Here is a 224181-nt window from a genome sequence, read left to right on the forward strand (position 1 = left end):
GTCGCGGTTCACGCCTTCCATCAGCGAAAGCTGCGCCTTCACGCGCCCGCTGCGGCTTTCGACCCAGACCCAGTCATCCTGCGCGAGGCCCTCGGCCTCGGCCCGCGCGCGCGACATATACAGCTTGTTCGAGCCGTGGATCTGCCGCAGCCAGGCGTTCATCGAGCCCCAGGAATGGTACATCGCCATCGGCCGCTGCGTGACGGCGGACAGCGGGAAGGGATCGGTATCGTGCTGCTGCTGCTCGAGCGGCGCGTACCAGAAGGGCAGCGGGTCGCAGTAGGTGCGCACGCGGTCGCGCAGCGCCGCGGGCGGCTGCTTCGCGCCATGGCCTTCCGCGGCGAGGCGGAACTTCTGCAAGGGCTCCGACCAGATCTGCAGCACGATCTGGTTCGAGTTGCCCATCATCCCCATCGCCTTGGCGTTGGCGAGGTAGGTGGCGTTGGCGTGCTTGAAGTAGGATTCCTCGGGCGCGAGGGTGTGGCGCCAGAAGCAGCCATTGTCGATGTAGCGCTGCAGCTGGTCCTTGTTGGGCTCGCCCACGCCCTTCTTCGAACCGTCCTCCCCGCGCCAGCCGGCGAGCGGCCCGACGCCCGGCATGCGCTGGTGGTTCACGATGTAGTCGGGATAGTCCTTGAACCTCGGCGAGCCATCCTCCTTCACGAAGGCCGGCAGGCCAAGCCGCGCGCCGAGCTCGATCAGCACTTCCTGGAAGGGCCGCACGTCGCGGTCGGGCTTGATCACCGGCTGGCGGATCGCATCCCCAGGACCGTGGGAGGAGCCGATCGGCCGGTCGAGGATGCTGATCGCGTCCCAGCGTTCGAGATAGGTGGTGTCCGGCAGGATCAGGTCGGCGTAGGGCACCGTCTCGCTGAAATAGGCGTCCGAGTAGATGACGTGCGGGATGACGTATTCGCCGTCCTCGTCCTGCGCCGTCAGGCAGCGGATCGTCTCCAGCGGGTTCATGGCGCTGTTCCAGGCCATGTTCGCCATGAACATGAAGAGCGTGTCGATCTTGTACGGGTCGCCCTTCTCGGCATTGCCGATGACCGTGTGCATCATCCCGTGCAGGCCGAGCGGCGCTTCCCAGGAGAAGGCGTGGTCGATGCGGATCGGCGTGCCGTCATCCTCCACCAGCAGGTCGTCGGGGCCGGAGGGGAAGGAGAGGATGTTGCCGGTGAGCGGCGTGTTCGGCTTCGCCCCGCGGCCCGCCGGGCCGGGTCCGGGCGGGATCGGCCGCGGGAAGGGCGACTTGTAGCGCCAGGACCCCGGCGTATCGACCGCGCCCAACAGCATCTGCAGGATGTGCAGCGCGCGGCAGGTGTGCAGGCCGTTGGAATGCGCGCTGATGCCGCGCATGGCGTGGAAGGCGACGGGCCGGCCGACCATCGTCTCGTGCCTGCGGCCCCAGACATCCGTCCAGGGGATGTCGAGCGTCAGCGGCTGGTTGAAGGCGATGTCCGCGACCTCGGCCGCCAGGCGACGGATGCGGTCCGCGCCGATGCCGCAGCGTTCCGCCACCGCCTCGGGCGCGTAGTCCTCGCCCAGGTAGCGTTCGGCCATGAGCTGGAAGACCGGCTGGGCACGGCGGCCATCGGGCAGCGTGAACTCGCCGACCAGGACGGCGCTGAGCGACACGTCGTCCGCCGCGATCGCGCCGCGCGCGCGGTCCCAGGCGAGCGGCTTGCCATCGGCGTCGCGCGCGAACAGCCCGTCATCCGCCCCGCCCGGATTGCGCACCACGAGCCAGGGCGCGTTGGTGTAGCGCACGAGGAACTCGCCATCGACGCGGTCGGTGCGGATCAGCTCGTGGATCAGCGCCATGATGAACAGGCCGTCCGTGCCGGGCCGGATGCCGACCCATTCGTCGGCCACCGCCGAGTAGCCGGTGCGCACCGGGTTCACGGACACGACCTTCGCGCCGCGCCCCTTGAGCGCCGCGAGGCCCGTCTTGATCGGGTTGGAATCGTGGTCCTCGGCGACGCCGAAGATCATCAGGTACTTCGCGTGCTCCCAATCCGGCTCGCCGAATTCCCAGAACGATCCGCCGATGGTGTAGAGCCCGCCGGCCGCCATGTTGACGGAACAGAAGCCGCCATGGGCGGCGAAGTTGGGCGTGCCGAACTGCGCCGCCCAGAAGCCCGTCAGCGACTGGGACTGGTCGCGGCCGGTGAAGAAGGCGAGGCGGCGCGGATCGGTCTGCCGCACATGCTTCAGCCAGCCGGTGGCGATCTCCATCGCCTCCTCCCAGCTGATCTCGGCGAATTCGCCCGACCCGCGCGGCCCGACGCGCTTCAGCGGCGCCTGCAGCCGGGCCGGGGAATACTGCGTCATGATCCCGGCACTGCCCTTGCCGCAGAGCACGCCCTTGTTCACGGGATGGTCGGGGTTGCCCTCGATGTAGCGGACGCGGCCGTCCTTGAGGTGCACGCGGATGCCGCAGCGGCAGGCGCACATGTAGCAGGTGGTGGTCTTCACCTCGTCGCCGATCGGCGCCGAATAGGCGATCCGGTCGGTCGCGCCGCCGTCGTCCGGCATGTCCTGGTCGTCCCCTGCGCTGTCGCTTCCCCCGAAGTAGCGCACGGCCCCGGCCCTTCGCAAAGGGGGGCGGCGGCGCCATATCCAGGCCATGCCGGAGTGCACCGCCCCATGGCCCTTCGCCTCGCCGCGATCCTGTCCAGCGTCCTGCTAGGGGCCTGCTCGGTCGTGGGAATCCGCTCCGGCACCGAGGAGCCGGCCTTCACCGTGGTCGCACGGGAGGGTGAGGTGGAGATCCGCCGCTACGCCGCCCGCATCGCCGCCGAGACCGCCGTCGAGGGATCGGAGGAGGAAGCGCGGCAGGAGGGCTTCCGTCGCCTCGCCGGCTACATCTTCGGCGGCAATGCCCGGCGCGACCGCATCGCCATGACCGCCCCCGTGGCGCAGTCGCCGGGCGAGCGGATCGCCATGACGGCACCCGTCGCCCAGTCCGGCGACGGATCGCGCATCCGCTTCTTCATGCCCGCGCGCTTCACGATGGAAACCCTGCCGGTCCCGAACGACCCGCGCGTCGCGCTCGTCACGGTGCCGGAGGAGACGGTCGCGGTGCTGCGCTTCTCCGGCCTGCCGGGCGCGTCTTCGGTCGCGGACCGTCGCGCCGCGCTGCTCGCGGCGCTGGAGGCCGGCGGCTGGCGCCCGATGGGCGAGGTCCAGGCCTGGTTCTACGACCCGCCCTGGACGGTGCCCGCGCTGCGCCGCAACGAGGTCGTCGTCGCGGTCGCCCCGCGCTAGTCGCCCCGCCCGGCGGAGAAGGCGAGGGTCATTTCGTCCGTCCGCGCCTGATAGGTGACGCCGTGCCGCATCGCCCAGGTGTTCACCTGGAAATAGAGCGGGATCAGCGCCGTCTCCTCGCGCAGCGCGCGACGCGTCGCTTCCTGCGTCAGGCGTTCCCGTTCACGGTCGTCCATGGTGCGGCGCGCGCGCTGGATGATCGCGTCGATGCCCGGGTCGGAAAAGCGGCCCCGGTTCGCCGTGCCGAGGCCGAGCGCCGTGTCCCAGGAGTGGATCTGCGTCTCCAGCATCCCGAGCACTTCCGGATTGGGGGAAAAGCCGGCGAGGTTGACCGAGTAGCGGAGCTGCGCGGCCTCGGTCAGCCAGACGCCGCGCGGCTTGACCTCGACCGTCGCGGCCAGCCCGAGCCGCGTCCACATCTGCGCGATCGCCTGCACCACCTGTTCGTCGTTCACGTAGCGGTCGTTCGGCCCGTTCACCTGCACGGCGAAGCCGCGGGGGAAGCCGGCCTCGGCCAGCAGGCGCCGCGCGGCATCGAGGTCGAAGGCGGGCGGCGCCAGGTCGGGCGAGGTGCCGAAATAGCCCGCCGGGCCGAGATCCCCCGCCGCCACCGCCTGGCCCTGCAACGCGCGGGAGACCAGCGCCTCCCGGTTGATGGCGATGGACAGCGCCCGGCGCACGCGCGCATCGCGCAGCGGGTTCCGCAGCGGGGAACCCTCCGGCACGCGGACATGCGGGCTGTCCTCCCGCCCCGAATCGAGCGTCAGGAAGATCAGGCGGTTGGACGGGCTTTCGGCCGTCGCGAAGGCGGGATCGGACCTCAGCCGCGCGAACTGGTCGGGCGGGACGATCTCGATCAGGTCCACATCGCCCGAGCGCAGCGCCGCGACGCGCGCGCCGGCATTCGGGATGGGGCGGAACTCGACCGTCGGATGGGCGGGCGCCGGGCCGGCATACGCCGCGTTGCGCGCGTAGCGCACCGGCTGGCCGGGCTGCCAGGACACCAGGCGATAGGGCCCGCTGCCGATCATCGCGGAGCCGTCGTTGAAGGCCGCGGTCGTCAGGCCGTCCTGCTTCGGCACGACCATGACCAGCGCGAGCTGGTTCAGCAGCAGCGGGAAGGGGCCGTTCGTGCGCAGCCGGACGGTGCGCGGGCCCACCGCTTCCACCGCCGCGACCGGGCGCGTGGCGTAGCGGAAGGAGGAAGGGCTGTTCGGCACGTCGCCCGCGCGGGCGATGGTGAAGGCGATGTCCTCCGCCGTCACCGGCCGCCCGTCGCTGAAGCGGGCATCGGGATCGATCTCGAGTTCCCAGGTCGTCTCGTCGACCACGCGCCAGGACCGGGCGATGGCCGGGCGCAGCACCTGGCGGTGGTCCTGCTCGACCAACGGCTGGAAGACGTGCCGGGCATAGGCGATGTTCGTGATCAGGCTGGCGAAGTGCGGGTCGAGGCTGGTGGGGCCGGCCTCCACGCCGATGCGCAGGCTCGCGCGGTCCTGGGCGGCGGCGGGCAGGGCGATCAGCGCCGCGAGGGCGGCGGGCAGCAGGCGCTTCATGCGGTGGCCTTCGCGTGCATCAGGGGACAGAGATCGGTCGGCGCCGTGCCGGGGCGCGGCATCCAGCCGCCCGGCACGCGCGCGAACAGCGGCGTGGCGAAGGCCGCGCGCACGGGCAGGTCGGCCGGCCAGCCGGCGCGCCAGCGATCGCCCTGCGCCATGGCCACCAGCAGCGCCAAGGGCCGCACGCCGGCGCGTTCCAGCAAGGCGAGGCCCGCCAGCGCCGAGCTGCCGGTCGAGATCACATCGTCCACCAGCAGCGCCCGTCGCCCGGCCAGCCGGAGCAGCAGCCGCGGATCGAGCCACAGCCGGCGCTCGGCCGGCGCGGTGGAGGAGGAGGCGGGCACGGAGAGCGACTCCTCATACCAGCGCTTGCGCGACCATCCGGGCGCGACCCAGTTCGCATGGCCCAGCGCCTCCGCGACCAGCGGCGCGAAAACCTGCCCGAGCGTCGGCAGCCCGACGACGATATCGGCGCCGAGGTCGCGCGCGGCCTCGGCCATCCAGCCGCCGATGCGCCGCGCGACCGGGATCGCCGCCTGGTTGGCGATGAAGCCCGCGACCGCGACATCGCCGTAGTCGCGCAACGGCAGCACCAGGCGGGATCCGTCCGGCATGGGCGCGGGAAAGCGGTCGGTGAAAGGGCCGTCCTCGGCGCCCTGCGCCGCGAAGCCCTGCCAGAACTCCATGGCGCGATCCGTGGCGGCGGGGGACGCAGCGTGGCATCTTCGCCGCAGCGCAGCAACGGAGCGCCCCATGCCCAGCCCCGAGGATCTCGCCCCGCTCGTCCCCGAGATGGAGGAATGGCGGCGCGACTTCCACCGCCACCCGGAACTCGGCTTCGAGGAACGGCGCACCGCCGGCATCGTTGCCGGCCTGCTGCGCGGCTGGGGCATCGCGGTGACGGAAGGCATCGGCGTGACCGGCGTGGTCGGCAGCCTGACCGGCACGCGGGGCACGGGCGGCAACCGTGCGGTGGCGCTGCGCGCGGACATGGACGCGCTCGCCATGCCGGAGGCGACGGGCCTGCCCTACGCCAGCGAGGCGCCCGGGCAGATGCATGCCTGCGGGCATGACGGGCACACGGCCATGCTGCTCGGCGCCGCGCGCTGGCTGGCGGCGAACCGGGACCGCTTCGGCGGCACGGTGCATTTCGTCTTCCAGCCGGCGGAGGAATCGCGCGGCGGTGCCGCCCGGATGGTGGCCGACGGGTTGTTCGAGCGCTTTCCCGTCGATGCCGTCTATGGCCTGCACAACCTGCCCGGGCTGCCGGTCGGCACCGTCGCCGTGCCCAAGGGACCGGTGCTGGCGGCCTCCGACACCTGGGAGGTGACGTTCCGCGGCGCGGGCGTGCACGGGGCGCGGCCGCATCTGGGCTCCGACGCGCCGCTCGCCGCCGCGCAGTTCATCGCCGCGCTGCCCATGGTCGTGGCGCGGGAGATCGACCCGCTGCAGGCGGCGGTGCTCAGCGTCGGCCACATCGCCGCCGGGGCGCGCCGCGCGCCCAACGTCATCCCCGCCGAGGTTTTTCTGTGTGGCACCGCCCGTTCCTTCAGCGAGGAGGTGCGCGCGCATCTGGAGGCGCGGATCGCCGCCGTCGCGCACGGCATCGCCGCGACCTGCCGGATGGTGGCGGAACCGCGCTACATCCGCCGCATCTCGCCCACCATCAACCGGGCGGAACAGGCGGCGGTCGCGGTGCGGGCGGCGCGCGCGGCCCTGGGCGATGCGCGCGCCATGGACGACCACCCGCCGCTGACGCCGGGCGAGGATTTCTCCGAATTCCTCGCGCAGCGGCCGGGCGCCTATGTGTTCCTCGGCACGGGCGACCCGGCGCATCCGGAAGGCGTGCACCACAACCCGCATTTCGACTTCAACGACGCGGCGCTGCCGCACGGCGCCGCCTTCTGGTGCGGCCTGGTCGAACAGGAACTCGCATGACAGCCCGCATCTGCGTCATCGACACCGATCCCGGCACGGACGACGCCATCGCGCTCTGGCTCGCCCTGGCGAGCCCCGAACTGGATGTTCGCCTCGTCACCGTCGCGGGCGGCAATGCGGGGCTTGAGCGCACGCTGCCCAATGCCCGCGCGATCGTCGGGCTGGGCGGCCGCGCCGTACCGGTCGTGGCGGGCGCGGACCGACCGCTGCTCGGCGTCTTCACCTCGGAGCCGCGCGTGCATGGGGCGGACGGCATCGGCGGCGTGGCCTTGCCCGACGGCCCGCCCGCCACGCGCGGCATCGCGGCGGACGCCATCCGCGCGCTGCTGCGGACCGAACCGCGCGTCACGCTCATCGGCATCGGACCGGCGACGAACCTCGCGCTGGCGCTGGCGACCGAGCCGGCGCTGGCCGCGCGCGTGGAGGAGATCGTGCTGATGACCGGCGCCATGGCGGAGGGGAACATCACGCCATCGGCCGAGTTCAACGCCTGGTCCGACCCCGAATCGCTCGCCGTCCTGCTCGCCTGCGGGCGGCCGGTGACGCTCGCGACGCTCGACCTGACGGGGCAGGCGCTGGTGACACCGGCACGACTCGCGGCGCTGGAGGCCGCGGGCAGCGGAGCCTGCCTCGCGGCTGCGCTCGCCATCCTGCGCTCGGTGCCGGCTTCGCGGCGATTCGGTCTTCGCGGCTTTCCGCTGCACGACCCTTGCGCGGTGGCGTGGCTGCTCGCGCCGCACATCTTCACCACGCGGCGCGTGCATGCCGCGGTCGAGACGCAGGGCATGGGGCGGGGCCGCACGGCGATCGACCGCTGGGAGAGAAACCGGCAGCCGGCGAACGCCTTGCTGCTCGAAGCGCTCGACGCCGATGCCTTCTTCTCGCTGCTTGGTGATCGCCTCGTCGAACTGCCGTGATGAGATTGTCGACCGCCTTCACCGTTCTTTAAGTCCAGTCTCGTCAAATGTCGCTGAGGGACGGTTTCGGGTACCTGGCGATGATCCATCGCCGCTGGTGATCCGACCGGGACTGCTCGATGGCTGGCAGGATGCCTGGCCTCCATTCCCCCGCGCGCCCGAAGGGGTGGCGCGCGTCTTCGGAGACAGACCATGGCAAAGACGATTCTGGCGCGCCTGTCCGCGCTCAAGGCCGATACGCGCGGCGTGACGGCGATGGAGTACGGGCTCATCGCGGCGTTCATCGCCGTGGCGATCATCGGCGGGCTGACGCTGCTCGGCGGCAACCTCGATGCGATGCTGAACGGCATCGCCGCGAAGTTCGTGGCGCCGACCTGATGCCGGCGGGGCGGCGAGGCATGGCTTCGCCGCCCCACGGCCAGGCTGCGCGACCGCGGCCCTAAACTCTTCCTTCACGTGGACCCCGCCAAGGTGCAAGCGATGGTCCCGTTCCCCGCCCCGACGATGCCGGATGCGATCGCCCTGGTGGCGTTTCCCGTGCTCGCGGCCGCCGCCTTCCGCGACGTCGCGGTGCGGCGGATCCCGAACGCGCTCGTCGCCGCCATCGCCTTGCTGGGCGTCGCACGGCACGCCGCCTCCGGCCTGGGCCCGCTTTTCCTGTCCTGCATTGCCGCCTCTCTCGTGCTGTTCGCGGCCTTCATGCTTTGGCGGCGCGGCGTGCTGGGCGGCGGCGACGTGAAGCTGCTGGCGGCGACCGCCCTGCTCGTACCGCCCATTGCCGTGCCCCATCTGCTGCTTGCGACCGCGATCGCCGGCGGGCTCCTCGCGGCCTGCCACCTGCTGCTGCGGCGCCATGCCGGCCTGCCCGTGGCGATGCCCTCGGGCGCCATCGGCCGCGTCCTGCGCTGCGAGGCCTGGCGCATCGGCCGCGGGGCGCCGCTGCCCTACGGCGTCGCCATCGCCGCCGGCACCTTCTTCGTCCTGATCCGCACCGGGGTCTGAACCATGGCCGTCCGCCTCGTCCTGATCGTGGTGGTGCTGGTCGGGGTCGCCGGGCTCGGCCTGCTCGGCGTGGTGGCGCTCGCGCCGCCGCCGCCCGCGCCCCAGGCGGCGCAGGCCGCGCCGCCGCAGCGCGCGACCATGCTGGTCGCCGCGCGCGCCGTGCAGGCGGGCACGTTGCTGAAGCCCGAGGACATCGCGGCGCGCGAGGTGCTGCTCGCCGACCTGCCGCCGGATTCCCTGCGCGACACGCTGGATGCGCGCATCGACATGATCGGCGCGATGGTGCGCCGCACGCTGGCGCCGGGCGATCCGCTGCGCCTGGAAGGCGTGCTGCGTCCGGGCGAGAACGGCTTCCTCGCCGCGGTCCTCGCGCCGGGGATGCGCGCCGTGACCGTCGGCGTCGATGCCGTGACGGGCACCGCGGGCCTGATCTGGCCCGGCGACCGGGTGGACCTGATCCTGACGCAGGCCTTCGAGGAGAACGAGACGGCGCCCGCGCGCCGCGTCGCCGGCGAAGCCGTGCTGCACGCCGCGCGCGTCATCGCCGTCGATCGCCACCTGGTGCAGGGCATGCAGCCCGGCGCGGTCGGCGATTCCCTGCGCGAGAGCAATCGTACCGTGACGCTGGAAGTGAGCGCCGACCAGGCGACCCGCGTCGCGGTGGCAAGTCGGCTCGGCCGCCTCTCCCTCGCCTTGAGGGCGGCCGGCACGCCGATCGAGGAACGCGTCGTGCAGCGCCCGGTCTGGGGCGGCGACGTCAGCGGCGCCTTCACGCCGGCCGGCAGCGGGCCATCCGCTGCCGCGGCGAGCGGGGCGACGGTCCGAGTCTTCGGGGGCCCAGGACGGGTCGAGGAGATACGCTTTCGATGAGGAAGATCCTCAGGCGCCGCGCGGCCGTCCGCGCGGCTTTCGGCGTGGTGCTGCTGATGGCCGCACCCGCCTTCGCGCAGCAGGCGGCGCCCGCGCCGGACTCCCTGCCCATGGTGCAGTCGCCGCCCGGGCTGCGCATCGAGCGCATGGCGCTCGAGGCCGGCACCGGGCGCATCGTCGTGCTCGCCGCGCCCGCGGCGAGCCTGTTCGCCGCCGACCCCCGCATCGCCGAGATGCGCCCGGCGAGCCCGACGAGCGTCTTCGTCTTCGGCGTGGCGCCTGGGCGCACGACGCTCGCCGCGATGGATTCCGCCGGCGCGCCGCTCGTGCAGTGGGAAGTGACGGTCCGGCCTTCCGCCTTCCTGATGTCCGACCTTCAGTCGGCGCTGCGCCGCGCCTTCCCCGGCAACCGCAGCCTGCGCGTCGAAGCCGGCCCCGGGGGCATCGTCGTCTCCGGCCAGGTGACGGCGCCGGCGGATGCCGAGCGCGCGCAGACGCTGCTGCGCTCGCGGCTCGAGAACGAGCGCATCCCGATCGACAACCGCATCTCCGTCACCGGCGTCACGCAGGTGAACCTTCGCGTGCGCGTCGCGGAAGTCTCGCGGGAGGTGACGCGCCAACTCGGCGTGAACTGGCAGGCGCTGGGGTCCATCGGGCGCATCGGCACGCTGGTGGGTGGCCCGCCGGGCCTCGCCTTCGAGACCTTCAACTTCGCCTTCGACCGCACCGCGCCGTCCGACCGCATCGGCCTCGGCTTCCGCACGGGCGCCGCCGAGCTGCGCGACATCAACGCCGTCATCGACGCGCTGGCGCAGGACCGGCTGGTCAACATCCTGGCCGAGCCCAACCTGACCGCGACCTCGGGCGAGACGGCCTCCTTCCTCGCGGGCGGCGAATTCCCCATCCCGGTCAGCCAGCGCGAGAACCAAGTTACCATCGAGTTCAAGCAGTTCGGCGTCGGCCTCGCCTTCGTCCCGACGGTGATGTCCGATGGCCGGATCTCCTTCCGCATCCGCTCGGAGGTCAGCGAATTGTCCGAGCAGGGCGCGGTGCGCCTGCTGTCGGGCAACAACAACGCGATCACCGTGCCCGCGCTGACCGTCCGCCGCGCCGAGACGACCGTCGAACTCGGCTCCGGCCAGGCCTTCGCCATCGCGGGGCTGCTGCAGGATTCCTCCCGCCAGACCGGCCGCGCGCTGCCGATGGTGGGCGAGGTGCCGATCCTCGGCGCGCTGTTCCGGTCCGACCGCTTCCAGCGCAACGAGACGGAGCTCGTGATCATCATCACGCCCTACCTGGTGCGCCCGGCGGAGAGCGCGCGCGTACTCTCGGCGCCGACCGACGGCTTCGTGCCGCCGAACGACGTCGAGCGCATCCTGCTGCTGCGGCAGAGCGGGCGAGGTTCGCCGCCGCCGGCCCAGCCGCGCGGGCAGGCGTCCCGCGCGCTGTCGGGCAACCCCGGCTTCGTCCTGGATTGAGGAGGTCGCGATGCGGCGCATGGCCTTCACGCTCCTGCTTCTCCTTGGCGGATGTTCCTCGATCGATCCCTACACGCGCGAGGGCGTCTGGCGTCCGATGGGGTCGAACGAGGCGAATCTGCGCATCCATGTCGCCGATCCGGCGATGCTCGACCGCGGCGTGGACGACCGCCACGCCGATGGGCGGGTGATGGCGCAGGCGGTCGACCGCTACCGGCACGACCGCGTGCGGCCGCTGCCGGCATCCAGCGTGTCTCGCGTGCAGGCGACGGGCCAGGGCCCGATGCCGAGCGCGGCCGGCGGGGGCGGCGATGGCGGGCGTTGACGGACCCGATCGCCTCTCCGCGGCGGCCGCCAAGGCGAGCACCCCGCTCGCTGACCGGGCGCCGCTGATCGCCTATGTGACCGATCCGGACTCGGATGCGGTGCTGCGCGAGACGCTGCTCGCCGAACTCGGCGAAGGGGCGGAGGTGCGGCGCGGCGACATCGTGGCGGCGACGAAGTCACTCAAGCGCTCGGGGACGCCGCTGGCGCTCGTCGTCGATGTGAGCGGCGTCGAGCAGCCGCTGACGGCGCTCGAGGAACTCGCCATGGTGGTCGAGCCCGATGTCCGCGTGCTGGTCATCGGCGAGCGCCAGGACGCCGCCTTCTATCGCCAGCTCACGCGCGGCCTCGGCGTGCTCGAATACCTGTTCAAGCCGCTGACGCAGGAAATGGTGGCGCGCCACCTGCTGCCCTATCTCCGCCAGGGGTCCAGCCAGCGCGACATGCACCTGCGCGGCGGGCGCGTCATCACCGTGACGGGCGTGCGCGGCGGCGTCGGCGCGACCACGCTGGCGGCCAACCTGGCGTGGCACCTGGGCGAGCAGGCGCGGCGTCACACCGCGCTGTTCGATGCCGACCTGCAGGGCGGGGCTGCCGCGCTGCTGCTCGGCGCGCGGACCACGAGCGGCCTGCGCGCGGCGCTCGAACATCCCGAACGGGTGGACGAGCTGTTCGTGGAGCGCACCGCCCAGCCGGCCGGCGAGCGCCTTCACGTCCTCGCCGCCGAGGAAAAGCCCTTCGAGCCCGTGCAGGCCAAGCCGGGTGCCGCCGCGCGCCTGCTGGCGATGCTGCGCCGGCGCTACAACTTCGTCGTGGTGGACCTGCCGGCGCGCAGTTCCGGCTTCGGGCGGGAAGTGCTCGACATGGCGCATCAGCGCGTGCTGGTGACCGATGCGAGCCTGGCCGGCGCGCGGGAGATGCTGCGTTTCGCGGCCATTCCCAACGCGCCGACCCAGTCGCGCCGTGCCGTCACGGTGCTGAACTGCGCCGGCCAGCCCGGCATGCTGTCGGAAGCGCAGGTGAAGGAAGCGCTGGGGGAGGCACCGGACCTCGTCGTGCCCTGGCTGCCCAAGCTGGTGCCCGGCGCGGCCGATCTCGGGGAACCCGCGGCTGCCGGGCGCGGGCCGTTCCGCAAGGCGGTGCTCTCCCTCGTGCAGGAAGTCGCGTCGCTGCGCATCGAAGGCGAGGAGGAGGCGCGCAAGGGCCTCTTCGCGCGATGGTTCCGCTAGACATCCCCGCCCCGTCCTTCGGCCGGCTGGTTCGCGACCGCGAGGCCGCCCCGGCCGCCCCTGCGGCGCCGCAGCCGGCCGAGGCGATGGCCGCCGCGCCGCCCGCCCCGGTGGTCGCCGCGCTGCCGCCGCAACAGCGGCAGAAGGCCGAACTCCGCGCGCTCTGCCTTGCGCGCATCGACCCGGCCTCGGTCGCCGCCCTGCCGCAGGAGGCGCTGTTCGCCGAGGTCGAGCGCATGATCGCCGAGATCGCCGACCAGCAGCGCATCGGCCTTTCGGCGCGCGAGCAGCGGGAAGTGGCGGCCGAGCTCGTCGACGACATGCTCGGTCTCGGCCCGCTCGCGCCGCTGCTGGAGGACGAGACAGTCACCGACATCATGGTGAACGGCCCGTTCCGCGTCTTCATCGAGCAATCGGGCAAGCTCACCCTGTCGGGCGTGCGGTTCCGCGACGGCGTGCACCTGGCGGGCATCGCGCAGCGGATCGCGGCGCAGATCGGCCGGCGCATCGACGAATCCAGCCCCATGGTGGATGCGCGCCTGCCGGACGGCAGCCGCGTGAACATCATCTTCCCGCCGCTCTCGCTGCTCGGACCCTGCCTGTCGATCCGCAAATTCGCCAAGCGGAAGATCGACTTCCAACAGATGGTGACGAACGGGTCGATCACGCCGCAGATGGCGCGGATCCTCGAGATCGCCTCGCGCGCGCGGCTCAACATCATCATCTCGGGTGGCACGGGCTCGGGCAAGACGACGATGCTCAACGCGCTGTCGCGGCTGATCGACCCGACCGAGCGGATCGTCACCTGCGAGGACGCGGCGGAACTTCAGCTGCAGCAGCCGCACGTCATTCCGCTCGAGACCCGCCCGCCCAACCTGGAAGGGCGCGGGGAGGTCACGCAGCGCGACCTGGTGAAGAACGCGCTGCGTATGCGGCCCGACCGCATCATCCTCGGCGAGTGCCGCGGCCCCGAGGCGTTCGACATGCTGCAGGCCATGAACACCGGCCATGACGGCTCGATGTCGACGATCCACGCCAACACCACGCGCGACGCCGTCACCCGTATCGAGAACATGGTGCTGATGGGCCAGACCAGCCTGCCCGCGCGCGCCATCCGCCAGCAGATCGTCTCCGCCGTCGACATCATCCTGCAGATCGAGCGCATGCGCGACGGCGTCCGCCGCTGCACCCAGATCACCGAGGTCGTCGGCCTGGAAGGCGAAGTCGTCGTGCTGAACGACATCTTCCAGTGGGAGTACGAAGGCGAGGACCCCGGGGGGAAGTTGCGCGGGCGCTACAAGGTCAGCCGCGCCCGCCCGGGCTTCGCGCCGCGGCTCGCCTACTACGGGCTCGAGCGCAGCTGGTTCGCGGCGCTGGAGGAGGACGCGCCGTGAGCGGCTTCGCGGCCCTTCTCCTCGCGCTGCTCCTGGGCATCGGCGCCGCGCTTGTCGGCCTGCGCAGCACCGGCAACCGCGGCCGTGGCCGGCGGCTCGCCGAGCGCTTCGCCGCGCATTCGCTGCCGCATGCGCGGGTGCGGATGGGCAGCCGCGTCGCGCAGCGCGCGCCGAAGGCAAGCTGGGCGAGGATGCCCGAACCGGTCGAACGCTACCTTTCGCGGGTCTTCGGTTGGGATCCCGAGCGGCTCGACCAGTATCCGCTGACCCCGCCGGCCGTCGTGCTGCTCGCGGCGCTGCCCGCGGCGATCGCCGGCTTCTACGCGGTGTCGCTGTTCGGGCCCTTCGGCTGGGCCGCGACGATCTTCGGCTGGGTCGGCATCGCGCGCTGGGTCTTCGCCGCCGCGCATCGCAAGCGGGCCGAGGCGCTCTACCGCCAGCTGCCGGACGCGCTGGCCATGGTCGTGCGCGCGGTGCGCGCCGGCATCCCGGTGGTCGAGGCGCTGCGCACGGTCGGGCGGGAACTGCCCGACCCGACCGGGGCCGAGTTCCGCATGCTGTCCGACCAGCTGGCGATCGGCATCCCCATGGACGAGGTGCTGCGCCGGCTCGCCCGCCGGTCGGGCCTGCCGGAATACCGCTTCTTCGCCGTGGCGCTGGCGCTGCAGAACAGTGCGGGCGGCAACCTGACCGAGACGCTCGACAACCTGGCCGACGTGGTCCGCAAGCGCGTCGCGACGCGCCAGCGGGGCCATGCGCTGGCGAGCCAGGCGCGGGCCAGCGCCTATGTGCTGTCGGCCGTGCCGGTCTTCGCAGCCTCGGCGCTGCTGCTGATCAACCCGCGCTACATCCTGACCCTGTTCAGCGACCCGCGGGGCAACATCGTGCTGGCCTTCGCCATCGGCTCGCTGGCGCTCGGCCTGACCACGATGAAGGCCATCATCCGGCGGAGCCTGTCGTGAACCGGGCGTTGCTCCTCCAGATCGCGCTGGGCATCTGCGTCGTGACCTTCGCGATGGTGCTGGCGCTGCTGCCGCGCCTGCGGCGCGCGGAGAAGATGCAGGGGCGGATCGCGCTGCTGCGGGGCATGGCGCCTTCGGCGGGGCGCAAGGAATCCCCGTTGCCGGAACGCATCGCGCGCGCCGTGGGCCAGGCGATCCTCGGCAGCGGGATCGTGAAGGGGGAGACGCTGGCCGAGCTGCAGCGCACCGTCGTCGCCGCGGGCTTCCGCGGCCCGCGGGCCGTCGCCGTCTTCATCGGCGCGAAGGTCCTGCTGATGGTGGGCCTGCCGCTCGCGACGCTGCTCGTCTCCGGCGGGCTTTCGCCCATGCTGCGCAACTTCCTCGTCGCCGGGGCGGCGATCGCGGGCCTGGTCCTGCCGGACATGATCCTGCGCAAGATGCGGGACGCGAATGCCCGGCAGGTCGAGCGCGGGCTGGCCGATGCGCTCGACCTGATGGTGATCTGCGCCGAGGCCGGGCTGCCGCTCGAGGCGTCCGTCGAGCGCGTCGCCGCCGAGATGGCGGAGGCCAACCGCGCGCTCGCCACCGAATTCGCCAATGTCAGCACCGAGCTGCGCATCCTGTCCGATCGCCGCCTCGCGCTGCAGAACATGGGCGACCGCACCGGGCTCGATTCGCTGCGTCGGCTGGGCGGGACGCTCGCGCAGACGCTGCAATACGGCACGCCGCTGTCGCAGGCGCTGCGCACGCTATCGACCGAGCTCCGGCACGAGACGCTGATGCGCTTCGAGGCACGTGCGGCGCGGCTGCCCGCGCTGCTCACCCTGCCCACCATCGCGTTCATCCTGCCCTGCATCTTCCTGATCGTCGGGGGACCCGCCGTGCTGCGGGTGCTCGACATCGCCGCGCGTCCCTGAGCCGAAGGAGTTGGCCATGCGCAAGATCGTGATCCCCTTCCTCCTTGCCGGAAGCCTCGCCGCCTGCGGATCGGGCGGCGGCGGAGACTCCGACCAGCGCCTGAGGATGGCGAGCGCCGCGCTCGCCTCCGGCAACACCGGCGCGGCGGTTGGCCTGACGGGCAGCATCGCGCAGGACAATCCGCGCGACGCGACGGCGCAGCTGCGCCATGCGGAGATGCTGGCCGGCAGCGGGCGCTGGCCCGAGGCCGTGGAAGCCTATCGCCGCGCGATCGGCGCCGATGGCGCCTCGGCGCCCGCGCGTCTCGGCCTTGGCCGCGCCCTGCTGCGCGGCGGCGATGTCCCGGCGGCCGAGGCGGCCTTCCGCGAGGCCATCGCCGCGCTGCCGCGCGAAGCCGGGGCGCAGAGCGGCCTTGGCGTGACGCTCGACATGCAGGGCCGGCATGACGAGGCGCAGGCGGCCTATCGCGCCGCGCTGGCGCTCAACCCGACGCATTCCGGCGCGCGGACGAACCTCGCGCTGAGCCTGACGCTGTCGGGCCGGAGCGAGGAAGCGGTGCAGACGCTCGAATCCGTCGCGCGCGCGCCGCAGGCCACGCCGCGCCAGCGGCACAACCTCGCCCTGGCCTATACGGCGGCGGGCGATGCGCCGCGGGCGGCCGAACTGCTCGCGCCCGAACTCGGGGAGGGGAGCCGCGACGCCGTCAGCGCCTGGCGCGCCGCGTTGCAGGGCTCATGACCCGGCGGGGACGGCGCGGGACCGTCCTGCTGGAATTCGCCCTCACGGGGCCGCTGCTGTTCGCCCTGACGATGACGGTCATGGAGGGCGCCTGGCAGGCGCTGACCTCCTCCACGCTCGACATCGGCGCGCGGGAGGCGAGCCGCTTCGGCGCGACCGGCTCGGCGACGCCGTCCTGGCTGCCGCCGCCCGCGCCGACCTCGCGGGAGGAGGCGATCCGCCGGATCGTCCTGCACTACGGGCCCTATGTGATCGACCAGAACCGGCTGACCGTGCGCGTCACGGCCTATGCCGGGCCGTCGGCGCTCGCGCAGCCCGCGCCCGGAACGGTGGGCGCCGGCGGCGCGGGCGAGACGGTGCTCTACGAGGTCTCCTACGACCAGCCCTTCCTGACCCCCTTTCCGACGCTGCTGCTCGGACGCTCCGTGATCGAGCATCGGACGCGGATGATCGTGCGCAATGAACCCTTCCCGTCATCCTAGGCGGCGGCGCGGCTCGGTCGCGGTCGAGTTCACGCTGGTCGCGCCGGTGATGGCGATGCTCGGCCTCGCGCTGCTCGACGTGGTGGATTTCCTGCGTATCGCGCTGCGGCTCGAGCGCACGGCGGGGGAGGTCGCGAACGTCGTCGCGCAGTACGAGGCGCTGCGCGAATCCGAATTCGCGACGCTGTTCGACTTCGCCGGACGCATCGCCTCGCCCTATCGCGTGACGGACACGGACGGCGCGGTCGTGCTTTCGGGGCTTGCAAACTCGGGCAATGGGCCGGTCGTTCTGTGGCAGCGGCGCATCGGCTCCCCCGGCTATGCGAGCGCCTTCGGGCTCGAGGGCCGGCCGGCGACCATCCCCCCGCGCTCGGCCGACCTCGTCATCGCCAGCGGCCAGGGCGCGGTGGTCGCGGAGGTGTTCTACGCGCGGGAACCCTGGATCCTGTCCGGCCGCTTCCTGACCACGGCAAGCTTCAGCCGCCTGCAGTCCTTCGCGCTGCAGCGGCCGCGCATGGTGTCGATCCTGCGGATCACCGGGCCATGAGGCGGATCCTGCGGGCGCTGCGCGACCGGCGCGGGGCGGTGGCGATGCTCGCCGGGCTTTCGGCCTTGCCGCTGCTGCTGATGGCAGGGGCCGCGATCGACCTGACACGGCTGTACCTGCTGCATTCGCGCCTGGTCACCGCGACCGACGCCGCGGCGCTGGCGGGCGCGCGGGCGATCAACGACGCGGACCGCGACACCCAGATCCAGCGCTGGTTCTGGGCCAATTTCACCCGCGAGCGACCGGGCCTCAGCACCGGTTTCCTGGGCGCGGAGGTGACGTCCTTCAACATCGGCGTCGAGGAAGGCAACAGGGTGGTGCGCGTGCGCGTGCAGGCATCCCTGCCGACGACCGTGCTGCGCCTGTTCGGGCGGGAGGTGCTGTCCGCCACCGCGGACAACGCCGCGCGGCGGCAGGATCGCGGCATGGAACTCGCGCTCGTCCTCGACGTCACGGGATCCATGGCCGGCTCGGCGATGACGGCGCTGCGCGATTCCGCGACCGACCTGATCAACATCATCTACGGGCCCAACGAGACGGTGCCGAATCTCTGGGTCTCGGTCGTGCCCTACACCGCCACGGTGAACATCGGCCGGTCGCGCAGCAACTGGCTCGTCGCAGGCAGCCTGATCCCGACCGACTACGGCAGCACGGTCTGGCGCGGCTGCGTGCAGGCGCGCCACCAGAACCGGGAGGACGAGACGGACACGCCGCCGACCATCGTCCCCTATCGTCCGTTCCTCTGGCGGTCGACGGTCGGCCGCTACAGCCCGAACCTCGGCGACAACGAGTGGACGAACACCACCATCACCGAGCCGAACCCCGAGAACCCGCCGAGCGATTCGGCGCAGAACAGCCTCGGCAACAATGCGCGCGGGCCCAACCTCGGCTGCGGGCGGGCGATCCTGCCGCTGACCCAGGCGCGCGGCACGATCCTGAACGAGATCTCCAACCTCCGCGCGACGCATCGCGGCGGCACCATGGCCAATCTCGGCCTGCAGATGGGCTGGGCGAACCTGTCGCCGCGCTGGCGCGGGCTCTGGGGCAGCGCGACGCTGCCGCTCGACTACGGCACCCCCTACATGGACAAGGTGCTGGTGCTGATGACCGACGGCAACAACGAGTGGCACGACTGGGCCGAAGGCGCGCCCGGGGCCTGCCGCACCAGCGGCAGCAGCCCGCCCTGCCGGTCCGGCTACGTCAACGACGGCGACGCGGACGTGACCGCCTATGGCCGCCTGCGCGAGAACCGGCTCGGGCTTGCGAACCCGACCAACGCCAATGCCCGCGCGGAGATCGATGCGCGCATGTCGCGGCTGTGCGCCAGCATCAAGCAGGCCGGGATCATCGTCTACACCGTCACCTTCAACGTCTCGGCGAGCTCGACGCAGACGCTCTACCGGAACTGCGCGTCGCGGCCGGAATACTATTTCAACAGCCCCGACGCGGCGGCGCTGCGGTCCGCCTTCCGGGAGATCGCGGGGCAGCTCGCGAACCTGCGCCTCATCCAGTAGGCCTTGCCTTCGCAGGTTAGCGCGGTTACGGGCCGCCGGAACCGTCCGGGAGGCATCGATGAACCGCAGGCTTCTTCTCTCCGCCGCCGCAGCCGGCCTGGCCGCGCCGATCGTCGCGCGCGCGCAGGATGCCTGGCCGAACCGTCCCGTCACGCTGCTGGTCCCCTTCGCCGCGGGCGGGTCGAACGACGTCGTCGCGCGGCTTGTGGCACCGGTGCTGGAAGCGCGGCTGGGCCAGCCCTTCGTGGTGGAAAACCGCCCCGGCGGCGGCGGTTCGCTCGGCATGGGCATGGTCGCGCGCGGTCGGCCGGACGGGTCGGTCTTCCTGATCTCCTCCGCATCCAACCACGTGTTCCATCCGCTCGTGTCTGGGGAACTCGGCTACGACACGCGGGAGGCGCTGCCCGCCGTCGCCATGATGGTCGACGTGCCGAACGTCATCGCGGCCAATCCCGGCTTCGGCGTGACCAATGTGCAGGAGATGATCGCCAAGGTGCGTGCGACGCGCGGCGGCGTGTCCTTCGCCTCCTCCGGCGTCGGCACCTCGAACCACCTGGCGGGGGAGCTGTTCCGCCTGCGCACGGGGCTCGAGCTGACGCATGTGCCCTATCGCGGCGGCGGGCCGGCGATCAACGACCTGATCTCCGGCACCGTGCCGCTCGGCTTCATGAACCTGCCGACGGTGGCCCCCCCGGCCTCGGACGGGCGCGTGCGCATCCTCGCCGTCTGCACGGCGGAGCGCGTGTCCATTCGCCCCGACATCCCGACGGCGCAGGAACAGGGCGTGGCCGACTACGCGGTGCGGTCCTGGACCGGCTGCTTCGCGCCGCGCGGCACGCCGCAGCCGATCATCGAGCGCCTCGCTGCCGCGATGCGGGACGCGCTCGCCGCGCCGCAGGTCTCGGGCCGCCTGGTGGCGACCGGCAGCGAGCCGCTATGGATGTCCCCGGCCGACACGAATGCCTTCGTGCGCGCCGAATATGCGCGGTGGGAACCGGTGGTTAAGGCCGCCGGCATCACCACGCAGGGCTGACCCGGCCACGTTGACGGGCTTCGCGACACCGCCCTAGCGTCGCGCGCTGCTGCAATGGAGAGCGCGCGATGAAGCTGCCAGGCCATGGGCGCTACGCCCACAGCGCCATTCCCGGTCGTCCTGTCTACGATTGGCCGAACGGGACGCGGCTCGCGCTGGTGGTGTGCAACAACATCGAGGCCTTCGCCTTTCGCGCGGGCCTCGGTTCCGACAGCACCGGCGCCGCCGCGCCGCAGGGCCAGCGCAACTACGCCTGGCGGGACTACGGCAACCGCGTCGGGCTGTGGAACATGCTCGACATGCTCGACGAGCTCGAGATCCCCTGCGCGCACAACGTCAATGGCGCGGTGCTCGACGCCTGCCCGGAGATCGCCCCGGCGCTGAAGGCGCGCGGGGACGAATTCATCGGCCATGGCCGCACCAATGCCGAGCGCCAGGACGGGATGTGGGAGGAGGATGAGCGTCGCCTGATCGCGGAAAGCCGCGACGCGATCATCCGCCATTCCGGCACGGCACCGCAGGGCTGGCTCGGCCCCTACATCGCGCAATCCGCCGTCACGCTCGACCTGCTGAAGGAGGAAGGCTTCTCCTACGTCATGGACTGGCCGGCGGACGACCAGCCCTTCTGGATGCGCACGCGATCCGGCCCGATGCTGTCGGTGCCCTATTCGATCGAGCTGAACGACAGCCCGGCGCAGGTCTTCCGCCAGCACACGGGCCGGCAATTCGCCGAGATGATCGTCGACCAGTTCGACGAGATGCTGGAGCAGTCCCGCAAGCGCCCGCTGGTCTGCTCGGTGGTGCTGCATCCCTTCATCGTCGGCCAGCCCTTCCGGCTGCGCGCGCTGCGCGACGCGCTGCGGCACATCCTGTCGCACCGGGAACGGCTTTGGGTGACGCGGCCGGGCGAACTCGCGCGCTATGCGGCTTCCCTGCCGAAGGGCGTGGTGCCGGGTTCCGAGATGCTGCCGTGACCGATGCGCGGGATTTCCGTGGCTATGGCCGCACCCCGCCCGACCCGCGCTGGCCGGGCGGGGCGCATGTGGTCTGCAACTTCGTCATCAACTACGAGGAAGGCGGCGAATACGCCGTGCCGGATGGCGATGCGAACAGCGAGAACGCGCTGACCGAAGGCAGCACCGCGCCTTTCAAGGGCCGGGACCTCGCCGCGGAATCGATGTTCCAGTACGGCAGCCGCGCGGGCTTCTGGCGGCTGCACCGCATCTTCACGAAGCGCGGCCTGCCCTGCACGGTCTTCGCCGTCGCGCGCGCGCTGGAACGCAACCCTGAGGCCTGCGCCGCGATGCGGGAGGCCGGCTGGGACGTCGCCGGCCACGGCCTGCGCTGGGAGATGCACAACGCCTTCGACGAGGCGACCGAACGCCAGCGCATCGCGGACGCGACCGACCTGATCACGCGCTGCATCGGTGAGCGCCCGGCCGGCTGGTACACGCGCTACGCGCCTTCGCTCAACACGCGGCGGCTGCTGCTCGATGCCGGCTACGAGTACGACAGCGACGCCTATGACGACGAGATCCCCTACTGGGTGAAGGTGGGCGAACGGGACGCGCTCGTGCTGCCCTATTCGCTGGTCCACAACGACGTCCGCTTCCCGCGCATGGCGATGACCTCCGGCACCGAGTATTTCGACTACATGCGCGACGCGATCGAATGCGTGCTGCGGGAGGATCCGCCGCGCATGCTCTCCTTCGGGCTGCACAACCGCATCATCGCGCATCCGGGGCGGGCGATGGGGCTCGCGCGGCTGCTTGACTGGATCGGCAACCATCCGCGCGTCGCGGTGATGCGGCGCGTGGACATCGCGCGCCATTGGCGACAGGAGCATCCGCCCGCATGACCCGCGACCTTCCCGCCTGGCGTTCGCTTCTGTATGTGCCGGCGAGCGCGGAGAAATTCGTCGCGAAGGCGCATGAGCGCGGCGCGGATGCGATCATCCTCGACCTCGAGGACGGCGTCGCGCCGGATGCGAAGGATGCTGCGCGGGCGGGGCTGCCCGCTTCGGTCGCGAGCGTGCGGCGGAACGGCGCCGACGTGCTGGTGCGCATCAACCGCCCGCTGCGCATGGCGGTGCGGGACATCGCGGCGGCCGTCGCGGCGGGTGCGGATGGGCTGATCTGCACCAAGATGATGGGGGCCGACCATGTGCGGCTGCTATCGGAGCTGACCGCGGAATCCGAGGCCGAGGCGGGGCGCGCGGTCGGCTCCGTCCGCTTCGTCGTGCTGGTGGAGGATGCGGCGGCGCTGGCGCATGTGCAGGCCATCGCGTCCGCCGATCCGCGCGTGGTGGCCTTGGGCATTGGCGGGGAGGACCTCGCCACCGACCTCGGCGCGGAACCGACGCCGGATGCGCTCGACATGCCCAAGCGCATGGGACTGGTCGCGGCGCGCGCGGCGGGCGTGCTGCCGCTCGGCTTCATCGGCACTGTGGCGGGGCTGAAGGATCTGGACGGGTATCGCGCGATGCTGCGGCGGTCGCGCGCCATCGGCTTCGCCTGCGCGTCGTGTGTCCATCCCTCCCAGGTCGCGATCATCAACGAGGAATACGGCGCGCGGCCGGAGGAAGTCGCCCGAGCGAAGCGCCTGGTCGCTGCCTTCGAGGCCGCGCTCAAGGAAGGGAAGGGCGCCGTTGCCTTCGAGGGCGAGATGATCGACAAGCCGATCGTGGAGCGGGCGCGGAGGCTGATCGCTCGGGCGGGCTAGACGACGGCGGTCATCCCGCCATCGACGAAGATCAGCTGGCCATGCACGAAGTCCGAGGCCGGCGCGGCGAGGAACACCGTCGCGCCAACCAGTTCCTCGACCCGCCCCCATCGCCCCGCCGGCACGCGCTTGCACAGCCAATCCGTGAATTCCGGGTTCTGCACCAGCGCGCTTGTCAGCTCCGTGTCGTAGTAGCCCGGCGCCAGACCGTTCACGTTCACGCCATGCTTCGCCCATTCGGCGCAGAGCGTGCGCGTCAGCATCCGCAGCGCGCCCTTGCTCGCGGCATAGGGCGCGATGGTCGGGCGGCCCAGTTCGCTCTGCACCGAGCAGACGGTGATGATCTTGCCGCGGCCGCGCGCGACCATGCGCTTGCCCGCCGCCTGGCAGCAGTACCAGACGCCGTCGAGGTTCACGTCCATGACTTTCCGCCAGGTCTCGGGCGGCATGTCGGTGGACGGCGCGCGCAGGTTGATCCCGGCATTGGCGACGAGGATCGAAAGTGGCCCGTGCGCCGCCTCGATCGCGGCGATGCCGGCCTCGACCGCCTTGGCGTCCGTCACGTCGAAGGGCGCGGCCACCGCACCCGGCACCTGCGCGCGCGCGGCCTCCAGCTTGGCGGCGTCGCGCCCGTTCAGCACCACCTTCGCCCCGGCTTCGGCCAGGCCCTTCGCGAGCGCGAGCCCGATCCCCTGGCTCGATCCGGTCACCAGGGCAAGCTTCCCCGTCAGGTCGAACAGTGCGCGCGACATCGGCGTTTCCTCGTGTTAGGTCGAAACGGAGGCTAGGGGGAGGAACCGCGGATGGACAAGCCGGGGCTGCTGGTGGTGGGCGTGCTGCCCGACTGGGATCTCGAGGCGCTGGCCGCGCGCTTCACCCTGCACCTGCTGTACGAGGCGCCGGACCGCGCCGCCTTCCTCGCCCAGCACGGCCCTTCGATCCGCGCCATCGCGACCAAGGGCGAGCTCGGCGCCGATGCCGCCATGATGGATGCCTGCCCGGGCGCGAAGATCATCGCCTGCTACGGCGTCGGCGTGGACGCGATCGACCTGGCCGCCGCCCGCGCGCGCGGCATCGCCGTGACCAACACGCCGGACGTGCTGACCGAGGAAGTGGCCGACATGGCCTTCGCGCTGCTGCTCGCGACGGCGCGCGCCATCCCCGAAGGCGATGCCTATGTTCGGACGGGCACCTGGGCGAAGCAGGGGCCGATGCGGCTGACCACGCGCGTCTGGGGCAAGCGGATCGGCATCGTCGGCCTTGGGCGGATCGGGCGAGCCATCGCGCGGCGGGCGGAAGGCTTCGGCATGGCCATCGCCTATTCCGGCCGCACGAGGAAGGACGTCCCCTACGCCTTCCACGCCACGCCCGCGGCGATGGCGCCGCATGTGGACATCTTCGTGGTCTCCGCGGCCGGCGGCGCGGCGACGGCGGGGCTCGTCGACCGCACGGCGATCGAGGCGCTGAACCCCGGCGCCATCTTCGTCAACGTCTCGCGCGGCAGCGTCGTGGACGAGGATGCGCTGGTCGCCGCGCTGAAGTCCGGGCGCATCGCCGCCGCCGGCCTCGACGTGTTCCGCAACGAGCCCGCCATCGACCCGGTCTTCGCGACTTTCCCCAACGTCGTGCTCTCGCCCCACCAGGCCTCCGGTACGGTCGAGACGCGCAAGGACATGGGCGCGCTGATGCGGCGGAACCTGCAAGCGCATTTCGACGGCACCCCGCTGCCGACGCCCGTGCCATGAGCCGCGCCATCGTCATCCACGCCGCGCACGACCTGCGTGTCGAGCCGCGCGAGGCGCTGGCGCCGGGCCCGGGCCAGGTGCGGGTACGCATCCGCGCCGGGGGCATCTGCGGGTCGGACCTGCACTATTTCCAGCATGGTGGCTTCGGCGCGATCCGCGTGAAGCACCCGATGGTGCTGGGCCATGAGGTGGCGGGCGAGATCGAGGCGCTTGGCGCCGGCGTGGCCGGCCTCGCGCTCGGGCAGGCGGTGGCGGTCAATCCCTCGCTGCCCTGCGGCCGCTGCCGCTACTGCCTCGACGGCGCGCAGCAGCATTGCCTGGACATGCGCTTCTACGGCAGCGCGATGCGCGACCCGCATGTCGATGGCGGCTTCCGCGAGGCGCTGGTCTGCGAGGCCGCGCAGGCCGTGCCGCTGCCGCAGGGCCTCGACACCGCCACCGCCGCCTTCGCCGAACCGCTCGCGGTCTGCCTGCATGCCGCGCGGCAGGCGGGGCCACTGCTCGGCCGGCGCGTGCTGGTCACCGGTTGTGGGCCTATCGGCGCGCTGGCCATCGCCGCGGCGCGGATGGGCGGGGCGCGGGAGATTGTGGCGACGGACCTTTCGGACGCGCCGCGGTCCGTCGCGCTGCGCATGGGGGCGGACCGCTTCCATGCCGATGCGGATGCGCTGGCCGCCTATGCGCCGGACAAGGGCTTTTTCGACATTGCGATGGAAGCCTCCGGCAGCCCGCGCGCGCTGCTTGGCATCCTGCCCGTGCTGCGTCCCGGCGGGATCATCGTGCAGATCGGCATCGGCGGGGATGCGCCCGTGCCGATGTCGGTGCTGGCGGCGAAGGAGATCACCTGGCGCGGCACATTCCGCTTCCACGCGGAATTCGCCATGGCGGTGGAAGCGCTCGCCGCGCGCCGCATCGATGTCGCGCCGCTGCTGACCGAACGCTTCCCGATCGATCGCGCGGTCGAGGCCTTCGAACTGGCCGCCGACCGTTCGCGCGCGATGAAGGTGCAGATCGCCTTCTGAGTTCGGTGATGCCGCCGTCCGCCCCATACCCATCGGAAGCCGCGCACCCGCGTCGCTGACACGCCAGGTGATGGTTTCCAAAGGCCTTTCGGCCTTTGGTGGGGGAGCACGAGGGGGCAAGGCCCCCTCGAACCCTATCTCGGCGTTGCCCGCGCCATCCCCCCGAACAGGTCCAGCATTCTCTCCCGCCAAGCATGCACCGCATCATCCGCGGCCAGCAGTTCCAGCGGGCTGACGACGCGCGCCCACATGAACCCGCCGAAGACGGTATAGTCGCCGTAGTCCGGCGCGGCGCCGCCCAGGAAGTCCCGCCCACGCAGCGCGTGGCGCAGCGGCAGCAGGCTGGCGCGGAAGGCAGGCAGCCGGTCCTCCCGCCCCGCCGTCACCTCGGCGAGGGTCTTGCCGTAGCGCTTCTCCCGGCTCGCGACGAAATAGGCGCGGTCGGCCTCATCGAGCACGGCCGGGATGTCGGAGACGACCAGCCCCGCGATGCCCGCGTGCAGCACCGTGTCGGTCCAGGCGCCGATGAAGCGGTAGGCCTCCGGCGCGCCGTGCAGCAGGGACGGCGCGGCCGGATAGGCCTCGTCCAGGTGCCGCGCGATGTCGAAGGATTCGACGACGACGCGCTCGCCATCGACCAGCACCGGCACCTTGTCGTGCTTCGCGAAGGCCAGCGCGGCCTGCTCGGTGAAGCGCCAGGGCACGCTCTCGAAGGCGAGGCCCTTGTGCGCCAGCGCCATGCGGCTGCGCCAGCAGAAGGGGCTGAAGACCCGCTTTGGGTCCGTGCCGCAGAGTTCGAACAGCCTGATGGTCATTCCGCCGCCTTCCGTGCTTCCGCCTCGCGCACAACGCCGAGGCCGCGCAACCGCGCCAGTTCCGCCGCGCCGAGGATTGGGGCGAGGATCTCGTCATTGTGCTCGCCGATGCGCGGTGCGGGGCGGGCCAGCACGCCCGGAGTGCCGGACAGGCGCGGGACGAAGCCGTGCATGGGCAGCCAACCGCCGGGCATGTCCTCGTCCGGCACCTCGATCAGCGCCTCCCGCTCGATCGCGTAGCGGTCGCCTTCCAGCATCTCCGCATCCATGATCGGGCCGATCGTCACGCCTGCCTTGTCGAAATGCGCGAGGTTCTCGGCCAGGCTGCGCTCGGCGATCCAGCCGCCGATGATCGCATCGAGCTCCTGCCAGTGCTGCAGCCGCGCCGGATTGTTGGCGAAGCGCGGGTCGGCGATCATGTCCTCCCGCCCGATCGAGCGGAACAGCTTCTCCGTCATCCCCTGGGTGGAGGCCGACAGGCACACCCAGCCGCCATCCTTCGTGCGATACGCGTTGCGCGGGGATGTGTTGGTGGACCGGCTGCCGGTGCGCGGCTTGCGCGCGTGAGTGATCCGCCAGTTCGCCATCTGCGGCTCGAGCACGCTGAACAGCGGTTCGAACAGCGAGACGTCGAGCACCTGGCCCGCCCCGCCGGCTTCCGCGTGGCGCAGTGCGATCATCGCCACCGAAGCGCCGTAGAGCCCGGCATAGGCGTCGCCCATGAACATCGGCGGCAGTACGGGTTCCCGGTCGTCGAAGCCGTTCACGGCGGCGAAGCCGGAATAGCCCTCCACGAGCGTGCCGAAGCCCGGCTTGTGGCGATACGGCCCGTCCTGCCCCCAGCCGGAGATGCGCACGATGACGAGGCGCGGATTGATCGCCAGCAGCTCCTCCGGCGGAAGGCCCATCGCCTCGAGCACGCCGGGGCGGAAGGATTCGACCAGCATCGCCGCGTCGCGCACCAGCGCCTTCACCACCGCGATGCCCTCGGCGCGCTTGAGGTCGAGCGCCACGGACTTCTTGTTGCGGCAGATCGTCTTCCAGGACGTCTCGACGCCGCCGACGCGCCAGGCGCGCAGCGTGTCGCCTTCCGGCGGCTCGACCTTCACCACCTCCGCCCCATGGTCGGAGAAGACCTTGGTCAGGATATTGCCGGCGACGAGGCGGGAGAGGTCGACGATGCGCACGCCGTCCATCGCGCCGCGCGCGGACGGATCGAAGGCCTTGCGGTGGATGGCGGGCATGGCGGTCAGCCTTCGGGGCGGATGTTCGCGGCCTGCGCCACCTCGCGCCAGCGGGCGAGCTCGACGCGCAGCAACTCGCTGAATTCCGCCGGCGTGGCGGGGGAGGGGCGGGCCCCTTCCGCCTGGAACAGCCGCGCCATGTCGGGGTCGCGCAGCGCCGCGTTGGTCTCGGCGTTCAGCCGCGCGAGCAGCGGTTCCGGCAGGCCGCGCGGCGCGAACAGGCCCCACCAGATGTCGCTCTCGTAGTCGATGCCGGCATCCTTCACGAGCGGCGCGGGCGGCGCGCCCTCCGGCGCCCCCGGCGCGGTGTAGGCGAGCAGCCGCACGCGGCCTTCGCGCACCACCGCCGCGGCGGACGGCATGGTCGTGATCAGCACCGGGATATGCCCGGCCACGAGGTCCGTCACCGCCGGCGGCATGCCGCGATAGGGCACGTGGTTCATGCGGATGCCCGCGCGCAGGCAGAAGTATTCGGTGACGAAGTGGTTGATGCCGCCGGGGCCCGAGGATCCGAAGTCGATCGCGCCCGGCCGTTCGCGCGCGATCCGCACCAGGTCCTGCACGCTGCGCGCCGGGAAGTCCGGATGCACCAGCACGATGAAGGGGGAACGCGCCAGCAGCGCGACCGGGGTGAAGTTCTCCAGCACGCCCCATGGCACGCGCTGCGCGATGGAGGTCGTGGCGAAGGAGGAGGATGAGACCATCAGCGTGTAGCCATCCGCCGGGGACTGGGCGACGGCGGTCGCGCCGATCGCCCCGCCCGCGCCCGCGCGGTTCTCGATCACCACGGGCTGTCCAAGGCGCCGCTGCAGCCGGTCCGCGAGCGGCCGCGCGACCACGTCGTTCGACCCGCCGGGCGGGAAGGGGACGACGATGCGCACGGGGCGCGTCGGCCAACCATCCTGCGCGCGGGCGGCGGCGGGCGCGGCAAGGGCGGCGGCGCCGGCCAGAAGGGCTCGGCGCGTCGGCGCGAAGCGTGGGTGCATTGGATCCTCCCGGTGCGTTTGCTGGCGCGCAGTCTCGCCCATCGCCGCGCGGGCCGGAAGGCGCCCGGCCATGAGCATGGCGTTAACCGTCCTGTGGCAGAGGTGAAGCCTCGACCAGGAGGGTTGCCGACGGATGGAGTCGGAACGGCCGTTTCGCGAATGGCCGATCGAGCAGCTTGCCGAACAGGCCCTGTTGCACCCGGGCGATCGCCGCGTGCTGGAAGGGCTGGCGAAGGAGGCGGGGCTGCGCCCCGGCGTCCGGGCCAAGGCGCTCGAGGCACGGATCGCGCGCATGCTGGATGGCATCGCCGTGCCACCGCGCGGCGCCGGCGTCCAGGAATTGCGGGAAATGCTCGCGACCGCGGCGCGCGAGATCGACCGGCTGCGCGCGCGGCTGAAGGATGCCGAGAAGGTCCAGGTCGACCCCCAGCGCGCCGCCGCCGGCGAGGCGGTCGGCGACCCCGGCCCGCATCGCCGCGTCTACCTCACGCCCAACGCCCCCGCCTGGCTGGTCGCCGAGGTCCGTCGCGCCTTCCGTCGCCGCTACCATCCGGATGCGCAGCAGGAACCCGCGCGGCGCGGGCGGGCGGAGGAAGTCTTCAAGCGCGCCGAGGCGGTCTTCGAGGAAATCGAGCGACTGCGGGAAAGCTGATGGCGCGTTCCGGCGGTAACTGGCCGCGCACGACTATTGCGCGATCAATCACAACCGCCGGTTCCTAGAGTCGACTGCAGAAAGATGGTAGTTCTGATTATTGAGACGAAAGGATAACCGAAGGCATGGCCTCGGCAGCAGCAACCCCGAACCGGCGCTCCATCGTGAGCTGGCCATCTGCGCGTTTGCTGGAACTCGCCGAGGCGCATGCCCATGACAGCGAATTGCTGGAGTTCATCCTCGAGGAACTTGGCCGTCGCGATGTCGCGGTCGCCAATTCGGCCGCGCGCCGCGTCGCCGAGCTGATCGGCCAGTCGCGCTTCGCCGTCGGAACGCCCGCCGGCGACCGGGAGGCGGACCGCGAGGCGCTGATCGGCACGCTGCAGGCGCGGCTCGAGATCGCCGAGCGGCGCGCCCGCGAAGCCGAGGCCCGCGCGACCGCCGCCGAGCGCGCGCTGTCTTCCGAGACGCTGCCGCCGCGTGGCCAGGGCCTGCTGCGGCGCGTCCACCTGGCCGAGACCGCGCCGGCCTGGCTTGTCGAGGCGGCCCACCGGGCCTTCCGCCTGCGCTTCCACCCGGACCGCTTCGCCGACCCGGTGATGAAGGCGCGCGCCGAGGAGACCTTCAAGGACGCCGAGGAGATCTTCCGCCAGATCACCTCCTCCGCCGGGAACTAGAAGGCGACGCGCCCGAAGATCGCGGTCAGCAGCGCGAACAGCGCGCCGCCCGCCAGGAACCCGACCAGCGTCCCGTTCATCCGGACGTATTGCAGGTCCCGCCCGACGCGCAGCTCGATCTTCTCTGCCACCGTCGCCGCGTCCCAATTGCCCACCACGCCCGCGATGAAGTCCGACAATTGCGCCTGGGCCGAGGGCAGCAGCGTGATCAGCACGCCCTCCACCGCGCGGTTGAGCTTCTCCCGCGCCGCCGGATCCTCGGCCAGCAGCGTGCCCGCATTGGCGAAGACGCCCGCCAGCAGCGTCACCGTCCGCCCATCCGGCCGCGCCGCATCCGCGACCAGCGCCGCGCGCAGCCTGGCCCAGACATCCATCAGCCAGGCGGCGACGGACGGGTGCGCCAGCGCTTCACGCAGCACGCGACCGATCGCGGCGGCGCGCTCCGGGTCGGTCTCCAGCCGCTCGATCTCCTGCCCCAGCCAGATGGCGAAGGCGGCGCGGAGTTCCGAATCCTCGGGCTCCACCTTCTCCAACTCGGTGTTGATCGCGTGCAGGATGCGCTTGGCGACGGAGGCGCCGGCGAGCCAGCCGAGCAACGCCCCGCCCTCGGCGCGGATGCGCGTCTCGATCGCCGCGCGCAGCGCGTCCTCCCGCGCCGTCAGCAGCACCTTCAACTGGCCGATGGCGAGCGAGAACACCTCCTGGTGCCGGCCGGAGGCGACGAAGGCGCGTAGCACGCGCGCGACCAGCCGCGCCCCGGCGGGGCCGGAGACGATGCGCGGTAGCAGGCGCACCAGCAGCCGCTTCGCCCGCCCGTCCTCGAGGCTCGCGACCACGCGCGGCAATGCGCCGGCCATCGCCACCGCGGCGGGCCGCGCCGCCGCCGGGTCGGCGAGGAATTTCTGCAGGATGCGCGCGAGGTCGAGCCGCGCGAGCACCCGCCGCACTTCGGCCTCGGTGAAGACGTGCGACGACACGAAGCGCCCGAGCGCCCGGCCGAGCCTCTCCTTCTGGTTCGGCACGATCGCGGTGTGCGGGATGGGCAGGCCGAGGGGACGGCGGAACAGCGCCGTGACGGCGAACCAGTCGGCCAGCCCGCCCACCATTCCCGCCTTGGCGGAGGCCTGGAGCAGGTCCGTCCAGTATCCGGGCGGCAGCTTGTAGGAGACGAGCACCAGCCCGCCCATGCCCACAAGCAGCCCCGTGGCGACCGCCTTGTGGCGCCGGAGGCTGCGCCGAAGCTCGGAATCGGGGTCGGGCGGGGGGCTGGCCTGCATCGGATGCGGAGATAGATGGGCGCGCGGGCCTTGCCCAGCCAGGGGCGTATGTTACATCATAACCTATGCATCCCATCCCCGATCCCCTCGCGCTCGCCTCCGGCGCCGCGTCCCGCCTGATGCTGGCGGGCGGGGTCGGCGCCGTCCTGTGGCTCGGCGTGCTGTGGGCCATGGCGGCATGAGCATGCTCCGCACCCCCGCGGCCCTGGTGCTCGAGAACCTGACGCTGACCCATGGGCGGCGCGCGGCCGTGCATCACGTGTCGGGCCGCTTCGCACCGGGCAGCCTGACGGCGGTGGTGGGTCCGAACGGGGCGGGCAAGACGACGCTGCTGCGCGCCCTGGCCGGGCTGCACCGGCCCGACAGCGGCCGCATCGCGCGCGAAGGTACGGCGCGCATCGCGCTGCTGCCGCAGCTCGCGGCGCTGGACCGCGCCTTCCCGATCGCCTGCCGGGACGTGGTGATGCAGGGCCTCTGGCCGCGGCTCGGCGCCTTCCGCGCCGTCCCCGGGCATGAGCGCGCGCGCGCCGAGACGGCGCTCGCCGCCGTGGGCCTCGCCGGCTTCGAGAAGCGCCCGGTCGGCAGCCTGTCCGCCGGGCAGACGCAGCGCCTGCTGTTCGCGCGGCTGCTGGTGCAGGATGCCGACATCCTGCTGCTGGACGAGCCCTTCAACGCGGTGGACGCCAGAACATCGGCCGACCTGCTGCGCGTCGTGCGCGACTGGCATGGGGAAGGGCGCACCGTCGTCGCCGTGCTGCACGACCTGGACCTGGTGCGGCGCGAATTCCCCGAGACGCTGCTGATCGCGCGGGACGCGATCGCCTGGGGTCCGACCGAGGAAGCGCTGTCCGCGGCCAACCGCCTGCGCGCCCGGATGATGGCCGAAGCCTGGGCCGAGGATGCGGAGCACTGCCATAGGGCGGCGTGAGACTTGATGTGCCCTCGGGCGCCGGGCGCGGCCTCCGGCCGCTTGGCTAGCGCGCCACGCACGGGCGTTCCCCACGCCGCGGTCGCCCTCGGCGCGGTCGCGCTTAGCGGTCCAGCACCAAGGCTTCATCTTGATCCGCGAACTCACGGTCACATCCGATGCATGACCTGCTGATCGCCCCCTTCGTCGAATTCGGCTTCCTGCGCCGCGCGCTGGTGGGCTGCCTCGCCCTGTCGGTCTCGGCACCCGTGCTGGGGCTGTTCCTGGTGCTGCGGCGGATGAGCCTGACGGCGGATGTTCTCGCCCATGGCGCGCTGCCTGGGGTGGCACTGGCCTTCCTGCTCGCCGGGCTGTCGGCGCCGGCGCTGTGGTTCGGCGGGCTGGTGGCGGGGCTGGTGGTCGCGGTCGGCGCCGGCGCGCTCTCCCGCGCCACGGGCGGGCGGGAGGATGCGACGCTCGCCGCGCTCTACCTGGTCGCCCTCGGCCTGGGCGTGGCGCTGATCTCGATGGGCGGCGGGGGGGCCGCCGACCTGTCGCACATCCTGTTCGGCAACGTGCTGGGCGTGGACGATGCGGCGCTGCTGCTGATGGCGGGCGTGGCGACGCTGACGCTCGTGCTGCTCGCCTTCGCCTGGCGGCCGCTGGTGCTGGAATGCTTCGACCCGTCCTTCGCCGCGGCGGCCGGCGCGCGCGGGGGCGCGTGGCACCTGCTGTTCCAGGGCTTGGTCGTGCTGAACGTGCTGTCGGCCTTCCAGGCGCTGGGCACGCTGATGGCGGTCGGGCTGATGATGCTGCCGGCGATCGCGGCGCGGCACTGGGCGCGGGAGGTCTCGGGCATGGCCTATGCCGCGGTCGGCGTGGCGCTCGCCTCCTCGCTGATCGGCATCCTGGTGTCCTACCATCTCGACGTGCCGACGGGCCCGGCGATCGTGCTGGTGGCGGGCGCGGCCTGGGCGGCGTCGGTGCTGGCGGGGCCGGTCGATGGCCTGCTGCCGCGGCTGGTGCGGCGCGGGCACCTGGCGGGCTAGGTCAGGGGCTCGCGTAGATCAGCGCGTAGGTCGCCGGATCGCCCGGCATGCCGAGGCCGGCGGCGGCTTCCCGCGCGGCGGCCATCACCGCGGCCTCGCTCGTGCCCTCGACCAGAAGGATCGCCGAGAAGCTGGCATCGCCGCCGGGCCGCAGCGCGGCTTCCGGGTTGGCGGGCATGCCCTCGGCCGCACGCCAGAGCCGTGCGCGCGTCACGCCGGGCCGCGCGGGCAAGTCCGCCAGCGTTGCGCCATCGGCCGCGACCGGCCGCCCGCCGCCGAGCAGCGCGACGATCCCCCCGATGCCCGCGCCCGCATCCGCCGCGATGTCGCAGACCGTGCGGTTCATGGCGCGGAAGTGCGGCATCATGCGCGTCGTCCAGGCGGTCGGTTCGGCGAGGCGCCGCTGATAGGCGGGCGTGCGCAGCACCCCGGACGAATCCGTCTCGTAGAAGGTGAAGTACTCCTGCGCCGGCCCGGCGATGCGGCGGTACCGCCGCGCATGGCGGAAGCCGGGCACGGACAGCCGGTCGGGCAGGTGGTCCTGCTGGTACCAGGCCTCGTAGTCGGCGCGGTCGCAGCCCTCGCCGAGGTCGTTGAGCACCGAGATGATCCCGCCGGTCGCCATGGTCGCTTTTCTCCCCCGCGGCACGATGCGCGCCGCCGCGGCGGCGTCAACCGGCGGTGCCGTTGTGCGCTTCGCCGCTTGGTTTCATCCTGCCGTCCACAAACGACACCGGAGGACGTCCCGCATGGGATCGCTGCTGTTCTCGCCGCTCACCTTGCGCGGCCTCACCATCCCCAACCGCGCCACGATCCCTCCGCTCTGCCAGTACTCGGCGCATGAGGGGATGGCGAATGACTGGCACATCGTCCAGCTCGGCCGCTTCGCGGTCGGCGGCTTCGGGCTGGTGTTCAGCGAGGTGGTGTCCGTGCTGCGGGAAGGGCGCATCACCCATGGCGATGTCGGGCTCTGGAACGACGACCAGGTCGCGCCGCTGAAGCGCATCACGGACTTCATCAAGGCCCAGGGCAGCGTGCCGGCGATCCAGCTCGGCCATGCCGGGCGCAAGGGATCCATGCAGCGCCCCTGGGAAGGCAATGGCCCGCTCGGCCCCGACCAGTTCGCGAAGGGCGAGACGACCTGGGACATCGTCTCGGCCGTCGCAAAGCCGCTCGCGGAAGGGCACCTGACCCCCGCCGGGCTCGACGCCGCCGGCATGGCGCGCATCGTGGAAGCCTTCGCCACCGGCGCGCGGCGCGCCCGCGCCGCGGGGTTCGAGGCCGTGGAGGTGCATTGCGCCCATGGCTACCTTCTGCACCAGTTCCTCTCGCCCATCTCCAACACGCGCAACGACGCCTATGGCGGCGACCTCGCGGGGCGGATGCGCTTCCCGCTCGACGTCATCCGCGCGGTGCGGGAAGCCTGGCCCGAGGACCGGCCGGTCTTCGTGCGCATCTCCGCCGTCGATGGCGCGGATGGCGGCTGGACGATGGAGGACAGCCTCGCCTTCGCCGCCGCCATGAAGCCGCTCGGCGTCGACGTGGTCGATTGCAGTTCGGGCGGCATCGGGGGAAGTGCGACGGGATCGAAGCGCATCCCGCGCGGCTACGGCTTCCAGGTGCCCTACGCGGCGCAGATCCGGCGCGACCTGGGGCTCGCGACCATGGCGGTCGGCCTCATCATCGGCCCGCACCAGGCCGAGGCGGTGCTGGCCGAAGGCGAGGCGGACCTCGTCGCCGTGGGGCGGGAGGCGATGAACAACCCCAACTGGGCGCTGATGGCGCGCGCCGTGCTGGAACCGGGCACGACGGAGGAGGTCTTCTCCCGCTGGCCGGCGCAGCATGGCTGGTGGATGGAAAAGCGCGCGGCGGTGATGGAAGCGCTCGGCGCGCCGCCGGCTTGACGCGCGTCAAGGCGCGCTGAGCGCGCCGCGCGCAAGCCTTCGCCAACCTGGTCGGGGGAGGGGCGGCGGATGGCGGCGGCAATGGCGGAAGGCGGGGGCGGGGCACGGCGCTGGATCGGCCTCGGACTCGCGCTTGCGGTGCTGCTCGCCGCGACGCTCGCGCCTCCTCCGGACGGGTTGCCGGTCGCGGGGCAGCGCGCCATCGGCATCCTGCTCTTCGCGGTCGTCCTCTGGGTGAGCGAGGCGGTGGACCTCACCGTCTCCGCCTTCCTGATCGCGGCGCTGACCATCCTGCTGGTCGGCACCGCGCCGGACCCCGCCGCACCGGAGCGCATGCTCGGCATCGCCCGGGCGCGGGACTGGGCGATCGGCGGCTTCGCCAACAACGCCGTCGCGCTGGTCGGCGCGGCGCTGGTCTTCGCCGCAGCGGTCAGCGCGACGGGGCTCGACCGGCGCATCGCGCTCGCGACGCTGGCGCGCGTCGGGACGAAGCCGCAGGGGATTTTCGCGGGCACGCTCGCGGTCGGCGTGATGCTCGCCTTCCTGGTGCCGTCGGCCACCGCGCGCGTCTCGGCGGTGGTGCCGATCGTGCTCGGCATCATCGGCGCTTTCGGATTGCAGCGGGATTCGCGACTTGCCGCGCTGCTGATGATCGGCTCGGCGCAGATCTGCTCGGTGATGAACATCGGCGTGCTGACGGCCGCGGCGCAGAACGCGACCTTCCTCGGGCTGATCGGGCGCGCCATCCCGGGGGCGACGGTCACCTGGCTCGACTGGTTCATCGCCGCCGCGCCCTTCTGGCTGCTGATGGCGCCGCTGCTCTACGTGATCCTGTGGCGCTTCCACCGGCCGGAGGACGCCGTCAGCCAGGATGGCGGCGCCGCCGTCGCGCGTGACCTCGCCGCCCTCGGGCCGATGGGCGGGGCGGAAAAGCGCACGCTCGCCGCGGGGCTCCTGCTGCTCGCCTGCTGGGCGACGGAAGGGCGGCTGCATCCGCTCGACACCGCGTCCTCGACCATTATCGCGGTGACGGTGCTGCTGCTGCCGCGCATCGGCGTGATGTCGTGGAAGCAGGCGCAGGCGTCCGTGCCCTGGGGCACGCTGATCCTGTTCGCGGTCGGCATCGCGCTGGGGTCGGTGCTGGTGCAGACGCGCGGCGCCGCCTGGATGGCGGGGCAGATCGTGGACGTCTTCGCGCTGCGACAGGCCACGCCCTTCGTGATCGTCGCCGTGATGGCGGCCTTCCTCATCCTCGTGCATCTGGGCTTCGCCTCGGCCACCGCGCTGGCGGCGGCCTTCATCCCTATCGTCATCTCGGTGCTGCAGGAAGTGGCGCGGGCGGGCGTGCCGGTGAACGTCGCGGGGGTGACGATGATCCTGCAGTTCACCGTGTCCTTCGGCTTCCTGCTGGTGGTCAGCGCGCCGCAGAACATGGTGGCCTTCGGCACGGGCACCTTCGCGGCGCGGGACTTCTTCCGCTCGGGCGTCGTCATCACCCTGGCGGGCTACGCGCTGGTGCTGGCGCTGACGGCGACCTGGTGGGACTGGTTGGGCTATGTGCGGGGCTGATCAGTACTCGATCTCGAAGGACAGCCCCACGCGGTCGCCGGCCGCGCTGTTGCCGCCCGTCTCGGCCTCGATCCGCACGCGCGGCAGCACGTCGATCTGCACGCCGACGCGCGGCGCGCCGCCTTCGCTCGACTGCCGCACGCCGACATAGACGCCCTCGGCCACGTAGCGCCCGGTCTCGAGCGTCGCGCCCTGGCCGCGCCCGCCATCCGGGCGCCGGTCCTCACCCACCGCGAGCCGGTCGAGCGCGAGCGTCCGCCGGATGCGATCGAGGATGCCGGCCGCCCCCGGCGTCTCGATCCCCGCCGCGCCCGCCAGCACCTGCGCCAGCTGCGCGAGTTGGAAGGGCGACAATTCGCTGGCCCGCCGGTCGAACAGCAGGCGGGACAGGATCTCGTCCTGCGGCAATTCGGGCGTGGAGGAGAATTCGATGCGCGGGTCGGTCGCCGGCCCGGTGACGGTGACGTTCGCCGTCACCTCCCGCGCCCGCGACGCGGCGAGGAAGTCGAGCGACGGCACCAGCGTCCCCGCATCGAAGGCGATCGTGCCGCGCCGGAAGTCGAGCCGCCGGTCGAAGATCGAGATGTTCCCCCGCCGCAGGGACAGCCCGCCCGTCACCGCCGGCGCCGCGATCGCGCCACCCACATTCATCGTGCCGCCGAATTCCGCGTCGATGCCACGCCCGCGCACGAAGACCGCGCGTGGGGCCGCGACCTCGATCGCCAGCGCGATGTCGGGCAGGCCCGAGGGCGCGCCCGCCGGCCGCGGCGGATCGAGCGGCGGCGTGTTCGGCGGCCGCCGCCCGCGTTCGCGCACGCCCTCGATGCGCCGGACGGAGGGCGGCAGCTTCTCCGGCACCGTGATGTCGAGCCGCTTGATTTCGACACGCCCGTCCAGCCGCGCCTGTTCCAGCAGCCGCCCGACGAGGCGGAGATCGGCATCGAAGACGCCGCTCGCGAGGTCGGATCGCAGCGGCCGCGCGCCGCGCGCGGTCAGCGTCAGCTCCGCCGGCAGGCCGGGCGCGAGCGGGGAGAGCGTGCCGCCGATCCCGATGGTGCCATTGCCCGGCGTGCGCGCGGCGAAGCGATCGATGACGACACGGTCGCCCTCCGCGCGCAGCACCGCCTCGATCTCCGACAGCGTCACGCCCTGCGCGAGGTCCCGGAAGGCCCCGCCCGACAGCGTTGCGCGGCCGGTCAGCGCGGGGGCCGCGAGCGTGCCGCCGGCTTCCATCGCCAGCGCCAGCCGGCCCGCCACGCGCTGCGACCCGGCGGCCAGGATCGGCCCGGCGATGGCGCCGAGATCGGCATTCGCCTCCAGCCGCGCGGCGAGCGGCGCCGTGCCCGCGAAGCCGCCCGGCAGCCGCGCCGTGCCGTTCGCCCGCAGCACCGCGCCCGCCGCGGCGTCCAGCCGCAGATCGGCGCCGCGCGCCCCGGCCGTGCCCTCGACCAGCAGCCGCGCCGGCGGCAGGCCGCGAAAGGCGGGATCGGCGATGGCAAGGCCCGTCGCTTCCAGCCGGAACCGCGCGGCGGGGTCGCCGACGGGCCCGGTGATGCGCGCCTCGGCCGAGATGGTGCCGCGCGCGGCGAGGTCGGGCGCGGCCAGGGCCGCGATCCCCGCGACCGGCAGCGCGGCGAGCGTCGCGCGTATGTCGGCCTGCTCCGGCCCCCATGTGCCTTCGGCGCGCAGCGTGCCGCCGCGGCTCGTCGTCAGCGCGATGCCGGCAAGGGCGATGCCGCCATCCGCGGCGAGCGTGACGCGCGCGGGCGCGGTCAGGCGCAGGCTGTCCGCGCCGCGCCGGAGCAGCATCTCCGCGATGTCGACGCGCCGCGCATCGCCTTCCTGCGTCAGCCGCGCGCGCGTCGTCAGCCGCGCATCCTGCGCGCGCGCCTCGATCTCGGCCTCGGCCGCGGCGAGCGTGCCGCGCGCCGCGACGCGGCCGGCGAGCGCGGTCCCGTCCACCCGCGCCTCCGGCACATCGAGCGTCGCGTCGAAGCCCTGCATCCCGTCGCGCAGGTCGAGCACCGCGCGCAGCGCGACGCGCCCGGCGAGCCGCATGCCGGCGAGCGACGAGAAGGGCGCGAGGTCCGTCACGTCCAGCGTGGCGTTGCCCTGGAAGGTCGCGGCGGCCCGGTCGGCCAGCCCGGCGGCGTCGAGCGACGCCGGGCCGAAGCGGGCGGCGAGGCGGGCGAGGCGGATGCGTTCCCCCTCCGGCGCGGCGGCGAGGTCGAGCGCCACCGGCAGCCCGGCATAGGTCGCCGTCAGCCGCGCTTCCGCGCGCGGCGCGGAGAGCGGCGTCGCCACGTTCAGCGCGAGGTCCGGGGCTTCCAGCACCTCCGCGCCGCGCGCCACGCGTTCCCCGCGCGCCGTCAGCGCGAGCGACGGATCGCCGCGCGGCCCGGTCAGGCGCGCTTCCGCCGCCAGCGCGCCGGCAAGGCCCGGCACGAGCGGCGCGAGGTCGGCGACGCGCGCGCGGATGGTCGCGTCCAGCGTCTCGCCCACCAGGCCCTCGGCGGTCACGCGCGCGCCGGCGCCGTCGATGGACAGTGCCTCGATCCGGTCGGGCAGCGCGCCGCGCAGCGACAGCCGTGGCGTGGCGCCGAGTGCGGCGGCCAGCGCCGGCGTGTCGCTGGCGAAACCCGTCGCGGCGAGGTCGAGCGCGATGGCGGGCGCGCGCATCGCGCCGCTCGCGCGCGCCTCGGCCGTGATGCCCGCGAAGCGCGCCACGGGCGGGATCAGTGCGCCGAAGGCCGTGCTCTCCCCGACCGAGAGGCGCAGCGCGAGGTCCAGGCGCTCGGCCGCGAGGTCGGCGCCGCCGGATGCCTCCGCGCGCGCCGCCGGCGCCTGCACCGCGAACCGCCGCAGCGTGACGCGCCGCGCCGCGTCGATCTCGCCGTCCAACGCGACCTCGGCCGGCATGGCGGCGGCGCGCAGCGCCTCGGGCAGCAGCGGCGCGGCGGCCAGGCGCAGCGTCAGCGCCGCCCCGGCCGCGCCATCGGGCGCCGCGCGCACCGTGCCCCCGGCGGCGAGCGTGATGTCGTCCCCCAGCGAGGCGGCGAGGTCGAGCCGCGCGCCGCGCGCCGGCCCGTCGAGCGACAGCCGCAGCGCGGCCGCGCGGCCCGGCAGGCCGAGCGCCGTGGCGAGCAGTCCGCCGGGCGGTTCCGCGGCTTCGATGCGGGCCGAAAGCCGATCCGCGCCCGGAGCCAGATCGAGCGCGATGCGCGCCTCGGCCGGCGCGTCGAGCCGCCGGAGGGCAAGACGCGCGGCGAGCGCGCCGGAGGCGAGCGACGCCTCGCCTTCGACCGCGAGCACGGCATCGATGCCCGCCACCGCGGCACCCAGTTCGATCCGCTCCACCGCCAGCCGATCGAGCCGCAGCGCGACCGGCAATTCGGGCAGGGCAGGGACCAGCGGCGCATCCGGGTCGGGCGGGGGTGGCGGTGTGCTGTCGCCGGGCGGCAGCCGGTGCAGCGCGACGCGGCGCGCGGTCAGCGCGGTGACGCGCACCTCCCGCCCCAGCAGCGCCATCAGGTCGAGCGCGATGGCGGCGTCTTCCAGTTCCACCCAGGCGCCGGCCTCGTCGGACATGGTCAGGCGCCCGACCGCAAGCCGCGCGGGCAGCGGGCTGGCCAGGCCCTGGATGCGCAGGCCGGGGACGGCATCCTCGGCCAGCCGCGCGATGGTCGCGCGCCCGCCCTCGCCATTCGCCCAGACCAGCCCGCCGGCGAGGATGACGAGCAGCAGGACCGGCAGGGCCAGCAGCGTCAGCCCGATGCTGCGAAGCGCGCGGCGCATCAGAAGGCCTGCCCGATGCCGACATAGAGCGCATAGGCCGGATCGCCGCGCTGCGGGTTCAGCGGCACGCCGACATCGACGCGGATCGGCCCGATCGCCGTCAGGTAGCGCAGCCCCGCGCCAACGCCGACGCGCAGGTCGCCGCTGCCGGGGAAGCTGTCCTCGCCCACGCTGCCGGCCTCGACGAAGGCGACCGCGCCCCAGGGGCCGGAGATGCGCTGGCGCCATTCGGCGCCGAGCTCGAGCAGGCTCGCGCCCCCGAGCGGCCGGTTGCCGGCGTCGCGCGGCCCGATCGACTGGTAGGTGTAGCCGCGCACCGACCCGCCGCCGCCCGAATAGAAGCGCTTGTCGAGCGTGATGTCGTCCCGCGTCGCGCCCACCGTGGCGCCGAGTGCCGCGCGCAGCGCGAGCACGCCGCGCGCATCGCCCGTCAGGTCGAGATAGGTGCTGCCGCTGGCGTAGAGCCGCGTGAAGGTCGTGCCGTCCCGGATCGAGTAGAAGGGCGTGGCCGTCACCGCCGCGCGGATGCCGCGCGTGGGGTCGAGCGGGCTTTCGGTGTCGTCCCAGCGCAGCCCCGTGACGAAGCCGAACAGCGAGAAATCCTCGAGGTCGCCATAGCGCCCGATGCGCCCGGTCTCGTACAGCGGCCCGGCCTGCACCGCGAGCCGGTCCGACAGCGAGCGCTCCGCGAGTGCCGAGGCGAGCACGGCGTCGCGGTCATAGGCTTCGAGCCTTTCGCGCACCGCGCCCATGCGCACCGTCAGCCGCGCATCCTGGCGCCAGATCTCGGGCGTGGTGAGCGTCGCGAAGGCGCGGTAGGTCGAATTGTCGAGCCCCGAGGAGCCGAGCCGCGCCGCCTCCGCCTCAAGCCGCAGCCGCTCCGCGCCGCCGAACAGGTTGCGGTGTTCCCAGTAGACGCTGACCGCCGCGCCGTAGTTCGTCTCGTAGGCGATGCTCGCGCCCAGCGCGCGGCGCGGCCGTTCCGACACGCGGAAGGTCACGGGCAGCCTTCCATCGGGCGTCAGCGCGGTACCGGGTTCCGCCCGCACGCTCTCGAAGACGCCGAGGGCCATCAGCGCGCGGCGGCCGCGTTCCAGCGTCGCGGGCGAATAGTCCTGCCCTTCCATCCGCCGCGCCGCGGTGCGCGCGAGCAGCCCGTCATCCACGCGCTGCTGGCCCACCACCTCCGGCGTCGCGAAGCGGGCGCGCGGCCCGGGCGCGATGCGCCACGCTATGTCGAGCGTGCGGCGGTCGTGGTCCACCCACACCTCCCGCCCCGCGACGGTCGCGAGCGGATGGGCCGCGCGGCGCAGCGCCCCGATGATCGCGCCTTCGGCATCGAGCACGGTGGCCGCGCGGGCGGGATCGCCTTCCGCGATGCCGGCGGATGGCATCGCCGCGCGCAGGGCGGGCGCGGCCTCGGCCGGTTCGGCGGCCGCCTCCACGCGACCGATCCGGTACTGCGGGCCGGGGGTCAGGGTGAAGCGGACCGGCACGGGCTCCCGCGCCGCGGCGAGCAGGCCGGGCAGGGCGGGGTCGTCGGGCGGACGGCCGGCGATGGTCGCGGCGACGGACCCGCCCCAATGGCCCTCGGCGCGCAGCACCTCCATCAGCCGGGGCAGGTCGGCGCGGACGCGGACGATCAGGCCGAAGGCGTCGGTCGGCGCGGAGTCGCGCAGGCGGATCGTCTGGGCGACCGCTGCGGCGGTGGCGGCCAGCGACTCGGCGCCCTCGGGCGAGACCTCGGCTGAATAGGGCAGGCCGGGCTCGGCGGTGGGTTCGGCTTCCTGCCCGCGCGCGGCGCCGGCAGCCAGCATCCAGGCGCCGCACAGCGTTCCCGCCAGGACCGCGCCGGGGGCGATGGTGCGTTTGCGCGCGCGGGGATAGGCTCGAAGGGTCATGCACAACGATCTCGCCTCGACCCTTACCGCCTGGCGCCGCCATCTGCACGCCAACCCCGGACTCACCCTGCATGAAGGCGACACCGCCGCCTTCGTCGCCGCCCGGTTGCGGGAGATGGGCGTGACCGACATCGCAACGAATGTCGGCGGGCACGGCGTGGTCGCGACCCTGTCGCGGGGCGGCGGCAACCGCGCCGTCGGCCTGCGGGGCGACATGGACGCGCTGCCGATCCAGGAGCAGAACGAGGACATCGCCTGGCGCTCCACCGTGCCCGGCGTGATGCATGCCTGCGGGCATGACGGGCATACCACGGCGCTGCTCGGCGCGGCGAAGGTCCTGCTCGACGATCCGTCCTGGACCGGTACGGTGCGGCTGGTGTTCCAGCCGGCGGAGGAAGGCGGCGGCGGCGCGAAGGCGATGATCGCCGACGGGTTGTTCAAGCGCTTCCCGATGGAACGCATCTTCGGCTGGCACAACTGGCCGGGCCTGCCCGCGGGCACCGTCGCGGTGCACGACCGCGCGGTGATGGCGGCCGGCGCGCGCTTCCAGATCGTGTTCGACGGCCATGCCGGCCATGCCGCGCTGCCGCACCTGACGCGCGACCCGATGGTCGCGGCGGGTCATGCGATCGTCGCCATCCAGTCGATCGTCGCGCGCAACCTCGACCCGCTGGCGGGCGGCGTCGTCAGCGTGACGGTGGTCGAAGGGGGCGAGGCGCAGAACCAGATCACCGCCCGCGTCACGCTCAAGGGCACCGCGCGCTGGCTGCGCGACCAGGACATGGAGACGATCGAGAGCGGGCTGTCGCGCGTCGCCAACGGCATCGCCGCGACCTTCGGCGTGAAGGCGGATTTCTCCTTCCGCGCCGGCGTCATGGTCACGGCGAACACGCCGGCCGAACGCGACCTCGCCGCCGCCGCCGCGGGCGCGGTGACGGAACTGCGCCGCGACATCGACCCGGCCATGACGGGCGAGGATTTCGCCTGGTACCTGACCGAGGTGCCCGGCGCCTTCGTCTGGATCGGCAACGGGCCGGCGGAGAATGGCCGCGAACTCCACCACCCGCGCTACGACTTCAACGACGAGATCCTGCCGGTCGCGTCGAAGTTCCTCGCCGAAGTGGCCAAGCGGGCGCTGGCCGGGGCCTGAGCACCCGGCCGCGCGCGGCCGTCAGGCGGCCTCGGCGTCCCGGGCGCGACGGCGCGGGGCCGGTTCGGGCTGCGGCGCCGCTTCATCGGTGGTCGCGGGCGCGCCCAGCCGGACGAAGCTTTCCATGAAGCGGAGCGTCGCTTCGGAATAGGCCTGCGTCGCCTCCGTCACCCAGCGCGTCTGCACCATCGTCAGGTCGGACAGGCTGTCGCAGCAGCCCGCTTCCTGCAGCGTGCGGGCATCGGCGCGCAGGCGTTCGGCCATGAAGTCCATCGTGTCGCGCATCCATGTCGCGGCGAGGCGCGGCACTGCGTCGGCCGCAGGCATGCCGGCGGCGCCGGCCATCGGGCCTTGCGTGGTGAAGCTGTCCATCGCTGTCTCCCTCCATTCTGTCGGGCCGGTCCGCCGCGCCGGGGGGGGGCGGCGGATGGGGGGCGGACCATGCCGCGCGCGCCGGCGTGGCGCACTGATCGAGATCAGTGCCGCCGGGCGCGGCCGTGGCGGCGTTTCGCCCGCCATGCCAGCGCGCGGCGGCAAGCGGCTGGCGGGTCGACCTTCCCGTGCCGCATGCCGCCGCCGGCCGGGCGGGCCTCAGCCCGACGCGGCCCAGAGCGCGAGCAGTTCCGCCGGCGGATCGGCGAGCGCGACCAGCCGCGCCGCATCGAGCAAGGTCAGCCGTCCCCGTGAGATCCGCGCGACGCCGTCCTGGCGCAGCCTGCGCAGCATCCGCGTCACGTGCTCGGGCGTCAGGCCCGTGGCGTCGCCGATCAGCCGGTGCGTCAGCGGCACCGGCACGGCGACCCCTTCGGCCGGCGGATGCCGCCCGCCGAGCCTGACCAGCAGTTCCAGCAGCAGATGCGCGACGCGCGCGAGCGCCGGCCGCTGCCCGAGCGTCGTCACCTGTTCCGCCGCGAAGGCGACGTCGCGCTCCAGGCACCACAGCAGGCGGTCGTCCAGCGCCGGCCAGGCATGGCGCAGCGCCGCGAGCCGCTCGGCCGGGATCGGGCAGACCAGCGCCGCCGTCAGCGCCTCCGCGCCCAGCGCGTGGTTCGCCTGTTCCTCGGGATGCAGGCCGAAGATCGCGCCGGGCAGCAGGAAGCGCAGCACCTGGCGCCGCCCGTCGGGCAGCGCCTGGGCCAGAGCGACCCAGCCCGCGACCAGGATGAAGACGTCGCGGCAGGCCTCCCCCTGGCGGAACACGGCGGCGCCGGGCGGCAGGGCGAGCGCGGGCCGGCGCGCGGCCTCGAGTGCCGCCAGCGCCTCCGGCCCGCGCATCGGCGCGCAGAGGCCGGGGGCGCGGGCGGGGCAGGTGGCGCAGCGCAGGCCGGGCGGGGAGGGGTCGCAGCCCATCCACGCAGCATGGCACGGGCTGGGGCCCGCGGCGCGTCGCGACTATCCTGCCGCGATGCAGCACGACCCCGCCCCTGGCCTCGCCGCCCTGGAAGCCCGCCTCGCGCAAGGGCTGGAGTGGCTGCAGGAACCGGCCGCCGCATGGGTGCCGCCGGTCGCGGCGCCGGACGGGTCGGTGGCGCTCGACGTCGCCATCCTCGGCGCCGGCATGGCGGGGCTCGCGGCCGGCTTCGCGCTGCGGCGGGACGGGGTGCGGCGCGTGGCACTTTTCGATCCGGCGGCGGAGGGCGCGGAAGGCCCCTGGGCGACCTATGCGCGCATGCCGACGCTGCGCAGCCCGAAGCAGCTGGCCGGGCCGGCGCTCGGCCTGCCGGACCTGACCTTTCGCGCCTGGTTCACTGCCTCGCGCGGCGCCGAGGCGTGGGAGGCGCTCGGAAAGATCCCGACGGCGATGTGGATGGACTACCTGCGCTGGTTCCGTCGCGTCGCGGGGCTCGATGTCCGCAACGGCATCGGCGTCGCGCGCATCGAACCCGGTGATGCGCTGTTCCGGCTGCGCCTGTCGGATGGCGGGGTGGCGTTCGCGCGGCATGTGGTGCTCGCCACCGGGCGGGACGGGCTCGGCGGGCCGCGGCTGCTGCCGGGCTTCCTGCCGGAATGGCGCGGGCGGTGCTGGGCGCATTCGGCCGACGCGATCGACTTCGCCGCGCTGGCCGGGCGGCATGTAGTGGTGATCGGCGCCGGCGCCTCGGCCTTCGACAATGCGGGGGCGGCGCTCGAAGCCGGCTGCGCGCGGCTGACCATGCTGCTGCGGCGGGGCAGCCTGCCGCGCGTCAATTCCTCCAAGGCGCTCGACAGCCGCGGCATCTGGCATGGCTGGCACGCGCTGCCGGCCGCCTGGCGCTGGCGGCTGATGCTGTCGGTCGAGCGCCGGCAGACGCCGCCGCCGGCCGAGAGCGTGCGCCGCGTCGCCGCGCATCCGAACGCCACGCTGATGACGGGGGCGGGGGTCGAAGCGGTGGCGCGGGACGGGGCCGGCCTGCGGCTGGCGACGCCGCGCGGGGCGGTGGCGGCGGATTTCGTCATCCTCGGCACCGGCTTCCTGCAGGACGTGGCGCTGCGGCCGGAACTCGGCGCCATGGCCGAGGACATCCGGCTGTGGCGGGACGCCTACGCCCCGCCGGAGGCGGAGCGGGACGCGGCTCTAGGCCTGTGCCCCTGGCTCGACGAGGGCTTCGCCTTCACCGAGCGCGTGCCGGGCCGCGCGCCCTGGCTCGCGCGGCTGCACTGCTTCAACTTCGCGGCCACGCTGAGCCACGGGAAGGTGACGGGCGACATCCCGGCCATCACCGCGGGCGCGCAGCGGCTGTCGCAGGCGATCGCCGCGCGGCTGCTGGCCGCGGACATCGAGGCGCATGCCGCGCGCCACGCGGCGTTCGACGAACCGGAGATCCGCGGCGACGAATGGCCGGGGGTGGCGCTGTAGCGGCGCGTCAGCCCTGGAAGCGGAAGGCGCCGCTCGGCGCCTGGACGGCGCCATCGGCCGCCGCGGCCTCGCCGGCGGGCGCCTGCTGCTGCTGCGCGACCTGCGCGCGCACGCGTTCCTCGATCTGCCGCAGCAGGTTGCCCATGCCGTTGACCAGGGCGGGCAGCTGCGTGACGGGCACGCAGAGCATGCCGCAGGGCACGGCCTTCCCGTCGCCGCCGGTCATGGCCAGCGTGATGCGCGCGACGCCGTGCGCGACCTGCGCCTCGATGACGCCGTCGGCGAACAGGGTGGTGCGGTGGTCGGACATGGGATGCGTTCCTGGTTCTACTGCTCGCGGAAGGCGCGGGCGAAGCTGTCGACGATCGGCTGCGTCATGTAGCGCAGGAAGGATCGCTCGCCGATCTGGATCATCGCCTCCACCGGCATGCCGGGGACCAGCTGCACGCCCTGGAGCCGGTCGAGCTGCTCCGCGTCGATCAGGATGTGGACGCGGTAGTAGGAGGCGCGGCTGCGCTCGTCGATCGTCACGTCCTGCGCGACGAAGGTGACATGCCCGTGCAGGTAGGGCACGAGGCGCTGCTTGAAGGCGGGCAGGCGCACTTCCGCCTGCAGCCCGACATGGACCACGTCGATGTCGAAGGGCTGGACGGTGACCTCGGCGATCAGCCGGTCCTGCACCGGCACCAGGTCCATCACCGGGTCGCCCGGCCGCACCACGGCGCCGAGGTTGAACAGGCGCAGGTTCAGCACCGTGCCGGCTTCCGGCGCCACGATGTCGCGGCGCTGGGCCACGTCCTGCGCGGCGCGGATGCGTTCCTCCACCTCGGCGAGGCGGGTGCGGATGTCGCGGCGCTCGGCGGCGGCTTCCTGCCGGCGCTGGCTGACGATGCCGGCGATGGTGTTGCGCGCCTCGGCGATGGTCTGCTGCGCGCGTTCCATCTGGCCCTGGAGTTCCTCCCCCTGGCCTTCGAGCGCGGCCGCGCTGCGCTGGAGGGCGAGCAGGGTGGGCAGGCGCTGCAGGCCCTGCTGCACCAGGCCGCGGGTGATCTCCTCCTCCCGCCGGATCAGTTCCAGCTGGGCGCGCTGGGCGCGCAGCTGGCCGGTGGCGCCGGCGATCATCGCCTCCTGCTGGCCGATGCGGGCTTCCTGCACCGCGACCTGGCTGACGAGGCTGGCGCGGCGCGCCTCGAACACCGCGCGCTGGCCGGCCATGGCGTCCATCGCGCGCGGTTCCTCGGCGGCGAGGATGTCGGCCGGGAAGGCGATGTCGGCGCGGTCGTCCAGTTCGGCGGCAAGCCGCGCATCCTGCGCCATGAAGGACCAGCGCTGGCTGCGCAGCGCCTCGAGGTCCGTGCCGGCGCGGATGTCGTCCAGGCGCATCAGCGTCTGGCCGGCGACGACGCGGTCGCCGTCGCGCACCAGGATCTCCCGCACGATGCCGCCTTCCAGGTGCTGGATGGTGCGGCGCGTGCCCTCGACCTTGATCATGCCGGGGGCGATCGCGGCCTCGGTCAGCGGCGCGAAGATCGACCAGGCGGCGAAGGCGCCGAAGAAGACCACCATGGCGAGGAAGCCGAACAGCACCGTGCCGCGGGTGCCCGGGCGCTGCGGCGTCTCCGGCACGCGGGGCAGGGTCAGCTGGACGGGGGGCAGGCGTTCGGCGCGGGCGATCACCTCCTGCCGGCCAGGGGCGGTCGCGGCTGTCGCGGCTGACGGCGCCGCGGCATTGGCCGCCTGCGGCGGGGCGACCGGCATCGGGCCGGGGGCGGTCGCGGCGGTGGCGGGCTCGCTCATGCCTGGGCTCCCTTCGGCTCGGCACGGGCGGCCTGCGGGGCCGCGATCGGCGTCGGCTGGGCGGGCTTCATGATCTTCTTCAGCACCTCGGTGCGCGGGCCGAACATCTCGACCGCGCCGTCGCGCATCAGCAGCACCTTCTCCACCCCCTGCACGAGGACGGGGCGGTGGGAGACGAGCACGACCGTGGTGCCACGCTTGCGCAGGTCCTGCAGCGCGCCGAGCAGCGCGGCTTCGGAGTCGCCGTCGAGGTTGCTGTTCGGTTCATCCAGCACGATCAGCTTCGGATTGCCGAACATGGCGCGGGCGAGGCCGATCTGCTGGCGCTGGCCGCCCGACAGGTGCTGGCCGCCCTCGCCGATCTCGGTCTCGTAGCCCTTGGGCAGGCGCAGGATCATCTCATGCGCGCCGGCGAGCTTGGCCGCGTCGAACACCGCTTCCGCCGGGGCTTCCGCCATGCGGGAGATGTTGTCGATCACGGTGCCGTCGAACAGTTCCACATCCTGCGGCAGGTAGCCGACATGGCGGCCGAAATCCTCCCGCTGCCAAGTGTAGACATCGGCGCCGTCGAGCCGCACCGCGCCCGAATTGCATTGCAGCGTGCCGGTCAGCAGGCGGATCAGCGTCGTCTTGCCGGCCGCCGAGGGGCCGATGATGGCAAGGCTTTCCGCCGGCTCGAGGGAGAAGGACACGCCCTTGATCACGGCGACGCCCGACCCCGGGAAGCCGAAGGTCACGCGTTCCACCGCCAGCCGCCCGCGGGGTTCGGGCAGCGGGATTCCGGGCGGGCGCAGCCGCGGCAGCACCAGGAAGGCCTGCAGCCGCCGCCAGGATTGCCGCGCCTGCACCAGCTGCTTCCAGCCGCCGATCAGCTGTTCGACGGGCGCGAGCGCGCGGCCCATGATGATCGAGGCGGCGATCGACGCGCCCGCGGTCATCTGCTGCTGCAGCACCAGGTAGGCGCCGAGGCCGAGGATCGCGACCTGCACCGCGAGGCGGGTGAACTTGGTGATGGCGAGCAGCGGCGCGGCGCGGTCCATGGCGCGGTTCATCGGCGCCGTCATCTCGGCCACGCCGATGCGCCAGCGGGCCATGACGGCGGGCAGCATGCCCATGCTGTCGATGACCTCGGCATTGCGCACGATCGATTCGGCCCGGCGCTGGGAGACCATGGCGCCGGTGTTCGCTTCCCGCAGCAGCTTCGAGGTGGCGACCTCGCTCAGCACGGTCAGGCCGAACAGCAGCAGCGCGCCGACCGCGGCGACGGCGCCGAGCATCGGGTGCAGCGCGAAGATCACGAGCAGGTAGGCCGGCACCCAGGGCACGTCGTAGAGCGAGAGCGCGCCGGGGGAGGCGATGAAGCCGCGGCAGACGGCGAGGTCGCGCAGCGCCTCCATCCGGTAGGGGCGGCCGCGCAACTGGCTTTCCACCGCGCGGGCGAAGCCTTCCGGCGCGACCTTCTCCTCCATCCATGCGCCGATGCGATGCATGATGCGCGAGCGCGCCGCCTCGAGCACCGCGAGCAGGCCGAGCGCCGCGATGGCGATGAGCGTCAGGTAGAGCAGCGTGTCGAGGTTGCGGGTGGCGAGCACCCGGTCGAACACCTGCATCATGTACAGCGAGACGGTCAGCTGCAGGATGTTGACCACGCCGCTGAACACGCCGACGGCCATGAACTGGCTGCGGCAGGCGGCGAGTGCGCGGGCGAGCGGCGTCTGGGCCGGGGGGGTCTCGCCGAGGACCATCCTCGGATCAGGGGCCATGGATCGCAGTCATCCTTTCCGCGCGCCCGGGTGTTGCGCCGGGGGGGGGCGCGGCGTCACCGGGGTTCGCATCATTAGGCGTGTTCGTGTCGCGAGGTTAGGACAAAGACTAAGATATTTACAAGTTTTTAAGACTTTCTTGCCCTGACCCTCACGCACAGAACGCATCCTAGCACGCGATTCATCAAGCCGGGGTTGCCGAAACCCCGCGGCGGGCCCATCCGAAGGCGGCGCCCGGCGGGGCCCGGCGCGCGGGAGGACGTGGCGGCATGGACGTGATCATGGCCGGTGAGGCCGAGGCCGGGACGGTCGAGCTCACAATCCTCATGCCTTGCCTGAACGAGGCCGAGACGATCGGCACCTGCGTCGAGAAGGCGATGGGCTACCTCGCCCGCAGCGGCGTCGCCGGCGAAGTGCTGGTCGCCGACAACGGCAGCACCGACGGCAGCCAGGCGATCGCCGAGCGGCTGGGCGCGCGCGTGGTCCCGGTGCCCGAGCGCGGTTACGGCGCTGCGCTGATCACCGGCATCCGCGCCGCCCGCGGGCGCTTCGTCGTCATGGGCGACAGCGACGATTCCTACGATTTCTCCGCCCTCGACCCGTTCCTGGCCAAGCTGCGGGACGGCTTCGACCTGGTCATGGGCAACCGCTTCCGCGGCGGGATCAAGCCCGGCGCCATGCCGCCGCTGCACCGCTACCTCGGCAACCCGGTGCTCTCGACCATCGGGCGGGTCTTCTACGGCAGCCCAGTCGGCGACTTCCATTGCGGCCTGCGCGGCTTCCGGCGGGAGGCGATGCTCGCGCTCGACCTGCGCGCGCCGGGGATGGAATTCGCCTCCGAGATGGTGGTGAAGGCGACGATGCAGGGGCTGCGCATCGCCGAGGTGCCCACGACGCTGTCCAAGGATGGGCGGTCGCGGCCGCCGCATCTGCGTTCCTGGCGCGATGGCTGGAGGCATCTGCGCTTCCTGCTGGTGTTCTGCCCGCGCTGGCTGTTCCTCTATCCCGGGCTGGCGCTGGCGCTGGCGGGGTTGGCGACGATGGCGGCGCTGCTGCCGGGCCCGGCGCGTGCCTTCGGCCTGACCTTCGACGTGCATACATTGTTGTATGCATCGGGTGCGACGGTGATGGGCTTCCAGGCGGTGCAGTTCTGGGTGTTTTCCCGGATCTACGGGGCGCAGATGGGCATGGTGCCGGAGTCCCGCGCGCTCAACGCCGCGCTCGCGCGCTTCGGGCTCGAACCCGCGCTGATCGTGGCCGGCATCCTGGTGCTCACCGGCCTCGGCCTCGGCCTGGGCACGGTCGCGATCTGGGGCGCGGAGCGCTTCGGGGAGTTGCGCGGGACGGGGGCGCTGCGGCTCGCCATCGCCTCGGTCACCGCCATGCTGCTTGGCCTGCAGCTGGCCTTCGGCGCCTTCTTCGTCGCCGTGCTGGGGATGATGCGCCCGCGCGGCTGACGCTCAGCGGGGCGCGAAGACCAAGGCGCGCGAGAGGAAGAAGTTCGCGAACATCCCCGCGACCGACCCCGCCGCGACACCGAGCACCGGCCAGGACGCGACCAGCGGCACCCAGGTGACGAGCGCGGCGTAGGTCCCGTAGTTCAGCGCGAAGCCGCCCAGGTTCACCAGCACGAACAGCGCCCATTGCCGGTGCGCCGCCGCCCCGCCAGCGCGGTGCCGGAAGGTCCAGACCCGGTTGAGCAGCCAGGTGGTGGTCGCCGCCGTCACGTAGGAGATGGCGCGCCCGCCATATAGCCCGGCGCCGAGCGCCAGCGCCCCGTAGAGCACGGCGGTGTCGACCACGAAGCCGATCGTCCCGACGATGCCGAAGCGCAGGAATTCCTGCGCCAGCGCCGCCCGGGCCGGGCCGAGCAGGCGGACCAGCAGGGGGCCGATCAGGGGCAGGTCGCTCATGCCGCGTCTGTAGGGCGGCCGCGGCCGCTTGCCCAGCCCCGGGGGCGCTGTCACGGTGACCCGCGAATCGGGGAGAATGGCGATGGTCGCGGTGGTCGGGCTCGGCAACATGGGCCTTGCGATGCTGCGCCGGCTGGTCGCCGCGGGACGCACGCCGCGGGCCTGGGACCTCGAGGAGGAACGGCGCGCCGCAGCGGCCGCCGCGGGCGCCGCGGTGCCGGGCGGGCTGGGCGGCGCGGTCGGGCCCGAGGTCATCCTCTCCCTGCCCGATGCGGGGGCGGTCGGCACGGTGCTCTCCGCGATCCTGCCGGTGCTGTCCAAGGGCAGCGTCATCATCGACACCTCCACCCTCGCGCCCGCCGAGGCGCGCGGCTTCGCCGCGACGGCCGAGGGCTGGGGCTGCGCCTATCTCGACGCGCCGGTCTCGGGCGGGCCGGCCGGGGCGGCGGCGGGCACGCTCGCGATGATGATCGGCGGGGATGGCGCGGCGCTCGCGCGCGCGCGGCCGGTGATCGACCTGCTCGCGGCCAAGGTGCTGCACATCGGCCCCTCCGGCGCGGGGCAGGTGGCCAAGCTCGTGAACAACCTGCTGGTCGCGACCAACCTCGTCGTCTCGGCCGAGGCGCTGCGGCTCGGCGCGGCGGCGGGCGTGGCGCCGGAGGCGCTGCTGCCGGTGATCAACGGCGCGACCGGCCGCTCTGCCGCCACCGAGGTGAACTGGCCGCGCTGGATCCTGTCCGAGACCTTCGATTCCGGATTCTCGGCCGGGCTGATGCGCAAGGATGTGCGCCTCGCGCTCGGGCTCGCGGCTTCGGTCGGCGCGCCGCTCGACGCCACCGCGCGCGCCGCCGCGGCGTGGGAAGCGCTGCGCGACGCGGTCCCGGACGAGGCCGATTTCAACCGCCTGGCCGCGGCGGTCTTCGCGCCGCCCGAGGCGTGACGGGCCGGGCGGGGTATTGAGGCGCGCGGCGAAGGGGCCGATGCTGCGTCGCATCAGCCCCGGAGGCCCGCATGATCGCCCGTCGCCCGCTTCTCGCCGGCCTGCTCGCCGCGCCGGCCATCACCCGCGGCGCGGCGGCGCAGACGCGCCTGCGGCTCGCCCATGTGCTGCAGCCGACGCATTCCTGGCACCTCGCCGCCGAGGGCTTCGCGCGGGAGGCGACTGAACGCTCCGGCGGGCGGCTGGCGGTGCAGGTCTTCCCCGGCGCGCAGCTCGGCCAGAACCGGCAGGCGCTGGAAGGCGTGCAGACCGGCACGATCGAGCTCGCGCTGGTCGGGTCGTCGGACCTCAACACCTTCGAGCCGCGCTTCGGCATCATCGAGATGCCCTATGCCTGGCTGTCGCGCGAACAGGCCTTCGCGGCGCTGGAAGGCCCGCTGGGCCAGGCGCTCGGGCGGCTGGTGGAAGCCAGGGGCATGGTCGATCTCGGCCTGTGGGAGAACGGCTTCCGGCACGTGACCAACCGGCGCCAGCCGATCGTCCAGCCGGCCGACCTGCGCGGGCTCAAGATCCGCACCCCGCCGGACCGCGTGCGGGTGGACACCTTCAAGGCGCTGGGGGCGGAACCGGCGCCGCTCGCCTTCGGCGAGCTCTACGCGGCCCTGCAGCAGGGGCTGTTCGACGCGCAGGAGAACCCGCTCTCGATCATCTTCACCTCCTCCTTCTTCGAGGTGCAGCGCTTCATGTCCATGACCGGCCATGTCTGGGGTGGGGCGCATCTGATGGGATCGAAGCGCGTGCTGGACCGGCTGCCCGCCGCCGACCGCGCGCTGCTGGGCGAGCTGGGTCGCAAATGGGGCGTGGCGCAGCGCCGCATGATCGAGGAGAGCGACGCCGACTTCCTGGCGAAGCTGCGCGAGAAGGGCATGCAGGTGAACGAGGTGGACAAGCCCGCCTTCCAGCGCGCCGTGCAGCCTGTGTGGCAGCAATACGAGGCGACCTTCGGGCCGGAGGTCATGGCGCTGTACCGGCGCGCGGTGGCGTGACGGCGCTGCGCCGGGCGGCGTCGGCGGCGGCCTCGGCCTGCATGGCGATCGCGGCGCTGCTGACCGCGGCGATCGCGGCGGTGGTGTTCTGGACCGTTGTCTCCCGCTTCGCCTTCGGCCGCACGCCCAGCTGGACCGAGGAACTGCCGCGCATCCTGATGGTCTGGGCGGTGTTCATCGGCCTCGTTTCCACCACCGCTCGAGGGGTGAACCTCGAGGCCGGGTTGCTCGATTTGTGGGCGCGCGGGGCGCGGATGCGCGCCGCCTGCCGGTGCCTGGCGGAAGTGCTGGTCGCGGCCTTCGCCCTGGTGCTCGCGGCGACGGCGTCCGAGATGGCCGAGATCACCTGGACCTCCACCACCCCGGCGCTCGAGGTGCCGGCGGCGATCTTCTACCTGCCCGTCGCGATCGGCGGCGCGCTGGCGGCGCTGCTGCAGGTGCCGCGCGTGATCGACGCGGCGGCGGCGCTGCGGCGGTGACCATCGGCGTCACCACGCTGCTGGCGCTGTTCGCCATCACGCTGCTGCTCGACGTGCCGATCGCCTTCGGGCTGGGGCTCGCCGCGCTGGGCTACCTGCTGATCTTCGACGCGGCGCCGGTGCTGGTGGTGGCGCAGCGCATGGTGGGCGGGCTCGATTCCTTCCCGCTGCTGGCGATCCCGCTGTTCCTGCTGGCGGGCAACCTGATGACCGGGGCGGGGCTGACCAAGCGCATCGCCGACCTGTGCGTCGCGCTGGTGGGGCATCTTCGCGGCGGGCTGGGGGCGGCGGCGGTGATGGGCTGCGCGCTGTTCAGCGCGCTGTCGGGTTCCTCCATCGCCGATGTGGTGGCGATCGGGGGCATCATGCTGCCGGCCATGGCGCGGCAGGGTTATCCGGCGGGGTTTTCCTGCGCGCTGCTGGGTTCGGCCGGCACGCTGGGGCAGGTGATCCCGCCCTCGATCGTCATGGTCGTCTACGCCACGCTGACCAATGCCTCGGTCGGGCAGCTGTTCCTGGCCGGCTTCATCCCCGGGGCGGTGCTGGCGGGGCTGATGATGGCGACGACCGTGGTGCTGGCGAAGCGCCATGGCTGGGGCGCGGCGGCGGAACCCTTCAGCGGGCGGCGCGCGCTGGCCGCCCTGCGGGCGAGCGCGCTGGCGCTGGTCGTGCCGCTGATCATCGTGGGTGGCATCCGCGCCGGCCTCGCCACGCCGACCGAGGCGGCGGGCCTCGCGGTCGCCTACGCCCTCGTGATCGGGCTGCTGGTGGAACGCAGCATGGGCTGGCGCGACATCTGGGCGGCGCTGCGCGACGCGGCCGAAGGGACCACGGCGATCCTGTTCGTGATCGCCACGGCTTCCCTGTTCGGCTGGATCCTGGCGGCCGAGCGCATGCCGCAGGCGATCACCTCCGCCATCACCGGCTGGACGGACAGCCGCGCCATGGTGCTGCTGCTGCTGACCATCGTGCTGCTGGTCCTGGGCACCTTCATGGAGGCATTGGCCACCGTCATCATCCTCGCCCCGGTGCTGATGCCGCTGCTCACGGCCTATCGCATCGACCCGGTGCATTTCGGGCTGCTGCTGATCATCAACGTCTCGATCGGCGGGGCGACGCCGCCGCTCGGCGTCAACCTGATGGCGGCCTGCCGGCTGGCCGGAATCCGGGAGGTCGAGACCTATCGCTGGCTGCTGCCGCTGCTCGGCGTGCTGACGCTCGGGCTGCTGGTGATGACCTTCTGGGAGGATTCGGTGATGGCGCTGCCGCGCTGGATCGGCTGACCGCGCTGCGCTAGACACTTCGCAGGCTTCAATCCGGATGCGGAGACCCACAAGGATGTTCCGACGCGACCTGCTGGCGGGCGCCGCCGCCGCCGCGGCCCTGCCGCGCATCGCCATCGCGCAGACCGCCGCCGCGCGCACGCTGCGCTACGTGCCGCACGCCAATCCGGGCAACATCGACCCCTTCACCAACACGGCCTTCGTGGCGCGCGACCACGCCTTCCTGGTCTACGACCAGCTCTATGGCATGGACGAGCAGTTCCGCCCGCAGCCGCAGATGGTCCAGGGCCATGTGGTCGAGAATGACGGGCTGCTGTGGCGCTTCACGCTGCGCGAGGGGCTGAAGTTCCACGACGGCACGCCGGTGCGCGGGCGGGACTGCATCGCGTCCATCCGCCGCTGGGGCCGCCGCGACGCCTTCGGGCAGGAGCTGATGGCGCGCGTCGCCGACATGACGGAGGAAAGCGACCGCGTCTTCGCGATCCGCCTCAGCCGCGCCTTCCCCAAGATGCTCGAGGCTTTCAGCAAGGTCACCACAAGCTGCCTGTTCGTGATGCCGGAGCGTCTGGCCAACGTCGATCCCTTCACCAACATCGCGGAAGCCGTGGGCAGCGGCCCCTTCCGCTTCGTGCAGAACGAATGGGTGCCGGGCTCCTCGCTGGTCTATGCGCGCAACCCGGACTACGTGCCGGTCGCCTCCGGCACGCCCTCGATGACGGCGGGCCCCAAGGTCGCGCATTTCGACCGCGTGGAATGGCGGATCATCCCCGACGCCTCGACCGCGGCCGCGGCGCTGCAGGCGGGGGAGATCGACTGGTGGGAACAGCCGACGGCGGACCTGTTCCCGCTGGTGGCGCGCAACCGCAACATCGCCGTCGACATCATCAACGGCACCGGCCTGATCGGGATCTTCCGCCCGAACCACCTGACCGCGCCCTTCAACAACCCGGCCGTGCGCCGCGCGGTGCTGACGGCGATCAACCAGATCGACTTCATGACCGCCGTGATCGGCGAGGCGGGCGTGCCCGGCCGGACCAACCTGCGGCGGGAAGGGATCGGCTATTTCGCGCCGGAAAGCCCCTCGGCCTCGACCGTCGGGCTCGACCGGCTGCGCAAGAGCATCGACGCGGCGCGGGCCGAACTGCAGGCGGCGGGCGCGATGGGCGCGCGGCTCGTCCTGCTGAACGCGACGGACCTGGCATCGATCAACGCGGCGACGCTGGTCGGCGCCGACCTGTTCCGCCGCATGGGCTTCAACGTGGACCTGGTCAGCGCGGACTGGGGCACGGTGGTCACGCGGCGCGCCAGCAGGAATCCGCTCGAGCAGGGCGGCTGGTCCGGCTTCTTCACCTTCTGGAGCGGCGTCGACCACTGGAACCCCGCGAGCCATGCCTCGATCCGCGGCCATGGCGACGGGGCCTGGCCGGGCTGGCCGACCATCCCGGCGATCGAGGCGCAGCGCAACGCGTGGTTCGACGCGCCGAACGACGCCGCCGCGCTCGCCGCCACGACCGAGATGCAGCGCATCGCCTTCGAGGAAGTGCCCTACGTGCCGACGGGCATGTACTACCAGCCGACCGCCTATCGTCGGAACCTGACCGGCATGCTCAAGGGCCAGCCGCCGCTGTTCTGGAACGTCCGGCGGACGTGATGGGGGCGGGGCTCCGCGCGGCTTGCGCGGGGCCCGCCGATCTGGTCAAGACGGGCGCCCGTTCCGGAGTTGGCCGATGCAACGACGTGCCCTGATCGCCGCGGTCCTCGCGCTGCCCGCGCTGGCGCGGCCGGCGCTCGGGCAGGGGACGGCGGCGGCGCCGAGGACGCTGAAGTTCGTCCCGCAGGCCGACCTCGCGGTGCTCGACCCCATCGTCACCACAGCGAATGTCACGCGCCTGCACGGCTTCGCGGTGTTCGACACGCTGTACGGCCTCGATGCCGACTACGCGCCCGCGCCCCAGATGGCCGAGGGCCATACGGTCGAGAATGACGGCCGGCGCGTGGCCATCCGCCTGCGCGAAGGCCTGAAGTTCCACGACGGGGAGGCGGTGCGCGCGCAGGATTGCGTCGCCTCCATCCGCCGCTGGGCGCAGCGCGACGCGATGGGCCAGGCGCTGATGGCCCGTACGGAGGAGATCGCGGCGACCGACGAGCGGACCATCCTGTTCCGCCTCTCGCGCCCCTTTCCGCGGCTGTTCGACGCGCTCGCCAAGGTGACCGCGCCGGTCTGCTTCATCATGCCCGAGCGGCTGGCCGAGACCGACCCGACCCGGCCGGTGACCGAGATGATCGGCAGCGGCCCCTTCCGCTACCTGGCCGATGAACGCGTCCCCGGCGGGCGCATCGCCTATGCCCGCTTCGACGGCTACGTGCCGCGCGCGGAAGGCGCTGCGGCCTGGACCGCGGGACCCAAGCGCGCGCTGTTCGACCGCGTCGAATGGCATGTGCAGCCGGATGCGGCGAGCGCCTCCGCCGCGCTGCAGGCGGGCGAGGTCGATTGGTGGGAGAACCCGTCCTCCGACCTCCAGCCCACGCTGCGGCGCAACCGCAACATCGTGATGGAGATCCCCGACCCGACCGGCTTCGTCGGCATGGCGCGCTTCAACCACCTCCATCCCCCCTTCGACCGCGCGGTGATCCGCCGCGCGCTGCTCGGCGCGGTCAACCAGGGGGAGTTCATGCAGGCGGTGATCGGGGAGGATCGCAGCCTCTGGCGCGACGATGTCGGCTTCTTCGCCCCGGGCACGCCGCTCGCGAGCGAGGAAGCGCTCGGCCCCCTGACCTCGGCGCGCGACATCGAGCGGGTGAAGCGCGAGATCGCCGAGGCCGGCTATGGCGGGGAGAAGGTCGTGCTGCTCGCGCCGAACGACTTCCCGACGCTCTCGGCGCTCGCGAATGTGGGTGCGGGGATGCTGCGGCAGGTCGGCTTCGACGTGGAGGTCTTCTCGGCCGACTGGGCCGCGGTGGTGCAGCGCCGCGCGCGGCGGGAAGCGCCGGAGCGCGGCGGCTGGAGCATGTTCTTCACCTTCTGGGCCGGGCTCGACACCGCGCATCCGGGCGTGCACCAGGCGATGCGGGGCACTGGCGAGCGCGCCTGGTTCGGCTGGCCGACCATGGCGAAGATGGAGGAGCTGCGCGGCGCCTGGCTCGACGCGCCGGACCTGCCCGCGCAGCAGCGCATCGCGCGGGAGATGCAGGCCGAGGCGATGCGGGAGGCCCCCTACCTGCCGCTTGGGCAGTATTTCCAGGCCACTGCCTATCGCCGCGGCATCTCCGGCATGGTGAAGGGGCTGCCCGTGTTCTGGAACCTTCAGCGCAGCTGATCCCAGGGTTGCCGTCCTCGCCCGCGGCTGGTCAGATGCCGTCCGACTGGGGCTGGGAGAACAGTGATGAACCGTCGTGACCTGCTGAAGGCGGGTGCCGCCGCCGGCGCGGCCGGCGCGTTGCCGCGCTTCGCGACCGCGCAGCCGGCGCAGAACCGCGTCCTGAAGATGGTGCCGCAGGCGAACCTGACGAGCCTCGACCCGATCTGGACGACGGCGAACATCACCCGCAATCACGGGCACATGATCTACGACAGCCTCTACGGGATGGACGCGGAGTTCCGCGCCCAGCCGCAGATGGCCGAGGGCCATGTGGTGGAGGATGAGGGCAAGGTCGTCACCATCACGCTCCGCCCTGGATTGAAGTTCCACGATGGCGAGCCGGTCCGCGCGCAGGACGTGGTGCCGTCCATCAACCGCTGGATGCGGCGGAACCCCTTCGGGCAGAAGCTGGCGACGGTCGTCGATGCGCTCGAGGTGGTGGACGACCGGCGCGTGCGCTTCAAGCTCAAGCGCGCCTTCCCGCTGCTGTTCAAGGCGCTCGGCCAGGTCTCCAACAGCCCGGCCTTCATCATGCCGGAACGGCTCGCGCGCACCGATCCGTTCCAGCAGGTGCGCGAGGCGGTCGGCTCCGGTCCCTTCCGCTTCAAGGCGGACGAGTTCAATTCCGGCAGCCTCGTGGTCTATGAGCGCAACCGGGACTACGTGCCGGTTTCCTCCGGCACGCCGAGCCTGACGGCGGGCCCGAAGATCGCGCATTTCGATCGCGTCGAGTGGCAGATCATCGTCGACGCCGCGACCGCGGCCGCCGCGCTGCAGACGGGCGAGATCGACTGGTACGAGCAGCCGCCGCCCGAGATCCAGCAGTTGCTGCGCCGCAACCGGAACGTCGCGATCGAGGCGATCGACCCGCTGCCGCTGACCGGCATCCTGCGCTTCAACCACCTGCACGGGCCCTTCAACGACAAGAAGATGCGCCAGGCGATCCTTCCGGCGGTCAGCCAGGAGGACTTCATGCAGGCGGTGGTCGGCACCGATGCGGCGCTGTTCCGGACCGGCGTCGGCCTGTTCACGCCCGGCACGCCGCTGGCGAACGACGAGGCGCTGGACGCGCTGCGCGGGCCGCGCAGCCTCGACCGCGCCCGCGCGCTGATGCGCGAGGCCGGCTACACCAACCAGCCGATGCGCCTGATCGGCCCGACCGACATCCTCGCCCCCGCGGCCATGACGCAGGTGGGCGCGGACCTGGTGCGCCGGCTCGGCTTCAACGCCGACATCGTGCTGACCGACTGGGGCACGACGGTGCAGCGCCGCACCTCCCGCGAGCCGGTCGACCGCGGCGGCTGGAGCATGCTGTTCACCTCCTTCTCCTCGGTCGATTTCGTCGATCCGGCGGCGCATTTCCCGATGCGCGGCAACGGCAGCAACGCCTGGTTCGGCTGGCCCGACATCCCGCGCCTGGAGGAACTGCGCGACGCCTGGTTCGAGGCGCCGGACCTGCCGACCGAACAGCGCCTGGCGCGCGAGATGCAGCGCGTCGCGATGGACGAGCTGCCCTATGTCCCGGTCGGCTCGTACCTGTCCATGACGGCGCTGCGGCGGAACCTGACCGGGCGCGTGCCGGGGCTGGCGCTGTACTGGGGCATCCGCAGGACCTGAGGGGAGAGATGGCCATGGAACGCAGGACCTTCCTCGGCGCGGCGGCGGGCATCGCCGCCGGCGGCACGGCCGCGCCCGCGATCGCGCAGGGGGCTGCCGCGCGCACGCTGCGCGTCATCCCGCAGGCGAACCTGACCAGCCTGGACCCGATCTGGACCACCGCTGTCGTCACGCGCAACAACGCCTTCCTGATCTACGACCAGATCTGCGCGACCGACAATTCCGGCGCGGTGAAGCCGCAGATGGCCGAAGGCTGGGACGTGTCCCAGGACCAGCTGACCTGGACCTTCCGCCTGCGCGACGGGCTGATGTTCCACGACGGCGAAAGGGTGCTGGCGAAGGATTGCGTTGCCTCGATCGACCGCTGGCGGCGGCGCGATCCCTTCATGCAGGTGCTCTGGCCCAACATCGCGGAAGTCGCGGCGGTGGACGACCGGACCTTCCGCTTCAGGCTGCATCGCCCGACGCCGCTGCTGCTGATGGCGCTCGGCCAGACGCAGTTCCCCTGCTTCGTGATGCCCGAGCGCATCGCCCAGACGGACGCCTTCCAGCAGATCCGCGACACGGTCGGGTCGGGCCCCTTCCGCTTCCTGCGCGACGAATGGAATCCCGGCCAGCGCGCCGCCTGGGCGAAGAACGAGCGCTACGTGCCGCGGCAGGAGCCGGTCGACGGGCTGGCCGGCGGGCGCGTGCCGCGCATCGACCGCGTCGAGTGGACGATCATCACCGACCCCGCGACGAGTGCCAACGCCATCGCGCAGGGGGAGCACGACTACTGGGAGTACCCGCTGCACGACCTGCTGCCGATGCTGCGGCGCAACCGCAACGTCGTGGTCGAGCAGCGCCTGACCGACGGCACCTACGGCGTCGCCCGCTTCAACACGCTGCAGCCGCCCTTCAACAACCCCGCCATCCGCCGCGCCGTGGCGATGGCGATCGACCAGCGCGACTACCTGCGCGCGGTCGCCGGCGACGACCCGGCCGGCTGGGGCGTGTGCGAGGGCGTGTTCACCTGCGACACGCCGCTCGCCAACGAGGTGGGCAGCGACGTCCTCAAGGTGCGCAACATCGACCGCGCCCGCGCCGCGCTGCGGGAAGCGGGCTACAACAACGAGAAGGTCGTGCTGATCGCGCCGGGCGACTACCCGCAGATCAACGCGCTGTCGCTGATGACTGCGGACGTGCTGCGCCGGCTCGGCATGAACCTCGAGCTGATCGCAGCCGACTGGGGCACGCTCGTGCAGCGGCGCACCTCGCGCGAGCCGGTGGAGCGCGGCGGGTGGAGCATCATCCACACCACCTCCTCCGGCCAGTCGCTGGCGCTGCCGGTCTTCCACCTGTTCCTTCGCGCGAACGGCAACGACGCCTGGTTCGGCTGGCCGAACGTGCCGGAGGTCGAGCGCCTGCGCGCCGAATGGGTGGAGAAGGGCGGCGATCCCGCCGAAGGCCGCCGGATCGGGGAGGCGCTGAACCGCGAGGCGATGAACGCGATGTACTACGTCCCCCTCGGCTACTACTGGCAGCCCTCGGCCTGGCGGCGGAACGTCACGGGAATGTTCCGCGCCCCGGCGACGGTGTTCTGGAACATCGGCAAGAGCTGAGACTTTCTGGCACGCCCGGTGCAAGGCCCCCCCGGTCCTCCGAGGGGGCCGGGGCGAAGCCATGACGGCGCCTGCTCCAGCCCCCTGGCCGGGTGCTGGTCGGGCGCACACGGATGATGCAATGTGACCGGCAACCGGGCAGGGGAGGCCTTGCCTGGACGCCAACAGGGAGAGTTTGTATGGACCGCAGAACGTTCCTCAAGGCCGGCGCCGGCGTGGCCGCGATCGGCTCGGCCGGCGGGCTTTCCGCCCCGGCCCTGTCGCAGAGCGCCGCGGCGCGCACGCTGCGCTTCGTGCCGCAGGCGAACCTCGCGAATTTCGACCCGATCTGGGGCACGCAGTACGTCGTGCGCAACGCCGCCTGCCTGGTGTGGGACACGCTGTACGGCTTCGACGCCAACCTGACGCCGCAGCGCCAGATGGTCGAGAGCGAGGAAGTCACCGACGGCGGCAAGACCTGGACCTTCAAGCTGCGGTCGGGCCTGCGCTTCCACGACGGGGAGCCGGTGCGCGCGCGCGACGTCGCAGCCAGCCTGAACCGCTGGGCGGTGCGCGACGGCATGGGCCAGATGATCCGCGCCATCCAGGAGGAACCGGTAAGCGCGGTGGACGACACCACCTTCCGCTGGCGCCTGAAGTCGCCCTACCCGAAGATGCTGGTCGCCCTCGGCAAGAACAACACGCCGATGGCCTTCATCATGCCCGAGCGGATCGCGCGCACCGATCCCTTCACGCAGGTGAGCGAGTTCATCGGCTCCGGCCCGATGCGGCTGGCGCGCAACGAGTGGGTGCCCGGTGCGAGGGCCGTCTTCACGAAGTTCGACGGCTACGTGCCGCGGCAGGAGCCGGCGTCCTGGCTCGCCGGCGGCAAGCGCATGATGGTCGACCGCGTCGAGTGGATCATCATGCCCGACCCGGCGACGGCCTCGGCCGCGCTGCAGAACAACGAGATCGACTGGTGGGAGACGCCGCTCACCGACCTGATCCCGACTCTGCGCCGCAACCGCAACATCATGGTCGACATCGCCGACCCGCTCGGCAACATCGGCTCCTTCCGGCTGAACCACCTGCACGCGCCGTTCAACGACGTGCGCGCGCGCCGCGCCATCGCCATGGCGCTCAGCCAGACCGACTACATGCAGGCGGTGGTGGGCGACGACCGCAGCCTGTGGCAGACGCTGCCGTCCTTCTTCACGCCGGGCACGCCGCTGTACACGGAAGCGGGCGGGGACATCCTGAAGGGGCCGCGCAACATCGACGCCGCCAAGCGCCTGCTGGCGGAATCGGGCTACAACGGCCAGCCGATCACGGTGCTGGTCGGCCAGGACCAGCCGCCGCTCAAGGCGATGGGCGAGGTGACCAACGCGCTGCTGCGCTCGCTCGGCATGACGGTGGACTTCGTCGCCACCGACTGGGGCACCGTGGGCCAGCGCCGCGCGGTGAAGGAGCCGCCGGGGCGTGGCGGCTGGCACATCTTCCACACCTGGCATGCCGGCGCGGACTGCATCAACCCGGCCGCCTACCTGGCGCTGCGCGCGCATGGCGACGGCGCCTGGTTCGGCTGGCCGAACGACACGGCGGTGGAAGCCGCCCGCGACAAGTGGTTCGACGCGCCGAACCTCGATGCCGAGAAGGCCGCGGTCGCGGAGATGAACGCCGCGGCGATGAACCACGTCACCTACGTGCCGACCGGCTTCTACAAGACCTACCAGGCATGGCGGCGCAACGTGACGGGCGTGATCGGCGCGCCGATCCCGTTCTTCTGGGGCGTGTCCAAGTCCTGACCAACTGACAGGTAATCCGCGATCATGTTCGCCTATGTCGTCCGACGCGTGCTGGCCACCATCCCCGTGATGGCGGTCGTCGCGCTGTTCGTCTTCAGCCTTCTCTACATCGCGCCGGGCGACCCGGCGGCGGTGATCGCGGGTGACCAGGCCACCCCGGAGGATGTCGAGCGCATCCGCGCCAGCCTCGGCCTCGACCGCCCCTACCTGGTGCGGTTCGGGGCCTGGGTGTTCGACATCCTGCGCGGCGATCTCGGCGTGTCGATCTTCACGAACCTGCCGGTGTCGCTGATGATCAAGCAGCGCCTCGAACCCACCCTGTCGCTGATGGTGGTCACGCTCATCCTCGCGGTCTCGATCGCGGTGCCGATGGGCGTGGTCGCGGCGGCGCGCGTCGGCACCTTCGTCGACAAGATGGTGATGGGCTTCGCGGTGCTGGGCTTCTCGGTGCCCGTCTTCGTGGTGGGCTACCTGCTCGCCTACGTCTTCGCGCTCGAGCTCGAATGGCTGCCGGTGCAGGGCTACACGCCCTTCAGCGAGGGCTTCGTCCCCTGGATCGAGAACCTGATCCTGCCCGCCATCGCGCTCGGGTCGGTCTACATCGCGCTGATCGCGCGCATCACCCGCGCGTCGATGCTCGAGGTGCTGCAGCAGGACTACATCCGGACCGCGCGCGCCAAGGGCGCGGGGCTGCGCAGCATCCTGTTCCTGCACGCGCTGAAGAACGCGGCGGTGCCGATCGTGACCGTCATCGGCATCGGCATCGCGCTGCTGATCGGCGGCGCCGTGGTGACCGAGAGCGTGTTCGCCATCCCCGGCCTGGGCCGCCTGACCGTGGATGCCATCCTGCGGCGCGACTACCCGGTGATCCAGGGCGTCGTGCTGCTGTTCTCCTTCACCTACGTGTTGGTCAACCTGCTGATCGACATCCTCTACACCCTGTTCGACCCGAGGATCCGCTACTGATGGCCTCCGCATCCGTCCTCAGCCCGGGCGACGTCTCGGCGGCCAATGTCGCCGCCGCGGCGCCGATGGGCGACATCATGCCGCCGGTGAAGGCACGCCGCGGCATCTGGGGCTTCCTGTACCGGAACCCCACCATCGCGATCGGCGGCAGCATCGTGCTGCTGATGGTGATCATGGCGGTGTTCGCGCCGCTGTTCTGGACCGTGGACCCGACCGCGCTGGCCCCGGCGCGCCGCACGCGGGAACCCTCGGCAGAATACTGGTTCGGCACGGACATGCTGGGCCGCGACGTCTATTCGCGCGTGATCTACGGCGCGCGCGTCTCGCTCATCGTCGGCTTCTCGGTGGCGATCTGCGCATCGATCATCGGCCTGACCATCGGCCTCGTCTCGGGCTTCGTGCGCTGGGCGGACAGCATCGTGATGCGCGTGATGGACGGCATGATGTCGATCCCGCCGATCCTGCTCGCGATCGCGCTGATGGCGCTGACGCGCGGGTCGGTCCAGAACGTGATCATCGCCATCACCATCGCCGAGGTGCCGCGCGTGTCGCGCCTGGTGCGCGGCGTGGTGCTGTCGCTGCGCGAACAGCCCTATGTGGACGCCGCGGTGGCGGCGGGCACGCGCACGCCGGTCATCATCTGGCGCCACATCCTGCCCAACACCATCGCCCCCATGACGGTGCAGGCGACCTTCATCTGCGCGTCCGCCATGATCACGGAATCCATCCTGTCCTTCATCGGCGCGGGCACGCCGCCGATCATCCCGTCCTGGGGGAACATCATGGCCGAGGGCCGCGCGCTCTGGCAGGTGAAGCCCTACATCGTGTTCTTCCCGGCCGTGTTCCTGTCGATCACCGTGCTTGCGGTGAACATGCTGGGCGATGGCCTGCGCGACACGCTCGACCCGCGCATGGCAAAGAGGATCTGAGCCCCATGGCCCTGCTCGAAGTCGACAACCTGCAGACCCATTTCCGGTCCCGCGACGGCATCAACCGCGCGGTGGACGGCGTGTCCTTCCACGTCGAGGCGCGCGAGACGGTCGCCATCGTGGGCGAATCCGGCTGCGGCAAGTCGGTCACCGCCATGTCCATCCTGCGGCTGATCCCCGAGCCGCCGGGCAAGATCGCGGGCGCCATCCGCTTCGAAGGCCGCGACCTGCTGAAGTGCACGGACCGCGAGATGCGCGCGATCCGCGGCAACGAGATCAGCATGATCTTCCAGGAGCCGATGACCTCGCTGAACCCGGTGCTGACCGTGGGGCGGCAGATCGGGGAGACGCTGCGCCTGCACCAGGGCCTCTCGGCCCAGGCGGCCGAAAACCGCGCGGTCGAGATGCTGAACCTGGTCGGCATCCCCGAAGCGCGGCGGCGCGTGCGCGAATACCCGCACCAGCTCTCGGGCGGGATGCGCCAGCGCGTGATGATCGCCATCGCGCTGGCCTGCAATCCCAAGCTGCTGATCGCGGACGAGCCCACCACGGCGCTGGACGTCACCATCCAGGCGCAGATCCTGGACCTGATGCGCGACCTCAAGCGCACGGTGGGCGCGGCGATCGTCATCATCACCCACGACCTCGGCGTCGTGGCCGAAGTGGCCGAGCGCGTGATCGTGATGTACGCCGGGCGCAAGGTCGAGGAAGCCGAGGTCGGCCGCCTCTTCCGCAATCCGCGCCACCCCTACACGCAGGGGCTGCTCGGATCGATGCCCAAGCTCGGCGCCTCGCTTACCGGCACCGAGACGCGGCTGCAGGAGATCCCCGGCGTGGTGCCGAGCCTGAAGCGCAAGCTGGAAGGCTGCGTCTTCGCCTCCCGCTGCGCGCACGCGACGGAACTGTGCACCAAGGTCGCCCCCGCGCTCGAGGAAAAGGCGCCGGGCCATATCGCGGCCTGCCACTACGCTCTCAAGGACGCACTCGCCGCATGAGCACCCCTATCCTCGAGGTCAACGACCTCAAGAAGCACTTCCCGATCCATGGCGGCTTCTTCGGCGGGCGCACCGGCTACGTCTATGCCGTGGACGGCGTGTCCTTCTCGATCGCCAAGGGGGAGACGCTGTCGTTGGTCGGCGAATCCGGCTGCGGCAAGTCCACCGTGGGCAAGGCCATCCTGCGCCTGTTCCCGATCACGGCCGGGCAGGTGAGCCTGGACGGCAAGCGGATCGACGACATGCCGGCGGGCACGCTGCGCCCGATGCGCCGGCGCATGCAGGTGGTCTTCCAGGACCCCTTCTCGAGCCTCAACCCGCGCATGCGCGTGCGCGACATCCTGGCCGAGCCGATCCGCAACTTCGGCCTGGCCAAGGACTCCGCGGACCTCGAGAAGCGCGTTGGCGACCTGATGGACCGCGTGCGCCTGCCGCGCGACGCGGTGGGCCGCTGGCCGCATGAATTCTCGGGCGGCCAGCGCCAGCGCATCTGCATCGCGCGCGCGCTCGCGGCCGACCCGGACCTGATCATCTGCGACGAGGCGGTCTCGGCACTCGACGTGTCGGTCAAGGCGCAGATCGTGAACCTGCTGCAGGACCTGCAGAAGGAACTCGGCCTGGCGATGCTGTTCATCAGCCACGACCTCGCGATCGTCGAGCACATGACGCACCGCGTGGCCGTGATGTATCTCGGCAAGATCGTCGAGGTCGCGCCCAAGCGCCAGCTTTTCGCGGCACCGAAGCACCCCTACACCGAGGCGCTTCTATCCGCCGTGCCGGTGCCCGAACCCGGCGCGCAGCGCGAGCGCATCATCCTGACCGGCGACGTGCCCTCGCCGATCAATCCGCCCAAGGGCTGCCGCTTCCACACGCGCTGCCCCTACGCCTTCGACCGGTGCAGCAAGGAGGAACCCTCGCTGCGCCCGACCGAGGAAGGCCATTTCGCCGCCTGCCACCTGCACGACCGGCCGGCGGCGGAGAACCCGCTCGCGGGCGCGCGCGGGGCGGCGGTCATCGCGCATCATTGACGGGCGGGGAGGGGCGTCAGGCTCCTCCCACCCCCAGCGCATCGCGGGGCGCGCTATCGGCCGGGCGCGCGCCCTCGCGGCATTTTTGAGATTCCCTCGCAAACGACGGACGGCACGCCATCTGCCCGCCCGTCGACGCTTGACGAGGCATGGGCGCCGGCGCGAGGCTTGCGCCCCATCGCACGGGCGCCACATGCCCGATCACCAACGGAACTCTCGGGGAGACGAACGATGCCGCAGGTCACGCTGACCGTGAACGGCCAGACCCACACGGCGGAGGTGGAGGGACGCACCCTCCTCGTCGAACTGCTGCGGGAGACGCTGCGCCTGACCGGCACGCATGTCGGCTGCGACACCAGCCAGTGCGGCGCCTGCGTCGTGCACATCAACGGCGAGAGCGTTAAGTCCTGCACCACGCTCGCCGTGATGGCGAATGGCGCGAACGTCACGACGATCGAGGGCCTCGCCAAGCCCGACGGCACGCTGCACCCGATGCAGGAAGCCTTCCGCGAATACCACGCCCTGCAGTGCGGCTTCTGCACGCCGGGCATGGTGATGTCCGCCATCGACCTCGTGCAGAAGAACCCGCAGGGCCTGACGGAACAGCAGATCCGCGAAGGGCTCGAGGGCAATCTCTGCCGCTGCACGGGCTACCACAACATCGTCAAGGCGATCGCCGCGGCGGCCGATGTGATGCACGGCAAGCGGAGCGAGATCGCGCGCGCGGCCGAATAGGCCGCGCCCCGGGCGCCCCGCGCGCCCCAAGAAGCGGCCCGGCAAATCCCGGGCCCCCAGAAAAATCCCCAAGGGAGAGGCAAACGACCATGAACGTGGTGACCCCGTTCGAAGGCATCGGCGCGAGCGTCCGCAGGAAGGAGGATTTCCGCTTCCTCCAGGGCCGCGGCGCCTACACGGACGACTTCAACCGCCAGGGCCAGTTGCACGCCTGGATCCTGCGCAGCCCGCACGCGCATGCGCGGATCAAGGGCGTGGACACCAAGGCCGCCGCGGCGATGCCCGGCGTCGTCGCGGTCTTCACCGGCGCCGACATGGCGCGCGACAACATCGGCGGCCTGCCCTGCGGCTGGCAGATCCACAACAAGGACGGCTCGCCGATGGCCGAGCCGCCGCACCCCGTCCTCGCCGTCGACAAGGTCCGCCATGTCGGCGACCCGGTCGCCGTCGCGATCGCCGCGACGCGCGAGCAGGCGCGCGACGCCGCGGAAGCGATCTCGGTGGACTACGACGTGCTGCCCGCCGCGGCCAGCATGGACGCCGCGCTGAAGCCCGGCGCCGCGCCGATCCATGACGGCGTCGCCGGCAACCTCTGCTACGACTGGCATATCGGCGACAAGGCGGTGGTGGACGCGGCCTTCGCCTCGGCGGCGAAGGTGGTCAGCCTCGACCTGGTGAACAACCGCCTGATCCCGAACGCGATGGAACCGCGCGCCGCACTTGGCGAGTTCGACCGCACGACGGGCGAGTACACGCTGACGACGACGAGCCAGAACCCGCACGTCATCCGCCTGCTGATGGGTGCGAACGTGCTGCACATCCCCGAAAGCAAGCTGCGCGTCGTCGCCCCCGATGTCGGCGGCGGCTTCGGCTCAAAAATTTACCACTATGCCGAGGAGGCGATCGTCACCTGGTCGGCCGGCAAGCTCGCCCGCCCGGTGAAGTGGACCGCCGACCGCAGCGAATCCTTCATGTCCGACGCGCATGGGCGCGACCATGTGTCGCACGCGGAACTCGCGCTGGATGCGGATGGCAAGTTCCTCGGCCTGCGCGTCTCCACGCTGGCGAACATGGGCGCCTACCTGTCCACCTTCGCCCCCTGCGTGCCGACCTACCTCTACGCCACGTTGCTCGCGGGCGTGTACACGACGCCGGTCATCTACTGCGAGGTGAAGGCCGTCTTCACCAACACCGTGCCCGTCGACGCCTATCGCGGCGCGGGCCGGCCGGAAGCGACCTTCCTGCTGGAACGGCTGATGGACGTGGCGGCGCAGGAGACGGGCATCGACCGCGTCGATCTCCGCCGGCGCAACTTCATCCCGAACGACGCCTTCCCCTACCAGACGCCGGTGGCGCTGCAATACGACAGCGGCAACTACCACGCGACGCTGGACGAGGCGCTGAAGACCGCCGACTGGGCGGGCTTCGAGGCGCGTCGCGCGGAATCGGCCAAGCGCGGCCGGCTGCGCGGCATCGGCATCTCGACCTACCTCGAGGCCTGCGGCATCGCGCCCTCGGCCGTCGTCGGCAGCCTCGGCGCGCGCGCCGGGCTGTATGAGGTCGGCACGATCCGCGTCCATCCCACGGGCAGCGTCACCGTGCTGACCGGCGCGCACAGCCACGGCCAGGGGCATGAAACCACCTTTGCCCAGCTTGTCGCCGACAAGCTCGGCGTGCCGACCGCGCAGGTCGACATCGTCCATGGCGACACGGCCAAGGTGCCCTTCGGCATGGGGACCTACGGCTCGCGCTCGCTCGCGGTCGGCGGCTCGGCGATGATGAAGGCGATGGACAAGATCATCGCCAAGGGCAAGCGCATCGCCGCCCACCTGATGGAAGCGTCCGTCGACGACATCGAGTTCGACCGCGGCATCTTCCGCGTCGCGGGCACGGACAAGACCAAGGCGCTGGTGGACATTTCCGTCGCCGCCTACGTGCCGCACAACTACCCGATCGAGGAACTGGAGCCCGGCCTCGAGGAGACCGCCTTCTACGACCCCAAGAACTTCACCTATCCGGGCGGCTGCCACATCGCGGAAGTCGAGATCGACCCGGAGACGGGCAAGGTCTCGATGGTCAACTTCACCGCGGTGGACGATGTCGGGCGCGTCATCAACCCGATGATCGTCGAAGGCCAGGTGCAGGGCGGCATCGCCCAGGGCATCGGCCAGGCGCTGCTGGAAACCTGCGTCTACGACGCGAGCGGCCAGCTGCTTTCGGGGTCCATGATGGACTACACCATGCCGCGCGCGGACGACCTCGCGCCGGTCTCGGTCGCCACCCACACCACGCTCTGCACGCACAATCCGCTCGGCGTGAAGGGCTGCGGGGAAGTGGGCGCGATCGGCTCGCCGCCGGCCGTCATCAACGCGGTGGTGGACGCGCTGCGCGACTACGGCGTGCGGACCCTGGACATGCCGGCCACGCCGGCCAAGATCTGGCAGATCATCAATGGCGGCCGCAGGGTGGCGGCGGAATAGGGACAGGATCGCCGGCCGATCGCCGGAGGGCCAGGCGGCGACCCCGCCACGGCCCGGAGGCGTGAATCGGCCGGCCAGCGAGGCAAGGAGCACGAACGATGTATGATTTCGCCTACCACAAGCCGGCCAGCGTCGCGGATGCCGTGAAGCTTCTGGCCGATCCGGACGCCAAGGCGGTCTCCGGCGGGCACACGCTGCTGCCGGCGCTCAAGCACCGGCTCAACAAGCCCTCCGCGCTGGTCGACCTCTCGGGCATCGCGGAACTGAAGGGCATCAAGCGCGTCGGCAACGCCATCGTCATCGGCGCGCTGACCCGCCATGTCGAGGTCGCGACCAGCGCCGAGGTGGCCGCCGCCATCCCGGCGCTCGCCTACCTTGCCGGGCATATCGGCGACGTGCAGGTGCGCAACCGCGGCACGATCGGCGGCTCGGTCTCCAACAACGACCCGGCGGCGGACTATCCCGCGGCCGTGCTCGGCCTGGGGGCGACGGTGCACACCTCCGCCCGCAAGATCGCGGCCGACGACTTCTTCCTCGGCATGTTCACCACTGCGCTCGAGCCGAACGAGATCCTGACCGCGATCGAGTTCCCGATCCCGGAAAAGGCCGGCTACGCCAAGATGAAGAACCCGGCGAGCCGCTACGTCATGGCCGGCGCCTTCGTCTCCAAGGGCGCGGGCGGCGTGCGCGTCGCGATCAACGGCGCCGGCCCCTGCGTGTTCCGCCAGGCGGACATGGAAAAGGCGCTGTCGGCCAATTGGTCGGCGGACGCCGTCGCGGCCGTCAAGCAGGCGGCCGACGGGCTGAACGCCGACATCCATGGCAGCGCCGAGTACCGCGCGCATCTGGTCACCGTGATGGCCAAGCGGGCCGTCGCCGCCGCGGGCTGACCACCCGCCGCATCCGGCTGGAAAGGGGCTGGCCTCGCGCCGGCCCCTTTTGCTTTCGGGCGTCCCGCGCTGCATGCTGGCCCCGGGAAGGCCGGGAGTCGCACCGCGTGGACATCGACAACCCCGAGACGATCGCCGAGGCCCGCGCGGTCTTCGACCGCTACGAGGCCGCGATCGCCGGCAACAACACGGAGGTGCTCGACGCCTCCTTCTGGCCGGATCCGCGCACGGTGCGCTTCGGCGTCACCGAGATCCTGTATGGCATCGAAGCCATCCGCGCCTTCCGCGCCACGGTGAAGTCCTACGCCGCGCGCGTGACGCGAAAGGTGCACATCACCGCCTTCGGCCGCGACTTCGCCTGCACGCATCTGGAATACGAACGCGTGGGCACCGGGCTGATCGGGCGGGAGACGAAGATCATGGTGCGCCTGCCCGAACATGGCTGGCGCGTCGTCTCGGCCCATGTCTCGCTGCTCGCGGGCCATGATCCCGGCCGCACGCAGAAGGGATGACGCCGATGGGCCAGACCGTCGAGTGCTTCTACACCCTCTCCAGCCCCTGGATGTATTTCGCGGGACCGCAGCTGACCGACATCGTCCGGCGCCACGGCGCGACGCTGGTGCTGCGGCCCTACGATTTCCGCCTGGTGATCAAGCACACCGGCGGCATCCCGCTGCGCACCAGGCCGGAGCCGCGGCAGGACTACCACGCGCTCGAGCTCGACCGCTGGTCGCGGCACCTGAAGATGCCGATCAAGCTGAAGCCGAAGCACTACCCGCCGACCGACCAGCGCCAGGCCGGGCGCATGGTGATGGCCGCGCAGGCGCGCGGGATGGACGCGCAGGCGCTGTCGCACGCCATGCTGCGCGCGCTGTGGGTGGACGAACGCGACATCGCCGACCCCCGCGTGCGCGTCGCCATCGCCGGGGAGGAAGGCCTGCCGGGCGAGGCCCTGCACCGGGAGGAGGAAAGCCAGTCCGTCATGGCGGAATGGGACCGCAACAACCAGGATGCCGTCGCGCGCGGCGTCTTCGGCGCGCCGACCTTCTTCTGCGGCGACCTCTGGCTCTGGGGGCAGGACCGGCTGTTCTTCCTCGACCAGCACCTGGCCGGCGTCGCGGTGCAGTCCGGCCCGTCCAAGGTCATCGGCAAGACCCGCGCATCATGAGCCGCCACGTCGTCGTCATCGGCGCCGGCATCGTCGGCGCCTGTTCCGCCGTGGAAGCGCTGCGGCGCGGCTTCCGCGTGACCATCGTGGATCCCGCCGACCCGGGCGGGGAACAGGCGGCCTCCTACGGCAATGGCTGCTGGCTGAGCCCGATGTCCGTCATTCCCCCCGCCGTGCCCGGTCTGTGGAAGAAGCTGCCGAAATTCCTCAGCGACCCGCTGGGGCCACTCGCCATCCGCTGGTCCTACTTCCCGCGCGTGGCGCCCTGGCTGCTGCGCTACCTCGCCGCGGGTTCGACCTGGGAGAAGGTGGAGGAGGCGGCGCGCGCGCTGCGCCCGCTGGTGGTCGACGCGCCCGCGCTGCACAAGGCGCTGGCCGACGAAGCCGGCGTCGGCCACCTGATCGAGCGCCGCGGGCTGATCTACATCTACCCTTCGCGGGCCGATTTCGAGGCCGAGGCCAAGGCCTGGGAGATCCGCCACAAGGTCGGCGTGCGCTGGCTCGAACTCGATGCCGACGAGCTCCGCCAGCGGGAGCCCGAGCTCGACCGCCGCTACACCTTCGGCGTGATGGTGGAGGAAGGCGGCCACTGCACCGATCCCGGCGCCTATACCGCCGCGCTCGTCGCCCATGCGGTCGGGCAGGGGGCGACGCAGCTTCGCGCCCGGGCGACCGGCTTCGCGATCGAGGCCGGGCGGCTCAAGGCCGTGCGGACCGACCAGGGGGATGTCGCGGCCGATGCCGCGGTGATCGCCGCCGGCGCCTTCGCCAGGCCCCTGGCCGCCGCGGCGGGGGATGCCGTGCCGCTCGAGACGGAGCGCGGCTACCATGCCGAGCTGTCGGCGCCGGAGGTCTCCCCCCGGCACGGGCTGATGCCCTCGGACGGCAAGATGTCGATCATGCGCACGCAGAACGGGCTGCGCTGCGCCGGCCAGGTGGAGATCGCGGGGCTCGATGCGGCGCCGAACTGGCAGCGCTCGGCGATCCTGCGCGACCACCTGCTGCACTGCTTCCCCGGCCTGCCGAGGGACCTGCCGGCGGAGCGGGTGAAGGTCTGGATGGGCCACCGGCCTTCGATGCCCGACGGCAAGCCCTGCCTGGGCCCGGCCAGCGCGACGCCGGACGTGATCCATGCCTTCGGCCATGGCCATACCGGGCTCGTGGCCGGGGCGCGGACGGGGCGGGTGGTGGCGTCGCTGCTGGCGGGCGAGGCGCCGGAGATTTCGGTCGCGCCCTTCGACCCGCGGCGCTTCGCCTGACCACCCCCAGTCGTGTCGCGGCGATTTTGCTCGCTTTGACCGGGCGGCAATGCCATTGTGACATACAGCGACCCTGCATCCCGCAGGCTCGCTTGTTTTGCGTGGACCTGCAGGAACGTGTCTGAATTCGAGAACCAGGGTGGCTCCGGGCCCATCGAGGCCGAGGTGAAGTGGTACAACAGCCGGAAAGGCTTCGGCTTCGTCCTCGGACCCGACGGCAATGATGTCTTCTTCCACGCCTCGGCCCTGACCGAGGCTGGGATCGAACCCCCCGATACCGGCGACAAGCTGGTCTGCGAGATCGGCACGGACCGCCAGGGCCGGCGCCTCGTGACCCGGATCGTCGAGCTGAAGCGCGGCGAAGGCGGTGGCGCGGGCGCCCGTCCGCCCCGGCGCGACTTCGGCGGCGGCGGCGGCTTCGGCGACCGTCCCCCGCGGCGCGACTTCGGCGACCGTCCCCCGCGCCGTGACTTCGGCGGCGGTGGTGGCTTCGGCGGTGGCGGCGGCGGCTTCGGCGATCGTCCCCCGCGGCGCGACTTCGGCGACCGTCCCCCGCGCCGCGATTTCGGCGGCCCGCCGGGCGGTGGCTTCGGTGGCGGCGGCGGCGGCTTCGGCGACCGTCCCCCGCGCGCCTTCGGCGACCGTCCGCCGCGGCGCGACTTCGGCCGCGACGAGGGCGGGCCGACCTACGACGTCAACGGAACGGTCAAGTGGTTCGACCAGGTCCGCGGCTTCGGCTTCGTGACGCCGGACGATGGCGGGCAGGACGTGTTCCTGCACTCCTCCGTCCTTCAGCGCGTCGGCCGGCAGGACGTGCAGCAGGGCGAGAAGGTCGCCCTCGAGGTCCGTGACGGCCAGCGCGGCCGCCAGGCCGTGAACATGAAGGGGTAACCACCCCCGGCGTAGGGAAGGCCCCGCGGCGCTCGCCGGCGGGGCCTTCTTTTTTTGGACGGCCTGCGTTTTTTCCCGGCCCGGTTAGCAATCCCTTCATCTTCCCCCGGCACATTGGGGGCGTGCCACGGGAATATCCCGTGCGAGTGAAGGGAAGATCCCGATGAGCCTCAATTCGGTGAACACGAATCTCGGCGCCATGGTGGCGCTGCAGTCGCTGAATCGCACCAATGAGGCGCTGAACGCCACGCAGAAGCGCGTCTCGACCGGCTTTCGCGTCTCGGACGCGAAGGACGACGGCGCTGCCTTCGCCGTGGCCCAGTCGGTGCGCGCCGATGTCGCGGGCCTGACGGCCGCGAACGAGCAACTCGGCGGCGTGAAGGGCGTGCTCGACACCTCGCTGGCCGGCCTGCGCAAGGTGTCCGACACCATGATCAAGGTGCGCGAGACGCTGGTCCGCCTGGCCGACGATACGCTCAACGCCGACCAGCGCGCGCAGTACGAAGCGCAGTATGGGGCGCTGCGCACCCAGATCCAGAACTTCATCGCCGACGCGACCTATAACGGCCGCACCCTGTTGAGCACCGACACGGCGGCCGGCGGCGGCGACATCGTCACGACCCGCAACGAGGCCGGCACCACCTACACGCTGACAGCCGTGGACGCGGCCGGCACGCTCGTCGTGGCCGCCGCCCCCACCACCGCGGCCGGCGCCCAGGCGGCGATCGCGGCGGGCGGCGACTGGCAGACGATCAACACCGGCATCGCCGACGCGCTGAACCAGTACGGCTCGGATGCGCGCTACGTCGATGCGCAGGTCGGCTACAACCGGGAGAAGCTGGACGCGCTCGAAGGCGGCCTCGGCGCGCTGATCGACGCGGACCTCGCGAAGGAATCCGCGCGCCTCCAGGCGCTGCAGATCCGCCAGCAGCTGGGCACCCAGTCGCTGTCCATCGCGAACCAGGCGCCGCAGTCGCTCCTCAGCCTCTTCCGCGGCGGCTGATCCAGGCGCGACGGCGTCGCGCGCGACCGCGCGCGCCGGATCATTGTCATGCGCCATCGCGCGCGAGGGCTCGTGGCGATGCGCCGCGGCCCCGCTCGCGTCAGGCGAAGCGGCGCGGCCGCAGCCCGGCGTGGAACCAGGAGATCATCGAGTAGATGTCGTAGACCGGCAGGCCGATCTCCGCCTGCAGCGCCGCCGCGTAGGGCGGCATGTTCGTGCATTCCAGCACGATCGCCCCTACCTCCGGATGCGCGGCCACCAGCGCGCGGCCGGCATCGAGGATGTCCTGCTCCGCCAGTGCGACATCGAGGTCGTTCTTCGCCGCGGTGATCAGCACGCGGAAGAATTCCCGCCCGCCTTCCGTCCCCACCACCGGCGTGTCGAGCGGAACGCCCGCCGCTTCCAGATGCGCGGGCGTCAGCGATCCCTTGCTGACCGTGATGACGCCCACGCGCTTGCCGGGCGGCAGCGTCGCCTGCACCCAGGGCACCTGCATCAGCGACGACGTCGCGACAGGCACGCCGACCGCCGCAGCCATCTCCTTCTGGAACAGGCTCAGGAAGCCGCAATTGGTCGTGATCGCCTCGGCGCCGAGGTCGACGAGGTCGCGCGCCGCGTCGACGAAATCCTGCAGCAGGCCCTTGGCACCCTGGAGCACGACGCGTTCCGGGCTCGCCCCGCGCACCACGCGGAACAGCACCGGGAAGGGCCAGGTCTCGCCATTGCCCATGTCGCCGGGGATGCGCGGAAAGCGCGCTTCCAGCATCAGGATGCCGAGCGGCGCGCCATAGATGGACTTCCCGCCGCGCGCGATCCGCGCGAGGTTCGGGGCAGGGGAGGGTGCGTTCATGGCAGATGAGGCTAGCATGGCCCGTCCGCCCGCCCACCCCATGCCGAGGAGACCGGGACCCATGCTTCGACGCACCCTTCTCGCCGCCGCCGCGCTCGTGGCCGGCTTCGCCACCGCCGCCCCCGCGCAGGAGGCGCCCTGGCCGTCCCGCCCCGTCACGATCATGGGCGGCTTCCCGAACGGCGCGGGCACCGACATCTACGCCCGGCGCCTCGCCGACCCGCTCTCCCGCGCCCTAGGCGTGCCGGTGGTGGTGGACAACCGCACGGGGGCCGGCGGCAACATCGGCTCGGACCTCGTCGCCAAGGCGCGGCCGGACGGCTACACCTTCTACCTCGGCACCGCGGGCACGCATGCGATCAACGCGGCGCTGTACCGCACGCTCCCCTTCGACGTGATCCGCGACTTCACCCCCGTGGTGCTGCTCGGCGACGTGCCGAACGTGCTGATCGTGAACCCGGAGAAGCGGCCGAACCTGCGCAGCTGCCAGGACGTGCTGGCGGCGGCGCGGGTGCGCCCGCAGGCGGTCTCCTACGGCTCGACCGGCAATGGCGCCTCGACGCATCTCGCCGGCGCGCAATTCGCCACCGCCGCGCGGCTCGACCTACTGCACGTGCCCTTCCGCGGCCAGCCGGGCGCGATGGGCGCGCTGCTGTCCGGCGACACGGACCTGTTCTTCAACCAGACGGGCGCGGCCATGGGCCCGATCCGCCAGGGCCAGGTGCGACCGCTGGTCGTGATGACGCGCGAGCGCCTCGCCGCGCTGCCCGATGTCCCGACCGTGGGCGAGGCCTGCGGCCTGCCGCCGATGGACACCTCCACCTGGTACGGCATCCTGGGGCCGGCGAACCTGCCGGAACCGGTCGTGCGGCGGATGAACGCCGAGGTGAACCGCATCATCTCGACGCCCGAATTCCGCGACTGGCTCATCAACAACCAGGCCATCACGCCGCCCGTCGCGCCGAACACCCCCGAGCAGTTCCGCGACACGCAGCGCGCCGACGTGGCGCGCTGGGCGGAGGTGGTGCGGCAGTCGGGCGCGACGGTGGACTGAGATGCGCCGGCGCGGCCTGCTCCTCGCAACCCTGGCCGCGCCCGGGCTGGCGCGCGCCGCCATCCCCGCCGGCGCCTTCCGCATCGAGGTGCCGGAGGCCGGCGGCGCGACGCCGGCGCCCATGCCGGTCTGGGGCCTGCGGCCCCAGGGCTGGGCGACGGATGGGCCGGTGCTGGTCGTCATGCACGGCGTGCAGCGCGACGCCGACCGCTACCGCGACGAATGGCGGGAGATCGCCGAGCGGCACCGCGTGCTGCTGCTGGTGCCGGAATTCTCGCGCGAGAAGTTCCCCGGCACGCGCTGGTACAATTTCGGCAACCTGCAGGACGATGAGGGCCGGGCGAGCCCGCCCGCATCCTGGGCCTTCCCGGCCTTCGACCGCGTCGTCGCCGCCGCGATGCGCGGGGCCGGCGCGACGCGGAGCGGCTTCGTGCTCTACGGCCATTCGGCCGGCGCGCAGTTCACCCATCGCTACATGCTGCTGACCGGCGCGCCGCGCGCCGAGGCGGTCGTCGTCGCCAATGCCGGGTCCTATACCCTGCCGCGCTTCGACCGGCCCTTTCCGGAGGGTTTGGGCGGCACCTCGGCCGATGCGGCGACGCTGCGCGCGGTCTTCGCGCGCCCGATCGTCCTGCAACTGGGCGAGGCCGACACCGACCCCAACCACAGCAGCCTGCCGCGCCAGCCCTGGGCGATCGCACAGGGCAGCCACCGCTTCGCGCGCGGCTGGAACTTCTTCGACGTGGCGCGGCGCGCGGCGGCGGAGATGGGCGCGCCTTTCGCCTGGCGCGTCGCGACCGTGCCGGGCATCGGGCATTCCAACGGTGGCATGGCGCAGCACGCCGCGCGGATGCTGTTCGGCTGAAGGCCGGGGGGAGAAGGGAACTTCTCCCCACTGGACTCTCCTCAACCTTCTTTGTCCGTTGGGGGCAGACCTTGCCTGTCAGTTCCCAACAGACAGAAAAGGGAGGGGGCTCGGGGGAGGTTCTCCTCCCCCGACCTTCAATGTCTTTTCTTCCAGCCGCATCGCCCGGTCGTGGAAGGCCGCCACCGCCGGACGGTGCGCGATGGACAGGATGGCGCTGCCAGGCAGCCTTTCCCGCAGCAGCCGGTAGAGCCGTTCCTCGGCGGCGGTGTCGAGGCTCGCCGTCGCCTCGTCCAGGAACAGCCAGTCGGGCTTGAGCAGCAGCGCGCGGGCCAGGGCGAGGCGTTGCTGTTCCCCGCCGGATAGCCGCTTGTCCCAGCTGTCGGCCTCGTTCAGGCGCGGCACCAGATGCGGCAGGTCGGCCGCCTCCAGCGCCTCGGCCACCGCGGCGTCCGCGAAGCCCGCCTCGTCCTCCGGGTAGCAGACCGCGCGCTTGAGGCTGCCGAGCGGGATGTAGGGCCGCTGTGGCAGGAACAGCGCGCGCCCGGTGGCGGGCAGCGCGATCTCGCCTCCGCCGAAGGGCCAGATGCCGGCGATGGCGCGGAACAGGGTGGACTTGCCCGAACCGGACGCGCCGGTCAGCAGCACGGCCTCGCCGGGCCGGATCTCGGCGCGCCCATCCGTGAGCAGCACGCGCCCATCGGGCAGGGCGAGCGTGACGCCCTTCAGCGACAGCGCCTCAGCATCGCCCTTGGCCGCGCGAGGGCCGCCCTCGGCGGCCCGGGCCAGCGCGACCGCGCCGGTGAAGCCGGTCAGGCGTTCCACCGTCGCGCGCCATTCGGTCAGCCGGGCGTAGTTGTCGACGAACCAGGACAGCGCGCCCTGGACCTGGCCGAAGGCGCTGCTTGTCTGGATCAGCCCGCCGAGCGGGATGCGCCCGGCGAAATAGGCCGGCGCGGCGACCACGATCGGGAAGACGATCGCGACCTGCGAATAGCCGGCGGTGAAGAAGGTCAGGCGCTTGGTGGCCGTCATGATCAGCCACCAGTTCTCCATCAGCGCGCGGAAGCGCTGCGTCAGGCCGCGCTTCTCGTCCGCCTCGCCGCCATGCAGCGCGACGCCTTCGACATTCTCGCGGAAGCGCACCAGCGCGTAGCGGAAATCGGCCTCGACCTTCTGCTGGGTGAAGTTCAGCCCGACCAGCGGCCGGCCGATCAGGTGGGCGAGCCACGTGCCGGCCAGCGCGTAGAGCAGCGCGACCCAGACCATGTAGCCCGGGATGTCCACGCCGAGCACGTTGAGCGGCCCGGACAGCGACCACAGCACGATGACGAAGGAGAACAGCGTGACGACGGAATTCATCAGCCCGAGGCCGAGCGTGAGCGTGTCGTCCACGAACATGCGCGCATCTTCCGAGATGCGCTGGTCCGGGTTGTCGGTCAGCGGGTCGGTCAGCGACATGCGGTAGTAGGCGCGGCCTTCCAGCCACTGCGTCAGGTAGACCTCGGTCAGCCAGCGCCGCCAGCGGATCTGCAGCGCCTGGCGCAGGTACAGCTGGTAGACCGCGATCAGGATGTAGAGCGCCGCGACGATGCTGAAGGACGGCAGGAAGCCCTCCGCCTCCGTCGTGTGCCAGGTGAACAGCAGCGCGATGAAGGCGTCCCAGTCCTTCTGCTCCAGCGCGTTGTAGAAGGCGCGCTGCCAGTAGGTGAGCAGCACCGTCATGCCGACGAGGGAGAGGTTCAGCGCGACGACGACGGCGAGCAGGCCGCGCGCCTTCCAGCGGTCCTCGCTGCTCCAGTAGGGGCGGGCTAGCGCCCAGGCATCGCGCAGGAAGGGGCCGAGGCGGCGCATGTCGTCTCTCCTCAGCTGCGGCGCAGCAGGGCCTCGAAGGCGGCGAGCCATTCCATCACCCGGGCGCGGTTCGCGCCCAGGTCGGAATGGCCGATCAGGCTGCGCGAATACAGCCAGAGCCCCGTGCCGCCGCCGGCGGGCGCGACCTCTGCCACCACGATGTCCGGGTAGTTCATCAGCCGCGTGCGCGCGACCCATTGCGCCTGGCGGCGGTCGGGGAAGTCGGCCAGCGGGAAGGTACGCGGCATCGCCGCGGCGACGGCGCGGATCGCCGCCTCCGCCTTGTCGGGCGTGACCGGGAAGGGGTCGCGGTGCAGGTGCCCCGCCCCCGGCGACGTGGTGGGCGTCAGCAGGCAGGTGTTGGGCGAGGAGGGCAGGGCGAGCGTCGCGAAGTCAACCGGGCCGGGCGCCGGCACGCCGGCCGCGCCGCGCGAGAAGAGCATGCCGATCATGGGCGGATCCTCAGCCTGATGACGCCGCGAATCTCGGCGCCGGGGTCAACCTGCTTGCCCTTGCGCAGGATGTCGATGCGCCCTTCCTGGGCGAGGCGCACCGCCTCCCGCCGCACCCGCGTCATCAGCGAGCGCCAGCCTTCGGGGTCGAGCGCGCGCGCGGCCTCCGACGGGCAGATGCTTTTCTCCGCGCCGCGCTCGGCGACCAGGGCGAGGATCGCCTCGCGGATGGCGGGCTCGCTCATGGCGCCACCCAGGCGGCGGAAAGCGCGCCCGCGCCATCCCACGCGAAGCGGGCGCGGCGATGGCCCTCATGCGCGAGCAGCAGCCAGTCGAGCCGGTCGAGGATGAAGGTCACCACGGCGAAGTTCTCCCTTCCGCCCTCCGCGTCCTGCGGCGCGGCCGTCGGCGTGTCCAGCGTCGCGCCAGGCGCGTGCGGGGTCGCGTAGACCATGCGCGACATCGCGCGGCTGCCGGCCCAGGCGGCCTCGGCCTCGGCGTCGTCGAGGTGCAGCGTCGCGTCGCCGGCGATGCGCAGCTGCACCTGCGCGCCGGCATCGTAGCCGTGCAGCATCACGCGCGGCCGGGCGGCGATCTCGGCCACCTTGGCGCTGCGCCGGTCGGTGTGAATGCGGATGCGGCGCGTGGCCGGGTCGAAGGCGCGCAGCACGACGGTGCGCAGGTTGGGCGTGCCATCGGTCGCGACGGTCGCCAGCGTCGGCGTGTGGAAGGGGCTGCGGCGGTCGGCCACGCCCCGGGCAAGCAGGCGGAATGCGCTGTCCAGCGCTTCCTCGGGCGTCGCGGGCGGGGTGGGGCGCGTCACGGGGCGAGCGCGGCGGCGAGCGCTGCGCCGCTGTCCCAGGCCGCTTCGGCGCGCCCGGCGAGGCACCAGTCGCCGGCGAGGCCGATGCGCCGCGTCGCATCCCACAGGAAGGGCTGGCCGAGCGGCGCTTCCAGCAGGGAGTAGCGCCAGCGATGCGCCGCGGCCCAGGCCGGCGCGGGCAGGGGCGCGCCGGCGAGCGTGGCGAGTTCGGCGAGCAGCGGCGCGACGATGTCCTCGGCATGGGCTTCGAGATGCGCCCGCGTCCAGGCGGGCGCGGCCTGCACCACCCAGCATTCGGCGGCGCCGTCGCGGCCGGGCTTCGAGGAATCCCGCGCCGCCCAGCCGATCGCGTGGCCCTCGGGGCGCAGCGTGTCGGGCAGCGGCAGCTTCGCGTCGAAATGCGCCATCACCGTCCAGCAGGGCGCATAGCGCACGGGGCGCAGCGCGTCGGCCATGCCGGGCAGCAGGTCGATCGCCTGCGGCGCGGGGATGGTGACGAGCACGGCGGAAAAGGGGCCGTCCTCGATGGGCGGCGTCGCGGGCAGGGGGGTGCCGGGCTTCGCCTCCTTCGCGTCCCAGTGCTGGATCCGCCAGGCACCGGCTTCGCCGAGGATGCGTCCGGCATGGCGCGATGCGGTGATGGCGAGGCCCTCGGCCAGCGCGCGGGGCAGGGCGGACATGCCGGGGATGCCGACGCGCCGCGCGGGATCGGGCCAGGGGGCGGCGCCGGCCGCTTCCAGCGCCGCGGCGAAACCGGGCCCGGCGGCGCGGAGATACTGCGCGCCATGGTCGAATTGCAGGCGGCGGCCGGCATGCTCGGCGCGCCGCGTGGCCAGCCGTCCGCCCGGCGCGCGGCCCTTGTCGAACAGGCGCACGGCGATGCCGCGGGCGGCGAGGTGGCGGGCGGCGGAAAGTCCGGCCAGGCCGGCGCCCAGGATCGCGATGGTCTCGGTCATCCTGCCGGTATGGCGCCCCCGCCGGCGGGCGCAAGCCCCGCCGGGCGGGATGCGGCCGCGTCAGGCGTAGGCGCGTTCCACCAGCGGGCCCGGCTGCGGCACCGCGGCGATCTCCCGAATGATCTTGCGCCGCACGGCGCCGGCGAAGGCCTCGTAGCCCTCGGCCACCATCAGGAAGGCGCCGGGGCCGCCGATCACCTCCTCGCGGTAGTATTCATCGACCGGCGGGATGCCGGCGAGCAGCGCGGAAGGTTGGGGGGAGCGGTCGAGCACGGCGAGGCCGTTCAGCACGATGCCCTGGTCCAGCGCCTCGGCGCGGGCGGCGGCGACCGGGCGGCCGGAATTGTTCACCCCGTCGCCGGAGATGTCGACGACCTTGCGCAGCCCCTGGTAGCGGCGGCCAAACTGCCGCGCGGCGAAGTCCATGGCGCCGGAGATCGAGGTGTAGAGGTAGGTCTCCCGCGATGCGCCATCGAGCGCGGTGGCGAAGCGCTCGCAGGATGCCGCGCCGTCCAGGCGCGTCCAGGGCACCAGGGTCTGCTGCAGGTTCCAGTCGGACCAGACGAAGAGCGTGACGGCGATGGCGCCGAGCGGCCCGCCCGCGATGCCCTCGGCCAGGCGAGGGTCGCGGAAGGCCGCGGCGTAGCCCTGCATCTGCATCTCCATCTCCTCCGCATCGACGGAGCGGGAGACGTCCACGGCAAGGACCAGTTCGACATCCACCTCATCCGTGGCGTGGGCGGACCTGGCCTGGATCAGGGCTGGCGCGGCGAGGCCGGCGGCGAGGAACAGGCGGCGGGAGAGGCGACGCGACATCGGAACCTCCTTGCGGGGCCGTGCGTGCGGGGCCTGTCCATCCCGATGCCTTCGTCGCCGAAGGTCTTATATGCACAAATAGGGAACTTTTTTGTGCAATGCAACAATACCATGGTTGCGCTAACAAAGCCTTGCCCTGGAAACCGGCAGGTGTGGCCCGTGCGCAACGGGCACCTGGCGGCACCCGACCCTTTCGCAAGGGTCAGGTGGCCTGCCTGCACAAAAATGGCTGACGACTACGTGATGATCAGCCTCGGCGGGTCGTCACGCCGCGAAGGGATCCCGCGCGCCGAGCCCGCTGAAGGGGCCCGAGGGCTGCAGTTCCGCCAGCGTCTGCTCGATCGAATGCGCCGCTCCGCCGGTCCGCGGGCTGTCGAGCGGCACGACGCGGCCGAGCAGGTCGCCCACCATGCCTGTGGCGTTGATCGGGTCGTTCCGGACCCTGAGGCAGGTGATGGGGGAGCGGGTGCGTTCCCAGCTCGACCGCACCGTCGGCACGGCGGTCACGGCCGGGGCGGAGATGCCGACCGCCGGGATGCCCATCCGCGCCGAGACGATCTGGGATATGCCGCCGCCGAGCGAATGCCCCGTGATGCTCAGCCGCCCCCGGCCACCCATCGCCGCCCGGGCGCCGCGCACCATGTCCTCGGCGCAGGAGACCTGGTGCCACAGCAGCGCGCTGCCCGCCGCGGCCACCAGCGCGAGCACCGGGTGCAGCAATCCGGGGGCGGGGCCGCCGAAGCCGGCATCCGCGATCACGTCGGCGCCGCCCGTGTCGGTCGGCTGCGTGCCGGCCACGGCGACGATCCAGTCGATGTTGTCGCCCGAGGCGCGCCGATAGACCGCGCCCTGGAAGCCCGACAGCCGCTGGTCGAGCGGCGTGTGGCGGCTGAACCCAGCGACGCGGGTCGCGCCGGCGTTGTAGATGCCGGCGCAGATCGCGGCGTATTCGCGGAAGGTGACGGCGAGGGCGGTCATGGGCGGGACTCACGATTCCGTTGGATGGATCGCCGTACCCTGGCGAAAACCGCGCCGCCCGCCAGTGAAATGCTTCGGACTCAGAAGCCCCCGCCGGCGGCGAGCCAGGCTTCCTCGGCCGCCGTGCTCGCCCGCCCGAGTGCCGCATTGCGGTGGGGGAAGCGGCCGAATCGCTGGATGACCGCGCGGTGCCGCCAGGCATAGTCGATGGTCCCGCCCGGCTTCGCGTGGCGCGGATCGTCGCGCAGCCCCTCGAACAGCGCGACCGAGAGGTCCTGGTCCGCCATCGCCTCGGAATGCTCGAAGGGGAGGTAGAGGAAGATCCGCTGCGTCGGCGCGAGGGCGAGGTCGAGCCGCCGCGCCAGCACCGCCTGCCGCGCGACCTCCAGCGCCTTCGCGTCGCAGGCGAAGGCATCGGCGCTGCCGCGGCGCGTGTTGCGCGGGAACTGGTCGAGCAGGATGGCGAGCGCGAGCGCGCCCTCCGCGCCGTCCATCCAGCCATCGAAGGCGCCGTCCCGCGCCGGGTCGATCATGGCGCCGAAGCGGGCGCGGATCTCGGCGTCGAAGGCGTCGTCGCGCTTGAACCAGGCCTCGCGGAAGGTGTCGGGCCCTTCGGCGAACCAGAAGGCGAGGATGTCCTTCATGCCAGTGCCCGATCGAGCAGCCGGACGGAATGCAGTGCCTCCCGGCCCGCGAGGTCGCTGATCTGGTGGCGGCAGGATGTGCCGTCGGCGACGATGAAGGCGGTGGGTGCCGCCGCGCGCACCGCGGGCAGCAGCGCCAGTTCGCCCATGGCCTTGGACGCCGCGAGCGTTTCCGCCTGGTAGCCGAAGGCCCCCGCCATGCCGCAGCAGGACGACGCGATGGGCGAGACCTTCAGCCCCGGGATGCGCTTGAGAAGGGCGACCGCCGGCGGGAAGGTGCCGAACGCCTTCTGGTGGCAATGGCCGTGGATATGCGCCTCGCCGTCGATGGGCTTGAGCGGCAGCGCGGCCTTCTCGCGTTCCAGGAACTCGCTCAGCAGGAAGGCACGGGCGGCGAGCGCGCGCGCGGCCTCGCCCGGCAGCAGGGCGAGGAACTCGTCGCGCAGCGTCGTCAGGCTCGACGGCTCGATGCCAATGACGGGGCTGGTCCAGGCCGAGAGCGCTTCGACCGTCCGCCGCGCTTCCTCCCGCGCCCGGTCCACCAGCCCGGCGGCGAGCAGCGTGCGCCCTTCATCGAGCGGCCGCATGCCGCGCGGCGGCCGCGCCACCGCCGGGTCGTAGCCCGCGGCGCGAAGGACGCGGATCGCGGCGCGGAGGTTCTCCGGCTCGAAATAGCGGTTGAAGGCGTCGGGCAGCAGGATGACCTCGCCGTCGCGCCCATCCGGCGCGCGGAGTTCCGCATCGTGGAAGGCGCCCCAGGCGAAGCGGGGCAGCGAGCGTTCGGCGGCGAGGCCGAGCAGGCGTTCCGACAGCGCGGCAAGCCCCGGGATCGTGTCCCGCGCATTGGCGAGCGGCGGCAGCAGCGAGGCGAACCGCGCCCAGCGCGGCAGGGTCGCGACGATGCGTTCCCGCCAGCCGATGCCGTGGCGGTTCGCACGCGCGGCCAGCACCTCGATCTTCATCCGCGCCATGTCGACGCCCGTCGGGCATTCGCGCTTGCAGCCCTTGCAGGAGACGCACAGTTCCATCGCCGCCGCGACCTCGTCCGAGGCGAGCGCATCGGGGCCGAGCTGGCCCGTCAGGGCGAGGCGCAGCGTGTTCGCCCGCCCGCGCGTCAGGTGCCGCTCATCCCGCGTCGCGCGGAAGGACGGGCACATGACATTGGCGTCGAATTTCCGGCAGGTGCCGTTGTTGTTGCACATCTCGACGGCGCCGAGCAGGCCGCCGAGCGGGCCCGGATGCTCCGACCAGTCGAGCACGGGCGTGACCTTCGCATCCGCCGCGTAGCCGGGCGCGTAGCGGAACAGGCTGCGGTCATCCATGCGCGGCGGGCGGACGACGCGTCCCGGGTTCAGCAGCGCGTTCGGGTCGAAGGAGTCCTTCACTTCCTCGAAGGCGCGGGCGATGCGGGGGCCGAACATCGGCTCGTTGAATTCGGACCGGACGATCCCGTCGCCATGCTCGCCGGAATGGCTCCCCTTGTATTCGCGCACCAGGGCGAAGCATTCCTCGGCGATGGCGCGCATCTTCCGCACGTCCTCGCCATCCTTCATGTTCAGCACGGGGCGGACATGCAGGCAGCCGACCGAGGCATGGGCGTACCAGGTGCCCTTGGTGCCGTGCTTCGCGAAGACGTCGTTCAGCCGCTCCGTGTAGTCGGCGAGGTCGGGCAGCGCGACGGCGCAATCCTCGATGAAGGAGACCGGCTTACCGTCGCCCTTCATCGACATCATGATGTTGAGCCCGGCCTCCCGCACCTCGGCGATCGCGGCCTGGAAGCCGGCATCGGTCGCGCGTACCACGGCGTCGGGGTAGCCGAGGTCGGCCATCATCTCCTCGAGCCGGTCGAGCGCGCGCAGCAGCGGCGCGTCCTCCTGCCCATGGAACTCGACGATCAGCAGGCTGTCGGGCTCGCCCTTGACCATCCTGTCGATGGTGGCGCGGTAGATCGGGATCGATCGGCCGAGGTCGATCATCGTCCGGTCCACCAGCTCCACCGCCTCCGGGTCCAGCGTGACCAGGTGCTGGGAGGCCGCCATGGCCGCGCGGAAGGTCGGGAACTGGCAGATGCCGAGCGCCTTGCGCGGCTTGATCGGCCAGAGCTTGAGATCGAGTGCGGCGGAGAAGGCGAGCGTGCCCTCGCTGCCCACAAGCAGCCGTGCGAGGTTGCCGCGCCCCTCGGCCCGCGCGGCCGGCGTCAGGCTCTCGATGTTGTAGCCCCCCACCCGGCGCAGCTGGTTCGGGAAGCGCGCGGCGATCTCCTCCGCCTCCCGCGCGCCCAGCGCGCGCAGCCGCTGGATCAGCTCGGCCGCCGGGGCGGGGATGTCGCCGCCGAGATTGTCCGGCAGGTCGCCGAAGGTAAAGCGCGACCCGTCCGCCAGCAGCGCGTCGATGGCGGTGACGTTGTCGGCCATCAGCCCGTAGCGGATGGACTTCGACCCGCAGGAATTGTTCCCCGCCATGCCGCCGATGGTGCAGCGCTGCCAGGTCGATGGATCGACCGGGAAGAACAGGCCATGCGCCTTCAGCGCGTCGTTCAGCGCGCCGAGCGCGATGCCCGGCTGCACGCGCGCGGTGCCCGCCGCGGCATCCACCGCGATGACGTCCCGCAGGTACTTCGTGCAGTCGAGCACCAGCGCGCGGTTGACCGTCTGCCCGCATTGGGACGTGCCGCCGCCGCGCGGCAGGACGGGGATGCCTTCCTCCCGGCAGATCGCCATGGCCGCCTGCACGTCCTCGATCGTGCGGGGCACGAGCACGCCATAGGGCTCGATCTGGTAGATGCTCGCATCGGTCGCGTAGCGGCCGCGATCGGCGGGCGCGAAGAGCACCTCGCCGCGCGTCTCGCGGCGCAGGCGGGCGGCGAGGCGGCTGTCGCCGATGGTCGGGCGGGTCGTCACGTTCATCGTCATGCGTCCTGGGGCAGCAGGATGAGGGGCGCCTCGGCCTGCCGGGATTCGAGGAGATGGTGCGCGCGCGCCGCCTCGGCCAGCGGCAGCGCAGCGCCGGGTTCGGCGCGGACAGCGCCGGCTTCGAGCACGGCGAACAGCGCCGCCGCCATGCGTTCCAGCGCCGCGCGCTCGGCGATGTAGTGGAACAGGATGGGCCGCGTCAGGCTGTTGGATTTCGCCGCCAGGCGCTGGACCTGGAAGGGCGGCACGGGGCCGGAGGCCTGGCCGAAATTCACGAGGTGCCCGCGCGGCGCGAGGCAGTCGAGCGACCCGTCGAAGGTGTCATGCCCCACCGAATCATAGGCCGCGTCCACGCCGCGACCGTCGGTGAGGCGCCGGACCTCCGCGACGAAATCCTGGTCCCGGTAGAGCACGACATGCGCGCAGCCGGCCGCGCGCGCGACCTCCGCCTTCGCCGCCGACCCCGCGGTGCCGATCACCGTCGCGCCGAGATGCGCCGCCCATTGGCAGAGGATCCGCCCGACGCCGCCCGCCGCGGCGTGGACCAGGATGGTCTGCCCGGCCTGCACGCGATGCACCTGGCGCAGCAGCATCTCCGCGGTCAGGCCCTTGAGCAGCACGCTCGCGGCGAGCCTTTCGGGCATCCAGTCCGGCAGGCGCAGCGCGATCGCGGCCGGCAGCACGCGGTGGGACGCGTAGGCGCCATAGCCGCCGGTCACGTAGCCGATGCGGTCACCCGCCGCGAAGCCCGTCACGCCGGCGCCGACGGCCTCGACGATGCCCGCGGCCTCGATGCCCGGCACGCCCGGCAGCGGCAGGGTGCGATACAGGCCCGACCGCACGTAGCAATCGTGGAAGTTCACGCCGATCGCGGTCTGGCGGATGCGCAGCTCGCCCGGGCCCGGCGCGGGCACGTCGATGGATTCCGCGCGCAGCATCGCGGGACCGCCGACCTCGCGCAGCATGATCGCCTGGGGCAACTCCGCCTCTCCCATGCACCGGGCCGGACCCTAGCGGCGAAGGCCGCGCTTGTCCGATCCATAATCTTCATCGGAGCGACAAGCCGAACTCATTGGCGCCGGCGCCCCGTTCCCGGCATGAAGCGCCGGAAGAAGAGGATCCGTCCCATGGCCTATTTCCAGTCCAAGCCCGTCGCCGGCCGTCATTTCCTGCAGATCCCGGGCCCGACCAACGTGCCCGACCGCGTGCTGCGCGCCATGGACAACCCGACCATGGACCATCGCGGCCCGGATTTCGGCAAGCTCGGCAAGCAGCTGCTGGAAAAGGTCCGCCACGTCTTCAAGACCGAGAGCCATGTGATCATCTACCCGGCCTCCGGCACCGGGGCCTGGGAAGCGGCGCTGACCAACACGCTGTCGCCCGGCGACCGCGTGCTGATGTGCGAGACGGGCTGGTTCGCGCATCTGTGGCAGGAGATGGCCGGGCGGCTCGGCATCGTGACCGACTTCGTCAAGACCGACTGGCGCCGCGGCGCGGATGTCGCGCAGATCGAGGCCCGCCTGCGCGAGGACAAGGCGCACGCGATCAAGGCCGTCTGCGTCGTGCACAACGAAACCAGCACGGGCTGCACCAGCCGCATCGACGAGGTGCGCCGCGCGATGGACGCGGCCGGCCATCCGGCGCTGCTGCTGGTGGACACCATCTCCTCGCTGGGGTCGATCGACTACCGGCACGACGAATGGGGCGTCGACGTCACCGTCTCGGGCAGCCAGAAGGGGCTGATGCTGCCGCCGGGGCTGTCCTTCAACGCGATCTCGGCCAAGGCGCTGAAGGCGAGCGAGACGGCGCGCCTGCCGCGGTCCTTCTGGGACTGGAAGCCGATGCTGGCGGCCAACGCGACCGGCTACTTCCCCTACACGCCGGCGACGAACCTGCTCTATGGCCTCGACGCCGCGGTCGACATGCTGATGGAGGAAGGGCTCGAGAACGTCTTCGCCCGCCATGACCGCCATGCCGAGGCGACGCGCCGCGCCGTGCGCCACTGGGGCTTCGAGGTCCAGTGCGCCGAGCCGCGGCACTATTCCTCGGCGCTGACCGCGGTGCGGCTGCCGGAAGGCCATTCGGCGAACGGGCTGCGCGCGACGATCCTCGAGAACTTCAACATGAGCCTCGGCAACGGGCTGGGCCAGTTGAACGACCGGGTCTTCCGCATCGGCCATCTGGGCGATTTCGGCGACCTGTCGCTGATCGGCACGCTGGGCGGGGTGGAGATGGGGCTGCGCAAGGCCGGCATCCCGCACCAGGAAGGCGGGGTGCAGGCGGCGATGGCCTACCTCTCGGGCAACGGCTGAACGTCCCAGCGGTCGCAGAAGGCCGCGACATCCTCGGTCTGGAACGCGGCGACGCGGTCGAGCACCGTGTCGAACGGCCAGTCCCACCAGGCGATCCGGGCCAGCCGCGCGGCGATGTCGCGCGGGAAGCGTTCCCGGATCTGCCGGGCGGGCACGCCGCCCACGATGGTGTAGGGCGCCACGTCGCGGGAGACGACGGCGCCGGCGGCGAGCACCGCCCCGTCGCCCACGGTCACGCCCGGCAGCACGATCACGCCGTGGCCGATCCAGACATCGTGGCCGATCCGCACGCGGTCGCCGCGGCGGTCGGCGAAGAAGGTCGCGTCCCGCCGCGCCGCCGGGTCGTAGTATTCGGGCACGTAGGTGAAACGGTGCAGGGACGGCCGGCCCATCGGGTGGTTCGGCGCGCCGATCCGCACATCGGCCGCGATCGCGGTGAACTTGCCGATCTCGGCATCGGCCACCATGCAGTCCCGGCCGAGATAGGTCGCGTCGCCGATCGTGGCGTACTCGATGGCGCAGCGCTCGCCGATCTCGCATTGCCGGCCGATGGACGCCTCCCGCAGCCGCGCGGTCGGGTGGATGACCGTCTCGGCGATCTTGGGGGCGGATGCTTGATCGTTCATGCGTGTCTCCGCGCGAGGAACAGGGTATTGTCATCGACGGATCGCGCAACCGTCGCGCGGCCATCACGAACGGGGCCCCGCTTGCGGCGGGGTCGAGCGCGGCCCATGGTCGCGCGACGCCAGGGGGGCAGGGTCATGCCGGCGCCATCGAGGTCAGGATCCCGCCCCGGCGGGCATGTGGCCCTGGCCGCCACCCACCCGGCTGCGGCACGCTGAGGTCCCGTCGGAACGCGAGAACGCAGGAAACGCATGGCCGAGATCGACCACATCGTCATTGGCGCCCTCACCCTCGAGGACGGGGCGCGCTACGCGGAAGCCCTGCTCGGCGTGAAGCCCTCCAAGGGCGGCGCGCATGCGGGCCTCGGCACGCACAACATGCTGATCGGCATGGGGGCGAACTGCTACATCGAGATCATCGCCCCCGATCCGGCCCAGCCCGCGCCGCCGCATCCGCGGCTCTTCGACCTCGACGACGCCTCGCTGCGCAACATGCTCGAGGCCGAGCCGCGGCTGATCGCCTATGTCGCCTCCACCCCCGCGCTCGATCCGCTGGTGGCGCGACTCGGCACCTCCCATGCCGGGGAGATCGCGTCGATGTCGCGCGGCGACCTGCGCTGGCGCATGGCCTTCCCGCCGCAGCGCCAGGACATGGACAACCTGATCCCGCCGATGATCCAGTGGGAGGGCGAGCGTGCCGCCAAGCACATCCGCGACTCCGGCTGGCGCCTGACGGCCCTGGAAGCCGAGCACCCGGACGCGCAGGCCCTGCGCACCGCGCTCGCCGGCCGCGGCCTGGGCGATGCGGTGAAGGTCAAGCAAAGCCCGCATCCCCGCCTCGTCGCCCATCTCCGCCACCGGGACGGGCGCGAGGCCACGCTGACGAGCGCATAGCGTGCAACGTGGCGGATGCACTATCCTAATGGGCGATGAGTGCGGGAACGGAATGCCGTCCTGCGGGCATCGTCAGGCTTGAACCGGGGTCTCATGCCGCGCCGCATTGTCGCGCCGATAGCGCCATACGCTTGCCGGCGGCAGGTTGAACGGCGTGAAGGCTTCCCGACGCGCCGACAGGCCGAGCGCCTTCCACGGCAGCGGGGAGGTCACGCAATAGGTGTAGAGCAGGAAGCCGCGCCCCGGGGCCACCGCCTCGACCGCGTCAATGAAGGCGCGCTGGCGCTCGATCGGCAGCAGCACCAGCGGGATGCCGCAGATCGCCGTGCCGATGCGCCCGTGCAGCGCCGCGGGCAGGGCATCGGCCAGCGCGAAGGCATCGCCCTGCACCACCGTCACGCCCGGCAGGGCGCGCGACAGGTGCTCGGCCATCTCCGGCACGATCTCGACGACCACCAGGCGTTCGGGCGGCACGCCGCCGTCGAGCAACGCCCGGCTGATCGCGCCCGTGCCGGCGCCCAGTTCGACCACCACCTCGTCCGGCCCGCGCTCGATCAGCGCCGCGATCTTCTTGCCCAGCGCCGGGGAGGACGGGACGAGCGAGCCCATCTGCAGCGGATTGGCGAGCCAGCGGCGCAGGAAAAGGCTGGTGCCACCCGCCTGCCTGGGCGAAGGACGGTCTCCGAGGGTGATCCCCGACATGCGGCTCTCCATGACAAAAGGATGACAATTCAAGGGGTTGGCGACGCGGCCGTGATATGGCGCGGTCCGATGGCGCGCCAGTTACCGTTGCGTGTCGCGGGGCCGCGCGCATGACGGCCCGCGTCCTCGTCGTCGACGACGTCCCGGCCAATCTCCGGCTGCTCGAGGCGAAGCTGCGCGCCGAGTATTTCGAGGTCGCGCTCGCGGCCTCGGGGCCCGAGGCGCTCGCGCTCTCCTCCGCCTGGTCGCCCGACATCGTGCTGCTCGATGTGATGATGCCGGGCATGGACGGCTACGAGGTCTGCCGCCGGCTCAAGGCGCAGGACCAGACCTCCCACATCCCCGTCGTCATGGTCACCGCGCTGACCGAGCAGTCCGAGCGCGTGCGCGGGCTCGAGGCCGGGGCGGACGACTTCATCTCCAAGCCGGTCGACACGGCGCTGCTGTTCGCCCGGCTGCGCGCGCTGCTGCGCGTGAAGCAGGTGCTGGATGCGTGGCGCGTGCGGGCCGAGACGGCGCGCGAACTGGGCTTCGAGCAGCCCGGCGCGCCGGCCGAGGAATTCATGGGATCGCGCCTGCTGCTCGCCGGCGCCGAGCCGGCGGAGGCCGCCGCGGTCGCCGCCGCGGTCGCGGCCGATGGCATGATCCTCGACCTCGCGCCCGACGAGCCCGCGGCCTGGGACATGCTGCAGGACCAGTTGCACGACCTTGCCCTGCTGAGCCTGCCGCTGGCGGGCGGGGACGCGCTGCGCCTCGCCTCCCGGCTGCGCGCGCATGCCGACAGCCGCGACCTGCCGCTCGTGCTGCTGGCGGGGGAGGAGCAGCGCCAAGCGGTGCTGCGCGCCTTCGACCTCGGTGCCTCCGACCACGTGATGCGGCCGGTCGATCCGCCGGAACTGCGCGCGCGGGTGCGCAACCAGCTGCGCCGGCGCCGCTACCAGGACCTGCTGCGCGACAGCCTCGACCGGTCGCTCGAACTGGCGGTGACCGATTCGCTGACCGGGCTGCGCAACCGGCGCTATGTGCGCCGCCACCTCGAATCGCTGCTGCGCACCGGGGCCACGGCGGCGGTGCTGCTGATCGACGTGGACCGCTTCAAGCCGCTGAACGACCGGCATGGCCACGCCGCGGGCGACGCCGCGCTGCAGGAGGTCGCCGCGCGCCTGCGCGAGCACCTGCGCGCCGTCGACGTCGTCGCGCGCTATGGCGGGGAGGAATTCCTCGTCGTCATGGCCGGGGCGGGGGAGGAGGAGGCGCAGGCGGTGGCCGAGCGGCTGCGCCTGTCGGTCGCCGATACGCCCGTGCCGGCGGGCAACCTGCTGCTGCCGGTCACCGTGTCGATCGGCACCGCGGTGGCGCGCGGCCAGGCGGCGGCGGACGGGCTGATCGCGGCGGCGGATGCTGCGCTGTACCGCGCCAAGGAACGCGGGCGGAACCGGGCGGAACTGGCCATGGCCGAGGATTGGGGCGCGGCGCCCGAATAACGGCGCCGCGATTCGGCGGGCGCGTCCCGGCCGGGCCAGCTGCCCGTCGGCACCTTAAGTCGCGGCCAGGCAGCGTGCATCCACGACGAAAAGGGGCGCGCCCGGCGGGCACGCCCCTCAAGTCGCCAGGATCCGGGCGGGGTCAGCCCGCCCGCGGCATCACTTGATCTTCGCTTCCCGGAAGACGACGTGCTTGCGCGCGACCGGGTCGTACTTCTTCTTTTCCATCTTCGCCGTCATCGTGCGCGTGTTCTTCTTCGTGACGTAGAAGTAGCCGGTGTCGGCACTGCTCACGAGGCGGATCAGGATGGTGTTCGACTTCGCCATGACATGACTCCATGGCCCGGGGGCTGAGAGGCCCAGGGCGCGAGAGCGCGGAACCTAGCGTCCGCCGCGCCGGCGTCAAGCGCGAAAGGGGACCTGGGGGCCTCAGGACGCGCCGATCAGGATGCCCGTCGCCAGCACCAGCCCGCCGCCGAGCAGGACCTGGAACATCGCCCGGCGCACCGGCGTCTCCATGTAGCGGTTCTGGATCCAGACGATCGCCCAGAGCTCCACGAAGACGATCACCAGCGCCAGCGCCGTCGCCGTCCAGAAATGCGGGATCAGGTAGGGCAGGGCATGGCCGAGCCCGCCCAGCGTCGTCATGACGCCCGAGGCAAGCCCCCGCTTCCAGGGCGCCCCGCGGCCCGACAGCTTCCCGTCGTCATGCGCCGCTTCCGTGAAGCCCATCGATATCCCGGCGCCGAGCGAGGCCGAGAGCCCCACCAGGAAGGTCGTCCACGGGTCCTGGGTCGCGAAGGCGGTGGCGAAGATGGGCGCGAGCGTCGAGACCGAGCCGTCCATCAGCCCCGCGAGCCCCGGCTGCACCCAGGTGAGGATGAACTGCCGGCGCGCCGTCGAGACTTCCTCCGCCCCCGCCGCGCCGCCCAGATGTTCCTCGGTCAGCCGGGCCGCGCCGGCCTCGTGCGCCGCCTCGGCCGCGGCGAGGTCGCCAAGCAGCCGGCGCACCTCCGCATCCGTGCTGCGCGCCGCGGCGGCGAGGTAGAAGGCGCGCGCCTGGCGCTCCATCGCCTCCGCCTCCTCCCGGATCCGCTCGAGGCCGAGGTTCTCGACCAGCCAGACCGGCTTGCGGGCGTAGAAATCGGCCACGTGCTCGCGCCGGATCGGCAGGATCAGGTCGCCGAAGCGGGCCCGGTACAGGTCGATCAATTGCCGACGGTGTTCGTTCTCCTCCGCCGCCATGGCGTCGAAGACGGCGGCCGAGGCCGGATAGGCTTCCCGCAGCCGGCTCGCATACAGGGCGTAGATCGCCCCGTCCTCCTCCTCCGAGGAGATGGCGAGTGCCAGGATCTCCCGCGGCGTCAGGCTGTCGAAGCGCCGGCGGCTCGAACCGAGGAAGGGCAGGAGGCTGACCATGGGCAGGTTCCAGGAGCTTCGGGCGTCGTGAAGGGAGGTGGCATGGGCCGGGGCGAATTCCAGCCCGCGAAGGTATTGATTCGACGGCATTCCGTGCCCGGACGCCAGGGATCCGCCCCGATCCCCCGGCCTACCGCGCCATCGCCGCCTGCAGCGCCAGCGGGTCCGTCGCCAGCGCCCGCGCCAAGGGCAGGTCGGGATCGGAGGCCTCGCCCGAGGGGCAGGTGGCGCGCAGCCGCGTCGCGGCCTCGGCCGGCACCGGGTGGCGCAGGCTGCGCAGTTCCGTCAGCGCCGGCCCCATCGGCCGCGCCCCCGCGCGCAGCGCCGCGAGCGCGCGTGCCGCCGCCTCCGGCCCGCCCGCCACGCACAGCCCCGGCAGCACGCCGACCGGCTGCAGGGGCCAGCCCCCCGGCATGACCAGCCGCGACCAGGACATCAGCAATTCGCCGCCATCCGGCAGCGGCAGCACCAGTTGCACGAGCCCCTTGCCCGTGGTGGCCGAGCCCAGCACCGCCGCGCGCCCCCGGTCGGCCAGCGCGCCCGCCACGATCTCCGCCGCCGAGGCGGTCCGCCCGTCCACCAGCACGACCAGCGGCAGGCCCTCGGACAGGTCCGGCCCGCCGGTGATGTAGACGCGGCTGGCTTCCGGGTGGCGGCCGAGGGTGCGGAACGCCTCCCCGGGGCCGAGGAAGATGTCGGCGACCGCCGCCGCCTGGGTCAGCAGCCCGCCGCGATTGCCCCGCAGGTCGAGCAGGATGGCGCGCGGCCGCCCCTGGCTCAGCGCGCCGAGCAGCGCGGCGGCCGCCTGGCGCTCCGTCTGGGCGGAAAAGGCGGGGATGCGGATGACGAGCACATCCTCCTGCCGCTCGGACGTCACGGGGCTGCCGGGCGGCATCTGGCGGCGCAGCACCACCTCCGAGCGCTGCCGCGCGCGCTCGATCAGCAGCGTCACCTCGGTGTCCGCCGGGCCTTCGAGCAGGCCCGCCGCCGTCGCCGCGTCGCGCGCGCGCAGCCTGATGCCGTCGATCGCGAGGACCCGGTCGCCGATCAGCAGCCCCGCCTCGGCCGCCGGGCCGCCGGGGGCGAGTGCCGCGACCACCGGCCCGGCGCCGCGCCCCGGCGCGAGCCGCAGGCCGAGCCCCGCCTCGCCGGTCCGCCTTTCGCGCGCCGACTGCGCTTCCTCCGGCGTGATGTAGCGGCTGAAGGGGTCGAGATGGGCGAAGACCTGCTCGAATGTCGCGCGGATCAGGCTCGGCGCGCCCGCCTGGCGCAGCGGCGCGGAGGTCGCCCAGGCCGCCTGCTGGAACAGCGTCAGCCGGTCCGCCGCGGCGCCGCCGGCGGCCGTCACGGCCTCGTTCCGCGCGCGGTCGGGCAGCGGGCGCGACAGCAGCACGCGATCGCCCGCGATCAGCCGCACCTCCCGCCCGCTGCGCGCGACGGACAGCGCCGGATCCGCCGCCGGCAGGGCGGCGAGTGCCCAGAGCATCAGGTCGCCGGGGGAGGCGTCCTCAAGATGGCGTTCGAGGATGGCGGCGAAGCCCGCGCCGAGGACGAGGCGCATTTCCTCCCGCGGATAGGCGGCGGCGCTGCGCAGCCCGTCCTGCGCGGCGGCCGGCAGCGCGAAGGAGACCAGCAGCAGCAGGGCGAGAATCAGCCCCGACGTCCGCGCTGCCGTCCCTTCGGCGCCGGGCGCCCACGCGCCGGCAACCCCTGCATGAGGTGGAACACCATGCCGCCGGTGCGCGGCGTGGCCTCCGCAAGTCGGGCCTCCACCGCCTGTCCCAGCGTGAAGGTCAGCCTCGTCCTGCGACCGGCCAGCGTCTGCGTGGCCTCGTCGAGATCCCATCGGTCGTCCGGCAGCGATCCGAGCGGCACGATTCCGCTCGCCCCGTTCTCGTCCAGGGTGACGAAGAGGCCGAAGCGAGTCACCCCCGAAATGCGCGCGTCGAAACTCTCGCCAACGCGCCCGGCCATGAAGGCCGCGAGGTAGCGGTCCACCGCGTCGCGCTCGGCCGCCGCGGCGCGGCGCTCGGTGGACGTGATGTGCTCGCCGGTGTCGGGGAAGCGCGCGGCCTCCGTCTCCTCCAGCCCGTCCTTGCCGAGTCGCAGGCCACGGATCAGCGCGCGGTGCACCAGCAGGTCGGCATAGCGGCGGATGGGGGAGGTGAAATGCGCGTAGCGCGGCAGCGCCAGGCCGAAATGGCCGAGATTGTCCGGCGCGTAGGCGGCCTGGGACTGGCCGCGCAGCACCGCCTCGTTCACCAGCCTTTCGTGCGGTTCGCCGCGCACCTTCTCGAGCACATGGGCGAAGTCGCGCGGATGCAGCCGGTCCGAGGGCGGCAGGTTCACGCCGAAGGTGCCGAGGAACTGGCGCAGCCCCTCCATCTTCTGGTCCGACGGCCGGTCGTGCACCCGGTACATGCAGGGCTGGCCGAGGCGTTCCAGCTCCTCCGCCGCGCAGACATTGGCGGCGACCATGAACTCCTCGATCAGCCGGTGCGCGTCGAGCCTCGGCCGCGGTGTGACGGCCAGCACGCGCCCGCGATCGTCGAGCACCACCTTGCGCTCCGGCACGTCGAGGTCGAGCGTCCCGCGCCGGACGCGCGCGGCGAACAGCGCGCGGAAGGCGCCGTACAGCCGCCCGACATGGCCATCGGCCAGCCCCGCCGCCTCCCGCCCCGCATCGGCGGCCTGCTGGAGTTCCTCATAGGTCAGGCGCGCGGCGCTGCGCATGATGCCGCGGCCGAACTCGTGGCTGGTCTTCCGCCCCTCCCCATCGAAGCGCATGTCGACGAACAGGCAGCCGCGATCCTCCCGCGGGCGAAGGCTGCACCAGCCATTCGACAGCGCCTCGGGCAGCATGGGCACGACGCGGTCGGGGAAATAGACGGAATTGCCGCGCGCCCAGGCCTCGCGGTCGAGCGCGCTGGCCGGCGTGACGTAGTGCGCGACATCGGCGATGGCGACGAGGATGCGCCAGCCGCCCTCATGCGGCTCGGCGAAGACGGCGTCGTCGAAGTCGCGCGCATCCTCCCCGTCGATGGTCACGAGCGGGATGTCGCGCAGGTCGGTCCGCCCGCGCGCCGTCACGCCCCTGGCGCGTTCGGCCTGCTGCACGGCTTCCGCGGGGAATACGTCCGGGATGCCGTGGGCGTGGATGCAGACCAGCGAGACCGAGCGCGGTTCGCCCATCACGCCGAGGCGTTCCGTGATGCGCGCGGGCTTGGGGCCGAAATGGCGGGTGGAGGGCAGGGGCTCGGCGAGCACGATCTCGCCGGGCTTCGCACCCATCTCCTCGCCAGGTGGGACCTGCCAGGTGCCGCGCTGGCGCCGGTCGGTGGGGATGATGCGCCCTTCCTCGAAGACGCCGAGGATGCGCGCGGGCGGCGCGCCGCCGATGCGCTTGAAGGTGCGCCCTTCGTACTTGCCCGGGCCGATCATGCGCAGCCGGGCGAGCACGCGTTCCCCCGCCGTCAGCGCCGGCTGCCCCTTGGGCTCGGGGTGCATGTAGACGATCGGCGGGCGGCCTTCGCCCTGCCAGGAGACGGGGCGCGCGATCGGGTCGCCATCCGGGTCGGTGCCGGTGATCTCGACCGGCGTGATCTCCGGCAGGCGCGATGGGGCGATGATGCCGCGCTTGCCGGCCTGCGCCGCGCCGCCCTCGGCCGCCATCTCCCGCATCAGCAGGCGCAGCGCCGGGCGCTGGTCCGATGTCAGGCCGAAATGCCGCGCGATGTCGGACTTGGTCACGCGCCCAGGGGCGCCGGCGAGGAAGTCGCGCAGCGCGGCCTTGGTGGGCAGGGCGGGCGGTTCCTCGGGCCGCGCGGCGGCACGGCGGCGCGCGCTGGCCTGCGGGCCGGCGGCGGATTTGCTGGTGGCGCGATGCGGCGCGGCGGCGCGCGCGGGCTTCGCGCCATGCGGCCGCGACGCGGAGCCGTCCTCGCCGTCGTGCCGGGCCGGTCGCCGGGGGGCTTCCTCCCGCGCGGGCGCGCCTTCGCGGGCGGGCTCGCGCTCCGCTCCGGGCTGCGATGAGGTCGGCGTGGCCTTGCCGCGCGCGGCCCAGGCTGAGCCCTTGCCGTGCCCGGCGCCCACCGCGACGCCACCGACCTTCCGCGCGCGCGCCTTGTGCCCCTTGGCCGGCGGCCCGCGGCGGACCATCAGCGGGCGGACTTGGCGGGGCGCGTGCCCGCCTTGGCGGCGGGCTTGGCCTTCGCGGCGGCCTTGGCGGCCGGCTTCGCCGCGGCCTTGCGCGCCGGGGCCTTGGCCGCCGGCGCCTTGGCGGCGGGCTTGGCCTCGCCGGCGGCCTTGCGCGGCGCGGCCTTCGCACGGCCGGCGGGCCCGCGCGGCTTCAGCGCCTTGCCCTTCTCGGCCAGCAGCGCGACAGCCTGGTCGAGGGTGAGGTCCTCCATCGCGACGTCGCGCGGCAGGTTCGCCACCACCTTGCCGTGCTGGGCGTAGGGGCCGAAGCGGCCCTTGCGCACGCTGACCGGCTCCCCGTCCTTCGGATGCACGCCCAGTTCGCGAACCCTCGCACGCGCATCGGCAAGCAGGGCGAGCGCCCTGTTCATGCCGACGGTCAGCACGTCGTCATCCTTGTCGAGCGACTTGAACACCGTGCCGCAGCGGACATAGGGGCCGAAGCGGCCGAGGCCCGCGGTGATCTCCTCCCCCGTCTCCGGGTCCCGCCCGATGATGCGCGGCAGGGAGAGCAGGCCGAGCGCCTGGTCGAGCCCCACCTGGTCGGGCGACATCCCCGGCGGCAGGCTGGTGCGCTTGGGCTTGACCGGCTTGCCCTTGGCGTCCGTCCCCGCCTCGCCGAGCTGGATGTAGAAGCCGTAGGGCCCGCGCCGGACCGAGACCTTCAGGCCCGTCGCCGGATCCTCGCCGAGCTCCTGCTCGCCGCCCGCGCCCTCCGCGCTGCCGCTGTCCACGCCGAAGGGGCGCGTGTAGCGGCATTCGGGATAGTTGGAGCAGCCGATGAAGGCGCCCGTCCGGCCGAGCCGCAGGCCGAGCCGGCCCGCCCCGCAGGTCGGGCAGACGCGCGGGTCGGTGCCGTCCCCGCGGGCGGGGAAGATGTGCGGGCCGAGATCCTCGTCCAGCGCATCGATCACGTCGCGGATCTTGAGGTCGCGCGTCGCCTCGACGGCCGCGGAGAACTCGCTCCAGAAGGCGCGCATCACCGCGCGCCAGTCGCTCTGCCCGGCGGAGATCTCGTCCAGCTTCTCCTCCATCGCGGAGGTGAAGCCGGTGTCGACGTACTTGTCGAAGTAGCGGACGAGGAAGGTCGTCACCATCCGCCCGAGGTCCTGCGCGATGAAGCGCCGCTTCTCGAGCGTGACGTATTTCAGGTCCTGCAGCCGCTGCAGGATGGAGGCGTAGGTGGAGGGCCGGCCGATGCCGAGTTCCTCCAGCCGCTTGACCAGCGTCGCTTCCGAATAGCGCGGCGGCGGCTGGGTGAAGTGCTGGCTCGCCGTGACCTCGCCGCGCTTGAGCGGGTCGCGTTCCGCCATGGGCGGCAGGATGCGGCTGTCCTCGTCCTCGACCGCGTCGGCGGGCTTGAGGCCGGCGCGCAGGTCGGCGGCGCGGTCGTCCTCGTCCTCCCGGTACAGCTTCAGGAAGCCGTCGAAGGCGACGACGGACCCGGTCGCGCGGAAGCGCAGCCGGCCATCGGCGCTCGCGATGTCGACCGCGGTCTGGTCGAGCTCGGCGGCCGACATCTGGGAGGCGACTGCGCGCTTCCAGATCAGCTCATACAGCCGCGCCTGGGCGCCTTCCAACTCGCCCGACATGCTTTCGGGCGAGCGCGCGACATCGGTCGGGCGGATCGCCTCATGCGCTTCCTGGGCGTTCTTCGCCTTGGACTGGTATTCGCGCGGGGCGGTCGGCAGGTAGGCGGGGCCGAATTCGCCCTTCACATGGTCGCGGATGGCGGCGATCGCCTCCCGCGCCATGGAGACGCCGTCGGTCCGCATGTAGGTGATGTGCCCGGCCTCATAGAGCTGCTGGGCGGTGCGCATCGTCTGCTGCGCGCCCATGCCGAGCTTGCGGCTGGCTTCCATCTGCAGCGTGGACGTCATGAAGGGCGGCGGCGGGTTGCGCCGCGTGCGCTTCTTCTCGACCGAGGCGACGGCGTAGGTGGTGGCTTCCGCCAGCGCCTTGGCGGCCAGCGCGGAGGCCGCGTCGGCGAGGTCGAACTGCTCGAGCTTCTTGCCGTCCAGATGCGTCAGCCGCGCGGTGAAGGGCGCGCCGGCGGGGGTCTGGAACTTCGCTTCCAGCGTCCAGTATTCGCGCGGCTTGAAGGCCTCGATCTCGGCCTCGCGCTCGCAGATCAGGCGCAGCGCGACGGACTGCACGCGCCCGGCCGAACGGCTGCCCGGCAGCTTCCGCCACAGCAGGGGGGAGAGCGTGTAGCCCACCAGGTAGTCGAGCGCGCGGCGCGCCAGGTAGGCATCGATCAGCGGCACGTCGAGGTCGCGCGGATGCGCCACCGCGTACTGCACGGCGCGCTTGGTGATCTCGTTGAAGGTGATGCGCTGGACGTCCTTGCCCTTCAGCGCGCCGCGGCTGCCCAGCATGTCCTTCACATGCCAGGAAATCGCCTCCCCCTCCCGATCCGGGTCGGTGGCCAGGAACAGGCGCTTGGCGGATTTCAGAGCGGTCGCGATCTTGGCGACCTGGGCCTCCCCCCGCCCGTCCTTGCCCCAGACCATCGCGAAGTCCTGGTCGGGCAGGACGGCGCCGTCCTTCTCCTCCAGGTCGCGGACATGGCCGAAGGAGGCGAGTACGGTGAAGTCACGGCCGAGATACTTCTCGATCGTCTTGGCCTTGGCCGGGGATTCGACGACGACAACGTCCGACATGTTTTCGCGGATCACCCGTTGGCAGAGCGCACGACGCGGTGACCGGGCAGCATCTCCACCCGGCCATCGAGCTCCAGATCCGTGAGGAGAGCCTGGAGTTCGGGGGGGGAGAGGTGGCAGCGCCGGGCGACCTCGTCAACCGATACCGGCGACAAGCCAATCATTTCAAGAAGTTGTGCCGACCCTTCCAGGGGTGGTCCGAGGTCCGGGGCGGGGTCCGGCGGGGCCTCGGGCAGGGTTCGGGGCACGAAAAGGGGCATCGCCCGGGGCGTTTCGGGCAGATGGTCGAGCACGTCCTCGGCCGTTTCCACCAGATGCGCGCCCTGGCGGATCAGGTCGTTGGACCCGCGGCAGCGCGGGTCGAGCGGGCTGCCAGGCACGGCGAAGACATCCCGCCCGTGTTCGAGACCGAGGCGCGCGGTGATGAGCGTGCCCGACCGATGCGCCGCCTCCACCACCACCACGCCGAGCGAAAGCCCGGCGACGATGCGGTTGCGGCGGGGGAAGTGGCGGTTGAGCGGTGCCGTGCCGAGCGGGCTTTCGGCGACGACCGCGCCGCGTTCGGCGATGCGGGCGGCAAGTGCGGCGTTCTCGGCCGGGTAGGGGATGTCGAGGCCGCCGGGCAGCACGGCGATGGTCCCGCCCGTGCGCAGCGCGCCTTCATGCGCCGCGGTGTCGATGCCGCGCGCGAGGCCGGAGACGATGGTGGGGCCTTTCGCGGCGAGCGCCTCGGCCAGGTCCTCCGCGATGCGGCGCCCGGCGACGGAGGCGTTGCGCGCGCCGACGATGGCGACGGCAGGGGCGGCGAGCAGGCCGGCATCGCCGAGCACCGCCAGCACCGGCGGCGCGTCCGGCAGCAATGCGAGCAGCGGGGGGTAGAGGTCATCGCCCAGGAAGACGAAGCGGCCGCCGAGCTTCGCGAGCGCCTTGGCCTCGGCGCGGATCTCGGCCTCTGGCGGGGTGGCGAAGGGGGCGTTGCGGCGGGTGGCGAGGCCGGGCAGGGCGGCCAGCGCGCGGTCCGGGTCGCCATGGCGGTCGAGCAGGCGGCGGAAGGTAAGGGGGCCCACGCCCTCGGTGCGGGCGAGGCGGAGGAGGGCGAGGGTCATCGCGGCAGGCGGGGGCGCCGCCCCCGCGCCCCCGCCGGGGTGGCCGGGCCACCCCGGACCCCGCCAAAGGGAACGCGCCAGCGCATGGGGCGTGTCTGGCCCCAATTCGCCTGATGCGCGATACACGATTTTGTATATCGCCCGTGGATTGTTGGGGGGCGGACGTGTCCCGGCGCATGGTCGCGCGGGCCCCGCTCCGATGCGCTCGCGCCAGGTGACGGTTTCCAAAGGCCTTTCGGCCTTTGGCGGGGGGTCACAGGGGGGCGGAGCCCCCCTTCACCCCTTCTGCCCGATCCGCGGCTCCGTCCCCGCCATCAGCCGCCGGATGTTCGCCTCATGCCGCCAGAACACCAGCACGCCCACCAGCAGCGCCATCAGCGCGTGCTCGCCATCCGAGAAGATCAGCGCCAACAGCGGCGACGCGGCGATCGGCACAAGCGTCGCGACGGAGGAAATCCTGACGATCTTCGCCGTCGCCAGCCACAAGGCCGCGCAGGCCAGCGCGACCGGCCACATCGCCGCCAGGCAGACGCCGAGCGCCGTGGCACCTCCCTTGCCGCCCCTGAAGCCCAGCCAGACGGGCATGGTGTGGCCGAGCACCGCGGCGGTGCCCGCCACCAGGTCCTGCTCCGGCGCGACCCAGCGCATCAGCAGCACGGCCACGACGCCCTTCAGCGCGTCGAGCAGCAGCGTGGCCACCGCCAGCCCCTTCCGCCCCGTGCGCAGCACGTTGGTCGCGCCGATGTTGCCCGACCCGATGGCGCGGATGTCGCCGAGCCCCGCCCAGCGCGTCAGTAGCAGGCCGAAGGGGATCGAGCCGATCAGGTAGGCGCCCAGAAGTGCGACCGCAAAGCCGATCGAAGGGTCGGTGATCATGCGGAGAAGACCCGCCGACCGCCCTTCCAGGTGCCGAGCACGCGGCCTTCCAGCGCCCGCCCGTCGAAGGGGGAATTCTGCGCCTTGCCCGGCAGTTTCCCGGCCTCGACCTTCCAGCCGCGGGCGGGGTGGAACAGCAGCAGGTCCGCCGGCGCGCCCTTGGCGAGCCGCCCGGCCGGCAGGCCGAGCAGCGCGGCCGGCTTGCAGGTGAGCAGCCCGAGCGCGGCGAGCATCGACAGGTCCCCCGCATGCACGCGGGCCAGCGTCACGGCGAGCAGCGTGGCGAGCCCCGCGCCGCCCGCCTCGGCCTGGGCGAAGGGCAGGCGCTTGTCGTCGGCGTCGCGCGGCTGGTGGTCGGATGCGATGGCGTCGATCGTCCCGTCGGCCAGCCCCGCCACGATAGCGATTCGGTCGGCCTCGGTGCGCAGCGGGGGCGAGAGCTTCGCGTAGGTGCGGTAGTCGCCGATCGCCGTCTCGTTCTGGTCGAAATAGGGGGGCGCGGTGTCGCAGGTGACGCGCAGCCCGTCCTGCTTCGCCGCGCGGATCAGGTCGAGCGCGGCCGCCGTGCTGACATGGGCGAAGTGCACATGCCCGCCGGTCAGGCGCGCGAGCGTGATGTCGCGTGCGATCATCATGGCCTCGGCGGCCGGCGGGATGCCCGGCAGGCCGAGCCTTGTCGCGAGTTCGCCTTCCGTCGCCGCCCCGCCAGCGGCCAGCGATGGGTCTTCCGGATGCTGCACGATGAAGGCGCCGAAGGCCCGGGCGTAGGACAGGGCGATGCGCATCGTCCGGGCGTTGCCGATCGCCTTCGCGCCGTCGGTGAAGGCGATCGCGCCGGCTTCGCGCAGCAGGCCGAACTCCGCGAGTTCCTTGCCCGCGCAGCCGGCCGTCGCGGCGCCGTAGGGCAGCAGGGTGACGGAGCCCGTCGCTTCCCCCCGCCGGATCATGAAGGAGAGCAGCGCGGGGTCGTCCAGCGCCGGGTCGGTGTCCGGCAGCACGCAGAGCGTGGTGATGCCCCCCGCCGCGGCGGCCTGGGCGGCGGAGGCGATGGTCTCCCGGTGTTCCTGGCCCGGCTCGCCGAGATTGGCGCGCAGGTCGACCAGGCCGGGGGCCAGGCAGGCGCCGGCGGCGTCGATCAGTTCCGCGCCCTCGGGCGCGGTCAGGCCGGGGCCGATATCGGCGATGACCCCGTCGCGGACCAGCAGCGCGCCGCGCGCGTCGAGGCCGGTCGCGGGGTCGAGCAGGCGGGCGTCGGAGATCAGCAGGTCGGGCATCGGATGGGGTTATAGACGGCGGCGCGGTTCCCGCCACGGGGGGCGATTGACAGGGGTGGAATGACGGGCTGCGCTCGGCCCATGGCCTTCCTGAATTCCGCCGACGGCTACGGCTCGCTGACGAAGGCGCTGCATTGGGCGGTGGTGGCGCTGTTCGCCTTCCAGCTGGTCTCGGCACCCGTGATGGTGCGCCTGCCGGAGGAATCGGCCGCGGCGCGGGATGCGCTGTACAACTGGCACAAGAGCATCGGGCTGGTGGCGCTGGCGGTGGCGGTGCTGCGGATCTGGGCCCGGCGAGCGGGGGAATTGCCGCCCTGGGCGCCGTGCCTTTCGGACCATGATCGTGGCGTCGTGCACCATGCCGAGCGCGGGCTGTACCTCGCGATGTTCGTGATGCCGGTGACGGGCGTGCTGCATGTCATGGCCGGCGGCTATGGCGTGCGCTTCGCGGGCTTGTTCGACCTGCCCAATCCGCTGCCGCGGTGGGAGTGGCTCGTGGCGGTCGGCGCCTGGGGGCATGTGGCCGGGGCGGTGCTGCTGTGCGTGGCGCTTGGCGCGCATCTGGGCGTGGTGGTGCGGCATTCCGTCGTGAAGCGGAACGGGCTGATCCGCAGGATGCTGCCGGGCGGGTGAGTGCTGGCCCGCAACCGCGCCACGCAGATGATCGCGGCGAGCGCCAGAAGCTCCATTGCCCACACGAGAACTGTGAGGCCGCTCGCGGGGTCGAGCAGGCGGGCGTCGGAGATCAGGACGTCGCGCATCGGGTGCATCTAGAGACGGCCCGGCAAGTCCCGCCACCGGGGCGCGCCGCCTCGAACTTGCGATCAGGGGTGCTTGGACGTCATGTCCCCGAGACCCCGCCGGCGCAACCAGACGGCCGTCACGAGGCCCGCGAGCGGAAAAGTGGCGATGGCCAGGATGCCCGCGCCGAAGACGATGCCGCCGCCCGGCAGATCGCCAAGGCTGTCGACCGTTGTCATTCGCCTCGGGTCGTCGGGGTCAATGACGATATCGAGACGGTCGCCTGGCTGCGGTACGCGTCCGGGCCGCGACCAGCCGACGCGGAATGGATGTCCCAAAATGGCCCGGGCATCCACCGCGGTTCCGTCGCTGAGCACACGGCGCAGGACAAGATCGTAATGGCGCCGGGGAGTGGGCGCGCGAGGTCCCGGGACCGCTAGCACTTCGGCCGTGCCTCGGATCCAACTGCGCGACATGGTCAGTCGCTCCACACCGAGTTTGACAGTCCAGCCGCCGAGCGGGACGAAGAACAGGACCGCGGCGACGTAGGGTGCCAGCGCGCCGCGCGACGGCGTGCGGAGCGTGCCATTCGCGTCGCGGTGCAAGGCCCTGGCGATCCGTTCCCAGCGATGCTCAGCCGAGGAGCCTTGAGTGGTCACGGGTCACACCCGCTTTTCGAAATACACCCGCCGGTGCCCGGCCTCGCTGCCGCGATGCGTCTCGATGAAGCCGAGGCGCGGATACATCGCGACGTTCTCGACCATCAACTCGTTGGTGTAGAGCCGCAGCAGCGCGTAGCCGCGGCGGCGCGCCTCGGCCTCGGTGAAGGCGATCAGGCGCTTGCCGACGCCCTGGCCCTGCGCGCCTGGTGCTACCGCGATGTTGTAGACCATCAGCGCGCCGGGCTCGTCCTCGAGGATCAGGGCACCCAGGAAGGCGCCATCCTCCTCCAGCACCCAGGCCTGGCCGGCTTCGATGCGCGCGGCGTAGTCGTCCTTCATCGGCGCCGGTTCGCGCCCCAGGCGCGGGACGTATTTCGCATAGGCCGCGCGGACCAGGTCGCGCAGCGCAAGCGCGTCCTCTGGCCGGGCGCGGCGCGGCTCGCTCACCGGTTCCGCGGGAGGCGCCGCGCCAGCATGTCCAGGACGGCCATGCGGCAGGCCACGCCCATCTCCACCTGCTCGCCGATGACCGAACGCGTCGGATGGTCGGCGATGGCGCTGTCGATCTCGACGCCGCGGTTCATCGGCCCCGGATGCATCACGATGGAATCGGGCTTGGCCAGGGCAAGCTTCTCCGCATCCAGCCCGTAGAAGCGGAAGAACTCGCGGGCGGAGGGCACGAGGCCGCCGGACATGCGTTCGCGCTGCAGGCGCAGCATCATCACCACGTCGGCGTCCTTCAGCCCCGCCTTCATGTCGGTGAAGACCTCGACGCCGAGGCGCGCGGCGTCCGCCGGGATCAGCGTCGGCGGGCCGACGATGCGCACGCGGGATCCCATCGTCGTCAGCAAATGGATGTTCGACCGCGCGACGCGCGAATGGGCGATGTCGCCGCAGATGGCGACGATCAGCCCTTCGAGCCGCCCCTTGTGCCGGCGGATGGTCAGGGCATCGAGCAGCGCCTGGGTCGGGTGCTCATGCGTCCCGTCCCCGGCGTTGATGACCGCGGCGTCGACCTTCTGCGACAGCAGGGCAGGGGCCCCGGACTGCGCATGGCGGATCACCAGCAGGTCGCATTGCATCGCGTTCAGCGTGCTGGCGGTGTCCAGCAGCGTCTCCCCCTTGTTCACCGAGGAGGTGCTGACGGACATGTTGATGACGTCCGCGCCCAGCCGCTTGCCGGCCAGTTCGAAGCTGGTCCGGGTGCGGGTGCTGTCCTCGAAGAACAGGTTGATCAGCGTGCGGCCCTTGAGCAGGTCGCGCTGCGTCTTTCCGCTGCGGTTCAGCAGGGCATAGGATTCGGCCAGGTCGAGCAGGTCCGCGATGTGCGGGGGCTCGAGCCCCTCGATGGCGAGGAGGTGTTTCGATGGGTGCGACACGGGCCGGACCTTAGGCCGCCGGGGGGGATTCGGCCAGCGGCAGGGCGGCGCGCAGGCGGGCCGCGATCTCCTGCTGGTCGGGCCGGTGGTGGCCCTCGCGGATCGTCCTTTCCCGCCCGTCCTTGGCGACGAGCACCGTGCGCCAATAGGGATCGCCGTCGCTGTCCCGGTCAGCCCGGACTTCCACGGCGCGGATGCTGCCGGCGGGGAATGTCTCGACCTTCCGTCCGAAGGGCGTGCGGCTGGACAGGGTCGCGGTGCCGTCCGCGCCCACCCGGAAGCGCGTGACGGGAAGGGAGAAGACATGCCCGCCGGCCGCCAGGCCGATGATCCAGAAGATCGCGATCGCACCCTTCTGGAGTTCGGCCGGCTGCGACGGGTGCGGCCCGTCCCGCGCCATGAGCCAGGTGAAGAGCATCACCATCCCGAACCAGGTCGCCATGAAGATCCAGCCGACCAGGGCGATGCGGTTCCGGATGTCGAGGGCGGTCTGTGCCGCGTTCGTCGCCATGCGCGCCCTTCCTGCCGCCCGGCGCGTCGGAAGGGAAGCGAAATGTCGCCTGGCGCTCAGAGGCCGTTTGAGAACGCTGGCGGCGAAGGGCGCGCAAGGGATTTTTCGTCCCTGAAAGGCGCCGGACGCCGCCGATGCTGGTGGCATCGGCAAGTCCGGCAACGAGGCAGGGGCGGAAAAGACCCGCGCGGCCGACCCGCCAGTGTTCTCAAATGGTCTCTCAGGGCCGGCTGGCGTCGAGCGCGGCCTGGAGCATGTAGGCCGCCGCCGCCCGGTCCACCGCCACGGCCCGCTTCGACCGCGTCAGGTCGGCCTCGGAGACGAGCATTCGGTTGACGGCGGCGGAGGACAGCCGCTCGTCGAACAGCGCGCAGGGCAGGCCGGTGGCCTCCGAGAGCGACCTTGCCCAATCCTTCGCCGCCTGGGCGGCCGGGCCCATGGTTCCGTCCATCGACAGCGGCAGGCCGACCACGATCCCGCCCGCCCCTTCCTTCCGCGCGATGGCGGCGATCTCGGCCGCGTTGGCCGCGAGTTTCCCCCGCTTCAGGCTGCCATAGGGGCTGGCGAGCATCAGCGTCACGTCCGACAGCGCGACGCCGATCGTCTTGGCCCCGGGATCGAGCCCGATCAGCCGCTGGTGGCGGGCGAGCCCCGCCCGGAGGTCCTTCAGGTTGATGACGGCCATGCGCAGCCTTATGGTCCGCCCCCCTTTCCCCTGGAAGTGCCGAGAGAATGTCCCTCGATACCGCCACCGTGCGGCGCGTCGCCGCCCTTGCCCGCATCCGCCTGCCGGAGGAGGAGGTCGCCCGCGTGCAGGGCGAGCTCAACGGCATCCTCGGCTGGATCGAGCAATTGCAAGCGGTGGACACCGACGGCGTGGAGCCGATGGCCGGCGGCACGCCCGAGGGCATCGCGGCCATGCCGCTGCGCGACGATGTGGTGACCGATGGCGGTCAGGCCGCGAAGGTGCTGGCCAACGCCCCGGATCGAGAGGGCGAGTATTTCGGCGTGCCGAAGGTGGTCGAGTGATGCATCCCACGGATTTCACCCTGGCCGGCGCCGTCGCGGCGCTGGCCGAAGGCGCGATGTCGGCCGAGGAGCTGACGCGCGCGCATGTCGAGGCGATCGAGGCGCTGAACCCGCGCCTCAACGCCTTCATCACCGCCACACCCGAGCAGGCGATGGAGGCCGCGCGCGCCTCCGACGCCAGGCGCAAGCGGGGGGAGGCCGGGCCGCTCGAGGGCATCCCGCTCGCCATCAAGGACCTGTTCTGCACCGAGGGCGTGCAGACAACGGCGGCGTCGAAGATCCTCGGCGGCTTCATCCCGCCCTATGAGAGCACCGTCACGTCCAACCTGAAGCGGGACGGCGCAGTCTTCCTCGGCAAGGCGAACCTGGATGAGTTCGCCATGGGCTCGTCCAACCTGACCAGCGCCTATGGCGGCGTGCTGAACCCCTGGTCCCGGCGCAACGACCCGGATGCGCGGCTGGTGCCCGGCGGGTCGTCCGGCGGCTCGGCCGCGGCCGTCGCGGCGCGGCTCGCGCTGGGCGCGACGGGGACGGATACCGGCGGTTCGATCCGCCAGCCCGCGGCCTTCTGCGGCATCGCGGGCATCAAGCCGACCTATGGGCGCTGTTCGCGCTTCGGCATCGTGGCCTTCGCATCGTCCCTGGACCAGGCCGGGCCCTTCGCCCGCACGGTCGAGGATTGCGCGATCCTGCTGCGGTCCATGGCCGGCCATGACCCCAAGGATTCGACCAGCGCCGACCGGCCGGTGCCGGATTTCGCCGCCGCCTGCGGCCGCTCCGTGAAGGGGCTGCGGATCGGCGTGCCGAAGGAATACCGGCTGGACGGCACGCCGCCCGAGATCGAGCGGCTTTGGCGCCAGGGGCTGGACTGGCTGCGCGACGCGGGGGCGGAAATCGTCGACATCTCCCTGCCGCATACGAAGTATGCGCTGCCGACCTACTACATCGTGGCGCCCGCCGAGGCGTCGTCCAACCTCGCGCGCTATGACGGCGTGCGCTTCGGGCTGCGCGTGGCGGAGAAGAATTCCGACCTGCGCGACCTGTACGAGCGCACGCGGGAAGCGGGCTTCGGGCAGGAGGTGCGCCGGCGCATCATGATCGGCACGTATGTGCTGAGCGCGGGCTACTACGATGCCTACTACCTCAAGGCGCAGAAGGTGCGCGCGCTGATCGCGCGCGACTTCACCGAGGCCTTCGGCCGCGTCGATGCCATCGTCACGCCGGCGACGCCGAGCGCCGCGTTTGCCGAGGGCGAGAACAGCGACGACCCGATCAAGATGTACCTGAACGACGTCTTCACCGTGACGGCCAACCTCGCGGGGCTGCCGGGGCTCGCGGTGCCGGCGGGGCTGGATCCGCAGGGGTTGCCGCTGGGGCTGCAGGTGATCGGGCGGCCCTTCGACGAGGAGACGGTGTTCGCCGTGGGTGCCGCCATCGAGCGCGCCGCCAGCTTCAACGCGGTTCCGAGCATGAGGGCCGGGGCATGAGCTACACCATCGAAGGCACGACCGGCCCCTGGGAACTGGTCATCGGCCTGGAAGTCCACGCGCAGGTCGTCAGCCACGCGAAGCTGTTCAGCGGCGCGGCGACCGAATTCGGCGCCGAGCCGAACAGCCAGGTGTCCTTCGTGGATGCCGGCTTCCCCGGCATGCTGCCGGTCATCAACCGGGAATGCGTCGCGCAGGCGGTGCGCACGGGGCTCGGGCTGAACGCGAAGGTCAATCTCTGGTCGCGCTTCGACCGCAAGAACTACTTCTATGCGGACCTGCCGCAGGGCTACCAGATCAGCCAGTTCGCCCACCCGATCATCGGCGAGGGCGCGGTCGAGATCGAGCTGTCCGACGGCTCGACCAAGACCATCGGCATCACGCGGCTGCACCTGGAACAGGATGCGGGCAAGTCGCTGCACGACCAGCACCCGACGAAGTCCTTCATCGACCTGAACCGGTCGGGTGTGGCGCTGATGGAGATCGTGTCGGAGCCCGACATGCGGTCCCCGGAGGAAGCGGGCGCGTATCTGACGAAACTGCGCCAGATCCTGCGCTACCTCGGCACCTGCGACGGCAACATGGAGGAAGGTTCCATGCGCGCCGACGTGAACGTCTCCGTCCGCCGCGCGGGCGAGGGATACCGCACGCGCTGCGAGGTGAAGAACGTCAACTCCATCCGCTTCGTCATGCAGGCGGTGGAAGCCGAGGCGCGCCGCCAGATCGAGGTCTGGGAAGGCGGCGGCACGGTGGAGCAGGAGACGCGCCTGTTCGACACCGGCCGCGGCATCACGCGGTCCATGCGGTCGAAGGAGGACGCGCATGACTACCGCTACTTCCCCGACCCCGACCTGCCGCCGCTGGTCATCGCGCAGTCCTGGGTGGACGAGCTGAAGGCCGCGCTGCCGGAGCTGCCGGACCAGCGCCGCGCGCGCTACGTGCGCGACTACGGCATCACGCCCTATGACGCGCATGTCCTGACGCTCGAGAAGGAGACCGCGGCCTACTACGAGGCGGTGGCCAAGGGCCGGGACGCGAAGCAGGCGGCGAACTGGGTGATGGGCGACCTGTTCGCGGCCATCAACCGCACCAAGACCTCCATCGCCAACCCGCCGGTCTCCGCCGCCGACCTCGGCGCGCTGCTCGACCTGATGGCGGACAACACGCTGTCGGGGAAGCTCGCCAAGGAAGTCTTCGAGGTGATGGTCGAGACCGGCCGCGCGCCGGGCGTGATCGTGGAGGAGCGCGGCCTGCGCCAGGTGACCGACACCGGCGCGATCGAGGCCGTGATCGACGAGGTGCTCGCGAAGAACGCCGACAAGGTCGCGGAATACCGGTCCGGCAAGGACAAGCTGTTCGGCTTCTTCGTCGGCCAGACGATGAAGGCCATGCAGGGCAAGGGGAACCCGGCCCTGGTGAACGAGGTGCTGAAGCAGAAGCTGGGCTGATCCGCCCGCTTCCCCCGGCGCGGGCGGGCGTGCTTGGCTCGCCCCCGCCACCCGAGGGGAATGCGCGATGCAGGCCGAGACGCCGGAACCGGGCAACCGCCACGCCGCCACCGTGCTGATCGCCGAGCGCGCGGCGGTGCTGATCCTGCTCGCGCTGCTGCTGTACGGCATCGTCCGGGTGCTCGAGCCCTTCGCCATGGCGATCTGCTTCGGCGCCTTCATCGCCATCGGCACCTGGCCGGCGCGCGCGGTGCTGGTGGAACGCGGCATGCGTCCCGGGATCGCGGCGGTGGTCCTGCTGGTCCTGCTGATCCTGCTGGTGCTCTTGCCGGTCGCGCTGATGGCCCCCGGCCTTGCGGCGCAGGTGGGACACGTGGTCGGGCAGGCGCGCAGCGCGCTCGAGAACCTGCCACCGCAGGCGCCGGCCTGGGTGGCCGGCCTGCCCCTGCTCGGCGACCAGGCCGCCGCCTTGTGGGCGCGGATCGCCGACCTCCAGGGCGATGTGAAGGGGCTGGTCGCGCCCTATTCCGGGCAGATCGCGACGCTTCTCGTCTCGGTCGGGCAGGCGGCGGCGGAGAGCGTGCTGCAGATCCTGCTTGCCCTGCTGGTCGCGGCGATGTTCTGGGCCAGCGGCGATGCGATGGCCGAGCAGCTGCGCGACGTGGCGGGGCGGCTCGGCGGCGCCACGGGCGTCTCGGCGGTGGAGGCCGCGGGCGGCGCGGTGCGCGGCGTCGCCTGGGGCGTGGTCGGCACCGGCATCCTGCAGGCGGTGCTGATGGGCGGGGGGCTCGCGGTCGCGGGCGTGCCGGGGGCGGCGGTGCTGGGCTTCCTGACCATGATCTTCTCGATCAGCCAGGTGCTCGGGCCGCTCGTCATCGTCACCTGGGGCGGGGCCGCGGCCTGGCTCTACAGCGAGGGCAGCACGGGCTGGGCGATCTTCATGCTGGCCTGGGGGGCGGTCGCGGTGTCGGGCAGCGACAACATCGTCCGCCCGCTGCTGATCCAGCGGGGCAGCGCGATGCCGCTCGGGCTGATCATCCTCGGCGTCTTCGGCGGGTTGATCGCCTTCGGCTTCCTTGGGCTGTTCATCGGGCCGGCGCTGCTCGCGGTCGGGCACGGGCTGCTCGGCGCCTGGCGGCAGGCGGAGCAGGCGCGGGGCTAGCCCCCGCGCGGTGGACGGGCCGCGGGCGCCATGCGAAGCACGGGCCGAGCGTTTCGGAAGGACATCCGCGCATGGCCATCGAGTTGTGGACCTGGAACACGCCCAACGGGCGCAAGATCAGCGTGGCGCTGGAGGAGATGGGCCTCGCCTACACGGTGAAGCCCGTGAACATCTCGAAGAACGAGCAGTTCGACCCGCATTTCCTGTCGTTCAGCCCGAACAACCGCATCCCCGCCATCGTCGACCCCGACGGGCCGGATGGGAAGCCCATCACGGTGTTCGAGAGCGGGGCGATCCTGCTCTACCTGGCCGAGAAGACGGGGAAGTTCCTGCCCAAGGCGCTGCGCGACCGCGTGCCGGTCTATGAATGGCTGATGTGGCAGATGGGCGGCTTCGGGCCGATGCCCGGCCAGGTGCACCACTTCATGATGCAGCCCGACGGCCCGGCGAAGGACTACGGCATCGAGCGCTACGGGAAGGAGACGCTGCGGCTGTACGGCGTGCTCGACCGCCGGCTGGCGGGGCGGGACTTCGTCGCGACGGCGGGCGAACCGTCGATCGCCGACTTCGCCATCCTCGGCTGGGCCTGGCGGGCGGAACGGCATCTGCCGACGCAGGGCAAGGCGATGGGCGACTACCCGAACGTGCTGCGCTGGTATGAGGCGCTGATGGCCCGCCCGGCGACGAAGCGCGGCATGGAGATCGCGCTGTCCTGACCTTTTCGGGCGGGGCGCGCGGAGCGTTTGACGCTGCGCGCCCCGGCCGTTAGAAGCGGCGGCTGCAACGCCGTGTGACTTTCCACTCCTGCGGAGGGGTGGCCGAGTGGCCGAAGGCGGCGGTTTGCTAAACCGTTAGACGATGTCAAGTCGTCTCGTGGGTTCGAATCCCATCCCCTCCGCCACCTAGCCCATTTTCGACCTGTCCAAACAGCGTCACTATGGCGCTTCGGCGCCCATTTGCGCGCCCATCCTCCCCGCTAAACCGTTGATCTTGCACGTCTGTCCAAGCCTGCGACACGTCGCGGGCCGCGTCCGCGCGTCCATCGCGCGTCATCCTTGCGAACCCGGCAGCAAATCCCCTATTAGGGGACGCAATGGGGGATCGGATCGGCCGCTCCCTATGGCGGAAAGGTCGGAAGACATGCCGCGGATCGCCAAGGGACTGACGGCGGTTGCCGTCCAGAACGCCAAGCCGGGACCGGGCGGCAAGCCGAAGCGGTATGGCGCTGGTGGCAACCTCTATCTCCTGGTCCGGCCCGCCGTGGTGCGGGAGGGTGAGGCCGAAGAGGTGGACATTCAGGCGACGGGCGGCCGTTCGGCCAAGGCGCCGCTGCTGGTGAAGTTCTGGTTGTTCCGGTTCGTCTCGCCGACGAAGACCGACGCGAAGGGCGCGAAGGTGCACCGCGAGATGGGTCTAGGCTCGGCCCCCGGTTCCGTCTCGGGCGCGCCGCTGTCCCTCGCCGAAGCCCGCGAGAAGGCGGCCTCCCTGCTTCGCCTGGTGCGCGAGGGCATAGACCCCTTGGAGGATCGTGACGCGCGCGAGAAGGCGAAGGCGGCCGAGGCCGAGCGCGCCAAGCTGCGCGCCGTGACCTTCAAGCAGGCGGTCGAAGAGTTCCTAGCGAACAAGGTGGACGGCCGCGCGGGCGCAAATCAGAAACACCTGGACCAGTGGCGCATGACGCTCACGACCTACGCCGTGCCGCACTTCGGCGACGTGCCGGTTGCCGATGTGGACACGTCACACGTGCTGGCCGCGCTGCGCCCGATTTGGTCGAGCAAGGCAGAAACCGCGAGCCGGCTGCGCGGTCGCATTGAAGCGGTGCTCGACTACGCCACCGTCCACAAGTGGCGCGAGGGACCGAACCCGGCGCGATGGAAGGGACACCTCGCCCTGACGTTGAAGGCGCGTGGTGAGGTGAAGAAAGTCGAGCACCACGCGGCCGTGGATTGGCGCAAGCTGCCTGAGTTCATGACCGCGCTGCGCAAGCGCGAGGGCACGTCCGCGCGCGCCTTGGAGTTCGCTATCCTCTGCGCGTCGCGCTCTGGCGAGGTGCGGCTTGCGACCTGGAAAGAGGTGGACCTAGAGGCGGCCGTGTGGACGATCCCGGCCGCGCGCATGAAGTCGCGGCGCGAGCATCGCGTGCCACTGGCGCCGGCCGCCGTCGCGTTGCTGCGCACGATGATGCCGAAGGACGGCAAGCCCGATCCTGACGCGCTGATCTTCGAAGGCATGCGGGAGGGCGCGCCGCTGTCCGACATGTCCCTCACGGCCGTCCTGCGAAAAATGGACTGGCGCGACGCCGCGGGCGAGGTGGTGACAGCGCACGGCTTCCGGTCATCCTTTCGAGATTGGGCAGGGGAGGCGACCGCGCATCCGGTCCACATTGCCGAGATGGCGCTAGCCCATGTCGTGGGGGACAAGGTGACGGCTGCCTACGCGCGCGGCGACCTGTTCGAGAAGCGCCGCGTGTTGATGGCGGACTTCGCTGCCTACTGCGCCAAGGAGCCGGCGGCCGTGCATCGGCTCCATGCCGACGCGACCGCGGCGGAAGCCCGCGCCTGATCCGCGATTGCGGCGCGTCGAGCCGATGCAGGCCGGCGCGCCGCAACAGGCTGCGGAAACGGCTGCTACTCCGCGCCGCACATTACCGAAGATTTATTTTAGCGGGTTTTCTCAATCGTGACACAAACGCACTCGAATCAAGTCAAGAAGATAGGAAGGCTACGAAACAGGCTATAGTGGTCATTGCGCGTAACCAATCAAAATGAACGGTTGATCGGCGAGTAAGAGAACGCTTTTTCTGTGCATGGAAGCGGCGTTCTTGGTGAACCCGCAGCATACCGCGACAGGAAACAGCGCGATGACGAAGCCCGCGAATGCGCCCGTGCCGCCCGTGGTGCAGGCGAACCCCTACCTGGGTAGGTTCCAGCCGCTCCCGCCCGCGAAGGCCGGCGCGAAGTGCCCAGTCACCCATCTGTGCCGCAGTTCGCTCTACAACGCGGCGGCGCGCGACGAAGCGCGGCTCGTGAAGATCAACGGCAAGGTCTATCTCGACGTGGAGCATTGGCTTGCCCGCGTGCAGTCGGCACCCGCGCTCGAAGTGAAGCGCGCCGGCATCACGCCCCGCACCGACCGCGCCGCGTAGCACGCGCCGCAGCCGCGGGCATCGGCTGCGCGCCAGTCTCGGCAACCCGGAACCTGACGAGACGGCGGCGCGCTGCGCCGGCCCGCGAGGGCGGATGCTGGCCTGACGACAGGGGATCGTGATGCACAACGACAAGCTGGCCGCTGCGCTGGCACTCGCGGCACGGGGCCTCCGGGTGTTCCCGTTGCCGCCGAACGGCAGGCGGCCGTCCGCTGAGTGGAAGGGGTGGCCGGAGACTGCCACCACGGACCCGGAGAAGATCAGGGCGTGGTGGGAAGGCACCGACTGCAACATCGGCGTCGTCACCACGGGATGGCTGTTGATTGACCTGGACATGAAGCACGGGAAGAACGGCGTAGCCGCCTGGATAGAGCTTCACGGCGGGTTCGACACGTTCATGGTGCGGACGCCGAGCGGCGGCTATCACCTCTACTATTCGGGCGCGGATGTAGCCGGATCGGAAAGCCATCTCGGCGACGGGATCGACGTGCGCTCACACAACAACTACGCGGTCGGACCTGGCAGCATCGTTGACGGTCGGGCGTATGAGGTGGTGGCGGACGAACCCTTCGCGCCAGCGCCACCGGAGATCGTGTCTCGCTGCAAGCTGCCTGGACTGCGCGCCGAGAATGCCGCGGTCCCGCTGGTGGAACTCGACACGCCAGCCGCCGTAACCGCGGCCGTTGAGCGCGTGAAGGCCGCGTCGCCAGCGATGCAGGGCGAGCAATCGGAGCGCGCATACAAGCTCGCCAACGAAGTGAAGGACTGCGGCATCTCGGAAGGCATGTGCAACACGATCATGGCGGAATGGGCGGCGCGGTGCTCGCCGCCGATCCTGCCGCACGACCTCGCGGGCCGCGTCGCAAACGCATACCAGTATGGCCAGAACGCGCCGGGCGCGAAGAACGCGGCCGTCCTGTTCGAAGGCGTCAGCATCCCGCCGCCGGAGTATGTGCCGCAGCCGACGCCGCAGGAAGTGCACGCGGATCAAGCTGCGCGCTCGCGCCTGCGCCTGATCCCGGCGGCCGAGTGCGGGGCGGCATCGCACCGCGAATACGTCTGGAAGGGCGTTCTGTCGGCGGGGCAGATCGGATGCATCTTCGGTCAGCCCGGCGCGGGCAAGTCGGTCCTGGCGCCGCACGTCGCCTATGCGGTCGCGCAAGGCCGGCATGCATTCGGTCAGCGGACGAAGGCGGGCACCGTGTTCTACGTCGCAGCCGAAGACGAAGCCGGCATGCAAGATCGGAGAAGCGCGTTGCGCCAACGCCACGGCGACGCGCCGGGCCTTCACCTGATCGGCGGCGTATCCGCGTTGGTCACGGGCAACGATGCCGTCGCGCCCGACCTCGCGCGCCTCCTACAGCTTGCCGAAGAACATCGGCCGTCCCTGATCATGATAGACACTTTGGCCGCTTCCGCTGCGGGCCTGGATGAGAACTCTTCGTCCGACATGTCGCGCATCGTGGAAGCCATGCGGAGCCTGACGCGCTTCGGCGCGGCCGTGGTCCTGGTTCACCACTCCCCGAAGTCAGGCGACACCCCGCGCGGCCATAGCGTGCTGAATGGCGCGCTCGACATGAGCATGATCGTAGGGCCGGACCCCGACGCGGAAGACGTGATCCGCGCCGAGCTTCGGAAGAACCGCAACGGCACGTGCAACCTGGACATCGCGTTCCGTATCGAAGCGGCGGCGATGGGCCTGGACGGCGACGGCGATCCGATCACCGCGCCGGTATGCCTGGAACGCACGGAAGATGAGGTGCGCTCGGATCGCAAGCTCAAGCTCAGGAAGGGCGAGACGACCGCGCTGGCGACCCTGCAACAGATGACGATAGACCTCATGCCGGCCAACGCATCGGGTGACGTGCTCTTCAACGGCAAGCGGCCATCCGTCGCGCTGCTCGATTGGCAGGAACGGTGCACGTCGAAAGGCGTCATGTCCAATGCGGCCAAGCCGGGGGCGCGCAACCGCGAGTTCAACGCGGCACGGAATGGACTGGTGGCGAAGAACTGCATCTACATCGCGGACGGGCGCGTGACGTATCTCGGCCGCGGGAACGAGATCGACCCGCACCGGCCCAAGCCGCCGGCATGGACAGTCGGCATCGTCCGGCCGCCGCCACCTACCTACGTGCCCGCGGGTGCCGACGCGGCCTCGCCTGCATCCCTACCGAACTGACGGGGGCGCCGGGCGGGGTCGCGTCGCTCAGCGCGCCCTCCGTGCCTTCTGACGATATGCCACCCCGGCACGTGCCGCCCTGCATCGCACCGGCCGCCCTGGCGAGGGTCGCACTTATCATCCCCGCGAGTTGCGTAGATCGCGCGTGCACGTCGCGGGCGCTGCTGCCCGTCACGGTGCGGGCTGTCACGCTGCACGGCACCGGGCCTGGCGGCCTGCTACGGCGCGGGCGCTTGGACGCCTGTCTAGATGCAGGTTGCAGGATGCAGGGTGAGCGGGCGCCGGGGTGTGAGGAGAGTGAGCAACCCTACGGTTTGCTCACCTCACTCACCCAGACCCGCGGTGAGCAAGGTGAGCACTCACCGCTTGCTCACACTTCCTCACCGCCCGCTTGGACAGGATGCCAAGACGCTGCTTGGACAGCATGACAAGTAATATCCCGTCCAAGGTGAACTGAGAGAATTCTTAAGTTGAATATCTGATCTATGAAGACGGCTTGGACAGGCGTTTAGATTGGCTATTTGTGCTAGTCGGTGAGTGTATATGTGCCAAGACGCCTGACTTGGACAGCATTGCAAGAAGAATTTGCCATCAGGTCACGCTTTTCTTCTTGCGGGCCGAAAATCAAAACCCTAGATATGGGGTGCTATGTCCCATTCGGCACAACATCTAGCGGTCCCGAACCGGGCGGCTGCGGTGCTCGATGCCCGCGCCAGCCTCCTATTCGGTGCGCCCGCGCGGCGGCGCTCCCTGCTTCTTCCATCCGTGGGAGACAGGGGCAGGGGGCGCGCTGTCGTGGACCGCGAAGGCGTCATCGCCCGGCATCTCGCGGCCCTGCCCGCTGGCGCGGCGATCACCATGGGCGCCGTCATCGCCGCGTGCGGGTTGCGCCTGACGAATGGCCAGCGCCGCAGTATCGGTGCGGTGCTAGTGGCGCTCGGCTTCGCTCCGAAGGGCGCTGGTCGGGCGCGGCGGTATGTCAGGCGAGGTGAGGCGTCGTGATCCTGCCGCCGCCCCCGCCGCCTGGTTCCGACCTGCCGCCGCGCCGCGGTCCCGGCCGTCCGCCTGGCAGGAAGAACAACGCGACGCTCATGAAGGAAGCTGCGGCGCGCGAGGCGCTTGCCGCGATCACGCCCGCCAGCGGCCCCGCCAGCGCGAGCGCACTCACGCTACTCCAATGCCTATACCGGGATGATCGGCTTCCGCTGGAAGTGCGCATGAAGGCGGCGGCCTTGGCTGCGCCCCTGGAAGTCCCGCGTCCTACACCCCTGCCGCCGCCGAAGGACGATGGTCCGCTTCATGAGCGGTTGCGTGATGCGCTGATCCGAACCGGCAAGCTCGCCGTGGTCGCGCCGCCGTCCGGGATCAGCCCGGAGGAAGCCGCCGAGCTTCGCGAAATGCTGGCCCTGCCATGACACGCGCCGCCCCTATCCGCACCGCCCCGGCGGCCGTCCTGGACACGATGGCGGATCATCCGTCCGCCCGGATGCCGCGCGCCGCTTGCCCTGGCACCGGGAGCGGCCCCGAGTTCTACCATCCGTCCCCTAATCGTCGTGAGAAGGACACCACCCCATGCCGTTGAACAACACGCCCAAGCTCACCGCAGCCGAACGCCGGGCCGCCTTGATCGCCGAGCGCGATGCGCTCGCGGCACACCTCGAAACCGTCAAGGCGGCGCGCGATGCCCTGTCACCTTCCGATCCCGCGTGGCGTCGCAAGGCGGCGGAAATGCGCGACGTGGCGGAAGAACTCGACGGCTACGCCGCAGCCATCGCGGCCCTGGCACCGGAGGTGGAAGCCGAGACGCGGGAGGCGCACCACTCGGCGCGCGTCGCGCAGCACGCCCGCGCGATGACCGCGGCGAGCGATGCCGACGCGATCCCGGCCCGCATGGACCGGATCATGTCGGAACTCTGCCGCCTGGTGCCGGCCTATCTGGAATGGGCGGGGCGCTGCGCGTCGGCTGGCGGCGTGGAACCGCATCCGTATCGCCTGGGGGAGACGGTGCCGAACATCGACCACGTGCGCGACGTGTTCCTCGCGCGCTTGGTGGCGGCCGGCATCCTCGATACCGAGTTCATGCCGCAGCACATCGTTGATGCACCCGCCGCGTTCAATGACGCCCGGATCGCGGGCGCGACGTGGCCCGGGCAGGCACCGCCCGACCCGATGCAGATGGCGGCGAGCGCGTCGTTCTCGGCCATCCATGCGGGCTTCAAGCGCGCGCTGGCCAGCGCCGCGCCGGATCGCCAGCGGCGCGAGGTGGAACACCTCAACGAGATGGCGCGCCAGCGCGCCGCGCGTGAGGCGGCCGAACTGTCCAAGCCGCTGCCCAAGCTGCCAGCGCCGCCGCCCGCCGTGCATACCGTCGCGCCGGTCGTGATCGGGCGATGACATGAGCATGCGCAGTCCGTTGCCCGCGGGGCTGCGCGTGCTCGGCGGGCCGCCGGCACTTCTCCCCTGATCCGGCGGCCCGCCTCTCTTCGTCGTCACGTCAACCGCAGCATGGAGCGCACGATGCAGCACCCCACCTCGCAAGACCTCGCCCGCGCCGAACTCGACAGGCGCCATCAGGCTCGGCTTCGTCAGATGGACGAAGACCAGCTTGAAGCCATCGCCAACACGCCCACCGACCCCGTGCCGTGCGATGGGCCGGACGCGGATCGTCTTCTCGGCCTTGCCCTTTCCGACCTGATCGCCGACGCATTCGACGCCAGCGCACGCGGCCTGGACCTGGCACGCGGTCTTCTCGCGAAGCGCCGTGACGATGGCCGGCGCGCCGTGCTGGCACGTGCCATCGGCGAACAGGCGCGGCGCGTCTCGGCCGTCAGGGCTGCGCGGGCCGTGCTTTGGGAGAAGGCGATGCGGTGGAAGGACCATCCGTGCTTCACCATCTCGGCGCCGCTCGCCGACTTCCTTCCGTCAGCCTTCGAACTGGTTGATGGCACCTTGGACATGGCGCAACTGCGCGTCCATGCCGCGTGCTCCGACTGTTCGGAGACGGCGCTTGCGGTGCTCGGCATCACCGTCACGGACGCGGCCGGCGACGCGCCCGCGCCGGATCGCGCACCCGAGACGGAAGAGGAAATCGCCGCACTCATGGCCGAGATGCTGGCATGAGCGACGATCCCGCCCGCGCGCTCGGCGCGTTGTATCCGAGCACGATCAAGCCCGACGCGACCGCGGCCACGCCTGCCAGCGCCCCGACGAAGGCGGCTGCATCGCCTGCGACCTCGCCCGCGCCAGCCGCACCGGCACCGGCTGCGCAGCCCGCCAAGGCGACCTGGCAGGCGCCGGACGGTGCGCAGCCTGCCAAGGCGGCGCAGGTCGATCCACCACGCGACCCCGCCACGCTTTTTGTGGAACCCGTGAAGACCTACGCGGACGTGGTGGCCGCGACGCCGCTGCCCGAAGGCGATGCCGACGCGCACGGCCTGGACATGGGCGAGGAAGGCAAGGCGGCACGCGAAGCCGTCCGCTCAGCTTTCCTCGCGTCGGGCGCATCGGCCGCCGAGACTTCGGAGTTGTGGGGCATCGCCGTTGAGGCGGCGCGGCCCGACGCTGCGATGCCGGACCACGACGCCGCGCGCGCGGAACTCATGGCGGCGTGGGGCGACAACTACACGGCGCGCCTCGCCAGCGTGCGCACGTTCTTCAAGGGCGTTGCGCAGAAGCACCCAGCGGTTGCCAGCGAGGTGCTTAAGCTCGGCCTCGACAACTCGCCGCGCTTCCTCATGGCGCTGCACAAGGCGGCGCAACGGCGCGGCCGTTGATCTTCAACCCCACACCTAGGAGCACTCGACATGATCCTTGATCGCAGCATGTCTTTCGACGGGCCGAACTTCGTCCCCGTCACCACGACGCGCGACAGCACAGACGTGCTGGACGTGGGCAGCAATCGCGACGCCGGCAGCGGCGGCGGCCTGTATCTGCTGATCCTGTCCAATCGTGCGTTCGCAGGCGGCACATCCGTCACCATCGCCATGCAGGGCGCGCCCGACAACGGGAGCGGCGGGGAAGGCACCTACGTCACCTACGCGCAGTCGCCCGCGATCACCACGGCGAACCTCAACGCGGTGCCGGGGATGCTCTTCCCGATCAACCTGCCGCGCCAGCCGTTCGGCACGGTCATCCCGCGCTTCCTCAAGCTGGTCTATACCGTGGTGGGCACCTTCACGGCCGGTGCGCTGGCCGCGTCCCTGCTTCGCAACCGCGATGACGCGGCGAACTACCCTGGCGCCGTGGTCATGGCGGGCGTGTAGCGCCGGGCCGCTGCGCTCGCGCTACAGCGCGGGGAGGCGGCGGCCGGTAGTCGCACCCCGCCCGCGCCGTCCATCGCCTTCCTGCACACTGGAAACCTTGCACGCTGCGCCACGACATGTCGGCGCGGACCTGGTGCCGGGGCAATGCCACCCCACCCCCTGCGCGTCGCGGATCGTGCACAAGGGGTAGGGGTGGGGCCGGCCGCTACCGCCCCCGCGCTGCTACACACCCCCTTCGCGCAAATGCGAGAACTCTCCGGCGTGTTTCCTGGTCACGTGGCACCACGTCCAAGCCGCCGCCCCGACCATTCCCGACGCCGCGAAAATTTTGCGCTGCACGTGGGTCCATAGAATACCCCGCCTGACGACCTGACACGTCGCCGTTGCGGCTAGCTGCGCGAGGCGTGCACCTCGATAGAACCCGCGGCCATCGTGTCCTAGATGCGCCAGCCTTCATCGCGCGGCGTGTGTTCCACACCACGGTAAGGCGCCATCTGCGTTTCCATGATGCGGTTCGCGACCCAGAGTGCTTCTTCGCGGTCAAGATGGCCGAGCGTGTCGGGGTGCAGTTCGAGATAGGCTTGCGCCGTGTCAGTCAGTTCGTGCGCCGCATAGCCGTCGCGCCGGAGTATCATCACCGGGCCGCGAAGGTGCGCGATGACCTTCTTGTATCGGAGGCCGCGCACGACCGGGTGGTTGCTCTGCACCGTGATCGGGTGGAAGGCAATCGAAGGGAACATGGACACAAGCGCGGCCTCTTCCTTCGTCAGTCCGCGTAGCACCTCGCCCATCTCGGCGAGTTCGCGTGCCTGCTTTCGCGCGGCTGCGATGCGGCGCGCGCCGGCACTGAATAGCGCGATGGCAGCCATCGCCGCGCGCACGAACAGTCCCGAAAGACCGACGATGAAGGCGGCCCATATCCATCCACGATGCTGTTCGATCACGCTCGCCGCGCCGGGCGGCGTCATGGACGCGGGGAAGTAGAGAAGCGCCGCGCTCGCGAAGGCGATGAAGAGAAGCACGCGCACGTCGCCGATGATGCCGAGCGCGGTTTCGAATGCGTCCTTCATGCCTTCACGGCCGCCGAGCTACAGACACGCGGCCACGGTGCGCGCCACGTCAATCGCCGCCGCGCGTGCGGTAGGATGCCAGGTCTTCGGGCGTGATCTCGTTCGCCGGGACCAAGCGGTAGTGGCGTTCTTCGGCGACCTTCACCATGCCGTCTTCGAGCGTCAGTTCGAACATGGCGATCAGGTCGTTGCCGATGAACTGCGCCGACACGGGGCGGCACGTCAGGTCGGGAAACTTTTCGTCGCAGCACGCGATGTCCTGCTTGGTCTGCACCACGGACAGCTTGTCGTTGCCGCCCTTCGCCTGGACGGGCACCACGAACTGTTGCCCCTTGCGGTCCAAGGCGACGTAGATTTCGTCGATCTCGATTTGCCCGACGCCTTTGACGGAAGTGCGCAGGTGGTTCTGTAGTGAGTAGGCAACCACGCCCATGAACACGTCGATAAGGCGGTTGTAGCGCACCTTGGCGAGTAGGGCTTGTTCGTCAGACAGCGCGTAGGCTGCGATGATTTCCGGCGTTGCATCGGGGATCTTCACCGCGGCCAAGTTTGGGTTCGGCGCGATGACGTTGAGCGTCACAAGCTGGAACTTGTATCGGCCCTTCCCTGCGCCCTGGATCACCCATGTCTGCCCCGGCGGCTGCGTATCCAAGATCGCTTGCGAAAGCCCGCTGCGATAGCGCGCGTCGTAAACGGGATCAGCGAAGTTCTTCGGAGGGTCGATGCCGAGTTCCGCGACGGCGCGTCGAATGCTGTCGAGTTCGAACGGTATCTCGACCATGCCGGGCTTGAACGCGCCGTATTTGCTATCGAAGAAGATGTGTTTCAGGAGCCGCTGATAGCGCCGCTGCTCCGCACTCGTGACCTTCTTAGCCATGCGACGCCGCCGCCACGCGGGCGGCCTCGATTTCGTGCTGTTTCCGCTTGCGCGCACCGCTCTTCATCGTGCGACGCCCGATCACCACGGCTTCGCCAAAATGCGCCGCGGCCTCTTCCATTCCCATCGTGAGAAGTGCGGCATCGCCGAGCGCCATCGCTTGCGAGCACCGCACGGGCTTCGCGGCGAGCGCCGCCATGACCGCGGACGCGACCGCACGCGCCAGCGGCGGCGGCACCGCATTGCCGATCTGCCTGGCGCCGTGCCACTTCGTCGCGTGGAAGCGGAACCAGTCGGGGAAGCCGTGAAGGCGCGCCATCTCGCGCACCGTGACAAGGCGAGGAAGCGCGTAGTGTATCGGCCGCGGGGAGGTGAACGCGCCGCGCTCGGCGTCGGTGCCGGCGCGTAGCGTGTTGCTGACGCCATCCGCCGGGAGCTTGAACAAGCGGCTGATGGGTTCCACGTCGCCGCCCTTCGTCTCTGCGAAGCGGCGGCGCGATATCGCCGTGTGTTCCGTCCGCATGCTGGACGTGAGCACGGCCGCATCCCATTCCCGCGGGTGCCCGTAGAACCACGCATCGTTGGCGAGGCATCGGGCGAGACGGGCATACGCGCTCGGCGCGCCCCACTCGGCCGCGTCCAGCCGAACCGCGTCGCTGTCCGTCAGTTCGGCGAACCGCTCGGCGTCCGGCAGGTCGCCGAGCGCGTCCGCGCACGATGGGCCGGGCGGCGCATGCAGCGTCGCGGCCTTGCCGGCGCGCCGCGTGCTCGGCGTCGGGTAGGTCGGGCAACGCTCCCCGCGCTTCACGCCCATCAGGAAGAGCCGGTGCCGGTTCTGCGGAACGCCGTGCTCGGCGGCGTTGAGCACCTTCCACGGCTGGCGCACTTCGTATCCCGCCGCGGCGAAGGCGGATACGAGTTCGTCCAGGAAGCGGCGGTGCTCGCCAACCGTCAGGCCCTTGACGTTTTCGAAGACGAACGCGCGCGGTTCCAACTCGCGCACGATGCGCACGAACTCGCGGACCAAGGCGTTGCGAGGATCGTCCAGGACGCGATGCCCGATGAGGCTGAAACCCTGACAGGGCGCGCCGCCGAAGACGACATCGACCGTCCTGTTGCCGATGCCGGCGGCAAGGCGAAGCTCGGCGCCCGTCACGCGGGAGATGTCGCGTGCGAAGACTGCGCAGCGCGGGAAATTGAACTCATGGGTAGCCGCGTGGATGGGGTCTTTCTCAACCGCCGCCACCACGTCGAAACCCGCCTGTTCGAAGCCCAGGCTCATGCCGCCCGCGCCCGAGAACAGGTCGATCCCGATTGGGCGCGCGCGCGCCCTCGCCGATTCGCTCCGATTCGCCATCATGGGAGACTACCCTGTAGTGGCCGGCTTTACAGGGCGTTTCAGGCGGCGAGGAAGCGCCGCAGCCGGGCGGCTAACTTGTTCATCTGGCGCGTCTCGCATTCCCACACGGTTGCGACGGACCATCCCGCCCGACGAAGAGCGGCAGCCTTACGCGCGTCGCGTGCGCGGTTCGCGGCGATCTTCGGTCCCCAATACTCGACACGACTCTTCGAAGGGCGGCCGAGCCGGCATCCCTCATGCCCGTGCCAGAAGCAGCCGTGAACGAAGATCGCCTTGCCGTGGCGCGGCAGCACGATGTCGGGAGTGCCGGGCAGGTCGCGCCGATGCAGGCGGAAGCGGTAGCCCATCGCGTGCAGCATGCGGCGGACTGCAAGCTCCGGCGCCGTGTCCTTCCCGCCGACCGCAGCCATGAGCCGGCTACGCGCTTCGGGCGTGAGGCGGTCAACCATCCCGCCGCGGGGGCGCGCCTAGCTGGCGACGCTGGCGAGCGTCGCCTTGCGCTTCGCCTCGAACTCGGCGGCGGCTTCCTCGAACGGGCGGGCAGGGTTCGCCAGCGGCCGGACCATCATGAGGGACGGCTTGCGGCGGACGTAGTAGCCGCCCTTCATCACCGCCAGCCATCCGGCCATGCCCTGCGCCGCAAGCCCGCGCTCGGCCTGTTCCACCTCTTCGGGCGTGGGGTCCGTGTGCCGCCCCATCGTCACGTGCCGGCCGTCCGTGCCGAGCACGATCCATCGGGTTTCGAGCGCGGCGCGTTCCATGTCAGGCGGCCAGCGCAGCGGCCACGGCGGCGTTGCGCTCGCGCTGGTCTTCGTTCGCCAGTTCCACCCACTCGCGGGCAGCGGCTTCGTAGTCAGCCGGCCAATGGGGCGCCATGGGGTTGCGATCCCAGGCGCGCGCCATGGGGTTCCACACCTCTACCGACCATCCGCCGATCACGGCGGGCTGGTAGAGGCGATGTTGCCAGTTCATCGGATCGGGCGTGGCGGTCATGAGGTGGATTCTAGCCAGGCCGGATTCCGGGCGCGAGGGGAGATTGCGGCGCGATACCGCTCCACGTGGACAGCGTGCTAAGACAGGACGCCATGCCGTCCCTGCCGACGCATCCGGCGCCTTGGACAGCGTTCCATTGGGGGATTGATTAGGGGATGCAGGGCAGCGGCTCGCCTAAAATCGGCCATTTACCTAGTGTTCGGGCGGACATCCCCTCCGCCACTTCTCCAACACGCCCCAACATCACCCCGCATCGGCGCAGTGCAGGCCGAACTGCATCGGGTGCACAGCGGCGCCACCAAGGCATCGCTGACACGTGCGATCCGGCGGCCATCGCAGCGACGCACTCCGTCGTGTAGGCTTCGCGGCGTCGTTCGGATGTCGCCCATGCGTGTTCCGCCACCGCATTCAGCCGTCCGCGCCGCGCTCGCGCCGGCCTACGCGCCCTGCCGGCACTTCGGCGCCTGTCCGCAGGCCGTCTGGCGGCCCGAGACCGGCCACATACCCCGGGGCTTCCTCGGCGCGGCCGGAACCCTCGACGAGGTGGAACTCATCATCGTCTCAGCCGAACCCGGACACCCCAGCCTGCACCGGGGCGACATGGACTTTTCCAGCCTGAGGGGCCCGGAGGAACTGCTCATCGGCGCGGCGCAGGTCTCGTGGAACCGCCGCACCGTTCCGGGGCATGCGGACACGTTCCACAAGAACTTCAACTGGCTACTGGATCGCCTCTGGCCCGGTGCAGCCTTCGCCGACTGCATGCGTCGCCTCTGGATGACGAATGCACGCCTGTGCAGCGTCGAGGCCGAGATTGGCCCGCCCCCCAGGACCCCCTGCGCGGAGACCTATCTCGCCGCCCAGATCTCGCTGTTCCCGAGGGCGATCGTCGCGGCATTCGGTGGCAAGGCGCGCCGGAATCTCGAGAGACTGGGCATCCCGCACATCGGCGCCTTCGCGCTGGCACCCCCTGGATGCAATCAGCGTGCGGCGCGCCCTTCCTGGGAACGCGTCATCGCCGGCGTCATCGAACGGCGGTCAGCACAGCCCGCGCCGTGATCGCCTCGGGCTCCGCTTCACGACCACGTCCGCTTCCACTCCATCTCCCGCCGCTTCGGCGCCTCGCCACGGTTGAGCACGCCGAGCAGCCCGCCCTTCTGCATGATCGGCCCCGCGCGCGGCCGCTCGGCCGGGTTGCGCGGCGCGCCGCGCGCGCCCTGGCGCGCCGTCTCCAGCAGGTCCCGCGCCGCCTTCGCCGCGGCTTCGGCGTCCTCGCTGAAGGCGGTGGCCGCCTGCGCGATGTCCTTGGCCAGCCCCGCGACCGACCGCGCGAGTTCCATCACCATCTCGCGCCGGCTGCCCGGGCGGGACTTGGCGATCTCCACCGCCTGCACGGCTAGCGCCCGCGCGCGTTCCGACAGCTTGTCGAGCTCCGCCCGCCGCGCGGCGGAAGCTCGCTGCGTCGCCGGCACCTCCTCGATCGTGGCGGAGAGCGGGCGCAGCCGCGCGCGGATCTCTGCGACGTCGATCGCATCGACCTCCGCCGCCAGCGCCTCGACCGTCGCGGCGTGGTCGAGCAGCGCCTGCGCCACCCGCTTGCCGGCCAGCGCATCCTCCGCCGCCGCCTGGATCGTGCGGCCGAGTGCTGCGGCGAAATCCTCGAGCCGCGCGCCGAGCAGCGCTTCCCCGCCACCCGCGCCGAGCCCGTAGCCGAGCAGCTTCGCGCTGCCGGCGATCTCCTCGGCGACGGTGGCCAGGTGTCCGATCGCGGCCGCCGCCTGCTGCTGTGTCGCGAGGCGGCGGAGCAGGCCTTCGAGCGCGTCCGCGACCTCGGACAGCACCCGCCGTCCGGCCTCGTTCGTCTCGACGGCGTCGCGTGTGTGCGCGGTCACGCGGTGCCTCCCGTGCTGGACTCGTGAACTCCGGTCCCAGGATTCCGCGCTAACGATTAACGAGACGTTTCCAGACGTCTCATGACTCGAATCTTCGTCTCATTCGAAGCGCATCTTCGCGATCCAGCGGCCGCCGCATGCGTCAGGCGATCGCGCCGAAGCTGTTCGGGAACAAGGGTTTTCCGGACCAGCGCAGCCTTCGCGCCAGCCCTACGCCGCCCGCCCCACCTCCACCATCCGCCCGAAGGGCGTCAGGCACAGATCCGGCAGCGACGGGTGATTCGGACGGTCGAGCGGACCGGGCATCGGCTCCGCGCTCGGCCCCCCGAAGGCATCGAGGTCCCGGCGCAGCAGCGTCAGTTCCACCACCTGCGGCACCGGCACGCCGTTGACCAGCGCCATGCCGGCGTAGTTGTTCGCGTGCAGGTGCACCGGCTCATGGTGGCGCGTCAGCGCATCGAGGCAACGCGCGAGCCGGTCGAAGCCCTCCGGCGTGCCGATGGCGTTGAGGTCGTGCAACTCGCACACGATCACCTCATAGGCCGCGAGCTGCGCCGTGTCGGTCGCAGCGAGCGCCTCGTACTCCGCGCCCTCCACGTCGAACTTCAGCATCCGGTGCGCGCCGGGCACCGCCTCGGTCGCGGCGTGCAGCGCGGCGAAGGACAGCAGCGGGCCCGCGGTCTCCGCACCCCAGCCGGCGCGGTGGAAGCGGAAGTTCGGATGCGCCGTCGGCGGCGCCTCGACCGTATGGTCGAACTGCAGCACCTGCGCGCCGCGCTCGGCCATGGCGAAGTCGAAGGACACGTCGTTGCCCACGCCGATGGACAGCACCACCTCGGCCCGCAGCGCCGCTTCCGGCAGCACGTAGCCGCCATCCCAGGCATTGCCGACGCGCACCTTGCGCTGCGCGGCCATCGACCGCGGATGCATCCGCGCGAGAAGGTCGAGCAGCTCGGGCTGCGAGGGTGCCGCGCGCGGCGGGGCGGGGACGAATTCGCCGGCCGCGTGCGCGCCCTCGGCCGCCAGGGCCACGATGCCGCGCGCCGCCGTCTCCCAGGAGAAATGCGCGAGCACGCCGGCGCGCGCGGCCATGGCGGTTTCGGACAAATCCATCCCCGGCGCGATGCCCTCGATCGCCGCGACCAGCGCGTCGAGGTCGGGCTCCAGGTAGCGCCCCGGCGGGCAGCCCGGCTCGCGGTCCAGCGTGCCGGGGGTGGCCGCGACGGTGCGCGCGAGCGGCGCGGGGCAGAAATCCGCCGTCGCCCCGCCCTCGGTCACGATCACCGGCCGGGCGCAGGCGATCGCCTCCAGCACCGGCAGGTTGAAGCCTTCGGCGCGATAGGGGGACACATAGGCGTCCGCGGCGCAGTACAGCTCGCGCAGCGCCTCCCGTTCCAGCGAGCCCTGGATGACGCTGATGGCGGAGATGGTGTTCTCATCGAGCAGCGCGGGGCAGCGCGGTGCGGTCTGGGCGATGGTCTCCTTCACGCCGACGCCGTACAGGCCCGACAGGTCCTTCAGGACCAGCCGCACGCGGCGCCCGCGCGCACGCAGCACGGCGAAGGCTTCCAGCAGCTTGTCGATGCCCTTGTTCCAGAAGGCGCCGCCGACATTCAGCAGCAGCACCTCGTCCTCGGCGATCCCGAGCCGCGCGCGCACCGCGGCGCGCTCGTCGCGCCCCATCGGGCGGAAGGCGACGGCATCGACGGCGTGCGGCACCAGGTGGATGCCCGCGGGGTCGATCCCGTGTTCCACGATGCGGTCGCGCGACCAGGCGGTCGGCGTGACGACTACGCGGTCGCCGCGCGTGAAGGCGGCCGGGTCGGCGGGGATCAGCGACTTGGTGCCGAGCCCCATCTCCGTGATCATGTAGGTGACGCGGCGGCGCCGGTCCTCCGCCGCGCCGGCGGAAAACGGCCAGGCGCAGCGATAGACGGCATCGACCGGGCCGTCGGGCGGCGGCAGCCCCGCGATCAGCGCGGCATCCGCGGCGGGGAAGCCCGCCGGGTTCTTCTTCGCGTCCCAATTGGCGGGAAGGCCCTGGTCCTCGTGGAACAGGGTGATGCCCGGCATGCGGGCCAGCGCCACGATCTGGAACTGGTTCACCAGGGCGTAGGAGTGGCTGATGTTGCGCCACCCCTCGATCAACAGCCGCATCGTCGCATCCTTTCTGGATGAGACCGCCTTTGTCGCAAGCAAAGGGTGAACGAAGCCTTACGATACCGGCGGCACGCGTTTTCCACGCGTGCCGAGGCCGCGAATGCGGCCCGCCAGGAGTCTGGCGAGCCAAGGAAGCCGGAGGTTTCCGCCCGGCGCCTGAGGGCGCGGAAAAGCGGATATCAGCGGTCGAACATTTCGACCGCTGGTATCAAGGCACCCCGCCGGCCCGCATCCCGCGCAGAAAATGATCGAGGTCGCGCCGCCGCACATAGGGCGCGGCCGCGCGGAAGCGCTGCAGCGTGAAGCCCGGGTCGAGCTCGAGCAGCGCGCGCACCAGCGGCGCTGCCTCCGCCACCCGGCCGAGATGGCCCAGGGCGGCGATCATCGCCCGGTGCGTCGCGGTGAAGTGCGGCTGGATCTGCAGCACGCCGCGGGCGATCCCGATCGCGGCCTCATGGTTGCCGAGCAGCATCTCGACGGTGGCGAGCCCGGCCTCGGTGAAGAAGGCGTGCGGGTTGCGCGGCAGCAGCGCGAGCGCGCGGCGCAGCTGCCGCCGCGCCATCTCCAGTTCGCCCGCATAGGCATGGGCCATGCCGGAGAAGGTCCAGGCGGCGGGCAGGGCGGGATTGATCTCCAGCGCCTGGCGCGTCAGGGCCAGCGCCTCGGGCACCTGCTGGTGCAGGTAGCCGCGGACATGGCCCGCCACGGCCAGGGCGCGGGCGTCGCGCGGGTCGTGCAGCACCGCCTGCTCGGCCGCCGTGGCGGCGGCGGCCAGCGCCTCCCGCGGGCGCGGGGCCCAGCCCTGGCCGACCAGCAGGATATTCCAGTAGGCGAGCCAGGCCTGCGCGAAGGGGTGCCGCGGGTCCCGCCGCACCGCGATGGCGAGCAGCCGACCCGCCTGCTCGAAGCCCTGGCGTTCGAGGCGGAAGATCCCCGGCACGGCGCGCAGCGCGACCTCCTGCGCGCTCGCCTCGGCCAGGGGGCGGAGTGCCGCGCGCTCGGCCTCGAGCAGCAGCAGTTCGTGTTCCAGCCGCGCGCAGGCCATCGCCGCGACCTCGGCGGCGAAGGCGGCGGGGCGGGCTTCCTGCGGCTCGAGGATCGCGGACCAGAGCACCGCGCCGCCGCCCGCCGCGTCGACCAGGCGCAGCGCGAGTTGCGGCCGCGGCCCGGCCATGTGGACATTGCCGGTGACGAGGTAGTCCGGCAGCGGCGGCGGCCGGCCGGGCGTCTCGACCAGCACCGAGACGGAACGCAGCGCGCTGAGCGCGGCGACGATCGCATCCGTCGCGGCGACCTCCAGCGCGCCGGCGCGCGGCCCGGCCAGGCAAGCGATGGGGGCGACGAGCACGCCGGGGCGGCGCGCGGCACCGGGGCGTTCCGACCGGGGGGCGTGGTCCGCGCCCGGGGCTGCTTCCCCGCCGCCGGCCTCCGCGCGGGCGAGCCAATCGTCGAGCGCTGGGTCGATGCCCCGCAGTTCGGGCAGGAGCGGCCAGGCGGGCGGCCGGGGCGGGCATTCCACGGCAAGGGCGCGGTCGAGCCAGATGGCGGCGGCATCGGCGCCGAGCAGCCCGGCGCGGCCTTCCGCGCGCAAATCGTGCAGCACGTCGCGCAGCCGCGCGAGGGCCTGCGCCGGCGCCGCGCCGGACCACAGCAGCCCGGCGAGCAGGCGGCGCGGCATGCGGTGACCGGGGGCGAGGGCGAGCAGCGCGAGCAGCGCGCGGGGCCGCGCGCCGCCGGGCAGCAGGCTGGCGCCGTCGGCCCCGACCAGGTCCATTCTCTCGCCGAGGCGCAGGCAGGCCCGCGCGGCGGGCGCGGCGACGACGCTGGGCAATGCCGGGCCTCCTCTGCCGGGCGGAGCCCCGACGCGGTTCCGACGCGCTCCGACGCCGAAACGATGCCCCCCGCGCCCCCGGCGGCAGAATCAATTTCGCGCAACGGGCGATGATCGCAGGAGGCGCGAACCATGGACGCGAGCGGTGTGGAGGTCCGGCACGGCGGCGCGGCCACAGAGGAGCGGGAGATCCTGTTCGCCCTGCTCGCGCCCTGCCTCGGCTGGGCGGAGGCGGCCGAGGCGAGTGCCGCGACCATGGCCCGCTACGGGGGCTTCCCGGCGGCGGCGGAGGCGGCGGAGGCGGATCTCGCCGCGCTTCCCGTGCTGGGGGAGGCCGGGGCGGCGGCGATCAAGGCCGTGCATGCCGCCGCCCTGTGCCTGCTGCGCCACCGCGCCGCCGCGCCGATGCGGCCCGTGCTGGATTCGACGCGGGCGGTGGTGGCGCATCTCGGCGCCTCGGCCGCGCGGCGCCCGGCGGGGGAGGTGCGCGCGCTGTTCCTCGATGCGGGGGAAGGGCTGATCGCGGAGGAGGCGGTCGGCGGGCCGGACGCGACGGCGGATTCCGGCCTGCCCTCCCGCGTGGTTCGCCGTGCCCTGGCGCGGGATGCGGCGTCGGTCGTGCTGGTCCGGCGGCTCGGCGGCGACCCGGTCGCGCTGCCGGCGGAAGCGGCGCTGGCCGGGCGGGTGCAGGAAGCCGCGCTGCTGGTGGGGCTGCGGCTTGCCGACCACCTGCTGCTCGGCCGGGCGGGGCACGTCTCGCTGCGCGGGCAGGGGCTGCTCGGGGCGGGGTAGGGCGGTCGGCGGGGGGTTACCGCGCGCCTTGCGCAGGGGCGCCGCGGAGAGGCGGAGGGCGGCCTCCCTGGCCGGGCGTGCGCGCGTGGTGCGCGCCAAGGGCCAGCACCCGGCGCGAAGGCTGCCGCCCTACGCCGCGCGGCGGCGGCGCCGCACCTCCGCGGCGTGGCGGCCGAGCGGGCAGGCGCCATCGCGCCGCGGCGCGACGACCGCGCGGTCATAGGCCGCCCAGTCCTCCGCGGTCATGGCCGCGAGCCCGTCCTCCGCCGCGAAGCCGTTCAGCGCGGCGTCGTCATGGGCGGCGCGCGGGACCGGCTGGACCAGCAGGAAGGGCGTGTCGGTGCGGAAGCAAATGGGCACGCCCGTGCGGGTCAGGCGCAGATTGACGAAGAGCGGGCCGAACCAGGCATCCGCCTCGACCAACCCTTCGAAGAGTTCGACGCCGGGCATGCGCGGCAGGTTCGCCGGCGCGCGGACCAGCAGGCTCCATCCCGGGCGCGATCGTGCGAGCAGGCCGGACCAGAGGTTCACCAGCCCCGGTTCCGGCAGCGCGCCGAGCAGCGGCGGCGACCAGCCGCGCAGGGCGGGCGGTGCGGCGGCGTCGAAGCGTTCGCGGAAGCCCGGCGCCTGCGCGACCGAGAGCGGGTGCCAGCCGCCCGCGCCGCGCCAGGTCCAGAGCACCTGCTCCCCGTCCCAGAGCAGGTCGAGATCGATCGGCGGAAACACCAGCCAGCCGAAGGCGGCGGCGGAGGCCGCGGCCTCGCAATAGCGGAAGGCGCGCGTCGGCAGGGTGCCGCCGGCAGACCGGTCGGCGCGGCGCGGCAGCGGCGCCTCGCCGGCGAGGCGGACGAAGCGGGCCAGCGGGGGCGCCTGGGCGGCGCCGGGGGGCGGGTGCATCGCCGATGCTCCTCGTGTCCTGGCGGGGGGATTGCGGGCGACGGTTCCGCGCGGCGCCGGCGCGGCTTCAGCCGGCGGGGAAAAGCGGGCTGAGGCCGCCCATGCGCAGCCGGCCCGGATCGGCCACCTCGGCCGGCGCGAAGAGCGGCGCGAGGCCGCCCAGGCGCGGGCAGGCGGCCTGCGCGACCGGCGCGGCGGGCAGGATCGGGGTCGCGGCCTCGGCGGGCGGCGGCAGGAGCGGGTGCGGCATGGGATGAATGTCCTTGCATGTGGGCGCGCCCGCGATGCGGCCGGGGCCGTGCGGGACGCTCGGGATCGGGAGAGGATGGGAATGACGCGCCGTTCGGCCCGACGGAGCCGAGCGGGTGTCCTGTTCAGGAAGGCGTTGAGTTCAGACCACGAAGCCCGATCGCCGTCGTTCGGCGTGATCGGGGCCCGGCGTCGCCGGGCAGCGGGCGCAGCTCGCCCGTTGATGTCTTCAGACTAGGCAGGACGAACGGATCGGGTCAAGAACAAATTCACAATCCCTGGGCCTGCCTTCCTTCCCGCCTTGCGAGGGGCTGGGTTGCCCGGTGGGTGTCTGGCCTGCATGGCGCTTCCATTTCATCATGGGGCGAAATTCTCACTCGGGATGACATGTCCATGACCGCCGAAGGCCCCGCGCAGTCCCGCGCGCCCGTCGATCCGCAGACCCTGTCCCAGAAGCGCAGCGCGCCGCCGGTGCCGCCCGCGCTGGCGAAATACCTCTCGCTCGAGGATTTCGAGCGCGCGGCCAAGCGGCATCTGCCGAAGATGCTGCACGGCTACCTGGCCGGCGGCGTCGAGACCGACTGGTCGCTCACCGACAACCGCCGCGCCTTCGCCGAATGGGGCTTCATCCCGCGCGCGCTGGTCGATGCGCGCGCGCGCACCTCCGCCGTCACGCTGTTCGGCAAGGAATACGCTGCGCCCTTCGGCATCCCGCCCATGGGATCGGCGGCGCTGCTCGCCTATCGCGGCGACATCGCGATCACCCAGGCGGCGCGCGCGAAGGGGATCCCGATGATCATGTCGGCCTCCTCGCTCATTCGGCTCGAGGAGATCGCCAAGGCCAATCCCGACGCCTGGTACCAGGCCTATCTCCCCGGCGAGCCGTCCCGCATCGAGCCGCTGGTCGACCGCGTGATCGCGGCCGGCTTCAAGACCTTCGTGCTGACGGTGGACGTTCAGGTCTCCTCCAACCGGGAGAACAACATCCGCAACGGCTACACCATCCCGCTCAAGCCCACCCTTCGCCTGTTCTGGCAGGGGGCGACGCATCCGCGCTGGGCCCTCGGCACCTGGTTCAAGACGCTGCAGAACCACGGCATGCCGCATTTCGAGAACATGGATGCCGGCCGCGGCCCGCCGATCCTCTCGCGCGACCTGGAACGCGCCTTCGGCGCGCGCGACGGCCTGTCCTGGCCGCATCTGGAACTCATCCGCCGCCGCTTCCCCGGCAAGCTGCTGATCAAGGGCGTGCTGCACCCCGACGACGTGGTGCGCGCGAAGGAGATCGGCGTGGACGGCTTCATGGTCTCGAACCATGGCGGGCGGCAGCTCGACGGCGCCGTCTCGGGCCTGCGCATGCTGCCGGAGATCGTGTCGGTCGCCGGCGGCCTGCCGGTGATCTACGACGGCGGCATCCGGCGCGGCACGGATGTGCTGAAGGCCTATGCGCTCGGCGCGTCCTTCGTCTTCGTCGGCCGGCCGATGCTCTGCGCCGCCGCGGTGCAGGGGCAGCCCGGCGTGGAGCGCGCGATCGACCTGCTGAAGGAGGAGGTGCATCGCGACCTCGCGCTGATCGGCGCGAACACGATGGGCGAACTCGGCCCGCATTTCCTGCGGCGGGTCTGAAACGCGAAAGGGGGAGGCGATGCCTCCCCCTTCCTTGTGCGGGCCGCTGCGCGGCGCGCGGCTACTTCAGCGTGTTCAGGTAGGCGATCAGGTCGTTGAGCTGCTGCTCGTTGCGCAGCCCGGCGAAGGACATGCTGCCCTGCGGCACGACCGCCTTCGGGTTGGTGATGTAGGGGCGCAGCCGATCCTCGGTCCAGGTCAGGCCGCCCGCGGCGAGCTCGCGCATGTTGGCCGAGTAGCGGAAGCCCTCGATCGAGGCCGCGGGCCGGCCGACGATGCCCCAGAGGTTCGGGCCGACGCCGTTGCGCCCACCCTGGTCGGGGGTGTGGCAGGCGCGGCACTGGTTGAACACGCGCTGCCCGGCCGCCGCGTCCTGCGCGGACGCCACGGTCGGCATCGCCGCCGCCGCCGCCACCACCATCGTCACGATCAGTCGTCGCATGCGAAACTCCCTCCCACGGGTTCAATCGGGCCGGTCCGGGTGGACTCGGGCGAGATACGGCAGACGCCGCGTTGTCCGGCGGATCGGGAATTAGTCTCCTTTCCCGATCTGGCAAGCCGATATTCCTCGCACGGAAGGGCAAAACGAAGGTGAAGGAGTGGCATGGAAGCCTTGGTAACAGGCGGGGCGGTCGCCGACCTGATCCTCGCCTGCCTCGTGCTGGAAGCGATCGCGCTGCTGGCCTGGCGGCGCTGGCGCGGCACGGGGCCGACAATTCCCGACATCCTGGCGCTGCTGCTGCCGGGTGCCTTCCTCGTGCTCGCGCTGCGGGTGGCGCTGACGGGCGGGCCCTGGCCGCTGATCCCCGCGGCGCTGTCCGCGGCGCTGGTGGCGCATCTGGCGGACCTGTCGCGACGCTTCCGGGGCTGAGGCCGGCGATGTCGCAGGTCAATTTCCGGCGTGCATCCTGACGGTAGAGGTGTAAGATTTCTCTGACACTCGCAGGACGGGTGTCCGGGAGGGCCGCATGAACGGAAGCAGCTACCGGATCGCCTTCGAACGACTGAAGGCTGGCCTGATCCGCGCCGAGGAAGGGCGCGAGGTCGAACCGCTGGAACGCGCCCGCGCCGAGATGGACGCCTTCGTCGCCAGCCTGCTGGTCGATCCGCGCCGCCTGCGCGCGCTCGCCGCGTCGAGCCCCGGCGCGGCGGCCGAGGTGCAGCGCCGCGGCGCGGAGATCGACATCCCGCGCATGGTGCTCGACCCGGTCCATGACCCGTCCTTCGCGCGGCTCTGGGTCGCGACGCTGTCCGACGCCCAGCTGGCGATGCTGCAGCGGGTGATGGGCGACGAGGCGGCGCGGCGGCGGGAGGATTCGATGCCGGCGCAGCTCTATCCGCCCCGGCGCCGCGCGCTGGCGGCCGCGCCGCGCTGGCACGCCTGAGCGCGGCCGGCACGCGGCCCTTCGCCCCGGCGCCCGCGCGCCGGGGCATCTCCTTCAGGTGAGGATGTCGGCCGGGCAGGCGCGCCGGATGCGCGCGCCGAGGTCCCGCCCGATCTGCACCGCGTCCGCGACCGGGCCGGCGACGCGGTGGCGCATCAGGAAGCTGCCATCCGCCCGCGCGGCGAGCCCCGTCAGGTAGAGCTGCCCGTCCATCAGAACGCGGGCATGGCCGCCGATCGGCGTGCGGCAGGATCCGTCGAGCGCGCCGAGCAGGGCGCGTTCGGCATCGGCGATCGCGCGCGCCTCGGGGCATTCGATGGCGCGCAGCAGGTCGATCAGCGCCGAATCCTCAGCCCGCACCGTCACGCCGACGATGCCCTGGCCGGCGGCGGGGACCATCTCCTCCGCCTCGAGCACCACGCCGGCGAGATGGCCGAGGCCGAGGCGCTTGAGCCCCGCGAGGGCGAGCATGGTCGCGTCGAACTCCCCGGATTCCAGGCGCTTCAGCCGCGTCTGGACGTTGCCGCGGATCGCCTCCACGCGCAGGTCCGGGCGGGCATGGAGCAGCTGCGCCTGGCGACGGACGGAGGACGTGCCGACCAGCGCGCCGATCGGCAGCGCGGCGAGCGGATTGCCGGCCACCGGCGCGCCGCAGCGCGGGCCGAGCACGATGGCGTCGCGCGGATCCTCCCGCTTCAGCACGCAGGCGAGCACGATGCCGGCGGGCAGTTCCGTCTCGAGGTCCTTGAGCGAATGCACCGCGAAGTCGACGCGGCCGTCGAGCAGCGCCTCGTGGATCTCCTTGGCGAAAAGCCCCTTGCCGCCGATCTCGGCGAGGCGCCGGTCTAGGATGCGGTCGCCGGCGGTCGACAGCGCGCATTCCTCGAAGAAGGTGTCGCCGCGCAGCATCGGGCAGAAGGTGCCGACGACGCCGAGGAAGTGCCGCGCCTGCCACAGCGCGAGCGGGGAGGCGCGGGTGCCGATGCGCAGCGGCACGGGATGGGCGCGCAGGGCGGTCTCGCTCATGCCCGGGCGAAGCCCATCAGGTGGGCGAGGTCCTTGAAGAAGATGCGGACATGCGCGAGCGGGTCGCGCCGCACCAGTTCCTTGTTCATGTAGGATTCCCAGGTGAGGCGCTGCACGTCGCGGTCGGCGCAGATCTTGACGAATTTCTCCCGCCGCTTTTCCGACGAGTACCAGAAGTACTGCATGATCCCGAGCACCATGAAGACGGTGCCGTGGCCCTTCATGAAGCGCTTGCGCGCGAGCTTCAGCGCGCGCGCATCGCCGGTGGCAAGGCAGGCCTCGCAGGCTTCGGCGGCAAGCCTCCCGCCGAGCATGGCGTAGTAGATCCCTTCGCCCGAGGCCGGCGCGACGACGCCCGCCGCATCGCCCGCGAGCAGCACGTCGCGGCCATTGTCCCAGCGCTTGGCCGGCTTCATCGGGATGGGCGCGCCTTCGTGGCGCAGCGTGCGCGCGCCGTCGAGCCCCGTTGCCTTGCGGAGTTCCGCGATCGACCCGCGCAGCGCGAAGCCCTTCTGCGCGGACCCCGTGCCGATGCTCGCCGTCGTGCCGTGCGGGAAGATCCAGGAATAGAAGTCGGGCGAATGCTTGCCCTGGTAGAAGACGTCGCAGCGCTTGGGGTCGTAGGCGTCGGACGGCGCGGGCGCCTCGATGATCTCGTGATAGGCGAAGACGAAGGGGATCTTCGCCGCCGCCGGCACTTCCTGCTTGGCGACGCGCGAGCGCGCGCCATCCGCGCCGATGACGAGGCGCGTGGCGAGGCGCTGCTCCCGCCCTTCCTTGTCCTCGAACACCACAATCGCCTGGCCGTCGGCGTCGCGCTCGATCCGGTCGAAGGTGCCGGTGAAGCGGGTCGCGCCGGCATGGCTGGCGCGCGTGCGGAGGAACTCGTCGAAGTGTTCGCGGTCGACCATGGCGACGTAGCCATTGCCGTCGATCGGCATGTCCACGGTCCTGGACGAGGGCGCGATCATCCGCGCGCTGTTCACCCGCGCGCAGATGATGTGGTCGGGGATGTCGAAGTCGCGCACCAGGCGCGGCGGTATGGCGCCGCCGCAGGGCTTGATGCGCCCCGCCTTGTCGAGCAGCGCGACGCGCCGGCCGGCGCGGGCGAGGTCCTCGGCGGCCGTCGCGCCGGACGGCCCGCCGCCCACCACCACGACATCGAAGCGTTCCTGGGCTTGCATGCGGGCCTCCTGGCTCATTCGGCGGGCACCATCGGCCCGTAGCCGCGGCTGCGGCGCGCGCCGCCGATCCGCGCGGCGAGCATCGCCGCGACGACGAAGATCAGCGCATCGACGATGAAGACGACGGCGTAGGCGACATGCGGCGCACCGAGGGCGATGCGCGCGACATCGACCGCCGCAGCGCCGGCGAGCCCGCCGATGCCGAAGGCGACGGCCTGCGCCGCGCCCCACATGCCCATGCGGGTGCCCTCGCGCTTTTCCTGGCCTTCGCCCACCATCTTCATCATCGAGGCGATGGCGGCCGCGGCGAAGGTGCCGTTGCCGACGCCCAGCGCGAAGAAGACGGTGGCCAGCGGGAAGGCGTCGCCCATCAGGGGGCTGGTCGCGAGCAGCAGCATCGTCGCCGCGGCGAACAGGCAGCCGCCGATCGTCCAGCCCTTCAGCGTATGCGCGTAGCGCCCGCCGAAGGCGCTGCCGACGACCGCGACCAGCACCATCCCCGCCAGCGTGCCGCCGTTCTGCAGGGAGGAGAGTTGCGTGCTCTCCCCCAGCGAGCGGCCGAAGACGCTGCCGGCGAAGGGTTCGAGGATCAGGTCCTGCGCGCTGTAGGCGAGCATGGAGAGGAAGATGAAAAGGGTGAAGCGCCGTGCTTCCGGTTCCGCCCAGACATCCGCGATGGCGCGGCGGAAGGGCGCCTTCGCGGCGGGCGCGGCGGTGTCGCGGGCGGGGGAGGGTCCTTCGATCCCCAGCACGCCAATGGTCGCGACCACCATGGCGATGAGCGAGACGCCGGCCGAGACCGCGACCAGGCGCTCGGGCGAATAGGGGTCGAGCAGCCGCCCGCCGATCGCCGTCGTCAGGATGAAGCCGGCGATCATCATGATCCAGACGATCGAGGCCGCCGCCGCGCGGCGCTTCTCGTCCACCCGTGCCGCGAGCAGCACCAGCAGCGAGGTGCCGGCCGCGCCGACGCCCAGGCCGATCATCAGGAAGGCCAGCACGGCGAGCGTGACGCCCGGCCAGAAGGCGCTGCCCATCAGCGCCGTCGCCGCGGCGGCCAGCACGCCGCCCAGGGCGAGGACCGCCATGCCGCCCAGGATCCAGGGCGTGCGCCGCCCGCCCATGTCCGACCCGTAGCCCCAGCGCGGGCGCAGCATCTGCAGCGCGTAGTGGATTCCCACCAGCAGGCCGGGCAGCGTGGCGGGCAGGGCGAGTTCGACGACCATGACGCGGTTCAGCGCCGAGGTCGTCAGCACCACGATGGCGCCGAGCGCCGTCTGCACGAGACCGAGCCGCAGGATTCCGGGCCAGCCGAGCGGGGCGCGCATCAGAACCCCGCCCCCGCCCGCAGCGCGAAGCCGCAGGTCAGCATCCCCAGGACGAATTGCAGCACGCCCGTGCCGTTGTACCAGGGGGCGAGCTTCTTCGGATCGGTCAGCATCCGCGCCATGGCCCAGCCCTGGCCGGCCAGCAGCAGCGCGACCAGCGCGGCATGGACCGGCGCGCCCATCGCCAGCAGCAGGACCACGACGACGGCCTGCGGCACCGCCATGAACCAGCAGGCGACGCGCGCGGCGCGCTCGGGGCCGAGCTGGACGGGCAGGGAGCGGATGCCGATCCGCCGGTCGCCCTCGATCGCCTTGAAGTCGTTGAGCGTCATGATGCCATGCGCGCCGAGGCCGTAGAGCGTCGCGATGACCAGCACCTCGGCGCTGGGCGCGGCGGCGGACAGCACGGCGGCCGCGGTGATCCAGGGCAGGCTTTCATAGGCGAGGCCGCAGGCGAGGTTGCCCCACCAGCCATTCGCCTTGAGCCGCAGCGGCGGCGCCGAATAGGCCCAGGCCAGCGCCACGCCGAGCAGCGTCGCGAGGAAGCCCCACAGGCCGAGCATGCCCCCCCAGGCGAGCGACACGCCGGTCCAGCACACCGCGACATACAGCCCCCAGCGCCCGGGCATGCGGCCCGAGGGGATCGGCCTGTGCGGCTCGTTGATCGCGTCCACATGGCGGTCGAACCAGTCGTTCACCGCCTGGCTCATGCCGCAGACCAGCGGGCCCGCGAGCAGGATGCCGGCCAGCACGAGGTACCAGCGTTCCAGCAGCGGCGCGCCGGAGGACACGGCCCCGCACATGAACGCCCACATCGGCGGGAACCATGTGATCGGCTTGAGCAGTTCCAGCACGACGGCCGGGGCAGGGCGCGTGCGGGCCGCCCGGCCAGGCGGGGCGGAGATGTCAGCCTGGCCGGACATGTCGCATCCTATCCGGCCTCACCCGGCTCCGCGCCGAGATCGCCGAGCCCGTAGCGCCGCAGCTTCACATAGAGGCTCTGGCGCGAGAGCCCGAGCATCTCGGCGGCCGAGGCGCGGTTGTCGCCCGAGAGTTCGAGCGCGGCCTCGATGCACAGGCGCTCGATCGCATCCGTCGCTTCCCGCACCAGGTCCTTCAGCGGGACGCGGCCGATCAGTTCGGTCAGCTGCTCGACCGACCGGGTGGGGCGGAAGCCCGCGCCCTGGGCGGGGCGGATGCGCGCGCCGACGTCGCGCATGGCGAAGCCGAAGCAGGCCTTGCCGCCGTTCATGACGGTGACGGCGGAGATCTCGACCTCGGTCCGCAGGCCATGCTCCCCGCGCAGGGTGGAGGTGTAGAGTCGCACGGAGCCGCGGTTGCGCAGGTGGCTGAACAGCACCTCTGCCTCGACATCCTGCACGCCGAGCCAGCGGTCGAGCGGTTCCCCGCGCACCTGGTCCTCGCCCGGCGCCTCGATCATCTCGATGAAGGCGGCGTTGGCGGTCAGCACCCGGCCGTCCGGCCCGGTGACGACGAAGGCATCGGGCACCTGCTCGACCAGCTTGAGAAGCTTCGACTTGGCCGGCGGCAGCGCGACGGCGCCCGAATCGGGGGCGCTGATGCGCAGCAGGAACAGCAGCGCGCCTTCCTGGCGGAAGGTGGAGGCCGAGACGGTGACCTCGCTGCCATCCTCGGCGAGCCGCGCGCGGACGTCGTCGCCGCGGCCCGCGGCGCGGACCGAGGCGAGCAGCGCCTGGACGGCGGCGCGCGATTCGCCGGCGAAGGCCTCGGCGACCGGGCGGCCGACGGAACGGCGCTGGTCCTTGCCGAACAGGCGCATCGCGGCGGGGTTGGCTTCCGTCACGCGCTGCGTCGTGCCGTCCAGCACCATCACCGGGTCGGGCGACATCTGGAACAGCAGGCGGTAGCGCGTCTCGGCCTGGCGGAGTCGCGAATAGTCGCGCTCCATCGATTGCTGAACCTCGACCAGCCGCTGCTGGAGCCGCGAGACGGGGCGGAGGTCGCGTCCGAAGACGACGATGCGCCCGGCCTTCCCGATCGGCGCGGTGGTGTAGAGAATCGGGATCGAGGCGCCTTCGGCCGAGACCTGGTTCACGTGACGCCAGCGCCCACCCTTGGCGCCCTCGCCGCGCGAGAGTTCCTCGACCTTCGGGCGGCTGTCCCGGGCGACGGTCTCGAGCCATGGCTGGCCGAGCCAGCTGCCATGGGCCGCGAATTCCCGGGCGAGCTCCTCATTGCTGAAGGCCACGTCGCGGATCACGCCCTTGTCGTCGAGGATGAGCGCGACGTCCGCGGCTGCGCTGATGAGCGCGGCCGCGGCATCCGCGTCCAAATCCCCGACGGTCTTGCGTGGCGTGCTGAACGACTTCACCGGATGCTCCACCTTGGACTTCCGTATGCCTCCGTCTGTCTTCGATGGGATGCCCCGTCAATGACGAGGCAAGACCAAATTGTGTTTCGATTCATGTACTTGCGAATCCTGGCCAGCCTCCGCCGGCGTCAGACGGTCCTTCCGAGAAGGGCCAGCATGGTTTCCGCCTGCAGGGTCGCCTGCCGGCCATCCGCGGCCGTCGCGTCGGCGCCGACGAGGGCCACGAGGTCCGGGCGGTCGATGAAGATGGGGCCACCGACGAGCACGCCGAGTCCCGTGTTGCGGGAGGCGCGGCGGACGTCGCGGATGAGGAGCGCGAGCGCGCTGAGATGGTCCTCGCAGGCAAGCGAGAATCCGGCGATGCCGAACCAGACGCGGTGCACGGCCTCGAGGATCTCGGCCCGTTCTGAACCCGCGCCCGACCAGACGTCCCAGCCCGCGCCGCGGAAGAACTGCTCGACGACGAGGATGCCGAAGCTGTGCTGTTCCCCCGGCGCGGGGGCGAGCAGGACGCGGCGGTCGGGCTCGGCCCGCGGGCCGCGGACGGTGAAGGCCGGGCTGTACTCGCGCACCACTTGGTGCAGGCAGGACAGGCCGATCGTCACCGTCGTGAAGTCGCAGAGATCCTCCTCCCACATCACGCCGAGGCGGCGCGCGGCGGGGGCGAGAAGGTCGAGATAGAGCCGATCGAGTTGCATCCCGCGGCCGCGCAGCCCCTCGAGGTAGGAGATCGCGCCCTGCAGGTCGGCGCGCGAGGCGAGTCCCACCAGGGTCTCGATCTCGGCCGGCCCGGGCGCCGAGATCGCCGGCCCGTCGATATAGGCCGCCGGGGCGATGTCCCGATGGGCGAGCAGCAGGCGCGGGATGATGTCGCTCTCGAGCGTGCGGGCGAGGATGGTGATGCGGTTGCGCCGGCGCCCCTGGATGGAGCGCGGCGCCACGCGGGCAGGCGCGTCCGTCGAAGGGCCGACGCCCTCGGCGTCCGGTCCGCTCGCTTCAGCCTCGGCGCTGCGCTCGTGACCCGTCATCGGCTTCACGACCATGGTCCTCTCCCGCCCTCGGACTTCATTCCTTGCGCCGCCGAATGTCAAGCGCCCAATACGTCAATCTCGCTTGACACTCGTGGCGACTGACTTCTAGCCTCCATCACGCTTCGAAACGCCGAGGGAGGGCGGAATGACGGGCTGTCGGACACGACACGCAAGGCTCCGGTTCCTCTCCCAGGGCTGGATGCCAATGAGCCGGTTGGTCCGGCCCACGGAAACAGCCGACGCCTCGGCCTTGGGGAAGTCAAGCAATGCAAACCTCTAAGCGCAGCTCACGTCTGCTGGACGCGCTGGACTGCTCCCCCTGGGGGGCTTCCAGCGGACGCTCGCGCCGGGCGCATGGCGCGGCGCGCACCCTGTACACGCCGGAGGAAAGGCGCCGCCGCGACGTCTCCCCCTGGACGATGGTCCAGGGCGTCCTCGCGCCGTTCCAGTTCGCCGTCTTCCTCGTCAGCCTGGCGCTGGTGACCCGCTTCCTCCTCACGGGGGAAGGGCTGGAGGTCGCCACCTGGTCGGTCGTGATCAAGACGGTCGTGCTCTACGCGATCATGGTCACGGGCTCGATCTGGGAGAAGGAGGTGTTCGGCCGCTGGCTCTTCGCCCGCGCCTTCTTCTGGGAGGACGTGTTCAGCATGCTCGTCCTCGCCCTGCACACGGCCTACCTGTACGTGATCTGGGCCGGCATCGGCGACGGGCGGGCGCAGATGATGCTCGCGCTGGCCGCCTACGCCGCCTACGTCTTCAACGCCGCGCAGTTCCTCCTGAAGCTCCGCGCCGCCCGGCGCGACGAGGCGGGCTGGAACGACCGCGGCCACCCGGCGCAGGGAGCGGCAGGATGAGCGCCGCTGCCGCGAGCCCGGCCGTCTCCGCCCCGGCGGGCGGCGCGGCCGGCTGCGGCGACCTGCCCGTGCTGCGCGAGCGCGGCCAGCGCGAGGTGTTCTGCGGCCTGACCGGGATCGTCTGGCTGCACCGCAAGATCCAGGACGCCTTCTTCCTCGTCGTCGGCAGCCGGACCTGCGCGCATCTGCTGCAATCGGCCGCCGGCGTGATGATCTTCGCCGAGCCCCGCTTCGCCACCGCCATCATCGATGAGCGCGACCTGGCCGGCATGGCCGACGCGAACGAGGAACTCGACCGCGTGGTCACGCGGCTGATCGAGCGGCGGCCCGACATCCGCATGCTCTTCCTCGTCGGCTCCTGCCCCTCGGAGGTCATCAAGCTCGACCTCTCCCGCGCGGCGCAGCGGCTGTCCAAGCGCTTCTCGCCCTCCGTGCGCGTGCTGAACTACTCCGGCAGCGGCATCGAGACGACCTTCACCCAGGGCGAGGATGCCTGCCTCGCCGCGCTGGTGCCCGAGATGCCGGCCGAGCCCGGGCGCGCGCGGTCCCTGCTCGTCGTCGGCGCGCTGGCCGAGGTGGTGGAGGACCAGTTCCTGCGCCTCTTCGCCGCACTTGGTGTCGGGCCGGTGCGTTTCCTGCCTTCCCGCCGTGCTGCCGAACTGCCGCCGGTGGGCGAGGGGACGCGCTACCTCCTGGCCCAGCCTTTCCTTGGCGAGACCGCGCGGCTGCTCGAAGGCCGCGGGGCGACGCGACTCGCTGCACCCTTTCCGCTCGGCGCCGAGGGCACGACCGCCTGGCTGCGCGCCGCGGCGGATGCCTGGGGCGTCGATGCCGCGAAGTTCGACGCCGTGACCGCGCCCGGCATCGCCCGCGCCAAGGCGGCGCTCGCGCCGCGGCGCGAGGCGCTCGACGGCCGATCCGTCTTCTTCTTCCCCGACTCGCAGCTGGAAGTGCCGCTCGCGCGCTTCCTCTCCCGCGAATGCGGCATGCGCCTGACCGAGGTCGGCACGCCCTACCTGCATCGCCAGCACCTGGCGGAGGAACTCGCGATGCTGCCGGCGGGCGTGACGCTCTCCGAAGGCCAGCATGTCGACCGCCAGCTCGACCGCTGCCGCGCGGCGAAGCCGGACGTGACGGTGTGCGGGCTCGGCCTCGCCAATCCGCTCGAGGCCGAGGGCATGACGACGAAATGGGCGATCGAGCTCGTCTTCACGCCCATCCAGGGCTACGAGCAAGCGGGCGACCTTGCGGAACTCTTTGCACGGCCGCTCGCGCGCCGCGCCAGGTTGATGGTGTAGCGCCATGGAACTCGCGGTCTGGACCTATGAGGGACCGCCGCATGTCGGGGCCATGCGCATCGCGACCGCGATGAAGGGCGTGCACTACGTGCTGCATGCCCCGCAGGGCGACACCTATGCGGACCTTCTGTTCACGATGATCGAGCGGCGCGCCGCGCGCCCGCCCGTCACCTACACCACCTTCCAGGCGCGCGACCTCGGCGGGGATACGGCCGAGCTGTTCATGGAGGCCGCGCGCGACGCCTATGCGCGATTCGCGCCGCAGGCGATGCTGGTCGGCGCCTCCTGCACCGCGGAGCTGATCCAGGACGATCCGGGCGGGCTGGCCCGCACGCTGGGCCTGCCGGTGCCGGTCGTGCCGCTCGAGCTCCCTTCGTACCAGAAGAAGGAGAACTGGGGCGCGGCCGAGACCTTCTACCGCCTGGTGCGCGCCTTCGCGCAGCCGCGCGCCGCACGGGCGGAAGGGACAGCGCCGCGGGCGAACATCCTTGGTCCCACGGCGCTCGGCTTCCGTCATCGCGACGACATCATCGAGGTCAAGCGGCTGCTCGCGCTGCTCGGCGTCGAGGTGAACGTCGTCGCGCCCGAAGGGGCGACGCCCGCGGATCTCGCCCGGCTGACCGAGGCCGACTTCAACGTGGTGCTCTACCCCGAGACGGCCGGCGTCGCGGCCGCCTTCCTCCAGCGCCAGTTCGGCATGCCGATGACGCGCATCGTGCCGATCGGCGTCGGCACGACGCGCGACTTCCTGCGGGAGGTCGCGACCCTTGCCGGCGTCGATGCCGGGCGGGTCGAGGAAGCCTGCCGCCTGCCCTGGTACTCGCGCTCGGTCGACAGCACCTACCTGACCGGCAAGCGCGTCTTCATCTTCGGCGACGCGACGCATGCCATCGCCGCGGCGCGGGTCGCGGCGGAGGAACTCGGCTTCGCCGTCGTCGGCCTGGGCACCTATTCGCGCGAATTCGCCCGCGAGGTGCGGGAGGCGGCGAAGGCGCACGGCATCGAGGCGCTGATCACCGACGACTACCTGAAGGTGGAGGAGGCGATCGCCACGCTGCGTCCCGAGCTGGTGCTGGGCACGCAGATGGAGCGCCACATCGCCAAGCGGCTGGGCATTCCCTGCGCCGTCATCTCCGCGCCGGTCCATGTGCAGGACTTCCCCGCGCGGCACTCGCCGCAGATGGGGTTCGAGGGCGCGAACGTCCTGTTCGACACCTGGGTCCATCCGCTGATGATGGGGCTCGAGGAACACCTGCTCGGCATGTTCCGCGAGGATTTCGAGTTCTCCGACGGCGCCGCGCCGTCGCATCTGGGCCATGGCCCGAAGGCCGAGGCGCCGCCCGAGCCGGTCGCGTCCGGCCCCGCCACCTGGGCGGCCGAGGCCGAGAGCGAGTTGAAGAAGATCCCGTTCTTCGTGCGCGGGAAGGCGCGCCGGAATACCGAGAAGTTCGCCGCCGAACGTGGCCTCGCCACCATCACCCTCGAGACGCTCTACGATGCCAAAGCGCATTTCTCCCGCTGAGGTGACGCCGCTGCGAGTCGTGCTCGTCACGATGGACAGCCACCTGGCACGCGCGGCGGACCGCGCGGCGGCGGGGCTGTCGCGCGACCTGCCGGGCCTGCGCTTCGTGGTCCACGCGGCGGAGGAATGGGCGACCGACGAGGTCGCGCTTGCCGCCTGCAAGGCGGACATCGCGCAGGCGGATATCATCGTCGCGACGATGCTGTTCCTCGACGAGCACATCCGCGCCGTGCTGCCCGCGCTGCAGGCGCGGCGGCAGGATTGCGACGCGATGCTCTGCTGCCTCTCGGCGGGGGAGGTGGTGAAGCTCACGCGCCTGGGCCGCTTCGACATGTCGGCCGAGGCGCGCGGCATCATGGGGCTGCTCAAGCGGCTGCGCGGATCGAAGGGGAAGGGCAGCGCCTCCTCCGGCAAGGGGCAGATGCGCATGCTGCGCGAACTGCCCAAGCTGCTGCGCTTCATCCCCGGCACGGCCCAGGATGTGCGCGCCTATTTCCTCGGCCTGCAATACTGGCTGGCGGGCACCGAGGAGAACCTCGGCAACATGATCCGCCTGCTGGTGAACCGCTACGCGGCGGGCCCGCGGGCGGCGCTGGCGGGCAGCCTGAAGGTCGCGGCCCCGGTGCAGTATCCGGATGTCGGGCTCTATCACCCGCGCGCTAAGGGCCGGATCGTCGAGCGGGCGGATGCGCTGCCGCGCGAGGGCAGGGCCGGGACGGTCGGGCTGCTTGTCATGCGGTCTTACCTGCTGGCCGACAATGCCGCGCATTACGACGGCGTGGTCGCGGCGATGGAAGCGCGCGGCCTGACGGTGGTGCCCGCCTTCGCCTCGGGGCTCGACCAGCGCCCGGCGATCGAGCAGTACTTCATGCGCGACGGGCGCGCGACGGTCGATGCCGTCGTGTCGCTGACGGGTTTCTCGCTGGTGGGCGGGCCCGCCTACAACGACGCCCATGCGGCGGAGGAGATGCTGGCGCGGCTCGACGTGCCCTACCTCGCCGCGCATCCGCTGGAATTCCAGACCATCGCGCAGTGGCAGGGCGATGCGCGCGGCCTGACGCCGGTCGAGGCGACCATGATGGTCGCGATCCCGGAACTGGACGGCGCGATCGCCCCGATCACCTTCGGCGGCCGCTGCGGCGCGAAGGGCACCGGCACGCCATGCCCGGGCTGCGACGGCGTGTCCTGCGGCGGGGAGATGCAGCCGCACCGCGAAAGGGCGGAGATGCTTGCCGCGCGGACCGCGAAGCTGGTGGCGCTGCGGCGCACCGCGCGGGCGGACAAGCGGGTCGCGGTCGTGCTGTTCAACTTCCCGCCCAATGCCGGCGCGACGGGCACCGCCGCCTATCTCTCGGTGTTCGAATCGCTGTTCCGCACGCTCAAGGCGATGAAGGCCGGCGGCTACACGGTGGACGTGCCCGACAGCGTCGAGGCGCTGCGCCACCTGGTGCTGGAAGGCAACGCCGCGCGGCACGGCGCGCCCTGCAACGTCGCCGCCCGCATCCCGGCCGACGACCATGTGCGGCGCGAGCCCTACCTCAAGGACATCGAGGCGGTGTGGGGCCCGGCACCCGGCCGCGTGCAGTCCGATGGCAGCGCCATCCTCGTCTATGGCCTGCGGCTGGGGAACGTCTTCATCGGCGTGCAGCCGGCCTTCGGCTGGGAAGGCGACCCGATGCGCCTGCTGTTCGAGCGGGACTTCGCGCCGACGCACGCCTTCACCGCCTTCTACCGCTACCTGCGGGAGGATTTCGGCGCCCATGCGGTGCTGCACTACGGCATGCACGGCGCGCTGGAATTCATGCCCGGCAAGCAGACCGGCATGTCCGGCGCCTGCTGGCCGGACCGGCTGATCGCCGACCTGCCGAACGTGAACCTCTACGCGTCGAACAACCCGTCGGAAGGCTCGCTCGCCAAGCGGCGCGCGGCGGCGACGCTGATCTCCTACCTCACCCCGCCGGTGGCCCATGCGGGGCTGTATCGCGGGTTGCTCGACCTGAAGGCCTCGCTCGACCGCTGGCGGACCATGGCGCCGGATGCGGACCATGGGCAGCGCGCCGTGCTGGCCGGGCTGATCCAGGCGCAGGCGTCCCAGGTGGATCTCGCGCAGGCCGAACCGGTCTGGGCCGACCCGGCGGGCGAGATCGCGCGCCTGGGGGATGCGCTGCTCGAGCTGGAATACTCCCTGATCCCGCAGGGCCTGCACATCATCGGCGAGCCCCCGGGCCCCGAGGCGCGGGCGCAGATGCTGGATGCCGCGGGCGTCACCGACCCGGCGCGGCGGGCGCATCTCGATGCGCTGATGGCGGTCGACCACGAGACGCCGGCGATCCTGCACGCGCTGGATGGCGGCTTCACGCGCCCCGCGCCTGGCGGCGACCTGCTGCGCAACACGGACATCCTGCCGACCGGGCGCAACCTGCACGGCTTCGACCCTTTCCGCATCCCCTCCGCCTTCGCGGTGCAGGACGGGGCGCAGCAGGCGGAACGGCTGCTCGAGCGCCATCGCGCCGACAGCGGCGCGCTGCCGGAGACGGTGGCGATCGTGCTCTGGGGCACCGACAACCTGAAGACCGAGGGCGGGCCGATCGCCCAGGCGCTGTGGCTCATGGGCGCCGAGCCGCGGCACGACTCCTACGGCCGGCTCGCGGGTGCGCAGCTGGTGCCGCTGGAACGGCTCGGCCGGCCGCGGGTCGATGTGATGGTCACGCTCTCGGGCATCTTCCGCGACCTGCTGCCGATGCAGACGAAGCTGCTGGCCGAAGCCGCGCTGATGGCCGCCGAGGCGGACGAGCCCGCCGAGATGAACTTCGTCCGCAAGCACGCGCTGGCCGCCCAGGCCGCGCATGGCGTGACGATGGAACAGGCGGCGCTTCGGGTCTTCGGCAATGCCGACGGCGCCTATGGCGCCAACGTCAACCTGATGCTGGAACAGGGCGGCTGGCAGGAGGAAGACGAGCTCGGCGGCGCCTGGATGCGCCGCAAGGGCTTCGCCTATGGCGTGAACGGGCGGCCGGTGCGCCAGGACAAGGTGCTCGGCCAGGTGCTCGGCACGGTCGAGGTGACCTACCAGAACCTCGACTCCGTCGAACTCGGCATCACCACGGTCGACCACTACTTCGACACGCTCGGCGGCATCAGCCGCGCCGTGCGCATGGCCCGCGGCCAGGATGCCGCGGTCTATGTCGGCGACCAGACGCGCGGCGAGGGCAAGGTGCGCACCGTCGCCGAGCAGGTGGCGCTGGAGACCCGCACCCGCGCGCTCAATCCGAAGTGGTTCGAGCCGCTGCTGCAGCACGGGCATGAGGGCGTGCGCACGATCGAGGCGCAGGTGACCAACACGCTCGGCTGGTCGGCCACCACGGGCCAGGTCGCGCCCTGGGTCTACCAGCATCTCGCGCAGACCTACATGCTGGACGAGGAGATGCGCCGGCGGCTCGCCGCGCTGAACCCGACGGCATCCGCGCGCATCGCGAACCGGCTGCTGGAGGCGCATGAGCGCCGCTACTGGCAGCCGAGCGAGGAGACGCTCGATGCGCTGCGGCGCGCGGGCGAGGAACTCGAAGACCGCATCGAAGGCATCGCCGAAGGGGTTCCTGCATGACCGTCGTGATGAACCCGCCACCTGCCTTCGGCATGGCCCGCCGCCGCGGCGACGGGGAAGGCAGCGTGCAGGTCCATATGGATGAGCCCGCCGGCATCGGCACGGCGAAGGTCTTCGCCGTCTACGGCAAGGGCGGCATTGGCAAGTCCACGACGTCGTCCAACCTTGCCGTCGCCTTTTCCAAGATCGGGCGGCGCGTGCTGCAGATAGGCTGCGACCCGAAGCACGACAGCACCTTCACGCTCACCAAGCGGCTGATCCCGACGGTGATCGACGTGCTGGAGACGGTGGAGTTCCATTCCGAGGAGCTGCGCACCGAGGACTTCGTCTTCGAGGGCTACAACGGCGTGCTCTGCGTCGAGGCCGGCGGCCCGCCCGCCGGCACGGGCTGCGGCGGCTATGTCGTGGGCCAGACGGTGAAGCTGCTGAAGGAGCATCACCTGCTGGACGAGACCGACGTCGTGATCTTCGACGTGCTCGGCGACGTGGTCTGCGGCGGCTTCGCCTCCCCGCTGCTGCATGCCGATCGCGGCCTGGTCGTCGCGGCGAACGACTTCGACAGCATCTTCGCGATGAACCGCATCGTCGCGGCCATCAAGGCGAAGTCGAAGAACTACCCGGTGCGGCTGGGCGGCGTGATCGCCAATCGCTCCGCCTCCACCGACCAGATCGAGAAGTTCAACAAGGCGACGGGCATGCGCACGCTGGCGCATTTCCCCGACCTCGACGCCATCCGCCGGTCGCGGCTGAAGAAGGCGACGCTGTTCGAGATGGAATCCACGCCCGAGATGGAGGCCGTGCAGGCGGAATACATCCGCCTTGCCGAGCAGCTGTGGAAGGGCACCGACGCGCTGGAGGCGGAGCCGCTGAAGGACCGCGACATCTTCGACCTGCTGGGATTCGACTGAGATGAGCACCGGCACCTGGGCCGCCAGGCGCGGCCAGATCGAGACCTATTTCGACCGCACCGCGGCCGAGGCGTGGAAGCGCCTCACCTCCGATGCGCCGGTCTCGGGCATCCGCGCCACGGTGCGTGCCGGGCGCGATGCGATGCGGTCCAACCTGCTCTCCTGGCTGCCGGCGGACATGACCGGGCTCAGGCTGCTCGATGCCGGCTGCGGCACCGGGGCGTTGGCGGTCGAGGCCGCGTCGCGCGGCGCCGAGGTGGTGGCGATCGACGTCTCCCGTTCGCTGGTGGAAGTGGCGCGGGATCGGGCCGGCCCGGCCGCCGCGCGCATCCGCTTCGAGGTCGGCGACATGCTCGACCCGGCCTTCGGCGCCTTCGATCACGTGGTGGCGATGGACAGCCTGATCCACTACCGCGCGGCGGATGTGGTGAAGGCGCTGGCGGGGCTTGCCGGGCGCACGCGCCGCTCGGTGATCTTCACCTTCGCCCCGCGCACGCCGCTGCTGGCCGCGATGCATGTGGTGGGCCGCGCCTTCCCGCGCGGGGACCGCGCACCGGCGATCGAGCCGGTCGCCGAGGCCGCGCTGCGCCGGCTGATCGCGCAGGAGGCGGGACTTTCCGGCTTCGCGGTCGGCCACACGAAGCGCGTCGCGAGCGGCTTCTACACCTCCCAGGGCATGGAGCTTGCCGCGCGATGACCGGCCTGAACGCCCGTATCGCTCGCGTCTGGACGAAGGTCGGCCACGACCTTCTGCCCTTCGCCGACGAGCAATCGGGCGAATTGCCGTGGTCGCGCCTGTTCCGGCTTTCGCTGTTCCAGATCTCCTGCGGCATGTCGACGGTGCTGCTGATCGGCACGCTGAACCGGGTGATGATCGTCGAGCTCGGCGTCCCGGCCTCGCTCGTCGCGCTGATGGTGGCACTGCCGCTCGTCTTCGCGCCGTTGCGGGCGCTGATCGGCTTCCGTTCGGACACCTATCGCTCGGTCCTCGGCTGGCGGCGGGTGCCCTATTTCTGGCTCGGCAGCGTCATCCAGTTCGGCGGGCTCGCCATGATGCCCTTCGCGCTGCTGATCCTGTCGGGCGACACCTGGGCGCCGGCCTGGGTCGCGCAGCTTTCGGCCGCGATCGCCTTCCTGATGGTGGGCGCGGGGCTGCACACGACGCAGACGGTCGGGCTCGCGCTCGCGACCGACCTGGTCGAGGAACGCGCCCAGCCGAACGTCGTCGCGCTGCTGTCGATGATGCTGCTGGCCGGCATGGTGGTCTCGGCCGCGGCCTTCGGGCTGCTGCTGGCGGAATTCAGCCAGATCCGGCTGATCCAGATCATCCAGGGCGTGGCCGCGGCGACGCTCGTGCTGAACTTCATCGCGGTGTGGAAGCAGGAGGCGCTCGACCCCTCCCGCACCCGGGGCCGCGGCAAGGACGAGCCGGGCTTCCTCGAGAGTTTCCGCCGGCTGCGCCGGCGGGGCCCGTGGATGCGGCGGCTCGCCGTGGTCGGGCTCGGCACCGCGGGCTTCGCGATGCAGGACGTGCTGCTCGAACCCTATGGCGGGCAAGTGCTGGGCCTGGGCGTCGGCGCGACGACGGGGCTGACGGCGCTCCTCGCCGGCGGCGGCGTGGTCGGCTTCATCCTTGCGGCGCGCTGGCTTTCGGCCGGGCGCGATGCGGCGCGCATCATCGGCTATGGCGCGCTGACCGGGGTCGCGGGGTTCAGCCTCGTCATCCTGGCCGCGCCGCTCGTGTCGGTCCTCGCCTATGTGGCGGGATCGGCCATCATCGGGCTGGGGGGCGGGCTGTTCGCGCATGCGACGCTCACCTCCTGCATGCGGGCCGCGCCTGCGGACAAGACCGGGCTCGCGCTCGGCCTCTGGGGCGCGGTGCAGGCGACCTGCGCGGGCGCTGCCATCGCGCTCGGCGGCGTCGCGCGGGATGCGGTCAGCGCCGCCGCATCCGGGGGCTATCTCGGCGCCGGGCTGGAAGGCCCCGTCACCGGCTACGCCGCCGTCTACATGGCGGAAATCGCCATCCTGTTCATCGCCATCGCCACGGTCGGGCCACTGATCTCCCGGCCGGGGCTGCGTACGACCACCCGGACCGGCGTCGCCGATCCGGCATCCGTTTGACCCCTGTAAGCGGAGGCCAGAATGCCCACGCCACCTACCACGCCGGTGTTTCTCGACCTGGCGGCCCTGTCGCTCTACATCTTCTTCGCCTTCTTCACCTTCCTGGTGTTCTGGCTGCACCGCGAGGGCAAGCGCGAAGGCTACCCGCTGGTCTCCGACCGGTCGGACCGGCCGAATTTCGGCACGATCCACGGCTTCCCCGAGACGCCGAAGCCGAAGGTGTTCCTGCTGCACTACCCGCACGGCGCGACCGTGACGCAGGGCCAGAACCCCGAGCGTGACGTCACCGGGCTGATCGTCGAGAACGCCTACAACGGCTCCCCCTTCGATCCGAAGGGCGACCCGATGAAGGACGGCATCGGCGCCGCCTCCTACGCCATGCGCGCAGATACGCCGGACCTCGCCTTCGACGACAACCTGCCCAAGATCGTGCCGCTGCGCGCCGCCCCGGGCTGGACGATCCCCGAGGAGGATCCGGATCCGCGCGGCAAGAGCGTGACGACGCTGGACGGCGAGGTCGCCGGCACCGTGGTGGACCTCTGGGTCGACCGCTCCGAGATCCTGCTCCGCTACATCGAGGTCGAGGTCCCCGGCGGCCGGCGCGTGCTGGTGCCGATGTTCCTCGCGACCGTGAACGACGAGGGCGAGGTGAGGGTGAAGGCCGTCACCGCCGCGCAGCTCGCCGCCGCCCCGGGCATCAAGTCGCCCGAGCAGGTCACGCTGCTCGAGGAGGACATGGTCAGCGGCTACTTCGGCGGTGGGCACCTGCACGCCACGCCCGAGCGCAGCGAGCCGCTGCTGTGAGCGGCCGCGCGCCTCGCCCCGTCATCACCGAGCATGGGCTTGAGCCCGTGCCCGGCCTGCCGGGCCACCTTCCGGAAGGGGAGACGCTGCTCTGGCAGGGCCGGCCCGAATGGCGGGCGCTGGCGCGCGGGGCGATGCATGTCCGCGGCATCGCGCTCTACTTCTTCCTGCTCGCGCTCTGGCGCGGGGCTGGGATCTCGGCCGATGGCGGCAGCACGGCCGATGTGGTGGCCGGCGGCGCGCTGATGCTGGTCATCGGCGCCGCGCCGATCGGCTTTCTCTACCTGTATGCCTGGGGGGCGGCGCGCTGCGCCGTCTACTCCATCACCAACCGCCGCATCGTGATGCGGGTCGGCGTCGCGCTGCCGGTCACGATCAACCTGCCCTTCGCGCTGGTCGAAGGCGCGTCGCTCACGCGGCGGGCCGACGGGACGGGCGACATCGCGCTCCGCCTCGGCGGGCCGCAGCGTGTCTCCTGGATCATGCTCTGGCCGCATCTTCGCCCCTGGCGCATGGCGAAGCCGGAGCCCATGCTGCGTGCCATCGCGGATGCGGATGCCGTGGCACAGGTGCTTGGCCGCGCGCTCGCCGCCTCCGCCGCGGTGCCCGTCACACCTATTCCCGATGCCGCCGAGGACCGCAGGCGTGGCAACGCCGGCGCTGAGGCCATGGCCTGAGGAGATGACGACCATGTCCCGCGCGATCCGCTCCGAGATTCTCACCCGTGGCCAGGCACTGGCCATCGGCATCGGCATGGCGGCGGTCGTCGGGCTTGTCGCGATGCCGGTCGCGCCGAACCGCGCGCCGGCGATCGTCGCCGACGCGGTGCGCGCCGAGCGCGCCTTCCACGCCACCGACCGCGACGACGGCGCCGTGGTGCTGACCGATGCCGCGACGGGGGCCGTCGTGCTCGTCGTCGCGCCCGGCGAGGACGGCTTCGTGCGCGGCACGCTGCGCGGCCTGGCGCGCGAGCGGCGCGCCCGCGACCTTGGCCCGGCCGTTCCTTTCCGCCTGATCGCCTGGGGCGACGGGCGCCTGACGTTGGACGACACGGCGACAGGCCGGCGTCTCGACCTTCTGGCCTTCGGCCAGACGCAAGCGGAGGCCTTCGCGCGCCTCCTGCCCATCGGGGAGAAAAGAGAATGAGCAAGGAAGGGATGGCCTGGCCGGCCTGGCTTGGCGGAGGGCGCACGCTCGAGGTGCCCTGCACCGTCGAGATCGAGCGCAGCTTCGACAGCTTCCACGCCTATGCGGTGCCGGAAGGCGTCGACCTTCGGCCGGGCGACCGCGTGGTGGTGCATGGCACCCCCGACCATATCGGCTTCGGCGAGAAGATGAGCTTCGAGACCCGCGCGACCGTCTACCGCGCCGGTCCGCTCACGCGCTTCTGGACGCAGTGGGTCGCGATCTTCGAGCTGACCGAGCTGTACCATTGCGGATTCGAGCCGAAGGAGGCCGCGTGATGGAAGCGCTCGTCCTCGGCGGCCCCGATGAGGGGCTGATCGGCACCAAGCAGGGCGCGTCGGCGGCCGCCACCCGTATGGCGATGACCGAGACGGTCCTCAGCCCGCGCTTCTACACCACCGACTTCGCCGCGATGGACAAGGTGGATGTCGAGCCGCTGCGCGCCCAGTGGGACCGGCTGATGGACGAGTTCCGCGCCGATCCGAACAAGGGCCATTTCGTCCGCAACGAGGATTTCGACAAGTTCGACCTCGGTAGCCTGCCGGAAGGCCTGCAGAAGGAACTGGTCGAGTTCCTCGTGAGTTCCGTCACGGCGGAATTCTCCGGCTGCGTGCTCTATGCCGAGATCAAGAAGCGCGTGACGAACCCGGACATGAAGGAACTGTTTTCCGTCATGGCGCGTGATGAGAGCCGCCACGCCGGCTTCATCAACGACAGCCTCAAGGACATCGGGGTCGGCGTCGACCTCGGCTTCCTGACGCGCGCGAAGAAGTACCACTACTTCCAGCCGAAGTTCATCTTCTACGCCACCTATCTGAGCGAGAAGATCGGCTATGCGCGCTACATCACGATCTTCCGCCAGTTCGAGCGGCATCCGGAGCTGCGCTTCCACCCGATCTTCCAGTGGTTCGAGAAGTGGTGCAACGACGAGTTCCGCCACGGGGAAGCCTTCGCGCTGCTCATGCGCGCCAATCCGCACCTGCTGCAGGGCATCAACGTCTGGTGGTGCCGCTTCTTCCAACTGGCGGTCTTCGCGACGATGTACGTGCGCGACCATGCCCGGCCCGAATTCCACAAGGCGCTCGGCATGACGCCCACGGACTACGACATTCGCGTGCTGCGCATCACCGAGGAGATCTGCCGCCAGGTCTTCCCCGCGACGATCGATGTCGACCATCCGGGCTTCCTGCGGGACATGGAACGGCTGAATGCCTTGTCCGTGGCGATCGCCGCGGCCAAGGCGCAGGGTGGCGTCGGCGGCGCGGTCAAGCGCGTCGGCCTGTCCGCCGCGGCGGCCTTCACCTTCCTCCGCGCCCTGGTGCGGCGTCCCCGCCGGCACGACCTGCCGGCCGACGCCCGCCTGGCGCCGGCCTGGTAGGCAAGGGGAGGGGCCGGAGGCGCACCCATGGCCGAGATCGGCATCCCCGCACTGGTGACGATCTTCGTCTGGTGGTTCTCGACCGGGCTCATCCTGCTGCTCGACGGGCTGCGGCGCGACACCTTCGGCCGCAGCATGGCCGGGGCGACGGCGCTGCTCGTCCTTGCGCTGTACGGGCTGGGCGCGGTGGCGGAGGACACCTCCGTCGCCGGCGCCTATCTCGGCTTCCTCTGCGGCCTGGCGGTCTGGGGCTGGATCGAGCTCGCCTTCCTGACCGGCTTCGTCACGGGGCCGCGGCGGGTGCCCTGCCCGCCGGGGCTGGTCGGCTTCCCCCGCGTGATGGCCGCGCTCGGCACGATCCTGTGGCATGAGATCGCGATCCTGACCGGGGCGGGGCTGATCCTCGGCATGACCCATGGCGCCGAGAACCAGGTCGGCGCCTGGACCTTCATGATCCTCTGGGTCATGCGGCAGTCCACCAAGCTGAACATCTTCCTGGGCGCGCGGAACACTGGCGAGGTCTTCCTGCCGGACCATCTCCGCTACCTCGGTTCCTATTTCCGCACCCGCCCGATGAACCTGCTGTTTCCATTCTCCGTCATGGGATCCACCCTGTTCTGCGCCTGGCTGTTCCACCACGCGCTGCTGCCGGGCGCGACGCCCTTCCAGGTGACCGCGGCGAGCCTGCTCGGCACGCTTGCCGCGCTCGCGGTGCTGGAACACTGGTTCCTGATGATGCCGCTGCCGATCGAGGCGCTCTGGCGCTGGTCGATGGAACGCCGCACCGGGACCCAGGCCCCGCCGCCGCGCATGGCGGCCTGGGAGTCCGGCCTGTCCGCCCCCTGCGACGCCGACCGGCTGGGCCGCCTGCTGCAGGAGGTGGCGGAAGGCGTCTACGGCCAGGTCGAGACGCTCCGCGGCACGCTCCGCTCCGCCACCGGCTGGGTGCAGTTCGACCTCGCCGATGGGCGCGCGCGGCTGATGCCGGTGATGGTCGCCGGCAACCAGGCCCCGCGCGTCGTCGCCGTCGGCACCACCCGCGACCTCGCGCGGTTGCGCGCGGCGCTTGAAGCCTGCTTAAGGCCGGCCGTCGCATGATCCAGATCAAGGACATGCCGCGTCCCGCCCCAATCCCATACGGTATCGCGACGCGCCTTCGCGAATGCCGTCCCGACAAGGCGCGCCCGCAGACCCGGGGAGGTCAGCCATGAACTACGAGGCTTATTTCCGTGCCCAGCTCGATGGCCTCCGCCGTGAGGGGCGCTACCGGGTCTTCGCCGACATCGAGCGCCAGGCCGGCGCCTATCCACGGGCCATCCGGCACGATGGCGGGGGCAAGACGCGCGAAGTGACCGTGTGGTGCTCCAACGACTATCTCGGCATGGGGCAGCACCCGAAGGTGATCGGGGCGATGCACGCGGCACTCGACCGCTACGGCGCGGGGGCGGGCGGCACGCGCAACATCTCGGGCACCAACCACGAGCATGTGCTGCTGGAACGCGCGCTGGCCGACCTGCACGGGACGGAATCCGCGCTGCTGTTCAACTCCGGCTACATGTCGAACTGGGCCTCGCTCTCGACGCTCGCCTCCCGCATGCCGGGCTGCGTGATCGTGTCGGATGAGATGAACCACGCCTCGATGATCGAGGGCATGCGCCATTCGCGCGCCGAGCGCCGGCTGTTCCGCCACAACGACGTGGCCGACCTGCGCCGCGTGCTGGCCGAGCTCGACCCCAAGGCGCCGAAGCTCGTGGCCTTCGAGAGCGTCTATTCGATGGATGGCGACATCGCCCCGATCGCCGAGATCTGCGACGCGGCGGACGAGTTCGGCGCCATGACCTATTGCGACGAGGTCCATGGCGTCGGCCTCTATGGCGCGACGGGCGGCGGTGTGACGGAACGCGACGGCGTCGCGAACCGCCTGACCGTCATCGAGGGCACGCTCGCCAAGGCCTTCGGCGTGATCGGCGGCTACATCGCCGGCACGACGGCGATGTGCGACTTCGTCCGCTCCTTTGCCTCGGGCTTCATCTTCTCGACCGCGCTGCCGCCGGCCGTCGCCGCCGGCGCCCGCGCGGCGATCGAGCATCTGCGCCAGTCCAACACCGAGCGCACGCGCCTGCACGAACGCGCCGCGACGCTGCGCCGCCGGCTGGACGCGATCGGCGTGCCGCACCTGCAGAACAACAGCCACATCGTGCCGGTGATGGTCTACGACCCGGTGCTCTGCAAGACGATCAGCGACATCCTGCTGGACGAGCACGGCGTCTACGTGCAGCCCATCAACTACCCGACCGTCCCGCGCGGGACGGAGCGGCTGCGCATCACGCCATCCCCCGTGCACTCGGATGCCGACATGGACCACCTGGTCGGCGCCCTGGAAGCGGTCTGGGCGCGGTTCAGCCTGCGGCGGGCCGCTTGATGGACGGGCTGCCCGGCGAACGCCGGGCGGCGGCGGAGCAGGGCGTCTCCGCGCCGCCCGCCAAGGCGCGCGCCGCGAAGCCGGCCGCGCCCGCCGCCCGTGCGCCCTATCCCTTCGCCGCCATCGTGGGGCAGGAGGAGATGCTGCGCGCCCTGCTGATCGCGGCCGTCGACCCGAGCGTCGGCGGCGTGCTGGTGCTGGGCGACCGCGGCACGGGCAAGTCCACCGCGGTGCGCGCGCTCGCCGCGCTGCTGCCGCCGATGAAGGCGGTCGAAGGCTGCCGCTTCGGCTGCGACCCGGGCGATGCCGCCGCGCTCTGCGCCGATTGCCGCGCCCGCGGCCGGCTGCGCGCGATCGAGACGCCCGTGCCGGTCGTCGACCTGCCGCTCGGCGCGACGGAGGACCGCGTCGCCGGCGCGCTCGACATCGAGCGGGCGCTGGCCGAAGGCGTGAAGGCCTTCGAGCCCGGGTTGCTCGCCCGCGCCCATCGCGGCTTCCTCTACATCGACGAGGTCAACCTCCTCGAGGACCATCTCGTCGACCTGCTGCTCGACGTCGCGGCCTCGGGCGAGAACCTGGTGGAGCGGGAAGGGATCTCGATCCGCCATCCCGCACGCTTCGTGCTGGTGGGCAGCGGCAACCCCGAGGAAGGGGAGCTTCGCCCGCAGCTGCTCGACCGCTTCGGGCTGTGCGTCGAGGTGCGCACGCCGGGCGACGTGCCGACGCGCATCGAGGTGATCCGCCGCCGCGACGCCTACGAGCGCGACCACGCCGCCTTCTGCGCGGCGTGGGAGAAGGAACAGGCGCGCCTGCGCCGGAGCATCCTCGCCGCCCGCGCGCATCTGTCGCAGGTGAGCGTGCCCGACGCGGCGCTGGAACGCGCGGCGACGCTCTGCCTCGCGCTCGGCACGGACGGGCTGCGCGGCGAACTGACGCTGATCCGCACGGCGCGCGCGCTCGCCGCGCTGGAAGGCCGCGACACGGTCGGCGACGCGGAACTCCGCGCCGTCGCCAACCCCGCGCTGCGCCACCGCCTGCGCCGCAACCCGCTGGACGAGACCTCCTCCTCCACCCGGGTCGAGCGTGCGGTGGCGGAGTTGTTCGGGCCGTGACCACCCCCGGCGACGGGCGCGCCGACCCGCGCGCGGCGCCGGATCCTGGCGTGGCGGACGACCAGCGCGCCGCGGCCGCGCTGCTCGCCGTCGACCCCGCGGGGCTGGGCGGCGCGGTGCTGCGCGGCGGCCCCGGGCCGGAACGCGATGGCTGGCTCGCGCTGATGCGCGCGCATCTTCCCGATGGCACGCCCTGGCGGCGCATGCCTGTCTCGGTGCCCGACAGCCGGCTGCTCGGCGGCCTCGACCTCGCCGCGACGCTCGCGGCCGGGCGGCCCGTTGCGGAACGCGGCGTACTCGCGGAAGCCGATGGCGGCGTGCTGGTGCTCGCCATGGCCGAACGCGCCGCCCCCGGGATGGCCGCGCGCATCGCCGGCGTGATGGATGCGGGGGCGGTGGCGCTGGAACGCGATGGCATCGCCCGCCGCCTGCCCGCACGCTTCGGCCTGGTCGCGCTGGATGAGGGGGTGGAGGAGGAACGCGTCGCCGCCCCGCTCGCCGATCGCTGCGCCTTCCACCTTGCGCCCATGCCGCTGCCCGCCGCGCCGTCGCTGCCGGACATCGCCGCGGCGCGCGCGCGCCTGAACGATGTGCGCGTGCCGGAGGAGGTGCTGCGCGCGCTGGCCGGTGCTTCCCTCGCGCTCGGCATCGATTCGCTGCGCGCGCCGCTGCTCGCGCTGCGCGCGGCCATCGCCGCCGCCGCGCTGGCCGGGCGCGACGAGGTGGCCGCCGAGGATGCCGCGCGCGCCGCGCGCCTCGTGCTCGCGCCGCGCGCGACGCGCATGCCCGAGGCCGAGCAGCCGCCCGCCGAGGACCCCCCGCCGCCTGAACAGGCCGAAGCGGGCGAAGCGCCGAAGGGCGAGACCACCGACGCGCCGCTCGAGGACCGGATCCTGGACGCGGCGCGCGCCGTGCTGCCGGAAGGCATCCTCGCCGGCCTCGGCGCCGGGATGCGCGACGCGGCGCGGCGCGGGGCCGCCGATGGCCGCGCCGGATTGCGCCAGGCGACGCCGCTGCGCGGCCGGCCCGCCGGCACGCGGCAGGGCGCGCTGCGCTCCGGCGCGCGGCTCGCGCTGGTCGAGACGCTGCGCGCTGCCGCCCCCTGGCAGCCGCTGCGCCGCAAGGGCCGCACCGGCGGGCCGAAGCTGTTCGTCAAGCGCGAGGATATCCGCCTGCGCCGCTTCGAGGCGCCGCAGGAGACCGTCGCGATCTTCGTCGTCGATGCCTCGGGTTCGGCCGCCATGCACCGGCTGGCGGAAGCCAAGGGCGCGGTCGAATTGCTGCTCGCCGATTGCTACGTCCGGCGGGACCGCGTCGCGCTGATCGGCTTCCGCGGCCGCGCGGCGGAAGTGCTGCTGCCGCCGACCGCCTCCCTGGTGCGCGCCAAGCGCTCGCTCGCGGGATTGCCGGGCGGGGGCGGCACGCCGCTCGCCGCCGGGCTCGATGCGGCGCGGGAGATGGCGATCGCCTGCCGCCGCGCCGGCCGCACGCCCCTGATCGTGCTGCTGACCGACGGGCGGGCGAATGTCGCGCGGGATGGCACCGGCGGGCGGCCGCAGGCCGAGAAGGACGCGCTGGAATCGGCGCAGCCGCTGCGGCTCGCCGCCGTGCCGGCGCTGCTGGTGGACACCGCGCCGCGCCCGCAGCCCTTCGCGAAGGATGTCGCCGCGGCGATGGGCGCGCGCTACCTGCCGCTGCCCATGGCCGACGCGCAGCGCCTGTCCGGCGCCGTGCGCGACGCGGCGGCCTGAGATGAGCGACCGCCCGCACTGGCCCTCCGACGGGCGGGACTGGCCGAACCGCGCGACGAGCCGCTTCGTCCGCGCCGGCGGGATCGACTGGCACGTCCAGGTGGCGGGGCAGGGGCCCGTCCTGCTGCTGCTGCACGGCACCGCCGCCGCGACGCATTCCTGGCGCGACCTGCTGCCGCTGCTGTCGCCGCACGCCACCGTGGTCGCGCCGGACCTGCCGGGCCACGGCTTCACCGCGCTGCCGGCCGATATCGGGCTGACGCTGCCCGGCATGGCGCGGCTGGTCGATGCGCTGCTCACCACGCTGGGGCTGACGCCGGATGTCGCGGTCGGCCATTCGGCGGGCGCTGCGGTCGCGCTGCGCATGGCGCTCGACGGGCGCATCGCGCCACGCGCCGTGGTCAGCCTGAACGGCGCGCTGACGCCGTTGGGGGAGGAGCACGCCGCCTTCTTCACCCGTGCGGCGCGGATGCTGGTGGGGCTGCCCTTCGTGCCGCGGCTGTTCGCGTGGCGGGCGGCGGACCGCGCCGTCGCGGAACGCCTGCTGCGCGACACCGGGTCGCGCATCGATGCGCGCGGGGTCGATCTCTATGCGCGGCTGTTCCGCCGGGCGGGGCATCTGTCCGGCGCGCTGCGCATGATGGCGAACTGGGACCTGAAGCCGCTGCTGCGCGACCTGCCGCGCCTCGCGTCCGACCTGCTGCTGGTGGTGGGCGGCAACGACCGCACCATCCCGCCGGAGAAGGCGCAGCGCGTCGCGGCGATCGCCCCGCATGCGCGGATCGAGCGCCTGCCCGGACTCGGGCACCTGGCGCATGAGGAACGGCCCGACCTCGTCGCCGCCATCCTGCTTCGATTGCTCCAGCGGGAGATGGCCGAGACGTGACCGAAGCGCGCTTCCTGCCGGCATCGCATCCGCTGCGACGCGAACTGAACGACGAGGTCCATGCCCGGCCGCCCGAGGCGCTGAGCCCGCCCTGCCGCATCTCCCACTTCGCGCTGATCCCGCCCGAGGGCGCGCCGCGCGAACAGACGCTCGCCGCGGTGCAGGACCTCGCCGCGCGGGTCGGCGCCGCGGGGCCGCCGGCCGGCGCTTCGCACCACAGCGCGGATTTCGGGCCGTTCCGTCTGAAATGGGAACGGCACACGGAATTCTCGCGCTTCATGATCATCGCGCCGGGCGCGACGGATGATCCCTTCGGCGCGCCCGCGCTCGGCCTGCTGCCGGAGGACTGGGTCTCCGCCCTGCCGGGCCAGGTGATCGCCGCGCAGCATGTCGCGCTGATGCCCGACCCGGGCGGGCCGATCGACATCGCCGCGCTCTCGATGCGCCACTTCGCCGGCAACCACTTGCTGGGCGCCGATGTCAGCGCGGGCCGCGCCGTCGCGCTCACCGACTTCCGCATCCGGGAGGACGGGTTCAGCCGCATGCTCGTGCTCGACCGCGGCACGGGCGAACGCCAGGCGGGGCGGATCGTCCAGCGGCTGCTCGAGATCGACACCTACCGCGTGACGGCGCTGCTGGCGTTTCCGCTGGCGCGCGAATTGTCCCCCGTGCTCGGCGCGCAGGAGAGGGAACTCGCGGCCATCACCGACGCGCTGGTGGATTGCGGGGAGAATGACGAGCCCGTGCTGCTCGACCGCCTCACGCGCCTGGCCGCGCAGATCGAGAGCGGCGAGGCACGCAGCCGCTACCGCTTCTCCGCCGCCTCGGCCTATTACGAGATCGTCCGCCAGCGGATCGAGGATCTGCGCGAGGAGCGGATCGAGGGTCTGCAGACCTTCCACGAATTCATCGAGCGCCGCATGGCGCCGGCGATGAACACCTGCCTTGCGATGGGGCAGCGGCAGGTCATGCTCTCCCAGCGCGTCGCGCGCGCGACGCAACTGCTCTCGACCCGCGTGGGCGTGACGCGGGAGAGGCAGAACCAGTCGCTGCTCGCCTCGATGGACCGGCGCGCGAAGCTGCAACTGCGCCTGCAGCAGACGGTCGAGGGGCTCTCTGTCGCCGCCATCACCTACTACCTGGTGGGGCTCATCGCCTATGCGGCCAAGTCGGCCGCGGAAGGCGGGCTGCCGCTGCGGGCCGAGATCGCGACCGGCCTCGCCGTGCCGCTGGTCGCCGCCGCCGTATGGTTCGGGACGCGGCGCGTGCGCCGGCGGATGGAACGGGAGGACACATGACCGGCTTCCGCATCGCAGAGGCGGATCTCGCCCATTGCCGCGCCCTGCTCGCGGGCGGGTCGAAATCCTTCCACGCGGCCTCGCTGCTGCTGCCGCGACGGATCGCGGCGCCCGCCACCGCGCTCTACGCCTTCTGCCGCGTGGCGGATGACGAGATCGACCTGTCGGGCGGCAAGCAGGAAGCGCTCCTGCGGCTGACGGCGCGACTCGACGCGGCCTATGCCGGTACGCCGCAGGACGATCCGGTCGATCGCGCCTTCGCTGCGGTGGTCGAGCATTTCGGCATTCCCCGCGCGCTGCCCGAGGCGCTGCTGGAGGGACTCGCCTGGGACGCGGCGGGGCTGCGCTATGCCGACATGGCCGCGCTCGAAGCCTATGCGACGCGCGTCGCGGGGACGGTCGGCGCGATGATGACGCTGCTGATGGGGGTGAGGGACCCGCGCGCCATCGCGCGCGCCTGCGACCTCGGGCTCGGCATGCAGCTGACCAACATCGCGCGCGACGTGGGCGAGGATGCGCGGGAAGGGCGGCTCTACCTGCCGCTCGACTGGCTGGCGGAGGAAGGGATCGCGCCGGAGGATTTCCTCGCCGCGCCGGCCTTCACCCCGGCGATCGCGCGGCTGGTCGCGCGGCTGCTCGCGGCGGCGGACGGGCATTACGCGCGCGCGGCCGCCGGCATCGCGCTGCTGCCGCGCGACTGCCGCGCGGGGATCGGCGCGGCGCGCGTCATCTACTCGGAGATCGGGCGGGAGCTCGAACGCAACGGCCTCGATTCCATCAACCGGCGCGCCGTGGTGCCGGGCTGGCGCAAGGCGGTGCTGCTGGCGCGCGCGGCGGGCGCGATGGTCGGCCGGGCGCGGGGTGCCGGCGAGCCGCCCTGCGAGGCCGCGTCCTACCTGGTCGATGCGGTGGCCGAGGCGCCTTATCCCGCGGGCCTGATCCCGCGCGGCTGGGGCAATCGCCTGGTCTGGGCGCTTGAAGTGATGGACCGGATCGACCGGGAGCAGGGCGCCAAGCGTCCATCTCAAAGGACATATCAAACCGTCAGCGCGGATTGACACAGCGCAAAGCGTGCCGGTGTCGCAACGCGCAGCCTGGACCATGCCGCGTCGGAAGCGGCGGGAGGCCCCGGCATGCGCATTGTCCTCATCCACCCCAACTACCACTCCGGCGGCGCCGAGATCGCGGGCAACTGGCCGCCGGCCTGGGTGGCCTACCTCTCCGGCTTCCTGAAGGCCGAGGGCTTCACCGACATCACCTTCATCGACGCGATGACCCACCACCTGACGCATGACCAGGTGCGGGAACGTCTCGTTGCGCTGCAGCCCGACGTGATCGGCGCGACGGCCATCACGCCCGCGATCTACGAGGCCGAGTCGATCCTCAAGGTGGCGAAGGAGACCTGCCCCGGCGCGGTGACGGTGCTCGGCGGCATCCACGGCACCTTCATGTATCCGCAGGTGCTGGCCGAGGCACCGTGGATCGACGTGGTCGTGCGTGGCGAGGGCGAGCAGGTGCTGACCGACCTCGTGCGCTGCATCGACGAGGGTCGCTGGCCCGCCGAGCGCGAAAAGGTGAAGGGCATCGCCTTCGCCGATGGGAACGGCAAGGTGGTCGCGACGCCTGCCTGCCCGCCGATCAAGGATGTGGACCGCATCGTCGCGGACTGGGGCATCCTCGACTGGTCGAAATACGTCTACATCCCGATGAACACCAAGGTCGCGATCCCGAACCTCGCGCGCGGCTGCCCCTTCACCTGTTCCTTCTGCAGCCAGTGGAAGTTCTGGCGCGACTACCGCGTGCGGGACCCGCGCAAGGTGGTGGACGAGATCGAGGATCTCGTGCGCAACCACGGCGTCGGCTTCTTCATCCTGGCCGATGAGGAACCGACCATCCACAAGAAGAAGTTCGTCGAGTTCTGCGAGGCGCTGATCGAGCGCAACCTGCCCGTGCTGTGGGGCATCAACACCCGCGTCACCGACATCCTGCGCGACGAGGCGCTGCTGCCGCTCTATCGCAAGGCCGGGCTGATCCACATCTCGCTCGGCACCGAGGCGGCCGCGCAGCTCAAGCTCGACCGCTTCAACAAGGAGACGACGGTCGCGCAGAACAAGAAGGCGATCCAGCTGCTGCGCCAGAACGGTATCGTGGCCGAGGCGCAGTTCATCGTCGGGCTCGAGAACGAGACGCCGGAGACGCTGGAAGAGACCTACCGTATGGCGCTCGACTGGAATCCGGACATGGCGAACTGGGCCATGTACACGCCCTGGCCGTTCAACGACCTGTTCAAGGAGCTGGGCGACAAGGTCGAGGTGTTCGACTTTTCCAAATACAACTTCGTCACGCCGATCATGAAGCCCGATGCGATGGACCGGGCGACGCTGCTCGACCGCACCATGCACAACTACCGGCGCTTCTACCTGCGCAAGACCTTCTTGGGTTACCCCTGGATCCGCGACAAGGTGAAGCGGAAGTACATGCTGGGCTGCCTCTGGGCCTTCGCGAAAAGCGGCTTCCAGCGGACCTTCTACGACCTCGGCAAGGTCGGCTACTGGGGGCCGCAGTCGAAGAAGAACGTCGACTTCCACTTCGACGAGAGCCGCACGCTGACGACCGAGGCCGCGCGCGCCCCGCACAACGCCATGTGGAAAACCATGCACCGGCCGAAGGTGAAGCTGCCGGCGGCGAATGCGGCCGCCGATGCGCGCGCCTGCGGCGGCGGCACCGAGCAGATGGAGGAATCCCGCGCGGCCGATGTGCGCGCCTGCGGCGGCGGGTCCGACCAGCTGACGGAGGCGCAGATGGATGCCGTCACCGCCGCGCAGCGCGCGCCGCGCGAACGGGCGTCGCTGCAGGGGGACTAGCGCCATGTCCCAGGCTTCGGCGCGCATCGGGCCCAACGCGGTCACGCGCCTGGCCGAAGCGCTGGAGGCGGTGCGCGGGGCCGGGGGCGCGCGGGCCGTCTTCGGCCGCGCGGGCCTCGCGCACCGCCTGGCGGCCCCGCCCGAGCGGATGGTCGAGGAAGCCGAGGTCGTCGCCCTGCACGCGGCCTTGCGCGAGACGCTGCCGGCGGAGGAGGCGGAGGCGATCGCGCGCGACGCCGGCCGCCGCACGGCGGACTACCTGCTCGCGCACCGCATCCCGCGCCCGATGCGCCTGGTGCTGCCGCACCTGCCGGCGCGCGCCGCCGCCTGGATCCTGCTCAAGGCGATCGGGCGGCATGCCTGGACCTTCGCCGGCAGCGGCCGCTTCGCCGTGCTGCCCGGCCAGCCCGTGCGCTTTTCCATCGCGGGCAGTCCGCTCGCGCGCGGGGCCGCGGCGACGCATGCGGCCTGCGGCTACTACGCCGCGACCTTCGAGGGGCTGTTCCGCGCCCTGGTGCATCCCGCGACGCGGATCGAGGAGGTCGCCTGCGAGGCGATGGGCGCCCCTTGCTGCCTGTTCGAGGCGCGATGGGCGGAAAGGGTTTGACAGGACTGTCCACAAAGATTGACAGTTAAGACTGATCGATCAAATTGACGATCCACGCGGCGCACCGGGCGCCGCAGGGAGAGGCCCATGGACGCGGCGACACGCATCGAGGCCACGCTGGCCGATTCCGTCCTGCTGGCCGAAGCGGCCGGCGCACCGCCCCGCCTCGCCGCCGCGATGCGGCACGCGGTCTTCCCCAAGGGCGCGCGCATCCGCCCGCGGCTGACGCTCGCCGTCGCCATGGCCTGCGGCGACGACCGGCCGCGGCTGTCCAGCGCGGCGGCGGCGTCGATCGAGCTGCTGCACTGCGCCTCGCTCGTGCATGACGACCTGCCCTGCTTCGACGACGCGGATACGCGCCGCGGCAAGCCTTCCGTGCATCGCGCCTTCGGGGAACCGCTCGCGGTGCTCGCCGGCGACGCGCTGATCATCCTCGCCTTCCAGACGGTCGCGCGCGCCGCGCCCTGCGCGCCGGAACGCCTCGCCGCCGTGATCGGCGCGGTGGGCGACGGCGTCGGCGTGCCCTTCGGCATCGTCGCGGGCCAGGCCTGGGAATGCGAGACGGAGGTCAACCTCTCCGACTACCAGCGGCAGAAGACGGGCGCGCTGTTCGCGGCCGCCGCGGTCGCCGGCGCGGCGGCCGCGGGCATCGCCGATGCCGAGGCCTGGCGCCTGCTCGGCGACCGGCTGGGCGAGGCCTACCAGGTCGCGGACGATCTGCGCGACGCGGTGGAGGACGAGGCGACGATCGGCAAGCCGGTCGGGCGCGACAAGGCGCTGGGCCGCCCGAGCGCGGTCGCCGAGTTCGGCCTGAAGGGCGCGATCGCCCGGCTCGCGATGCTGGCCGACGGCGCGGTCGCCGCGATCCCGGACTGCCCGGGCCAGAAGCTGCTGCGGGCCGCGATCCTCGCGGAGACGGCCCGCCTCCTGCCGGCCAAGCTGGCCGCGGCTTGAGCGGCCCGGCATGTCCGGCGCCGACACATTGGGCGCGGCCGGTCCGCCCTCGTTCCTCGACCGCTTCCGGTCCTTCCGGGAAGGGCTGGCGGCGCGGCCGGGCTTTCGCCGCTGGGCCGCGCGCTTCCCGCTGACGCGGCCCTTCGCGCGGCGGCGGGCGCGGGCGCTCTTCGACCTGTGTGCGGGCTTCGTCTACACGCAGGTGCTGCTGGCCTGCGTGCGGCTCGATGTCTTCGCCATCCTCGCGCAGCAGCCGATGCCGACGCAGCGCCTCGCGCAGCGAATCGGCCTGCCGCTCGAATCGGCCGAACGGCTGATGGCCGCGGCGGCCTCGCTCGGCCTGACGGCGCGGCGCTCGGACGGGGCCTGGGCAATCGGCCCGCTCGGCGCGGCGATGATCGGCAATGACGGCCTGGCCGCGATGGTCGAGCACCATGCGATGCTCTACGCCGACCTCGCCGACCCGGTGGCGCTGCTGCGCCGGCCGCGCGGGGGCAATGCGTTGTCCTCCTACTGGGCCTATTCGGGCGCCGAGTCGCCGGGCGAGGTCGGGGCGGATCGCATCCGCGACTACACCGCGCTGATGGCCGCGAGCCAGCCGATGGTGGCGGAGGAGGTGCTCGCCACCTACCGCTTCGACGCGCATCGCGCGGTGCTCGACGTGGGCGGCGGCAATGGCGCCTTCCTGCGCGCCGTGGCGGCCGAGGCGCGTGCGCCGCGGCTGATGCTGTTCGACCTGCCGGCGGTGGCCGAGGAGGCGCGGGCGCGCTTCGCCGCGGCGGGACTCGGCGCGCGCGCGAGCGTGTTCGGCGGCGACTTCACGAAGGACGCGCTGCCCGAGGGGGCGGACCTCATCACCCTCGTGCGCGTCCTGCATGACCATGACGACGATGTGTCCTCGGCGCTGCTCGCGCGCATCCGCGCCGCGCTGCCGCCAGGTGGGCGGATCCTGATCGCGGAGCCGATGTCCGGCACGGCGGGCGCGGAGCCGATGGGCGAGGCCTATTTCGGCTTCTACCTGCTGGCCATGGGCCGCGGGCGGCCGCGCCGGCCGGAGGAGATCGCCGCGATGCTGGCGGCGGCGGGCTTCGCCCGGCCGCGTCTGCTGCCGACGCCGACGCCGCTGCTCACGCGCGTCATCGTCGCGGATGTTGCGTCGCCATGACACGTCATGTGTCCATTTGGCTTGACAGTCGTGCGTGTCAGTCTAGGCTGACGATTAACCAGTCAAGCGGGGGTCCTTCATGGACACCATCGCCGTCCTTCTGAAGGCGCCCGAGGATCTCGTCCTCAGTCGTCTGGCGCTGACGCCACCCGGCGACGAAGACATCGTCGTCGCGGTGGAGTGGAGCGGGATCAGCACCGGCACCGAGAGGTTGCTGTGGTCCGGCCGCATGCCGCATTTCCCCGGCATGGGGTACCCGCTGGTGCCCGGCTACGAGTCCGTCGGCCGCGTCATCGCCGCCGGTCCCCAGGCCTCCCGCCGCTGCGGCGAGCGCGTCTTCGTCCCCGGCGCGCGCTGCTTCGGCGATGTGCGCGGCCTGTTCGGCGGCGCTGCCGCGCGGCTCGTCGTGCCGTCGCGCCGCGCCATTCCCTTCGACGGCCTGCCCGGGCCGGAAGGCGTGCTGCTCGCGCTTGCCGCGACCGCCTGGCACGCCATCGCCGCGCCGGGGGCGTCGCCGCCCGACCTGATCGTCGGACATGGCGTGCTCGGCCGCCTGCTCGCGCGCATCGCGGTGCTGCAGGGCGGCGCGCCGGTGGTGTGGGAACGCGATGCGAAGCGCCGCGAAGGCGCCGAGGGGTACGAGGTGATCGACCCCGACGGCGATCCGCGGCGCGACTACCGCAGCATCTACGATGTCAGCGGCGATGCCGGGATCCTCGACGCGCTCGTCCAGCGCCTCGCGCCCGGCGGCGAGATCGTGCTCGCCGGCTTCTACAGCGACCGGCTCTCCTTCTCCTTCCCGCCGGCCTTCATGCGCGAAGCCCGCTTCCGCGTGGCGGCCGAGTGGCAGGAGGCTGATCTCGTCGCGACGCGCGATGCGATCGCGACCGGGCGGCTCGGGCTCGATGGCCTGGTCACGCATCGCGAAGCGGCCGAGCGCGCGCCGGAGGCCTACGCCCGTGCCTTCACCGACCCGTCCTGCCTGAAGATGGTCCTCGACTGGAGAGAATGCGCATGAACGCTCCCACCGGATTCTCTCCCCCGCCCGGCAGCCAGGCTGCGTTGCTGCGCGCCGAGGCGTCCGTCCCGCTCGACCCGGTGCCGACCGGCGAGGCCAAGAAGCAGACGCAGGTCATCGCGATCTACGGCAAGGGCGGCATCGGCAAGTCCTTCACCCTCGCGAACCTCAGCTACATGATGGCGCAGCAGGGCAAGCGGGTGCTGCTGATCGGCTGCGACCCGAAATCCGACACGACGTCGCTGCTGTTCGGCGGGCGGTCCTGCCCGACCATCATCGAGACCTCCTCGAAGAAGAAGCTCGCGGGCGAGCCGGTCGCGATCGGCGATGTCTGCTTCAAGCGCGACGGCGTCTTCGCGATGGAACTCGGCGGGCCGGAAGTGGGCCGCGGCTGCGGCGGGCGCGGCATCATCCACGGCTTCGAGCTGCTGGAGAAGCTGGGCTTCCACCAGTGGGACTTCGACTACGTGCTGCTGGACTTCCTGGGCGACGTGGTCTGCGGCGGCTTCGGCCTGCCGATCGCACGCGACATGTGCCAGAAGGTCATCGTCGTCGGCTCGAACGACCTGCAGTCGCTGTATGTCGCGAACAACGTCTGCTCGGCGGTCGAGTACTTCCGCAAGCTCGGCGGCAATGTCGGCGTCGCCGGCATGGTCATCAACAAGGATGACGGCACGGGGGAGGCGCAGGCATTCGCATCCGCCGCCGGCATCCCGATCCTCGCCGCCATCCCGGCGAACGAGGATATCCGCCGCAAGAGCGCGAACTACGAGATCGTCGGCCGGCCCGAGAGCGAATGGGGCCCGCTGTTCGCCGCCCTTGGCGTGCAGGTGGCCGAGGCGCCGCCGCTGCGCCCGAAGCCCCTGACGCAGGAGGAACTGCTCGGCCTGTTCAAGGGCGAGGCGGTCGGCCGCGGCCAGGTGCTGACGCCCGCGACGATGGAAGACATGTGCGCGGCCGAGGTCTTCGCCAAGCCGACCCTCGAAGTGGTCTACGAGGGGAGCTGAGGCAATGGACACGCTGCCCCCGACAGGTCCCGTCGCGTCCGACACCGGCTGCCATGGCGGCCGGGAGACGATGCTCGAGGCCGCGCGGGCGGCGGGGAAGGGGGAGGCGATGGAACGCCTCGCCGCCGACTATCCCAAGGGCCCGCACGACCAGCCGCAGAGCATGTGCCCCGCCTTCGGGTCCCTGCGCGTCGGCCTGCGCATGAAGCGGGTCGCGACGATCCTGTCCGGCAGCGCCTGCTGCGTCTACGGCCTGACCTTCACGAGCCACTTCTACGGCGCGAAGCGCAGCGTGGGCTACGTGCCCTTCAATTCCGAGACGCTCGTCACCGGCAAGCTGTTCGAGGACATCCGCGACGCGGTGCACGCGACGGCGAAGCCCGAGGACTACGACGCGGTCGTCATCACCAACCTCTGCGTGCCGACCGCCTCCGGCGTGCCGCTCGACCTCCTGCCCAAGGAGATCAACGGCGTCCGCATCATCGGCATCGACGTGCCGGGCTTCGGCGTGCCGACGCATGCCGAGGCGAAGGACGTGCTGGCCGGCGCCATGCTGCGCTACGCCCGCGGTGAGGCCGAGGCCGGCCCGGTCGCCCGTCCGCGCAACGTGACCGAGGGCGAGCCGACCGTCGCGCTGATCGGCGAGATGTTCCCCGCCGACCCGCCGGGCATCGGCGCGCTGCTGGCGCCGATGGGCCTGTCGCTCGCGCCTTCCACGCCCTGCCGCGAATGGCGGGACCTCTACGCCGCGCTCGACTGCGTCGTCGCCGCCGCGGTGCATCCCTTCTACACCGCGAGCGTGCGCGAGTTCCGCGCCGCCGGCCGGCCCGTCGTGGGCTCCGGCCCGGTGGGCGTCGAGGGCACGGCGGCCTGGCTGGACGCGATCGGTGCGGCGGCAGGCCTGCCGGCGTCGAAGGCCGATGCGGCGAAGCAGTGCTTCCTGCCTGCGATCGCGGCCGCGCTCGCGGGCAACCGGGTGAAGGCCCGCGTCACCGTCTCCGGCTACGAGGGTTCGGAACTGCTCGTCGCGCGGCTCCTGGTCGAGGCCGGCGCGGAGGTGCCCTATGTCGGCACCGCCTGCCCGCGCACCGAATGGAGCGCCGCCGATCGCGAATGGCTCGAGGCGCGCGGGGTGCACGTGCAGTACCGCGCCTCGCTCGAGCAGGATCTCGCGGCCATGAAGGACGCGAACCCGGACCTCGCGCTCGGCACCACGCCGCTCGTCCAGAAGGCGAAGGAACTCGGCATCCCCGCGCTGTACTTCACCAACATGGTGAGCGCCCGACCGCTGTTCGGGCCGGCCGGCGCGGCCTCGCTCGCCGGCATCGTCGCCGCGCAGACCGGCCAGGCGGAACGGATGAAGCGGATGGTCGGCTTCTTCCAGGGCGTCGGCACGCCGGATGGCGCGGGCTACGGCTTCCGCGACAAGCCGTCGGATCCGCCGGGCTTCCGCGAGCGGCAGCGCAAGATCCGCGCCGCGAAGGCCAAGGCCGAAGAAGCGGTGGGGACCTGACGATGCTCGTCCTCGATCATGACCGGGCAGGGGGCTACTGGGGCGCCGTCTACGCCTTCTCGGCCGTGCGCGGGCTGCGCGTGGTCATCGACGGCCCCGTGGGCTGCGAGAACCTGCCGGTCACCGCCGTGCTGCACTACACGGACGCGCTGCCGCCGCACGAATTGCCGATCGTCGTGACGGGCCTCGATGAGGACGCGCTGTCCCAGAGCGGCACCGAGGGGCTGATGAAGCGCGCCGCGGGAACGCAGGACCCGGACCTGCCCGCGGTCGTCGTCACCGGCTCGATCGCCGAGATGATCGGCGGCGGTGTGACGCCGCAGGGGTCGAACCTGCAGCGCTTCATCCCGCGCACCATCGACGAGGACCAGTGGCAGGCCGCGGACCGCGCCATCAACTGGCTGTGGACCGAATTCGGCACCAAGCGCGGCAAGGTGAAGCCGCGCGTGCGCAAGGATGGCGAGAAGCCGCGCGTCAACATCATCGGGCCGATCTACGGCACCTTCAACATGCCCTCCGACCTCGCCGAGATCCGGCGCCTGGTGGAAGGCATCGGCTGCGAGATCAACCTGGTCTTCCCGCTCGGCAGCCATGTCGAGGACATCGCGAAGCTGCCCGACGCGGATGTGAACATCTGCATGTACCGGGAATTCGGGCGCCGGCTGTGCGAGGAGCTCGACCGCCCCTACCTGATGGCGCCCTTCGGGATCTTCGCCACCACGAATTTCCTGCGCAAGCTCGGCGAGCTGACGGGCATCGACCCCGAGCCCTTCATCGAGCGCGAGAAGCACACCACGATCAAGCCGATCTGGGACCTGTGGCGTTCCGTCACGCAGGACTTCTTCGCCACCGCGTCCTTCGCGGTGTCGGCGACCGAGACCTACACGCGCGGCCTGACGCGCTTCCTCGGCGACGAGATGGGCGTGCCCTGCGCCTTTTCCTTCTCGCGCAAGCCAGGCGCGAAGCCCGACAACCAGGCGGTGCGGGAGGCCTTCCGCAAGACCCCGCCGCTGGTGCTGTTCGGGTCGTTCAACGAGCGGATGTACGCGCAGGAAGCGGGCTGCCGCGCCGCCTACATCCCGGCTTCCTTCCCTGGCGCGATCATCCGCCGCGCCACGGGCACGCCCTTCATGGGCTACGCCGGCGCGACCTACATCGTGCAGGAATACTGCAACGCGCTGTTCGACGCGCTGTTCCACATCCTTCCGCTCGCCACCGAGATGGACAAGGTCGCGCCGACGCCGGCGCGCCCCGCGGAACGCTGGGATGCGGATGCCGCCGCGCTGCTCGACCGGGTGGTCGAGAGCGAACCCTTCCTTCTCAGGATCTCCGCCGCGAAGCGGCTGCGCGAGCGCGTCGAGCACGATGCGCGCGAGGCCGGCGAGGCGCGCGTCAGCGCCGCGCGCGTGGCGGAGAGCCTGGAACTGGAGGCCGCGACATGACGCGGTCCCCGATATCGCGCGCGTCCCGCGGGATGCGCGCCATCAGTCGGCTTCGGTGGCGGTCAACCGCCGAAGCGATCCCAGCCGCGCGGGAACTGCGCGGTAACCGCCGAAAGGCGACTGTGGAGGTCTCCCAATGGCCGAAGCACGTACGCGTCTGACGGAGGAGCAGGCCCGAGAGGTCCATTCCCTGGTTGTCCAGGGTTGGGTGTTCTCGGTCTTCGCCTCCATGGGCGCTCATATCCTCGTCTGGCTGTGGCGGCCGATGGTCTACACGGGCCAGATGGTCCCGCCCGACTGGCGCTTCTTCTGAAGCCGAACCGGAAAGGATCATAGCTCATGCATAAGATCTGGATGGTCATCGACGCACGCCGCGTGGGGTTCCTCGGCGCGGCTGGCGTGGTGGCGGTTGCGGCGGTGATTCACTTCGCCGTCCTCAGCTCGCCGCGTTACTGCGACCACCTCGGCTGGTGCGCGACCACGCCGACCTTCGTCCCCGGCCAGCGCGTCGGGGGCTGAGGCCAGCGTACCGCGCCGCGCTGCGGCGGACTGGGCGAGGCCCCTGAAAGGGCCTCGCCCGCACACCCGAAGGCCGAGACCGGACGGCGGGGACTTTCCTGCCCGAGGGAGGAGTAACAGCGATGGCCATGCTCAGTTTCGAGCGGAAGTACCGCGTCCGCGGCGGCACCCTGATCGGGGGCGACCTGTTCGACTTCTGGATCGGGCCGTTCTGGGTCGGGTTCTTCGGCGTGACGACGGCGTTCTTCAGCTTCGTCGGTACCGCGTTGATCCTGATCGGCGCGGCAAAACAGGGGACCTGGAACCCCTGGCTCATCAACATCGCACCGCCGGACCTCTCCTACGGGCTGAGGCTGGCGCCGATGTACGAGGGCGGGTTGTGGCAGATGATCACCATCTGCGCGATCGGCGCCTTCGTATCCTGGGCACTGCGCCAGGCGGAGATCAGCCGAAAGCTCGGCATGGGATACCACATCCCCATCGCCTACAGCGTCGCGGTCTTCGCCTACATCACGCTCGTGGTGATCCGGCCCGTGCTCATGGGCGCCTGGGGGCACGGCTTCCCGTATGGGATCTGGAGCCACCTCGATTGGGTGTCGAACGTCGGGTACCAGTACCTGCACTTCCACTACAACCCGGCGCACATGATCGCGGTGTCGTTCTTCTTCACCACGGTCCTCGCGCTGTCGCTGCACGGCGCGCTGGTGCTCTCCGCGCTCAACCCGCCGCCCGGCGAGCCGGTGAAGACGGCCGAGCACGAGAACACCTTCTTCCGCGACTTCATCGGCTACTCGATCGGCACCCTCGGCATCCATCGCCTCGGGCTGTTCCTCGCGCTGTCGGCCGGGTTCTGGAGCGCGGTCTGCATTGTCATCAGCGGTCCCTTCTGGACGCGCGGCTGGCCGGAATGGTGGGGCTGGTGGCTCAACCTGCCGATCTGGCGGAACTGACGGGAGGGGGAGACACACGCCATGCCTGAATATCAGAACATCTTCACCCGGGTGCAGGTCCGCGGACCGGTACCCTACCCTGGGGTCCCGCTCGGCCCGGACAACGACGCGCGGGACGGCACGCCGACCTACGTGCACCTGTTCGGCAAGCTCGGCGACGCGCAGGTGGGGCCGATCTACCTCGGCTACACCGGCCTGCTCTCGATCCTCTTCGGCTTCATCGCCTTCGAGATCATCGGGCTCAACATGCTGGCCTCGGTGAACTGGGATCCGGTGCAGTTCATCCGCCAGCTCTTCTGGCTGGCGCTTGAGCCGCCGCCGCCCCAGTACGGGCTGCGCTTCCCGCCGATGCGCGAAGGCGGCTGGTGGCTGGTCGCCGGCTTTTTCCTGACGCTGTCCATGCTGCTGTGGTGGGTGCGCACCTACCGCCGGGCACGTGAACTCGGCATGGGCACGCATGTGGCCTGGGCCTTCGCGGCGGCGATCTGGCTCTACCTGGTGCTCGGCTTCATCCGCCCGATCGCCATGGGCTCCTGGAGCGAGGCTGTGCCCTTCGGCATCTTCCCGCACCTCGACTGGACCGCGGCCTTCTCCATCCGGTACGGGAACCTGTTCTACAACCCGTTCCACGCGCTCTCGATCGTCTTCCTCTACGGGTCGACGCTCCTGTTCGCAATGCATGGCGCGACCATCCTCGCCCTCGGGCGGTATGGCGGCGAGCGCGAGATCGAGCTGACGCTCGACCGCGGCACGGCGGCGGAGCGCGGCGGCCTGTTCTGGCGCTGGTGCATGGGCTTCAACGCCAGCTTCGAGAGCATCCACCGTTGGGCCTGGTGGTTCGCGGTGCTCTGCCCGATCACGGGCGGGATCGGGATCCTCCTGACCGGCACCGTGGTCGACAACTGGTACCTCTGGGCGGTCGACCGGCACTTCGCACCCGCCTACCAGATGCCCTGGCCGCCGACGCCGGATCCGGCCGCCATGCAGGGAGCGGGTCGATGAGCAACACCAACATCAAGATCGCGATCGCGGTCACAGGGCTGGTGCTGGCCGCGATCCTCGTGCCGACCTTCGAGCGGCCGCCGGTGGTCACCGATCAAGGTGGCTTCCGGGGCACCTCGATGGGCGCGGTGGTCAACCCGCGGATCCGCGCCACGACGGTGGCGGCGAACCAGGCGCCGGCGGCGCCCGAGGCCGCCGACAACGACGGCGACCGCGTGAGCACGCTCTACCAGAACGTGCAGCTGCTGGGCGATCTCTCGAACGCCCAGTTCCTCCGCATCATGCAGGCGATGACGGAGTGGGTGGTGCCGCAGGAAGTGCGCGACGCCGGCAACGGCTGCGCCTACTGCCACAACATCGAGAACATGGCCTCGGACGAGGTCTACACGAAGGTGGTCTCGCGCCGGATGCTGCAGATGGTGCGCACCATCAACAACCACCCGCATGTCGGCCAGAACGGCGTGACTTGCTATACCTGCCACCGCGGCCGGGCCGTTCCCGCCGAGGTGTGGTCAACCCTGCCCATGTCCCGTGCCGGCCTCCAGGCACCGACCGGGCAGAACCAGCCTTCGCGCGCGGCGGCCGGTGCCTCGCTCGCCCTCGACCCGTTCACGCCCTACCTGCTGCAGGACCGGCCGATCCGCGCGATCAGCCGCACCTCGCTGCCCGGCTACAACGACACCAGCATCCAGCAGACCGAGAGCACATACTCGCTGATGATGCACATGTCCGCGGGCCTCGGCGTGAACTGCACCTTCTGCCACAACAGCCGCTCCTTCGCGGAATGGGCGCAGAGCCCCCCGCAGCGGACTACCGCATGGCACGGCATCCGCATGGTGCGGGACGTGAACATGACCTACATCGAACCGCTCACGCCGCTGTGGCAGGCCAACCCGAACGGGCCGCCTGAGTCTCCGCGGCAGGTCCGGCTCGGCGCCATGGGCGATGCGCTCAAGGTGAACTGCGCGACATGCCATCGGGGCGTGAACCGTCCACTCAACGGTGCCCCGATGCTCCAGGACTATCCCGAGCTGCGCACAATTCGCGATGGACCCGCCCGTTCGGCGGCCCTCGCTCCGCAGTAGTGACGGCGGCGGCGCCACTCCCCGGTCGCCGCCGGGGATAGATGGGGGAGCGGCTCGTCCGCTCCCCCCTTTTTCTTTCTGGGAGCCCGAGATGCCACGCGACGGCAGCGACACACCCCGCGACACCAGGCCCCATGCGATCGTCATCGGCTCGGGCTTCGGCGGCCTTGCGGCTGCGATCCGCCTCTCCGCCCGCGGCTGGCGCGTGACGGTGCTGGAAAAGCTCGATGCGCCGGGCGGGCGCGCCTATGTCTACCGCCAGGACGGCTTCACCTTCGATGCCGGCCCGACCATCATCACCGCGCCCTACCTGATCGAGGAATTGTGGACGATGGCGGGGCATCGCCTCGCCGACGACGTCACGATCCGCGAGCTCGATCCCTTCTACTTCATCCGCTTCGACGACGGCACGGTGATGCGCTGCGGCGCGGACATCGACGAGACGCGGGCCGAGGTCCGCCGCATCGCGCCCGAGGACGTCGCCGGCTTCGACCGCTTCATCCTGGACAGCGAGGCGATCTACCGCGTCGCCTTCGAGCAGCTGGTCGACCAGCCCTTCCACCGCTTCTCTACGCTGCTGAAGGCCGCGCCGGACATGATCCGGCTGCAGGGCTACCGCAGCGTCTATTCCAAGGTGTCCGGATACTTCAGCAACGAGAAGCTGCGGACGGCCTTCTCCTTCCATCCGCTGCTGATCGGCGGCAACCCGCTGACCACGACGGCCTATTACTGCCTGATCGCGCATCTGGAACGGAAGCATCGCGTCCACTACGCCATGGGCGGCATGGGCGCGCTGGTGCAGGGCATGGCGAGGCTGATCGGCCGGCTCGGCGGCACGCTGCGCTACGAGGCCGAGGTCGCGCGGATCGAGGTCGTGCAGGGCCGCGCGGCGGGCGTCACCCTCGCGAACGGGGAACGGATCGACGCGGACATCGTCGTGTCCAACGCCGATGTCGCCTGGACCTATTCGCGCCTGCTCGGCCACCATCCGCGCCGCCGCTGGACGGACCGGAAGATCGCGCGCGCGCGCTACTCGATGTCGCTGTTCGTCTGGTACTTCGGCACGCGGCGGCGCTACGAGGACGTCTATCACCACACCATGGTGCTCGGGCCGCGCTACGGCGAATTGTTGACCGACATCTTCTCCCGCAAGCGGCTCGCCGACGACTTCTCGCTCTATCTCCACCGCCCCTCGGCGTCCGACCCGTCGGTCGCGCCGGAAGGCTGCGATGCCTTCTACGTGCTCGCGCCCGTGCCGCACCTGGGCAGCGGCACCGACTGGGCGGCGAAGGCCGAGCCCTATCGCGCCGCGATCCAGAAGCGGCTGGAGGAGACGGTGCTGCCCGGCCTCGGGGAGAACATCGTCTCCTCCCGCGTCATGACGCCGCAGGATTTCCGCGACCGTCTGCTCTCGGTCAACGGCGCGGCCTTCGCCCTGGAGCCGCAGCTGTTCCAGAGCGCCTGGTTCCGCCCGCACAATGTCAGCGAGGAGGTCGCGAACCTGTTCCTCGTCGGCGCCGGGACGCATCCCGGCGCGGGCGTGCCCGGCGTGATCTCCTCCGCCAAGATCCTGGACAAGGTCGTGCCGACGGGCGCCGAGTGGCGCGCTACCGCCCGGGCCTGAAGGCGATCGTGCTGCGCCGACGCCCGGCGCGGTCCTCCAGCAGTCGCGCGGCGGCCAGGCGCCCGGACATGGTCGCCATCGGCACGCCCGGCCCGGGATGCACGCCGCCGCCGGCGAGATAGAGCCCCGGCAGCGGCGACCGCGCGCCGGGGCGCGAGAAACTGCCGTTGAAGCCGTGGCCAAGCCGCCCGTAGAGCGCGCCGCCCGTCGCCGGGAACAGCGCGTGGAAGCCGGCCGGCGTGGTGACGACCTCCGCGCCCTCGTCGCGGCGGATGCTCAGGCCGCAGGCACCGAGCAGTTCGAAGGTGCGGCCCGCGACATGCGTGGGGTCGAGCGCGCCGCGATCGCCATCCGGCGGCGCATTGACCAGCAGCAGCATCCGCTCCCGCACGCCCGGCTCCGGCCGCCCGCCCGCGCCGCGATCCTGCGCGCACAGATAGACGGTCGGCGCGGCGGCCACGGTGCGGCGGCGCAGGACCGCGTCGAATTCCTCGGCGTAGTCCTCGGCGAAGAAGACGTTGTGGTGCTCGAGGTCGAAGCCCTCGGTCGGCGCGTTCACGCACCAGGTGACGGCGGACAGGGTGCGTTCCAGCCGTGGCACGGGCTCGGCCGCGATGCGCGCGGCGTCGCCGAGCAACCCGGCGGCGAGCGCGTCCGGCGCGCCGTTGAACAGCACCGCGTCCGCCTCCAGCCTCTCGCCATCGGCCAGCTCGACGCCGGCCGCGCGGCCGCGGGCGACCAGGATGCGACGGACCTCGGTGCCGAAGCGGAAGACCGCGCCCTGGGATTCGGCCAGTTCACGGATGGCGTCGGCGACGCGCCGCATGCCGCCCTTCACGAGCCAGACGCCGTCCTGTTCCACATGCGCGATCAGCATCAGCGTCGCCGGCGCGAGGAAGGGGGAACAGCCGACATAGGTCGCGTAGCGCGCAAACAATTGCCGCAGCCGCGGGTCGGAGAAATGCTCCCCGAGCGAGGACCAGAGCGTGGCGAAGGGGGATGTCCGCACCAGCCGGTCGAGATTCCCGAAGCCGACGCGCCGCACGAGGTCGAGCTGGGAGGGGCGTTCCGCCGCGATGAAGGTGCCGACCAGCGTGCGGTACATGTCGGCGCTGCGCTTGCAGAAGGCGCGATAGCCGGCGGCGTCGCGGGCCCCGGCGAAGTCGCCGATCGCCTCGGTGGACCGCTCGATATCGGCGAACAGGTCGAGCCGCCCGCCGCGGCGCCAGGCATGGCGCGCGAGGATCTCCGCCTTGTGCAGTTCGAGGTGGTCTTCCATCCGCCGGCCGGCATCGGCGAACAGCCCCTCGAAGATCCATTTCATCGTGAAGACGGTCGGGCCGCCATCGATGCCGGCCCCGTCCACTTCCACGCGCCGCATCTTGCCGCCGGGGGCGGCGGCGCGGTCGAGCACCGTCACCCGCGCGCCGCGCCGCGCGAGGTCGGCCGCGGCGGCCAGACCGCCGGCGCCGGCGCCGACGACGATGACGCGCGGGTCAGGCACGCCGCGTCAGGCCGGGGCGGTGCGGCGCGCGGCGGATTGCCGGTCCACCGCGCGCCAATGCCACAGGATGATGGCGATGCCGGTCGCGCAGGGGATGGCCCACATCACCGGGTTCAGCGCCAGTTCCGGCAGGACGCGCACGGATCCGAAGGCCATGAAGGCGGTGTAGACGGAGATCCCCGCGCCCACGAGCGCCTTCACATGTTCCTTCAGCCAATAGGTCGGGCCGGGCGATTCGCTGCGCAGGAAGCGCATGTTGGTCACCACGGTCGCAACACCCACGATGGCGATGCCATGCATCAGCGGCTGGCCGATCAGCCAGCCCTGGAAGGAGCAGTTCAGCGAGGCGAGCAGCAGCGCGAATTGCAGCCCGAGGTTCAGCGGCGTCCGGTTGCGCGCATGCCCGCCGCGCTTGTTCAGCACCGCGAGCCAGCCATACCAGGCGAGGTTCACCGTCAGCACGCCCGTCGTCAGCATCATCCACCCGAAGATGCCGCGCAGGAAGGCGGGCTCGAAGCGGCCTTCCAGGTGCGGATGCGTGCCGATCGGGTCGATCAGCGTGAGCGTCGCCATGCACATGGCGAGGCTGCCGGTGACCAGCATGCAGCGGTTGAAAAGCCGGCCCCACCAGCGATGATTCGCACCGCCCTTCCGGCCCAGCACGGGCACCCAGAAGGCGACGGCGCCCGTCGCGCCCGTGACGATGTGGGCGGCGATCAGGCCGTGGAACAGCAACAGTTCCATCGCGCGGCACCCTCTGCGATCGACTGACAATCTGCCGTGACAGATACGCCTGTCAAGAAACGGAATAGGGTGCTTATCTGGCGCACCGCCGCCTGTCACGAAGGCCATGCGATGAGTGCCTCGCTCGCCCTGCCGATCCTCCCCTGGGCGCCCTTCGAACCGCCCCACCCCCGATCCCTGCCGGCCGTGGTCGCGCTGATCCGCGCGCTGATGGAAGGGGACGGCAACCTGCTCGGCCTGCTCCCGGCCGAGGCCTACCGCATGCCGATCGGCCCGCTTGGCTGGTCGCGCCGGTCGACCATCATCGTCAACCGGCCGGACCTCGTGCGGCACGTGCTCGCCGACCCGGAAGGCATCTTCCCCAAGAGCGACCTGATGGTGAACGCGCTCGATCCGCTGATCGGCGATTCCATCTTCGTCTCCTCGGGCGACACCTGGCGGCGCCAGCGCGCCATGATCGACCCGGCGCTGACCATGATGCGCGTGAACCGCGCCTTCCCGGCGATGGAGGCCGGGGCGGAGGAGGCGGAGGCGTCGCTCTCCCGCCTCGCCGCCAATGGCGAGCCCTTCTCGCTCGACCTGATGATGAGCCACCTGACGGCCGACATCATCTGCCGCACCGTCTTCTCGACCAGCCTGCAGACCCAGGTGGCGCACGAGGTCTTCGACGCCTTCACCGATTTCGAGCGCAGCGTCGCGCAGGTCGAGATCCGCCGCCTGATCATGGACCGGGCCTGGACGCGCATCCCGCAGAAGAAGCATGTGCTCGACGCCTGCACGCTGATCCGCAGCCATCTCGGCGCGCTGCTCGACACGCATCTCGCCGAGGGCGCCGATTTCGACGACATCTGCAAGGCGGTGATGGAGGCCCGCGACGCCGAGGACCGCGCCTTCACGCGCAAGGAGCTGATCGACCAGCTCGGCGTGCTGTTCCTCGCCGGGCACGAGACGAGCGCGAGCGCGCTGACCTGGGTGTTCTTCATCCTCGCGACCCAGCCCGCCCTGGTCGCGCGGCTGCGGGCCGAGGTCGCGGAGGTCTGCGGCGACGGGCCGATCACCTTCGAGCACACGCGCAAGCTGCCCTTCGTGCGCAACGTGTTCCGCGAGACCCTGCGGCTATATCCGCCCATCACCTTCCTGCCGCGCGTGGCGAACGAGGCGACCTCGCTCGACGGCTACCCCATACGCAAGGGCGCGCTGGTGATGGTCGCGCCCTGGGTGCTGCATCGCCACCAGGCCTATTGGAAGCGGCCGCACATCTTCGACCCCGACCGCTTCGACGCGGCGCGGGAAGGGGAGGTCGCCGCCGGCGCCTACATCCCCTTCGGCATCGGCCCCCGCGTCTGCGCCGGCGCCGCCTTCGCGCAGGTGGAGGCGGTGCTGCTGGTCGCCCGCCTGTTCCGCCGCTTCGACTTCCATGTCGCGCAGCCCGAGAAGGTCCGCCCCGCCGCGCGGCTGACGACCCGCCCCGTCGCGCAGGTGATGGCGAGGGTCGCCGCGGCGCGATGAGCACCGTCCTGCTGACCCTCGGCCGGCTGCCCAAGGCGCTCGACCTCGCACGCGCCTTCCATGGCGCGGGCTGGCGCGTCGTGGTCGCCGAGCCCTTCCGCAAGCACCTGGCCGGCGCATCCAACGCCGTCGCACGGAGCATCGTCGTGACGGCGCCGGCGGAGGACCGGGAGGCCTATCTCCGCGACCTGCTGCGCGTGGTCGAGGAGGAGGCGGTCGACCTCGTCCTGCCCGTCTCGGAAGAAGTGGTGCATGTCGCAGCGCTGCATGGCCGGCTGCCGGCGCGCACGCGGCTCTTCGCGATGCCGGCCGAAGCGGTGCTCGCGGCGCATGACAAAGGCGCCTTCGCGGCGCAGTCCGGGGCCTGGGGCCTTCCGGTGCCGTCCACGCATCCGCTGGGCGACGAGACGGCGGCGCTGCTCGCCGCGCGCCAGGATGTCGTGGTCAAGCCGCTGCATGCCTGCTCGGGCCGTGGGGTGCGGGTGATCCGCCGCGGCGATCCGCTTCCCCCCGCCGATCCTGCCGCGCCCGCCATCGTGCAGGCACGCATCGCGGGCCCCGAGCGCAGCACCTGTTCGCTGGTGCATGCCGGCGTGGTCAGCGGCACGGTGGTCTACCAGGGCCTGATGCAGTCGGGGTCGGTCAGCATCGCCTTCGAGCGGGTGGAGGACCGCCTGATCGAGGCCTTCGTGCGCGACTACGCGGCCGCGACGGGCTGGACGGGCTTCCTCTCCTTCGACTTCATGCTGGACGCGGAAGGGAAGCCCTGGGCGATCGAGTGCAATCCGCGCACCACCAGCGGCCTGCACTTCTTCGCGCCGGAGGACCTCGCCCGCGCCGTGCTCGACCCCGCCCATCCGCTGCGCTTCCGGCCCGAGGGCAGGCTCCAGCAATTCTATTCCTGCCTGACGGAGACGCAGCTCTCGCTGTTCCGCGGTGGCGGCTTCGGGCGCAAGCTGCGCACGCTGGCGACGACGCGGGACGTCACCTGGTCGGCGCGCGACCCTATGCCTTTCCTGACCATGACCGCCACCTCCTGGCCCATCATCCGCGAGGCGATGGCGCGGCGCGCGACCTTCGGGGAGGTCGCGACACTCGATGTCGGCTGGCGCGGCGCGGGCGCCTGAGCCAGGTCCGCTCGGCTTCGTGGCGACGGGGCAGGGGCCGGAGACCGGAGCGCGCGGCGTGGCGCGGCCCGGCCTCCAGCCTCCTCCCGGGCGGTCAGGCCGCCCGCAGCCGTGCCACCAGCCGGCCGACCTCGGCCCGGAGCGTCTCGCCCTGACGGGCGACGCCGTCGGCGCCTTCGCGCAGGTCGCGCAACGCCCCGGTCGTCTCGCCGACGCCGGCGTTGACGCGCTCCGCCTGCCTGGACATCTCGCCCGTGCCGGCCGCGGCTTCGCCCACGTTGCGCGCGATCTCGCGCGTCGCCGCGCCCTGCTCCTCCACCGCGGCGGCGATGGCCGCGGCGATCTCGCTGGACTGGTCCACCGTGGCGCCGATGGCGCGGATCGCTTCCACCGCCTGGCCGGTCGCCGACTGCATCTCGGCGATCTGGCGCCCGATCTCCTCGGTGGCCTTCGCGGTCTGCCCGGCGAGGCTCTTCACCTCGGACGCCACGACCGCGAAGCCCTTGCCGGCCTCGCCCGCGCGGGCCGCCTCAATCGTCGCGTTCAGCGCGAGCAGGTTGGTCTGCCCGGCGATGTCGCCGATCAGCCGCACCACCTCGCCGATGCGTCCCGCCGCCTCCGCGAGCGAGTGCACCGTGTCGTTCGTCGCGCGTGCCTCGTCGGACGCACGGCGGGCCACGTTCGCGGCCTCGGCGACGCGGGTGCTGATCTCGGCGACGGAGGCCGCCATCTGCTCGGCCGAGGCCGCCACCGTCTGGACGTTCGCGCTGACCTGCAGGGCGCCCGTCGCCGCGGCGCCGGCCTGTTCGGCGGAGCGGCCGGCCGACGAGGCGAGTCCATCGACCGTAACCTGCAGCTCGGTCGCGGCGCTGGCGAGCGTCGCGCTGACGCCGCCCACGGTCTGCTCCAGTTCGGTGGCCATGCTGCGCTGCGCCGCGCGGCGTTCCTCCTCGGCCTGGCTGCGTGCCGCCGCGGCCTCCGCCTCCAGTTCGCGCGCACGGACCGAGGCCTGCTTCAGCGTCGTGACGGATGCGGTGAGGGCACCGATCTCGTCGCGTGACGTCGCGCCGTCGATCTCGACCGCGAGGTCGCCATTCGCGATGCGCGAGACCTGGTCGGCGAGGCGCGCCACGGGCCGCCCGATGCTGCGGGCGAGGACGAGGCCGCACAGCAGCGCCATCAGCGCCGCGGCGGAGGTGCCGATGATGAGCGCGAGACGCGCCTGGGCGAAGGCATTCTCCATGATCGTCGTACGCTCGGCGAGCAGGCGGTTCTCGACGGCGATGATCTCGGCGGCCTTGGCGCGCACCGCGTCCATCGCGGCCTTGCCGGTGCCTTCCTCCTCCATGCGCCGCGCCTCGCGGCGCGAGGCCTCGTCGCCGCGCGCCATCAGGCTGACCTGCCGGCCGGCATGGCCCTCGGTCCAGGTCAGGGCGGCGCGGTCGAGCTCGACGAGCCGTGCCTGCTGCGCCGCGTTGTCCGCGGTCAGGCGGCGCAGTTCCGCCATCGCCGCGCGATAGGCTTCGCGCCCCCCGTGGAAGGGCTCGAGGAAGCGCTCATCCCCGTTCAGCAGATGGGCCCGGACGCCGGTTTCCTGATTCACCATGCTGGTGACGACGCGTTCGGCCTGTTCGAGCACGCGGTGGGTGTGCTTGCTCCATTCCGTCGCCTCGTCGATCTGGGCGAGCTTGATCCAGGCGGTGCCCCCTGCGGCCGCCGCGGCGATGATGACGACGGCAAAGGCCGTCGCCAGTTTGCGGGCGATTGGCATGTCGGCGATGAAACCGGCTACGCGCATCCCTGTTTTCTCCTGCTGCTCGGCCTTGTCGGCCAGCGTCGTTCGGCGATGAGGAACCGTCGGGGCAGTCGGCGTACCCCTGGGCATGCAACCTTGGTGTCGGTGGCGGGGCTTCGGCCGTCACGCGCCTCGCCGCCGCCGCCCCGCACCGATGGTGGTTTCACCAGCCAACGATGCGTCAGGCCGAATATTCGCCGTTGGCTCTGAAAACTTTGTAAAGCTCACGGATTGGTGCGCACGCGGTCCATGATGCGGCGGTGCGACCGCATCGCCCCGCAGGCCGGTCGCCACGGCCGGGGTGCGGCCGTGGCCAACGACAAGGCGGTGCCGTCGGGGAGGACTTCAGCGCATCGCGACGCCGTGCGGCGGACACGGTCCGCCCACGATCACCGGTCGCGCAGCCATGCCGCGCGGCGGGGCCATCATCGCCAAGGCGGAGCCTGGCGCCGGTCCGCTACCGAAGCGTCCGCGGCACCCTGAAGGGCAGCATCGAATACAGGATCGGCGAGCGGAAGCGCCGCAGGTTCAGGTATTCGTGCACCGCCGTCGATTCCTGCCCAAGCAGGTGGGTGCGGATCTCCGAGCGCGAGTAGAAGGGCGCATCGACCAGCGTGCGCACCGCCTCGACCTTCCCGCCATCCGCCCGCGTCGGGCGCGGCAGGCGCCAGAGCGTCGGCGCCATGCGGGCGGGCGGCGGTGGTTCCATGTCCTCGACCGCGCCGTCGCGCTTCACGCGCAGCGCGAGCGACTGGTGCGAGTTGTCGCGCCGCGTCGCGTTGTAGAGCACCACCGTCTCGTCGCGCATCGGCGCGCGACACCAGTCCCACTCGGCGAAATCCTCCTCGAGCGGGGCGGTGCCGGTGTTGGTGTCGAAATAGGCGGGCCCGGACCAGCGCAGCGCGGGATGCGTCATCGTCACCTCGACGCGCGCGCGCGCCGCGATGGGCTGCCAGCGATGCCGCCCCGCGCCGTCCAGCACGAAGCCGCGGGTCGAGACCGCGTCGGGGATCACCCGCACGCGGCCGGCGAGGCGGGAGGGGACGGGCGCGGTGCGTTCCTCGATGCCGATGGTCAGCGCCGTGCCGTCCCAGTGCAGCGTGCTGGGCCCGATGGCGAGATTGTCCGCATCCCGCTTCAGCGCCGTCGCGCGACGGTCGGTCATGGCCCAGCGCTTCGGACTGCCATAGAGCGCGACGTTCATGCAGCAATGCTCGGCCGGATCGACCTCCCCCCGCCGGTGCGCCCAGGCGAACCAGGGGGAGAAGACGGTGCCGATGAAGGCGATGATGGTGATGCCATGCGCGCCGTCCTCCGACAGCGCGTCCACGTACCACCAGCGGTAGCCGCGGGAGGCGACGGGCTGGTCGAAGGACCAGGGGCGGTCGTTCACGCCGCCGCTTCCAGCGGCGCGCGGCCGCGGATGAAGTCGGATGCCTTCTCGGCGATCATCATGGTCGTCGCGTAGGTGTTCGCCGAGGGCATGGACGGCATGACGGAGGCATCGACGATGCGCAGCGCCTCGAGCCCGTGCACCTGCAGCCGGTCGTTGACGACCGAGGTCCGGTCGGTCTCCGGCCCCATGCGGCAGGTGCCGATCAGGTGGTAGGTCGTGCTGCCGTTGCGGTAGGCGAAGTCGAGCAACTCGTCGTCGCGGTCGACGTTCGGGCCGGGCAGCGTCTCGCGTTCCAGGAACTTCATCATCTGCGGCATGTGCAGCAGGCGGCGGATCAGGCGGATGCCGCCGATATGGACGCGCCGGTCGTTCTCGTCGCTCAGGTAGTTGGGCTGGATCTCGGGGTCCTCGAACACGTCGGTGCTCTTCGCGCGCACCCAGCCGGTGCTCTCAGGGCGGTGCTGCCAGGCGCCGGCGGTGCAGCCCGGATAGTCGTCCAGCACGTAGACCTTGCCCTCGGCGTATGAGCCGGGGGTGAAGACGCCCTGCAGGTCGGGCTCGTCCAGCCCCTCGAAGGATTTCCAGAACAGGTGGACATGCGACGGCGCGGTGGCGAGCATCGAGGGCCGGCCCGTCGCCCAGCGCGCCACCTGCTTCACCAGGCCGAAGCCGCGCGCGAGCTCGTTCAGCGTCTCGACACCCGGTTTGGCGCGCATGACGAGCCGCGAGGCGTAGTGGTCGCGGAAGTTCTCGCCCACCGGCAATTCGTGGAACACCGGCACGCCGATGCGGGCCAGCGTCGAGGCCGGGCCGATCCCCGAGAGCTGCATCAGCCGCGCGGTATTCACCGTGCCGGACGACAGGATCACTTCCTTCCGCGCGCGCACTTCCCGCACAGCGCCGCCGCGTTCGGTCACGTAGCGGATGCCGATGGCGCGCCTGCCTTCGAAGACGATGCCGCAGGCGCGGGCATTGGTGCGCACCTCCAGCTCTGGCCGCCCCATGGCGGGCTTGAGGAAGGCGCGCGCGGCCGAGACCCGCCAGCCCTTCTGGATGCCGCGCTGGTAGTAGCCGACGCCCGCCTGGTCGCCGCTGTTGTAGTCCGGGTTGCGCGGCAGCCCCGCCGCCACGCAGCCTTCCATGAAGGCTTCCGAGAGCGGGTGGACCCAATCCATGTCCGTCACGGGCAGGGCGCCCGACTTGCCCCGCCGGTCGTCGCGGCCGTAGCCGATGCGGTTCTCGGTCCGCATGTAATAGGGTAGGCAATCCGCGTAGCCCCAGCCGCGGTTGCCGCGCTGCGCCCAGCTGTCGAGGTCCGCCGGCTGGCCGCGATTGTAGATCATGCCGTTGACCGAGGAGGACCCGCCCAGCGTGCGCCCCTGGATCGTCTTGATCCGCCGCCCGCCGGTGCGGTCCGTCGGCTCGGTGCTGAACTGCCAGGTGACCGAAGGGTCGACCAGCGTCTTGATGAAGCCGGCCGGCAGATGGATGAAGAAGTTGCGGTCCGGCGGCCCCGCTTCGAGGACGCAGACGCTGGTGCCGGGATCCTCCGTCAGCCGCGCCGCGAGGATCGAGCCGGCCGCGCCGGCGCCGACAATGACGTAGTCGAATGTGTCGGGCGTGGGGACCATGGCGGGCCGGCGTCTCCTGCGGTAATCGGGGCTGCCAGCCTAGGCGCGCATCGGCCGTCCCGCCAGAGCGCGCCCCGTCGCCAGGAGGACCCGCATGGCCCGCACCGCCCTCGTCGTCAGCGCCCATTCCGCCGATTTCGTCTGGCGCTGCGGTGGCGCCATCGCGCTGCACGCGGAAAAGGGCTTCGAGGTCACGGTGATCTGCCTCTCCTACGGCGAGAGGGGTGAGTCCGCGAAGCTCTGGCGCCAGCCCGGCATGACGCTGGAACGCGTGAAGCAGGCGCGCGAGGCCGAGGCGCGCAAGGCCGCCACCGCGCTCGGCGTGCACGACATCCAGTTCTGGGACCTCGGCGACTATCCGATCACCCTGACCAATGAATCCCTGTTCCGGCTCGTGGACGTCTATCGCGCCATCCACCCGGAATTCGTGCTGACCCACAGCAAGGAAGACATCTACAACCGCGACCACCCGGCGGTGACCGACTTCGCCCAGCATGCGCGCATCACCGCCCAGGCGCATGGGCACAATCCGGGGCAGAAGGTGCTCGGCGCGCCGCCCGTCTTCCTGTTCGAGCCGCACCAGCCGGAACAGTGCAACTGGAAGCCCGACGTGCTGCTCGACATCGGCAGCGTCTGGGCGAAGAAGCGCGCCGCGATCGAGTGCATGGAGGGGCAGGAGCACCTCTGGGAATACTACACCCGCGTCGCCCAGCAGCGCGGCGCGCAGGCGGCGCGCAACTCCGACAAGAAGATCGTGTGGGGGGAGGGCTTCCAGTCCGTCTTCCCGCATGTGGTCGAGACGCTGGCGTGAGCTTCGCCGCCCCCCCGCGCCGCGCCGGCTGGATCGACCGGCCCGATGCGCGCATCCGCTACGAGGTGACGGGCGAGGGCCCGGCCATCGTCTTCGCCCATGGCCTCGGCGGGAACCTGATGACCTGGTGGCAGCAGGTGGCGCATTTCGCGCCGCGCTATACCTGCGTCGCCTTCTCCCATCGCGGCTTCTTCCCCTCGACCGCGCCGGCTGAGGGTCCGGACCCGCAGCACTACGCGGCGGACCTCGCGGCGCTGGTGGACGAGCTCGGCCTGGGCGACGTGCGCATCGTCTGCCAGTCGATGGGCGGCTGGACCGGCGTGGAATACGCGCTGATGCGCCCGGGGCGGGTGAAGGCGCTGGTGCTGGGTGCCACGACGGGCTCGCTCGACCCGCGCCAGATGCGGGAGCCGGAACGCGCGCGCCTCGATCCCTGGAAGCAGGAGAGCGCTGCCGCCCGCGCCGCGCTGGTCGCGCGCGGGGTCAACCCGGCCGCCGGCGGGCGAATGGCGGAGGAACAGCCCGCGCTGTACCACCTGTACCAGCACATCTTCGGCCTCAACCACGGCTTCGACCGGGAAGCGGTGCGCGCGAAGCTCGACGCCCATCGCCGCCGCGCGCCGGCGGACCTCGCTGCGGCGCAATGCCCCGTGCTCTTCGTCCCGCCGGAGGAGGACATCGTCCTGCCGCCCTTCGCCGCGGCGGCGATGGCGCGCGACATCCCCGGCGCGCGCGTGGCGCCGCTGCTCAAGGCCGGCCATTCCGCGCAGTTCGAGCGGGCGCGCGAGTTCAACGCGCTGGTCGATGCCTTCTTCGCCGAGGTGGGCGCGTGAGCGCGCGCGTGCTGACGGCCGCCCTGGGCGACTACCCGCACACGGCGTCGCTGCTGGAGACGCCGGCGCTGCGGCTCGAACGCATCGCGGTGAAGCCGATCAGCCGCGCCTTCGCGCCGATGGTGCGCGAACTCCGCTACGACGTCAGCGAGATGGCGATCGCGACCTTCCTGATGGCCAAGGAAGCGGGCGTGCCAATCACGCTGCTGCCGGTCGTCATGGCGGCGCGCTTCCAGGAAGGGGCGATGCTGTGCCGCGCCGATGGGCCGATCCGCGGCCCGACGGACCTCGCCGGCAAGCGCGTCGGCGTGCGCGCCTACAGCCAGACCACGGGCATGTGGCTGCGCGGCACGCTCGCGGAGGAGCATGGCGTGCCGCCCGAGGCGATTGCCTGGACGACCTTCGAGGACGCCCATGTGCCCGGCTTCCGCGATCCGCCCTTCTGCACGCGGGCCCCTGCCGGAGCCGACATGGCGGCGATGCTGCGGGCGGGCGCGCTCGATGCGGCGATCTTCGGCAACGACCTGCCCGCGGGCGACGACCTTCGCCCCGTCTTTCCGGATGTCGCCGCGGCCGGGCGTGCTTTCCAGGCGCGGCATGGCTTCGTGCCGGTGAACCACCTGGTGGTGGTGAAGTCCGACCTCGCGCGCGATGCCGGGTTGGTGGCCGCGCTGCTCGAGGCGTTCGGCGCGGCCACGACGACGCGGGACGCGCTTTCCCCCGCGATCGCGCTCGCCAATCGCTGGTGCGCGGCGCAGGGGCTGCTCGTGCGGCCGCTCGACGCGGCCGCCATCTGGTCCTGACGGCTAGGCCGCGCGCTGCGGCCCGCGCACGAGGCGGCCGGGCAGGGCGCCGGTCGCCTCGCCCTCGCGATAGGTGACGGCGCCGGACAGGATCGTGGCGACGTAGCCCTCCGCCTGCTGCACCAGGCGCTTGCCGCCGGCGGGCAGGTCGTAGCGCATCTCCGGCGCGCGCATGCGCAGGCGCCCGAAGTCGATCACGTTCAGGTCGGCCTTCATCCCCGGCGCTATCACGCCGCGATCGGCAAGCCCCATGGCCGCGGCATTGTCGCGGCTGATCCGCCTGACCGCCTGCTCGACCGGCAGCAGCGGCCCGCGCGCGCGGTCCCGCGCCCAGTGCACCAGCATGTGCGTCATGCAGGAGGCGTCGCAGATGTAGCCGACATGCGCGCCGCCATCGCCCAGCCCCATCAGCGTGTGCGGATGGGTCATCATCTGGCGGATCGCCTCGAGGTCCCCATCCGCGTAATTCAGCAGCGGGCGGTTGAGGATGGCGCGGCCGTCCCGTTCCAGCATCAGGTCGTAGCAGAGTGCTTCCGGCGTCATGCCGCGCGCGGCCGCCATGGCGGCGACGGAGCATTCCGGCGGCGGCTCGTAGTCCGGCGGGTCGCCGAGCGGGAAGATCTTGTCCCAGTTGTTCAGCCGCGCCTTGAGCGCCGGGTCGTCGGTCGCTTCGGCGAGGATGCGCGCGCGCCGCGCCGGGTCGCGCAGCGCCGCGATGCGCTCGGGCAGCGGCAGGTGCATCACCTCGCGGAAGGAGGGCCGCGTCAGGAAGGGGTGCTGGGAGAGCTCGAAGCCGAACATCAGCCCGACCGGACGGCCCATCACCTGGCCGAGCATCGTGACGCCGGCAGCGTTCGCTTCCTCGACGCGGTCGAGCAGCCAGCGCCAGAAGGTCGGCTTCGACTCGCGTTGCAGCAGGGAGAAGGTCATGGGTCGCCCGGCGACGGCGGCGACGCGGCGCAGGCGGGCGAATTCCTCCTCCGGCGGGTCGTCGAAGTCCGAGATCACCTGCAGCCAGCCGCTGCCATGGGCGCGCAGCGCGCGGGCGAGGGCTTCCAGCTCCGCTTCCGGCGCGCCGAGCGTCGGGATGTGGCGGCCGTCGAGCGTGCGGTGCGCGAGCGCGCGCGAGGTCGAGATGCCGACCGCGCCGGCGGCGAGCCCCTCGGCGGCGAGGCGCGCCATCTCGGCGCATTCCTCCGCCGTCGCCTCGGCATGGGCTTCCGCGCGCTCGCCCATCACATGCACGCGCAGCGGCGCGTGGGTGACCATGGCGGCGATGTCGGTGTCGTAGCGCCGGCCGCCGAGGAAGTTCAGGTAGTCCGGGAAGGACTGCCAGGACCAGGGCAGGCCCTCGGTCAGCACCACCTCCGGCAGGTCCTCCACGCCCTCCATCAGCTTGACCAGCATGTCCCGCCGTTCCGGCCGGCAGGGCGCGAAGCCCACGCCGCAATTGCCGATCAGCGCGGTGGTCACACCATTGATGGAGGAGGAGAGCAGCCGCTCGCTCCACGTCGCCTGCGCGTCGTAATGCGTATGGATGTCGACGAAGCCGGGCGTGACGAGCAGGCCCTTGGCCGCGATCTCCTCCACGCCGCGGCCGGCGACGGCGCCGACTTCGACGATGCGGCCGCCGGCGATGGCGACATCGGCCTCCCGCGGCGCGGCGCCCGTGCCGTCCACCACCGTGCCGCCGCGGATCACCAGGTCATGCATGGGCGTGTCCTCAGACCGAGAGCGCGATCTTGCCGAAATGCTGGTTGGCCTTCATGTGCGCCAGCGCCTCGACCGCCTGGTCGAGCGGGAAGACCTTGTCGATCGGGATGCCGAAGCGGCCTTCCTGCACCGCCGCCCAGAGGTCGCGGCGCATGGCGGCGTATTCGGCGCGGATTTCCTCGCGCGAGCGCGTCCGGTGCGTCACGCCGATATAGGCGATGCGGCGCGTCGCATGCAGGTCGAAGTCGAATTCCGCGCGCGCGCCGCCCAGCCGGCCGACATTCACGATCCGCCCCAGGATGGCCGTCGCCTTCATCGCGGCGTTGATCGTGCCGCCGGAGATCTGGTCGATGACGAGGTTCACGCCCTTGCCGCCGGTCGCGGCCAGGACCTGGTCCACCCAGCCCGCATCCTTGGTGTCGACCGCCACGTCGGCGCCGAATTCCGCAAGCCGCGCCCGCCGCCCCGCATCGGTCGACGTCCCGACCACCGTCGCAGCACCCAGGAACTTCGCGATCTGCAACGCCATCAGCCCGACGCCGGAGGAGGCGCCGAGGATCATCACGCTTTCCCCCTTCGCCAGCCGGCCGTTCATCACCAGCGCGTCGTGCATGGTGCCGAGCGCCACCGGCAGCGCGGCCGCCTGTTCCCAGGACATGTTGCGGTCCGGCACGGGCATGACGCGGCCCATGTCCGCGACCGCGTATTCCGCATAGCCGCCGGCGCCGGAGCAGGTGACGCGGTCGCCCGGCTTGATGCCCGTGACGGCGCTGCCGACGGCCGCGACCTCGCCCGCGAAATCCAGGCCGAGGATGGTGCCCGCCCCGCCCATCGCGCCATGGGCATGGCCCGCCGCGACGCCGAGGTCGGCGCGGTTCAGCGTGGCGGCGCGCACGCGCACCAGCACTTCCTCGGGGCCCGGCGCCGGGCGGGGAACCTCCCGCACCTGGACGCCATCCGCCGTCACCACCGCCGCGCGCATCGTATCAGCCATCGTTCCTACCCCCTGGCGCCCCTCAGGCCCTGCACACGGATGAGGCCGTCCGGCACCGGGCGCAAGCCCTCGATCGCCGCCCCCGTGCCGTGCAGCGTCAGCGGGTGCCACAGGTAGATGTAGGGCCGGTCGGCGAGGTAGAGCCGCGCCGCGCGGTCATAGGCCGCCGCCCGCGCGGCCGGGTCCACGCTGCGCCGCCCTTCGGTCATCGCGGCATCCACCTCCGGGTTGCAGTAGCGCCCGCCGTTCAGCGGCACGCCGCAGGCCTTGAAGGCGAAGATGTTGGCGTCGAGGTCGACGCGGCCGGACCATTGGATGATCAGCGCCTCGAAATCCCCGACGGTCCATTGGCGGAGCAGCGTCGCCGTCTCGATCACCTGCAGCTCGACATCGAAGCCGGCCTCGGCGGCCATCGCCTGGATGACCTCGGAGGCCTGCATGTAGTCGGTCGTGTTCGGCACGGCGAGGCGCACGCGCACGCGCTGCTGCCCGGCTTCCCGCAGCAGGGCGCGGGCGCGCGCCACGTCGCGCGGCGGGATCGGCACGGAGGCGGCATAGAAGGGATGGCTCGGCGGGACGGATTGGTTGCCCGGCTGCCAGAGCCCCTCGAAGGCAACGTTCACCAGCGCCTGGCGGTCGATGCTGCGCTCGAAGGCTTCGCGCACCCGCGCATCGCGGCCCAGCGGCGTGTCCGCCCGCGGCCCGTGCCCGACATTGATGGCGATGTAGAAGGAGGCGAGGGAGGGCGCCTGCACCAGCCGCACGCGCTGGTCCCGCCGCACCTCCGACACGTCGGAGGGGCTGATGCGCTCGATGATGTCGAGCGCCCCGGCGCGGAGATTCGCGAGCCGGACCGTCGAGTCCGGGATCGGCCGGTAGGTGATGCGCGCGAGATGCACGTTGGCGCGGTCCCAGTAGCCGTCGAAGCGCTCCAGCTCGATCACGTCCTGCGCCACGCGGCGCGTCAGCCGGAAGGGGCCGGCGCAGGCGGGCTCGCGCTGGAAATCCGCGCCGGTGACGCGGGCCTGGCGCGGCGAGACGAGCATGCCCGCACGGTCGGCGAGTGCGGCGAGCAGCGGCGCGAAGGGCTCGGACAGGCGGATCGTCACCTCGAGCGGGCCGGTCGCGACCACCTCCGTCACCGGCCCCATCTCCGCGCGCCGCGTCGAGCCCTGCGTCTCGATGTGCCGCCGCAGGCCGATCGCGGCGGCCTCGCCGGTCAGCGCCTCCCCGTCATGGAAGCGCACGCCCTGGCGGAGCGTCAGCACGAGCGCGCGGCCGCCATCCTCCCACCGCCAGGCGGTGGCGAGCTGGGGGACGATCCGCAACTGCTCGTCGATGTCGACCAGCTTGTCGCACATGGCCGCGAAGACCTGCCGGCCCGTGACGGTGCGCGAGAGCGTCGGGTCGAGCACGTCGGGGTCGGAGGCGATGCCGATGCGCAGATGCTGCGCCGCGGCGGGCGCGGCGAGGCAGGACAGCAGCAGCAGGGCGGCGAGGCGGCGCATGGCGGGTTCCCGGTTCCTGTCGGCGAACCTAGTCTTCCCTCGCGTCGGGTGCGGCGCAAGGAGACCCGCATGTCGATCCGGGGATGTGTCGTCGCGGCCTTGCTGCTGCTTGCCGCCTGCGCCGCGTCGCCGGGCCCGGCCCCTTCCGCGCCGCGGGACGAGGGCGCGATCGAGGCCGCCCGGCTGCGCGCGGAGATGCTCGCCACCGTTCCGCGCGCCGCGGCCGCCGATCCCGCCGAGGCCGCGCGCTGGATACCGCAGGCGCGGCGCCTGGTGACGGAGGCGGGCCTGGCGCCGGCCGAGGCGGAATTCGCGCTGCTGGTCGACCGCGCGCCTGCCGTGCAGCGCATCGCCCTGCTGCTGCTGCGCCGCGACGGGCCGCGGGAGGTGCTGGCGACCGCGCCGGTCTCGACCGGCAGGACAGGCCGCCGCGGCTTCTTCGTCACGCCCACCGGCGTCTTCGCCAATGACGGGTCGGTGCAGGGCTACCGCGCGCTCGGCACGCGCAATGCGCAGGGCATTCGCGGGCTGGGCGCTGCCGGCATGCGCGCCTGGGATTTCGGCTGGGTCTGGGCCGCGCGCGGCTGGGCGGAGGATGGCGGCGAGGCGCCGATCCGCTTCCTGCTGCACGCGACCGACCCGGATGTGCTGGAAGCGCGGCTCGGCCGGCCGGATTCGCAGGGATGCGTGCGGATCGGCGGCGCGATGAACCGCTTCGTCGATGCGAACGGCATCATCGATGCGGAGATCGAGCGCCAGGCGGCGAGCGATCCGCGCGCCGCCTCGCTGCTGCTGCCCGAGCGGCGCCCGACGGCGCTCGCCGGGCGGCTGCTCATCGTGGTCGACAGCGCGGCCGACCAGGTCCCGCCCGCGCGGCCCGCGCCGGAGCCGCCGGGCCGGTCGGGCTGCCCGTCCTGATCAGGGCGCGCGGTGGATGGGGTCCACCCAGAGCACGGCCTCGGGCTTCTCGACCGGCTCGATGTCGATGTTGATGGCGACCGCCTCGTTGTCGCTGCGCACCAGCACGCATTCCAGCGTCTCGTCGGCCGAGGCGTTGATCTCCTGGTGCGGCACGTAGGGCGGCACGTAGATGAAGTCGCCCGGGCCCGCCTCGGCGACGAATTCCAGCCTTTCGCCCCAGCGCATGCGCGCCTTGCCCTTCACCACGTAGATCACGCTTTCCAGGTGGCCGTGATGATGCGCGCCGGTCTTCGCGTCAGGGTGGATGTGCACGGTGCCGGCCCAGATGCGCTGCGCGCCGACCCGCGCAGCGTTGATCGCCGCGGCGCGGTTCATGCCCGGCGTCTGCGCGGTGTTGCTGTCGAGGCTGTCGCCGGGGATGACGCGCACCCCCGAATGCTTCCAGCCATCGGGCGGCGGCGTCTGGTGGTCGTGGCCGTCATGCGGCATGGCGCTTCTCCTCTCGGCTCGTGGCGAGGAGAGAACGCAGGTCGCGCGCCTGCCGCAAGGGCGTGACCGAAAAAGGCAACGCCTTGCTCCTGGCGGGGGCGCCGGGAGCAAGGCGTGCCGTGACAGCGGGCCGGGGGAGGGGGGGGGATTTGGCGCCGCCGTCGAGACCTCAGGCTTCCTCGCGCTGGGCGAGCCAGTTCCGGGTGCGGTAGCAGAGCATCAGCAGCGCCGCCTGGCCGGCGAACATCAGCGCCGGGACGTTGACCTGCCGGTGCAGCACGATCACCGCGAGCATCGCCGCGACGCTCAGCACGAAAGCAAGGTGCACCGTGTTGTCGAAGGCCTTGAGGCCAGCCTGCTTGATCGGGTGTTCGCCCGGCATCATCGGCATGATGAGCGGCACGGTGGCGAGCATGATCATCAGCGCCCAGGTGATCGCCATGCTGCCGAGCCCGCCCCAGAGCGAGACGAGCTTCGCGAATTCCTCGCCCAGGCCCGTGCCCGGCAGGAGGTAGCGCAGCGCGAGGAACAGGGCGGCGAGGGCGACGATCGCGGTCACCGCGGCCTGCGCGGGTTCATCCACCGGGCGGCGGCCTTCCGGCGCGCGACGCGGGAGCAGCGGCCAGGCCTCGACCGGCGATGCGGGGCTGGAAGCGGGTCGGGAAGTGGAGCGAGCCATGATCCTGGTTCCGGGTGCGCGTGTTCGACCCGGCAAGGATTGCCCGAAACCCGTTTCCAGCCCCCTAACGTGCCGGTCAGTTTTGCCGGGGCAGCAAACGCTCCGCCAGAGTGGCCCACCAGGAGGCGCCAATGGGCAGGATCTCGTCGTTGAAGTCGTATTTCGGGTGGTGGACCAGCGGATCGTCCGCACCCTTGCCGCCGCCGAGCATCAGGTAGGCGCCGTCCTTCGCCTCAAGCATGAAGGAGAAATCCTCGCCGCCCATGGTGGGCTTGGGCATGGGCACGACGCGTGCTTCGCCCTGCACGGCGCGCGCGGCATCGGCGGCGAGGTGGACGCTCTGCGTCTCGTTCACCGTCGCGGGATAGGCGCGATGGAAGTCGGCGGTCGCGGTCGCGCCGAAGGCCGCGGCGATGCCCGTCACCGTCTCCTTGAAGCGCTTCTCGAGCAGGTCGCCCACGGGCTTCGAGAACCAGCGCGCCGTGCCGAGCATGCGCACCGTCTCGGGAATCACGTTGTAGGTGAAGCCGCCATTGATGTGGCCGATGGTGATGACGCCGGCTTCCACCGGTTCGACGTTGCGCGCGACGATGGATTGCAGCGCCTGCACGATCGCCGCCGCGACGACGATCGGGTCGTTGCCGTTGTCGGGCATCGCGCCATGCGCGCCCTTGCCGGTGATGGTGACCTCGAGGTTCGCGACCGCCGCCATGACGGGGCCCTCGCGCCAAAGGAATGTGCCCGCCGGCATGCCGGGCCAGTTGTGCAGGCCGAAGACGCGCTGCATCGGGAAGCGCTCGAACAGGCCTTCCTTCACCATCGCCTCGCCGCCCGCGAGGTTCTCCTCCGCCGGCTGGAAGATGACGTAGACGGTGCCGTCGAAGTTGCGCGTCTCGGCGAGGTACTTCGCCGCGCCGAGCAGCATGGTGGTGTGCCCGTCATGGCCGCAGGCATGCATCTTCCCCGGCGTCTTGGACGCCCAGGGCACGCCGCTTTCCTCGAGGATCGGCAGCGCGTCCATGTCCGCGCGCAGCCCGATGGCGCGGCCCGAGGCCGCGTTGTTGCCGCGGATCACGCCGACGACGCCGGTCTTCGCGATGCCCGTCACCACCTCGTCGCAGCCGAAGGCGCGCAGCTTCTCGGCGACGATGGCGGAAGTGCGGACCTCCTCGAAGCCGATCTCCGGATGCTCGTGGAAATCCCGCCGCCAGGCGGTCATTTCCGGATGGAACTCGGCGATGCGGTTGATGATGGGCATGGCTGCCTCCGGTCGTGTCAGGTGGAGGTTTGGGGTGCGGGGAAGGTGAGGGCAAGACCCTGCTCGAGCGGGATCGGATCGACGCCGAGCAGGTCGCGCATCGGGCCGATGTCGAAGGCCTTGTCCTCGGTCAGGCGGCGGATCTCGTCCGCGCCGATGCGGGGCAGGCCGGGAATGAGGCGCGTCAGCGGCGCAAGCAGGCGCAGCGGCAGCGCCGGGATCGGCAGGATGGGCGGCGCGCGCAGCCCCGCGGCGGCCGCGACCGCGCGCAGGAAGTCACGATAGGGCATGGGGGAGGGGCCGGCGATGACGATCGTCCGCGCGCCATCCCAGTCCCGCCGCAGCGCGGCAAGCAGGCAGCGCGCCACGTCCGACTGGTGGATGGGTTGCACCAGCGCGCGGCCGCCGCCCGGAAGTGGCGCCACGGGGAGGCGCGCGACGAGCGCGGCGAGGCGCCGCACATTGTCCTCCCCCTCCGCGCCGTAGATCATCGTCGGGTGCAGCATGACGCCGCGCCGGCCGGAGGCCAGGAAGGCTGCCTCTCCCGCCCGCACCCCGTCGCCATGCGCATCGGGCCAGCGCGAGAAGCGGCGCGTCGATCCCATGAGCACGAAGTCCGCGCCCGGTTCGGCGGCGGCGAGCAGGGCCGGCGCCCAGCGCGCATGGGCGGTGCTGACGATCCTCGTTGCGCCGGCGAGGGCATGTGCAAGCGCCGCCGCGTCGCGGAGGTCCGCGACGCGGAGTTCTCCCGGCAGGCCGAGGGCGCGCCACGCCGCCGCATTTCGCGCGACGGGGATGAAGGGGATGCCCCCGGCGGCCAGGACGCGGGCAAGCGCCGCGCCCGAGCGCCCCGTCGCGCCGACCAGCGCGATCAAGGTGCCGCGCGGAGGAAGGCCAGGTCTGCGCCGAGCGGCGCCTGCGTCACCTGTTCATGCACCAGCCGGTCCCAGCCACGGGCGGGGGCGGGCGCCGGCGCCCAGGCGGCGCGGCGCGCGGCGAGCGTCGCCTCGTCCACCAGCAGGTCGAGCCGGCGGTCGCGCACGGACAGGCGGATGCGGTCGCCTGTCTCCACCAGCGCGAGCGGACCGCCCACCGCGGCCTCGGGCGCGATGTGCAGCACGATGGTGCCGAAGGCGGTGCCGGACATGCGGCAGTCGCTCATCCGCACCATGTCCTTCACGCCCTGGCGCGCGAGCTTCTTCGGGATGGGCAGGTAGCCGGCCTCCGGCATCCCCGCCGGGCTGCGCGGGCCCGCGCCCTTCAGCACGAGGATGTCCTGGGCCGTCACGTCCAGGTCCGGGTCGTCGATGCGCGCGGAAAGGTCCGCGAGTCCGTCGAAGACGATGCAGCGCGCCTCGGTCTCGAACAGGGCGGGGGTCGCCGCGCTGCGCTTGAGGATCGCGCCGTCCGGCGCGAGGGAGCCGAACAGCGCGACCAGGCCGCCGACCGGGGAGACGGGCTCGCCGCGCGCGCGGATGATCCTGCGGTCGACGAAATGCGTCCCGTCCCCGATGCGCTCCGCGAGCGTCCGCCCGTCGAGGTCCTTCGTCGAGAGATCGAGCAGGTCGCGCAATTCCCACAGCAGCGCCCGCATGCCGCCGGCGGCGTGGAAATCCTCCATGTAGCCCTCGCCGGTCGGCTTGAGGTCGACCAGCACCGGCGTCTCCTCCGACAGCGCGTCGAGCCGCCTGAGGTCGAGTGACAGCCCCGCGCGGCCGGCGATGGCCGCCAGGTGCACGATGGCATTGGTCGAGCCGCCGAGGGCGAGCAGCACGCGCACCGCGTTGTCGAGGTTGCCCTGCGTCATCAGCGACAGCGGCGCGACCGGGTTGCGGATCAGCCGCACCGCCTGCGCGCCGGCTTCCTCGGCGATGCGCAGCCGGTCGGCATGCACCGCCGGGGCGGAGGCGGCGTCCAGCGGCATGAAGCCGAGCGTCGCGGCGAGGCAGGCCATGGTGGAGGCCGTGCCCATCACGCCGCAGGTGCCCGCCGTGGTGGCGAGCTTGCCTTCCAGCAGGCCGATCTTCTCGTCGCTCACCTCGCCCGCGCGGTAGCGCGCCCAGTAGCGGCGGCAATCGGTGCAGGCGGACAGGCGCTCGCCCTCGAAGGCCTGGGCGAGCATGGGGCCGACCACGAGCATCACGGATGGCACGTTCGCGCTGATCGCGGCCATCAGCTGCGCGGGGACGGTCTTGTCGCAGCCGCCCACCAGCACGGCCGCATCCATCGGCTGGTTGGCGAGCATCGCCTCCGTGTCCAGCGCCATCAGGTTGCGGTAGTGCATGGAACAGGGGCTAAGCGAGGGCTCGCACAGGCTGACCGTCGGGAAGGACAGCGGCAGGCCGCCGGCGGCCAGCACGCCGCGCTTCACCGCCTCGATCAGCTCGGGGATGGTGCGGTGGCAGTTGTTGTAGTCCGACGCCGTGTCGGCGATGCCGACCACCGGCTTGTCCAGCATCGTCTGCGAATAGCCCATGGACTTGGCGAAGGAGCGGCGGAGATAGAGCGCGAAGGCCGGGTCGCCGTAGTTGGAAGCGTTCCTGCCAAGGCCATGGGGCTTGTCGGTCATGCGTGTCCTCCGCGCCGCCGCGCGGCACCGCCCTTATTCCGGGCGGTGGCAGACGCAGCAGAGCTTGTTGCCGTCGGGGTCGCGCACATAAGCACCGTAATAGTGCTCATGGTAGTGGCGGAGCCCCGGCGGGCCCTCATCCGTCCCCCCATGGGCCAGGGCCGCGGCGTGGAAGCGGTCGACCGTCGCGCGGTCCGGCGCCTCGAAGCCTATGGTCACGCCATTGCCGACCGTCGCGTCCTTCCGGTCGAAGGGCGTGGTGACCCAGAATTGCGGCGAGGTGTCCGGGGCGGCGGCATAGCCGGCATAGCCCTTGGCGATGTCGGATTCCTGCCGCGCGAGGCCGAGCAGCGCGAGCAGCGGGTCGTAGAAGGCGATGGCACGGGCGGCGTCGTTGGTGCCGAGGGTGACGTGGCTGTACATGGCGGTCCTCCTGAAGCCGCAGGATCACTAGCCCCGCGCCGCTTGATCCGGGTTGCGGATCAGCTGGGCTCCAGCCCCGCCCGCTGCATCAGGCCGCGATGGAGCGGCAATTCGCGCTCGATCCGCGCGCGCAGGGCCGCGCTGCCCATCGGCGCGGGCGCGAGCCCCTGGGTCGCCATGAACTCGATCGTCCGCGGGGCGGAAAACACCTCGGCCAGGGCCTGTCCGAGCCGGTCCAGGATCGGCTGCGGCGTGCCGAGCGGCGCCTGGACGGAATACCAGCCGCCCCAGGTGAAATCGGCGAAGCCCCGCTCGACGAAGGTCGGCACGTCCGGCACCTGGGGCTGGCGCGCGGCGGTCGGCACGCCGAGGCCCTTCACCCGCCCGGCATCGAGATGCGGCTTGCAGGCCGCCAGCAGCGCGAACATGCAGTCGGTGCGCCCGGCGATCGTGTCGGTCAGCGCCGGCGGGGCGCCGTTATAGGGCACGTGCAGCATCTCGACCCCGGCGCGCGCCGCCAGGTCCAGCATGGGCAGGTGCGCCGTCGTGCCCACCCCCCAGGTCGCGTAGGAGATCGCCTCCGGCCGCGTCCGCGCCGCGGCCAGCAGCGCCTCGAGGCTGCCCCAGCGCGGATGGGCGACGAGCAGCGAGAGCGTCTCGCAGACCTGGGTCACATGCGCGAAGTCGGCGAGCGGGTCGTAGCCCGGGTTGCGCAGGGCGAGCGGCGTCAGGCTGAAGGTCGCGATGGTGCCGAGCAGCAGCGTCATCCCGTCCGGCCGGGCGCGCGCCACGTGCCGCGCGGCGATGGAGGTCGAGCCGCCGGGCTTGTGGTCCATCACGAAGGACCCGCCGAGTTTCTCCTGCAGCCCCTGGGTGACCAGCCGCCCGACCACGTCCGAGGCGCCGCCGGGGGAATAGGGGACCACGACCGCCACGCTCGCCCCGCCCGGCCAGGCGCCCTGGGCGCGGAGCGCCGGCGCGGGGAGGGCGCCTGCGGCCGCCAGCATGAAGGTCCGACGCCGCGTTCGTGTCATGTGGATCCTCCCTCCTGCGCCGCAGCCTATCGCTGAGCCACCTTCCCCTGCGGCGGCCTCGCCGCCAGGGACGGTTCCAGAAGGTGGCGGATATCGGCGAAGATGTCGTCCCATTCGTGCTGCGTCATCGACAGCAGGCCGCAGAACCGCAGCAGGGTCGCGCCTTCGGCGGCCAGGAAGGCGAGCCTTGCACGCCGGCCCCCGGCATCACGCGGATCCAGGCTCCCCAGCCGGCCCGCGTACCAGCCTCGCGCAGCCATCAGATGCTCCGGCGTCTGCAGCAGCGCGGCAAGCAGCGCGACGGCGCGGGCATGGCTGGCCTCGTCCAGGCTGTGGGTCGTCTCGACATGGGCGCGGATGCGGTCGGCCGGCGCGGCGGCGTCGCCGCCTGCGGCGCGGAAGCGGCGGTCATCTTCCGCGAGCCAGCGCTTCAGCATCGCGGCGATCATCGCTTCCTTCGTACCGAAGCAGGATTGCACGCCGCCCTTGGTGATGCCGGCCGCCGCGGCGACGGCGCCGATGGTGAGCGCTGCGGCGCCTCGCGTGGCGACGATTTCCTCCGCGACATCGAGGACGCGGTCGCGGTCGATGGTCTTGCGGCGGCCCATGGCGGTGCCCTCTTGCGTTTTAGAAATACGATCGTATTTCAAAATTGTCCCGACGCAAGGAGACGATGATGGCTTGGCTCTACCTCGTCCTGGCGGGCCTGTTCGAGGTCGGCTTCACCACCTGCCTTCGCTACATCGACGGCTTCCGCAGCATTCCCTGGACCTTCGCCTTCCTCGTCTGCGTCGCGGTCAGCATGGTCCTGCTGGACCTTGCGACCCGTACCGCGATCCCGCTGGGCACCGGCTACGCGATCTGGACGGGCATCGGGGCGGTCGGGACCGTGGTGATCGGCATGATCTGGTTCGGCGAACCCGCGACGGCGCTCCGGATCGCGCTGATCCTGGGGCTGCTCTCCTGCATCGTCGGGCTCAAGGTGACCTCAGGGCATTGAGGCCGCCCGCCGTGGTTGGGGAGGCTTTGCCAGAGTGTCGCGCCGGAAAAGGGGTGACCCTTTCTGAGGTAACATGTTACCTGCTTCGGAAAAGCCCCTTCCGGCTTGACTTTCCTACATCATCCGTCGATACACCGCGCCTCTCTCCGACCCACCCGATGGAAGCCCGATGCTCACGCGACAGACGACCTCGCTGAAGCCGGCGGATGTGCAGAAGGCCTGGGTGCTGATCGATGCGGACGGGCTCGTGCTCGGTCGCCTCGCCAGCCTCGTGGCCAACCGCCTCCGCGGCAAGCACAAGCCGCAATTCACCCCGCATGTCGATTGCGGCGACCACGTCGTCATCATCAACGCCCGCAAGGTCCGCGTCACCGGCGCGAAGGCCGAGCAGAAGGTGTTCTACTGGCACACCGGCTATCCGGGCGGCATCAAGCAGCGCACGGTGCGGGAACGGCTGGAAAGCCGCTACCCGGAACGGGTGATCGAGAAGGCGGTGGAGCGCATGATCACGCGCGGCCCGCTCGGCCGCCAGCAGATGCGCAACCTGCACGTCTATGCCGGCGCCGAGCACCCGCATGCCGGCCAGCAGCCCGTCGCGCTCGACGTGGCGGCGCTGAACCGCAAGAACACCGTGCTCGTGAAGAAGGTGGCCTGAGGCGATGAGCGAGACCCGTACTCTGGCCGACCTCAAGGAACTCGTCGCCGGCACCCCGGCGGCGCCCGAGGCGGCGATCAAGCGCGAGCCGAAGCGCGACGCGCAGGGCCGTTCCTACGCCACCGGCCGCCGCAAGGACGCCGTGGCGCGCGTCTGGGTGAAGCCCGGCAAGGGCCAGATCCTGATCAACGACAAGCCGGCGGCGCGCTACTTCGCGCGGCCCGTGCTGCGCATGCTGATCACGCAGCCCTTCCTGGTGGCCGACCGCTACCAGCAGTTCGACGTCTACTGCTCGGTGGTCGGCGGCGGTCTCTCGGGCCAGGCCGGCGCGGTGCGCCACGGCATCTCCCGCGCGCTGACCAACTACGAGCCGGAACTGCGCGCCATCCTCAAGAAGGCGGGCTTCCTCACGCGCGACCCGCGCGTGGTCGAGCGCAAGAAGTACGGCCGGGCGAAGGCCCGACGTTCCTTCCAGTTCTCGAAGCGCTGAGGTCCAGCGGACGGGCCTCGTGCCCGGCCGCATGGCTGGTTCGATCGGGGGGCGGGTCCGCAGGGGCCCGCCCCCCTTGCTTTTCCGGGTCCACATCGCCGCAAATGCCGCGGCGCAACGGAGGTCCATCCCGATGGCCAGGACGCCCACCGTGTTCATCGACGGCGAGGCCGGCACGACCGGCCTGCAGATCCGCGAGCGGCTCGCCGCCAACCCGCATGTCGCGATCCGTTCGATCGACGCCGAGCGCCGCAAGGACCCCGAGGCGCGCCGCGCCCTGATGGCCGAGGTGGACCTCGTCATCCTCTGCCTGCCCGACGACGCGGCGAAGGAAAGCGCCGCGATGGCCGCCAGCCTTGGCGACATGGCGCCGAAGCTGCTCGATGCCTCGACCGCCTATCGCGTCGATCCGGACTGGGTCTATGGCCTGCCGGAACTCACGCCCGGCCAGTCCGCGGCGATCGCCGCGGCCAGGCGCGTCTCCAACCCCGGCTGCTACCCGACGGGGGCGATCCTGCTGCTGCGCCCGCTGGTCGATGCGGGGATCCTGCCGCCGGACTATCCGGTCACGGTCAACGCCGTCTCGGGCTATTCGGGCGGCGGGAAATCCATGATCGCGGCCTATGAATCCCGCACGGCGCCGGATTTCGAGCTGTACGGGCTGGGGCTCGCGCACAAGCATGTGCCCGAGCTGCAGAAATACGCCGGCCTGACGCGGCGGCCGATCTTCGTTCCCTCCGTCGCCGACTACGCGCAGGGGATGATCGATTCCATCCCGTTGCATCTCGACCTGCTGAAGGCCGGGTCCACGCCGGCGGGGATCGAGGCCGTGCTCGCCGCGCGCTACGCCGGCAGCGAGGTGGTGCGCGTGGTGCCGGCGGAAGCGGGCGGCAAGCTCGAACCGCAGGCGCTGAACGGCACCAACGCGATCGAGCTGCGCGTGCATGGCAACGAGAAGCTCGGCCAGGCGGTGCTGACGGCGCGCTTCGACAATCTCGGCAAGGGGGCGTCGGGTGCCGCGGTGCAGAACCTCGGGCTGATGCTCGGCATCCCGGTGAACGCCGACCTGCCTTCGGCCCGGCCCCAGGCCGCCGAGTGACATCGGTGGGCGGGGCGGCCTTCCGCCGTCCCGCCCGCCGGCGCAGGATGCGCCCTGACTTCCGGGAGGACCCGCCATGGACACGAACCAGACCCTCACCCTGCCGCCGCTCTATGTGTTCGAGGGCCACGTGCCGGTCGTCCACCCCGGCGCCTTCGTCGCCCCCACCGCCGCCGTCATCGGCCAGGTGACGATCGGGGAGGGATCGAACATCTGGTACCACTGCGTCCTGCGCGGTGACACGAACACCATCACCATCGGCGCGCGCACCAACATCCAGGACGGCACCATCGTCCATGTGAATGCCGGTCGGCAGTGCACGACGATCGGCGACGACGTGACGGTGGGCCATGCCGCCATCATCCACGCCTGCACGCTGATGGACCGCGCCTTCGTGGGCATGGGCGCGACCGTGCTCGACGACGCGGTGATCGAGGCGGGCGGGGTGCTGGCCGCCGGCTCCGTCCTGCCGCCGGGCAAGCGGATCGGCGCTCTCGAGCTCTGGATGGGCAACCCGGCCAAGCTCGTGCGGGTGCTCACGGCGGAACAGCGCGCCGGCTTCGACCGCACCGCGCCGCACTACGTGGAACTCGCCGGGCGGCATCGCCGCTCGCTCGCGGGGGGCTGACGGCGGGCGCCGCCTCTGCCATAGCCCGTTCGTCTCCGGAACAGGGATGCGCATGACCGAGACCATCTCCCGCCTGCTCGCAGGCGGTGCCGCCGAGGCCGCGGCGATCCGCGGCACCAATGACCGCCCGACCCTGACCTATGGCGCGCTGCGCGAGCTGTGCCAGCGCACGGTCGGCACGCTGAACCGGCTCGGCATCGGCCGGGGCGACCGGGTCGCGATCGTGCTGCCGAACGGGCCGGAGATGGCGGCGGCCTTCCTCGCCATCGGCTGCGGCGCGACGACCGCGCCGCTCAACCCCGCCTACCGGGCGGAGGAATTCACCTTCTACCTGACCGACCTGCGCGCCAAGGCGCTGGTCGTGCTGCACGGCATGGCGACCGATGCGCGGGAAGTGGCGGCGCGCCTGTCCATCCCCGTGCTCGACCTGGTGCCCGGCGAGAAGGCCGGCGAGTTCACGCTCGAGGGCGGCGAGGCCGGCAACGCCGCGAAGCCCGGCATGGCCTGGCCCGAGGACGAGGCGCTGGTGCTGCACACGTCCGGCACCACGGCGCGGCCCAAGATCGTGCCGCTGACCCAGGCGAATATCTGCGCCTCCGCCCGCCACATCGGGCGGACGCTGGAACTCGCGCCGGATGATTCCTGCCTGAACATCATGCCGCTGTTCCATATCCATGGGCTGATCGCGGCGGTGCTGTCCTCGGTCGCCGCCGGCGGCGCCGTCGTCTGCACGCCGGGCTTCGACGCGCTGCGCTTCTTCCGCTGGCTGGACGAGGAACGCCCGACCTGGTTCACCGCGGTGCCGACCATGCACCAGGCGATCCTCGGCCGCGCGGAACGCAATGCGGAGATCATCGCCCGCGCGCGGCTGCGCTTCCTCCGCTCCTCCTCCGCCTCGCTGCCCGGGCCGGTGATGCAGGACCTGGAACGCGTCTTCTCCGCGCCGCTGGTCGAGAGCTACGGGATGACCGAAGCCTCCCACCAGATGTGCTCCAACCCGCTCGCCGGGCCGCGCAAGCCTGGCTCGGTCGGCCTGCCGGCGGGGCCCGAGGTCGCCATCATGGGCGATGACGGCACCATCCTGCCGCAAGGCGAGATCGGCGAGATCGTGATCCGCGGCCCGAACGTCACCGCAGGCTACGAGGCGAACCCGGAGGCCAACGCGAAGTCCTTCACGCATGGCTGGTTCCGCACCGGCGACCAGGGCGCCTTCGACGAGGACGGCTTCCTGACCCTGACCGGGCGGCTCAAGGAACTCATCAACCGCGGCGGGGAGAAGGTGAGCCCGCTCGAGGTCGATGGCGTGCTGTCCGGCCACCCGGCCGTCGCCCAGGCGCTGACCTTCGCCATCCCGCACGCCAAGTTGGGCGAGGAAGTGGGTGCTGCCGTCGTGCTGCGCGAGGGCATGGACTGCACGGAGCGCGAGTTGCGCGAATTCGCCGCGCAGCACCTGGCCGACTTCAAGGTGCCGCGGAAGATCGTCTTCCTGCCGGAGATCCCGAAGGGCGCGACGGGCAAGCTGATGCGCATCGGGCTGGCCGAGAAGCTGGGGCTCACGGCATGAAGCTCTGTGTCTTCGGGGCCGGCGCCATCGGCGGGCTGATGGCGGCGAAGCTCGCGCAGAAGGGCGATGCCGAGGTCACGGTCATCGCCCGCGGCCCGCACCTGGCCGCCATGCAGGCCAATGGCCTCCGGCTGCGCAGCGAGGGGCAGGAGATGGTCACCCGCCCGCGCTGCGTCGCCTCCGCGGCCGAGGCCGGGCCGCAGGACTACGTCCTCGTCACGCTCAAGGCCCATTCGCTGCCCGGCGCGGCCGAGCAGATGCAGCCGCTGATCGGACCGGACACCGCCATCGTCAGCGCCGTCAACGGCGTGCCCTGGTGGTACTTCCATGGCCTGGGTGGGCCGCATGAGGGGCGCGTGGTGGAAAGCGTCGATCCGGGCGGCGTCGTCTCCCGCCTGCTGCCGCCGGCGCGCGCCATCGGCTGCATCGTCTACCCGGCGGCCGAGGTGACCGAGCCCGGCGTCATCGAGCACACCTATGGCGACCGCTTCTCGCTGGGGGAGCCCGATGGCAGCCGCAGCCCGCGCGCCCAGAAGCTGAGCGAGGCGCTGATCGCCGCCGGCTTCAAGGCGCCGGTCCGCCCGCGCATCCGCGACGAATTGTGGGTGAAGCTCTGGGGCAACATGGCCTTCAACCCGATCTCGGCGCTGACGAGCGCGACGCTCGACGCGCTGATCGCCGATGACGGGCAGCGCGGCGTCGCCCGCGCCATGATGCTGGAAGGCCAGCGCGTGGCCGAGGCGCTCGGCGTCCGTTTCGCCATCGATGTCGACAAGCGCATCGCCGGCGCGGCCGAGGTGGGCGCGCACAGGACGTCCATGCTTCAGGACCTGGAACGGGGCCGGCCGATGGAGATCGAGGCGCTGCTCGGCGCCGTGGTCGAACTGGCCGACCTGGTCGAGGAGCCCGCGCCCACCTGCCGGACCGTCCTGGCCCTTGTGCGCGCACGGGCGCGCGCGGCAGGCTGCCTCCCGTGAACGTGAGGCCGCGCGGGGTCGCGCGGCGAACGAGGGAGGGGCGGGAGGTGACGATGCGCGACACCCTGGCCTGCCGGCGCGGGGCCATGCTCGGCGCCATGGCCCTGCTGGCCGGCTGCAACCTGCCGCAGCCGCCCGAGGCCCGGCTGCCCGCGCCGGGCGGCGGCGTGGTGCTGCTCGACCCGGCGCGCCACGCGATCTTCAACACGGCCCACGCCTTCGCCGCCTCGGCACCCATGGCGGGGCGGCCCTGGGACACGGCGCAGGCGATCTCGGAACTCGAGTTCCTGACCGTCGAGCTGCGCTGGAACCTTCGCTGGACGGAGATGTCGCCGCTGGCCGTCATGGCCTTCGAGCAGGCGCGGCCGGAATGGCGCGGCGCGCTCGGCATCGCCGCCGATGCGCCGCCGCAGGCGGTGATCGACGCGCTGACGCGGGTGCGCATCGCCTATGCGATGCAGGACCAGGCGATGGCCGCGGCCGCGCTCGCGCCGCCGCTGTTCACGCCGGGCGGCGCCGCGGCGCTCGAGCGCCTCGGCGCCCTGCCGCGCCTGCCCATGACGGCGCGCGCGGCGCGCCTTGCCGAACAGGAGCTCTGGCGCATCCAGCGCGAGGGCAACAACAGTCAGGACTGGACGTGATCGCCCGACGCACGCTGCTGCTGCTGCCCTTGCTCGCCGCCTGCGAGGAGCTGCGCACGCCCCAGGCCGGCCTGACCGGGGTTCTTGTCTCCACGCCGAGCGCGCAGGGCCCGCTGCGCGCCGCGGTGGAGGCCACGGCCGCCGCCTTCGACCGCGAAGGGCAGGGGCTGGACGGCCGGCCCGCCGAGGCCGCGCTGGCGCTGGCGCGGTTCGAGGCCCTGGCGATCGAGACGACGGACCGCAACGCCTTCCCGACGATGTCGCCCACCGTGCCGATCGCGATGCGCGTGGCGCGGGACGAGAATCGCGCCGCGCTCGGCGTCACGCAGAACGCGCCGGCGGCCGATGTCGTGCGGGCGCTGGCGCGCGCCGCCGAACGGCTGCGCGCGAACGACCCGCCCGGCGCCGCGGCCGCGCTCGACCGCCGCCTGTTCGAGCCGGGGGGCGAGGTGACGCGCGATCGTCTGGGCGCGCTCGGCCCCTTGCCGGCGGCGGCGCAGGCGAGCGCCGCGCTGGCGCGGGAAGTCCGCCGGCTCGACCTCGACCGGGGCTGGGCGGGTGCCGGAAATTGGTGGCAGACCGGCGAGCGCGGCACGATCACGGACGGGCTCGGCGCGGGCTTCTGACCCGCGCGGGCGTCCCGCGGATCAGGATCGGGCGCGCCAGTCATCGAAGCGGGGACCAAGCGCCCGTGGGCAGGCCGCGGCGCCCCAATGCGCCGGCCGGCCCGGAACAGCGCGATCGGGGCCTGATCGGCGGCCAAGGAAAAAGGGCGGCGAGCGCGAGCCATTGGATGGCTCATGCTCGCACGCCCCGTGGAACGGGCAGCAACCCCGTTCGGTACCCTGGAGGCGCGCCCGACAGGCGCGCCTAGGCAAAGCCTTGAAGGCGCCGACGCGCGACGCGGAGGCGCCGCGCGGGCGTCCTCAGCCGCGCGCGGGCGGAACGCGGGCCGGCGGCGGGCTCACCTGGGCGGGGGCCGGCGGCGGCGGGGGCTCGGGCGCGCAGGCCGCGAGCAGCAGCAGCGGCGCCAGAATGACGAGCAGCGCGGTGTGACGGAGAAGCCCCGACCGGCCGTTGGACTTGGAAGCAGAACGCATCTCGTTGATCTCCATCGTTTGGCGCATGGACACTTTTTGATTGAACGGCAATGCTCATATCTCTGTCAAACGGCTCGCTGCCGGACACAGCGGGGGGATGAGGAGAAGTCGTGTCGCGCGCGCCGGAGTGTGGGATGAGACGAGGCGAACCGCGACCATGGACGTCCTGTCCGACTCGGCTCTCGCGGCGCCGGACGCTGGCTGGCGGGGCCGCCCTGCTCGGCTCTGCCCTGGGACTCGGTGCCTGCGGCGGGCGATCGGAGCCGCGGGCGAACCGCGGCGGCGCCGGGCCGAGGCCGGATGGCGAACTCGCCGGCCTGTTGGAGGGATCCGAGTCGCTGCAGGTCGGCGGGCAGTCGCTCGATGCCGACCTGCTGCGGCGTTTCTACGAGCGCCGAGGCTACCGGCCGGTCTGGACGGGGCTCGAGACGCAGGCGGAGGCCCTCGTCGCCAAGGTGCTGCGCGCGGCCGATCACGGGCTTGATCCTGACCTGTTCCACGCCCCGCTGCTGCGGGGGATGGAGACCCTGCCCACGCTGCAGCGGGACCTGATCCTCACGAACGCGGTCCTGTCCTACGCCGCGGCGCTGGCGCATGGCGCCGTGCCCGCCGAGCGGCGGAAGGGGTTCGAGGCGCTGGCGCCGCGCCCGGTCGACGTGGTGGAGGTGCTGGACGGTGCTCTCCTGCGCGAGGACCCGGTCGAGGAGATCGAAGCCCTGGCGCCGCAGACCCAGACCTACCTCGCGCTGCGGGCGATGATGCTGGCGCCGCGCCGGACCGAGGCGGCACCCGCGGCGCGCCCGAGGACGGCGGCAGCGGCCGCGGCTGCGGCGGCAGAGGCGGCGGCGCGCCTGCGCAGCCTGAAGGTCAACATGGAGCGGGAGCGCTGGCTGCCGCGGCAGCTGCCGCCGGACCGCGTCTGGGTGAACATCCCGAACCAGCGGCTGGTGTTCTATCGCGGCGGGCGGCCGGTCTTCACGACGCGGGTCGTCGTTGGCGACGTCACGGAACGCAACCAGAGCCCGGAATTCGACGCGCTGATCGAGGCGGGATTCTTCAACCCGCCCTGGGTGGTCCCGCGGGACATCGTGGAGGCGGAGATCCTGCCGCGGATCGCCCGGGAGCCCGACTACCTGGCACGCAACAACATGGTCATGCGCCCGAATGGGGAGGTCGAGCAGATGCCCGGGCCGACCGCCGGGCTGGGCTATGTGCTGTTCGACATGCCGAACCGCTTCGACGTGTACCTGCACGATACGCCGGACCGGTTCATCTTCAGCCGCGGCAACCGGCAGATGAGCCGCGGCTGCATTCGCGTGGAGAATCCGCGCGAACTGGCTGCGCTGCTGATGCGGGAACCCATCGAGGTGATCGACCGGAAGATCGCCCAGGGCGACACCGTCCGCACCCGCCTGCCGCGGCCGGTGCCCGTCTTCGTGACCTACCATACCGCCTTCCTCGACGACGACGGGACGATCCAGTTCCGCCCGGATTTCTACGACCGGGACACCGGCCTGATGCGGCGCCTGCAGGGGGCGGTCGAGGCGTAGGGATGCGGCGCCGCGGCGTTGCGCTGCGGGGACGTTGCGGATGGCGTCGCCGGGCGTCGGCGAGCCGGGTTGGGCCTCGGATCGACCGATGCCGCCCATCAGCATTCGGGCGGTCGGCATCGGCGCCATGGCGTCTTGCGCGGTCGCGCCGACAGCGAGGCGCGCCCTTCCACCACATGAACGGCCACCCTGTGGGCCGTGGGCCTGCGGCGGCGAGCGTGATGCGCGCGGCGTGCTCCGATCGCGCGCCGAACTGCGCGGCGCCGCGGGCGAATGGTTCTCGGTTTCGTCGGAAGTGGCGTCCCGTACGGGATTCGAACCCGTGCTGCCAACGTGAAAGGCTGGTGTCCTAGGCCTCTAGACGAACGGGACTTGGCCGGGCGCCGGGTTACTGCCCAGGGCGCGGCTGGTCAATAGCCCCCGGCGCGGTCACGCCGGCGCGGCGTCCACCACCTGCAGCGACGGCGTCACCTGGCCGTTCCACTGTTCCGCCCGCAGATGGCCGCACAGGTGCATCGGCACGCGGTCCTGCGCGAGCAGCGCCTGCGCCAGCGGCCCGTCCTTCGCCCGGAAGCAGATGGTCTTGAGCCGCCCGCCATCCTCGCCCTCGACGATGGCGCGGATCGTCGCGCCCTCCTTGCCCACGCGGTCGGCCTTGACCACGCGGGCGCGCTGGATGGCGAGGATCGGCTCCTCATTGCCCGGCCCGAAGGGGGCCAGGCGCGCCACCTCCTGCGCCAGGTCGGTCTGCGCCGCGACGACGTTGATCGCGCCTTCCACCAGCAGGTCGGCGGCTGTCGGCAGCAGCGCGGCGTGGCGCAGACGTTCCTCGAAGAAGGCGTGCACTTCCTCCGCCCGGCCGGCGCGGAAGGAGAATCCGGCGGCCATCGCGTGCCCGCCGCCCGTCTCGAGCAGCCCGGCCTGGCGCGCGGCGATCACCGCCGCGCCAAGGTCCACGCCCGGCACCGACCGCCCCGAACCCTTCGCCAGCCCGTCCGCCAGGCCCGCCACGCAGGCCGGCCGGTTGAAGCGTTCCTTCATCCGCCCCGCGACGATGCCGACGACGCCGGGATGCCAGCCTTCGCCCACCAGCAGCAGCACCGCGCGCCCGGCATCGGCCTGCGCCTCGGCCATGGCATGGGCGGCGCCGAGCACCTCGCTCTCGACCTCCTGACGCCGGCGGTTCACCGCGTCGAGCTTCTCGGCGATGGCGCGTGCCTCGACAGGGTCCTCGCAGAGCAGCAGCCGCAGCCCGAGATCGGGCTCGGCGATGCGGCCCGAGGCGTTGATGCGCGGCCCGAGCAGGAAGCCCAGCGTGTGCGCCGTCGGCGCGTCCCGCGCGCCCGTCACGTCGAGCAGGGCCGCGATGCCCGGCCGCCCGCGCCGCGCCATCACCTTCAGCCCCTGCGCCACCAGCGCGCGGTTGAAGCCGACCAGCGGCATGACGTCGCAGACCGTCGCCAGCGCCACCAGGTCGAGCAGCGCGAGCATGTCGGGCTCGGTCCGGCGCGCGAACCATCCGGCCCGGCGCAGCGTGCGCACCGTCGCCGCGCCGGCGAGGAAGGCGACGGCGGCCGCGCAGACATTGTGCAGGCCGGATGTGCAGTCGAGCCGGTTCGGATTGACCGCCGCCAGGATGCGCGGCGCGGGACCTTCCGCCTTGTGGTGGTCGAGCACGACGACATCCGCGCGACCTTCGGCGGCCGCCAGCGCCTCGGCCGCGGCGATCCCGCAATCGACGCACACGATCAGCGTCGCGCCGCGGTCGCACAGCCCGGCGATCGCCGGCGCGTTCGGCCCGTAGCCTTCCTTCAGCCGGTCGGGGACATAGGGCGTGACCTCGCAGCCGAGGTCGCGCAACAGGCGTGAGATCAGCGCGCCGGCGCAGGCGCCGTCCACGTCGTAGTCGCCGAAGACGGCGACATGTTCGCCGCTGCGCACGGCGGCGGCCAGGCGGTCCGCGGCCGCCTCCATGTCCATCAGCGCGGAAGGGTCGGGCATCATCGCCCGCAGCGTCGGCTCGAGGAAGCCGGTCGCCGCCTCGATCCCGATGCCGCGCGCGGCCAGCAGCCGCCCGACCATTTCCGGCAGGCCCAGGCGCTGGGCGATGCCGAGGCCGGTGCGCGCATCCGCAGGGCGCCAGACCCAGCGCCGGCCGGTCACGCTGCGCGCGACACCAAGGACCGGCGCGGCGTCCGCAGTCCCGTCCATGACGGTGTCAGGCCACGAAGGCGGAGGGCTTGCGCGCGAAGTTGTGGTGCCCCTCGACGTAGCGCACCGTGCCGGACTTCGAGCGCATGACGATCGAATGCGTGTAGGCGCCGCCGGAGAACCGGCGCACGCCGCGCAGCATCGCCCCCGTGGTCACGCCGGTCGCCGCGAACATCACGTCGCCGCGGGCCATCTCCTCCACCGCGTAGACGCGGTTGGGGTCGGTGATGCCCATGCTGCGCGCGCGGGCGATCTGTTCTTCCGTCTCGAACATCAGGCGGCCATACATCTGGCCGCCGATGCAGCGCAGCGCGGCGGCCGCGAGCACGCCTTCCGGCGCGCCGCCCGAGCCCATGTAGATGTCGATGCCCGCTTCCGGCTGGCTGACGTTCATCACGCCCGAGACGTCGCCGTCGCCGATCAGCGTGATGCGCGCGCCGGCGGCGCGGCAGGCCTTGATCAGGTCCTTGTGGCGGTCGCGGTCGAGCGTGCAGACCATCAGGTCGCTGACCTCGACCTTCTTGGCCTTGGCGAGTTCGCGCAGGTTCTGCTCGGGGCTGGCGTCGAGGCTGACGACGCCGTCCGGCAGGCCGGGGCCGACCGCGATCTTGTCCATGTAGATGTCGGGGGCATGCAGGAAGCCGCCCTTTTCGGCCAGGGCGACGGTGGCGATGGCGTTGGGGCCGCCCTTGGCGGTGATGGAGGTGCCCTCCAGCGGATCGACGGCGATGTCGACCTCGGGCCCGCCGCCGGTGCGCGCGTAGAGGCCCACCTTCTCGCCGATGTAGAGCATCGGCGCCTCGTCCATCTCGCCCTCGCCGATCACGACGGTGCCGGTGATGGCGACGGTGTCGAAGGCCTTGCGCATGGCCTCCACCGCCGCGCCGTCGGCCGCGTTCTTGTCGCCGCGGCCGATCCAACGGGAAGCGGCCAGCGCCGCGGCTTCCGTCACGCGGACGAGTTCGAGCGCCAGGTTGCGGTCGACGACAAGCCCGTGCGGGGCGCCTGACTCGGGCATGGGGTTTCCTCCTGATGATCCCGGCCAGTCTATACCAGCCAAGGGATTCGGGCAGTCCCCGCCCGGCCGCCGCTGCGGCAGGCTCCGGGCACGCCGAGTGGGAGCGGCCGTATTTCGTGCCGCGGGATCGATGGCCTTGAGAGCAGGAGATCCGGCCAGCCGCGTCTGGCTGACCGGATAGCGCCCCTACAGCGCCTCGATCCTGATCAGCGCCGGCTTCTCCACCACCGCGTCCAGCGCCGCGATGCGCGCGAGCGCGGCGCGCACGGCGGCCTCGCTAGTCTCATGCGTGGTCAGCACGACGGGCACGGCTTCCCCCGGCGCGCGGCCGCGCTGGAGCATGGATTCGAGGCTGATCGCATGGTCGCGCAGCACGCCGGTCACGTCCGCGATCACGCCGGGCCGGTCCACGACCATCAGGCGCAGGTAATAGGCGCCGGTGTGGCGTTCCATCGGCAGAGAGGGTTCCGGCTTCAGCGCGGCGGTCGCAGCACCCCAGACCGGCGTGAAGCGCCCGCGCGCGATGTCGATCAGGTCGGCGACCACGGCCGAGGCCGTCGGCCCCGCGCCCGCGCCGCGGCCTTCCATCATCACGCGGCCCACGAAGTCGCCTTCGGCCACCACCGCGTTGAACACGCCGTCGACCCGCGCGATGGGGGCGGAGACGGGCACCATGCAGGGATGCACGCGCGTCGAGATGCCGCCATCCTCACGCCGCGCGATGCCGAGCAGCTTGATCCGGTAGCCGAGCTCCTCGGCCAGCGCGATGTCGAGCGCGCTGACCTCCCGGATCCCCTCCACATGCACCGCGCCGAAATCGACCGGTCGCCCGAAGGCCAGCGCGGCGAGGATGGCGAGCTTGTGCGCCGCGTCGATGCCGTCGATGTCGAAGGACGGGTCGGCTTCGGCGTAGCCGAGCTTCTGTGCCTCCGCGAGCACTTCGGAGAATTCGCGCTTCTGCTCGCGCATCGTGGTCAGGATGTAGTTGCAGGTGCCGTTCAGGATGCCGGCGACGCGGGAGATGCGGTTCGCGGCGAGGCCTTCGCGCACCGCCTTGATGGCGGGGATGCCGCCGGCGACCGCGGCCTCGAAGGCGAGTGCTACGCCCTTCGCCTCGGCCGCTTCCGCCAGGCCCGCGCCGTGCACGGCGAGCAGCGCCTTGTTGGCGGTCACCACATGCTTGCCCGCGGCGATCGCGGCTTCGACCAGCGCCTTGGCCTTGCCGTCCGAGCCGCCGATGCACTCGACCACGACTTCGACCTGCGGGTCGGCGGCGAGTGCGACGGCATCCTCGTACCAGCGCAGGCCGGACAGCGGCACGCCGCGGTCGCGCGTGCGGTCGCGGGCGGACACGGCGGTCACCGCGATCGGGCGGCCGGCGCGCGCGGCGATGATGTCGGCATTGGCGCGCAGCAGGTTGACCACGCCGGCGCCGACGGTGCCGAGGCCGGCGACCGCGACGGAGATGGGACGGCTCATGCGTTCAGGGCTTCCTGCTTCTCATCCGCCGGCGCGGCATTGTCCCCCACGAGGAACGCCTTGATGCCGCGCAGCGCCTGGCGGATGCGGTGGTTGTTCTCGACGAGGGCGATGCGGACATGCTCGTCGCCATGTTCCCCGAAGCCGAGGCCCGGGGCGACCGCGACCTTCGCCTTCTCGAGCAGCAGCTTCGAGAAGCCGACCGAGCCGAGGTGGCGGAACCGCTCGGGGATCGGCGCCCAGAGGAACATCGAGGCCTCCGGCGCCGGCACGTCCCAGCCAGCGGCGCGCAGGCCCTTCACCAGGACCTCGCGGCGGTCCTTGTAGAGCACCCGCATCTCCTCGATGCAGTCCTGCGGCCCGTTCAGCGCGGCGGTGGCGGCGACCTGGATCGGCGTGAAGGCGCCGTAGTCGAGGTAGGACTTCACCCGCGCGAGAGCCGCGATCAGCCGCGGGTTGCCCGCCGCGAAGCCCATCCGCCAGCCCGGCATGTTGTAGGTCTTGGACATCGAGGTGAATTCCACCGTGATGTCCTTCGCCCCCGGCACCTCGAGCACGGAGGGCGGCGGGACGTCGCCGAAATACAGCTCCGCATAGGCGAGGTCCGAGAGGATGAAGAGATCATGCTTGCGGCAGAGCGCGACGAGTTCCCGGTAGAACTCGATGGGCGCGACGAGCGCGGTCGGGTTCGATGGGAAGTTGACGATCACCGCCGTCGGCTTCGGCACGGAATGGCGCACCGCCCGGTCGATCGCCGCCAGCATGGAATCGTCCGGCGTGTAGGGAATGGAGCGGACCGAGGCGCCGGCGATGATGAAGCCGAACTGGTGGATCGGATAGGACGGGTTCGGCACCAGGATGGTGTCGCCCGGGCTCGCGATCGCCTGGGCGAGGTTGGCGAGGCCTTCCTTCGAGCCGAGCGTCGCCACCACCTCCGTCTCCGGGTCCAGCTTCACGCCGAAGCGGCGGGCGTAGTAGCCGGCCAGCGCGCGGCGCAGCCCGGGGATGCCCTTGGACTGGGAATAGCGGTGGGTGCGCGGGTCCTGCACGGCCTCGATCAGCTTGGCCACGATGTGCGGCGGGGTCGGGCTGTCGGGGTTGCCCATGCCGAGGTCGACGATGTCCTCCGCCGCGCCGCGCGCCTTCGCCTTGGCCGCGTTCACCTCGGCGAACACGTAGGGCGGCAGGCGGCGGATGCGGTGAAAATCCTCGGTCATGGCGAAGGTCCGTGGTGGAAGGGGCGCGACCTATAGAGCAAGGTCCGCCCCCTGTGTATCGCCGCGTTCAGCGTGTGCGAGGCGCCAGCAGATCCGGGCTCGGCGGCGGTGGCGGCCCGGAGCCTGGGGCCAGAAGTTCGGCCGGCGGCGGGGGCGGCGGCGCCGTGCCGATGTCGGGCAGGGCAGGGGCGGGCGCCGGGGCGGCCGCCGGCTGGGGCGGGCGTGGCGTCCCCGGCCCGGGGGCCGGAAGCGCGGCCGGTGCGGGGCGCGGCAGGACGGGCGCTTCCTCCCACGGCACGCGGGGGGCGGCAGCCAGCGGCGGCGGCCCGGGCGGGGCCATGGGCATGCTGCCATCGCCGCGCGTCCGGGCCGGGCGCATGGGTTCGGGGCGCATCTCCGGGTCCAGCGGGTTGCGGCTGCGCTGGCGTTCCTCGGCCAGGGCGGCCGTCAGGGCGTTGCGCACCGCCGGGTCGGCGACAGCCGGGCGCGGCGGGATCGTCCCCAGGTTGGGAAAGGGCGCATCGGCGCCGGGCGGCCTTTCCCGGCCCTCATTCGCCGGGCCGAATATGCGGGAAAACAGCGGGCCGATCGACTCCGGCCCCTGGCCGCCGGTGCATCCACCCAGCAGCAGAAGCGCCGCCGCGGCGGCGGCGCGTGCTTGATCGGCCCGGCCCCGGCCCCTACCGTGGCTTTCGCCGGCCAGGCGGCCCACCCGAACGGTCATCGCGCTGCATCCCGCATGGGTGGCAGGCGTAACCGGAATCGGTCGGCCCGCGAAGGCTTGGGCATATCGATTCGAATCCGGAACGCCAGATGGCCGAAAACAACGACAGAACACCGACCGCCTTCCGGCTTCCCGATCCCGCCCTGGTCAGTCGGACCATGGCGGATGTCGCCGAGCGCGGTCAGCGAATCGTGTCGGACTTCCTCAAGCGCCAGGCCGGCTCCCCCGCCGACCCGGATCCGCTGAAGATCGGCAACGCCTTCCTCGAGATGACGACGCGGCTGATGGCAAACCCCGCGCGGCTGGTGCAGGCGCAGCTCGGCTTCTGGCACGACTACCTGACGCTCTGGCAGAACACGGCGCGTCGCATGATGGGCGACGATCCCTCGCCCGTGATCGCCGAGGACCAGAAGGACCGGCGCTTCAAGGACGAGGCCTGGCGGGACCATGAGGTCTTCGACTTCATCCGCCAGTCCTACCTGCTGTCCGCCCGCTATTTCCGCCACGTCGTCGAGGGGACCGAGGGGCTCGAGCCCAAGACGGCGCAGAAGGTCGATTTCTACACCCGCCAGTTCGTCGATGCGATGAGCCCGACGAACTTCCTGATGACGAACCCCGAGGTGCTGCGGCGGACCGCCGAGACGGGCGGCGAGAACCTGCTGCGCGGCTTGTCCAACCTGCTGGGCGACCTCGAGCGCGGCCGCGGCCAGCTCAAGATCCGCATGACGGATGACACCAAGTTCAAGGTGGGTGAGAACATCGCCGTCACGCCAGGCAAGGTCGTCTTCCAGAACGACCTGATGCAGCTGATCCAGTACGCGCCGACGACGGAGAAGGTGCTCAAGCGCCCGCTACTGATCATCCCGCCCTGGATCAACAAGTTCTACATCCTGGACCTGCGGCCGAAGAACTCGTTCATCCGTTGGGCGGTCGAACAGGGGCACACGGTGTTCGTCGTCTCCTGGGTCAATCCGGACTCGAAGCTCGCCGAGAAGGGCTTCGAGGACTACATGCGCGAAGGACCCTACGC

General features: G+C 71.8%; 210 protein-coding genes and 2 tRNA genes (2 of these 212 running past the window's edge). 128 read left to right on the forward strand and 84 right to left on the reverse strand.

All coding sequences use genetic code 11. The features are described from left to right. On the reverse strand, window positions 1–2538 hold the 5' portion of the coding sequence (locus J5Y09_RS04655; RefSeq protein ID WP_209350588.1) for a molybdopterin-dependent oxidoreductase. 318 nt of this gene lie to the left of the window's left edge; the window shows 2538 of its 2856 coding nt (coding positions 1–2538); its start codon is at window positions 2536–2538; its stop codon lies off the left edge, out of view. Window positions 2539–2649: 111 nt separating this feature from the next. On the opposite strand from J5Y09_RS04655, the gene J5Y09_RS04660 reads away from it, so the two are divergent. Next, window positions 2650–3270: an SOUL family heme-binding protein gene (locus J5Y09_RS04660; RefSeq protein ID WP_209350589.1), complete on the forward strand. Its 621-nt coding sequence runs from the start codon at window positions 2650–2652 to the stop codon at window positions 3268–3270. On the opposite strand, the gene J5Y09_RS04665 is transcribed toward J5Y09_RS04660, so the two are convergent. Further along, complete coding sequence (locus J5Y09_RS04665; RefSeq protein ID WP_209350590.1) at window positions 3267–4826, reverse strand: ABC transporter substrate-binding protein; 1560 nt, start codon at window positions 4824–4826, stop codon at window positions 3267–3269. The genes J5Y09_RS04660 and J5Y09_RS04665 overlap by 4 nt on opposite strands. Beyond that, a complete protein-coding gene (locus J5Y09_RS04670) occupies window positions 4823–5584 on the reverse strand; it encodes a phosphoribosyltransferase (protein WP_408904049.1) in 762 nt (253 codons plus the stop codon). The genes J5Y09_RS04665 and J5Y09_RS04670 overlap by 4 nt, the downstream gene beginning before the upstream one ends. On the opposite strand from J5Y09_RS04670, the gene J5Y09_RS04675 reads away from it, so the two are divergent. The 19 genes from J5Y09_RS04675 to J5Y09_RS04765 all read left to right on the forward strand — a co-directional run bounded on the left by J5Y09_RS04675 (window position 5583) and on the right by J5Y09_RS04765 (window position 22896). Continuing rightward, window positions 5583–6767, forward strand: a complete 1185-nt coding sequence (locus J5Y09_RS04675) for an amidohydrolase (RefSeq protein WP_245216841.1) — start codon at window positions 5583–5585, stop codon at window positions 6765–6767. The genes J5Y09_RS04670 and J5Y09_RS04675 overlap by 2 nt on opposite strands. Further along, a complete protein-coding gene (locus J5Y09_RS04680; protein WP_209350592.1) occupies window positions 6764–7684 on the forward strand; it encodes a nucleoside hydrolase in 921 nt (306 codons plus the stop codon). Before J5Y09_RS04675 ends, J5Y09_RS04680 begins: the two co-directional genes overlap by 4 nt. Window positions 7685–7876: 192 nt before the next feature. Continuing rightward, the gene (locus J5Y09_RS04685) at window positions 7877–8062 is read left to right on the forward strand and encodes a Flp family type IVb pilin (protein ID WP_209350593.1); all 186 of its coding nucleotides are present in this window, start codon (window positions 7877–7879) and stop codon (window positions 8060–8062) included. 102 nt (window positions 8063–8164) lie between these two features. Further along, entirely contained in the window at window positions 8165–8686 is a 522-nt protein-coding gene (locus J5Y09_RS04690) for an A24 family peptidase (protein ID WP_209350594.1), read from the forward strand. A 3-nt stretch (window positions 8687–8689) separates the two neighbouring features. After that, entirely contained in the window at window positions 8690–9556 is an 867-nt protein-coding gene (cpaB, locus tag J5Y09_RS04695) for a Flp pilus assembly protein CpaB (RefSeq protein WP_209350595.1), read from the forward strand. Next, window positions 9553–11034, forward strand: coding sequence for a type II and III secretion system protein family protein (locus tag J5Y09_RS04700; RefSeq protein ID WP_209350596.1), 1482 nt, complete (start codon window positions 9553–9555; stop codon window positions 11032–11034). Before cpaB ends, J5Y09_RS04700 begins: the two co-directional genes overlap by 4 nt. A gap of 19 nt (window positions 11035–11053) precedes the next feature. Further along, window positions 11054–11359: a hypothetical protein gene (locus J5Y09_RS04705; RefSeq protein WP_209350597.1), complete on the forward strand. Its 306-nt coding sequence runs from the start codon at window positions 11054–11056 to the stop codon at window positions 11357–11359. Window positions 11360–11435: 76 nt separating this feature from the next. Further along, window positions 11436–12587: a CpaE/TadZ family protein gene (locus J5Y09_RS04710; RefSeq protein ID WP_209350598.1), complete on the forward strand. Its 1152-nt coding sequence runs from the start codon at window positions 11436–11438 to the stop codon at window positions 12585–12587. Beyond that, window positions 12575–13981, forward strand: a complete 1407-nt coding sequence (locus tag J5Y09_RS04715) for a TadA family conjugal transfer-associated ATPase (RefSeq protein WP_245216842.1) — start codon at window positions 12575–12577, stop codon at window positions 13979–13981. The genes J5Y09_RS04710 and J5Y09_RS04715 overlap by 13 nt, the downstream gene beginning before the upstream one ends. Then, window positions 13978–14943 (forward strand): type II secretion system F family protein, encoded by a 966-nt coding sequence (locus J5Y09_RS24710; RefSeq protein ID WP_209350599.1) that lies wholly within the window; start codon window positions 13978–13980, stop codon window positions 14941–14943. Before J5Y09_RS04715 ends, J5Y09_RS24710 begins: the two co-directional genes overlap by 4 nt. 8 nt (window positions 14944–14951) lie before the next feature. After that, complete coding sequence (locus tag J5Y09_RS04725) at window positions 14952–15860, forward strand: type II secretion system F family protein (RefSeq protein ID WP_209350600.1); 909 nt, start codon at window positions 14952–14954, stop codon at window positions 15858–15860. A 16-nt stretch (window positions 15861–15876) separates the two neighbouring features. Beyond that, window positions 15877–16599, forward strand: coding sequence for a tetratricopeptide repeat protein (locus J5Y09_RS04730; protein ID WP_209350601.1), 723 nt, complete (start codon window positions 15877–15879; stop codon window positions 16597–16599). Then, a complete protein-coding gene (locus J5Y09_RS04735; protein WP_209350602.1) occupies window positions 16596–17081 on the forward strand; it encodes a TadE/TadG family type IV pilus assembly protein in 486 nt (161 codons plus the stop codon). The genes J5Y09_RS04730 and J5Y09_RS04735 overlap by 4 nt, the downstream gene beginning before the upstream one ends. Next, window positions 17059–17628: a TadE/TadG family type IV pilus assembly protein gene (locus J5Y09_RS04740; RefSeq protein ID WP_209350603.1), complete on the forward strand. Its 570-nt coding sequence runs from the start codon at window positions 17059–17061 to the stop codon at window positions 17626–17628. The genes J5Y09_RS04735 and J5Y09_RS04740 overlap by 23 nt, the downstream gene beginning before the upstream one ends. Then, on the forward strand, window positions 17625–19142 hold the full coding sequence (locus tag J5Y09_RS04745; RefSeq protein WP_209350604.1) for a pilus assembly protein TadG-related protein: 1518 nt from the start codon (window positions 17625–17627) through the stop codon (window positions 19140–19142). The genes J5Y09_RS04740 and J5Y09_RS04745 overlap by 4 nt, the downstream gene beginning before the upstream one ends. Window positions 19143–19200: 58 nt before the next feature. Beyond that, window positions 19201–20175, forward strand: a complete 975-nt coding sequence (locus J5Y09_RS04750) for a Bug family tripartite tricarboxylate transporter substrate binding protein (RefSeq protein ID WP_209350605.1) — start codon at window positions 19201–19203, stop codon at window positions 20173–20175. A 68-nt stretch (window positions 20176–20243) separates the two neighbouring features. Continuing rightward, on the forward strand, window positions 20244–21149 hold the full coding sequence (locus tag J5Y09_RS04755) for a polysaccharide deacetylase family protein (RefSeq protein ID WP_209350606.1): 906 nt from the start codon (window positions 20244–20246) through the stop codon (window positions 21147–21149). Beyond that, window positions 21146–22033: a polysaccharide deacetylase family protein gene (locus J5Y09_RS04760; RefSeq protein ID WP_209350607.1), complete on the forward strand. Its 888-nt coding sequence runs from the start codon at window positions 21146–21148 to the stop codon at window positions 22031–22033. The genes J5Y09_RS04755 and J5Y09_RS04760 overlap by 4 nt, the downstream gene beginning before the upstream one ends. Then, window positions 22030–22896 carry an HpcH/HpaI aldolase/citrate lyase family protein gene (locus tag J5Y09_RS04765; RefSeq protein ID WP_209350608.1) on the forward strand — a complete coding sequence of 289 codons (867 nt, stop codon included), beginning with the start codon at window positions 22030–22032 and terminating at the stop codon, window positions 22894–22896. Before J5Y09_RS04760 ends, J5Y09_RS04765 begins: the two co-directional genes overlap by 4 nt. Here J5Y09_RS04765 and J5Y09_RS04770 read toward each other — a convergent pair. Then, entirely contained in the window at window positions 22893–23648 is a 756-nt protein-coding gene (locus J5Y09_RS04770; protein ID WP_209350609.1) for an SDR family oxidoreductase, read from the reverse strand. The two genes, J5Y09_RS04765 and J5Y09_RS04770, sit on opposite strands and share 4 nt — an antisense overlap. Before the next feature lie 51 nt (window positions 23649–23699). On the opposite strand from J5Y09_RS04770, the gene J5Y09_RS04775 reads away from it, so the two are divergent. Next, window positions 23700–24641: a 2-hydroxyacid dehydrogenase gene (locus J5Y09_RS04775; RefSeq protein ID WP_209350610.1), complete on the forward strand. Its 942-nt coding sequence runs from the start codon at window positions 23700–23702 to the stop codon at window positions 24639–24641. Next, window positions 24638–25663 (forward strand): L-idonate 5-dehydrogenase, encoded by a 1026-nt coding sequence (locus J5Y09_RS04780; RefSeq protein WP_209350611.1) that lies wholly within the window; start codon window positions 24638–24640, stop codon window positions 25661–25663. The genes J5Y09_RS04775 and J5Y09_RS04780 overlap by 4 nt, the downstream gene beginning before the upstream one ends. Window positions 25664–25797: 134 nt before the next feature. Here J5Y09_RS04780 and J5Y09_RS04785 read toward each other — a convergent pair whose 3' ends face one another. Genes J5Y09_RS04785 through J5Y09_RS04795 form a run of 3 tightly spaced genes read right to left on the reverse strand, consistent with a single transcriptional unit; the run spans window position 25798 to window position 28708 of the window. Then, the gene (locus J5Y09_RS04785; RefSeq protein ID WP_209350612.1) at window positions 25798–26478 is read right to left on the reverse strand and encodes a glutathione S-transferase family protein; all 681 of its coding nucleotides are present in this window, start codon (window positions 26476–26478) and stop codon (window positions 25798–25800) included. After that, window positions 26475–27722, reverse strand: coding sequence for a CaiB/BaiF CoA transferase family protein (locus J5Y09_RS04790; RefSeq protein ID WP_209350613.1), 1248 nt, complete (start codon window positions 27720–27722; stop codon window positions 26475–26477). Before J5Y09_RS04790 ends, J5Y09_RS04785 begins: the two co-directional genes overlap by 4 nt. A gap of 5 nt (window positions 27723–27727) precedes the next feature. Beyond that, a complete protein-coding gene (locus tag J5Y09_RS04795) occupies window positions 27728–28708 on the reverse strand; it encodes a Bug family tripartite tricarboxylate transporter substrate binding protein (protein WP_209350614.1) in 981 nt (326 codons plus the stop codon). A 133-nt stretch (window positions 28709–28841) separates the two neighbouring features. On the opposite strand from J5Y09_RS04795, the gene J5Y09_RS04800 reads away from it, so the two are divergent. Continuing rightward, the gene (locus tag J5Y09_RS04800) at window positions 28842–29360 is read left to right on the forward strand and encodes a hypothetical protein (protein WP_209350615.1); all 519 of its coding nucleotides are present in this window, start codon (window positions 28842–28844) and stop codon (window positions 29358–29360) included. Window positions 29361–29524: 164 nt separating this feature from the next. Then, window positions 29525–30037: a hypothetical protein gene (locus tag J5Y09_RS04805; RefSeq protein WP_209350616.1), complete on the forward strand. Its 513-nt coding sequence runs from the start codon at window positions 29525–29527 to the stop codon at window positions 30035–30037. Here the strand turns inward: J5Y09_RS04805 and J5Y09_RS04810 are convergent. Next, window positions 30034–31314: a DUF445 domain-containing protein gene (locus J5Y09_RS04810; RefSeq protein WP_209350617.1), complete on the reverse strand. Its 1281-nt coding sequence runs from the start codon at window positions 31312–31314 to the stop codon at window positions 30034–30036. The genes J5Y09_RS04805 and J5Y09_RS04810 overlap by 4 nt on opposite strands. Window positions 31315–31492: 178 nt before the next feature. Between J5Y09_RS04810 and J5Y09_RS04815 the strand changes: the two genes are divergently transcribed. Both J5Y09_RS04815 and J5Y09_RS04820 read left to right on the forward strand, forming a co-directional pair. Continuing rightward, window positions 31493–32242: a metal ABC transporter ATP-binding protein gene (locus tag J5Y09_RS04815; protein WP_209350618.1), complete on the forward strand. Its 750-nt coding sequence runs from the start codon at window positions 31493–31495 to the stop codon at window positions 32240–32242. 158 nt (window positions 32243–32400) lie between these two features. Beyond that, window positions 32401–33270 carry a metal ABC transporter permease gene (locus J5Y09_RS04820; protein WP_209350619.1) on the forward strand — a complete coding sequence of 290 codons (870 nt, stop codon included), beginning with the start codon at window positions 32401–32403 and terminating at the stop codon, window positions 33268–33270. Between the two features lies 1 nt (window position 33271). Here the strand turns inward: J5Y09_RS04820 and J5Y09_RS04825 are convergent, their stop codons facing one another. Then, window positions 33272–33895, reverse strand: coding sequence for a DUF4286 family protein (locus tag J5Y09_RS04825; RefSeq protein WP_209350620.1), 624 nt, complete (start codon window positions 33893–33895; stop codon window positions 33272–33274). A 124-nt stretch (window positions 33896–34019) separates the two neighbouring features. On the opposite strand from J5Y09_RS04825, the gene J5Y09_RS04830 reads away from it, so the two are divergent. Then, window positions 34020–35174, forward strand: coding sequence for an NADH:flavin oxidoreductase/NADH oxidase (locus tag J5Y09_RS04830; protein WP_209350621.1), 1155 nt, complete (start codon window positions 34020–34022; stop codon window positions 35172–35174). A gap of 69 nt (window positions 35175–35243) precedes the next feature. Further along, window positions 35244–36743, forward strand: coding sequence for an SLC13 family permease (locus tag J5Y09_RS04835; RefSeq protein ID WP_209350622.1), 1500 nt, complete (start codon window positions 35244–35246; stop codon window positions 36741–36743). On the opposite strand, the gene J5Y09_RS04840 is transcribed toward J5Y09_RS04835, so the two are convergent. Continuing rightward, a complete protein-coding gene (locus tag J5Y09_RS04840) occupies window positions 36744–40538 on the reverse strand; it encodes a translocation/assembly module TamB domain-containing protein (protein WP_209350623.1) in 3795 nt (1264 codons plus the stop codon). Further along, window positions 40538–42439, reverse strand: a complete 1902-nt coding sequence (locus J5Y09_RS04845) for an autotransporter assembly complex protein TamA (protein WP_209350624.1) — start codon at window positions 42437–42439, stop codon at window positions 40538–40540. Before J5Y09_RS04845 ends, J5Y09_RS04840 begins: the two co-directional genes overlap by 1 nt. On the opposite strand from J5Y09_RS04845, the gene J5Y09_RS04850 reads away from it, so the two are divergent. Further along, entirely contained in the window at window positions 42438–43589 is a 1152-nt protein-coding gene (locus tag J5Y09_RS04850) for an amidohydrolase (protein WP_209350625.1), read from the forward strand. The genes J5Y09_RS04845 and J5Y09_RS04850 overlap by 2 nt on opposite strands. A 21-nt stretch (window positions 43590–43610) precedes the next feature. Here J5Y09_RS04850 and J5Y09_RS04855 read toward each other — a convergent pair whose 3' ends face one another. Both J5Y09_RS04855 and J5Y09_RS04860 read right to left on the reverse strand, forming a co-directional pair. After that, window positions 43611–43961 carry a hypothetical protein gene (locus tag J5Y09_RS04855; protein ID WP_209350626.1) on the reverse strand — a complete coding sequence of 117 codons (351 nt, stop codon included), beginning with the start codon at window positions 43959–43961 and terminating at the stop codon, window positions 43611–43613. Between the two features lie 219 nt (window positions 43962–44180). Beyond that, window positions 44181–44939 (reverse strand): Crp/Fnr family transcriptional regulator, encoded by a 759-nt coding sequence (locus J5Y09_RS04860; RefSeq protein ID WP_209350627.1) that lies wholly within the window; start codon window positions 44937–44939, stop codon window positions 44181–44183. 55 nt (window positions 44940–44994) lie between these two features. Here J5Y09_RS04860 and J5Y09_RS04865 point away from each other — a divergent pair, with 55 nt between their 5' ends. After that, complete coding sequence (locus J5Y09_RS04865) at window positions 44995–46425, forward strand: NAD(P)-binding domain-containing protein (protein ID WP_209350628.1); 1431 nt, start codon at window positions 44995–44997, stop codon at window positions 46423–46425. A gap of 7 nt (window positions 46426–46432) precedes the next feature. Here J5Y09_RS04865 and J5Y09_RS04870 read toward each other — a convergent pair whose 3' ends face one another. Genes J5Y09_RS04870 through J5Y09_RS04880 form a run of 3 tightly spaced genes read right to left on the reverse strand, consistent with a single transcriptional unit; the run spans window position 46433 to window position 49985 of the window. Beyond that, window positions 46433–46735 carry a hypothetical protein gene (locus tag J5Y09_RS04870; protein WP_209350629.1) on the reverse strand — a complete coding sequence of 101 codons (303 nt, stop codon included), beginning with the start codon at window positions 46733–46735 and terminating at the stop codon, window positions 46433–46435. Window positions 46736–46752: 17 nt separating this feature from the next. Continuing rightward, a complete protein-coding gene (locus tag J5Y09_RS04875; protein WP_245216843.1) occupies window positions 46753–48222 on the reverse strand; it encodes an HlyD family type I secretion periplasmic adaptor subunit in 1470 nt (489 codons plus the stop codon). Continuing rightward, a complete protein-coding gene (locus tag J5Y09_RS04880; RefSeq protein ID WP_245216845.1) occupies window positions 48219–49985 on the reverse strand; it encodes a type I secretion system permease/ATPase in 1767 nt (588 codons plus the stop codon). The genes J5Y09_RS04875 and J5Y09_RS04880 overlap by 4 nt, the downstream gene beginning before the upstream one ends. Window positions 49986–50254: 269 nt before the next feature. Here J5Y09_RS04880 and J5Y09_RS04885 point away from each other — a divergent pair, with 269 nt between their 5' ends. Next, window positions 50255–51442, forward strand: coding sequence for a glycosyltransferase family 2 protein (locus J5Y09_RS04885; protein WP_209350630.1), 1188 nt, complete (start codon window positions 50255–50257; stop codon window positions 51440–51442). A gap of 3 nt (window positions 51443–51445) precedes the next feature. Here the strand turns inward: J5Y09_RS04885 and J5Y09_RS04890 are convergent, their stop codons facing one another. Further along, window positions 51446–51898: a GtrA family protein gene (locus J5Y09_RS04890; protein WP_209350631.1), complete on the reverse strand. Its 453-nt coding sequence runs from the start codon at window positions 51896–51898 to the stop codon at window positions 51446–51448. 82 nt (window positions 51899–51980) lie between these two features. Here J5Y09_RS04890 and J5Y09_RS04895 point away from each other — a divergent pair, with 82 nt between their 5' ends. The 21 genes from J5Y09_RS04895 (at window position 51981) to J5Y09_RS04995 (ending at window position 76351) form a co-directional block, all read left to right on the forward strand. Beyond that, complete coding sequence (locus J5Y09_RS04895; protein ID WP_209350632.1) at window positions 51981–52838, forward strand: NAD(P)-dependent oxidoreductase; 858 nt, start codon at window positions 51981–51983, stop codon at window positions 52836–52838. Between the two features lie 71 nt (window positions 52839–52909). Next, window positions 52910–53884, forward strand: coding sequence for a DctP family TRAP transporter solute-binding subunit (locus J5Y09_RS04900; RefSeq protein ID WP_209350633.1), 975 nt, complete (start codon window positions 52910–52912; stop codon window positions 53882–53884). Further along, on the forward strand, window positions 53881–54363 hold the full coding sequence (locus J5Y09_RS04905; protein WP_209350634.1) for a TRAP transporter small permease: 483 nt from the start codon (window positions 53881–53883) through the stop codon (window positions 54361–54363). The genes J5Y09_RS04900 and J5Y09_RS04905 overlap by 4 nt, the downstream gene beginning before the upstream one ends. Continuing rightward, window positions 54360–55646 carry a TRAP transporter large permease gene (locus J5Y09_RS04910; RefSeq protein WP_209350635.1) on the forward strand — a complete coding sequence of 429 codons (1287 nt, stop codon included), beginning with the start codon at window positions 54360–54362 and terminating at the stop codon, window positions 55644–55646. Before J5Y09_RS04905 ends, J5Y09_RS04910 begins: the two co-directional genes overlap by 4 nt. 55 nt (window positions 55647–55701) lie before the next feature. Then, the gene (locus J5Y09_RS04915; RefSeq protein ID WP_209350636.1) at window positions 55702–57297 is read left to right on the forward strand and encodes an ABC transporter substrate-binding protein; all 1596 of its coding nucleotides are present in this window, start codon (window positions 55702–55704) and stop codon (window positions 57295–57297) included. A 76-nt stretch (window positions 57298–57373) separates the two neighbouring features. Then, window positions 57374–58963, forward strand: a complete 1590-nt coding sequence (locus J5Y09_RS04920; protein WP_209350637.1) for an ABC transporter substrate-binding protein — start codon at window positions 57374–57376, stop codon at window positions 58961–58963. A 66-nt stretch (window positions 58964–59029) separates the two neighbouring features. Next, window positions 59030–60622: an ABC transporter substrate-binding protein gene (locus J5Y09_RS04925; protein ID WP_209350638.1), complete on the forward strand. Its 1593-nt coding sequence runs from the start codon at window positions 59030–59032 to the stop codon at window positions 60620–60622. Window positions 60623–60636: 14 nt separating this feature from the next. After that, window positions 60637–62223, forward strand: a complete 1587-nt coding sequence (locus tag J5Y09_RS04930; protein WP_245216847.1) for an ABC transporter substrate-binding protein — start codon at window positions 60637–60639, stop codon at window positions 62221–62223. Window positions 62224–62402: 179 nt separating this feature from the next. After that, entirely contained in the window at window positions 62403–64007 is a 1605-nt protein-coding gene (locus J5Y09_RS04935) for an ABC transporter substrate-binding protein (protein WP_209350640.1), read from the forward strand. A 24-nt stretch (window positions 64008–64031) separates the two neighbouring features. After that, window positions 64032–64973 carry an ABC transporter permease gene (locus J5Y09_RS04940; protein ID WP_209350641.1) on the forward strand — a complete coding sequence of 314 codons (942 nt, stop codon included), beginning with the start codon at window positions 64032–64034 and terminating at the stop codon, window positions 64971–64973. After that, a complete protein-coding gene (locus J5Y09_RS04945) occupies window positions 64973–65902 on the forward strand; it encodes an ABC transporter permease (protein ID WP_245216848.1) in 930 nt (309 codons plus the stop codon). Before J5Y09_RS04940 ends, J5Y09_RS04945 begins: the two co-directional genes overlap by 1 nt. 5 nt (window positions 65903–65907) lie before the next feature. Next, complete coding sequence (locus J5Y09_RS04950; RefSeq protein WP_209350642.1) at window positions 65908–66897, forward strand: ABC transporter ATP-binding protein; 990 nt, start codon at window positions 65908–65910, stop codon at window positions 66895–66897. Next, window positions 66894–67925, forward strand: coding sequence for an ABC transporter ATP-binding protein (locus J5Y09_RS04955; RefSeq protein ID WP_209350643.1), 1032 nt, complete (start codon window positions 66894–66896; stop codon window positions 67923–67925). The genes J5Y09_RS04950 and J5Y09_RS04955 overlap by 4 nt, the downstream gene beginning before the upstream one ends. A 231-nt stretch (window positions 67926–68156) precedes the next feature. Then, window positions 68157–68660 carry a (2Fe-2S)-binding protein gene (locus J5Y09_RS04960; RefSeq protein ID WP_198375530.1) on the forward strand — a complete coding sequence of 168 codons (504 nt, stop codon included), beginning with the start codon at window positions 68157–68159 and terminating at the stop codon, window positions 68658–68660. An 89-nt stretch (window positions 68661–68749) separates the two neighbouring features. Next, window positions 68750–71140 carry a xanthine dehydrogenase family protein molybdopterin-binding subunit gene (locus tag J5Y09_RS04965; protein WP_209350644.1) on the forward strand — a complete coding sequence of 797 codons (2391 nt, stop codon included), beginning with the start codon at window positions 68750–68752 and terminating at the stop codon, window positions 71138–71140. Window positions 71141–71238: 98 nt separating this feature from the next. Next, window positions 71239–72030, forward strand: coding sequence for an FAD binding domain-containing protein (locus J5Y09_RS04970; RefSeq protein ID WP_209350645.1), 792 nt, complete (start codon window positions 71239–71241; stop codon window positions 72028–72030). Between the two features lie 107 nt (window positions 72031–72137). Next, window positions 72138–72542 carry an AtzH-like domain-containing protein gene (locus tag J5Y09_RS04975; RefSeq protein ID WP_209350646.1) on the forward strand — a complete coding sequence of 135 codons (405 nt, stop codon included), beginning with the start codon at window positions 72138–72140 and terminating at the stop codon, window positions 72540–72542. A gap of 5 nt (window positions 72543–72547) precedes the next feature. Continuing rightward, window positions 72548–73198, forward strand: a complete 651-nt coding sequence (locus tag J5Y09_RS04980) for a 2-hydroxychromene-2-carboxylate isomerase (protein WP_209350647.1) — start codon at window positions 72548–72550, stop codon at window positions 73196–73198. Further along, window positions 73195–74457: an NAD(P)/FAD-dependent oxidoreductase gene (locus J5Y09_RS04985; protein WP_209350648.1), complete on the forward strand. Its 1263-nt coding sequence runs from the start codon at window positions 73195–73197 to the stop codon at window positions 74455–74457. The genes J5Y09_RS04980 and J5Y09_RS04985 overlap by 4 nt, the downstream gene beginning before the upstream one ends. Window positions 74458–74574: 117 nt before the next feature. Continuing rightward, a complete protein-coding gene (locus tag J5Y09_RS24225; RefSeq protein WP_342451411.1) occupies window positions 74575–75348 on the forward strand; it encodes a cold-shock protein in 774 nt (257 codons plus the stop codon). 163 nt (window positions 75349–75511) lie between these two features. Further along, a complete protein-coding gene (locus J5Y09_RS04995) occupies window positions 75512–76351 on the forward strand; it encodes a flagellin (RefSeq protein WP_209350649.1) in 840 nt (279 codons plus the stop codon). Window positions 76352–76451: 100 nt separating this feature from the next. On the opposite strand, the gene J5Y09_RS05000 is transcribed toward J5Y09_RS04995, so the two are convergent. Next, complete coding sequence (locus tag J5Y09_RS05000) at window positions 76452–77201, reverse strand: aspartate/glutamate racemase family protein (RefSeq protein WP_209350650.1); 750 nt, start codon at window positions 77199–77201, stop codon at window positions 76452–76454. A gap of 61 nt (window positions 77202–77262) precedes the next feature. Between J5Y09_RS05000 and J5Y09_RS05005 the strand changes: the two genes are divergently transcribed. Then, window positions 77263–78255, forward strand: coding sequence for a Bug family tripartite tricarboxylate transporter substrate binding protein (locus tag J5Y09_RS05005; protein ID WP_245216850.1), 993 nt, complete (start codon window positions 77263–77265; stop codon window positions 78253–78255). 1 nt (window position 78256) lies between these two features. Further along, window positions 78257–79120, forward strand: a complete 864-nt coding sequence (locus J5Y09_RS05010) for an alpha/beta hydrolase family protein (RefSeq protein ID WP_209350651.1) — start codon at window positions 78257–78259, stop codon at window positions 79118–79120. A gap of 78 nt (window positions 79121–79198) precedes the next feature. On the opposite strand, the gene J5Y09_RS05015 is transcribed toward J5Y09_RS05010, so the two are convergent. From J5Y09_RS05015 to J5Y09_RS05060, 10 genes are all read right to left on the reverse strand, one after another. Beyond that, window positions 79199–80974, reverse strand: coding sequence for an ABC transporter ATP-binding protein/permease (locus J5Y09_RS05015; protein ID WP_209350652.1), 1776 nt, complete (start codon window positions 80972–80974; stop codon window positions 79199–79201). Window positions 80975–80985: 11 nt separating this feature from the next. Then, the gene (locus J5Y09_RS05020; RefSeq protein WP_209350653.1) at window positions 80986–81426 is read right to left on the reverse strand and encodes a DUF1499 domain-containing protein; all 441 of its coding nucleotides are present in this window, start codon (window positions 81424–81426) and stop codon (window positions 80986–80988) included. Next, complete coding sequence (locus J5Y09_RS05025) at window positions 81423–81671, reverse strand: DUF3253 domain-containing protein (RefSeq protein WP_198377317.1); 249 nt, start codon at window positions 81669–81671, stop codon at window positions 81423–81425. Before J5Y09_RS05025 ends, J5Y09_RS05020 begins: the two co-directional genes overlap by 4 nt. Continuing rightward, window positions 81668–82249 carry a pyridoxamine 5'-phosphate oxidase family protein gene (locus J5Y09_RS05030; protein WP_209350654.1) on the reverse strand — a complete coding sequence of 194 codons (582 nt, stop codon included), beginning with the start codon at window positions 82247–82249 and terminating at the stop codon, window positions 81668–81670. The genes J5Y09_RS05025 and J5Y09_RS05030 overlap by 4 nt, the downstream gene beginning before the upstream one ends. Then, the gene (locus J5Y09_RS05035; protein ID WP_209350655.1) at window positions 82246–83205 is read right to left on the reverse strand and encodes an NAD(P)/FAD-dependent oxidoreductase; all 960 of its coding nucleotides are present in this window, start codon (window positions 83203–83205) and stop codon (window positions 82246–82248) included. The genes J5Y09_RS05030 and J5Y09_RS05035 overlap by 4 nt, the downstream gene beginning before the upstream one ends. A gap of 60 nt (window positions 83206–83265) precedes the next feature. Continuing rightward, window positions 83266–84021 carry a DUF1194 domain-containing protein gene (locus tag J5Y09_RS05040; protein WP_209350656.1) on the reverse strand — a complete coding sequence of 252 codons (756 nt, stop codon included), beginning with the start codon at window positions 84019–84021 and terminating at the stop codon, window positions 83266–83268. Between the two features lie 264 nt (window positions 84022–84285). After that, window positions 84286–84999, reverse strand: a complete 714-nt coding sequence (locus J5Y09_RS05045; protein WP_209350657.1) for an alpha/beta hydrolase family protein — start codon at window positions 84997–84999, stop codon at window positions 84286–84288. 80 nt (window positions 85000–85079) lie between these two features. Beyond that, on the reverse strand, window positions 85080–85643 hold the full coding sequence (locus J5Y09_RS05050) for a DUF924 family protein (protein ID WP_209350658.1): 564 nt from the start codon (window positions 85641–85643) through the stop codon (window positions 85080–85082). Next, complete coding sequence (locus tag J5Y09_RS05055) at window positions 85640–88549, reverse strand: FAD-binding and (Fe-S)-binding domain-containing protein (protein ID WP_245216851.1); 2910 nt, start codon at window positions 88547–88549, stop codon at window positions 85640–85642. The genes J5Y09_RS05050 and J5Y09_RS05055 overlap by 4 nt, the downstream gene beginning before the upstream one ends. 2 nt (window positions 88550–88551) lie before the next feature. Next, window positions 88552–89535 carry a quinone oxidoreductase family protein gene (locus tag J5Y09_RS05060; RefSeq protein WP_209350660.1) on the reverse strand — a complete coding sequence of 328 codons (984 nt, stop codon included), beginning with the start codon at window positions 89533–89535 and terminating at the stop codon, window positions 88552–88554. A gap of 147 nt (window positions 89536–89682) precedes the next feature. Here J5Y09_RS05060 and J5Y09_RS05065 point away from each other — a divergent pair, with 147 nt between their 5' ends. After that, window positions 89683–90867 carry a pyridoxal-phosphate-dependent aminotransferase family protein gene (locus J5Y09_RS05065; protein WP_209350661.1) on the forward strand — a complete coding sequence of 395 codons (1185 nt, stop codon included), beginning with the start codon at window positions 89683–89685 and terminating at the stop codon, window positions 90865–90867. Here J5Y09_RS05065 and J5Y09_RS05070 read toward each other — a convergent pair. Further along, entirely contained in the window at window positions 90846–91493 is a 648-nt protein-coding gene (locus J5Y09_RS05070) for a DapH/DapD/GlmU-related protein (RefSeq protein ID WP_209350662.1), read from the reverse strand. The genes J5Y09_RS05065 and J5Y09_RS05070 overlap by 22 nt on opposite strands. A 249-nt stretch (window positions 91494–91742) precedes the next feature. On the opposite strand from J5Y09_RS05070, the gene J5Y09_RS05075 reads away from it, so the two are divergent. After that, a complete protein-coding gene (locus J5Y09_RS05075; RefSeq protein ID WP_209350663.1) occupies window positions 91743–92384 on the forward strand; it encodes a VOC family protein in 642 nt (213 codons plus the stop codon). Between the two features lie 72 nt (window positions 92385–92456). On the opposite strand, the gene J5Y09_RS05080 is transcribed toward J5Y09_RS05075, so the two are convergent. Next, window positions 92457–93086: a class I SAM-dependent methyltransferase gene (locus tag J5Y09_RS05080; protein WP_209350664.1), complete on the reverse strand. Its 630-nt coding sequence runs from the start codon at window positions 93084–93086 to the stop codon at window positions 92457–92459. Window positions 93087–93196: 110 nt separating this feature from the next. Between J5Y09_RS05080 and J5Y09_RS05085 the strand changes: the two genes are divergently transcribed. Continuing rightward, window positions 93197–94570 (forward strand): PleD family two-component system response regulator, encoded by a 1374-nt coding sequence (locus tag J5Y09_RS05085; RefSeq protein ID WP_209350665.1) that lies wholly within the window; start codon window positions 93197–93199, stop codon window positions 94568–94570. A 159-nt stretch (window positions 94571–94729) separates the two neighbouring features. On the opposite strand, the gene rpmG is transcribed toward J5Y09_RS05085, so the two are convergent. The 8 genes from rpmG to J5Y09_RS05125 form a co-directional block, all read right to left on the reverse strand. After that, window positions 94730–94897: a 50S ribosomal protein L33 gene (gene rpmG / locus J5Y09_RS05090; protein ID WP_188966603.1), complete on the reverse strand. Its 168-nt coding sequence runs from the start codon at window positions 94895–94897 to the stop codon at window positions 94730–94732. A 102-nt stretch (window positions 94898–94999) separates the two neighbouring features. Beyond that, on the reverse strand, window positions 95000–95989 hold the full coding sequence (gene mbfA / locus J5Y09_RS05095; RefSeq protein WP_209350666.1) for an iron exporter MbfA: 990 nt from the start codon (window positions 95987–95989) through the stop codon (window positions 95000–95002). A gap of 130 nt (window positions 95990–96119) precedes the next feature. Beyond that, entirely contained in the window at window positions 96120–97550 is a 1431-nt protein-coding gene (locus tag J5Y09_RS05100) for a S41 family peptidase (protein ID WP_209350667.1), read from the reverse strand. Between the two features lie 89 nt (window positions 97551–97639). Continuing rightward, the gene (gene rnr / locus J5Y09_RS05105) at window positions 97640–100147 is read right to left on the reverse strand and encodes a ribonuclease R (RefSeq protein WP_209350668.1); all 2508 of its coding nucleotides are present in this window, start codon (window positions 100145–100147) and stop codon (window positions 97640–97642) included. Beyond that, on the reverse strand, window positions 100147–102849 hold the full coding sequence (topA, locus tag J5Y09_RS05110) for a type I DNA topoisomerase (RefSeq protein ID WP_209350669.1): 2703 nt from the start codon (window positions 102847–102849) through the stop codon (window positions 100147–100149). The genes rnr and topA overlap by 1 nt, the downstream gene beginning before the upstream one ends. Window positions 102850–102860: 11 nt before the next feature. Beyond that, the gene (gene dprA / locus J5Y09_RS05115; RefSeq protein ID WP_209350670.1) at window positions 102861–103955 is read right to left on the reverse strand and encodes a DNA-processing protein DprA; all 1095 of its coding nucleotides are present in this window, start codon (window positions 103953–103955) and stop codon (window positions 102861–102863) included. Between the two features lie 276 nt (window positions 103956–104231). Further along, window positions 104232–104831 (reverse strand): glycerol-3-phosphate 1-O-acyltransferase PlsY, encoded by a 600-nt coding sequence (gene plsY / locus J5Y09_RS05120; protein WP_209350671.1) that lies wholly within the window; start codon window positions 104829–104831, stop codon window positions 104232–104234. Then, window positions 104828–106105, reverse strand: a complete 1278-nt coding sequence (locus J5Y09_RS05125) for a dihydroorotase (protein WP_209350672.1) — start codon at window positions 106103–106105, stop codon at window positions 104828–104830. The genes plsY and J5Y09_RS05125 overlap by 4 nt, the downstream gene beginning before the upstream one ends. An 81-nt stretch (window positions 106106–106186) precedes the next feature. Between J5Y09_RS05125 and J5Y09_RS05130 the strand changes: the two genes are divergently transcribed. Continuing rightward, entirely contained in the window at window positions 106187–106738 is a 552-nt protein-coding gene (locus J5Y09_RS05130; protein ID WP_209350673.1) for a cytochrome b, read from the forward strand. 191 nt (window positions 106739–106929) lie between these two features. Here the strand turns inward: J5Y09_RS05130 and J5Y09_RS05135 are convergent, their stop codons facing one another. The 5 genes from J5Y09_RS05135 to ruvX all read right to left on the reverse strand — a co-directional run bounded on the left by J5Y09_RS05135 (window position 106930) and on the right by ruvX (window position 110083). Next, window positions 106930–107505: a DUF3592 domain-containing protein gene (locus J5Y09_RS05135; RefSeq protein ID WP_209350674.1), complete on the reverse strand. Its 576-nt coding sequence runs from the start codon at window positions 107503–107505 to the stop codon at window positions 106930–106932. 3 nt (window positions 107506–107508) lie between these two features. Continuing rightward, complete coding sequence (locus J5Y09_RS05140; protein WP_209350675.1) at window positions 107509–107955, reverse strand: GNAT family N-acetyltransferase; 447 nt, start codon at window positions 107953–107955, stop codon at window positions 107509–107511. Further along, a complete protein-coding gene (locus J5Y09_RS05145) occupies window positions 107952–108887 on the reverse strand; it encodes an aspartate carbamoyltransferase catalytic subunit (RefSeq protein WP_209350676.1) in 936 nt (311 codons plus the stop codon). Before J5Y09_RS05145 ends, J5Y09_RS05140 begins: the two co-directional genes overlap by 4 nt. Before the next feature lie 10 nt (window positions 108888–108897). Next, on the reverse strand, window positions 108898–109398 hold the full coding sequence (locus J5Y09_RS05150; RefSeq protein WP_209350677.1) for a hypothetical protein: 501 nt from the start codon (window positions 109396–109398) through the stop codon (window positions 108898–108900). 220 nt (window positions 109399–109618) lie between these two features. Beyond that, window positions 109619–110083, reverse strand: a complete 465-nt coding sequence (gene ruvX / locus J5Y09_RS05155; RefSeq protein ID WP_209350678.1) for a Holliday junction resolvase RuvX — start codon at window positions 110081–110083, stop codon at window positions 109619–109621. 47 nt (window positions 110084–110130) lie between these two features. Between ruvX and gatC the strand changes: the two genes are divergently transcribed. The 15 genes from gatC to J5Y09_RS05230 all read left to right on the forward strand — a co-directional run bounded on the left by gatC (window position 110131) and on the right by J5Y09_RS05230 (window position 124110). Next, window positions 110131–110427: an Asp-tRNA(Asn)/Glu-tRNA(Gln) amidotransferase subunit GatC gene (gene gatC / locus J5Y09_RS05160; RefSeq protein ID WP_209350679.1), complete on the forward strand. Its 297-nt coding sequence runs from the start codon at window positions 110131–110133 to the stop codon at window positions 110425–110427. Further along, on the forward strand, window positions 110427–111914 hold the full coding sequence (gatA, locus tag J5Y09_RS05165) for an Asp-tRNA(Asn)/Glu-tRNA(Gln) amidotransferase subunit GatA (protein ID WP_209350680.1): 1488 nt from the start codon (window positions 110427–110429) through the stop codon (window positions 111912–111914). Before gatC ends, gatA begins: the two co-directional genes overlap by 1 nt. Beyond that, window positions 111911–113362, forward strand: a complete 1452-nt coding sequence (gene gatB, locus J5Y09_RS05170) for an Asp-tRNA(Asn)/Glu-tRNA(Gln) amidotransferase subunit GatB (RefSeq protein ID WP_209350681.1) — start codon at window positions 111911–111913, stop codon at window positions 113360–113362. Before gatA ends, gatB begins: the two co-directional genes overlap by 4 nt. Before the next feature lie 67 nt (window positions 113363–113429). Beyond that, complete coding sequence (locus tag J5Y09_RS05175) at window positions 113430–114524, forward strand: AI-2E family transporter (protein WP_209350682.1); 1095 nt, start codon at window positions 113430–113432, stop codon at window positions 114522–114524. Between the two features lie 71 nt (window positions 114525–114595). Next, a complete protein-coding gene (locus J5Y09_RS05180; protein ID WP_209350683.1) occupies window positions 114596–115240 on the forward strand; it encodes a glutathione S-transferase family protein in 645 nt (214 codons plus the stop codon). 92 nt (window positions 115241–115332) lie between these two features. Beyond that, window positions 115333–115425 (forward strand) — tRNA-Ser (locus J5Y09_RS05185). A 239-nt stretch (window positions 115426–115664) separates the two neighbouring features. After that, a complete protein-coding gene (locus J5Y09_RS05190; RefSeq protein WP_209350684.1) occupies window positions 115665–117086 on the forward strand; it encodes a tyrosine-type recombinase/integrase in 1422 nt (473 codons plus the stop codon). 298 nt (window positions 117087–117384) lie between these two features. Continuing rightward, window positions 117385–117669 (forward strand): hypothetical protein, encoded by a 285-nt coding sequence (locus J5Y09_RS05195; protein ID WP_209350685.1) that lies wholly within the window; start codon window positions 117385–117387, stop codon window positions 117667–117669. 121 nt (window positions 117670–117790) lie between these two features. Beyond that, a complete protein-coding gene (locus tag J5Y09_RS05200) occupies window positions 117791–119848 on the forward strand; it encodes an AAA family ATPase (protein WP_209350686.1) in 2058 nt (685 codons plus the stop codon). Between the two features lie 795 nt (window positions 119849–120643). Then, complete coding sequence (locus J5Y09_RS05205) at window positions 120644–120850, forward strand: hypothetical protein (RefSeq protein WP_209350687.1); 207 nt, start codon at window positions 120644–120646, stop codon at window positions 120848–120850. Further along, entirely contained in the window at window positions 120847–121263 is a 417-nt protein-coding gene (locus J5Y09_RS05210) for a hypothetical protein (RefSeq protein ID WP_209350688.1), read from the forward strand. The genes J5Y09_RS05205 and J5Y09_RS05210 overlap by 4 nt, the downstream gene beginning before the upstream one ends. Window positions 121264–121420: 157 nt before the next feature. Then, a complete protein-coding gene (locus J5Y09_RS05215; RefSeq protein ID WP_209350689.1) occupies window positions 121421–122242 on the forward strand; it encodes a hypothetical protein in 822 nt (273 codons plus the stop codon). A 123-nt stretch (window positions 122243–122365) separates the two neighbouring features. Further along, window positions 122366–122968 (forward strand): hypothetical protein, encoded by a 603-nt coding sequence (locus tag J5Y09_RS05220; RefSeq protein ID WP_209350690.1) that lies wholly within the window; start codon window positions 122366–122368, stop codon window positions 122966–122968. Beyond that, window positions 122965–123621 (forward strand): hypothetical protein, encoded by a 657-nt coding sequence (locus tag J5Y09_RS05225; protein ID WP_209350691.1) that lies wholly within the window; start codon window positions 122965–122967, stop codon window positions 123619–123621. The genes J5Y09_RS05220 and J5Y09_RS05225 overlap by 4 nt, the downstream gene beginning before the upstream one ends. 30 nt (window positions 123622–123651) lie before the next feature. Next, window positions 123652–124110: a Bbp16 family capsid cement protein gene (locus J5Y09_RS05230; RefSeq protein WP_209350692.1), complete on the forward strand. Its 459-nt coding sequence runs from the start codon at window positions 123652–123654 to the stop codon at window positions 124108–124110. A 437-nt stretch (window positions 124111–124547) separates the two neighbouring features. Here J5Y09_RS05230 and J5Y09_RS05235 read toward each other — a convergent pair whose 3' ends face one another. Genes J5Y09_RS05235 through J5Y09_RS05260 form a run of 6 tightly spaced genes read right to left on the reverse strand, consistent with a single transcriptional unit; the run spans window position 124548 to window position 128410 of the window. Next, window positions 124548–125180 carry a super-infection exclusion protein B gene (locus J5Y09_RS05235; RefSeq protein ID WP_209350693.1) on the reverse strand — a complete coding sequence of 211 codons (633 nt, stop codon included), beginning with the start codon at window positions 125178–125180 and terminating at the stop codon, window positions 124548–124550. A 49-nt stretch (window positions 125181–125229) separates the two neighbouring features. Further along, window positions 125230–126057 (reverse strand): hypothetical protein, encoded by an 828-nt coding sequence (locus J5Y09_RS05240; protein WP_209350694.1) that lies wholly within the window; start codon window positions 126055–126057, stop codon window positions 125230–125232. Continuing rightward, a complete protein-coding gene (locus tag J5Y09_RS05245; RefSeq protein ID WP_209350695.1) occupies window positions 126050–127417 on the reverse strand; it encodes a DNA cytosine methyltransferase in 1368 nt (455 codons plus the stop codon). The genes J5Y09_RS05240 and J5Y09_RS05245 overlap by 8 nt, the downstream gene beginning before the upstream one ends. 38 nt (window positions 127418–127455) lie before the next feature. Further along, the gene (locus J5Y09_RS05250; protein ID WP_209350696.1) at window positions 127456–127866 is read right to left on the reverse strand and encodes a very short patch repair endonuclease; all 411 of its coding nucleotides are present in this window, start codon (window positions 127864–127866) and stop codon (window positions 127456–127458) included. A gap of 18 nt (window positions 127867–127884) precedes the next feature. After that, on the reverse strand, window positions 127885–128178 hold the full coding sequence (locus J5Y09_RS05255) for a hypothetical protein (protein WP_209350697.1): 294 nt from the start codon (window positions 128176–128178) through the stop codon (window positions 127885–127887). 1 nt (window position 128179) lies between these two features. After that, window positions 128180–128410: a hypothetical protein gene (locus J5Y09_RS05260; RefSeq protein WP_209350698.1), complete on the reverse strand. Its 231-nt coding sequence runs from the start codon at window positions 128408–128410 to the stop codon at window positions 128180–128182. Window positions 128411–128797: 387 nt separating this feature from the next. Here J5Y09_RS05260 and J5Y09_RS05265 point away from each other — a divergent pair, with 387 nt between their 5' ends. Beyond that, entirely contained in the window at window positions 128798–129466 is a 669-nt protein-coding gene (locus tag J5Y09_RS05265) for a hypothetical protein (RefSeq protein WP_209350699.1), read from the forward strand. A gap of 17 nt (window positions 129467–129483) precedes the next feature. Here the strand turns inward: J5Y09_RS05265 and J5Y09_RS05270 are convergent, their stop codons facing one another. The 3 genes from J5Y09_RS05270 to J5Y09_RS05280 form a co-directional block, all read right to left on the reverse strand. Further along, complete coding sequence (locus J5Y09_RS05270; protein ID WP_209350700.1) at window positions 129484–130299, reverse strand: hypothetical protein; 816 nt, start codon at window positions 130297–130299, stop codon at window positions 129484–129486. Window positions 130300–130509: 210 nt separating this feature from the next. Beyond that, complete coding sequence (locus J5Y09_RS05275) at window positions 130510–132456, reverse strand: glycosyltransferase family 4 protein (RefSeq protein WP_209350701.1); 1947 nt, start codon at window positions 132454–132456, stop codon at window positions 130510–130512. A 211-nt stretch (window positions 132457–132667) separates the two neighbouring features. Then, window positions 132668–134290: a hypothetical protein gene (locus J5Y09_RS05280; RefSeq protein WP_209350702.1), complete on the reverse strand. Its 1623-nt coding sequence runs from the start codon at window positions 134288–134290 to the stop codon at window positions 132668–132670. 132 nt (window positions 134291–134422) lie between these two features. On the opposite strand from J5Y09_RS05280, the gene J5Y09_RS24545 reads away from it, so the two are divergent. Then, on the forward strand, window positions 134423–135082 hold the full coding sequence (locus tag J5Y09_RS24545) for a JAB domain-containing protein (protein WP_209350703.1): 660 nt from the start codon (window positions 134423–134425) through the stop codon (window positions 135080–135082). Window positions 135083–135211: 129 nt separating this feature from the next. On the opposite strand, the gene J5Y09_RS05290 is transcribed toward J5Y09_RS24545, so the two are convergent. Continuing rightward, on the reverse strand, window positions 135212–135979 hold the full coding sequence (locus J5Y09_RS05290; protein ID WP_209350704.1) for a DUF6065 family protein: 768 nt from the start codon (window positions 135977–135979) through the stop codon (window positions 135212–135214). Window positions 135980–136046: 67 nt separating this feature from the next. Then, window positions 136047–136229, reverse strand: coding sequence for a hypothetical protein (locus tag J5Y09_RS05295; protein ID WP_209350705.1), 183 nt, complete (start codon window positions 136227–136229; stop codon window positions 136047–136049). A 392-nt stretch (window positions 136230–136621) separates the two neighbouring features. Here J5Y09_RS05295 and J5Y09_RS05300 point away from each other — a divergent pair, with 392 nt between their 5' ends. Beyond that, entirely contained in the window at window positions 136622–137854 is a 1233-nt protein-coding gene (locus J5Y09_RS05300) for an alpha-hydroxy acid oxidase (RefSeq protein ID WP_209350706.1), read from the forward strand. Window positions 137855–137915: 61 nt separating this feature from the next. On the opposite strand, the gene J5Y09_RS05305 is transcribed toward J5Y09_RS05300, so the two are convergent. Beyond that, complete coding sequence (locus J5Y09_RS05305) at window positions 137916–138296, reverse strand: c-type cytochrome (RefSeq protein WP_245216853.1); 381 nt, start codon at window positions 138294–138296, stop codon at window positions 137916–137918. 162 nt (window positions 138297–138458) lie between these two features. Here J5Y09_RS05305 and J5Y09_RS05310 point away from each other — a divergent pair, with 162 nt between their 5' ends. Beyond that, window positions 138459–138725: a hypothetical protein gene (locus J5Y09_RS05310; RefSeq protein ID WP_209350707.1), complete on the forward strand. Its 267-nt coding sequence runs from the start codon at window positions 138459–138461 to the stop codon at window positions 138723–138725. A 97-nt stretch (window positions 138726–138822) separates the two neighbouring features. Next, on the forward strand, window positions 138823–139239 hold the full coding sequence (locus tag J5Y09_RS05315; protein ID WP_209350708.1) for a hypothetical protein: 417 nt from the start codon (window positions 138823–138825) through the stop codon (window positions 139237–139239). A gap of 54 nt (window positions 139240–139293) precedes the next feature. Here J5Y09_RS05315 and hemC read toward each other — a convergent pair whose 3' ends face one another. The 6 genes from hemC to J5Y09_RS05345 form a co-directional block, all read right to left on the reverse strand. After that, complete coding sequence (gene hemC / locus J5Y09_RS05320) at window positions 139294–140265, reverse strand: hydroxymethylbilane synthase (RefSeq protein ID WP_209350709.1); 972 nt, start codon at window positions 140263–140265, stop codon at window positions 139294–139296. Beyond that, complete coding sequence (locus J5Y09_RS05325; RefSeq protein ID WP_209350710.1) at window positions 140262–141449, reverse strand: geranylgeranyl diphosphate reductase; 1188 nt, start codon at window positions 141447–141449, stop codon at window positions 140262–140264. Before J5Y09_RS05325 ends, hemC begins: the two co-directional genes overlap by 4 nt. A gap of 14 nt (window positions 141450–141463) precedes the next feature. Further along, on the reverse strand, window positions 141464–142777 hold the full coding sequence (locus J5Y09_RS05330; RefSeq protein ID WP_209350711.1) for a BCD family MFS transporter: 1314 nt from the start codon (window positions 142775–142777) through the stop codon (window positions 141464–141466). After that, window positions 142777–143700: a chlorophyll synthase ChlG gene (gene chlG, locus J5Y09_RS05335; protein ID WP_209350712.1), complete on the reverse strand. Its 924-nt coding sequence runs from the start codon at window positions 143698–143700 to the stop codon at window positions 142777–142779. Before chlG ends, J5Y09_RS05330 begins: the two co-directional genes overlap by 1 nt. 8 nt (window positions 143701–143708) lie before the next feature. Then, window positions 143709–145142: a transcriptional regulator PpsR gene (ppsR, locus tag J5Y09_RS05340; protein ID WP_342451412.1), complete on the reverse strand. Its 1434-nt coding sequence runs from the start codon at window positions 145140–145142 to the stop codon at window positions 143709–143711. Between the two features lie 116 nt (window positions 145143–145258). Next, complete coding sequence (locus tag J5Y09_RS05345) at window positions 145259–146173, reverse strand: cobalamin B12-binding domain-containing protein (RefSeq protein WP_209350713.1); 915 nt, start codon at window positions 146171–146173, stop codon at window positions 145259–145261. Window positions 146174–146427: 254 nt separating this feature from the next. On the opposite strand from J5Y09_RS05345, the gene bchF reads away from it, so the two are divergent. The 33 genes from bchF to J5Y09_RS05510 all read left to right on the forward strand — a co-directional run bounded on the left by bchF (window position 146428) and on the right by J5Y09_RS05510 (window position 183057). Beyond that, complete coding sequence (gene bchF / locus J5Y09_RS05350) at window positions 146428–147015, forward strand: 2-vinyl bacteriochlorophyllide hydratase (RefSeq protein ID WP_209350714.1); 588 nt, start codon at window positions 146428–146430, stop codon at window positions 147013–147015. Beyond that, window positions 147012–148313 (forward strand): ferredoxin:protochlorophyllide reductase (ATP-dependent) subunit N, encoded by a 1302-nt coding sequence (locus J5Y09_RS05355; protein WP_209350715.1) that lies wholly within the window; start codon window positions 147012–147014, stop codon window positions 148311–148313. The genes bchF and J5Y09_RS05355 overlap by 4 nt, the downstream gene beginning before the upstream one ends. Before the next feature lie 4 nt (window positions 148314–148317). Continuing rightward, window positions 148318–149835: a ferredoxin:protochlorophyllide reductase (ATP-dependent) subunit B gene (gene bchB, locus J5Y09_RS05360; RefSeq protein WP_209350716.1), complete on the forward strand. Its 1518-nt coding sequence runs from the start codon at window positions 148318–148320 to the stop codon at window positions 149833–149835. A 1-nt stretch (window position 149836) separates the two neighbouring features. Then, window positions 149837–153439, forward strand: a complete 3603-nt coding sequence (locus J5Y09_RS05365; RefSeq protein ID WP_432761230.1) for a magnesium chelatase subunit H — start codon at window positions 149837–149839, stop codon at window positions 153437–153439. Then, window positions 153436–154347 carry a ferredoxin:protochlorophyllide reductase (ATP-dependent) iron-sulfur ATP-binding protein gene (gene bchL, locus J5Y09_RS05370; RefSeq protein ID WP_432761231.1) on the forward strand — a complete coding sequence of 304 codons (912 nt, stop codon included), beginning with the start codon at window positions 153436–153438 and terminating at the stop codon, window positions 154345–154347. Before J5Y09_RS05365 ends, bchL begins: the two co-directional genes overlap by 4 nt. A gap of 1 nt (window position 154348) precedes the next feature. Beyond that, window positions 154349–155044, forward strand: coding sequence for a magnesium protoporphyrin IX methyltransferase (bchM, locus tag J5Y09_RS05375; protein WP_209350718.1), 696 nt, complete (start codon window positions 154349–154351; stop codon window positions 155042–155044). Next, window positions 155041–156471, forward strand: a complete 1431-nt coding sequence (locus J5Y09_RS05380; RefSeq protein WP_209350719.1) for a PucC family protein — start codon at window positions 155041–155043, stop codon at window positions 156469–156471. The genes bchM and J5Y09_RS05380 overlap by 4 nt, the downstream gene beginning before the upstream one ends. 21 nt (window positions 156472–156492) lie before the next feature. Next, window positions 156493–157275 carry a photosynthetic reaction center subunit H gene (gene puhA / locus J5Y09_RS05385; RefSeq protein ID WP_209350720.1) on the forward strand — a complete coding sequence of 261 codons (783 nt, stop codon included), beginning with the start codon at window positions 156493–156495 and terminating at the stop codon, window positions 157273–157275. Beyond that, window positions 157272–157952, forward strand: coding sequence for a photosynthetic complex putative assembly protein PuhB (gene puhB, locus J5Y09_RS24550; protein ID WP_209350721.1), 681 nt, complete (start codon window positions 157272–157274; stop codon window positions 157950–157952). The genes puhA and puhB overlap by 4 nt, the downstream gene beginning before the upstream one ends. A 13-nt stretch (window positions 157953–157965) precedes the next feature. Further along, a complete protein-coding gene (gene puhC / locus J5Y09_RS05395) occupies window positions 157966–158421 on the forward strand; it encodes a photosynthetic complex assembly protein PuhC (protein ID WP_209350722.1) in 456 nt (151 codons plus the stop codon). Next, window positions 158418–158738 carry a hypothetical protein gene (locus J5Y09_RS05400; protein ID WP_245216854.1) on the forward strand — a complete coding sequence of 107 codons (321 nt, stop codon included), beginning with the start codon at window positions 158418–158420 and terminating at the stop codon, window positions 158736–158738. The genes puhC and J5Y09_RS05400 overlap by 4 nt, the downstream gene beginning before the upstream one ends. Continuing rightward, window positions 158738–159838: a magnesium-protoporphyrin IX monomethyl ester (oxidative) cyclase gene (acsF, locus tag J5Y09_RS05405; RefSeq protein WP_209350723.1), complete on the forward strand. Its 1101-nt coding sequence runs from the start codon at window positions 158738–158740 to the stop codon at window positions 159836–159838. The genes J5Y09_RS05400 and acsF overlap by 1 nt, the downstream gene beginning before the upstream one ends. A 27-nt stretch (window positions 159839–159865) precedes the next feature. After that, window positions 159866–160936 (forward strand): putative photosynthetic complex assembly protein PuhE, encoded by a 1071-nt coding sequence (gene puhE / locus J5Y09_RS05410; protein ID WP_209350724.1) that lies wholly within the window; start codon window positions 159866–159868, stop codon window positions 160934–160936. Between the two features lie 109 nt (window positions 160937–161045). Continuing rightward, window positions 161046–162260: a 5-aminolevulinate synthase gene (gene hemA / locus J5Y09_RS05415; RefSeq protein ID WP_209350725.1), complete on the forward strand. Its 1215-nt coding sequence runs from the start codon at window positions 161046–161048 to the stop codon at window positions 162258–162260. Then, window positions 162260–163372, forward strand: a complete 1113-nt coding sequence (gene bchI, locus J5Y09_RS05420; protein WP_209350726.1) for a magnesium chelatase ATPase subunit I — start codon at window positions 162260–162262, stop codon at window positions 163370–163372. Before hemA ends, bchI begins: the two co-directional genes overlap by 1 nt. Then, entirely contained in the window at window positions 163369–165123 is a 1755-nt protein-coding gene (locus J5Y09_RS05425) for a magnesium chelatase subunit D (protein ID WP_342451413.1), read from the forward strand. The genes bchI and J5Y09_RS05425 overlap by 4 nt, the downstream gene beginning before the upstream one ends. Window position 165124: 1 nt before the next feature. After that, complete coding sequence (gene bchO / locus J5Y09_RS05430; protein WP_209350727.1) at window positions 165125–166009, forward strand: alpha/beta fold hydrolase BchO; 885 nt, start codon at window positions 165125–165127, stop codon at window positions 166007–166009. Continuing rightward, a complete protein-coding gene (locus tag J5Y09_RS05435; RefSeq protein WP_209350728.1) occupies window positions 166006–167307 on the forward strand; it encodes a DUF3422 family protein in 1302 nt (433 codons plus the stop codon). Before bchO ends, J5Y09_RS05435 begins: the two co-directional genes overlap by 4 nt. Beyond that, window positions 167304–168365, forward strand: a complete 1062-nt coding sequence (locus tag J5Y09_RS05440; RefSeq protein ID WP_209350729.1) for a phytoene/squalene synthase family protein — start codon at window positions 167304–167306, stop codon at window positions 168363–168365. Before J5Y09_RS05435 ends, J5Y09_RS05440 begins: the two co-directional genes overlap by 4 nt. A 75-nt stretch (window positions 168366–168440) precedes the next feature. Continuing rightward, window positions 168441–170171: a magnesium-protoporphyrin IX monomethyl ester anaerobic oxidative cyclase gene (gene bchE, locus J5Y09_RS05445; RefSeq protein ID WP_209350730.1), complete on the forward strand. Its 1731-nt coding sequence runs from the start codon at window positions 168441–168443 to the stop codon at window positions 170169–170171. A gap of 4 nt (window positions 170172–170175) precedes the next feature. Continuing rightward, complete coding sequence (gene bchJ, locus J5Y09_RS05450) at window positions 170176–170778, forward strand: bacteriochlorophyll 4-vinyl reductase (protein WP_209350731.1); 603 nt, start codon at window positions 170176–170178, stop codon at window positions 170776–170778. Window positions 170779–170865: 87 nt separating this feature from the next. After that, on the forward strand, window positions 170866–171732 hold the full coding sequence (locus J5Y09_RS05455) for a polyprenyl synthetase family protein (protein WP_209350732.1): 867 nt from the start codon (window positions 170866–170868) through the stop codon (window positions 171730–171732). Between the two features lie 10 nt (window positions 171733–171742). Then, window positions 171743–172897: a methyltransferase gene (locus J5Y09_RS05460; RefSeq protein ID WP_209350733.1), complete on the forward strand. Its 1155-nt coding sequence runs from the start codon at window positions 171743–171745 to the stop codon at window positions 172895–172897. A 79-nt stretch (window positions 172898–172976) separates the two neighbouring features. Then, complete coding sequence (gene bchC / locus J5Y09_RS05465; protein WP_209350734.1) at window positions 172977–173915, forward strand: chlorophyll synthesis pathway protein BchC; 939 nt, start codon at window positions 172977–172979, stop codon at window positions 173913–173915. Beyond that, window positions 173912–174922 carry a chlorophyllide a reductase iron protein subunit X gene (locus tag J5Y09_RS05470; RefSeq protein ID WP_209350735.1) on the forward strand — a complete coding sequence of 337 codons (1011 nt, stop codon included), beginning with the start codon at window positions 173912–173914 and terminating at the stop codon, window positions 174920–174922. The genes bchC and J5Y09_RS05470 overlap by 4 nt, the downstream gene beginning before the upstream one ends. Window positions 174923–174926: 4 nt before the next feature. After that, the gene (gene bchY / locus J5Y09_RS05475) at window positions 174927–176435 is read left to right on the forward strand and encodes a chlorophyllide a reductase subunit Y (protein WP_209350736.1); all 1509 of its coding nucleotides are present in this window, start codon (window positions 174927–174929) and stop codon (window positions 176433–176435) included. A 2-nt stretch (window positions 176436–176437) separates the two neighbouring features. Then, window positions 176438–177877: a chlorophyllide a reductase subunit Z gene (gene bchZ / locus J5Y09_RS05480; RefSeq protein WP_209350737.1), complete on the forward strand. Its 1440-nt coding sequence runs from the start codon at window positions 176438–176440 to the stop codon at window positions 177875–177877. Window positions 177878–178013: 136 nt separating this feature from the next. Beyond that, entirely contained in the window at window positions 178014–178190 is a 177-nt protein-coding gene (locus J5Y09_RS05485; RefSeq protein ID WP_209350738.1) for a hypothetical protein, read from the forward strand. 26 nt (window positions 178191–178216) lie between these two features. Beyond that, on the forward strand, window positions 178217–178396 hold the full coding sequence (gene pufA / locus J5Y09_RS05490) for a light-harvesting protein (protein ID WP_198375516.1): 180 nt from the start codon (window positions 178217–178219) through the stop codon (window positions 178394–178396). Between the two features lie 122 nt (window positions 178397–178518). Further along, a complete protein-coding gene (gene pufL, locus J5Y09_RS05495; protein WP_209350739.1) occupies window positions 178519–179346 on the forward strand; it encodes a photosynthetic reaction center subunit L in 828 nt (275 codons plus the stop codon). A 21-nt stretch (window positions 179347–179367) separates the two neighbouring features. Beyond that, a complete protein-coding gene (gene pufM / locus J5Y09_RS05500; protein ID WP_209350740.1) occupies window positions 179368–180348 on the forward strand; it encodes a photosynthetic reaction center subunit M in 981 nt (326 codons plus the stop codon). After that, window positions 180345–181433 carry a photosynthetic reaction center cytochrome PufC gene (pufC, locus tag J5Y09_RS05505; protein ID WP_209350741.1) on the forward strand — a complete coding sequence of 363 codons (1089 nt, stop codon included), beginning with the start codon at window positions 180345–180347 and terminating at the stop codon, window positions 181431–181433. The genes pufM and pufC overlap by 4 nt, the downstream gene beginning before the upstream one ends. 91 nt (window positions 181434–181524) lie before the next feature. Next, window positions 181525–183057, forward strand: coding sequence for a phytoene desaturase (locus J5Y09_RS05510; RefSeq protein ID WP_209350742.1), 1533 nt, complete (start codon window positions 181525–181527; stop codon window positions 183055–183057). Here J5Y09_RS05510 and crtD read toward each other — a convergent pair. Continuing rightward, the gene (gene crtD, locus J5Y09_RS05515) at window positions 183041–184561 is read right to left on the reverse strand and encodes a 1-hydroxycarotenoid 3,4-desaturase CrtD (RefSeq protein ID WP_209350743.1); all 1521 of its coding nucleotides are present in this window, start codon (window positions 184559–184561) and stop codon (window positions 183041–183043) included. The two genes, J5Y09_RS05510 and crtD, sit on opposite strands and share 17 nt — an antisense overlap. A gap of 6 nt (window positions 184562–184567) precedes the next feature. Further along, window positions 184568–185305: a hypothetical protein gene (locus tag J5Y09_RS05520; protein ID WP_209350744.1), complete on the reverse strand. Its 738-nt coding sequence runs from the start codon at window positions 185303–185305 to the stop codon at window positions 184568–184570. 111 nt (window positions 185306–185416) lie between these two features. Here J5Y09_RS05520 and J5Y09_RS05525 point away from each other — a divergent pair, with 111 nt between their 5' ends. Together J5Y09_RS05525 and J5Y09_RS05530 are read left to right on the forward strand one after the other, a co-directional pair. Next, complete coding sequence (locus J5Y09_RS05525) at window positions 185417–186814, forward strand: cytochrome P450 (protein ID WP_209350745.1); 1398 nt, start codon at window positions 185417–185419, stop codon at window positions 186812–186814. Next, on the forward strand, window positions 186811–187941 hold the full coding sequence (locus tag J5Y09_RS05530) for an ATP-grasp domain-containing protein (RefSeq protein ID WP_209350746.1): 1131 nt from the start codon (window positions 186811–186813) through the stop codon (window positions 187939–187941). The genes J5Y09_RS05525 and J5Y09_RS05530 overlap by 4 nt, the downstream gene beginning before the upstream one ends. Before the next feature lie 94 nt (window positions 187942–188035). Here J5Y09_RS05530 and J5Y09_RS05535 read toward each other — a convergent pair whose 3' ends face one another. The 3 genes from J5Y09_RS05535 to J5Y09_RS05545 all read right to left on the reverse strand — a co-directional run bounded on the left by J5Y09_RS05535 (window position 188036) and on the right by J5Y09_RS05545 (window position 192763). After that, window positions 188036–189739, reverse strand: a complete 1704-nt coding sequence (locus J5Y09_RS05535; protein WP_209350747.1) for a methyl-accepting chemotaxis protein — start codon at window positions 189737–189739, stop codon at window positions 188036–188038. 454 nt (window positions 189740–190193) lie between these two features. Further along, a complete protein-coding gene (locus J5Y09_RS05540; protein ID WP_342451415.1) occupies window positions 190194–191129 on the reverse strand; it encodes a carotenoid 1,2-hydratase in 936 nt (311 codons plus the stop codon). Beyond that, window positions 191126–192763 carry a GMC family oxidoreductase gene (locus J5Y09_RS05545; protein ID WP_209350748.1) on the reverse strand — a complete coding sequence of 546 codons (1638 nt, stop codon included), beginning with the start codon at window positions 192761–192763 and terminating at the stop codon, window positions 191126–191128. The genes J5Y09_RS05540 and J5Y09_RS05545 overlap by 4 nt, the downstream gene beginning before the upstream one ends. A 94-nt stretch (window positions 192764–192857) precedes the next feature. Here J5Y09_RS05545 and J5Y09_RS05550 point away from each other — a divergent pair, with 94 nt between their 5' ends. Genes J5Y09_RS05550 through J5Y09_RS05560 form a run of 3 tightly spaced genes read left to right on the forward strand, consistent with a single transcriptional unit; the run spans window position 192858 to window position 195210 of the window. Then, complete coding sequence (locus J5Y09_RS05550; protein ID WP_209350749.1) at window positions 192858–193574, forward strand: PIG-L deacetylase family protein; 717 nt, start codon at window positions 192858–192860, stop codon at window positions 193572–193574. Continuing rightward, window positions 193571–194407 carry an alpha/beta fold hydrolase gene (locus J5Y09_RS05555; RefSeq protein ID WP_209350750.1) on the forward strand — a complete coding sequence of 279 codons (837 nt, stop codon included), beginning with the start codon at window positions 193571–193573 and terminating at the stop codon, window positions 194405–194407. Before J5Y09_RS05550 ends, J5Y09_RS05555 begins: the two co-directional genes overlap by 4 nt. After that, complete coding sequence (locus J5Y09_RS05560) at window positions 194404–195210, forward strand: ABC transporter substrate-binding protein (protein ID WP_209350751.1); 807 nt, start codon at window positions 194404–194406, stop codon at window positions 195208–195210. The genes J5Y09_RS05555 and J5Y09_RS05560 overlap by 4 nt, the downstream gene beginning before the upstream one ends. A gap of 3 nt (window positions 195211–195213) precedes the next feature. Here J5Y09_RS05560 and J5Y09_RS05565 read toward each other — a convergent pair whose 3' ends face one another. Genes J5Y09_RS05565 through J5Y09_RS05575 form a run of 3 tightly spaced genes read right to left on the reverse strand, consistent with a single transcriptional unit; the run spans window position 195214 to window position 199425 of the window. Then, window positions 195214–196923: an N-acyl-D-amino-acid deacylase family protein gene (locus J5Y09_RS05565; protein ID WP_209350752.1), complete on the reverse strand. Its 1710-nt coding sequence runs from the start codon at window positions 196921–196923 to the stop codon at window positions 195214–195216. Window positions 196924–196933: 10 nt separating this feature from the next. After that, the gene (locus J5Y09_RS05570) at window positions 196934–197917 is read right to left on the reverse strand and encodes a zinc-binding dehydrogenase (RefSeq protein WP_209350753.1); all 984 of its coding nucleotides are present in this window, start codon (window positions 197915–197917) and stop codon (window positions 196934–196936) included. Window positions 197918–197922: 5 nt separating this feature from the next. Continuing rightward, the gene (locus tag J5Y09_RS05575) at window positions 197923–199425 is read right to left on the reverse strand and encodes an ABC transporter substrate-binding protein (RefSeq protein WP_209350754.1); all 1503 of its coding nucleotides are present in this window, start codon (window positions 199423–199425) and stop codon (window positions 197923–197925) included. A 69-nt stretch (window positions 199426–199494) separates the two neighbouring features. On the opposite strand from J5Y09_RS05575, the gene J5Y09_RS05580 reads away from it, so the two are divergent. Continuing rightward, the gene (locus J5Y09_RS05580; RefSeq protein WP_209350755.1) at window positions 199495–200343 is read left to right on the forward strand and encodes a L,D-transpeptidase; all 849 of its coding nucleotides are present in this window, start codon (window positions 199495–199497) and stop codon (window positions 200341–200343) included. Here J5Y09_RS05580 and J5Y09_RS05585 read toward each other — a convergent pair whose 3' ends face one another. The 8 genes from J5Y09_RS05585 to J5Y09_RS05620 all read right to left on the reverse strand — a co-directional run bounded on the left by J5Y09_RS05585 (window position 200344) and on the right by J5Y09_RS05620 (window position 207406). Further along, entirely contained in the window at window positions 200344–200835 is a 492-nt protein-coding gene (locus J5Y09_RS05585; RefSeq protein WP_209350756.1) for a cupin domain-containing protein, read from the reverse strand. 169 nt (window positions 200836–201004) lie between these two features. Then, entirely contained in the window at window positions 201005–201418 is a 414-nt protein-coding gene (locus J5Y09_RS05590) for a hypothetical protein (protein WP_209350757.1), read from the reverse strand. 172 nt (window positions 201419–201590) lie between these two features. Continuing rightward, window positions 201591–202772 carry a M20 aminoacylase family protein gene (locus tag J5Y09_RS05595; protein WP_209350758.1) on the reverse strand — a complete coding sequence of 394 codons (1182 nt, stop codon included), beginning with the start codon at window positions 202770–202772 and terminating at the stop codon, window positions 201591–201593. Between the two features lie 17 nt (window positions 202773–202789). Then, window positions 202790–203647 (reverse strand): SDR family oxidoreductase, encoded by an 858-nt coding sequence (locus tag J5Y09_RS05600; protein WP_209350759.1) that lies wholly within the window; start codon window positions 203645–203647, stop codon window positions 202790–202792. Next, window positions 203644–205341: a dihydroxy-acid dehydratase gene (locus J5Y09_RS05605; RefSeq protein WP_209350760.1), complete on the reverse strand. Its 1698-nt coding sequence runs from the start codon at window positions 205339–205341 to the stop codon at window positions 203644–203646. Before J5Y09_RS05605 ends, J5Y09_RS05600 begins: the two co-directional genes overlap by 4 nt. Before the next feature lie 33 nt (window positions 205342–205374). Then, window positions 205375–205764: a VOC family protein gene (locus tag J5Y09_RS05610; RefSeq protein WP_209350761.1), complete on the reverse strand. Its 390-nt coding sequence runs from the start codon at window positions 205762–205764 to the stop codon at window positions 205375–205377. A 59-nt stretch (window positions 205765–205823) separates the two neighbouring features. After that, window positions 205824–206798 carry a Bug family tripartite tricarboxylate transporter substrate binding protein gene (locus tag J5Y09_RS05615; RefSeq protein ID WP_209350762.1) on the reverse strand — a complete coding sequence of 325 codons (975 nt, stop codon included), beginning with the start codon at window positions 206796–206798 and terminating at the stop codon, window positions 205824–205826. 26 nt (window positions 206799–206824) lie between these two features. Next, window positions 206825–207406, reverse strand: a complete 582-nt coding sequence (locus tag J5Y09_RS05620) for a TetR/AcrR family transcriptional regulator (RefSeq protein ID WP_209350763.1) — start codon at window positions 207404–207406, stop codon at window positions 206825–206827. Between the two features lie 65 nt (window positions 207407–207471). Here J5Y09_RS05620 and J5Y09_RS05625 point away from each other — a divergent pair, with 65 nt between their 5' ends. The 9 genes from J5Y09_RS05625 to J5Y09_RS05665 all read left to right on the forward strand — a co-directional run bounded on the left by J5Y09_RS05625 (window position 207472) and on the right by J5Y09_RS05665 (window position 214478). Then, entirely contained in the window at window positions 207472–207798 is a 327-nt protein-coding gene (locus J5Y09_RS05625; protein ID WP_245216855.1) for a DMT family transporter, read from the forward strand. Between the two features lie 169 nt (window positions 207799–207967). Further along, a complete protein-coding gene (gene rplM, locus J5Y09_RS05630; RefSeq protein ID WP_209350764.1) occupies window positions 207968–208453 on the forward strand; it encodes a 50S ribosomal protein L13 in 486 nt (161 codons plus the stop codon). 4 nt (window positions 208454–208457) lie between these two features. After that, entirely contained in the window at window positions 208458–208943 is a 486-nt protein-coding gene (gene rpsI, locus J5Y09_RS05635) for a 30S ribosomal protein S9 (RefSeq protein ID WP_209350765.1), read from the forward strand. 133 nt (window positions 208944–209076) lie between these two features. Then, the gene (argC, locus tag J5Y09_RS05640) at window positions 209077–210042 is read left to right on the forward strand and encodes an N-acetyl-gamma-glutamyl-phosphate reductase (protein WP_209350766.1); all 966 of its coding nucleotides are present in this window, start codon (window positions 209077–209079) and stop codon (window positions 210040–210042) included. A 76-nt stretch (window positions 210043–210118) separates the two neighbouring features. After that, on the forward strand, window positions 210119–210670 hold the full coding sequence (locus tag J5Y09_RS05645) for a gamma carbonic anhydrase family protein (protein WP_209350767.1): 552 nt from the start codon (window positions 210119–210121) through the stop codon (window positions 210668–210670). A gap of 52 nt (window positions 210671–210722) precedes the next feature. Further along, window positions 210723–212234 carry an acyl--CoA ligase gene (locus J5Y09_RS05650; RefSeq protein ID WP_209350768.1) on the forward strand — a complete coding sequence of 504 codons (1512 nt, stop codon included), beginning with the start codon at window positions 210723–210725 and terminating at the stop codon, window positions 212232–212234. Next, window positions 212231–213211, forward strand: coding sequence for a 2-dehydropantoate 2-reductase (locus J5Y09_RS05655; RefSeq protein WP_209350769.1), 981 nt, complete (start codon window positions 212231–212233; stop codon window positions 213209–213211). Before J5Y09_RS05650 ends, J5Y09_RS05655 begins: the two co-directional genes overlap by 4 nt. A 53-nt stretch (window positions 213212–213264) precedes the next feature. After that, window positions 213265–213852, forward strand: a complete 588-nt coding sequence (locus tag J5Y09_RS05660; RefSeq protein ID WP_209350770.1) for a hypothetical protein — start codon at window positions 213265–213267, stop codon at window positions 213850–213852. Next, on the forward strand, window positions 213849–214478 hold the full coding sequence (locus tag J5Y09_RS05665) for a hypothetical protein (protein ID WP_209350771.1): 630 nt from the start codon (window positions 213849–213851) through the stop codon (window positions 214476–214478). Before J5Y09_RS05660 ends, J5Y09_RS05665 begins: the two co-directional genes overlap by 4 nt. A 300-nt stretch (window positions 214479–214778) precedes the next feature. On the opposite strand, the gene J5Y09_RS05670 is transcribed toward J5Y09_RS05665, so the two are convergent. Beyond that, complete coding sequence (locus J5Y09_RS05670; RefSeq protein WP_209350772.1) at window positions 214779–214979, reverse strand: hypothetical protein; 201 nt, start codon at window positions 214977–214979, stop codon at window positions 214779–214781. Between the two features lie 293 nt (window positions 214980–215272). Between J5Y09_RS05670 and J5Y09_RS05675 the strand changes: the two genes are divergently transcribed. Next, window positions 215273–216502, forward strand: a complete 1230-nt coding sequence (locus tag J5Y09_RS05675; RefSeq protein WP_209350773.1) for a L,D-transpeptidase scaffold domain-containing protein — start codon at window positions 215273–215275, stop codon at window positions 216500–216502. Between the two features lie 296 nt (window positions 216503–216798). Here J5Y09_RS05675 and J5Y09_RS05680 read toward each other — a convergent pair. The 6 genes from J5Y09_RS05680 to J5Y09_RS05705 all read right to left on the reverse strand — a co-directional run bounded on the left by J5Y09_RS05680 (window position 216799) and on the right by J5Y09_RS05705 (window position 223151). Further along, window positions 216799–216874, reverse strand: a tRNA-Glu gene (locus J5Y09_RS05680). A 57-nt stretch (window positions 216875–216931) separates the two neighbouring features. Then, window positions 216932–218713 (reverse strand): single-stranded-DNA-specific exonuclease RecJ, encoded by a 1782-nt coding sequence (gene recJ / locus J5Y09_RS05685; protein ID WP_209350774.1) that lies wholly within the window; start codon window positions 218711–218713, stop codon window positions 216932–216934. Window positions 218714–218720: 7 nt separating this feature from the next. Continuing rightward, window positions 218721–219731, reverse strand: coding sequence for a class II fructose-bisphosphatase (glpX, locus tag J5Y09_RS05690; RefSeq protein ID WP_209350775.1), 1011 nt, complete (start codon window positions 219729–219731; stop codon window positions 218721–218723). Window positions 219732–219917: 186 nt separating this feature from the next. Then, window positions 219918–221210: a homoserine dehydrogenase gene (locus tag J5Y09_RS05695; protein WP_209350776.1), complete on the reverse strand. Its 1293-nt coding sequence runs from the start codon at window positions 221208–221210 to the stop codon at window positions 219918–219920. Beyond that, the gene (locus J5Y09_RS05700) at window positions 221207–222427 is read right to left on the reverse strand and encodes an LL-diaminopimelate aminotransferase (protein ID WP_209350777.1); all 1221 of its coding nucleotides are present in this window, start codon (window positions 222425–222427) and stop codon (window positions 221207–221209) included. Before J5Y09_RS05700 ends, J5Y09_RS05695 begins: the two co-directional genes overlap by 4 nt. Window positions 222428–222494: 67 nt before the next feature. Next, window positions 222495–223151, reverse strand: a complete 657-nt coding sequence (locus J5Y09_RS05705; RefSeq protein WP_209350778.1) for a hypothetical protein — start codon at window positions 223149–223151, stop codon at window positions 222495–222497. A gap of 89 nt (window positions 223152–223240) precedes the next feature. Here J5Y09_RS05705 and J5Y09_RS05710 point away from each other — a divergent pair, with 89 nt between their 5' ends. After that, window positions 223241–224181, forward strand: the 5' portion of a protein-coding gene (locus tag J5Y09_RS05710; RefSeq protein WP_209350779.1) for a PHA/PHB synthase family protein. It continues 862 nt past the right edge of the window; the window shows 941 of its 1803 coding nt (coding positions 1–941); its start codon is at window positions 223241–223243; the stop codon falls past the right edge of the window.

It is taken from the genome of Roseomonas nitratireducens, assembly GCF_017813355.1.
Taxonomy (GTDB): Bacteria; Pseudomonadota; Alphaproteobacteria; order Acetobacterales; family Acetobacteraceae; genus Neoroseomonas; species Neoroseomonas nitratireducens.

Bases quoted from the DNA above. Each gene is read 5' to 3' on its own strand.
- J5Y09_RS04660 (WP_209350589.1), top strand. From the start codon at position 2,650: ATGGCCCTTCGCCTCGCCGCGATCCTGTCCAGCGTCCTGCTAGGGGCC.
- J5Y09_RS04665 (WP_209350590.1), bottom strand. From the start codon at position 4,826: ATGAAGCGCCTGCTGCCCGCCGCCCTCGCGGCGCTGATCGCCCTGCCC.
- J5Y09_RS04675 (WP_245216841.1), top strand. From the start codon at position 5,583: ATGCCCAGCCCCGAGGATCTCGCCCCGCTCGTCCCCGAGATGGAGGAA.
- J5Y09_RS04670 (WP_408904049.1), bottom strand. From the start codon at position 5,584: ATGGGGCGCTCCGTTGCTGCGCTGCGGCGAAGATGCCACGCTGCGTCC.
- J5Y09_RS04680 (WP_209350592.1), top strand. From the start codon at position 6,764: ATGACAGCCCGCATCTGCGTCATCGACACCGATCCCGGCACGGACGAC.
- J5Y09_RS04685 (WP_209350593.1), top strand. From the start codon at position 7,877: ATGGCAAAGACGATTCTGGCGCGCCTGTCCGCGCTCAAGGCCGATACG.
- J5Y09_RS04690 (WP_209350594.1), top strand. From the start codon at position 8,165: ATGGTCCCGTTCCCCGCCCCGACGATGCCGGATGCGATCGCCCTGGTG.
- cpaB (WP_209350595.1), top strand. From the start codon at position 8,690: ATGGCCGTCCGCCTCGTCCTGATCGTGGTGGTGCTGGTCGGGGTCGCC.
- J5Y09_RS04700 (WP_209350596.1), top strand. From the start codon at position 9,553: ATGAGGAAGATCCTCAGGCGCCGCGCGGCCGTCCGCGCGGCTTTCGGC.
- J5Y09_RS04705 (WP_209350597.1), top strand. From the start codon at position 11,054: ATGGCCTTCACGCTCCTGCTTCTCCTTGGCGGATGTTCCTCGATCGAT.
- J5Y09_RS04715 (WP_245216842.1), top strand. From the start codon at position 12,575: ATGGTTCCGCTAGACATCCCCGCCCCGTCCTTCGGCCGGCTGGTTCGC.
- J5Y09_RS04730 (WP_209350601.1), top strand. From the start codon at position 15,877: ATGCGCAAGATCGTGATCCCCTTCCTCCTTGCCGGAAGCCTCGCCGCC.
- J5Y09_RS04735 (WP_209350602.1), top strand. From the start codon at position 16,596: ATGACCCGGCGGGGACGGCGCGGGACCGTCCTGCTGGAATTCGCCCTC.
- J5Y09_RS04740 (WP_209350603.1), top strand. From the start codon at position 17,059: ATGAACCCTTCCCGTCATCCTAGGCGGCGGCGCGGCTCGGTCGCGGTC.
- J5Y09_RS04745 (WP_209350604.1), top strand. From the start codon at position 17,625: ATGAGGCGGATCCTGCGGGCGCTGCGCGACCGGCGCGGGGCGGTGGCG.
- J5Y09_RS04750 (WP_209350605.1), top strand. From the start codon at position 19,201: ATGAACCGCAGGCTTCTTCTCTCCGCCGCCGCAGCCGGCCTGGCCGCG.
- J5Y09_RS04755 (WP_209350606.1), top strand. From the start codon at position 20,244: ATGAAGCTGCCAGGCCATGGGCGCTACGCCCACAGCGCCATTCCCGGT.
- J5Y09_RS04765 (WP_209350608.1), top strand. From the start codon at position 22,030: ATGACCCGCGACCTTCCCGCCTGGCGTTCGCTTCTGTATGTGCCGGCG.
- J5Y09_RS04770 (WP_209350609.1), bottom strand. From the start codon at position 23,648: ATGTCGCGCGCACTGTTCGACCTGACGGGGAAGCTTGCCCTGGTGACC.
- J5Y09_RS04775 (WP_209350610.1), top strand. From the start codon at position 23,700: ATGGACAAGCCGGGGCTGCTGGTGGTGGGCGTGCTGCCCGACTGGGAT.
- J5Y09_RS04780 (WP_209350611.1), top strand. From the start codon at position 24,638: ATGAGCCGCGCCATCGTCATCCACGCCGCGCACGACCTGCGTGTCGAG.
- J5Y09_RS04785 (WP_209350612.1), bottom strand. From the start codon at position 26,478: ATGACCATCAGGCTGTTCGAACTCTGCGGCACGGACCCAAAGCGGGTC.
- J5Y09_RS04790 (WP_209350613.1), bottom strand. From the start codon at position 27,722: ATGCCCGCCATCCACCGCAAGGCCTTCGATCCGTCCGCGCGCGGCGCG.
- J5Y09_RS04795 (WP_209350614.1), bottom strand. From the start codon at position 28,708: ATGCACCCACGCTTCGCGCCGACGCGCCGAGCCCTTCTGGCCGGCGCC.
- J5Y09_RS04800 (WP_209350615.1), top strand. From the start codon at position 28,842: ATGGAGTCGGAACGGCCGTTTCGCGAATGGCCGATCGAGCAGCTTGCC.
- J5Y09_RS04810 (WP_209350617.1), bottom strand. From the start codon at position 31,314: ATGCAGGCCAGCCCCCCGCCCGACCCCGATTCCGAGCTTCGGCGCAGC.
- J5Y09_RS04815 (WP_209350618.1), top strand. From the start codon at position 31,493: ATGAGCATGCTCCGCACCCCCGCGGCCCTGGTGCTCGAGAACCTGACG.
- J5Y09_RS04820 (WP_209350619.1), top strand. From the start codon at position 32,401: ATGCATGACCTGCTGATCGCCCCCTTCGTCGAATTCGGCTTCCTGCGC.
- J5Y09_RS04825 (WP_209350620.1), bottom strand. From the start codon at position 33,895: ATGGCGACCGGCGGGATCATCTCGGTGCTCAACGACCTCGGCGAGGGC.
- J5Y09_RS04830 (WP_209350621.1), top strand. From the start codon at position 34,020: ATGGGATCGCTGCTGTTCTCGCCGCTCACCTTGCGCGGCCTCACCATC.
- J5Y09_RS04835 (WP_209350622.1), top strand. From the start codon at position 35,244: ATGGCGGCGGCAATGGCGGAAGGCGGGGGCGGGGCACGGCGCTGGATC.
- J5Y09_RS04840 (WP_209350623.1), bottom strand. From the start codon at position 40,538: ATGCGCCGCGCGCTTCGCAGCATCGGGCTGACGCTGCTGGCCCTGCCG.
- J5Y09_RS04850 (WP_209350625.1), top strand. From the start codon at position 42,438: ATGCACAACGATCTCGCCTCGACCCTTACCGCCTGGCGCCGCCATCTG.
- J5Y09_RS04845 (WP_209350624.1), bottom strand. From the start codon at position 42,439: ATGACCCTTCGAGCCTATCCCCGCGCGCGCAAACGCACCATCGCCCCC.
- J5Y09_RS04855 (WP_209350626.1), bottom strand. From the start codon at position 43,961: ATGGACAGCTTCACCACGCAAGGCCCGATGGCCGGCGCCGCCGGCATG.
- J5Y09_RS04860 (WP_209350627.1), bottom strand. From the start codon at position 44,939: ATGGGCTGCGACCCCTCCCCGCCCGGCCTGCGCTGCGCCACCTGCCCC.
- J5Y09_RS04865 (WP_209350628.1), top strand. From the start codon at position 44,995: ATGCAGCACGACCCCGCCCCTGGCCTCGCCGCCCTGGAAGCCCGCCTC.
- J5Y09_RS04870 (WP_209350629.1), bottom strand. From the start codon at position 46,735: ATGTCCGACCACCGCACCACCCTGTTCGCCGACGGCGTCATCGAGGCG.
- J5Y09_RS04875 (WP_245216843.1), bottom strand. From the start codon at position 48,222: ATGAGCGAGCCCGCCACCGCCGCGACCGCCCCCGGCCCGATGCCGGTC.
- J5Y09_RS04880 (WP_245216845.1), bottom strand. From the start codon at position 49,985: ATGGCCCCTGATCCGAGGATGGTCCTCGGCGAGACCCCCCCGGCCCAG.
- J5Y09_RS04885 (WP_209350630.1), top strand. From the start codon at position 50,255: ATGGACGTGATCATGGCCGGTGAGGCCGAGGCCGGGACGGTCGAGCTC.
- J5Y09_RS04890 (WP_209350631.1), bottom strand. From the start codon at position 51,898: ATGAGCGACCTGCCCCTGATCGGCCCCCTGCTGGTCCGCCTGCTCGGC.
- J5Y09_RS04895 (WP_209350632.1), top strand. From the start codon at position 51,981: ATGGTCGCGGTGGTCGGGCTCGGCAACATGGGCCTTGCGATGCTGCGC.
- J5Y09_RS04900 (WP_209350633.1), top strand. From the start codon at position 52,910: ATGATCGCCCGTCGCCCGCTTCTCGCCGGCCTGCTCGCCGCGCCGGCC.
- J5Y09_RS04915 (WP_209350636.1), top strand. From the start codon at position 55,702: ATGTTCCGACGCGACCTGCTGGCGGGCGCCGCCGCCGCCGCGGCCCTG.
- J5Y09_RS04920 (WP_209350637.1), top strand. From the start codon at position 57,374: ATGCAACGACGTGCCCTGATCGCCGCGGTCCTCGCGCTGCCCGCGCTG.
- J5Y09_RS04925 (WP_209350638.1), top strand. From the start codon at position 59,030: ATGAACCGTCGTGACCTGCTGAAGGCGGGTGCCGCCGCCGGCGCGGCC.
- J5Y09_RS04930 (WP_245216847.1), top strand. From the start codon at position 60,637: ATGGAACGCAGGACCTTCCTCGGCGCGGCGGCGGGCATCGCCGCCGGC.
- J5Y09_RS04935 (WP_209350640.1), top strand. From the start codon at position 62,403: ATGGACCGCAGAACGTTCCTCAAGGCCGGCGCCGGCGTGGCCGCGATC.
- J5Y09_RS04940 (WP_209350641.1), top strand. From the start codon at position 64,032: ATGTTCGCCTATGTCGTCCGACGCGTGCTGGCCACCATCCCCGTGATG.
- J5Y09_RS04945 (WP_245216848.1), top strand. From the start codon at position 64,973: ATGGCCTCCGCATCCGTCCTCAGCCCGGGCGACGTCTCGGCGGCCAAT.
- J5Y09_RS04950 (WP_209350642.1), top strand. From the start codon at position 65,908: ATGGCCCTGCTCGAAGTCGACAACCTGCAGACCCATTTCCGGTCCCGC.
- J5Y09_RS04955 (WP_209350643.1), top strand. From the start codon at position 66,894: ATGAGCACCCCTATCCTCGAGGTCAACGACCTCAAGAAGCACTTCCCG.
- J5Y09_RS04960 (WP_198375530.1), top strand. From the start codon at position 68,157: ATGCCGCAGGTCACGCTGACCGTGAACGGCCAGACCCACACGGCGGAG.
- J5Y09_RS04965 (WP_209350644.1), top strand. From the start codon at position 68,750: ATGAACGTGGTGACCCCGTTCGAAGGCATCGGCGCGAGCGTCCGCAGG.
- J5Y09_RS04970 (WP_209350645.1), top strand. From the start codon at position 71,239: ATGTATGATTTCGCCTACCACAAGCCGGCCAGCGTCGCGGATGCCGTG.
- J5Y09_RS04980 (WP_209350647.1), top strand. From the start codon at position 72,548: ATGGGCCAGACCGTCGAGTGCTTCTACACCCTCTCCAGCCCCTGGATG.
- J5Y09_RS04985 (WP_209350648.1), top strand. From the start codon at position 73,195: ATGAGCCGCCACGTCGTCGTCATCGGCGCCGGCATCGTCGGCGCCTGT.
- J5Y09_RS04995 (WP_209350649.1), top strand. From the start codon at position 75,512: ATGAGCCTCAATTCGGTGAACACGAATCTCGGCGCCATGGTGGCGCTG.
- J5Y09_RS05000 (WP_209350650.1), bottom strand. From the start codon at position 77,201: ATGAACGCACCCTCCCCTGCCCCGAACCTCGCGCGGATCGCGCGCGGC.
- J5Y09_RS05005 (WP_245216850.1), top strand. From the start codon at position 77,263: ATGCTTCGACGCACCCTTCTCGCCGCCGCCGCGCTCGTGGCCGGCTTC.
- J5Y09_RS05010 (WP_209350651.1), top strand. From the start codon at position 78,257: ATGCGCCGGCGCGGCCTGCTCCTCGCAACCCTGGCCGCGCCCGGGCTG.
- J5Y09_RS05015 (WP_209350652.1), bottom strand. From the start codon at position 80,974: ATGCGCCGCCTCGGCCCCTTCCTGCGCGATGCCTGGGCGCTAGCCCGC.
- J5Y09_RS05020 (WP_209350653.1), bottom strand. From the start codon at position 81,426: ATGATCGGCATGCTCTTCTCGCGCGGCGCGGCCGGCGTGCCGGCGCCC.
- J5Y09_RS05025 (WP_198377317.1), bottom strand. From the start codon at position 81,671: ATGAGCGAGCCCGCCATCCGCGAGGCGATCCTCGCCCTGGTCGCCGAG.
- J5Y09_RS05035 (WP_209350655.1), bottom strand. From the start codon at position 83,205: ATGACCGAGACCATCGCGATCCTGGGCGCCGGCCTGGCCGGACTTTCC.
- J5Y09_RS05040 (WP_209350656.1), bottom strand. From the start codon at position 84,021: ATGTCGCGTCGCCTCTCCCGCCGCCTGTTCCTCGCCGCCGGCCTCGCC.
- J5Y09_RS05045 (WP_209350657.1), bottom strand. From the start codon at position 84,999: ATGACCGCCCTCGCCGTCACCTTCCGCGAATACGCCGCGATCTGCGCC.
- J5Y09_RS05050 (WP_209350658.1), bottom strand. From the start codon at position 85,643: ATGAAGGACATCCTCGCCTTCTGGTTCGCCGAAGGGCCCGACACCTTC.
- J5Y09_RS05055 (WP_245216851.1), bottom strand. From the start codon at position 88,549: ATGAACGTGACGACCCGCCCGACCATCGGCGACAGCCGCCTCGCCGCC.
- J5Y09_RS05065 (WP_209350661.1), top strand. From the start codon at position 89,683: ATGGCCTATTTCCAGTCCAAGCCCGTCGCCGGCCGTCATTTCCTGCAG.
- J5Y09_RS05070 (WP_209350662.1), bottom strand. From the start codon at position 91,493: ATGAACGATCAAGCATCCGCCCCCAAGATCGCCGAGACGGTCATCCAC.
- J5Y09_RS05075 (WP_209350663.1), top strand. From the start codon at position 91,743: ATGGCCGAGATCGACCACATCGTCATTGGCGCCCTCACCCTCGAGGAC.
- J5Y09_RS05080 (WP_209350664.1), bottom strand. From the start codon at position 93,086: ATGTCGGGGATCACCCTCGGAGACCGTCCTTCGCCCAGGCAGGCGGGT.
- J5Y09_RS05085 (WP_209350665.1), top strand. From the start codon at position 93,197: ATGACGGCCCGCGTCCTCGTCGTCGACGACGTCCCGGCCAATCTCCGG.
- rpmG (WP_188966603.1), bottom strand. From the start codon at position 94,897: ATGGCGAAGTCGAACACCATCCTGATCCGCCTCGTGAGCAGTGCCGAC.
- mbfA (WP_209350666.1), bottom strand. From the start codon at position 95,989: ATGGTCAGCCTCCTGCCCTTCCTCGGTTCGAGCCGCCGGCGCTTCGAC.
- J5Y09_RS05100 (WP_209350667.1), bottom strand. From the start codon at position 97,550: ATGCGCCTCGTCCTCGGCGCGGGCTTCGCCGCCATCCTCGAACGCCAT.
- rnr (WP_209350668.1), bottom strand. From the start codon at position 100,147: ATGGTCCGCCGCGGGCCGCCGGCCAAGGGGCACAAGGCGCGCGCGCGG.
- topA (WP_209350669.1), bottom strand. From the start codon at position 102,849: ATGTCGGACGTTGTCGTCGTCGAATCCCCGGCCAAGGCCAAGACGATC.
- dprA (WP_209350670.1), bottom strand. From the start codon at position 103,955: ATGACCCTCGCCCTCCTCCGCCTCGCCCGCACCGAGGGCGTGGGCCCC.
- plsY (WP_209350671.1), bottom strand. From the start codon at position 104,831: ATGATCACCGACCCTTCGATCGGCTTTGCGGTCGCACTTCTGGGCGCC.
- J5Y09_RS05125 (WP_209350672.1), bottom strand. From the start codon at position 106,105: ATGCCCGACCTGCTGATCTCCGACGCCCGCCTGCTCGACCCCGCGACC.
- J5Y09_RS05130 (WP_209350673.1), top strand. From the start codon at position 106,187: ATGGCCTTCCTGAATTCCGCCGACGGCTACGGCTCGCTGACGAAGGCG.
- J5Y09_RS05150 (WP_209350677.1), bottom strand. From the start codon at position 109,398: ATGGCGACGAACGCGGCACAGACCGCCCTCGACATCCGGAACCGCATC.
- ruvX (WP_209350678.1), bottom strand. From the start codon at position 110,083: ATGGCCGTCATCAACCTGAAGGACCTCCGGGCGGGGCTCGCCCGCCAC.
- gatC (WP_209350679.1), top strand. From the start codon at position 110,131: ATGTCCCTCGATACCGCCACCGTGCGGCGCGTCGCCGCCCTTGCCCGC.
- gatA (WP_209350680.1), top strand. From the start codon at position 110,427: ATGCATCCCACGGATTTCACCCTGGCCGGCGCCGTCGCGGCGCTGGCC.
- gatB (WP_209350681.1), top strand. From the start codon at position 111,911: ATGAGCTACACCATCGAAGGCACGACCGGCCCCTGGGAACTGGTCATC.
- J5Y09_RS05175 (WP_209350682.1), top strand. From the start codon at position 113,430: ATGCAGGCCGAGACGCCGGAACCGGGCAACCGCCACGCCGCCACCGTG.
- J5Y09_RS05180 (WP_209350683.1), top strand. From the start codon at position 114,596: ATGGCCATCGAGTTGTGGACCTGGAACACGCCCAACGGGCGCAAGATC.
- J5Y09_RS05190 (WP_209350684.1), top strand. From the start codon at position 115,665: ATGCCGCGGATCGCCAAGGGACTGACGGCGGTTGCCGTCCAGAACGCC.
- J5Y09_RS05195 (WP_209350685.1), top strand. From the start codon at position 117,385: ATGACGAAGCCCGCGAATGCGCCCGTGCCGCCCGTGGTGCAGGCGAAC.
- J5Y09_RS05200 (WP_209350686.1), top strand. From the start codon at position 117,791: ATGCACAACGACAAGCTGGCCGCTGCGCTGGCACTCGCGGCACGGGGC.
- J5Y09_RS05215 (WP_209350689.1), top strand. From the start codon at position 121,421: ATGCCGTTGAACAACACGCCCAAGCTCACCGCAGCCGAACGCCGGGCC.
- J5Y09_RS05220 (WP_209350690.1), top strand. From the start codon at position 122,366: ATGCAGCACCCCACCTCGCAAGACCTCGCCCGCGCCGAACTCGACAGG.
- J5Y09_RS05225 (WP_209350691.1), top strand. From the start codon at position 122,965: ATGAGCGACGATCCCGCCCGCGCGCTCGGCGCGTTGTATCCGAGCACG.
- J5Y09_RS05230 (WP_209350692.1), top strand. From the start codon at position 123,652: ATGATCCTTGATCGCAGCATGTCTTTCGACGGGCCGAACTTCGTCCCC.
- J5Y09_RS05235 (WP_209350693.1), bottom strand. From the start codon at position 125,180: ATGAAGGACGCATTCGAAACCGCGCTCGGCATCATCGGCGACGTGCGC.
- J5Y09_RS05240 (WP_209350694.1), bottom strand. From the start codon at position 126,057: ATGGCTAAGAAGGTCACGAGTGCGGAGCAGCGGCGCTATCAGCGGCTC.
- J5Y09_RS05245 (WP_209350695.1), bottom strand. From the start codon at position 127,417: ATGATGGCGAATCGGAGCGAATCGGCGAGGGCGCGCGCGCGCCCAATC.
- J5Y09_RS05250 (WP_209350696.1), bottom strand. From the start codon at position 127,866: ATGGTTGACCGCCTCACGCCCGAAGCGCGTAGCCGGCTCATGGCTGCG.
- J5Y09_RS05255 (WP_209350697.1), bottom strand. From the start codon at position 128,178: ATGGAACGCGCCGCGCTCGAAACCCGATGGATCGTGCTCGGCACGGAC.
- J5Y09_RS05260 (WP_209350698.1), bottom strand. From the start codon at position 128,410: ATGACCGCCACGCCCGATCCGATGAACTGGCAACATCGCCTCTACCAG.
- J5Y09_RS05265 (WP_209350699.1), top strand. From the start codon at position 128,798: ATGCGTGTTCCGCCACCGCATTCAGCCGTCCGCGCCGCGCTCGCGCCG.
- J5Y09_RS05275 (WP_209350701.1), bottom strand. From the start codon at position 132,456: ATGCGGCTGTTGATCGAGGGGTGGCGCAACATCAGCCACTCCTACGCC.
- J5Y09_RS24545 (WP_209350703.1), top strand. From the start codon at position 134,423: ATGGACGCGAGCGGTGTGGAGGTCCGGCACGGCGGCGCGGCCACAGAG.
- J5Y09_RS05290 (WP_209350704.1), bottom strand. From the start codon at position 135,979: ATGCACCCGCCCCCCGGCGCCGCCCAGGCGCCCCCGCTGGCCCGCTTC.
- J5Y09_RS05295 (WP_209350705.1), bottom strand. From the start codon at position 136,229: ATGCCGCACCCGCTCCTGCCGCCGCCCGCCGAGGCCGCGACCCCGATC.
- J5Y09_RS05300 (WP_209350706.1), top strand. From the start codon at position 136,622: ATGACCGCCGAAGGCCCCGCGCAGTCCCGCGCGCCCGTCGATCCGCAG.
- J5Y09_RS05305 (WP_245216853.1), bottom strand. From the start codon at position 138,296: ATGCGACGACTGATCGTGACGATGGTGGTGGCGGCGGCGGCGGCGATG.
- J5Y09_RS05310 (WP_209350707.1), top strand. From the start codon at position 138,459: ATGGAAGCCTTGGTAACAGGCGGGGCGGTCGCCGACCTGATCCTCGCC.
- J5Y09_RS05315 (WP_209350708.1), top strand. From the start codon at position 138,823: ATGAACGGAAGCAGCTACCGGATCGCCTTCGAACGACTGAAGGCTGGC.
- hemC (WP_209350709.1), bottom strand. From the start codon at position 140,265: ATGAGCGAGACCGCCCTGCGCGCCCATCCCGTGCCGCTGCGCATCGGC.
- J5Y09_RS05325 (WP_209350710.1), bottom strand. From the start codon at position 141,449: ATGCAAGCCCAGGAACGCTTCGATGTCGTGGTGGTGGGCGGCGGGCCG.
- J5Y09_RS05330 (WP_209350711.1), bottom strand. From the start codon at position 142,777: ATGCGCGCCCCGCTCGGCTGGCCCGGAATCCTGCGGCTCGGTCTCGTG.
- chlG (WP_209350712.1), bottom strand. From the start codon at position 143,700: ATGTCCGGCCAGGCTGACATCTCCGCCCCGCCTGGCCGGGCGGCCCGC.
- J5Y09_RS05345 (WP_209350713.1), bottom strand. From the start codon at position 146,173: ATGGTCGTGAAGCCGATGACGGGTCACGAGCGCAGCGCCGAGGCTGAA.
- bchF (WP_209350714.1), top strand. From the start codon at position 146,428: ATGCAAACCTCTAAGCGCAGCTCACGTCTGCTGGACGCGCTGGACTGC.
- J5Y09_RS05355 (WP_209350715.1), top strand. From the start codon at position 147,012: ATGAGCGCCGCTGCCGCGAGCCCGGCCGTCTCCGCCCCGGCGGGCGGC.
- bchB (WP_209350716.1), top strand. From the start codon at position 148,318: ATGGAACTCGCGGTCTGGACCTATGAGGGACCGCCGCATGTCGGGGCC.
- bchL (WP_432761231.1), top strand. From the start codon at position 153,436: ATGACCGTCGTGATGAACCCGCCACCTGCCTTCGGCATGGCCCGCCGC.
- bchM (WP_209350718.1), top strand. From the start codon at position 154,349: ATGAGCACCGGCACCTGGGCCGCCAGGCGCGGCCAGATCGAGACCTAT.
- J5Y09_RS05380 (WP_209350719.1), top strand. From the start codon at position 155,041: ATGACCGGCCTGAACGCCCGTATCGCTCGCGTCTGGACGAAGGTCGGC.
- puhA (WP_209350720.1), top strand. From the start codon at position 156,493: ATGCCCACGCCACCTACCACGCCGGTGTTTCTCGACCTGGCGGCCCTG.
- puhC (WP_209350722.1), top strand. From the start codon at position 157,966: ATGTCCCGCGCGATCCGCTCCGAGATTCTCACCCGTGGCCAGGCACTG.
- J5Y09_RS05400 (WP_245216854.1), top strand. From the start codon at position 158,418: ATGAGCAAGGAAGGGATGGCCTGGCCGGCCTGGCTTGGCGGAGGGCGC.
- acsF (WP_209350723.1), top strand. From the start codon at position 158,738: ATGGAAGCGCTCGTCCTCGGCGGCCCCGATGAGGGGCTGATCGGCACC.
- puhE (WP_209350724.1), top strand. From the start codon at position 159,866: ATGGCCGAGATCGGCATCCCCGCACTGGTGACGATCTTCGTCTGGTGG.
- hemA (WP_209350725.1), top strand. From the start codon at position 161,046: ATGAACTACGAGGCTTATTTCCGTGCCCAGCTCGATGGCCTCCGCCGT.
- bchI (WP_209350726.1), top strand. From the start codon at position 162,260: ATGGACGGGCTGCCCGGCGAACGCCGGGCGGCGGCGGAGCAGGGCGTC.
- bchO (WP_209350727.1), top strand. From the start codon at position 165,125: ATGAGCGACCGCCCGCACTGGCCCTCCGACGGGCGGGACTGGCCGAAC.
- J5Y09_RS05440 (WP_209350729.1), top strand. From the start codon at position 167,304: ATGACCGGCTTCCGCATCGCAGAGGCGGATCTCGCCCATTGCCGCGCC.
- bchE (WP_209350730.1), top strand. From the start codon at position 168,441: ATGCGCATTGTCCTCATCCACCCCAACTACCACTCCGGCGGCGCCGAG.
- bchJ (WP_209350731.1), top strand. From the start codon at position 170,176: ATGTCCCAGGCTTCGGCGCGCATCGGGCCCAACGCGGTCACGCGCCTG.
- J5Y09_RS05455 (WP_209350732.1), top strand. From the start codon at position 170,866: ATGGACGCGGCGACACGCATCGAGGCCACGCTGGCCGATTCCGTCCTG.
- J5Y09_RS05460 (WP_209350733.1), top strand. From the start codon at position 171,743: ATGTCCGGCGCCGACACATTGGGCGCGGCCGGTCCGCCCTCGTTCCTC.
- bchC (WP_209350734.1), top strand. From the start codon at position 172,977: ATGGACACCATCGCCGTCCTTCTGAAGGCGCCCGAGGATCTCGTCCTC.
- J5Y09_RS05470 (WP_209350735.1), top strand. From the start codon at position 173,912: ATGAACGCTCCCACCGGATTCTCTCCCCCGCCCGGCAGCCAGGCTGCG.
- bchY (WP_209350736.1), top strand. From the start codon at position 174,927: ATGGACACGCTGCCCCCGACAGGTCCCGTCGCGTCCGACACCGGCTGC.
- bchZ (WP_209350737.1), top strand. From the start codon at position 176,438: ATGCTCGTCCTCGATCATGACCGGGCAGGGGGCTACTGGGGCGCCGTC.
- J5Y09_RS05485 (WP_209350738.1), top strand. From the start codon at position 178,014: ATGGCCGAAGCACGTACGCGTCTGACGGAGGAGCAGGCCCGAGAGGTC.
- pufA (WP_198375516.1), top strand. From the start codon at position 178,217: ATGCATAAGATCTGGATGGTCATCGACGCACGCCGCGTGGGGTTCCTC.
- pufL (WP_209350739.1), top strand. From the start codon at position 178,519: ATGGCCATGCTCAGTTTCGAGCGGAAGTACCGCGTCCGCGGCGGCACC.
- pufM (WP_209350740.1), top strand. From the start codon at position 179,368: ATGCCTGAATATCAGAACATCTTCACCCGGGTGCAGGTCCGCGGACCG.
- pufC (WP_209350741.1), top strand. From the start codon at position 180,345: ATGAGCAACACCAACATCAAGATCGCGATCGCGGTCACAGGGCTGGTG.
- J5Y09_RS05510 (WP_209350742.1), top strand. From the start codon at position 181,525: ATGCCACGCGACGGCAGCGACACACCCCGCGACACCAGGCCCCATGCG.
- J5Y09_RS05520 (WP_209350744.1), bottom strand. From the start codon at position 185,305: ATGGAACTGTTGCTGTTCCACGGCCTGATCGCCGCCCACATCGTCACG.
- J5Y09_RS05525 (WP_209350745.1), top strand. From the start codon at position 185,417: ATGAGTGCCTCGCTCGCCCTGCCGATCCTCCCCTGGGCGCCCTTCGAA.
- J5Y09_RS05530 (WP_209350746.1), top strand. From the start codon at position 186,811: ATGAGCACCGTCCTGCTGACCCTCGGCCGGCTGCCCAAGGCGCTCGAC.
- J5Y09_RS05535 (WP_209350747.1), bottom strand. From the start codon at position 189,739: ATGCGCGTAGCCGGTTTCATCGCCGACATGCCAATCGCCCGCAAACTG.
- J5Y09_RS05545 (WP_209350748.1), bottom strand. From the start codon at position 192,763: ATGGTCCCCACGCCCGACACATTCGACTACGTCATTGTCGGCGCCGGC.
- J5Y09_RS05550 (WP_209350749.1), top strand. From the start codon at position 192,858: ATGGCCCGCACCGCCCTCGTCGTCAGCGCCCATTCCGCCGATTTCGTC.
- J5Y09_RS05565 (WP_209350752.1), bottom strand. From the start codon at position 196,923: ATGCATGACCTGGTGATCCGCGGCGGCACGGTGGTGGACGGCACGGGC.
- J5Y09_RS05570 (WP_209350753.1), bottom strand. From the start codon at position 197,917: ATGGCTGATACGATGCGCGCGGCGGTGGTGACGGCGGATGGCGTCCAG.
- J5Y09_RS05575 (WP_209350754.1), bottom strand. From the start codon at position 199,425: ATGCGCCGCCTCGCCGCCCTGCTGCTGCTGTCCTGCCTCGCCGCGCCC.
- J5Y09_RS05580 (WP_209350755.1), top strand. From the start codon at position 199,495: ATGTCGATCCGGGGATGTGTCGTCGCGGCCTTGCTGCTGCTTGCCGCC.
- J5Y09_RS05585 (WP_209350756.1), bottom strand. From the start codon at position 200,835: ATGCCGCATGACGGCCACGACCACCAGACGCCGCCGCCCGATGGCTGG.
- J5Y09_RS05595 (WP_209350758.1), bottom strand. From the start codon at position 202,772: ATGCCCATCATCAACCGCATCGCCGAGTTCCATCCGGAAATGACCGCC.
- J5Y09_RS05605 (WP_209350760.1), bottom strand. From the start codon at position 205,341: ATGACCGACAAGCCCCATGGCCTTGGCAGGAACGCTTCCAACTACGGC.
- J5Y09_RS05610 (WP_209350761.1), bottom strand. From the start codon at position 205,764: ATGTACAGCCACGTCACCCTCGGCACCAACGACGCCGCCCGTGCCATC.
- J5Y09_RS05615 (WP_209350762.1), bottom strand. From the start codon at position 206,798: ATGACACGAACGCGGCGTCGGACCTTCATGCTGGCGGCCGCAGGCGCC.
- J5Y09_RS05620 (WP_209350763.1), bottom strand. From the start codon at position 207,406: ATGGGCCGCCGCAAGACCATCGACCGCGACCGCGTCCTCGATGTCGCG.
- J5Y09_RS05625 (WP_245216855.1), top strand. From the start codon at position 207,472: ATGATGGCTTGGCTCTACCTCGTCCTGGCGGGCCTGTTCGAGGTCGGC.
- rplM (WP_209350764.1), top strand. From the start codon at position 207,968: ATGCTCACGCGACAGACGACCTCGCTGAAGCCGGCGGATGTGCAGAAG.
- rpsI (WP_209350765.1), top strand. From the start codon at position 208,458: ATGAGCGAGACCCGTACTCTGGCCGACCTCAAGGAACTCGTCGCCGGC.
- argC (WP_209350766.1), top strand. From the start codon at position 209,077: ATGGCCAGGACGCCCACCGTGTTCATCGACGGCGAGGCCGGCACGACC.
- J5Y09_RS05645 (WP_209350767.1), top strand. From the start codon at position 210,119: ATGGACACGAACCAGACCCTCACCCTGCCGCCGCTCTATGTGTTCGAG.
- J5Y09_RS05650 (WP_209350768.1), top strand. From the start codon at position 210,723: ATGACCGAGACCATCTCCCGCCTGCTCGCAGGCGGTGCCGCCGAGGCC.
- J5Y09_RS05655 (WP_209350769.1), top strand. From the start codon at position 212,231: ATGAAGCTCTGTGTCTTCGGGGCCGGCGCCATCGGCGGGCTGATGGCG.
- J5Y09_RS05660 (WP_209350770.1), top strand. From the start codon at position 213,265: ATGCGCGACACCCTGGCCTGCCGGCGCGGGGCCATGCTCGGCGCCATG.
- J5Y09_RS05670 (WP_209350772.1), bottom strand. From the start codon at position 214,979: ATGCGCCAAACGATGGAGATCAACGAGATGCGTTCTGCTTCCAAGTCC.
- recJ (WP_209350774.1), bottom strand. From the start codon at position 218,713: ATGGACGGGACTGCGGACGCCGCGCCGGTCCTTGGTGTCGCGCGCAGC.
- glpX (WP_209350775.1), bottom strand. From the start codon at position 219,731: ATGCCCGAGTCAGGCGCCCCGCACGGGCTTGTCGTCGACCGCAACCTG.
- J5Y09_RS05695 (WP_209350776.1), bottom strand. From the start codon at position 221,210: ATGAGCCGTCCCATCTCCGTCGCGGTCGCCGGCCTCGGCACCGTCGGC.
- J5Y09_RS05700 (WP_209350777.1), bottom strand. From the start codon at position 222,427: ATGACCGAGGATTTTCACCGCATCCGCCGCCTGCCGCCCTACGTGTTC.
- J5Y09_RS05705 (WP_209350778.1), bottom strand. From the start codon at position 223,151: ATGACCGTTCGGGTGGGCCGCCTGGCCGGCGAAAGCCACGGTAGGGGC.